The organism is Pseudomonas sp. N-1-13 (assembly GCF_057787095.1).
Genome location: NZ_JBYNRI010000001.1, coordinates 2,472,366 through 2,703,051, shown reverse-complemented (window position 1 = coordinate 2,703,051; position 230,686 = coordinate 2,472,366). Strand labels below are relative to the sequence as shown.

At 59.2% G+C, this 230,686-nt stretch carries 186 protein-coding genes, 3 tRNA genes and 6 pseudogenes (1 of these 195 running past the window's edge); 94 read left to right on the top strand and 101 right to left on the bottom strand.

Annotated features, from left to right (window positions below; translation table 11 throughout):
- Positions 1–122: 122 nt before the first annotated feature.
- Positions 123–4,070: a YobI family P-loop NTPase gene (locus AC3I65_RS12210; protein ID WP_488523788.1), complete on the bottom strand. Its 3,948-nt coding sequence runs from the start codon at positions 4,068–4,070 to the stop codon at positions 123–125.
- Between the two features lie 257 nt (positions 4,071–4,327).
- Here AC3I65_RS12210 and AC3I65_RS12205 point away from each other — a divergent pair, with 257 nt between their 5' ends.
- Complete coding sequence (locus AC3I65_RS12205; protein ID WP_488523787.1) at positions 4,328–4,693, top strand: histone-like nucleoid-structuring protein, MvaT/MvaU family; 366 nt, start codon at positions 4,328–4,330, stop codon at positions 4,691–4,693.
- A 127-nt stretch (positions 4,694–4,820) separates the two neighbouring features.
- Here AC3I65_RS12205 and AC3I65_RS12200 read toward each other — a convergent pair whose 3' ends face one another.
- On the bottom strand, positions 4,821–5,513 hold the full coding sequence (locus AC3I65_RS12200) for an ImmA/IrrE family metallo-endopeptidase (RefSeq protein WP_488523786.1): 693 nt from the start codon (positions 5,511–5,513) through the stop codon (positions 4,821–4,823).
- A gap of 181 nt (positions 5,514–5,694) precedes the next feature.
- Positions 5,695–7,038 (bottom strand): RES family NAD+ phosphorylase, encoded by a 1,344-nt coding sequence (locus AC3I65_RS12195; RefSeq protein WP_488523785.1) that lies wholly within the window; start codon positions 7,036–7,038, stop codon positions 5,695–5,697.
- Positions 7,039–7,409: 371 nt separating this feature from the next.
- Between AC3I65_RS12195 and AC3I65_RS12190 the strand changes: the two genes are divergently transcribed.
- Positions 7,410–7,682 carry a hypothetical protein gene (locus tag AC3I65_RS12190; RefSeq protein ID WP_488523784.1) on the top strand — a complete coding sequence of 91 codons (273 nt, stop codon included), beginning with the start codon at positions 7,410–7,412 and terminating at the stop codon, positions 7,680–7,682.
- 254 nt (positions 7,683–7,936) lie between these two features.
- Positions 7,937–9,142 carry a hypothetical protein gene (locus AC3I65_RS12185; RefSeq protein WP_488523783.1) on the top strand — a complete coding sequence of 402 codons (1,206 nt, stop codon included), beginning with the start codon at positions 7,937–7,939 and terminating at the stop codon, positions 9,140–9,142.
- 132 nt (positions 9,143–9,274) lie between these two features.
- On the opposite strand, the gene AC3I65_RS12180 is transcribed toward AC3I65_RS12185, so the two are convergent.
- Positions 9,275–11,806: a UvrD-helicase domain-containing protein gene (locus AC3I65_RS12180; protein WP_488523782.1), complete on the bottom strand. Its 2,532-nt coding sequence runs from the start codon at positions 11,804–11,806 to the stop codon at positions 9,275–9,277.
- Positions 11,807–12,075: 269 nt separating this feature from the next.
- On the opposite strand from AC3I65_RS12180, the gene AC3I65_RS12175 reads away from it, so the two are divergent.
- Both AC3I65_RS12175 and AC3I65_RS12170 read left to right on the top strand, forming a co-directional pair.
- On the top strand, positions 12,076–13,152 hold the full coding sequence (locus AC3I65_RS12175) for a hypothetical protein (protein ID WP_488523781.1): 1,077 nt from the start codon (positions 12,076–12,078) through the stop codon (positions 13,150–13,152).
- 815 nt (positions 13,153–13,967) lie between these two features.
- On the top strand, positions 13,968–14,369 hold the full coding sequence (locus AC3I65_RS12170) for a helix-turn-helix domain-containing protein (RefSeq protein WP_488523780.1): 402 nt from the start codon (positions 13,968–13,970) through the stop codon (positions 14,367–14,369).
- Here the strand turns inward: AC3I65_RS12170 and AC3I65_RS12165 are convergent.
- Positions 14,326–14,733, bottom strand: a complete 408-nt coding sequence (locus AC3I65_RS12165; RefSeq protein WP_488523779.1) for a hypothetical protein — start codon at positions 14,731–14,733, stop codon at positions 14,326–14,328. The two genes, AC3I65_RS12170 and AC3I65_RS12165, sit on opposite strands and share 44 nt — an antisense overlap.
- 101 nt (positions 14,734–14,834) lie before the next feature.
- Between AC3I65_RS12165 and AC3I65_RS12160 the strand changes: the two genes are divergently transcribed.
- From AC3I65_RS12160 to AC3I65_RS12145, 4 genes are all read left to right on the top strand, one after another.
- Positions 14,835–14,987: a hypothetical protein gene (locus tag AC3I65_RS12160; protein WP_463900757.1), complete on the top strand. Its 153-nt coding sequence runs from the start codon at positions 14,835–14,837 to the stop codon at positions 14,985–14,987.
- A gap of 334 nt (positions 14,988–15,321) precedes the next feature.
- Positions 15,322–17,742, top strand: a complete 2,421-nt coding sequence (locus AC3I65_RS12155) for a tellurite resistance TerB family protein (protein WP_488523778.1) — start codon at positions 15,322–15,324, stop codon at positions 17,740–17,742.
- Positions 17,739–19,034 carry an ATP-binding protein gene (locus AC3I65_RS12150; RefSeq protein WP_488523777.1) on the top strand — a complete coding sequence of 432 codons (1,296 nt, stop codon included), beginning with the start codon at positions 17,739–17,741 and terminating at the stop codon, positions 19,032–19,034. The genes AC3I65_RS12155 and AC3I65_RS12150 overlap by 4 nt, the downstream gene beginning before the upstream one ends.
- 43 nt (positions 19,035–19,077) lie before the next feature.
- A complete protein-coding gene (locus tag AC3I65_RS12145) occupies positions 19,078–21,249 on the top strand; it encodes a DEAD/DEAH box helicase (RefSeq protein WP_488524306.1) in 2,172 nt (723 codons plus the stop codon).
- Between the two features lie 30 nt (positions 21,250–21,279).
- On the opposite strand, the gene AC3I65_RS12140 is transcribed toward AC3I65_RS12145, so the two are convergent.
- Positions 21,280–22,251: a DNA-binding protein gene (locus tag AC3I65_RS12140; protein WP_488523776.1), complete on the bottom strand. Its 972-nt coding sequence runs from the start codon at positions 22,249–22,251 to the stop codon at positions 21,280–21,282.
- Positions 22,252–22,446: 195 nt separating this feature from the next.
- Between AC3I65_RS12140 and AC3I65_RS12135 the strand changes: the two genes are divergently transcribed.
- Complete coding sequence (locus tag AC3I65_RS12135; protein WP_488523775.1) at positions 22,447–23,397, top strand: site-specific integrase; 951 nt, start codon at positions 22,447–22,449, stop codon at positions 23,395–23,397.
- Between the two features lie 17 nt (positions 23,398–23,414).
- On the opposite strand, the gene AC3I65_RS12130 is transcribed toward AC3I65_RS12135, so the two are convergent.
- The 11 genes and pseudogenes from AC3I65_RS12130 to AC3I65_RS12080 all read right to left on the bottom strand — a co-directional run bounded on the left by AC3I65_RS12130 (position 23,415) and on the right by AC3I65_RS12080 (position 32,381).
- Positions 23,415–24,206, bottom strand: a complete 792-nt coding sequence (locus AC3I65_RS12130; RefSeq protein ID WP_488523774.1) for a hypothetical protein — start codon at positions 24,204–24,206, stop codon at positions 23,415–23,417.
- Between the two features lie 593 nt (positions 24,207–24,799).
- On the bottom strand, positions 24,800–25,159 hold the full coding sequence (locus AC3I65_RS12125) for a nuclear transport factor 2 family protein (protein ID WP_488523773.1): 360 nt from the start codon (positions 25,157–25,159) through the stop codon (positions 24,800–24,802).
- 60 nt (positions 25,160–25,219) lie between these two features.
- A pseudogene (locus AC3I65_RS12120) lies at positions 25,220–25,620 on the bottom strand (IS66 family transposase); the annotation flags it as partial.
- 59 nt (positions 25,621–25,679) lie between these two features.
- Entirely contained in the window at positions 25,680–26,924 is a 1,245-nt protein-coding gene (locus tag AC3I65_RS12115) for a hypothetical protein (protein ID WP_488523772.1), read from the bottom strand.
- 137 nt (positions 26,925–27,061) lie between these two features.
- The gene (locus AC3I65_RS12110) at positions 27,062–28,210 is read right to left on the bottom strand and encodes a hypothetical protein (RefSeq protein ID WP_163858638.1); all 1,149 of its coding nucleotides are present in this window, start codon (positions 28,208–28,210) and stop codon (positions 27,062–27,064) included.
- A 109-nt stretch (positions 28,211–28,319) separates the two neighbouring features.
- Entirely contained in the window at positions 28,320–28,790 is a 471-nt protein-coding gene (locus AC3I65_RS12105; protein WP_122881079.1) for a hypothetical protein, read from the bottom strand.
- A 526-nt stretch (positions 28,791–29,316) separates the two neighbouring features.
- Positions 29,317–29,805 (bottom strand): hypothetical protein, encoded by a 489-nt coding sequence (locus AC3I65_RS12100; RefSeq protein ID WP_122881080.1) that lies wholly within the window; start codon positions 29,803–29,805, stop codon positions 29,317–29,319.
- Positions 29,806–29,962: 157 nt separating this feature from the next.
- Positions 29,963–30,598 (bottom strand): HAD family hydrolase, encoded by a 636-nt coding sequence (locus AC3I65_RS12095; protein WP_488523771.1) that lies wholly within the window; start codon positions 30,596–30,598, stop codon positions 29,963–29,965.
- 52 nt (positions 30,599–30,650) lie between these two features.
- Positions 30,651–31,148, bottom strand: coding sequence for a hypothetical protein (locus AC3I65_RS12090; RefSeq protein WP_488523770.1), 498 nt, complete (start codon positions 31,146–31,148; stop codon positions 30,651–30,653).
- Positions 31,149–31,323: 175 nt separating this feature from the next.
- Complete coding sequence (locus AC3I65_RS12085; RefSeq protein ID WP_488523769.1) at positions 31,324–31,647, bottom strand: hypothetical protein; 324 nt, start codon at positions 31,645–31,647, stop codon at positions 31,324–31,326.
- The gene (locus AC3I65_RS12080) at positions 31,647–32,381 is read right to left on the bottom strand and encodes a metallophosphoesterase family protein (RefSeq protein WP_488523768.1); all 735 of its coding nucleotides are present in this window, start codon (positions 32,379–32,381) and stop codon (positions 31,647–31,649) included. Before AC3I65_RS12080 ends, AC3I65_RS12085 begins: the two co-directional genes overlap by 1 nt.
- Positions 32,382–32,695: 314 nt before the next feature.
- On the opposite strand from AC3I65_RS12080, the gene AC3I65_RS12075 reads away from it, so the two are divergent.
- Positions 32,696–33,070 (top strand): XRE family transcriptional regulator, encoded by a 375-nt coding sequence (locus AC3I65_RS12075; protein WP_488523767.1) that lies wholly within the window; start codon positions 32,696–32,698, stop codon positions 33,068–33,070.
- Positions 33,071–33,220: 150 nt separating this feature from the next.
- Here the strand turns inward: AC3I65_RS12075 and AC3I65_RS12070 are convergent, their stop codons facing one another.
- The 5 genes from AC3I65_RS12070 to AC3I65_RS12050 all read right to left on the bottom strand — a co-directional run bounded on the left by AC3I65_RS12070 (position 33,221) and on the right by AC3I65_RS12050 (position 41,957).
- Positions 33,221–34,729 carry a hypothetical protein gene (locus tag AC3I65_RS12070; protein ID WP_488523766.1) on the bottom strand — a complete coding sequence of 503 codons (1,509 nt, stop codon included), beginning with the start codon at positions 34,727–34,729 and terminating at the stop codon, positions 33,221–33,223.
- A complete protein-coding gene (locus tag AC3I65_RS12065) occupies positions 34,722–35,708 on the bottom strand; it encodes a P-loop NTPase family protein (protein WP_167656322.1) in 987 nt (328 codons plus the stop codon). Before AC3I65_RS12065 ends, AC3I65_RS12070 begins: the two co-directional genes overlap by 8 nt.
- A gap of 15 nt (positions 35,709–35,723) precedes the next feature.
- Positions 35,724–37,718 (bottom strand): hypothetical protein, encoded by a 1,995-nt coding sequence (locus tag AC3I65_RS12060; RefSeq protein WP_488523765.1) that lies wholly within the window; start codon positions 37,716–37,718, stop codon positions 35,724–35,726.
- Positions 37,719–37,795: 77 nt separating this feature from the next.
- A complete protein-coding gene (locus AC3I65_RS12055) occupies positions 37,796–38,479 on the bottom strand; it encodes a hypothetical protein (protein ID WP_167656320.1) in 684 nt (227 codons plus the stop codon).
- 1,234 nt (positions 38,480–39,713) lie between these two features.
- Complete coding sequence (locus AC3I65_RS12050; protein ID WP_488523764.1) at positions 39,714–41,957, bottom strand: TonB-dependent receptor; 2,244 nt, start codon at positions 41,955–41,957, stop codon at positions 39,714–39,716.
- A 433-nt stretch (positions 41,958–42,390) separates the two neighbouring features.
- On the opposite strand from AC3I65_RS12050, the gene AC3I65_RS12045 reads away from it, so the two are divergent.
- The 8 genes from AC3I65_RS12045 to AC3I65_RS12010 all read left to right on the top strand — a co-directional run bounded on the left by AC3I65_RS12045 (position 42,391) and on the right by AC3I65_RS12010 (position 50,476).
- A complete protein-coding gene (locus AC3I65_RS12045; protein WP_107322490.1) occupies positions 42,391–43,242 on the top strand; it encodes a putative selenate ABC transporter substrate-binding protein in 852 nt (283 codons plus the stop codon).
- The gene (locus tag AC3I65_RS12040; RefSeq protein WP_488523763.1) at positions 43,239–44,036 is read left to right on the top strand and encodes a phosphonate ABC transporter ATP-binding protein; all 798 of its coding nucleotides are present in this window, start codon (positions 43,239–43,241) and stop codon (positions 44,034–44,036) included. Before AC3I65_RS12045 ends, AC3I65_RS12040 begins: the two co-directional genes overlap by 4 nt.
- On the top strand, positions 44,030–44,857 hold the full coding sequence (locus AC3I65_RS12035; protein WP_047226488.1) for a PhnE/PtxC family ABC transporter permease: 828 nt from the start codon (positions 44,030–44,032) through the stop codon (positions 44,855–44,857). Before AC3I65_RS12040 ends, AC3I65_RS12035 begins: the two co-directional genes overlap by 7 nt.
- Positions 44,854–45,621 (top strand): phosphonate ABC transporter, permease protein PhnE, encoded by a 768-nt coding sequence (gene phnE / locus AC3I65_RS12030; RefSeq protein ID WP_488523762.1) that lies wholly within the window; start codon positions 44,854–44,856, stop codon positions 45,619–45,621. The genes AC3I65_RS12035 and phnE overlap by 4 nt, the downstream gene beginning before the upstream one ends.
- Positions 45,622–45,819: 198 nt before the next feature.
- On the top strand, positions 45,820–47,199 hold the full coding sequence (locus AC3I65_RS12025; protein WP_488523761.1) for a UDP-glucose dehydrogenase family protein: 1,380 nt from the start codon (positions 45,820–45,822) through the stop codon (positions 47,197–47,199).
- A 173-nt stretch (positions 47,200–47,372) separates the two neighbouring features.
- Positions 47,373–48,080 (top strand): HPP family protein, encoded by a 708-nt coding sequence (locus AC3I65_RS12020; protein WP_488523760.1) that lies wholly within the window; start codon positions 47,373–47,375, stop codon positions 48,078–48,080.
- A 134-nt stretch (positions 48,081–48,214) separates the two neighbouring features.
- Complete coding sequence (locus AC3I65_RS12015) at positions 48,215–49,321, top strand: enoyl-CoA hydratase/isomerase family protein (protein ID WP_488523759.1); 1,107 nt, start codon at positions 48,215–48,217, stop codon at positions 49,319–49,321.
- Positions 49,322–49,324: 3 nt separating this feature from the next.
- Entirely contained in the window at positions 49,325–50,476 is a 1,152-nt protein-coding gene (locus AC3I65_RS12010) for an acyl-CoA dehydrogenase family protein (RefSeq protein WP_047226493.1), read from the top strand.
- A 125-nt stretch (positions 50,477–50,601) separates the two neighbouring features.
- Here the strand turns inward: AC3I65_RS12010 and AC3I65_RS12005 are convergent, their stop codons facing one another.
- The 7 genes from AC3I65_RS12005 to pssA all read right to left on the bottom strand — a co-directional run bounded on the left by AC3I65_RS12005 (position 50,602) and on the right by pssA (position 58,789).
- Positions 50,602–51,375: an enoyl-CoA hydratase gene (locus tag AC3I65_RS12005; protein WP_047226494.1), complete on the bottom strand. Its 774-nt coding sequence runs from the start codon at positions 51,373–51,375 to the stop codon at positions 50,602–50,604.
- A gap of 13 nt (positions 51,376–51,388) precedes the next feature.
- Positions 51,389–52,516: an acyl-CoA dehydrogenase gene (locus AC3I65_RS12000; protein WP_488523758.1), complete on the bottom strand. Its 1,128-nt coding sequence runs from the start codon at positions 52,514–52,516 to the stop codon at positions 51,389–51,391.
- 9 nt (positions 52,517–52,525) lie between these two features.
- The gene (locus AC3I65_RS11995; protein ID WP_488523757.1) at positions 52,526–53,713 is read right to left on the bottom strand and encodes an acetyl-CoA C-acyltransferase; all 1,188 of its coding nucleotides are present in this window, start codon (positions 53,711–53,713) and stop codon (positions 52,526–52,528) included.
- An 11-nt stretch (positions 53,714–53,724) separates the two neighbouring features.
- Positions 53,725–54,486, bottom strand: coding sequence for an SDR family NAD(P)-dependent oxidoreductase (locus AC3I65_RS11990; RefSeq protein WP_419417008.1), 762 nt, complete (start codon positions 54,484–54,486; stop codon positions 53,725–53,727).
- Positions 54,487–54,502: 16 nt separating this feature from the next.
- Positions 54,503–56,167 carry an AMP-binding protein gene (locus tag AC3I65_RS11985; RefSeq protein WP_488523756.1) on the bottom strand — a complete coding sequence of 555 codons (1,665 nt, stop codon included), beginning with the start codon at positions 56,165–56,167 and terminating at the stop codon, positions 54,503–54,505.
- A 250-nt stretch (positions 56,168–56,417) separates the two neighbouring features.
- Positions 56,418–57,434 (bottom strand): AraC family transcriptional regulator, encoded by a 1,017-nt coding sequence (locus tag AC3I65_RS11980; RefSeq protein WP_047226499.1) that lies wholly within the window; start codon positions 57,432–57,434, stop codon positions 56,418–56,420.
- Between the two features lie 11 nt (positions 57,435–57,445).
- Positions 57,446–58,789, bottom strand: coding sequence for a CDP-diacylglycerol--serine O-phosphatidyltransferase (gene pssA, locus AC3I65_RS11975; RefSeq protein WP_139050333.1), 1,344 nt, complete (start codon positions 58,787–58,789; stop codon positions 57,446–57,448).
- A 121-nt stretch (positions 58,790–58,910) separates the two neighbouring features.
- Here pssA and AC3I65_RS11970 point away from each other — a divergent pair, with 121 nt between their 5' ends.
- From AC3I65_RS11970 to AC3I65_RS11960, 3 genes are all read left to right on the top strand, one after another.
- Positions 58,911–59,480, top strand: coding sequence for a TetR/AcrR family transcriptional regulator (locus AC3I65_RS11970; RefSeq protein ID WP_488523755.1), 570 nt, complete (start codon positions 58,911–58,913; stop codon positions 59,478–59,480).
- A gap of 54 nt (positions 59,481–59,534) precedes the next feature.
- Entirely contained in the window at positions 59,535–60,014 is a 480-nt protein-coding gene (locus AC3I65_RS11965) for a nuclear transport factor 2 family protein (RefSeq protein ID WP_047226502.1), read from the top strand.
- Between the two features lie 273 nt (positions 60,015–60,287).
- Positions 60,288–60,689: a hypothetical protein gene (locus tag AC3I65_RS11960; protein ID WP_047226503.1), complete on the top strand. Its 402-nt coding sequence runs from the start codon at positions 60,288–60,290 to the stop codon at positions 60,687–60,689.
- 33 nt (positions 60,690–60,722) lie between these two features.
- Here the strand turns inward: AC3I65_RS11960 and AC3I65_RS11955 are convergent, their stop codons facing one another.
- From AC3I65_RS11955 to AC3I65_RS11940, 4 genes are all read right to left on the bottom strand, one after another.
- Positions 60,723–63,146 (bottom strand): TonB-dependent receptor, encoded by a 2,424-nt coding sequence (locus tag AC3I65_RS11955; RefSeq protein ID WP_107322497.1) that lies wholly within the window; start codon positions 63,144–63,146, stop codon positions 60,723–60,725.
- Between the two features lie 67 nt (positions 63,147–63,213).
- On the bottom strand, positions 63,214–64,158 hold the full coding sequence (locus AC3I65_RS11950) for a FecR domain-containing protein (protein ID WP_488523754.1): 945 nt from the start codon (positions 64,156–64,158) through the stop codon (positions 63,214–63,216).
- Positions 64,158–64,667: a sigma-70 family RNA polymerase sigma factor gene (locus tag AC3I65_RS11945; RefSeq protein ID WP_322834019.1), complete on the bottom strand. Its 510-nt coding sequence runs from the start codon at positions 64,665–64,667 to the stop codon at positions 64,158–64,160. Before AC3I65_RS11945 ends, AC3I65_RS11950 begins: the two co-directional genes overlap by 1 nt.
- Before the next feature lie 185 nt (positions 64,668–64,852).
- Positions 64,853–65,374: an SgcJ/EcaC family oxidoreductase gene (locus AC3I65_RS11940; protein WP_047226507.1), complete on the bottom strand. Its 522-nt coding sequence runs from the start codon at positions 65,372–65,374 to the stop codon at positions 64,853–64,855.
- A gap of 167 nt (positions 65,375–65,541) precedes the next feature.
- Between AC3I65_RS11940 and AC3I65_RS11935 the strand changes: the two genes are divergently transcribed.
- The 4 genes from AC3I65_RS11935 to AC3I65_RS11920 are packed head-to-tail and all read left to right on the top strand — an operon-like array spanning position 65,542 to position 70,164.
- The gene (locus AC3I65_RS11935) at positions 65,542–66,726 is read left to right on the top strand and encodes a sensor histidine kinase (RefSeq protein ID WP_047226508.1); all 1,185 of its coding nucleotides are present in this window, start codon (positions 65,542–65,544) and stop codon (positions 66,724–66,726) included.
- Positions 66,723–67,391 carry a response regulator gene (locus AC3I65_RS11930; RefSeq protein WP_047226509.1) on the top strand — a complete coding sequence of 223 codons (669 nt, stop codon included), beginning with the start codon at positions 66,723–66,725 and terminating at the stop codon, positions 67,389–67,391. Before AC3I65_RS11935 ends, AC3I65_RS11930 begins: the two co-directional genes overlap by 4 nt.
- Positions 67,388–69,700, top strand: a complete 2,313-nt coding sequence (locus AC3I65_RS11925) for an ATP-binding protein (RefSeq protein ID WP_076384926.1) — start codon at positions 67,388–67,390, stop codon at positions 69,698–69,700. Before AC3I65_RS11930 ends, AC3I65_RS11925 begins: the two co-directional genes overlap by 4 nt.
- On the top strand, positions 69,697–70,164 hold the full coding sequence (locus tag AC3I65_RS11920) for a response regulator (RefSeq protein ID WP_047226511.1): 468 nt from the start codon (positions 69,697–69,699) through the stop codon (positions 70,162–70,164). Before AC3I65_RS11925 ends, AC3I65_RS11920 begins: the two co-directional genes overlap by 4 nt.
- A gap of 33 nt (positions 70,165–70,197) precedes the next feature.
- Here the strand turns inward: AC3I65_RS11920 and AC3I65_RS11915 are convergent, their stop codons facing one another.
- From AC3I65_RS11915 to AC3I65_RS11895, 5 genes are all read right to left on the bottom strand, one after another.
- Positions 70,198–71,031 (bottom strand): TonB family protein, encoded by an 834-nt coding sequence (locus tag AC3I65_RS11915; RefSeq protein WP_419417005.1) that lies wholly within the window; start codon positions 71,029–71,031, stop codon positions 70,198–70,200.
- Entirely contained in the window at positions 71,028–71,474 is a 447-nt protein-coding gene (gene tolR, locus AC3I65_RS11910) for a protein TolR (RefSeq protein WP_047226513.1), read from the bottom strand. Before tolR ends, AC3I65_RS11915 begins: the two co-directional genes overlap by 4 nt.
- Positions 71,475–71,487: 13 nt before the next feature.
- Positions 71,488–72,195, bottom strand: a complete 708-nt coding sequence (gene tolQ, locus AC3I65_RS11905) for a protein TolQ (RefSeq protein WP_076384930.1) — start codon at positions 72,193–72,195, stop codon at positions 71,488–71,490.
- 64 nt (positions 72,196–72,259) lie between these two features.
- Positions 72,260–74,197, bottom strand: a complete 1,938-nt coding sequence (locus tag AC3I65_RS11900) for a phytase (RefSeq protein WP_488523753.1) — start codon at positions 74,195–74,197, stop codon at positions 72,260–72,262.
- 82 nt (positions 74,198–74,279) lie between these two features.
- A complete protein-coding gene (locus tag AC3I65_RS11895) occupies positions 74,280–76,802 on the bottom strand; it encodes a TonB-dependent receptor (RefSeq protein ID WP_047226516.1) in 2,523 nt (840 codons plus the stop codon).
- Positions 76,803–77,277: 475 nt separating this feature from the next.
- On the opposite strand from AC3I65_RS11895, the gene AC3I65_RS11890 reads away from it, so the two are divergent.
- Both AC3I65_RS11890 and AC3I65_RS11885 read left to right on the top strand, forming a co-directional pair.
- Positions 77,278–78,189: a GGDEF domain-containing protein gene (locus AC3I65_RS11890; protein ID WP_047226518.1), complete on the top strand. Its 912-nt coding sequence runs from the start codon at positions 77,278–77,280 to the stop codon at positions 78,187–78,189.
- A gap of 9 nt (positions 78,190–78,198) precedes the next feature.
- Positions 78,199–79,236 (top strand): AraC family transcriptional regulator, encoded by a 1,038-nt coding sequence (locus tag AC3I65_RS11885; RefSeq protein ID WP_047226519.1) that lies wholly within the window; start codon positions 78,199–78,201, stop codon positions 79,234–79,236.
- 69 nt (positions 79,237–79,305) lie between these two features.
- Here the strand turns inward: AC3I65_RS11885 and AC3I65_RS11880 are convergent, their stop codons facing one another.
- From AC3I65_RS11880 to AC3I65_RS11865, 4 genes are all read right to left on the bottom strand, one after another.
- Positions 79,306–79,746, bottom strand: a complete 441-nt coding sequence (locus AC3I65_RS11880; protein WP_488523752.1) for a CBS domain-containing protein — start codon at positions 79,744–79,746, stop codon at positions 79,306–79,308.
- Between the two features lie 82 nt (positions 79,747–79,828).
- Entirely contained in the window at positions 79,829–80,215 is a 387-nt protein-coding gene (gene nirD, locus AC3I65_RS11875; protein WP_488523751.1) for a nitrite reductase small subunit NirD, read from the bottom strand.
- Positions 80,215–82,776 carry a nitrite reductase large subunit NirB gene (nirB, locus tag AC3I65_RS11870; protein WP_107322504.1) on the bottom strand — a complete coding sequence of 854 codons (2,562 nt, stop codon included), beginning with the start codon at positions 82,774–82,776 and terminating at the stop codon, positions 80,215–80,217. Before nirB ends, nirD begins: the two co-directional genes overlap by 1 nt.
- 496 nt (positions 82,777–83,272) lie before the next feature.
- Positions 83,273–83,902, bottom strand: a complete 630-nt coding sequence (locus AC3I65_RS11865) for a TetR/AcrR family transcriptional regulator (RefSeq protein WP_305468373.1) — start codon at positions 83,900–83,902, stop codon at positions 83,273–83,275.
- An 86-nt stretch (positions 83,903–83,988) separates the two neighbouring features.
- Between AC3I65_RS11865 and AC3I65_RS11860 the strand changes: the two genes are divergently transcribed.
- Positions 83,989–84,621: an NAD(P)H-dependent oxidoreductase gene (locus AC3I65_RS11860; RefSeq protein ID WP_310662550.1), complete on the top strand. Its 633-nt coding sequence runs from the start codon at positions 83,989–83,991 to the stop codon at positions 84,619–84,621.
- A gap of 6 nt (positions 84,622–84,627) precedes the next feature.
- Here the strand turns inward: AC3I65_RS11860 and AC3I65_RS11855 are convergent, their stop codons facing one another.
- Positions 84,628–86,190: a L,D-transpeptidase family protein gene (locus AC3I65_RS11855; RefSeq protein WP_488523750.1), complete on the bottom strand. Its 1,563-nt coding sequence runs from the start codon at positions 86,188–86,190 to the stop codon at positions 84,628–84,630.
- 180 nt (positions 86,191–86,370) lie between these two features.
- On the opposite strand from AC3I65_RS11855, the gene AC3I65_RS11850 reads away from it, so the two are divergent.
- Both AC3I65_RS11850 and AC3I65_RS11845 read left to right on the top strand, forming a co-directional pair.
- Positions 86,371–87,033 (top strand): murein L,D-transpeptidase catalytic domain family protein, encoded by a 663-nt coding sequence (locus AC3I65_RS11850; protein ID WP_047226636.1) that lies wholly within the window; start codon positions 86,371–86,373, stop codon positions 87,031–87,033.
- 198 nt (positions 87,034–87,231) lie between these two features.
- Entirely contained in the window at positions 87,232–88,185 is a 954-nt protein-coding gene (locus tag AC3I65_RS11845) for a class I SAM-dependent methyltransferase (RefSeq protein ID WP_076384948.1), read from the top strand.
- Positions 88,186–88,273: 88 nt separating this feature from the next.
- Here the strand turns inward: AC3I65_RS11845 and AC3I65_RS11840 are convergent, their stop codons facing one another.
- The 3 genes from AC3I65_RS11840 to AC3I65_RS11830 all read right to left on the bottom strand — a co-directional run bounded on the left by AC3I65_RS11840 (position 88,274) and on the right by AC3I65_RS11830 (position 95,050).
- Positions 88,274–93,376 carry a dermonecrotic toxin domain-containing protein gene (locus tag AC3I65_RS11840; protein WP_488523749.1) on the bottom strand — a complete coding sequence of 1,701 codons (5,103 nt, stop codon included), beginning with the start codon at positions 93,374–93,376 and terminating at the stop codon, positions 88,274–88,276.
- Positions 93,377–93,556: 180 nt separating this feature from the next.
- Positions 93,557–94,159 carry a LysE family translocator gene (locus AC3I65_RS11835; RefSeq protein WP_139050347.1) on the bottom strand — a complete coding sequence of 201 codons (603 nt, stop codon included), beginning with the start codon at positions 94,157–94,159 and terminating at the stop codon, positions 93,557–93,559.
- A 54-nt stretch (positions 94,160–94,213) separates the two neighbouring features.
- Positions 94,214–95,050 (bottom strand): AraC family transcriptional regulator, encoded by an 837-nt coding sequence (locus AC3I65_RS11830; RefSeq protein ID WP_454864802.1) that lies wholly within the window; start codon positions 95,048–95,050, stop codon positions 94,214–94,216.
- Positions 95,051–95,266: 216 nt separating this feature from the next.
- Here AC3I65_RS11830 and AC3I65_RS11825 point away from each other — a divergent pair, with 216 nt between their 5' ends.
- Both AC3I65_RS11825 and AC3I65_RS11820 read left to right on the top strand, forming a co-directional pair.
- Positions 95,267–96,343: a Rieske 2Fe-2S domain-containing protein gene (locus AC3I65_RS11825; RefSeq protein WP_488523748.1), complete on the top strand. Its 1,077-nt coding sequence runs from the start codon at positions 95,267–95,269 to the stop codon at positions 96,341–96,343.
- A complete protein-coding gene (locus tag AC3I65_RS11820) occupies positions 96,340–97,290 on the top strand; it encodes a PDR/VanB family oxidoreductase (RefSeq protein WP_448693778.1) in 951 nt (316 codons plus the stop codon). Before AC3I65_RS11825 ends, AC3I65_RS11820 begins: the two co-directional genes overlap by 4 nt.
- 129 nt (positions 97,291–97,419) lie before the next feature.
- Here AC3I65_RS11820 and AC3I65_RS11815 read toward each other — a convergent pair whose 3' ends face one another.
- The 4 genes from AC3I65_RS11815 to AC3I65_RS11800 form a co-directional block, all read right to left on the bottom strand.
- The gene (locus AC3I65_RS11815; protein WP_047226532.1) at positions 97,420–98,133 is read right to left on the bottom strand and encodes a GntR family transcriptional regulator; all 714 of its coding nucleotides are present in this window, start codon (positions 98,131–98,133) and stop codon (positions 97,420–97,422) included.
- 256 nt (positions 98,134–98,389) lie between these two features.
- Positions 98,390–100,258: a feruloyl-CoA synthase gene (locus AC3I65_RS11810; RefSeq protein ID WP_047226637.1), complete on the bottom strand. Its 1,869-nt coding sequence runs from the start codon at positions 100,256–100,258 to the stop codon at positions 98,390–98,392.
- Positions 100,259–100,401: 143 nt separating this feature from the next.
- Positions 100,402–101,850 (bottom strand): aldehyde dehydrogenase, encoded by a 1,449-nt coding sequence (locus AC3I65_RS11805; protein ID WP_076384959.1) that lies wholly within the window; start codon positions 101,848–101,850, stop codon positions 100,402–100,404.
- Between the two features lie 106 nt (positions 101,851–101,956).
- A complete protein-coding gene (locus AC3I65_RS11800; RefSeq protein ID WP_003202420.1) occupies positions 101,957–102,787 on the bottom strand; it encodes a p-hydroxycinnamoyl CoA hydratase/lyase in 831 nt (276 codons plus the stop codon).
- 216 nt (positions 102,788–103,003) lie between these two features.
- Here AC3I65_RS11800 and AC3I65_RS11795 point away from each other — a divergent pair, with 216 nt between their 5' ends.
- The 9 genes from AC3I65_RS11795 to AC3I65_RS11755 all read left to right on the top strand — a co-directional run bounded on the left by AC3I65_RS11795 (position 103,004) and on the right by AC3I65_RS11755 (position 109,891).
- On the top strand, positions 103,004–103,492 hold the full coding sequence (locus AC3I65_RS11795) for a MarR family winged helix-turn-helix transcriptional regulator (protein WP_047226534.1): 489 nt from the start codon (positions 103,004–103,006) through the stop codon (positions 103,490–103,492).
- 57 nt (positions 103,493–103,549) lie between these two features.
- A complete protein-coding gene (gene pnuC, locus AC3I65_RS11790) occupies positions 103,550–104,113 on the top strand; it encodes a nicotinamide riboside transporter PnuC (protein ID WP_047226535.1) in 564 nt (187 codons plus the stop codon).
- Complete coding sequence (locus AC3I65_RS11785; RefSeq protein ID WP_047226536.1) at positions 104,110–104,634, top strand: AAA family ATPase; 525 nt, start codon at positions 104,110–104,112, stop codon at positions 104,632–104,634. Before pnuC ends, AC3I65_RS11785 begins: the two co-directional genes overlap by 4 nt.
- A gap of 320 nt (positions 104,635–104,954) precedes the next feature.
- Complete coding sequence (fapA, locus tag AC3I65_RS11780; protein WP_076384961.1) at positions 104,955–105,404, top strand: hypothetical protein; 450 nt, start codon at positions 104,955–104,957, stop codon at positions 105,402–105,404.
- 1 nt (position 105,405) lies between these two features.
- Positions 105,406–105,984: a fibril amyloid subunit FapB gene (gene fapB, locus AC3I65_RS11775; protein WP_076384963.1), complete on the top strand. Its 579-nt coding sequence runs from the start codon at positions 105,406–105,408 to the stop codon at positions 105,982–105,984.
- A gap of 63 nt (positions 105,985–106,047) precedes the next feature.
- A complete protein-coding gene (locus AC3I65_RS11770) occupies positions 106,048–107,031 on the top strand; it encodes a heme utilization protein (protein ID WP_107322510.1) in 984 nt (327 codons plus the stop codon).
- 65 nt (positions 107,032–107,096) lie between these two features.
- A complete protein-coding gene (locus tag AC3I65_RS11765) occupies positions 107,097–107,777 on the top strand; it encodes a C39 family peptidase (protein WP_047226540.1) in 681 nt (226 codons plus the stop codon).
- A 58-nt stretch (positions 107,778–107,835) separates the two neighbouring features.
- Positions 107,836–108,582 carry a fibril amyloid subunit FapE gene (gene fapE / locus AC3I65_RS11760; protein ID WP_076384967.1) on the top strand — a complete coding sequence of 249 codons (747 nt, stop codon included), beginning with the start codon at positions 107,836–107,838 and terminating at the stop codon, positions 108,580–108,582.
- Positions 108,583–108,628: 46 nt separating this feature from the next.
- On the top strand, positions 108,629–109,891 hold the full coding sequence (locus AC3I65_RS11755; protein ID WP_076384969.1) for a fibril amyloid transporter FapF: 1,263 nt from the start codon (positions 108,629–108,631) through the stop codon (positions 109,889–109,891).
- Between the two features lie 119 nt (positions 109,892–110,010).
- Here AC3I65_RS11755 and AC3I65_RS11750 read toward each other — a convergent pair whose 3' ends face one another.
- On the bottom strand, positions 110,011–111,336 hold the full coding sequence (locus AC3I65_RS11750) for a sigma-54 dependent transcriptional regulator (protein ID WP_047226543.1): 1,326 nt from the start codon (positions 111,334–111,336) through the stop codon (positions 110,011–110,013).
- Between the two features lie 340 nt (positions 111,337–111,676).
- Between AC3I65_RS11750 and AC3I65_RS11745 the strand changes: the two genes are divergently transcribed.
- Both AC3I65_RS11745 and AC3I65_RS11740 read left to right on the top strand, forming a co-directional pair.
- Complete coding sequence (locus tag AC3I65_RS11745; RefSeq protein WP_047226544.1) at positions 111,677–111,943, top strand: hypothetical protein; 267 nt, start codon at positions 111,677–111,679, stop codon at positions 111,941–111,943.
- Between the two features lie 187 nt (positions 111,944–112,130).
- Complete coding sequence (locus tag AC3I65_RS11740) at positions 112,131–113,420, top strand: NHL repeat-containing protein (protein WP_488523747.1); 1,290 nt, start codon at positions 112,131–112,133, stop codon at positions 113,418–113,420.
- A gap of 13 nt (positions 113,421–113,433) precedes the next feature.
- On the opposite strand, the gene AC3I65_RS11735 is transcribed toward AC3I65_RS11740, so the two are convergent.
- The 3 genes from AC3I65_RS11735 to gnd are packed head-to-tail and all read right to left on the bottom strand — an operon-like array spanning position 113,434 to position 116,772.
- Entirely contained in the window at positions 113,434–114,255 is an 822-nt protein-coding gene (locus AC3I65_RS11735) for an HAD family hydrolase (protein ID WP_047226638.1), read from the bottom strand.
- Positions 114,248–115,771, bottom strand: coding sequence for a glucose-6-phosphate dehydrogenase (zwf, locus tag AC3I65_RS11730; RefSeq protein ID WP_076384973.1), 1,524 nt, complete (start codon positions 115,769–115,771; stop codon positions 114,248–114,250). The genes AC3I65_RS11735 and zwf overlap by 8 nt, the downstream gene beginning before the upstream one ends.
- Positions 115,768–116,772 (bottom strand): phosphogluconate dehydrogenase (NAD(+)-dependent, decarboxylating), encoded by a 1,005-nt coding sequence (gene gnd / locus AC3I65_RS11725; protein ID WP_256244141.1) that lies wholly within the window; start codon positions 116,770–116,772, stop codon positions 115,768–115,770. The genes zwf and gnd overlap by 4 nt, the downstream gene beginning before the upstream one ends.
- A 250-nt stretch (positions 116,773–117,022) precedes the next feature.
- Between gnd and AC3I65_RS11720 the strand changes: the two genes are divergently transcribed.
- Positions 117,023–117,196: a DUF6026 family protein gene (locus tag AC3I65_RS11720; RefSeq protein WP_171061379.1), complete on the top strand. Its 174-nt coding sequence runs from the start codon at positions 117,023–117,025 to the stop codon at positions 117,194–117,196.
- A 349-nt stretch (positions 117,197–117,545) separates the two neighbouring features.
- Positions 117,546–119,285, top strand: a complete 1,740-nt coding sequence (locus AC3I65_RS11715; RefSeq protein WP_160892645.1) for a phosphoethanolamine transferase CptA — start codon at positions 117,546–117,548, stop codon at positions 119,283–119,285.
- Between the two features lie 36 nt (positions 119,286–119,321).
- Here the strand turns inward: AC3I65_RS11715 and AC3I65_RS11710 are convergent, their stop codons facing one another.
- The 4 genes from AC3I65_RS11710 to AC3I65_RS11695 all read right to left on the bottom strand — a co-directional run bounded on the left by AC3I65_RS11710 (position 119,322) and on the right by AC3I65_RS11695 (position 122,256).
- Positions 119,322–119,816: a GNAT family N-acetyltransferase gene (locus AC3I65_RS11710; RefSeq protein WP_047226549.1), complete on the bottom strand. Its 495-nt coding sequence runs from the start codon at positions 119,814–119,816 to the stop codon at positions 119,322–119,324.
- A 57-nt stretch (positions 119,817–119,873) separates the two neighbouring features.
- Positions 119,874–120,995, bottom strand: coding sequence for a cell division protein ZapE (zapE, locus tag AC3I65_RS11705; protein WP_488523746.1), 1,122 nt, complete (start codon positions 120,993–120,995; stop codon positions 119,874–119,876).
- Positions 120,996–121,146: 151 nt separating this feature from the next.
- On the bottom strand, positions 121,147–121,488 hold the full coding sequence (locus AC3I65_RS11700) for a nuclear transport factor 2 family protein (RefSeq protein ID WP_047226551.1): 342 nt from the start codon (positions 121,486–121,488) through the stop codon (positions 121,147–121,149).
- Positions 121,489–121,539: 51 nt separating this feature from the next.
- Positions 121,540–122,256: a helix-turn-helix transcriptional regulator gene (locus tag AC3I65_RS11695; protein ID WP_488523745.1), complete on the bottom strand. Its 717-nt coding sequence runs from the start codon at positions 122,254–122,256 to the stop codon at positions 121,540–121,542.
- 191 nt (positions 122,257–122,447) lie between these two features.
- Here AC3I65_RS11695 and AC3I65_RS11690 point away from each other — a divergent pair, with 191 nt between their 5' ends.
- Complete coding sequence (locus AC3I65_RS11690; RefSeq protein WP_488523744.1) at positions 122,448–122,918, top strand: LEA/WHy family protein; 471 nt, start codon at positions 122,448–122,450, stop codon at positions 122,916–122,918.
- Position 122,919: 1 nt separating this feature from the next.
- On the opposite strand, the gene AC3I65_RS11685 is transcribed toward AC3I65_RS11690, so the two are convergent.
- Positions 122,920–123,843, bottom strand: a complete 924-nt coding sequence (locus AC3I65_RS11685) for a carbon-nitrogen hydrolase family protein (RefSeq protein WP_488523743.1) — start codon at positions 123,841–123,843, stop codon at positions 122,920–122,922.
- Between the two features lie 94 nt (positions 123,844–123,937).
- Between AC3I65_RS11685 and AC3I65_RS11680 the strand changes: the two genes are divergently transcribed.
- A complete protein-coding gene (locus AC3I65_RS11680) occupies positions 123,938–124,837 on the top strand; it encodes a LysR family transcriptional regulator (protein WP_172833799.1) in 900 nt (299 codons plus the stop codon).
- 3 nt (positions 124,838–124,840) lie between these two features.
- Here the strand turns inward: AC3I65_RS11680 and AC3I65_RS11675 are convergent, their stop codons facing one another.
- Positions 124,841–125,095: a hypothetical protein gene (locus AC3I65_RS11675; protein ID WP_076384979.1), complete on the bottom strand. Its 255-nt coding sequence runs from the start codon at positions 125,093–125,095 to the stop codon at positions 124,841–124,843.
- 160 nt (positions 125,096–125,255) lie between these two features.
- Here AC3I65_RS11675 and AC3I65_RS11670 point away from each other — a divergent pair, with 160 nt between their 5' ends.
- Complete coding sequence (locus AC3I65_RS11670) at positions 125,256–125,573, top strand: ElaB/YgaM/YqjD family protein (protein WP_047226556.1); 318 nt, start codon at positions 125,256–125,258, stop codon at positions 125,571–125,573.
- 104 nt (positions 125,574–125,677) lie between these two features.
- On the opposite strand, the gene AC3I65_RS11665 is transcribed toward AC3I65_RS11670, so the two are convergent.
- On the bottom strand, positions 125,678–126,709 hold the full coding sequence (locus tag AC3I65_RS11665; protein ID WP_047226557.1) for an Ldh family oxidoreductase: 1,032 nt from the start codon (positions 126,707–126,709) through the stop codon (positions 125,678–125,680).
- 289 nt (positions 126,710–126,998) lie between these two features.
- Between AC3I65_RS11665 and AC3I65_RS11660 the strand changes: the two genes are divergently transcribed.
- Together AC3I65_RS11660 and AC3I65_RS11655 are read left to right on the top strand one after the other, a co-directional pair.
- Positions 126,999–131,774 carry a dermonecrotic toxin domain-containing protein gene (locus tag AC3I65_RS11660; RefSeq protein ID WP_488523742.1) on the top strand — a complete coding sequence of 1,592 codons (4,776 nt, stop codon included), beginning with the start codon at positions 126,999–127,001 and terminating at the stop codon, positions 131,772–131,774.
- A 196-nt stretch (positions 131,775–131,970) separates the two neighbouring features.
- The gene (locus AC3I65_RS11655) at positions 131,971–132,972 is read left to right on the top strand and encodes a FecR family protein (RefSeq protein ID WP_173407001.1); all 1,002 of its coding nucleotides are present in this window, start codon (positions 131,971–131,973) and stop codon (positions 132,970–132,972) included.
- 49 nt (positions 132,973–133,021) lie between these two features.
- Here the strand turns inward: AC3I65_RS11655 and pvdQ are convergent, their stop codons facing one another.
- On the bottom strand, positions 133,022–135,370 hold the full coding sequence (gene pvdQ, locus AC3I65_RS11650) for a bifunctional acylase PvdQ (RefSeq protein ID WP_160892640.1): 2,349 nt from the start codon (positions 135,368–135,370) through the stop codon (positions 133,022–133,024).
- Positions 135,371–135,637: 267 nt separating this feature from the next.
- Here pvdQ and AC3I65_RS11645 point away from each other — a divergent pair, with 267 nt between their 5' ends.
- Positions 135,638–136,018: a fe2+ zn2+ uptake regulation protein gene (locus tag AC3I65_RS11645; RefSeq protein WP_047226560.1), complete on the top strand. Its 381-nt coding sequence runs from the start codon at positions 135,638–135,640 to the stop codon at positions 136,016–136,018.
- A 9-nt stretch (positions 136,019–136,027) separates the two neighbouring features.
- Here AC3I65_RS11645 and AC3I65_RS11640 read toward each other — a convergent pair whose 3' ends face one another.
- Positions 136,028–136,216 carry a hypothetical protein gene (locus tag AC3I65_RS11640; RefSeq protein ID WP_047226561.1) on the bottom strand — a complete coding sequence of 63 codons (189 nt, stop codon included), beginning with the start codon at positions 136,214–136,216 and terminating at the stop codon, positions 136,028–136,030.
- A 308-nt stretch (positions 136,217–136,524) separates the two neighbouring features.
- On the opposite strand from AC3I65_RS11640, the gene AC3I65_RS11635 reads away from it, so the two are divergent.
- The 20 genes from AC3I65_RS11635 (at position 136,525) to AC3I65_RS11540 (ending at position 165,649) form a co-directional block, all read left to right on the top strand.
- A complete protein-coding gene (locus AC3I65_RS11635; protein ID WP_488523741.1) occupies positions 136,525–137,760 on the top strand; it encodes an MFS transporter in 1,236 nt (411 codons plus the stop codon).
- Between the two features lie 27 nt (positions 137,761–137,787).
- Positions 137,788–138,915, top strand: coding sequence for a LuxE/PaaK family acyltransferase (locus AC3I65_RS11630; protein ID WP_160892636.1), 1,128 nt, complete (start codon positions 137,788–137,790; stop codon positions 138,913–138,915).
- Position 138,916: 1 nt separating this feature from the next.
- Positions 138,917–141,328, top strand: a complete 2,412-nt coding sequence (locus AC3I65_RS11625) for an acyl-CoA reductase (RefSeq protein ID WP_160892634.1) — start codon at positions 138,917–138,919, stop codon at positions 141,326–141,328.
- Positions 141,329–141,380: 52 nt separating this feature from the next.
- Positions 141,381–142,655, top strand: coding sequence for a phenylacetate--CoA ligase family protein (locus tag AC3I65_RS11620; RefSeq protein ID WP_160892632.1), 1,275 nt, complete (start codon positions 141,381–141,383; stop codon positions 142,653–142,655).
- On the top strand, positions 142,652–143,596 hold the full coding sequence (locus tag AC3I65_RS11615) for a GNAT family N-acetyltransferase (protein ID WP_160892630.1): 945 nt from the start codon (positions 142,652–142,654) through the stop codon (positions 143,594–143,596). Before AC3I65_RS11620 ends, AC3I65_RS11615 begins: the two co-directional genes overlap by 4 nt.
- 202 nt (positions 143,597–143,798) lie before the next feature.
- Positions 143,799–145,793, top strand: a complete 1,995-nt coding sequence (locus AC3I65_RS11610; protein WP_047226567.1) for a methyl-accepting chemotaxis protein — start codon at positions 143,799–143,801, stop codon at positions 145,791–145,793.
- Between the two features lie 259 nt (positions 145,794–146,052).
- Entirely contained in the window at positions 146,053–146,499 is a 447-nt protein-coding gene (locus AC3I65_RS11605; protein WP_076385001.1) for a DUF411 domain-containing protein, read from the top strand.
- Complete coding sequence (locus tag AC3I65_RS11600) at positions 146,499–146,933, top strand: YqaA family protein (RefSeq protein ID WP_047226569.1); 435 nt, start codon at positions 146,499–146,501, stop codon at positions 146,931–146,933. The genes AC3I65_RS11605 and AC3I65_RS11600 overlap by 1 nt, the downstream gene beginning before the upstream one ends.
- Before the next feature lie 86 nt (positions 146,934–147,019).
- Complete coding sequence (locus AC3I65_RS11595; RefSeq protein ID WP_047226570.1) at positions 147,020–148,051, top strand: alpha/beta fold hydrolase; 1,032 nt, start codon at positions 147,020–147,022, stop codon at positions 148,049–148,051.
- A gap of 11 nt (positions 148,052–148,062) precedes the next feature.
- Positions 148,063–149,028 (top strand): D-2-hydroxyacid dehydrogenase family protein, encoded by a 966-nt coding sequence (locus tag AC3I65_RS11590; protein WP_107322524.1) that lies wholly within the window; start codon positions 148,063–148,065, stop codon positions 149,026–149,028.
- A gap of 559 nt (positions 149,029–149,587) precedes the next feature.
- Complete coding sequence (glgA, locus tag AC3I65_RS11585; protein WP_047226572.1) at positions 149,588–151,159, top strand: glycogen synthase GlgA; 1,572 nt, start codon at positions 149,588–149,590, stop codon at positions 151,157–151,159.
- Between the two features lie 7 nt (positions 151,160–151,166).
- Positions 151,167–152,969 (top strand): malto-oligosyltrehalose trehalohydrolase, encoded by a 1,803-nt coding sequence (gene treZ / locus AC3I65_RS11580; protein ID WP_047226573.1) that lies wholly within the window; start codon positions 151,167–151,169, stop codon positions 152,967–152,969.
- A complete protein-coding gene (gene malQ, locus AC3I65_RS11575; protein ID WP_107322527.1) occupies positions 152,966–155,044 on the top strand; it encodes a 4-alpha-glucanotransferase in 2,079 nt (692 codons plus the stop codon). The genes treZ and malQ overlap by 4 nt, the downstream gene beginning before the upstream one ends.
- Positions 155,041–157,827, top strand: coding sequence for a malto-oligosyltrehalose synthase (locus AC3I65_RS11570; RefSeq protein ID WP_488523740.1), 2,787 nt, complete (start codon positions 155,041–155,043; stop codon positions 157,825–157,827). The genes malQ and AC3I65_RS11570 overlap by 4 nt, the downstream gene beginning before the upstream one ends.
- A 20-nt stretch (positions 157,828–157,847) precedes the next feature.
- Positions 157,848–158,174: a DUF2934 domain-containing protein gene (locus tag AC3I65_RS11565; RefSeq protein WP_107322529.1), complete on the top strand. Its 327-nt coding sequence runs from the start codon at positions 157,848–157,850 to the stop codon at positions 158,172–158,174.
- A gap of 209 nt (positions 158,175–158,383) precedes the next feature.
- On the top strand, positions 158,384–160,543 hold the full coding sequence (gene glgX, locus AC3I65_RS11560; protein WP_047226577.1) for a glycogen debranching protein GlgX: 2,160 nt from the start codon (positions 158,384–158,386) through the stop codon (positions 160,541–160,543).
- A gap of 249 nt (positions 160,544–160,792) precedes the next feature.
- Positions 160,793–161,557, top strand: coding sequence for a PIG-L deacetylase family protein (locus AC3I65_RS11555; RefSeq protein WP_047226578.1), 765 nt, complete (start codon positions 160,793–160,795; stop codon positions 161,555–161,557).
- A 182-nt stretch (positions 161,558–161,739) separates the two neighbouring features.
- The gene (locus AC3I65_RS11550; protein WP_047226579.1) at positions 161,740–162,540 is read left to right on the top strand and encodes an endonuclease/exonuclease/phosphatase family protein; all 801 of its coding nucleotides are present in this window, start codon (positions 161,740–161,742) and stop codon (positions 162,538–162,540) included.
- Positions 162,541–162,887: 347 nt separating this feature from the next.
- The gene (locus tag AC3I65_RS11545; RefSeq protein WP_488523739.1) at positions 162,888–163,802 is read left to right on the top strand and encodes an autotransporter domain-containing protein; all 915 of its coding nucleotides are present in this window, start codon (positions 162,888–162,890) and stop codon (positions 163,800–163,802) included.
- Positions 163,803–164,023: 221 nt separating this feature from the next.
- On the top strand, positions 164,024–165,649 hold the full coding sequence (locus AC3I65_RS11540; protein WP_047226581.1) for an NADP-dependent glyceraldehyde-3-phosphate dehydrogenase: 1,626 nt from the start codon (positions 164,024–164,026) through the stop codon (positions 165,647–165,649).
- 18 nt (positions 165,650–165,667) lie between these two features.
- Here the strand turns inward: AC3I65_RS11540 and AC3I65_RS11535 are convergent, their stop codons facing one another.
- Positions 165,668–166,561: a DMT family transporter gene (locus tag AC3I65_RS11535; protein ID WP_107322532.1), complete on the bottom strand. Its 894-nt coding sequence runs from the start codon at positions 166,559–166,561 to the stop codon at positions 165,668–165,670.
- Between the two features lie 134 nt (positions 166,562–166,695).
- Here AC3I65_RS11535 and AC3I65_RS11530 point away from each other — a divergent pair, with 134 nt between their 5' ends.
- On the top strand, positions 166,696–167,133 hold the full coding sequence (locus AC3I65_RS11530; RefSeq protein WP_488523738.1) for an Lrp/AsnC family transcriptional regulator: 438 nt from the start codon (positions 166,696–166,698) through the stop codon (positions 167,131–167,133).
- Between the two features lie 41 nt (positions 167,134–167,174).
- Here the strand turns inward: AC3I65_RS11530 and AC3I65_RS11525 are convergent, their stop codons facing one another.
- On the bottom strand, positions 167,175–168,518 hold the full coding sequence (locus tag AC3I65_RS11525; RefSeq protein ID WP_488523737.1) for a hypothetical protein: 1,344 nt from the start codon (positions 168,516–168,518) through the stop codon (positions 167,175–167,177).
- A 404-nt stretch (positions 168,519–168,922) separates the two neighbouring features.
- A complete protein-coding gene (locus AC3I65_RS11520) occupies positions 168,923–169,594 on the bottom strand; it encodes a Bax inhibitor-1/YccA family protein (RefSeq protein ID WP_039588756.1) in 672 nt (223 codons plus the stop codon).
- Positions 169,595–169,718: 124 nt separating this feature from the next.
- Between AC3I65_RS11520 and AC3I65_RS11515 the strand changes: the two genes are divergently transcribed.
- The 3 genes and pseudogenes from AC3I65_RS11515 to AC3I65_RS11505 all read left to right on the top strand — a co-directional run bounded on the left by AC3I65_RS11515 (position 169,719) and on the right by AC3I65_RS11505 (position 171,398).
- Positions 169,719–169,806: transfer RNA gene (locus tag AC3I65_RS11515), tRNA-Ser, on the top strand.
- Between the two features lie 233 nt (positions 169,807–170,039).
- Positions 170,040–170,403 (top strand): annotated as a pseudogene (locus tag AC3I65_RS11510) (oxidoreductase); the annotation flags it as partial.
- Between the two features lie 11 nt (positions 170,404–170,414).
- A complete protein-coding gene (locus AC3I65_RS11505; RefSeq protein WP_173407007.1) occupies positions 170,415–171,398 on the top strand; it encodes an LLM class oxidoreductase in 984 nt (327 codons plus the stop codon).
- A gap of 55 nt (positions 171,399–171,453) precedes the next feature.
- Here AC3I65_RS11505 and AC3I65_RS11500 read toward each other — a convergent pair whose 3' ends face one another.
- Both AC3I65_RS11500 and AC3I65_RS11495 read right to left on the bottom strand, forming a co-directional pair.
- Positions 171,454–171,762: a putative quinol monooxygenase gene (locus AC3I65_RS11500; protein ID WP_076385024.1), complete on the bottom strand. Its 309-nt coding sequence runs from the start codon at positions 171,760–171,762 to the stop codon at positions 171,454–171,456.
- Between the two features lie 85 nt (positions 171,763–171,847).
- Positions 171,848–172,855, bottom strand: a complete 1,008-nt coding sequence (locus AC3I65_RS11495; RefSeq protein ID WP_076385026.1) for a zinc-binding alcohol dehydrogenase family protein — start codon at positions 172,853–172,855, stop codon at positions 171,848–171,850.
- Positions 172,856–172,965: 110 nt separating this feature from the next.
- Here AC3I65_RS11495 and AC3I65_RS11490 point away from each other — a divergent pair, with 110 nt between their 5' ends.
- Positions 172,966–173,859 carry a LysR family transcriptional regulator gene (locus tag AC3I65_RS11490; RefSeq protein ID WP_488523736.1) on the top strand — a complete coding sequence of 298 codons (894 nt, stop codon included), beginning with the start codon at positions 172,966–172,968 and terminating at the stop codon, positions 173,857–173,859.
- A gap of 12 nt (positions 173,860–173,871) precedes the next feature.
- Here the strand turns inward: AC3I65_RS11490 and AC3I65_RS11485 are convergent, their stop codons facing one another.
- Positions 173,872–175,650, bottom strand: coding sequence for a monovalent cation:proton antiporter-2 (CPA2) family protein (locus AC3I65_RS11485; RefSeq protein ID WP_488523735.1), 1,779 nt, complete (start codon positions 175,648–175,650; stop codon positions 173,872–173,874).
- Positions 175,651–176,264: 614 nt separating this feature from the next.
- Here AC3I65_RS11485 and AC3I65_RS11480 point away from each other — a divergent pair.
- Together AC3I65_RS11480 and AC3I65_RS11475 are read left to right on the top strand one after the other, a co-directional pair.
- Positions 176,265–176,981 (top strand): SPOR domain-containing protein, encoded by a 717-nt coding sequence (locus AC3I65_RS11480; protein ID WP_231990585.1) that lies wholly within the window; start codon positions 176,265–176,267, stop codon positions 176,979–176,981.
- A 70-nt stretch (positions 176,982–177,051) separates the two neighbouring features.
- Entirely contained in the window at positions 177,052–177,342 is a 291-nt protein-coding gene (locus AC3I65_RS11475) for a DUF6388 family protein (protein ID WP_076385030.1), read from the top strand.
- A gap of 98 nt (positions 177,343–177,440) precedes the next feature.
- Here AC3I65_RS11475 and AC3I65_RS11470 read toward each other — a convergent pair whose 3' ends face one another.
- Together AC3I65_RS11470 and AC3I65_RS11465 are read right to left on the bottom strand one after the other, a co-directional pair.
- Positions 177,441–178,295, bottom strand: a complete 855-nt coding sequence (locus tag AC3I65_RS11470; protein WP_076385032.1) for a helix-turn-helix transcriptional regulator — start codon at positions 178,293–178,295, stop codon at positions 177,441–177,443.
- 188 nt (positions 178,296–178,483) lie between these two features.
- Positions 178,484–179,455, bottom strand: coding sequence for an XdhC family protein (locus AC3I65_RS11465; protein ID WP_288910678.1), 972 nt, complete (start codon positions 179,453–179,455; stop codon positions 178,484–178,486).
- A gap of 23 nt (positions 179,456–179,478) precedes the next feature.
- On the opposite strand from AC3I65_RS11465, the pseudogene AC3I65_RS11460 reads away from it, so the two are divergent.
- A pseudogene (locus AC3I65_RS11460) lies at positions 179,479–179,681 on the top strand (alpha/beta fold hydrolase); the annotation flags it as partial.
- Here AC3I65_RS11460 and AC3I65_RS11455 read toward each other — a convergent pair.
- From AC3I65_RS11455 to AC3I65_RS11425, 7 genes are all read right to left on the bottom strand, one after another.
- Positions 179,674–181,026: an MFS transporter gene (locus AC3I65_RS11455; RefSeq protein WP_288910674.1), complete on the bottom strand. Its 1,353-nt coding sequence runs from the start codon at positions 181,024–181,026 to the stop codon at positions 179,674–179,676. The pseudogene AC3I65_RS11460 and the gene AC3I65_RS11455 sit on opposite strands and share 8 nt — an antisense overlap.
- 183 nt (positions 181,027–181,209) lie before the next feature.
- Entirely contained in the window at positions 181,210–182,013 is an 804-nt protein-coding gene (locus AC3I65_RS11450; RefSeq protein WP_076385038.1) for an enoyl-CoA hydratase/isomerase family protein, read from the bottom strand.
- Positions 182,014–182,032: 19 nt separating this feature from the next.
- Entirely contained in the window at positions 182,033–183,571 is a 1,539-nt protein-coding gene (locus AC3I65_RS11445) for an AMP-binding protein (protein WP_076385040.1), read from the bottom strand.
- A 5-nt stretch (positions 183,572–183,576) separates the two neighbouring features.
- A complete protein-coding gene (locus tag AC3I65_RS11440; protein WP_488523734.1) occupies positions 183,577–184,077 on the bottom strand; it encodes a (2Fe-2S)-binding protein in 501 nt (166 codons plus the stop codon).
- Positions 184,078–184,079: 2 nt separating this feature from the next.
- Positions 184,080–184,886: an FAD binding domain-containing protein gene (locus AC3I65_RS11435; protein WP_076385044.1), complete on the bottom strand. Its 807-nt coding sequence runs from the start codon at positions 184,884–184,886 to the stop codon at positions 184,080–184,082.
- Positions 184,883–187,882: a xanthine dehydrogenase family protein molybdopterin-binding subunit gene (locus tag AC3I65_RS11430; RefSeq protein WP_173407012.1), complete on the bottom strand. Its 3,000-nt coding sequence runs from the start codon at positions 187,880–187,882 to the stop codon at positions 184,883–184,885. Before AC3I65_RS11430 ends, AC3I65_RS11435 begins: the two co-directional genes overlap by 4 nt.
- Before the next feature lie 162 nt (positions 187,883–188,044).
- Positions 188,045–190,255, bottom strand: coding sequence for a putative bifunctional diguanylate cyclase/phosphodiesterase (locus AC3I65_RS11425; RefSeq protein ID WP_076385048.1), 2,211 nt, complete (start codon positions 190,253–190,255; stop codon positions 188,045–188,047).
- A gap of 518 nt (positions 190,256–190,773) precedes the next feature.
- Here AC3I65_RS11425 and AC3I65_RS11420 point away from each other — a divergent pair.
- A complete protein-coding gene (locus AC3I65_RS11420) occupies positions 190,774–192,570 on the top strand; it encodes a DAHL domain-containing protein (protein ID WP_488523733.1) in 1,797 nt (598 codons plus the stop codon).
- A 389-nt stretch (positions 192,571–192,959) separates the two neighbouring features.
- On the opposite strand, the gene AC3I65_RS11415 is transcribed toward AC3I65_RS11420, so the two are convergent.
- Positions 192,960–193,859 (bottom strand): polysaccharide deacetylase family protein, encoded by a 900-nt coding sequence (locus AC3I65_RS11415; RefSeq protein WP_488523732.1) that lies wholly within the window; start codon positions 193,857–193,859, stop codon positions 192,960–192,962.
- Between the two features lie 199 nt (positions 193,860–194,058).
- Between AC3I65_RS11415 and AC3I65_RS11410 the strand changes: the two genes are divergently transcribed.
- The 3 genes from AC3I65_RS11410 (at position 194,059) to AC3I65_RS11400 (ending at position 195,240) form a co-directional block, all read left to right on the top strand.
- The gene (locus AC3I65_RS11410) at positions 194,059–194,313 is read left to right on the top strand and encodes a DUF6555 family protein (RefSeq protein ID WP_047226592.1); all 255 of its coding nucleotides are present in this window, start codon (positions 194,059–194,061) and stop codon (positions 194,311–194,313) included.
- Positions 194,314–194,462: 149 nt separating this feature from the next.
- Entirely contained in the window at positions 194,463–194,693 is a 231-nt protein-coding gene (locus AC3I65_RS11405; protein ID WP_047226593.1) for a hypothetical protein, read from the top strand.
- 121 nt (positions 194,694–194,814) lie between these two features.
- Positions 194,815–195,240: a hypothetical protein gene (locus AC3I65_RS11400; protein WP_488523731.1), complete on the top strand. Its 426-nt coding sequence runs from the start codon at positions 194,815–194,817 to the stop codon at positions 195,238–195,240.
- Positions 195,241–195,247: 7 nt separating this feature from the next.
- Here the strand turns inward: AC3I65_RS11400 and AC3I65_RS11395 are convergent, their stop codons facing one another.
- Together AC3I65_RS11395 and AC3I65_RS11390 are read right to left on the bottom strand one after the other, a co-directional pair.
- The gene (locus tag AC3I65_RS11395) at positions 195,248–195,475 is read right to left on the bottom strand and encodes a PLD nuclease N-terminal domain-containing protein (RefSeq protein ID WP_047226595.1); all 228 of its coding nucleotides are present in this window, start codon (positions 195,473–195,475) and stop codon (positions 195,248–195,250) included.
- 92 nt (positions 195,476–195,567) lie between these two features.
- Positions 195,568–195,753 (bottom strand): hypothetical protein, encoded by a 186-nt coding sequence (locus tag AC3I65_RS11390; RefSeq protein WP_047226596.1) that lies wholly within the window; start codon positions 195,751–195,753, stop codon positions 195,568–195,570.
- Between the two features lie 270 nt (positions 195,754–196,023).
- Here AC3I65_RS11390 and AC3I65_RS11385 point away from each other — a divergent pair, with 270 nt between their 5' ends.
- Positions 196,024–196,386, top strand: coding sequence for an NUDIX hydrolase (locus AC3I65_RS11385; protein ID WP_488523730.1), 363 nt, complete (start codon positions 196,024–196,026; stop codon positions 196,384–196,386).
- A gap of 84 nt (positions 196,387–196,470) precedes the next feature.
- On the opposite strand, the gene AC3I65_RS11380 is transcribed toward AC3I65_RS11385, so the two are convergent.
- Positions 196,471–196,557 (bottom strand) — tRNA-Leu (locus AC3I65_RS11380).
- Positions 196,558–196,751: 194 nt separating this feature from the next.
- Positions 196,752–196,825 (bottom strand) — tRNA-Cys (locus AC3I65_RS11375).
- Between the two features lie 379 nt (positions 196,826–197,204).
- Here AC3I65_RS11375 and AC3I65_RS11370 point away from each other — a divergent pair.
- The gene (locus AC3I65_RS11370; RefSeq protein WP_047226598.1) at positions 197,205–197,984 is read left to right on the top strand and encodes a TSUP family transporter; all 780 of its coding nucleotides are present in this window, start codon (positions 197,205–197,207) and stop codon (positions 197,982–197,984) included.
- Here AC3I65_RS11370 and nudC read toward each other — a convergent pair.
- The 9 genes from nudC to AC3I65_RS11325 all read right to left on the bottom strand — a co-directional run bounded on the left by nudC (position 197,952) and on the right by AC3I65_RS11325 (position 211,232).
- On the bottom strand, positions 197,952–198,782 hold the full coding sequence (gene nudC / locus AC3I65_RS11365) for an NAD(+) diphosphatase (RefSeq protein ID WP_488523729.1): 831 nt from the start codon (positions 198,780–198,782) through the stop codon (positions 197,952–197,954). The two genes, AC3I65_RS11370 and nudC, sit on opposite strands and share 33 nt — an antisense overlap.
- 6 nt (positions 198,783–198,788) lie before the next feature.
- Complete coding sequence (locus tag AC3I65_RS11360) at positions 198,789–199,601, bottom strand: crotonase/enoyl-CoA hydratase family protein (RefSeq protein ID WP_047226600.1); 813 nt, start codon at positions 199,599–199,601, stop codon at positions 198,789–198,791.
- 248 nt (positions 199,602–199,849) lie between these two features.
- Complete coding sequence (locus tag AC3I65_RS11355; RefSeq protein WP_107322608.1) at positions 199,850–201,325, bottom strand: efflux transporter outer membrane subunit; 1,476 nt, start codon at positions 201,323–201,325, stop codon at positions 199,850–199,852.
- On the bottom strand, positions 201,322–204,426 hold the full coding sequence (locus tag AC3I65_RS11350; protein WP_107322609.1) for an efflux RND transporter permease subunit: 3,105 nt from the start codon (positions 204,424–204,426) through the stop codon (positions 201,322–201,324). The genes AC3I65_RS11355 and AC3I65_RS11350 overlap by 4 nt, the downstream gene beginning before the upstream one ends.
- A gap of 226 nt (positions 204,427–204,652) precedes the next feature.
- Positions 204,653–207,748, bottom strand: a complete 3,096-nt coding sequence (locus tag AC3I65_RS11345; RefSeq protein WP_488523728.1) for an MdtB/MuxB family multidrug efflux RND transporter permease subunit — start codon at positions 207,746–207,748, stop codon at positions 204,653–204,655.
- Positions 207,745–209,061 (bottom strand): MdtA/MuxA family multidrug efflux RND transporter periplasmic adaptor subunit, encoded by a 1,317-nt coding sequence (locus AC3I65_RS11340; RefSeq protein WP_488523727.1) that lies wholly within the window; start codon positions 209,059–209,061, stop codon positions 207,745–207,747. Before AC3I65_RS11340 ends, AC3I65_RS11345 begins: the two co-directional genes overlap by 4 nt.
- A 177-nt stretch (positions 209,062–209,238) precedes the next feature.
- A complete protein-coding gene (gene tpx, locus AC3I65_RS11335) occupies positions 209,239–209,739 on the bottom strand; it encodes a thiol peroxidase (RefSeq protein ID WP_047226605.1) in 501 nt (166 codons plus the stop codon).
- A gap of 205 nt (positions 209,740–209,944) precedes the next feature.
- The gene (locus AC3I65_RS11330) at positions 209,945–210,616 is read right to left on the bottom strand and encodes a DUF3313 domain-containing protein (RefSeq protein ID WP_047226606.1); all 672 of its coding nucleotides are present in this window, start codon (positions 210,614–210,616) and stop codon (positions 209,945–209,947) included.
- Positions 210,617–210,737: 121 nt separating this feature from the next.
- Complete coding sequence (locus AC3I65_RS11325; protein WP_488523726.1) at positions 210,738–211,232, bottom strand: hypothetical protein; 495 nt, start codon at positions 211,230–211,232, stop codon at positions 210,738–210,740.
- A gap of 293 nt (positions 211,233–211,525) precedes the next feature.
- Between AC3I65_RS11325 and AC3I65_RS11320 the strand changes: the two genes are divergently transcribed.
- Complete coding sequence (locus AC3I65_RS11320; RefSeq protein ID WP_047226608.1) at positions 211,526–212,911, top strand: hypothetical protein; 1,386 nt, start codon at positions 211,526–211,528, stop codon at positions 212,909–212,911.
- 60 nt (positions 212,912–212,971) lie between these two features.
- Complete coding sequence (locus tag AC3I65_RS11315) at positions 212,972–213,895, top strand: hypothetical protein (RefSeq protein WP_052915293.1); 924 nt, start codon at positions 212,972–212,974, stop codon at positions 213,893–213,895.
- 21 nt (positions 213,896–213,916) lie between these two features.
- On the opposite strand, the pseudogene AC3I65_RS11310 reads toward AC3I65_RS11315, so the two are convergent.
- The 4 genes and pseudogenes from AC3I65_RS11310 to AC3I65_RS11295 all read right to left on the bottom strand — a co-directional run.
- Positions 213,917–214,000, bottom strand: a pseudogene (locus AC3I65_RS11310) (GNAT family N-acetyltransferase); the annotation flags it as partial.
- Between the two features lie 292 nt (positions 214,001–214,292).
- On the bottom strand, positions 214,293–215,090 hold the full coding sequence (locus tag AC3I65_RS11305; protein ID WP_047226610.1) for a transglutaminase family protein: 798 nt from the start codon (positions 215,088–215,090) through the stop codon (positions 214,293–214,295).
- Positions 215,087–216,037, bottom strand: a complete 951-nt coding sequence (locus tag AC3I65_RS11300; protein WP_047226611.1) for an alpha-E domain-containing protein — start codon at positions 216,035–216,037, stop codon at positions 215,087–215,089. The genes AC3I65_RS11305 and AC3I65_RS11300 overlap by 4 nt, the downstream gene beginning before the upstream one ends.
- 3 nt (positions 216,038–216,040) lie before the next feature.
- Positions 216,041–217,450, bottom strand: a complete 1,410-nt coding sequence (locus AC3I65_RS11295; RefSeq protein ID WP_076385079.1) for a circularly permuted type 2 ATP-grasp protein — start codon at positions 217,448–217,450, stop codon at positions 216,041–216,043.
- 488 nt (positions 217,451–217,938) lie between these two features.
- On the opposite strand from AC3I65_RS11295, the pseudogene AC3I65_RS11290 reads away from it, so the two are divergent.
- Both AC3I65_RS11290 and AC3I65_RS11285 read left to right on the top strand, forming a co-directional pair.
- Positions 217,939–218,325, top strand: a pseudogene (locus tag AC3I65_RS11290) (LLM class flavin-dependent oxidoreductase); the annotation flags it as partial.
- Positions 218,326–218,587: 262 nt separating this feature from the next.
- On the top strand, positions 218,588–219,595 hold the full coding sequence (locus AC3I65_RS11285) for an acyltransferase family protein (RefSeq protein ID WP_178129671.1): 1,008 nt from the start codon (positions 218,588–218,590) through the stop codon (positions 219,593–219,595).
- Positions 219,596–219,663: 68 nt separating this feature from the next.
- On the opposite strand, the gene AC3I65_RS11280 is transcribed toward AC3I65_RS11285, so the two are convergent.
- From AC3I65_RS11280 to AC3I65_RS11270, 3 genes are all read right to left on the bottom strand, one after another.
- A complete protein-coding gene (locus AC3I65_RS11280; protein ID WP_047230533.1) occupies positions 219,664–221,790 on the bottom strand; it encodes a TonB-dependent siderophore receptor in 2,127 nt (708 codons plus the stop codon).
- A 166-nt stretch (positions 221,791–221,956) separates the two neighbouring features.
- A complete protein-coding gene (locus AC3I65_RS11275) occupies positions 221,957–223,726 on the bottom strand; it encodes a sodium:solute symporter family protein (RefSeq protein ID WP_107322618.1) in 1,770 nt (589 codons plus the stop codon).
- An 11-nt stretch (positions 223,727–223,737) separates the two neighbouring features.
- Positions 223,738–224,004 (bottom strand): DUF4212 domain-containing protein, encoded by a 267-nt coding sequence (locus tag AC3I65_RS11270; protein ID WP_047230535.1) that lies wholly within the window; start codon positions 224,002–224,004, stop codon positions 223,738–223,740.
- A 247-nt stretch (positions 224,005–224,251) separates the two neighbouring features.
- Here AC3I65_RS11270 and AC3I65_RS11265 point away from each other — a divergent pair, with 247 nt between their 5' ends.
- From AC3I65_RS11265 to AC3I65_RS11250, 4 genes and pseudogenes are all read left to right on the top strand, one after another.
- Entirely contained in the window at positions 224,252–226,048 is a 1,797-nt protein-coding gene (locus tag AC3I65_RS11265) for a methyl-accepting chemotaxis protein (protein WP_047230536.1), read from the top strand.
- A 110-nt stretch (positions 226,049–226,158) separates the two neighbouring features.
- Positions 226,159–226,248: pseudogene (locus AC3I65_RS11260) on the top strand (hypothetical protein); the annotation flags it as partial.
- A gap of 235 nt (positions 226,249–226,483) precedes the next feature.
- Positions 226,484–227,590, top strand: coding sequence for a WD40/YVTN/BNR-like repeat-containing protein (locus AC3I65_RS11255; RefSeq protein ID WP_488523725.1), 1,107 nt, complete (start codon positions 226,484–226,486; stop codon positions 227,588–227,590).
- Positions 227,587–230,034, top strand: a complete 2,448-nt coding sequence (locus AC3I65_RS11250) for an efflux RND transporter permease subunit (RefSeq protein WP_488523724.1) — start codon at positions 227,587–227,589, stop codon at positions 230,032–230,034. The genes AC3I65_RS11255 and AC3I65_RS11250 overlap by 4 nt, the downstream gene beginning before the upstream one ends.
- A 267-nt stretch (positions 230,035–230,301) precedes the next feature.
- Here the strand turns inward: AC3I65_RS11250 and AC3I65_RS11245 are convergent, their stop codons facing one another.
- Positions 230,302–230,499, bottom strand: coding sequence for a YbdD/YjiX family protein (locus AC3I65_RS11245; RefSeq protein WP_047230563.1), 198 nt, complete (start codon positions 230,497–230,499; stop codon positions 230,302–230,304).
- A 16-nt stretch (positions 230,500–230,515) separates the two neighbouring features.
- Positions 230,516–230,686: the end of a carbon starvation CstA family protein gene (locus AC3I65_RS11240; protein ID WP_076385097.1), read on the bottom strand. Its footprint extends 1,890 nt past the window's final position; only the last 171 of its 2,061 coding nucleotides appear in the window; the start codon falls outside the window, past its right edge; its stop codon occupies positions 230,516–230,518.

The window sequence follows — 230,686 nt, the reverse complement described above, 5'->3', positions numbered from 1 at the left end:
TCGCAAACGATCCTCGCTCACTCTCCAGACATTTCAATGAACGCCTGGACGAGCGGCTTAGAAATCGTGAACCCAGGCGACGCTGTATGGTGGTCGCTAGGCTGCTACCTTCAACGGTCAGGCTAGAGCCAACCGTTCTCAGATGTCATGGATGAAGGCCTGGTAGTTGCGATGATGACGTCGTCCTCTGGTGTCACCGTTGCCAGGTACCCCTCAGATTTCATCGCGCCCACCAACCTCTGGTTTGACTCAGTGTTTCTTACCTTAATCTTCTTGACCTTCGCGCTCACGGTTTTGAAGTCCTCATCGTCGAGCAACCCAAGAGCTGCAGCAACGTCCGGCCACTTCATCCCAGCCAGACATTGTGTCAGCATTTCAGAGCGCTGTTCCGGGGTGAGGCTTGCGTTGCGAACCAGATGTCGCAGCACAGGCGTCAGCGAATCAGCAAACTTTTCGCCAGCTTGGTTGGCTAGCGTAGATACACGGCCGATCTCAGGAACCGCTTCGGGTTTGCTTTCAATCGTCTCCAAGCTAAGCCCTGACCACATCTGAATTTTCTGTGTGAGTGGTAACGCTTTGCTTCTGCTCAGCGTGAGCATCGAGTCGAGTTGGAGCGAGCCGATATCGATCTCTGCCTTCGCTAGATCCCACCGCTCAGCCAGGTAGTGGCCTTCGAGGTGTGGGCAAGTACTCAATACGATGTCCCTGACCTCCGAGCTGTATGGAAGGAATGATGAGGCCACCAGCATGACCCAGCGCCCCGCAGGTAAGACCGCTTTGATCATTGATAGATCTTGGAGCACGACTCCATCGAGCAATACCTTGAGCACGTCATTACTGATGCTGGGTGAGCTCAGAAGATACTGCTGCAGCGCCCAGTCTGCGCTCGTTGACTGCCACAGCGTCCCCTTGAGAGACAATGCATTCCGAGCGATGAAGGCGGTGAACCGCGTTGTGGGTTCCGATCCGATTTCTTCGCCCGAAACGTGGCCGTCTGGTGCAATGAGTTTCTCAAAAAAGATCCACACAGCGTCAGCTTTGGCCACCAGGCGATCACTTTCAAGTGCCTTACCCCAAAGATGTCTTGGGGCGTCATTGAGTGCGTGCAAGTCACAGGTCGTGTGATCGAAGAGTCGATTTGTCAGGTCGTCATCTGAGTCCAGTTCTGCTAATAAACTGGCCAAAGAATCGCTTGATTCATCCAGGACAGCAGACTGACCTAGCAATGCGCTACCGAGCTCATCGGCGTGAGATAGCAGATAATCACCGAGCCCATTGATGCCCAAAGTCTGCAGTCTACGCAGAGACACGATGCCCGCATCTGCAGGATCAGATTTGGCCTCTTTAGAATCCCGCCCAGCTTCCGACTTCGCGCATATCAGCGATAGCATTGGCAGGTTGATCTTGATGCAGCGCCAGGCGATCAGCCTTTCGAGGTCTGCGAGACTCATCATATGGCCCAGTGATGCAAACCGGACTGGGTAAGCCCTGAGCCACGCCCAAGCTCCCACATTGCTCTCTAATCCTGACATTAGTCGCGAGGCATCTTCCAGCCAATCGATCGTAGGAACCAGATCCGTTGAAGCGTCATCGGCCAGGATCTTGAAGTCGGATTCTGACAGGTTGTCGGCGATTACTTTGACGAGGGACTGACGGGCCTCGCTTCCATCAAACACGCCGCCAGCGTCCCCAGTGTCCCTAGCGTCGAAAAGGCTCTGAAACAGTTTGGGTTCGAGGCGGTACACGGCGCGGATAAATTCAGTCGCTTCTGTTCGGTTCAAAAGTTCGCGTACAGCGACGGCCATCCGTTCGGGGTGTTCGTTGAGGCCGCTCTTAAGTATGTGGCTTAGCTGGGCATCTGCTGAGTTAGTTACGAACGAGGTTGGTCGGGCGCTGAGACAGGCGATCAAATCGACAATGATCCCCCTGCCCTCGTCGAGCTCGTCGCTCTTAAGCTTCTCCAGCACGGTACTCGGGCTATCGACAGGCGTGGATACCTCAGGCAGCACACCACGTCTCAGCGAAAGGATCAGATCTTTGTCACCAGGTGTCAGCGAACCTTGATAGAAATAACCAAGGTAGTCCGTGTAGTCGGCGTCTAGGAAACCATGCAGCATCAGATAGCTCACGACGTTCAAGCCTGGAAGTTTGTTTCTTACGACATCCCCATAGCCTTTTTTGACGGCAGTACAGAAGGACATCCGGATGACCTGATCCGATTGTCTCTGCACCGCTGCGATTTCGTCCGCGATGGTGCTAAGTCGTCGCCCTAGCAATGCATGGCGCCGCTCATAGGATGTAGCATTGAGCAGCTCAGTCATTGAGACGTCCCGAGAGGCGTAACTAGTCGTCTGCCCATATTGCTGCACGGCATCCGTTGTGAGGGTCGTGGCATTACTCTTCAGTAAGTCGAATACCTCGTCGGTTACGAATTGCTGCGGCGTGTACCGGGTACCACCGCCTCGGACATGAGTCGCGAGGCTGGAATCGGTCAATCGAAGAAGCGTGAACCAAACGTAGGCCCTCAGCTCAGTAACATTGTTGGCCAGTTCGGCGACTCGCTCATCCCGCTCACGTCGCAACTCGTCAAGCCGTCTGGCGTGGACGCTGTTCTGCTGGATTTTCCAGGCATCGAGGCCCTTGATGACCCCATAGATCGCCCCCCGCCGTTTGACCAGGTCGGCGTACGCGCCGGGATGCAAATTGCGAATGGCGACTATCGCAAACAGCTTATCTGGCTCTAGGCGTAGGCCGCTGGCAAGGATATTTGAGAACATATCGAATTCATTGACGATATTTTTCACCAGCCGGAGGTCATCGATGTAGTAGCAGACCGTCTCCACCAGTCGACGGTCGAGGTGTTCGCCCAAAGGTTTCGATTTGAAGGTTCGATGGTTCAGCAGCTCCATCATCTTTTCTTGGGAGTTTTCCGAGTTGATGACGGGGATCACTGGGACGATGAGGTCAAAAAACTTGGTTTTCTCGCCGACGACGAACATTTCATCGCGCAGCGCGTAGACGAAATAGACGGGGCGTTTCACCTGAGGTGATTGCTTGATGATGAAATTGATCTCTCGCAATCGGGTGAACACGTCATGGATGCCGAACCGGTCGAGATCCTCAATGATCACCACGTCAATGCTGCTGCGTTCAAAGCAGTAAATGATTTCATCGATATTTTTGTGCAGGACGGAGCCATGGTGGGTGGTCTCCAGTTTCCCACCTTTGAGCGTCAACCCATCGATACTGAACAGCGAACCCAGCCTCAGGCACGTGTGTAGCAGGTGTATGCACCCTAACGCGGCGATTCCGACGGCGAGCGGGCTCGGGATCCACAGCAGCCATTCCAGGAGCCAGGCTGGTTCAATCTTGGGCAGCTTCTCTGCCACAGGAACGTACAGTCTCAGCGCAGCCAGAATGAGGACGCTATAGCAGAGCGTTTTCCACCAAATCTTCAGGCCGGAAGCCTGATCGATTCTCTTAAGGCGGGTCTTGGGAAGCGTCTTTGCTGGGACGGCGTACAGGAGCTGCTGGACGATCGTCTCCTCAATCCGAGCAACGAGATCAGATTCAGCCTTGTTTGCCTCGGATTTAGATTCCTGCCCTGCCTTGGTGGAGGATTCAGAGGGCCGCGAAGAGTCCGAGGCCACGTCGGTATCGCTAACAAGCTCAGACGCCCCGGAGATTTCGTTATCCTTGCCGAAGGTAGCCAACGAAACAAACGCGTAGACAAACTCTGGGTGGCGGTGGACGAAGGTGCGAAGCACGCTGCTCTTCCCTGCCCCGTACTCCCCCGTAATAGCGATGTTCCTGACTTGATCGTTCCTCAGACCGTTCAATAACTCACGTTCATACCGCTGTATCTTCGCAGGCTCAATGAGCACAGGGGTTAGCGGCTGAAACAGATTTTCATGAGTAGGTATGGCCAAGAACGCATATGCGGCCTTATAAGCAGCGACGACCGCGCAAGGGTATCGCTTCAGGGCGGCCAGCTTGCGGCGAGTCTCGTTGTTCCAGACGATATAGGCATGTAATGCCCGGTGATAGATGGCGCGCAAGCGAATGAACATCCGTGTCTCCAAGCAGGCTGGCGGCTACCAGGCATTCATCTGCCAAAGACTGAATGATCGATCTTGGGTCTGAGCGGGAAGGTGAACTTCCGGTGAGCCTGATACGAGGTTTGGGATGATAGCTCACCGCTATCTTCGCCTGCGAACCCTTTGTTCACCAGGCAAGAGCTAAGCCCTAGCTTACCTCTGCACGATCCGCACATTGATGGCCTGTAGCCCCACACCTATACTCGACGCACCATATACAGGAGTATCAAATGTCCAGACTCGCCGAATTCCGTGCCCTGGAGCAACAACTGGCTGCTCAGCTGGCCGAACTTGAGACCCTCAAAAACGATGATGGCCTTAAGCGCGAAATCGAATTTGAAAAAAAACTCCGTAGCCTGCTCTCGGAGTACGGCTACAGCCTGCGCAATATCGTGTCCATTCTTGACCCACAATCTGCCAGTCGACATGCACCAGCCGCTGTGGCTGAAAAGTCCAGCCGCAAGCCCCGTCAGCTTAAGGTCTACAAGAACCCACATACGGGCGAGCGCGTCGAGACCAAGGGTGGTAACCACAAGACCTTGAAAGAGTGGAAAAGCCAGCATGGTGCCGACGAAGTCGAGAGCTGGTTAGCGTAGTAAATCCTCATGAGCAAAGATAAGGGGCCTCGTAAAGACCCCTTTTTTTATTTACCTTGAACAGTGATTCCTCTCTGGGCGCCCCTACAACTCCCGCCTACTGTACGCTCCAGGTGCCCTGCTCGCTCTAAGGCCACCGTACCAACTCCAGCTCCTTGAGCCGGATGGCCATCGCCGAGTCCGAGACACCGAATTGCTGGGCCAGTGACACTAGGTGCAGGTTGTTAAATCGGGTGCATCGCGCCAGCGCCAGCTCACGTTCTCCCGACTCTTTCGGGGAGTAGAGAAGCCGATCCGGATTGTTGGGGTCGAGGTGATAGGCAATCACGTCGCTGAAGCGCAATTGGCCCTTGCAGCAGAACATGAACTCGAACCGTTCCCTCACCAGTTTTTGAGGCATGAGGAAGCAGGCGGCGAAGCGATCGGCTTGTCGCTCTGCAGGTGCACGTGGTGCCTGCAGAATACTGCCGTCAAAAGCGCGGTCGCGGTGCATGACAGTGTCTTCGTGGAGCACAAGATGGCCGATCTCATGCGCGCCGGTGAAGAGCTGGACTTTGTCACCAAACTCAGTCGCGACGGCGATCTTGTTCGATTGACGGTCAATCAGGCCCGCGATACGAGTACCGGTGTTGTGCCGATTGAACTGGGTGTCTCCCAGGGTGGGATGCTCGTGGTAGTCGTAGCCGCAGACCATGGCAGCGATCCGGGGGCTGCGCATCATCATCGGCGGAATATCTTGATCTGGCCACAGGTAACGGCGATCACGGTAAATCTGCATGAGCAGATCGGTCGCTGCTTTCTCGATATGCGCTTCGTTCATGGCAAAACACCAGATGTAGGCTCTCAAGCACAATCTAGCCCAATATGTAGTGTTTTCAATATATGCCTAACCCAATGTATAGGTTTTGCCGATGAACGGTACGGCCGGTAATGGCCCGCCAAACTCCGATGGGTTTCGAGATCCCTTACAAGATCCGAGCTCTCGTTAGTAACCAGCCACGCTATCGAAACCCATGATATTTCCTGTCCTTCGACCAAGGAACATAGTGGACTGGGTCGATCTCGGTGCTGAAGCGGACTCCCTGGATTTTGTGAATCACAATGCCGTCTCGAGCTAGACGCAGGCTTGGCTCCGGCGGAGGTACCAGAGGGACGTACCGGGAGGATTGATCTGAGTCTTTAGGTTTCGCTTCCCAGAACTCTGGGTAATACACCAACCTATCTTCATCCGGCTCCCAGAGACTCACATACTCAGCCTTTTGTGTGTCCTCGAGCCTTTCTACCCCACTGGCCTTGTGGAAAAGAATGACGTTCCGCCCCGGTGACGTATCCTGTTGCACCTGCACAGAGGGAAATAAGATACCGTCAAGATTCAGCTTTTCATGGGTTGCTAGGAAATCGGCAATAGCTTGCGTGATCAGATACCCGCTTTCCGCAGAGTCCGGCATAACTGGCATCGTCAGCTGGCGCTGTAAGTCTTTCAGAAACGCGCAGCGTTCGGTGAGGCTCCTGCGAATTGGATTGAAGTAGCTCAACCCCCGATGCGGACGCATTGAAGCCAGGTCGTTCAGGTTGAGAAGCCTCAGAGGCCGGATTACGTCGAACCGCGCGGTAACTACCATGCTGCCAACGGGAGGGCGCACCTCCGCAATTGCCGTGTGGTCATCTGTTGCGCCGTAAAAAACCGAAATTCCCTTGGCGTTCATTCGGCCAGGAGATCCCTTGCCTCCTGGTACCGGGCCGAGATGCTTTTCAGGGTGCGTCAGCGCTTCCTCCATGCTCTGCTCATCCTGAAACACCCTACCCCGTTGGAATGACGAGATTGGATAACCTTGGCCTGCGATCACAATGGCTGACCGGTCGTCCACCGAGCGCAGATCTTCTATGCCGTCGAAGACCATTGTCAGGATTGACCCCACCAAGGGATTTGCCAGCCGCGATTCGAACTTCAAGCTGTGCTCCATTTTCCGCCAACCGATAGTCAACTCGGACGAAGCCTCTGTTTCCTCTTCGAAACAAGGATCGTCATCATCTGGACAACTCCAAGAGTCGAGCAAGCGCTCATGGATGTCAGAAAGCAGGGTCTCATCGGAACCCAGCATGCGCTCCAGCACGTCATACAGACTTTCACCGATCGGTGGGTAACCATGATGAATCACTGAATTCGGTTGCTGAACCTCACGGAACGAGGCGTGGATTGCCGTTTCGCAGAGTTCCACCAGCTCATCCATGTCCATGACTGGGAGCTCTCGGTCGCAGTAGTCACACTCGCTGATATCGTTCTCCGAAGCATGATCCTGCAGGAAGGTTTCGGTAAGGCAATCGGTACACACCACTTGACGCATCACTTGCTCCTTTGCTGCATTACACGGCGCCTATCTACGTCTAGTCCAAGGCCTCTCGCTGATTTAAGCATTACCCATCGGCTGCTGCCCTTGCCAGTGCTTGGGAGCTGCCCTCTCTACTGAAGCTCAGCTCCTTGACGACCCCAAGGTAATCGTCAGGCAGCGCATCGCTGCGAGCCTGCGAGATTAGATGAGCCTGGGTGAAGTCATCGTTTCCGAGCGCGGTGTGTACTACGAGGGCGGAGCTGCACTAGATGGCGGTAAGCTTGCTCCACGGCCGGACACCCAGCGACCTGGCCTCCCTACACTTCAAGATATGAACGCTTACTTCGTTACCGCTTCTCTTCCGGATCGCCTGCAAGCGCAAGCGGATGAACTGGGCATTCTCAATGCCGGCCAAATCCAAGGCAGGTAAGGTTTCTGCCAGGCTCGCGGTGTCCCCTGCAACCGTCGCATCAGGCGAATTGCTGATTCGAGATCCGGAGCTTTTCAAAAGCTTCAGGGGGCTCCACGACGAAGCGTGTGTCACAGAGATGGAAGCTCATGGGATGTACGATGCCTGCAGTAAACACGAAGTGCCTGTCCTCGTCATTCGAGGTATCAGCGACTTCGGTGACAGCTCCAAAGACAACACCGTCCACTAGGTCGCCTCTGAAGCGGCGGCAATTGTGACGAAGGACTACGCCACATACGGCGGGAGCCGCATCTGACGGACTCCAGCCTTCCTCTACTCCCAAACGAGAAGCGCCTTACAGTGTGCGCTTTACCAAAGCGATCACTCCTGAATCATTTTGAGACATTGAAGTACCGATGATTTGTAACGCTTGAGTGATAGATTTGCAGTGCGCGCCCAGTACGTGCATGGCCGCAGAAACCTGACCTGTAAAGGAGTACCGCGTTGAATTTCTTGGGCAAAATGAGCGCTATGATGGGGCTCTTGAAAATTGTTGACACCGACTCTCTGCTTAACGAATCTTCGTATAAATCTTGGGCTTCGTTCGATGGCACATCAGTTGCAACAACGGACAGTAAGTCCTACTTCATACTACTTGAAGCGCTTGCCATCGATAACGAAACAGTATCCGGTCGATTCAGCCGTAAGACCATTTACAAATTCATTGAGGATCGTCTAGCAAAAATCAAGCGCTCTGGAGAAGTGCCAGAGTCAGCCGAAGTATTCTTCGCTGAGCTTTTGGAGCAAGAATCTACCTCAATGACGGTCACGGTTCCAATCTCTGGCATTCGCCTGGATCAAGGCATGCGGAAATTCGAGCTGGCATGCTTTCAGTTTGGTTATCTGCAAGATTTGGAAATGCCAATGGCCAACCAACACGGGATGTACATAAGCACGACGATAAGCGATGTGTACGACAAAGAAATCGCCTACGAAAAGGCCGAAAACGCATTTCTCAACTTTGCGAAACTTATCGTCTTCCTTGCTGGAAAGCAAGACAAAAGCATACTAATTGAGACTGGGCTTCCATTAAAGCCAGATATGTCTCATGAGCTGATGTATGTGAGCACCGACTCCTACCAGATTCGTGATTCAAATGGTTTCATGTCCACCGGTGATATTCGAAACAAAACCATCGAGAAAATCCCAGTCAACAATCCTTTCTTCACTTCCCGTGAAGAGCTAGGAAAGCTTTGGGGGCTTTACGAGCGCAAACATGCAGGCACAAAGCTGCAGGATTTGGAAGCACGTATTCTGAACACTGCTTTAGCGCTTGGTGAGTCGGCGTCGACCAGGGATATACGAAACTCGATCCTCTACACCTGCATTTCCTTGGAAGTTCTGTTCTCTCACAATGATGGTGCTCTCTTCCAGAAAAGCATTGGCCAAAACGTTGCCGACCTTTTTGCGTTCATTGTCGCCAAAGATGTTAACGCTAGAAAGCAGATTGCAAAGCTGACTAAAAAGGTTTATGGAATGCGGTCGGCGATAGTACATGGCGGGGATAAAGAAATGTCCAACGACAACTTGACTGTAAACTACTTCATGCGTGGTGCTTTGACAGAGCTTCTGACGGCCGAACGCTTTAAAGATAGTAAGCGCATGTCAACAATTCACGAGATGATGCAAGACGCGCAGTATTCTTACTGAATAAGTTGGCGTGAATGTAAATGCACTCACTTCACCCGGCACAAAGTCAAGTACTCTAGCGGTGACAGCGTCTATCGACATACCTTCCTTCACCCCTGCGTGTACCCGTTGTGCAGAGGTGAAGGCTGCACTTCACGCCCTCAAATCCTCAAAGAACAGCTGCTTGAATGGGACGCGCGCTAGCGCGCTGATCAGGCCACCCTTCGGTGCTGATGTCGATTCAACAAACCAATAGCAGTGTCGCTTGGCGCGGGTAATGGCCACGTACGCAAGGCGCAAGGTCTCTTCACCTTGCGCCGTATCATAGGGCCTAGGATCCCCCTCCTCGCCCAGTTCAGCTTGCTGATACGCCATATTTCGATGGGGGGAGGTCGAAAGCTGTGCACAATCCCCGACAAGAAACACAGCATCAGCTTCCAAGCCTTTTGAGCCGTGGTAGGTCAGTAGCTTGATATCGTCTGCACGATCGAGTCTCTTCGCACGAGACAGCAGTGCCCTGAGTTTTCCACGCACCTCACGCTTGGTTTCGTTCTTGCGATATAACACCAAGATCGTCTGGCCGTGATCGAAATGGTGCTCAACGAACTCGACGAGCAGCCGATCATCCCGATTAAGTACCTGCACCGGATGTGCGAAATGCTTTACCTTGGGATGGGAGGCAATCCCATGCTTCTGATCATCGGTAGATTGATGCTGAACAAGACTCTCTGCAGCGTCGATCACCATCTGCTGAGACCGGTAGTTCTCCTTCATAAGCACGTGAGTTGTGCTTGGCGAAGGGAAGTAGTGCTCGAAATCGTTGAAAAACTTAGGAGAGCTTCCGCGCCAGCCATATATACTTTGCCAGTCATCTCCGACCGCCATGAGCGACCCTGGGTACATCGCCGTATCCGTCAAGACGTGCAACCCTCGGCTGCGCGCCTCTTTGAATACGGCGCGTAACCAAGAGATCGTGTTTGCGCCACAGTCCTGAAACTCGTCCACCAGAAGGTGGAGCATCGGCATCAATACCTCGTCGGGTAACTGCTTGAGGTTGTCCGCTCCGCGTTCGCCGAACATCTCGAACATCTTGTTGAAAGTAAATATCGATGGAGTTTGGCGCTCGAGAAAATCGTTAAAGGCCGGCCAGAAAATCGCCAAGGCATGGAAGAAGATCGAATCACTGCTACCTTCAGGAAACCTCATCCGATCAACTGCTTCGGACACGTCCAATCCCAAGTTTTCTAGGAATGATGCGGTAGAGTGGAAGGCTTGCATGACGGGCATCTCACTGAGTTCACCTTCGACCTTATAATGAAACTTCGGGCATCTGGTGACGTACCCCCTTAGCACATCGAGTGTTGAAGCGGCCTCTGCGTAATTATCAAGGAAAATGACACCTTTGTCGCAGTGCACCTGGAAGAAGGTCTTCTTCATGGTGGTAGCGCCTGATAGCTTCATTTTTTGGTTCGAAGGCAAAACCAAACGACGATCGTTTTTACCAACACCCAGAACAACGTAGGCTTTGAGCGCTTCGCAGTATCCATTAGCGTAAAACTTGTGACCATTAAACTCCAGAGGGAATGGCCCTGGTGTGACGTCCTGCATTGGCCAGTAGCCGGACTGGCGCCACAGATGGTCTAGCGCTTGAGTCAGTTCCGCGTCGCGTTCAGCGCACTCGCCTATTTTATCCGCCCGCTTTCGGGCTTCAGCAGATTTGGCATTCAGACGATCAAGCTTGGACGCCCGACTCACCAACTTAGTGATGAGACCGCGGAACGTGGCGTCGGCTTCGTAGGTCTCTTGATACGCCGCATTTAGCAATCCGAGTTGGTCTGTAGTGAGGCGGATGTCAAGAACGTTTTCCAGTTCCTCTTCGCCTTCACTATCCTCAGCTTTTTGGGCGCTGAAAAACTCGAACGCCGAAACCTCCTTGTGATTCTGGCTCCAGCGAATGAAGTCAAGGATTCGAGAGTGAAACGTCCGGACGATCTGGCCGGTTACCTTCTCGGAAAGTGTTATGCCCCATAGTTGGAAAACCTCAGTCAGCTTTCGCCTGAAGTCCCTGCGGGACTCTCGGGTAAAGGTCACGACGGCGATATGGTGTTTAGGAATGCCCAGATATTTGTGCAGAACTAGCAACCGCAAAACCATAGTTGTCGATTTGCCGCTACCGGCGCCAGCAACGATGCAGGTAGAGGGTGCTTTGGAAAAGATCATGTTCCATTGGTCAGCAGTGGGCTGCTGATTAGGCAGATATTCAGCAACCTTTTCCCTCACCTCTTGCTGAATCTGATCTGTGATGGGGAATCTCCAGTCCTCGAAGAGATTTCGATCAACTTGAGGGCCTTTCACCTCGACAGGCCTCCCTGGACGCAGCTCAATGATTCGCTTCCCGGCTTCGAAACCTTCTTTCAGGCCTCGCTCAAGACCTTCTTGAGTTCCCGCTTCATGCCCTTCACTGTTACCCTTGGCTCGACCTTTCGTGTAGCCAGCCTCAGCGCCGCCTTTCCATCCGCGGTGATATCCATGGCGAGAACCGTGTTCCCACGAACTCTTGTCATGGACGTCCTGTGCGCGCAGGACTGCGCTGGCGATTGTGGTTAGTGCGCGGGCCCACATCCCTTTGGGCACCTGCATAGGCGGCGCCTCACTGCTTCTGTTGACGTTTTCGACCGTTCCCACTGCTAGCTCCAATTTCTGAAATCATGCCCGTCTTTAAAGTGTCTTTGGCCATCAAGACCTAGAACTCGTCACGCCAGGCATTGAAAATGCCCACTGGCGTTGAGGCGCCGCTTTCGGCCGAATGGCGGAGGCGGAAGTCGCCTCATTCACAGGCCGAAACCCGCAGTTTTAAGCGGTTAGCAGATATCCTAATGGGGTGCGGATCGTTATACGAGCCGTAAAATGCCTCTGTTTTCTTACTGTAGAAATTGCAAGCCACTGAGGTTCAGGTGATTGATTTAAATGGAATTTATGAAACGATTGGACGATTTCGCCAACCGATGCGAAAACTTCTGCATGTGGATCCTGCAACGGGACATGAATCGCTGAAGAGCCTGTCGATCCGTTTCTGGTACGAAAACTTGCGCCGGCGTACTGGATTAACCACGGCGTACAGCCTGGAACATTTCTTCGAGCCCAGCTCGTTCATCAGAGGCGAGAGCGATTCCATCAGCAGCTATCGGAACAAGTGGATACGCTACGAAGACGGCATACATCGCCCCCAACCTACTTTGGTTAGGAAGATCGAGGAAAAATGTCCTGGATCAGCGCGAGACCTTGATCACCCCTTGTGGCGCGTGCTGGATCTCAGCGATCAAAAGGTGTTGAAGGGAGACAGCTTTCTGAGAACCTTGGCTCCGAGTGTGCAAGCTGCGATGTTTTCGCCTGACGATGATGCGCCTTTGATCCAAAGCGCTCGGTTACCTATCACCTTTGTGTTGCTGAACAGACTTGAGCGCAAGGCAAATCTGGACGCGCTGGCGTGTTTGGTCTGGATACTTCGACAATCAGTACAAGACGGCGCGGTTCATACCAACCGGGTCTGCTACGCACTTCACCATGTAATGATCATGATGGCGATGGATCTGCACGTCATGAAGGTTGCCCACCCGCTGCTGCAAATCCTAATCGATCAGATACTCTCACTTGCTATGCCAGTGCACCACCGCGTCGTTCTCTCTGCTGAGGAGTACGTCGAAGCTTCGGCCACGCTCAACACCCTGGTCTATCGCACCCGACGCTGTGCAGGGAAATCCTTGCCCTGGAGCACGCGGACTAGAGTCATGGCCAAGCTGCTGGATGTCACATCAGGTTTCGACATTTTTTTTGCAATGGGAAGGCCTTTCCAGCACGACCTCGTCGCACCAACCTTCTCGGAAGCGCTTTTCGAGCGCGGGGCCCACGACCAACGGGAATTCCAATGGGGATGGTCGTGTCTGCGCAGAGGGAGACGTGGTAGCTACACAGAGTTGCTTCAACTACATGAAGAAGCCCGAGCATGCTCTGCGTCAACGTCTGCTGAGTGAGCTGAGTATGTACGACACATCCTCGCCCTTGATATATCTGTAATGCGCGCATCAGGGCTTCATTGAGCTAGATGGCCAGCCCCGTTACCATACTGCCAGTGCCGCACGCGTGGAGTGAGGGGTATCAGTACTGATTAAGTTTGGCCCGTAGGGTGTGTTTGAGTACATGGTGTGATCAAAACGTATGTGATTTCGACTCCCGCTACGTCCATGCAATTGACTAACCATCTTGATCGAGAACACGGAACGGTCTGCGCGCGGATACCCCTAAGTGATGAAGACTGGTGCATACCATTTTTAAAAAATTTGGCGTGTTGGTTTGTAGTCAAAGCATAAGCGCAGCCAATGGCTGCGAAGAAGGCGATTTCCCCTCAGCCCCTACGGGGCGATCAAGATGCGAGCCTGGCATCGAGGCCAAATCTCGAAACCGTCAAAGCAAAAACCGAACCGGCAAAACCGTGTGTGAATCTTGCAGATCATCTGTGGCTGCACACCTCTCGCTTTTTTCTTGTCCTCAAATATAGAACTCCGTCTCGCGAAAAAAATTTCAAGGGTGCATGCAGAAAAATAGTTGAAATACAGAGAAATTCACTGATTCCATGAGATTAATCAGTGAAAACAACTAGAGCGCGGTGCGCGATGGTCGTGGGCAATCCCCGCCGAGGAAGCCGCAGGGTTATCCCGATGCTGGCCTGAAAAGTTCTCCGTTGAGACTGGCGGAAAGGTCTCTGTGGTACTGTCAGATGCTCTAGTCGGGTATTTCCGCTGAAAATAGTTTGCGGGCCTTTCTCGCCTGACATTGGCCCGGAGCATCTATGTCGCTGAAAGCAGCTTTCGCCACTGTACTGAAAACCATGCGCATTAGCCGCGGGTTGACGCATAAGGATATGGCCTTAGCGAGCAGCCGTGGCTACATGCTCAAGCTGGAACACGGCCGATCAAGCCCTACGGTAGAGAAGCTGACTGCGATAGGTGATGCGATGGGGCTCAGCCCTTTTACCCTTCTCACACTGACGTTGAGCGTAGAGAGCGGTCAACCAATTGATACCTTGGTACAGCAGCTGAAAGCTGACGTTGCAGATTTGGAGACCAATGGCGCGTTCAGCGGCCTGGTAGTCTCATCAGCGACTCCTATCTGCATAACAAAGCCCTCATCGGCACGCCGGCACAAGGCTATTTACCCGTCATCTCAAGCTGAACTGTGCTTTGCCGAGTAGCAGAGGTTGAGATCGCCGAGTGTGAGAGTCCAAGATCAATCGAAAACAGGATATCCGTAAGCTCAACTGGAACGGCCTTCTCTACTACAAGGCGTTTTAGCACCTGATAAATCACATGCGACCGTAACTGTTCCCGGACAGGGATGTAGCTGCTGTTGGTGCGCGGCAAATCCGCGCTGGGCAGGACGCGCTCAAGCACTGCAAACGCTACGGCGCCAACGTCTTGCTTGTAGATGCGAGTCAAACTGTCCAGGCCCGGTTTACGGCGGTAGCTCGCGACTGCATCACCCGCTATCGCCATGAGAGAACCACGATAGTGCTCAGCGGCGCACAACCACACCTGCGCTTCCTGCTCAACCTTCAATGCCCTGTCCTCCTCGCTTCCAATCGGCGCGCAATATTCGACCAAAGCGTGCTTGAGCGCCAGGGGGCGGGTGCAGTTCAACCATCTAGGGATTTTCGAACATGCACATTCAACTTGATCTGAACCATAACGACCGCGACGCACTGCTACGACACTGCCAAGAGTTTGTTCCTGAAAGCGGAGATGCCCGTGAAGACGCCCGCCTGGCTGAGGCTTTGGAGGCGCTAATCGCTGCATTGGAAGACGCTATTTGAAGTGCAGAAGAGACGTTGTCGAAAGCTGCCTGAGTCGACCAGTTGAGGCGCCTGAGGCGCGAAGAGCACATGTGTGCTCTTGGCTTTACTCACACCATCGCGAGACGCTGTCAAGATTATGGTCTGCCGGAAAGCTAGGCGTATGAAGAGCAGCGGCACGATCCCTTCACCTCCCGCAACACAGCCCTGACAGAGCCTTGTAAGCAGATGGCTCTGTTGGGGATCCGTCTAAGTAATTTTGCCCCAGCGCTCCCTTCGTCTATTCCTCTTGGCCCGCCTCGTGAAATCCGTAAGAATGTCATCTGGCCATTACCGAACTGTACGGAATACTTATATGCCACGGAAGCGCAAAGGGAGCGGCGGCGGGCCGATCGCTCTGTACGCCTTGTTATTCGTTGTTGCCCTTTTGGCGCAAGTTCCAAAGCAAGCGTGGATCGCCCTTGGAGTTATCTTGGGCGTAAGTGCGTTGGTATGGGCCGTCAGACGCGCCACCCAGGCAAAGCCCTACGCGCCTGAGGATGACATTGTTGCGGAGATCGCCGCTGAATCTCGACAGGCAACCTCCCCCAGTCTCACCGTCCAGTTCGGCACTAGTACCCGCGAGCGAGACTTCCATACTGTCCAAGTCGGTTCGTCCAGCGATAGTCAGAGCTACGCCATCCCAAAGCCAGGTGCAAAGCCCATGGGCGTTCGCTGGCTTGCAGAAGGTGAGTCCATCACCGTGGCCGGATTGGCTATCCCGGGTGGAATGCTCTACATCACCGAGCGGGCAACCCAGTTCGGTCAGACTGAACCGTCCCTGATTGATGCAACGCTTCGAGTCGCACGCTCACCCATGAGCCTTACCGAGCGGCAGATGCCCTATTGGCCAAGTTACCGAAGCATCACGCCTGAGGCGCGGCGAGCGTATCTGCAATGGTTGGCAGGAGGTCGCCGCCAGCCTGCGGATGCGGGATACGTGTTCCTGTTTTTTTACGGGCTGGAACGCCGCGCGCTGATCGATGCACCGAGCGATCCTCAGGCTAAGGTAGAGATTGCTGCCATCAAGGCCGAGGTCGAACGCTTGCTTGGTCTCTACGGCGACAACCATTCTTTCCGCGGCTACGCTACCCGCTTTCTCGCCCATATCGACGCGGGTTCTGTTCAGCCTCAGAGCTATATGAGTGAACCGATTGCCAGTGCCGCAGATGGGTACGAGCTGCCCATGTCACTGAGAGTCGCGCTGGGTCAGATGGCCGTGGATAAATACCCTCTCAATCCGAGCTGGGCATTGGCCTGGGCGCTCGCAGAGCCCAACATTTCCAGACGCACACCTGTGACCCGTTGTCCTGAGCAATTCGCAGCGCTCTTCAAAAACCAATTCGCAAAACGCTATCCCAACGGCATTGTGCTTCCTCAGAACAAGACCAAGCTGAAGATTGCCTATCGCCCCGCTTCTTCCGGATTGAGCATCCCGGCAGCAGCCGTGGGCGACCTCCCCGATGTCGCCGCAACCTCAGGAACGCGTAACAAGCTGCAGGTTATAGTGGAAGAATGCACCACCGTTCTAGACGCTTACAGTCGATATCTGGGGCGCAACCCAGACGCTGGATATAGTCTGGAAGCCATCCTGCAGTTGCCAACAGAACTCTGGCCTGCTGAAGCAAAAGCCGAACTCGAACAGTTGGCACAACGCGTCGGCGGCGAAACTATCTGCATGAGTTTCGCTGAGCTGGCAGGCCGTTTCAAATCCGCCGGCGCGCTTTCCCGCGACAAAGTCGTGGCACTCGCACGGGCCTTGGAAAGCAAGCGAATCGGATTGGAGCCCGATGTGCTTTCTGGCAGCCGTACGCCCAAGGCAGAAGACACCATCGCGTTGTTCGCAGCGGACTCTGATGAAGGCACTCTTCGGTCGACCGATGCTTACAGCGCTGCAGCAGTGACTTTAGACCTGGCCAGTGCAGTGGCTGCGGCAGACGGTGACACTTCGCTAGAAGAGGTGAGTCTACTGTCAGGCCACATTGACTCATGGGATCACCTCTGCGTCGCGCATCGAAAACGCTTGAAGGCGCACCTCCAGATTCAACTGAAGCAACCGCCGACACTGGCAAGCCTCAAGAAGAAGCTTGAGCCACTGACGAACGAGGCCAAGCGGAAAATTGCCAGCTTCCTGGCCCACCTGGCACAAGCGGATGGCGAGGTGACGCCACAGGAAGTTAAGCTCCTTGAGCGCGTATACAAGTCGCTCGCTCTTGATCCGCAGTTTGTCTACAGCGACCTCCACAGTGCAGCTGTTCGTCCCTCCCATGGAGTGGAGGCACTGACTGCGAATGCCGCGCTGACCACTGCGAAACAGACATCAGAAAGCACAGGCTCTGGCTTTGCACTGGACATGGACAAGGTCGCTCGCTTGCAACGAGAAACGGCAGAAGTGTCGGCGCTTCTGGCCAGCGTCTTCAATGAAGAGTCGCTGACTGAGACGCCTAGCACTCTGGAGCCCGAGGCGCCCCAACGGCAGGAAGAATGTACCGCCGAACAGCTTGCTACCGTACACGGTTTGGACGTCGAGCATTCAGCGTTCCTTCGGCTTCTGGTTTCACGGCCTGAGTGGAGTCGTGCCGAGCTGGAGGACGCGGCCAGTGACATGGAACTGATGCTGGACGGCGCCTTGGAACGGATCAACGACACAGCGTTTGAGCTGTTCGACATGCCCGTGACCGAAGGTGATGATCCGATCGAAATCAATCCCGACATACTGGATGAGTTAGCCCTATGAGTAAGATACGAGCCAAGGATCGCGACGCGGTCATTCAATCGCTGCGTGCGGGTGTAGTGCCCCGTGTTGGGCAGCATCTCATCCAGGTAGGTCGAGCGGGTGAACTCGATTCGCTGCTCAAAGATGTGGATCGTCTCGCGGATGGCGGCTCGGCTTTTCGCATCGTCGTTGGCGAGTACGGCGCGGGCAAAACCTTCTTCCTGAACCTAGTACGCGGCATCGCCATGGAGCGCAAGCTTGTCACCATGCACGCCGATTTGAATCCAGACCGCCGGCTTCACGCTTCAGGTGGCCAAGCGCGCTCACTTTACTCGGAGCTGGCCAAAAACATGGCCACCCGCACCAAGCCAGAAGGCGGCGCTCTGCAGGGTATCGTTGAGAAGTTCATCTCCCAGGCTAAAACGGAAGCCAAGACCAAAGGTGTCGAGAGTGAGGCGGTCATTCGTGAGTACCTGGCAGAGCTCACCGAGATGGTCAATGGGTATGATTTTGCCGACGTCATTGCCGCCTACTGCCGCGGCTTCGAGGAAGGTAACGAGCAGCTCAAGGCTGACGCCATTCGTTGGCTACGCGGGGAATTCTCCACCAAGACTGACGCCCGCGCTGCTCTGGGCGTGCGGACGATCGTCGATGATGCTTCTGTCTACGACCAGCTGAAATTGCTGTCACGATTCGTACGCCTGGCTGGTTTCGGCGGCTTGATGGTATGCCTGGATGAACTGGTCAACCTGTACAAACTGGCAAACACCCAGGCCCGTAACGCCAATTACGAGCAGATTCTGCGCATCCTCAACGATTCGTTGCAGGGTTCCGCTGAAGGCCTGGGTTTTGTATTGGGCGGCACACCAGAGTTTCTGATGGACACTCGTCGGGGGCTCTACAGCTACCCTGCCCTGCAATCCCGCCTCGCTGAAAACAGCTTTGCTAAGTCTGGCCTGGTCGACCTTTCTGGGCCTGTCATTCGACTCAGCAGCCTGACACCTGAAGACTTCTACGTGCTTTTGCAGAAGCTGCGCAATGTTTACGCCTACGGTGAGCCTGAGAAGTTTTTGCTGCCGGATGAAGCCATCCCCGCTTTCATGGCACACTGTAATCAGCGCTTGGGCGAGGCATATTTCCGGACGCCGCGCACGACCATTACGGCTTTCATCAACTTGCTCGCGGTGATCGAGCAAAACCCTACCGCGGATTGGCGAACCTTATTGGGCGCCGTGGAGCTGACCAAGGATGAGGCCGGGCAGCAAGATCTAGAAGTTGAGGCCGACGATGAGCTCGCCAGCTTCAAGCTCTGACTCTTCTTCGTTCGAGCGTTTACACCCGGAGGTTCAGCAATGGATCTGGTCACAGGGGTGGACGTCCCTGCGTGATGCGCAGGAGTGGGCGGTACCGGCATTGGTGGGCGCCGATCGCGATGTGATCATTGCAGCGTCCACTGCCGCAGGTAAAACAGAGGCCGCATTCCTGCCGATCCTGACCAACCTGCTCAACAACAGTGATCCAGCCGGCGCGGTGCTGTATATCAGCCCGCTCAAGGCGCTGATCAACGACCAGTGGGACAGGCTTAGCCGGTTATGTGAGAGGCTCGAACTGCCCGTCGTTGCTTGGCATGGCGATGTGGCAGCAAGCAAGAAACAACGGTTTTTGAAATCGCCTGAGGGCATCTTGCTGATCACTCCGGAGTCCCTAGAGGCCCTGTTCGTAAACAGAGGCTCAGGCTTACCAGGGGCTTTTCAGAACCTTCGCTACATCGTCGTCGATGAGCTTCATGCCTTCATCGGAAGTGAGCGTGGAAAGCAGCTGCAATCGCTAATGCAACGGGTTGAAATCGTCGTAGGTAGAACCCTGCCCCGTGTAGGGCTGTCGGCGACTCTTGGTGAGATGTCGCTGGCCCGCAAGTTCCTTAGGCCAGTGCGTCCGGATGACATCACGGTTATTGAGTCAAAGTCCTCTGGCCAAGAGCTTCAGGTACAGGTGCGTGGCTACATTGAGCAGCCCATGCAGCAGCTGGTGGTGGAACACCCGGTGAATGCGTCAACAGATGAAGGCGCAGAGAAAGAGGACACCTCAGGTACCAAAGTGGCTATCGCAGGTCACCTGTATAAGGTGCTGAGGGGGCATAACAACCTGATCTTCCCCAACAGGCGCCAAGAGGTTGAATGGTTTGCCGACCGTCTGCGCTCACTGTGCGAAAACGATGGTGTGCCGAACGAGTTCTGGCCGCATCACGGTAGCTTGTCCAAGGAGCTACGCCAGGATGCCGAGCGGGCATTGAAAGCGGGAGATCCTCCAGCTTCTGCCGTATGCACTACCACCCTGGAACTGGGTATAGACATCGGTAGCATCAGGACGGTCGCACAGATCGGCTGTCCACCCTCTGTGGCAAGTCTCAGGCAACGGCTTGGCCGCTCTGGTCGTCGACCCGGTGAGCCTGCGATGCTCAGGGCGTACTGCCGGGAGCGCCCTTTAACAGATAAGTCGGATCTCTCCGATCAGTTACGTGAGGGCCTTGTCCAAACGGTCGCCATGATCCGCTTGCTGATTAGTGGATGGTTTGAGCCGCCTCGATCAGGAGGCCTACACGCCTCGACACTGGTGCAGCAGTGTTTGTCTTCGATTGCTCAGCTCGGCGGTGCCTCGGCGGCGCAATTATGGGGAAATCTCATAGCAAGCGGCAGTTTTGCGAGCGTAACCAAGCCTGATTTCCTGGCTTTGCTCAAGGGTATGGGTGAGAAGGAATTGATCGTCCAGGACAGCTCAGGACTTCTACTACCAGGCGAACTCGGGGAGCGGTTGATCAACCACTATGAGTTCTACACCGCCTTCACAAGCGATGAAGAGTTTCGTTTGCTTCGGGATGGGAAGCCACTTGGCTCGCTGCCCGTCAGCAAACCCCTGACCAAGGGACAGCGCATCATCTTCGGCGGAAGGCGTTGGCAGGTTCAGGATGTCGACCTCGAAGCAAAGGTGATCGTGGTCACACCGGCGCGGGGCGGCGAGCCCCCTCAGTTTGATGGACTCGGTGCGCAGGTGGATGATCGTGTCAGGCTTGAAATGCGAAACGTGTTGATGGAGACCACATCTTGTCCTTTCCTGGACAAACACGCTCAAGCGCTCCTCGATGAGGCTCGGAATAACTTCCGTGCCCTCGGTTTGGGTGACGCGGCGATTATTGGCTCTGCCAGCGTAAGTCATGTGGCGACCTGGCGAGGAGACTACACCAACGATGCGCTGGCCTTGTTGCTCAGGCATGTGGGCATTCAGTGTGAAAACACCGGGCTATTCCTGGAAGTTGCATTCGGTGCGGAAGACACGTTGCGAGCGTTGCGCGTGGTCGGTCAAATGGATGTCTCTGATGTAAAGCCGATCTTGGAAAACGTCGAAAACATGATCCGAGAGAAGTGGGACTGGGCCCTTCCCCGCTCGCTCCTCATGAAGTCGTTTGCCTCGAGCCATCTCGACCTCCAGGCAGCAGTCAGCACTGCGCAACTACTCAGTCTGAAACCGTAAGGTGCGGCGAATGCACATGACGATTCTCTCCTATGATCCGTCGCCCATTTTTTCGAGGGCCGTTTCGACATTGGCTAGCTTCTGAATCAACTCACTTTCTCGCAACTTCCCTGCGGCTACCTCCGCCATGGTGTCACTAGCCTTCTTGGTTTTGGCTTCCAATTGTTGGGAGAGCAGTTCCTTAGCGCCTTCCGCTCTAGCAATCGCCGCATGGGCAATGCCGAGGTCACCACGCTGAGTTTCTACTGTCTCACGAAGTTCCGAGGCTTCTTTGGCATGCTGGCGATTTTCAGCAATGAAGCGCTCGTTATCCCTGATCAGGCGGGAGATTTCCTCCTGCTTGATCATCAGTGTCTGCTGCAGGACGGTCAGCTCTTGCTGCATTTGATAGACCTGGGACTCGTGACGGTTCAAATCCTGGTCTCGCTGCTCTTTCACCGAAGCGCGGTAGTGTTCGAGTGCTTCCCGGGCGTGCGCATGCTTTTGCTCCAAGGACTGGATCTGCGCATCCTTTTCACCAACCCGAACCTCTAGATCAGTGCAGCTCTGGCTGAGCCTGGCGTTGCGTGTGAGCTCGGTCTGCAGTGAGGAATGAGTCGTTTTGAGCTCCTCATCCTGCGTTTGCAGGGCTGACTGCAGCGTGGCGATCTCGTCTTCCGCTTGGTCTAGCTGACTTTGAAGTGTACCGACCTCCTGCTTCATCGCCTTGCGCTCAAGATCGAATGAACTGCGTTCATGCGCCAGCGCCTCGCTACCTTCCTCCAGCAAGCGCTCCAGCATTTTGCCCACGAGCTCAGTCAGCTCATCGCTGAGCCTTGAAGAAGAAGCGGATGGGCGAGGGTCACGAGTCTCTATCTCCTTCAAATAGCGCTGAATTGTCGTCTTTGAGCCGGTATTTCCAAGTTCTATCCGAATCGCGTCAATGCTTGGATTTTGGCCTCGGGCAACCAATGCTTCACGAGCGTTGCGCACAAGCACTAGGTTAATACCGCCTCTAGCCATGATCCCTCCTATGATTTCGTACTGCTTAACGTATCATGTAATTACGTGCCACTTTATCACGTATAAATTCATTCTATCTCTATGTTCTGGCAAGATATAATAGGTAGTTATGGCTTCTTGACTATTTGCTGCTCTCAGAAAGCCTCCTTGCAGCGCAGAAAAAGCAAAACGCTCCGTTTTGGAAGGCAAAGCACGATGGAAAAGGCAGATCGGTACCTAAGCGCCGGCACCCGAGAGAACACGCGAAAAAGTTACCGGGCGGCGATCGAGCACTTCGAAGTGACTTGGGGCGGGTACCTGCCCACGACCGGCGCGGGCGTCGTTCGCTACTTGGCGGAGTACGCCGACAAACTCTCCATCAACACTCTGAAGCAGCGCTTGGCAGCCCTTGCGCAATGGCACATCACCCAGGGCTTCCCTGATCCAACCAAAACGCCTGATGTTCGCCAGATGATCAAGGGCATCAAGGTCGTGCATCCAGCAAAGGTGAAACAGGCCGCCCCACTGCTGCTCCAGCACCTAGAACAATCGGTCACCTGGCTTGAAGGGGAAGCTGCAGCTGCGATTGAACGGGGAGATTACAAAACGCTGGTACGTCACCGTCGCTCGGTGGCGATTATCTTAATCGGGTTCTGGCGGGGTTTTCGAGGCGATGAGTTGGCCAGGCTTACGGTGGAGGACACCCAAGCGATAAGTGGTGAAGGAATTACCTTTTTTCTGCCTTACACCAAGGGTGATCGCCAGCATGAAGGAACCACGTTCCAGACGCCGGCCCTTAAAATGCTTTGCCCCGTGGAGGCCTACATCAGCTGGATAACAGTTGCCGGCATTGCGAAGGGCCCAGTGTTCCAGAGGATTGATCGCTGGGGGAAACTCTCAGGGAAAGCCATGCAACCGCATAGCCTGATACCCGTGCTCCGTCGCATTTTCGAAGAGGCAGGATTGCCAGCTGAACTGTATAGCAGTCACTCAATGCGGCGTGGCTTTGCAACCTGGGCGTCCGCCAATGGATGGGACATCAAAGGACTGATGAGCTATGTGGGCTGGAAGGATATGAAGTCGGCGCTGCGTTATGTCGATGCGGGCACGTCGTTTGGAGGCTTGGCGCTGCGGAATACAAGCCCTAAGTTCGTGCCCCATACCTGACCAAAGAGTAGGTCGCCCTAGGAGGCCGGGGGCCGAACGGATGCGTACATTGGCCCGACATACTTGATGGGTGCTCCATTGAACGATTCGGCCATCTGATTTTTACTTGCCATCCAATCCTCGAAATCTTGCGCCCGCTCATTCAGAAAAGGGTGGTCAGCAACAGAGGCGGCGATCAAGAAAGCAACGGCTTGACCTGTTTCCACGCAAACCAAAAGCTCACGATTTACGTGCCAGCTGTTACAGCCTTGTACGCCGGTGAGCGAAAATCCGAACTCATCGTTTCCCTCGGGCCCGGTCGCCTCCATATGGCTCAGCACCGACAACGGGTTCGGATGAGCTCCATAATCAATTGAAGCGTCGTACATGCCTCTGACGTACTCCGCCATCACAGGCTGAAAGGGCTGCAAAATCTTGATTGCCTTATCGACAACGAAGACCTTCCTGCAGGCTTTAAGGTCGTCAGTGCTCCGATGGCGATTGAGCCATATATCCGCCCTTGTCTCATCTTGACTGACCAAAAATGCATAGCAAGCTGACTCAAGAGCGGCACGGGCTACGGGGAAAACCAGTACAACATGACCCGACAGGGCCTCGCGTACGGCACCGAGGAGAGCTGTATATGCATTAATCGCAAGCAAGGCTGCGACTGGCGTCAACTCCAAAGGGCGGTTGAAAAACTCACGATGAAACACAGCGTCCATTTCATGCACGAGGTGCATCAATTCAGGCGGAGCAGCCGCATGCCCTTGGGAAACCTCTGTTGTTGCATCAAGGTATTCAGACAGCGTGCCTGCAGTCATTTTCATCAGTCTAAACTCCAGGGCAAAATGGGTTGATAATCTCACGACTCCGCGGCGAGGTATTATCACAGCTATGTGAGGTGTTCGTAGCGCTACGAAGCGAGTAGGCGTGTCCTGGCCTAACCTCTAGGGCTACGACGATGAGCTCTATCTAGGTCGTGAGTTCCAAAATCGACCACCCAGCTGCCTTCAGCGCCGTCCTTCGCTTTTGGCCAGCGACGCTCTGCCCCCAATGAACTCTGACGTACGGCCAAGCACAGAATCTTTCACGCAAAGCCATGCAGCCGCATAGCTTGATATCCGTACTGCGCCGCATTCCTAAGAAGCGGGATTGCCAGCGGAGCTGTAGCAGCCACTCGATGAGGCGAGGCTTCGCGACCCCGGCGCCGCCAATGGATGGGAGATCAAAAGGGCTGATGAACCACGTAGGTTGGAAGGACATGAAGTCGACGCTTCAGTACGTTGACGCAGGCAGCTCATTCGAAAGTTTGGTAAGCGTCCGGCCAATACACCTTTACTTAGGTTGAGCCGTATCAGCAAAAGAATCTATTCATATGTGTGAGGTACCGCCTCATGCGCATTGGCGTTGGTACCGACATCTAGTCGGAGACCCTCGTACCTTGGTGAAACACCATGTGCCAACCATCTTCGTAGGTTTTCCAAACGGAGCTACGCAGTGATAAAGACTCATCGCCATTAGCATTTTGATGACGGCATAGGTACGTTGCTAACGCGACACTATCTGCAAGCACACGCAGTTTGAAATCCTCGATTGTTCTTTTGATAAAAATCTCGGATTTGAGTCCAGCGATCACCTCCGCTTTCGTCCAGCTTTTGCCGAAAGCTCCAAATTCAACGAAGTCTTCGGCAAGCAGCTGTTTAAGCAGCCGATCATTCTTTCTCGCTTCCGGCTCTAGCAACAACTGTTCAAGCGCTAAAATTTCTAGACGAATATCCATTTCCCTCACCTACCAAGTGTGATTTACATGTGTTTCACAGGGGACAATAGATCGCATAAGCTAGATCTGTACCCAATGATGCGGCAGCAACTGGCTGATGTCCTTCGACCGTAACGTCGGCAGGCGAGTTAGCACGTCCTTCAGGTAGGCATACGGATCATGCCCGTTCATGCGATGGGTAGCGCTGACGCGCTACCCAGCGTTTAAGGCTGTAATCCAGGGCTTTGGCCGCCGTCTTCCAGGTAGCGCGTCAGCGCTACCTGGCGTTTAAGACTGTAATCCAAGGCTTTGGCTATTGCTGATCCGTTGGGCACAAGATCGCGATGAGTCAGCATCCACTCGTGCAGTGCTTTCGCCAACGGCGCTGCTTTTTCTTGCCGTATTCGGCGGCGATCCTCATCACTCATCTCGCGCGCCTGGCGCTCAACTTCATACAGGCCGCCAATCGAGTGCAGTGCCTGAATAAGGTGATGAGTCCCCAGCAACGTCGTTGCGATCATTAAGTCCGCCTTGTCGCGGATCAGGTACCCGCCACACGTTCCAATATTGCTCCGACCCCATCACGACTTTGGAATATCACCTGGCCAGCTGAAACTACCTTTCCGTCTCCGGAGCTTTTCGCATTGTCAGGGGGCGGGGCCAGCATCGCCGGGGTTTCAGCAACTGCCGGAGCGTTATCAGAAACCAGGTTTTCTAAGGCCTCCTCTAGCACGTCGAGCCTACAGAACGGCTGCATTGTCCAAGCACCTTGATCGCCCAAATCGACAATTCGCCGTTTGCCTGTGTACACGGAACCAAGATCATCAATATCTACCGCGCTTCGCCGAGCAGCATCCATTTCGGCTCTCGCTAGCCCCAGAGGGCCACCAATGAAATGGTTGGCCATAGCGTTTAAACCTAAGAGATAGAAAGCGTTGGTGAAATTGATTTTCTGAACAGTTTTTATCGCTTTGCTGGTAGTGCTCACTCGGCTCGAATGCCCAGTGCCCGGAGGAAGAGAAGAGCCTATAAATCGTCCATGCGCGGTTACTAGGCCGACACCATTCGGATTTGCCAACGAGGCCGCGATAATGCGCCCCTCGGTAGCCGTGCCACCGCCAGCTAACGTTACTAGTCTGTTTGAGTAGATTTGACGCTTCCACTCATTCTTGGCGATCTGTTGCACTTCCTGCATCGTTCGAGCAGAACCCTTAGCATCGACTAAACATACGTTGCTCGAGGAAGCAAACACAAAGTCAGGCGCGGGTGCTTTGGCTTTGGCTTTGGCTTTGGCTTTGGCTTTGGCTTTCACTTTGGCTGAGACGGTAGTTTTCGACGTCGATGCTAAGGGGCTTGTGGTCGAAACTGCAGGAGTTGTACAGTCCTCCCAATGACCGCACCATGCATATCCTTGATCTTGCATCTCCAAGTAAGCCAAGGCTGCACCGATTGTTCCTTTTATACTTGAGCCGATGAAGTCTTTGGTATAATTAAAATTGTGATGAAGGAAAATATTATTAGTTGCCTTTGCGCCCGGACTGTAGAGATTAGTTGTCAGATAGCATAAAGCAGCTGCGCCCAGCCCTCGTCCAGCCAGTTGCCCTCTTAGTCCGATTTTTTGCCCGAGGATTGACGCGCGGGTTGACGCATAAATAAAAAGCGATGGATCAATAGCTAGCGGTGGCCCACCTGGAATAACGGGTTTATCCCATGATGCCTTCGTTCGGACTTGTTTCAATTTGTAAAGTTCGTAACGTGGAACATCCTTAATTCCGTGAAACCACATCGGGCCGTCTCCATTCGCTTGTACATGATGATGGAGCGCGATGATATCATGGCGCCACCTGGAGCAGGTTCCCTGACAGCAGCCATGTCGCTTAAATTTTGGTAGCAAAAGCCTCGAGGATTTTATCCGGGTACGGTTTAGTTCGACGTCCCCGCCTGCCTCTTCAATTCAGCAACCTTCAAAGCGATTTCCTCTTTGACGCTCAGAGGGGGGATCTGGATTGAAGGCAAATCTTGGATGCTTTTCAACATGGCCCATGCCGCGAAGTCATGGAAAGGGTTAAGCCCCATCACATTGCCTAACGTTTCATCCGCCTGCAGCTTACTAGAGGCAATTTGCGCAAAGCGGCTAACCGCAGCGTCGAGCTGCCAGTCGGAAATGAACAATAGCAAAGCCGAAAACGCCAACAGCGGTTTGACATTTTTCAGCCCATTCAAGGGGTAGTGAGCTTTCGATAACCGGCTCAACGGGCTATGGTTTGAGCATATGAATGCTGCAAGCCGGTTAGTGAGCTGGAAATGGTTTTGCAGAACGGTAGGGTCGTAGACCGATTTTCCATGGTAGTCAGTGGCCAGCTTTTCGAGGCGCTCAACCATTGCACCTGGGTACAAGCGTTTCTCCCGGATGATGTCTAGCGTAGCGCGATGGCGCTGAGAGACCTCTCGCGTTGCTGCTGCCTCGAAATTAAAACCGGGAATGCCCAGCACCTCTGTCGTCAACCCAATAGGCACAGCATCCAAATCTTGAGGCCATGAGGCATGACGATGCAGTCCATCCAGCCATCCAGGCAGTTTGGGATCTAGCGTAATGGTGAACTGCGACTGCAGCTTGGTCTGGAAGAACCACTCGCGCATCCGCCGAATATCCCACTGCGTGAATACCTCTAGCTGAATGCCTTTGCATACGAGCTCCCGCACAACCCTGGAGACGCCATCCTTCGCAGACGAAAACTGGACAAGGTTTTCCGGGATGAACGCAGCTGAGACATTCCCCGAAAAATCACAGAATGGATGGTGTCCTGCTGAACTATCACTTTGAGGGAACCGGAAATAGGCCTGCCGCACATTGTGACCATCGACCTTGGACTTACTCGCCCTTACCACTTCCGCACCTGTGCAGAAGCACGAGGGGCACTCGAGATCCGTCGAACAATGCACCTTCCAGCTTTCCGGAATGGGCGTACTCTTCGACGGCATGACATAACCAGTCTCAGCGCCTAGCTGTGTCAATAGCTGCTCAACGTCCAATTCCATCCGGCGGGATGCGGAAAAAACGGTTAAGGGCATGGCGACTCCATTCACGCGAGGGTTGATCCATCATGCTCGAGCTTAACCACATTTCGCTTACTGCGCTAAGGGTCGAGCTGGCTCACTCGCCACTGCTGATGATCACAAGTCAATAAAACCTTTCGTAGTCGCCTCGGAAATCACCGAGCTCCACCAAACCCTCCAGCACAGCTGCACTCGATGTTAGGAGAGACTGCGTACGGTGAGGGCTATCCCAGCCCGCGGTGCCATGCTTGCCACCATGAAATAGATTGTTTCGAACTGTTTTCACCGTTCGGACAACCTTTGCTAGGTCAGATCTACAGTCTTGAAATCCAACTGGTGCCCACTCCAAAACCAACCCGGCCCCAACCACCTGCCGATCAGGTGGAGCAGCAAGCAGCTCTGCCGCTTCAGCTGTCAGTACGTAGGTTTCGGCATGGCGCTCTACAAATTTGTCCCAACCTGGTTCAGCTTTCTGCCCAGGGATTTCGTATTTTAGGTAACCGTTCTCTTTGAGACAGAACTCAAACCGTGAAAACCAGTAGAAGAAGTCAAACGCGAGCAATGAGAGCTCGGTCGGTATCTCACCTTTGCGCATAGCACCCTCTCGAACGGCCTGAGCACGAGGGTGAAGAATAACTCTACGAGCGTGGGAGCGCAGCCACTGGCTGAGCACCCAGGAATAAGCCACGCGCCGCTTCAGCCTTCTAACCCTTTGGAGGGCAAAGCAGCGAAGCCGCCCGAGGGGCGAAACACCGAACTCATTGGTGGATTACGCTAAGGTTGCAGGTCAGCGAGCCAGTGTGGAGCCCTCTGCTGCAGAGTAGAGGGCCCCCACCAAATCAGTGGGGGCACGCTATCAGTGCTTGAACAGTCCGAGGATCAAGTTGGCCAGGCCAATCACGATTTTCAGGATGTCCAGCAATCGGGTGACCCACTTCCGCTCAGGCTTCTGGCGCATCTGGGGCTCCTGAGGCTTCTCAGAAGCGGGGTTCGAAGGCGACACGGGTACCGGACGCCCCTGTTTGCCCGTGTGCGGGCATTTGAAGCAGGCACAGCGCTTTTTTTCAGGCACAAGCAAATCTCCCAATCGAACAAGGAAAATGAACAATTCGAAGGAAGAGTTAGCGAAGTCGGTGCTTGTAGCCGTTGAGCTCAGGGCCGTCAGCGAACAGCGGAAGCGTCAGGAAGGAGCACCGCGAATACGCAAAAAGGATAAGGAGCTTCGCCACAGTGGCCCGGGCGAACGCCAAGACTTCGAGCCAGTACTTGACCTCCCGTTCAAGAGAGGGTGTGAGTTCGATAAATCGACAGTACGAGGCAATGAAATCCAATGCCTTGCGCGCTTGCTCAGCCTCATCCAATGCTTTGGTTAAAGCATTCATCCAGACAGAACCAAAAATCGTTTTCCCCGACCCAAAGCCAACGTGGATTAGGGTTCCGCTATCTACGGGCAGGCTGTTTGCGATGCCATGCTCAGCATCGTCTCTGAAGTCAGAGTCCCGCACGATGCTCTGCAGCTCAGCCGTGAACATGCTGAGCAGAATTTCAGCAATCTGCACCTTCATCCTGATCGTCATGTTTGTATGCTTCGTTGAAGATTGATCGTCCATATGGATTCTCGTATTTGCCACCCAATCAACATAGCCACGTTGCTGAATACCGGCAACCCCCTAAGTACCGCTGTGAGGGTCGGGCACCTGAATTGAAGCACCCTAGAGAGTGTCAATTACTCTTCAAAGGCCGAACGCGAAGGGCTGGCTGTGGGCATCAACCTCTGCTGGTGTTGATACCTGTGACAAACTCAAGCAGGTCACAAAAGCGACCCGCCCCACTACGATCCAAATGGTAACCTTCGATGCCGGCTACTCGGGGGCCATCAGCATCACATCGCCGGGAGTCTCCGATCATCAAAACGTGAGGCGCGTTCGATCCTGGGAGTTGGCTGGGTGCAACCTCGAGCTGGGTGCAGATGTGTTGGTACATGGCCACATCAGGCTTCATCAGCCCAACCTCGGCACTGAGCGCATAGCCATCGAGCCCCGGCAGCAAATTCCGGGCTACCGAGCAATACGGGCCACCCAAGTTCGAGCACACGCCAATTTTTATTTGGTGGTTTCGCAGAAGAGCGAGCGCCGGCAGCGCATCCTCAAAGAGTGTGATCGATTCAAGTTCGACCTCAAGGCAGCTCTGGAGCTCAGTGAGTTGAGTGGAGGACAGCTTGATTCCACAAAAATCAGCAGTCCCCTGCAACCCACAGGCGTTAGTCATGATCCAGCGAATGTCATCGGGTGATGCGACGCGCCCCTGCGCTGAGCCCAGACGGAGAAGTCGCCGATAGGGATTCTGCCTATTTCGAATCTCAAGAAGCGTACCGAAGGCATCGAAAATCACCCCATCTACCATCTGGCCCTCCTCAATCGAATAACCTAGCCTGGGCGATCGCTGGCACTCAGCGTTAGCGAACCACGATACCATGGCCGGCCAGTTCGCTTACTAGTGTTTTACGCCGAAGCATTTTAGGAATTGTGAACATGCTTCTATATCCGTAAAAAAGACCCACCGGAACAAACAAAAGACCCAGGCCGTATGTGGCGGTTGCAATAATTAGCCCTGCCGGAACCGCTGCAAGAGTGAATACAATGCCTTTCAGTACACTAGACCTGGCGACAAGCTTCATGTGATCGAGGTCATACTCGACCTTTCCATCTGCCTTTTGGAACGCCACTAGAACGATGGTTTTCTTGTTCAAATGCTTGTAGTACCACGTACGAGGCTTGTCAGTAACAATCGCCCCGTGCCTTTTCAAGTAGTCCAACATGCAAACTTCTTTGAAATATAAAGTTTTTCCTTCACTGTCTTCGCACCGAACTTGGCTATAGAGCGTATCAATGTCAGCAGAGTTTTTAACAATGTAGTTCTTAACAGTGAGCTCAATTTTTTTCAGATCAGACATGCATTTTCCTTAGTGCGCTTTGAAGTGGTACGTGAATGCGAGCGCACACGAAGCCGTCCAGCGGATTGGTCTGCGGGATACATAAAGGTCTAAATCCAAGGCGCTCGCCGCGCCTTGCCAAGTACTACAGCTCGAAAACGGCCTTTGGGCCGGGTGAGTCAACCCAATTGGATGCTCACCGCGGCTCGCTGAGCTCACTAGCGATAACGTAATAGTCTTTGCCACTTAGGCTGCGCATTAGCTTGAACCCCGCCCTTGTCTCAACCAGCTGAAGTGGAGGGGTAGCAACCGTCATTCCATTCGAGCTTACGTTTGACTGATCGTTGTAAACGAACGCCGCATAGCTCTGCCCTACCCTTGCTGCGTTGACAAGGTAAGCGTCGACCACCACACCCCAGGAAATGCCCTGTGCCTGGATGACCTCCGAGGGAAGATCCTGATCGAGCTCTATCGGCTCGATGGCGTGGTCAAAAAAGTGCTTCATCGCCGAAGTGGCCATTAGATTTGGATCTCGAAGTAAGGGTCAAAACCGGTGCTCTCCTCAGGGTAGCCACGGGGGTTTGAGATCACCCGGCAGCCGGCCAGCTCAACATCTGTAGCCTCATGCGTGTGACCGAACACCCACACATGGGCCTTCTCGATCAAATGCGGCCAGTCGTTAGTGTACGCTGCAGTAAGATGCCCTTCATGCTGCTCACCAATCACCACGGGAAATGGTGAGTGATGGGTCACCACTACCGTTTTGCCGCCAAACGGTCGAGCGAGCTCTTGGGTGAGCCAGTCCTTAGCGATGTGGTTCCGGGTAACCAAGTCATCCGGTCTCAATCGTCTGTAGTTTGAGTCTGCCCTGATGTACTTGAAGTCGTTCATGCCTTGCCTGGCAGCGTTGCTGGCCGAGACCTGGTTCCCTGTTGACGTGAAGTCAGTCCATGCTGTGCTGCCGAGGATTCTGACGTCCCCCAGAATCAGCGATTCGTTTTCCAGCACATGCACGTGGCCGGCCGCGGCGTCCTTCATCTTCTGCAAGGTGCGATCAAGGTGCCCGTCGTAATATTCGTGGTTCCCTGTGACGTACACGACCTGGCAGGCGAACGTCTCGTTGGCCCATTGGACGCCCCTGGCTTTTTTGTTGATGTCACCAGCGAGGATTACCAGTTCAACCCCAGAGTCGAGGGGCGGCGGGTCGAAACGGTGGAACTCGGCGTGGAGGTCTGAATAAATTCTGATTCGCAAAACGCTGGCCTTGAGGCTTTAGCTATAAATTGACGCCGACTGGGTTACAGAGCGCACGCGTGCCGGGACTCGGCGCAATGGAACGGGAGCATCCCGACCTTCACTTCTTCGATCAGAGCACTGCACAAGCGTGCCAGTCAGTTCATTTCGCAGCACTATATTGCATGGAGTCGAACCGCGCAATATGGCTTTATCCTCGGCTTTGGGTATTCCAAATGTCGTTGAGAGAACCGCTAGCCGCAGTCTTGAGGCTGACACGTACCGCCCGAAACCTGTCCCAGGAAGACTTTCATGGTCGGGTCGAAGCTCGGCATATGAACAATATCGAGCGCGCGAGAAGCAGCCCTACCCTGTCATCGCTCGAAGACATCGCCATCGCATTGGACGTTGATCTCGTAGCACTCGTGGCCGTGGCCAGCGCTCATAACCGTAGCCAGACCCCGTCGGAATTTTTGAAACACTTGGCCGGCGAGATCACCAAGCTTCAGAAGCTGGGTGTACTAAACAAGCTCGACGGCGAGTTCACCGGCGGCAAGCTTCAGTCAGTGCACGGTCGCATTCGATCAGGCGCTGCCAATCGGACAGCGGTGCTTCAATGCAAAGTTGAAGGTAAGACGCAGAAGGAGACTGCGGAACTTCTGGGGCTTGCGAAGTCGACAGTTAGCAAATATTGGAATGAACGGAGCTGAGCCGAGGGGAGCAAAATATCGCAACAAACTTACTTACCATAGGGCCAACAATAGAGCAAAGCATGGCCCTTTGGTCTAGCTCGTGCCAGTAGCCTCGTCAGACGCACTAGTGTTCAAGACTAACATCAAGTGACCTCACTCCCGAATGTGTCACCAGATGCTGATGACAGCCGTGTTGTGCAAGTTACATTGGCCGTCAACGAACCTCATGACACCATGTGCATTTCGAACAAATACATTGTGAGCAGGCAATTGAAAAAGCCTTGAATATGCATTCATCTTATTACTTGAGCATCGCGCTTGCGATTGGGTTTTAAGTTGTAGCGGCGATATAATATAACTCTTCTCTTTCTGTGTATGACCACTTGCCTCGTCACGATGGGTCAGCGTGTACGAAGCGTTCATGCACACAAAGAATTGGGTCGGAATCGTAGCCCTCTTCACGATTAGACCAGAACATTTGTTCTGTTTTGCACTCGCCCTTTCCAATGCCCCCCAAATATCAAAAAAAGAAACCAACTGAGTTACTAGGGCTTCTCTCAGGCTAGCAGCGTCTTGGGAAAGAAGATCGCTAAAAGCCTCAATCATAGGTAAGCTAGATCTAAGCGCCTGGTACTCAGGAAAAGTTGAAACTCCCCCTGATGACACCAGCCATGAGCAGTAAGCGGACACGCAGGTGCAGCTAGCCGAAAGGCTGAGAACATTAAGCTGACTGTGGCTTAGTGACTTCATAGTATTGAAGCATTTTCGGTGCTGCCTTATGTACTCTTTAAAGAAATGACGCCGCATGCACTTCAGACAGCTTACAACGTCCCTTACATTGAATCTAGGTCGCTGATTACTAGGCAATTTACCTATGCTGAATTTGCAAGTACTAGCACCTTGAGCATTTGAATTATCGATGCCAATTGCCGCAGGGGCGTAGTTGACAACGCAAACGTCGTGAGAAAAATTATTATCTTGCCAATATAGATCAAATGGAAGGCCCACGCGCCCCCTTACATATTCAAAATAAAACTCACTACTCTCAAGGTCTCGCACACCGGAAATCTTCGAAATCACTTTACAAACGTCACCCAAATCCAAGCGTTCAATATCTTCTAACCAAACCTGATATTCATCGCCAATTATTTTAAATGCTCTGATTTCGTCTAGTGGCAATTTGACGATCGGTATACGCTCAAGGGCCAGAGACCTCAAGTGCTCGCAAGATTTGCTTTTGTTAAGCGGCTTAGTATAAAGGCTTCCGCCCTTTATCAAGGCGACTGTGCAGCCCCTGCAGTACGTCAATACCTTATGATGCACTGGGCATTTCTCTAGCAATGGATTTTGAAAAAGCGATGAATGAAAATTTTGAGTGATGCAATCCTGGCAATGCCGAATGATTTGGGCGCGGGCTTGGCTTGGCGAGTGAAAATTTGAGCTTATGCAGCTTTGCTTCAAGGTAAGCGCTGAAAGCTGTAAGCGCTTATTCAGATCCAACAAAAGTTTTTCGTGATGCCGTCCTAAGCTTGATGCAATTGCACTACCGCCATTAACATCAATACCTTTCAATAAGGCACTCAGGCTAATGCGATTAATAATCAAGGTTTTTGCAATGATTAACCAGCAAGATTGATATGGAGTTTCAATCTTCGGGTAAGACAAGACCTTATCCATTAGAGACCTCTTCCGTGACATCTATGAGCTGTGCGAACTCACCCATCCCCGAAACTCGGATAGCACTGACCACCATGGATTGTGTGAGAATAAATTCGGGTTTATCTCCGGGCCTCGCGGTAGCAAGTATATAGCCAATGGCGGTAAACAAATGAGCAGTAGGGATGATTTTTGCTTTCGAGGAAGAAACTGCTTTTTTTGCCTCTTTGAAGATCAATTCAGCGGAGTTCGCGAGCCTGAAGCCAGCACCAAAAGCATTGGGCACAAAAAAATTAGTAAAAGTGCAGGCGCTTAACTCCGGAAACATTAACTCTTCATCAAATTTTTCAAGGGTCGCAGCCAACCAGCTAACCTCCGCACAACCTTTGAATCTCTCCCTCCGGCTAAGAAATCTGGCGACCAGCGCGATCTGCCCTCCCCGACTCAGTGTGGTTCGTACGCTGTTAATCTCATGCTGTGCAAACCCGATGGTGGTGAGGGAGATATTATTGAGTTTCAGCTCATTTTGAATAGCCTGAAGGGCTTGATAATCTTTGGTTACCATAGCTTGCATTTCGTCAATCATTAGCAAACAATGCTTTCCACTTTTTCCCGACAACTCACAAATTATGTGATCAACCACGCGATCCCGCGCCTCTGACTTTGACAGACGATAAGTGTCTTTTTCCAAGCCCATACTTTTAAATATCGTCGGAATGATGCCTATCTCTTTGGAGGGATCGCAAGACGCCATAATTACCATTTTGTCCGGAAACTCCTTGCAAATCAGATACCGCACAGCTTTGGCACATTCAGTCTTACCCATTCGAGGTGTTGACCAAAAATAGACACTGGGTTCGCTAAGAAATATTAGCTCCCTAACTTTCTGATAAATCTCTACGATAGTAGGAGTAAGAGTGAAGTAGTTTTTCAGCATAAGTGGGTGTTGCGACTGCAGTTCATCCCTTCGAACACTGTCTAACGGATCAAAACCACGCATCCCTAACTCCTCCAGTCAAAAATCCTTGATCATTTTATTCAAGTCTGGCATTGGATATGGAATAATGGTCGCAGTTTTTTGCGGCTTGGGTTCATCATTATTTTTATCCGGGCTCGGTGACGTCTCAGATACTTCGACATTCCTTGTTAGGGGGCTTGTAACTTCGTCATTTGAGTCGTTACCTGGCTTGTACGAGTTAAGCTCTTCACCTCCTAAGTCCATGCCCGCTAAGACTTCCATCTCGACTCTCTTATGCTCTGTGGCTGCCTTGGCGACACTCATGGCAACATCTGCTGCGCCATCTTTTATGCCTTGGGCGACGTTTGACAAGTACTTCATATACAAGATAATTGGATCATCAAACTCAGAGACAATTAACAGCTTCTGGGCCAGAAGACTATTAATGGACTTTCGAGTTTTTCGGCTATGCCTTGTCAGCGACCATTTCCCACAGGCTGTAAGATTCTCCATAAATGAACCATCAGGCCAATATGCCTTGAGGATTCTCATATCATCCTCATCGACCTCCACAATGATTTTCTTATCCGCAAGCCATGCTGACTCTTTCAGCACGCCTGACGAATAATGCACACGATCAAGTTGAATATAAGGCCTGACTCCTCGCTTTGGATAACACCTCACAATGACCGATTCGGTAACAGAATAATTAGTCATTTTCGAAACATTCTCTTGGAGCACAGTTCTAGGAATGTAGTGCCTGCTGTCCTTATTCAACTTTTGTCGAATGTACTCATTCGGCGAGAGGAAACCTATACCCTCTGAGGGCGTGGCATTGCTCAAAGCAAAATGGTAAAAGGCGAGTTCCTCAATCAAGCTAGCATCGATCTTGAGGTGAGCTGATACCTCAGAACTACCTTCGGCTCGCCCTGACCCAGGGCTGGAACCTGTTGTGCTTGGTAGGCGCTGGAATATTTGACTAGCCAGCTCTTTAAAAGACCTCTCCACATTTGGACGCATCTCGAAATGACCAGGGGGCCCGTAGCATAGTGAATATCCTAACTTTTTGCGGAGGACATCAGATACCGCACTAGAGAGATTTGCTAGCGCATTATCGGGCATCAGCACTGTTGGAATTGTATGAGCAAGCTCAGGGAATATTTCTCCCGGAAAACCTACATCTCCACTCAAATTCATTCCAAGAACTTCTTTTCTAGGTCTAGGAAGATTTACCCTCAGACTCTCGGTCAGCAATCTGACAACGTCGACCGCACTCACCTCACTACTGAAGATGACGATAAACCACCAAACAGCCGTTGAAGCCCGATCTACCAAAGCCATGATATTGATCCGTTGTATCGGAACATAGCTTATTAGACCGTCTCCATTATCGAACCCAATGGAGAATTGCGCATCAACATGGTAGCTATCAATTTCCGCTGCCTCCATCATGTATTCAAATGTAAGCAAAGCGTTATTACCGCTGCCTACCATAAGATGAGCCTTGGCAGCCACTTCACCGTTCACCGTCACATTGCGATCAAAATCTTGATCAAGTACTTGCTGGACAAACTTCCCTATGCTTCTTGAACCCAAGAGCTTTGTGCCATAGGGCCACTCGTCCTTAGGATGATTCTTCCCTTTAAGGTAATCCATCATCTCCTTATGTACATTTTTAGGCTTGATGCGAAACTCATATACGGTTCTTTCATGCTTAAGCTTGAGCACTTTTCTGACCAGCACCAGTTTTAGGTCAGGGTATTTAGTCAGCAAGTTAGCAAACGCGCCGGCATATCCGCCTTTGCCCTCTGGGAATTTTGGCTTTATAGGACTAGTACGCGTATACACTTCCACCCTAACGTTAGGTATTAAGGCCTGATACCCTCGAACCAGACCGTTACTCGCTATTGACAGACATCTTTTGATCAGTCTGTGCAGCTCAGGAGCTTTTATTTCTGTTGCATCTTCGATTGCGTAAAGGCTGTCTCCTTCAGCATATAGGTCAACAGCCTTCACGCGATTTATGAATCGTTCTTCAGTATCCGGATCCATGCCATCAGTCACGACAGATGGCCAAGGGCGCGTTGACCTAATTGCCGATACAATCTCGGAGCGACTCCTTTTGGCGCTCATGTAAGCTTCCAGTAACTGTGGTTACCAAATGGGAGCTCCATCAGGTCAATGCCCACTCCTCCCGCTAAGACTTTTTCTGCGAATATCCCCAACACCACCATCGGATCATGTCTGGATGTCGCTAATAGGATTTGCTCAACTTTCCCTGCCTTCAGAGCTAGAAGTGCCAATTCTACGGAGCCTTTGGTCGCGTTATGTTTTCGCCCTCTGATTTGAGACGCGTAACCGATCAGCGTTAATGTTCTAGTAGCCTTTTTTGCCTGTTGCCTGAGATGGTCATAATACACCCTAACAAAAGTTACTTGGCGCTCCTCTACTACCGCCCTGCCCGCAAAACGTTCGCGCAGCGCAATAGTGCTTTCTTTGACCCCGCCATCACCTGCGGACAAAGTATGAATTTGCACGTCACCATTCATTCTCTCTACTCGAATGACCTCACTATTACGAAACTTATCCTCGCCCTCTAGCTTCAACTCCGCCTCATAGCCAAACTGAAAGCTACGGATTGTTGGATCGGTTTCCAAGTGCGTCACCCAGTAAACGCATTCATTATTGCTGGCTAGAGCAAGGTCTTTCTGGGATTTCGGGCTATACACGACCCAAAGAGCATTTCTGGTATTTTTTCGGGCTCCATGGGAGGACATCAACTTCCCTCGAAGCTTCGACTTGAGTGTCGCCATCACTACCTCTATCTGCCATGATAATCCCAGGAACTCCGCTCATACCCATTGGCGACCTTAGACTGGCTTGGCTGAATATGCCAAATAACTTTTTCATCTAATAAAAGTCATCAGATCTCTTACCGGATATAGCTGGCACTATTAAGCATTATATTGAAGGACGGCAAAATCTCTGATCAATATTTATAATACCCAGTGTTTAGCTAGAGCTTGAAATTGTCTTAGACATATATTGAGCGCAATACATCCGCACTACCCCCTTGAAACCTATTTTAAATCATTGAGATATCAGTCAGGGAGCGGTGGCCTCTTTGGTGGCTCATCAAGCCAGTAAAAGGCTGGCACCCTTCCTGCTAGTGCCTGCAAACCCGTTGGTATTGGACTGCCCTAGCCCGGGCTTTATGTTGTAGTGGCCTAACGAAGCTGGCCACCCATTCGCGCGAGAATGCTTGCGATAGAGAGGTGTCTGATGACAAAACAACGCCGTACCCATACCCTTGGGCTCAAGTGAGTAGACGCCAGCTTGCTGGAAGGTCAATGTATATTTATGACGCATGTCGGCTGGTTGATTCATCCCCTTGCCGCTGTGTGAGCCAACTGCAGCAAGAACGTGGCGGTGTCACCGCCGACCAGCAAAGTACTGATGCCTTAGGAGAAAAAAATCCTGGAACTAAAAGCCCGCATCAATCGCTTGGAATGGGAAAGGCTACCGCGATCTTGGTAGTCGAGGAGCGCAAGCGCTCGCGTTAGTCGATCAGCTCCGCTCAGAAGTGACGGTTGATCTGTTTTGCTCATATTTTAGAGTCAAAAGACCTTGCTATTACGAACACTGCCGCAAACGACGCAAGCCGGATGTTAATGGTTCGAAGCGTTTGTCAGCGGGGGCAGGCAAAGCGAAGGCCGACGAAGGTGCGAGGTGCTTCATGCTCTAGGGGCCATGCTGACTCTTTCTCCATTTCTAATCTTTACTAGACAACCTTCTCCATTTCTATCCTTTGCAGTATTTGTGCTCCATTTCTATTCTTTATTGGCAAAAAAATGGTCAGCAACCGTGCGAAAAAATCTCGAGTGCAATGCAGAGCATCTTCATATCTTATTGATTCTATAGACTTTTACTTTTAGTAGAGATTTACAAAGCTTTAGTTCCGAGTACTACCATCACCCACAAGCATCACTGAAAACCAATTCACCGCGCACCAATCCCTTGGCGAGCGTCATCACGGCAACCACTAAACTACCAGCGCGTGCGCAACGTCATGCCCATGCTGCGCGGGTCGCCGGTAAGCACTCCGTAATCACCTGCACCAAGCCGAGGGTAAACGGCGGTGATGTAGTTCTCGTCGAACAGATTGCGCGCCCACAGTTCGGCTTCCCAACGCCTGTTGCTGCGGCGCAGTCCAAGACGCAGGTTGGTCAGTCCATAGGATGGCTGGTAGCTGCCCTGGCCACCTTCGAGCGTGCCGTAGTAACCGCTGCGGAATTTGTAGTCCAGGGCGCTGAACAGCTCCAGGCCATGCTCCAGTGGGTAGCGATAGTCGATTCCAGCGTTGGCGTTCCACTCTGGAGCGTTGAACACGCGTTGACCTCCCAAATCGCACGACCACTGCGCGCTGGTTGGCGAGCACGGCGCGTTGGGGAAATCCCGGTAGCGTGCGTCACTCCAGGCGATCCCCAGCCTCAGGTCAACCCGTTCGCTGGCACGTAGCTGCGCGTCCAGTTCGATCCCGCGCAGGCGCACTTTGCCGACATTGATCAGGTTGTCGCGGATCGGCGGCGAGAACTGGTCCGCCGGCGCACGGTTGGTCAATGCCTGGTAGTCGTCGACATCGGCCTGGTACACAGCCAGATCGAGCACGCCTCGTTCGTTCCAGAAGCTGCGCTTGAGGCCCACCTCGACCGAAGTGACCCGCTCCGCATCGAATGTCGATGAGACATTGGGGCCGATTACGTCGAGATTGATTCCACCGGCCTTATAACCGCGTGACCAACTGGCATAGCCGAGCAGGTCATCGGCAAACTGGTAGCTGAACGTCAATTGTCCGGAAAGATTGCTCTCCTCGATCGCATCACGTCGGTAGTACTCGCCGCCGAGTGCGACGCTGCGCAGCAACGGGCCCGCCAACTGCGAGATCAGGTCAGGGCCCAGTGGCGCCAACCCCGAAACGCTGCGCGACAACCAGCCCTGCTTGCGCTCGCGGGTGTAACGCAGCCCTGGCGTGATCGCCAGGCGGTCCGTGGCATGCCAGGTGAGTTGACCGAACACGGCGCGGCTGTCGGTGCGCTGCTGACCGTCGAAGTCCTGCTGCGCGCCATCGAGCAATGACGGGGCAATCATTCCGGGCGTAATGCCCAGCCAGTCGATTTCCGGGCGATCCCCCAGAAAATAAGCGGCCGCGTCCTCGCCGAAACGCACGCCCACCTCGCGGTTCAACTTCTGCCGCAAATAATAAAGGCCCACCACGTAGTCGAAGTGTTCGTTGGGCGAATCGGCCAGGCGCAACTCCTGGCTGAATTGATGGTGATCGAGTTTCACGGCGGCGTTTTCGGCCACCGACAGCGGCATGCCATCGCCGTCCTGGTCCGCATCATAGGTCCAGTCGCGGTAACCGCTGATGCTGGTCAGCGTGGCGCCGCTGTCGAGCAGCCAGTTCAACTCCAGCGTAGTGCCGGTCTGCAGCGTCTTCACCGTGTTCGGTTCGTCTTGCTGCACGCGACGCGCATAAGGATCTATCGGCAGTTGTCGGTAGTCAACGAAGGCGGCTCGATCAATGCTCGTCTGGCTGTAGTTGCTGGCCGCAAAGACATTGCCCTGCTCGTCCTGCCAACCATACTCACCGATCAGTCGCGCGCTGAATGTTTCGCTCGGCGTCCACAGCAACTGTCCCCGCAGGCCCTGGCGGTTCTGGTCACCCAGGTGGCTGCCGTCGTAAGTGTTCTCTATGAACCCATCGCGCTCTACGTCGTAGCCGGTCAGGCGCCCTGCCAACACCCCATCGATCAGCGTGCCTGAAACCGTACCGCGGTACTGACGCAGGCCATCACTGCCGACCGACACCTCGCCATTGCCTTGCGGCTCGAAGATGGGCGCGCGGCTGCTGATGTTGATCGCACCTGCCGTGGTGTTTTTGCCATATAGGGTGCCCTGTGGCCCCCGCAACACCTCGACCCGCTCGATATCGACCAGGTCGACCAGCGACATGCCTTGACGCCCGAGGTAAACCCCATCGAGAAACACCCCGACACTGCCGTCCAGGCCATCGTTGTAGGAGCTCGAACCGAGTCCGCGAATACCGTAGCTGGCGTAACGCGTACTGGGCACGGCCACCAACAGACTCGGCACGCGCTGCTGCAGGTCCTCGGTACGGTAGATGCCGGCATCGTTCAATTGCTCGCCATTGAGCACGTTCATGGCAATCGGCACGGCCTGCACGCGCTCCTCGCGGTGGCGGGCAGTGACCTTCACCTCGTCGAGTACCAAGACCGAAGGCCGGCCAGCCTCCGCCTGTTCAGCACCAGGATCCTGATCATCGGCCTGGGCCCCAATCAGATAGAACCAACATACAACATGAAGCAGGCATCCATAGCGCACTCGGGGCTCGATCATCCTGGACACAGCAAACCTCTGATAGCGAACTGACATATAGCCGCTGCGAGGCTACATCATTCAGACTATGGAAAAAATCGTAAACGCTCGGGACAATCCAGTCCCAGGGGGCGGTAACAGCCAAGAACTGTTTGCATCGCGCGTTCGAGCTTGTAGGATCCGCGCATTGTGACTGGATGGCCGAGATTCACCAGGGCCAAAAACGACCGTTATCACACTCATTCGTCTACCCTCACAAAGCGCCATGCGGTTGTTCACGAGTGCCTGGCGCTTCAATATTCCTGCGTTAACGTACCGGAGATTTTCCATGCTCAAGCGTTCCCTGGCATTGGCCGTCGGCTTGACCCTGTCTTTCAGCGCCTTGCTGGCCCAGGCCGCCGACACCCTGAAAGTCAGCGCGATTCCCGATGAAGCCCCTACCGAATTGCTGCGCAAGTTCAAGCCCTTGGGCGCTTATCTGGAACAACAGACCGGCATGAAAGTCGAGTTCATTCCCGTAAGCGACTACCCCGCGGTGGTCGAGGCGCTGGCGACCGACCGCATCGACCTGGCCTGGCTGGGTGGTTTCACGTTCGTGCAAGCACGCTTGAAAACCGGTAATGCGATCCCGCTGGTGCAGCGCGAGCAGGACGCCCAATTCACCAGTAAATTCATCACCGCCGACCCTGCGGTCAAATCCCTCGCCGACCTCAAGGGCAAGACCTTTGCATTCGGTTCAGTGTCTTCCACCTCTGGCAGCCTGATGCCGCGATATTTCATGCTCCAGGACGGCATCAAGCCGGAAAGCTACTTCAGCCGCGTAGGTTACTCGGGCGCCCATGACGCCACCGTCGCCTGGGTCCAGGCCGGCAAAGTGGACGCTGGGGTACTGAACGCCAGCGTCTGGGAAAAACTGGTCGCCGCCGGCAAGGTCGACACCGCCAAGGTCAAGGTGTTTGCCACCACCCCGGCCTACTTCGACTACAACTGGACGGTGCGCGGAACGCTCGATCCGGCGCTGGCAGCCAAAATCAAGGCAGCCTTCCTGGCACTCGACCCGGCAAATCCGAAGGACAAGGAAATCCTCGATCTGCAGGCTGCCAGCCGCTTCATCGAAACCAAGCCTGAGAACTACAAGGGCATCGAGGAAGCCGCACGCGCCGCCGAATTGCTCAAATGACATTACATCTGACCCAGGTCAGCCTTACCCACGCCAACGGTGTCCAGGCGCTACGTGGCGTGGAGCTGCACATCGATGCCGGCGAACAGGTCGCCATCATCGGTCCGTCCGGCGCGGGTAAATCGAGCCTGCTCAATCTGCTGGGCACGGCCCTGCGACCGGGTCAGGGCGAAATGCAGGTGCTCGGTGAAACGGCCTGGCAGTTATCTGCCCGCCAACGACAGCGCCTGCGCGCGCGCATCGGCTTGATCCACCAAGCGCCGCCCCTGCCACCGCGCCAGCGCGTGATCACTGCGGTGCTGGCCGGCAAACTGGGTCAGTGGGGCATGGGCAAGAGCCTGCTGAACCTGCTGCATCCGCTGGATGTTCCCGGCGCACGGGCGGCATTGGCCAGGCTGGATCTGAGCGACAAGCTGTTCGCGCAATGCCAGCAACTCTCCGGCGGCCAATTACAACGCGTTGGCATTGCCCGGGTGCTGTATCAGGCACCCGAGGTGTTGTTGGCCGATGAACCTGTTTCGGCCATGGATCCGGTGCTGGCCGAGCACACCCTTTCAGTGCTCTGTCGCCATGCCCGGGAGCACAACGTCACCCTGGTCGCCAGCCTGCATGCGGTGGACCTGGCCCTGGCGCACTTTTCGCGGATCATCGGCCTGCGTGACGGACAGATCCTGTTCGATCTGCCGACCGATGCCGTCGACCGTGAGCGGCTCGACAAACTCTACGCCAATGAGCAGTTGATACCCTCGCCTCCACCGCCCTCCCCCTTGAGTGTGCAAATCCCGCGATGCTGACACGCGATACCCGAGACCCCGCCAGCGGCCCTCGCCTGCTGCTCTGCCTGTTGGCGCTTGTCCTGCTGTGGCCGGGCATCCACTTCAGCGAGCTGGACCTTGGCGTGCTGGTGACGAGCGACAGTCAAAGCGAGATGGGCCGGTTTGTCTCGGCCTTCTGGCCACCGGCCCATGGCGAAGCGTTCATTGAGCTGCTATTGCAAGCCACCTTGCAGACCTTGGCCATTGCCACGGCGGGTATGGCTTTGGCATTGCTGTTCGCCGTTCCCGCCAGCCTGCTGGCCAGCCGTGCGCTTTCGCTGTCTGCGGCCTCCCGGGGTGGCCAACCGGGCTATTGGGGGCAACTGCTGCGCTGGCCGGTACGCGGTCTGCTGATCTTCCTGCGCAGCGTGCCGGAAATCGTCTGGGCCCTGCTCTTCGTCCGCGCCGTCGGCCTTGGTCCGACTGCTGGGGTATTGGCCATCGCCATTACCTACAGCGGCATGTTGGGCAAGGTCTACGCGGAAATCTACGAGTCGGTCGACCAGCGTCCGGCACATGCGCTGTTGCAGGCTGGCAGCGGCCGACTGACAGCCTTCTGCTACGGGATCCTGCCCAATGTCGCGGCGGAGCTGCTGTCCTACACGGTGTATCGCTGGGAGTGCGCCATCCGCGCCTCGGTGGTGATGGGCTTCGTCGGTGCCGGTGGCCTGGGCCAACAAATGGACCTGTCGTTGCGCATGTTCGCCGGCGGTGAAGTGGCCAGCATGCTGTTGACGTTCCTCGTCCTGGTCCTGCTGGCCGATCAACTCAGTCGCCTGCTGCGCTGGAGGCTGGCATGAACCGCCTGTTCAACGCGATATTGCTCCTGTGCATCGGTGCAGCCGTCGTCGCCTCGTTCGCCTATCTGGGCATCGACCTCGGCCAGCTTGGCGACGGCGACAACCTGAACCGGATGGGCGCTTATGCCGAGCGTTTTCTCAGCCCGGACCTGAGCCCCAGCCATCTGAAAGCAATCGGCCACGGTGCCCTGGAAACCATCGCCATGTCCGCCCTTGGCACCCTGCTCGCCGCGGTGTTCGGCCTGGTCCTGGCCCTCCCCGCCGCCGGGCGCTTCGGTTGGCCGATGCAAAGCGCCTCGCGCCTGGTACTCAACGCCTTGCGCGCGGTTCCCGAACTGGTGTGGGCGGCGCTGATGGTCCTGGCTGCAGGGCTGGGCCCCAATGCTGGCACCCTGGCATTGGCGCTGCACACCACCGGCGTGCTCGGCCGACTGTTCGCCGAAGCGCTGGAAAACACCCCACCCGAACCGGCCGAAGCCATTCGCCTGCAAGGCGGCAATGCCGTGTGGGCGTTCTGTTACGGCACCCTGCCCAACCTGATGCCGCAGCTGTTGGCCTACATCCTGTACCGCTGGGAAAACAACATCCGCATGGCCAGCGTGCTGGGCTTCGTCGGCGCCGGCGGATTGGGGCAAATGCTCTATGTCAGCCTCAGCCTGTTCCAGGAGGCGCAGGCCAGCACGGTGATTCTGGCGATGCTGCTGCTGGTCCTCGCGGTCGACTCGCTGAGCAGTTGGAGTCGTCAACGCTGGGTCAAGGCCTGAGCGCTGCCGCGTAGCGGCGAGTTTGACACCACACGTTCAGACCAGGGTGGCTCCCCTCCCTTGCCCACGGGTTGACCGCAACCACTGCAGCCTGTCAGCGAACTGAAATATCCCCGACTTATTCTGCTGATGCGCGCATTGCGGCGATGTGCGGGTTGTATGTGCCTGCCCGTTCGGAAGTCATCCAGGGAGTCCGCCATGAAAATCAGTGTATTCGGTAGTGGTTACGTGGGATTGGTGCAAGCGGCGGTGTTGGCCGAGGTGGGCCATGACGTGGTGTGCATGGACATAGACGAACAGAAAGTCGAAAGCCTGCGCCAAGGCCAGGTGAGTATCTTCGAACCCGGTCTGGCCGCGCTGGTGCGTGAGGGATTGGAAGCCGGACGTCTGCATTTCACCCACGATGAAAAGCTCGCGGTGCAGCACGGCCAGGTGCTGTTCATCGCCGTGGGTACGCCTTCCAGGGAAGATGGCTCGGCCGATTTGAGTCAGGTCCTGGCCGTCGGTGAGGCGGTCGCTCGTTACCGCGAGCAACCGGTCCTTGTCGTGGAGAAATCCACCGTACCGGTGGGCACCGGCGACGCCCTGCGGGCGCACATCGACAAATGCCTGCTCAAGGCCGGCCGTTTGTTGCAGTTCGATATCGTGTCCAACCCCGAGTTTCTCAAGGAAGGCTCGGCGGTGGCTGATTGTCGCCGTCCGGATCGCATCGTGATCGGCTGCGAAAGCAATGAAGTGCGCGACACCATGCGCGACTTGTACGCGCCCTTCAATCGCAACCATGACCGGATCCTGTTCATGGACCTGCGCAGCGCCGAGCTGACCAAGTACGCCGCCAACGGCATGCTGGCGACGAAGATCAGCTTCATCAACCAGATCGCGGAGCTGGCGGAACACCTGGGTGCTGACATCGAAGCCGTGCGCCTGGGCATCGGCGCGGACTCGCGCATCGGTTATCACTTCATTTACCCGGGTTGCGGCTACGGTGGCTCGTGTTTTCCCAAGGACATGCGCGCGCTGATCCACACGGCCGAGCAAGCCCACTGCTCCAGCGATCTGTTGCAAGCGGTGGAAACCATCAACCAACGGCAGAAGCACAAGCTGTTCGAACGCATCCAGGCGTTCTACAAAGGCGATTTGCGCGGTAAAACCTTCGCGGTGTGGGGCTTGGCCTTCAAGCCCAACACCGACGACATGCGCGATGCGCCGAGTCGTACCCTGCTGGAGGCGTTGTGGGGTGCCGGTGCCAGTGTCCGCGCCTTTGACCCCGAGGCCATGCAGCAGACCCAGCAGCTGTATCCCGACGAATCGAAGCTGATGTTGATGGGCACGCCGGAATCGGTTTTGCCGGAGGCCGATGCACTGGTGATCTGCACTGAATGGCAACCGTTCAAGGCGCCGGATTTCGACCTGATCCAGCAACGGCTCAAGGCTGCGGTGATTTTCGATGGCCGCAACCTGTATGACCCGGACCGCATGGCAGACAAGGGCTTTACCTATTTCCCCATAGGGCGCGGGCAATCGTGCAACCTGCCTATCGCTCAGCAAACCTGGTTTCAAGCGTCCAGAAGCGCATGATCTTCTTTACTTCAAAATAAGTGCACTCAAACAGCATTAATATGAATTTGTAAGCAAGGGCCGCGAACGGCACACTGTGCATCGTTCCTCCCCCAACTGTTGGAACACTTAAAGGGCTTTCAGGGATTCTCCCGTAAGCCCCTTTTTTTGTTCGTTTTTTGGATTTCCGCTTAATGCTTTCTCGCTGGTTCCCCGCTGCTATCAATACCCGCCCCACCGAATGGAGCCGGGCCGCCATCGGTATGGCCCTGGGTACGATGTTCAGTGTCTGGCTGTGTGGCCAGGTTTTTGGCCTTGAGGTGGCGCAACACTTGATTGGCCCGCTCGGCGCCTCGGCCGTGCTGTTGTTTGCCGTCTCCTCAGGCGCCCTCGCCCAGCCCTGGTCGATCTTCGGCGGTTACTTGTGCGCCTCGGTGGTGGCATTGCTGGTGGCCCATGTCCTGGGCCGTACCCTGGGGAGCGCCTGTCTGGCGGCCGGCATGGCGCTGATTTTGATGTGCTGGCTGCGTTGCCTGCACCCTCCGGCGGGCGCCCTGGCGGCGACGATGGTATTGGCCGATCCGTCGATCATCGCCCTGGACTGGCAGGCCGTCGGTGCCGCGATGCTGGCCGGTTCCACCTTGCTATTGAGTGCATTGGCCTACAACAACCTGACGCGCGTGCGCTACCCCAAGCGCGCCAGCGAGCCGACGCCGGTCATTCCCGCCGACCATTCGCCCGTCGACCGTCAGGCCATTACAGCCGAGGACTTGAAGCTCGCTCTTGAGCAAATGGAAGCATTCTTTGACGTAACTCCCGAAGATCTCGAGCAATTGATCCACGCCAGCGAACGCAATGCCAGGCGTCGCAGCATCACCGAAGTCCTCTCGGGTCGCGGCTGAGCCTGAGGCTGCTATAAATATGCAGACAGGACCTGCACGTATCCCGGTTGTGCAAGGCAAATTTGCACTGGTACGATCCTGACCGGGTACGCGCGACACAATTCATAAAGAACAATAAAAGCAGGGAGTTAGCGATGACAGCTCAGGTTTCATCACAAGCCTCGGGACCCATCGGAGCCGTGGCTCATGAAGTGCTGGTCGAAGTACGCAACCATATCGGCCACTTGACCCTGAACCGCCCCGCCGGCCTCAATGCCCTGACGCTGGACATGGTGCGCAGCTTGCAGCAACAGCTCGATACCTGGGCTATGGACCCACAGATCCGCGCCGTGGTACTGCGTGGTGCCGGCGAGAAAGCGTTTTGCGCCGGCGGCGATATCCGCTCGCTGTACGACAGCCACAAGCAGGGCGACAACCTGCACCAAGACTTTTTCGTCGAGGAATACGCCCTCGACCTGACGATTCATCACTACCGCAAACCCATCCTCGCCTTGATGGACGGTTTCGTCCTGGGCGGCGGCATGGGCTTGGCGCAAGGTGCCGAGCTGCGGGTGGTGACCGAACGCAGCCGCCTGGGCATGCCGGAAGTCGCCATCGGTTATTTCCCCGACGTCGGGGGCAGCTATTTCCTGCCGCGTATTTCTGGCGAACTGGGCATCTACCTGGGAGTCAGTGGCGTACAGATCCGTGCTGCCGACGCGCTGTATTGCGGGCTGGCCGACTGGTATCTGGACAGCGACAAGCTCGATCGGCTCGATGAACGTCTCGACCGCCTGGAATGGCACGACACGCCCCTCAAGGACCTGCAAGGCCTGCTAGCGAAACTCGGCATGCAGCAGTTGCCTGCCCCGCCTCTGGCCGATCTGCGCCCGGCCATCGATCATTTCTTTGCCCTTGCGGACGTGCCCAGCATGGTCGAGCAGTTGCGTCAGGTCACCGTCGCCAACAGCCATGAATGGGCGCTGAAAACTGCCGACCTGCTGGAGACCCGCTCGCCCCTGGCCATGGCCGTAACCCTGGAAATGCTGCGTCGCGGCCGGCATTTGAGCCTGGAAGACTGTTTTGCCCTGGAACTGCACCTGGACCGTCAATGGTTCGAGCGCGGCGACCTGATCGAAGGCGTGCGCGCCTTGCTCATCGACAAAGACAAGAACCCGCAGTGGAACCCGCCGACCTTGGAGGCGCTGGACAAGCGCCACGTGGCGAGTTTCTTCGACGGCTTCGACGACCACGGGAACTGAACCATGCACGACCTTGAGCTGACCGAAGAGCAAGTGATGATCCGCGACATGGCCCGGGATTTTGCCCGCGGCGAGATCGCCCCTCATGCCCAGGCCTGGGAAAAAGCCGGCTGGATCGACGACGCCCTGGTGGCGAAGATGGGTGAATTGGGTCTACTGGGCATGGTGGTGCCCGAAGAATGGGGCGGTACCTACGTCGATTACGTGGCCTATGCCCTCGCGGTGGAAGAAATCTCCGCGGGCGATGGCGCCACCGGGGCGCTGATGAGCATTCACAACTCGGTGGGTTGCGGGCCGGTCCTCAATTTCGGCACCGACGAACAGAAACAGACCTGGCTGGCCGATCTGGCCAGCGGCCAGGCCATTGGCTGTTTCTGCCTCACCGAACCCCAGGCCGGGTCCGAAGCCCACAACCTGCGCACCCGCGCCGAACTGCGGGACGGCCATTGGGTGATCAATGGCGCCAAGCAATTCGTCAGCAACGGTAAGCGGGCGAAACTGGCGATTGTTTTTGCGGTGACGGATCCTGAGCTGGGCAAGAAAGGCATTTCGGCGTTTCTGGTGCCGACCGACACGCCGGGCTTCATCGTCGATCGCACGGAACACAAGATGGGCATCCGCGCTTCGGATACCTGCGCCGTGACCTTGAACAACTGCACCATCCCCGAAGCGAACCTGTTGGGGGCTCGCGGCAAAGGCCTGGCGATTGCCCTCTCCAACCTGGAAGGCGGCCGCATCGGCATCGCGGCGCAGGCCCTGGGCATCGCCCGTGCGGCGTTTGAAGCGGCCTTGGCTTACGCGCGGGACCGGGTGCAGTTCGACAAGCCGATCATCGAGCACCAGAGCATCGCCAACCTGCTGGCCGACATGCACACCCGCCTGAACGCCGCCCGCCTGCTGATCCTCCACGCCGCCCGCCTGCGCAGCGCCGGCAAGCCATGCCTGTCGGAAGCCTCCCAGGCCAAGCTGTTCGCCTCGGAAATGGCCGAAAAAGTCTGCTCCTCGGCCATGCAGATTCATGGCGGGTATGGGTATCTCGAGGATTATCCGGTGGAGCGCTACTACCGCGATGCGCGGATTACCCAGATCTATGAAGGGTCGAGCGAGATACAGCGGATGGTGATTGCCCGGGAGTTAAAGAACTACCTGGTGTGATGGCTGAAAAGCATCGCGAGCAGGCTCGCTCCCACATGGGATCTTTGGTGTACGCAATCTCTGTGTACACCTCCGAACCCTGTGGGAGCGAGCCTGCTCGCGATGGCGTCAGTCAGGACGCCGCATTACTTGTCCTGAAACTCCGCCGCCCGCTTGGCCACGAACGCCGCCATGCCTTCCTTCTGATCCTGCGTGGCAAATGCCGCATGGAAGACCCGGCGCTCGAAACGCACACCTTCGGACAGGCTGACTTCAAAGGCGCGGTTGACGCTTTCCTTGACCATCATGCTGATGGGCACCGACTTGGAGGCAATCAGAGCGGCGGTTTTCAGCGCGTCGTCGAGCAATTCATCAGCCGGCACGATGCGCGCAACGATGCCGCAACGCTCCGCTTCCACTGCATCGATGAAACGGCCGGTCAGGCACATTTCCATGGCCTTGGCCTTGCCCACTGCGCGAGTCAAACGCTGGGTGCCACCCATGCCCGGCAGCACCCCAAGGTTGATTTCCGGCTGGCCGAACTTGGCATTGTCACCGGCCAGGATAAAGTCGCACATCAACGCCAGTTCGCAACCACCGCCCAAGGCAAACCCGTTCACTGCCGCGATGATCGGCTTACGCCGGTTAGCCACGCGGTCGCTGTCGCTGAACAAGTCATCGAGGTAGATCTGCGGGTATGTCAGCTCGGCCATTTCCTTGATGTCCGCACCGGCGGCAAAGGCTTTTTTCGAGCCGGTCAGCACGATGCAGCCAATCTTTGGATCAGCCTCCAATGCATCCAGCGCCTGGTTCAGCTCGCTGACGATCTGCGCGTTCAAGGCGTTCAACGCCTGGGGACGGTTGAGGGTGATCAGGCCAACGCGGTCCTTGATCTCCAATAAAATCGTTTCGTAGCTCATGCAGGACTCCTGTTCAAAGATTGCGCGAAATGACCATGCGCTGAATGTCGCTGGTGCCTTCGTAGATCTGGCAGACCCGCACGTCGCGGTAGATGCGCTCCAGCGGGAAATCGTTGAGGTAACCGTAACCGCCCAGGGTTTGCAACGCCATGGAGCAGACTTTTTCGGCCATTTCCGAGGCGAACAGCTTGGCCATGGACGCTTGCACCAACGCCGGCTGCCCGTTGTCGCGCAAAGCAGCGGCGTAATGGACCATTTGCCGCGCCACGGCGATCTGGGTGGCCATGTCCGCCAGACGGAACGCCACGGCTTGGTGTTCGATAATCGGCTTGCCGAAACTTTGCCGCTCGCGAGCATAGTCGCGGGCCGCTTCGAACGCCGCGCGGGCCATGCCCACGGACTGCGCCGCGATACCGACCCGCCCGCCTTCCAGGTTCGCCAGGGCGATCTTGTAGCCCTCGCCCTCCTCCCCCAAACGGTTGCCCACCGGAACACGGACATCCTCGAACAGGATCTGGCAGGTGTCGGAGGCGTGCTGGCCCAGTTTGTCTTCGACCCGCGCCACGCTGTAGCCCGGCGAATCGGTAGGCACGATGAACGCACTGATGCCACGTTTGCCGGCGCTCGGATCGGTCACCGCAAACACAATCACCACCCCGGCGTTCTGCCCGGAGGTGATGAACTGCTTGCAACCATTGAGCACGTAGTGATCGCCCTCCAACCGTGCCCGGGTCTTGAGGCTACTGGCGTCCGAACCGGCCTGGGGCTCGGTCAATGAAAAGGCACCGAGCATCGCACCGCTGGCCAGGGGGGTGAGGAATTTGGCCTTCTGTTCATCGTTGCCGAACTTGAGGATCGGCACGCAGCCCACCGAGTTGTGCACGCTCATGATGGTCGAGCACGCCCCATCGCCGGCGGCGATCTCTTCCAGTGCCATGGCATACGTCAGGTAACCGGTGTCGCAACCGCCCCACTGCTCCGGCACGAGCATGCCGAAGAAACCCAGTTCGGCCATTGCAGCAATGGCTTCCTTAGGGAAGCGGTGCTCGCGGTCCCACTCAGCGGCGAACGGTTTCAAGCGCTCCTGAGCGAACTGCCGGGCCACGTCGCTGATTTGAGTCTGTTCTTCAGTCGGGAGCATGGTGATTCCTTAATACAGGCATTCAACGGCCATGGCCGTGGCTTCGCCGCCACCGATGCAGATGGCCGCGACGCCACGCTTGAGGCCTTTCTGGCGCAGGGCCGAAAGCAGCGTCACCAGGATCCGCGCGCCCGACGCACCGATGGGGTGGCCCAGCGCGCAGGCGCCGCCATGGACGTTGACCTTGTCGTGGGGGATCTCCAGCGCGCCCATGGTCGCCAACGCCACCACTGCGAAAGCCTCGTTAATTTCAAACAGCTCCACGTCGTCGAGCGACCAACCGGTTTTGTCCATCAGTTTCTTCACCGCGCCGATGGGGGCGGTGGGGAACAGGCTCGGCGTGTCGGCAAACGCAGCGTGACCGTGAATCACCGCCAACGGCTTCAAGCCTCGCTCCCGAGCCTGGCTCTGGCGCATCAGCACCAGGGCTGCGGCACCGTCAGAGATGGAACTGGCATTGGCTGCGGTGACCGTTCCGCCCTCACGGAACGCCGGTTTGAGCGAGGCGATCTTGTCCAGACGAGCCTTGGGCGGCTGCTCATCGTGGCGCACGGTGACCTGTTCCTTGCCGACCATGACCTGCAACGGCACGATCTCGGCGTCGAAGCTGCCGTCCTTGATCGCCTGTTGGGCTCGGGTGGTGGAAGCGATGGCGAAAGCATCCTGGGCTTCGCGGCTGAAACCGTTGGTTTCAGCGCAGTCTTCGGCAAAGGTGCCCATCAGGCGGCCCTTGTCGTAGGCATCTTCCAGGCCATCGAGGAACATGTGGTCGAGCACCTTGCCGTGGCCCATGCGCAAACCGCTGCGGGCGCGGTCGAGCAGATACGGGGCGTTGGACATGCTTTCCATGCCGCCAGCCACCACCACCTCGGCGCTGCCGGCGATCAGCATGTCATGGGCAAGAATTGCCGCCTCCATGCCCGAACCACACATCTTGTTGAGCGTGGTGCAGCGGGTCGATTTATCGAGCCCGGCCCCCAGTGCGGCCTGGCGCGCCGGAGCCTGGCCCTGGCCTGCCGCGAGCACACAGCCAAACAGCACTTCTTCAACCGCATCAGGGGCAATGCCGGCCCGCTCCACGGCAGCTTTAATGGCGGCGGCTCCCAGTTGCGGAGCGCTGAGGCTTTTCAGTTCACCTTGAAAGCCGCCCATGGGGGTGCGGACGGCGCTGACGATAACAATCGGATCGTTGGACATGACAATTGCTCCTACTTGGCAGCCATACGCAAGGCGCCGTCGAGACGGATCACCTCACCGTTGAGCATGGTGTTTTCAATGATATGCCTGACCAGCCCCGCGTACTCGGCCGGTTTGCCCAGGCGCGGTGGAAAAGGCACGCCAGCGGCCAGGGAGTCGCGTACTTCGGGTGTCATGCCGGCCATCATCGGCGTTTCGAAAATGCCCGGGGCGATGGTCATCACACGGATGCCGAAGCGCGCCAGTTCCCGGGCGGCCGGCAGGGTCAGGCTGGCGATGGCGCCTTTGGAGGCCGCGTAGGCTGCCTGGCCGATCTGGCCGTCGAAAGCCGCCACCGAAGCGGTATTGATGATCACGCCACGCTCACCCTCGGCATCGGCCTCGGTTTCACTGATGGCGGCGGCGGCCAGACGCAATAGATTGAAGCTACCGATCAAGTTGACGTTGATCACCTGGCTGAAGCTGGCCAGCGCGTGCGGGCCGTTCTTGCCGAGGATCTTCTCGCCGCGCACGATGCCGGCGCAGTTCACCAGGCCATTGAGGCCACCGAACGCCGCCACGGTGGCCTTGACCGCCGCGTCTGCCGCCGCTTCGTTGCTGATGTCCGCCACCACGCTCTGGCAGCCCAGCATCTGCGCCTGGGCAGCCACGGCTTCGGCGTTGAGGTCCACCAGCATCACCTTGGCACCGGCCTTGACCAGCATCTCGCCGGTGGCCGCGCCGAGGCCGGACGCGCCGCCGCTGACGAGGAAAATCTTGTTGTCGATCTGCATCATGGTTTCCTTGGATTCAAGCTGAAACGTTAGGCGCCGCGGCCTCTTGAGCCTTGGCGATCTCCTGATTGCGCAAGATAAAGCGCTGCAACTTGCCGCTTGGGGTTTTCGGCAAGTCGCTGACAAATTCGATTTCACGGGGATAGGCGTGAGCGGCCAAGCGCTTACGCACGTGCTGGCGCAACTCTTCGGCCAGCTCTGGCGCGGCGCGGTATTGGGCGCTGAGCACCACGAAGGCTTTCACCAGTTCGGTGCGTTCGGGATCGGGCTTGCCGACCACCGCAGCCTCGACCACGGCGGGGTGTTCGATCAGTGCGCTTTCCACGTCGAACGGGCCGACGCGATAGCCGGAGGTGGTAATCACGTCGTCGCTGCGGCCGACGAAGCTGATGCTGCCATCGGGGTTGAACTCAACGGTGTCGCCGCTCAGGTAATAATCGCCGACGAAAGCCTTGGTTGGCCCGCCCTCGTAACCGGCGAACCAGCACATCGGTGACTGGCTGCGGTCGACAGCGAGAATGCCCGGCTGGCCCACGCCCAATTCACGGTTATTTTCATCCAGCACCACGATCCGGTGGCCCGGCGAGGCAAAACCAGCCGCGCCCATGTGCACCGGATGTTCCAGCCCGTGGTGATTGCACAGCACCATGCCCAGTTCGGTCTGGCCGTAGTGATCGTGGATCACCACGTTCAGGTTGTCGGAAAACCAGCGGATGACCTCCGGGTTCAGCGGCTCTCCGGCGCTGCTGACCGCGCGCAGCGTGCCCTTGATCGAGCGGGCGAACTGATCGCCCCCGGCGATCAACAAACGATAGGCAGTGGGTGAACCGGCGAGGTTAGTGATGCCGTACTTGTTGATGACTCGGCAAGTGCTTTCCAGGGTGAACGGCCCATCGTAGAACGTGATGGGATGCCCCATGGCCAGAGGCCCGGTCACACCGAAGTAGATGCCGTAGGCCCAGCCCGGATCAGCGACGTTCCAGAAGGCGTCTTCGGGACGCAGGTCCACGGCGTCACGCATGTAGCTCTGGAATGCGACGATGGCCTTGAGCGGCACCGACAGCGCCTTGGCCGGCCCAGTGGTGCCGGAGGTAAACATCAACAGGAACGGGTCTTCGCCACTGAGCATCACCGGTTCGCACTGGTTTGCATGGTTCGCCACTTCTGCCCAGAAACTGTAATCGCCGCGAACGATGCCCTGGCCTTTTGCGCCGCCGACCGTGACCACTGTGGGGCAACCGGCTACATCGTTGAGTTTGGGGCGATTGACCGCGTCGGTGACCACAACACGCGCACCGGAGCTGCCCAGACGGTGTTCGATGGCCTTGGGGCCGAACGCGGTGAACAACGGCTGATACACCGCGCCGATGCGCCACGTGGCGAGTACCACGATCAGCAATTCAGCGGTACGTGGCAGCAGGCCGGCCACCTTGTCACCCTTGCCCACGCCTTGGGCCAGGAGGAAATTGGCAAAACGTGCGGCGTTGTCCTGCAGGTCACGGTAAGTCCAGGTCGCGTCGCTGCCGTCGCGACCCTCCCAGAACAAGGCAATGCGCCCCGGCAATGCATGCCGGTCGCAACACTCGACACAGGCGTTCAATGCCTCGAGCGAGCCGTGCAGTGCGGTGTTGACGGTGTGCAGGTAATCGAACTGTGACGTGGCGGACGAGTAATCGCGCATGACCAGAATCCCTCTGTACTTTTTATTGGTTGGGGGAACCGTAAACAGCAGGGAAATACTCGCGCCGAAGGGCTTGGGCGGCAATGGTCAAAGCCATCAAGTTGCTTGACTGGTTTGGCCATGGTTGGGTGATGCGGCGTCTGGGAGGCCGTTATCGCGAGCAGGCTCGCTCCCACCGGGGCGATGCGAACCTTATGTGGGAGCAAGGCTTGCCCGCGATAGCGCAAGCCCAGTCAACCCACATCCCGGATCAGCCAGGATCGTTGAGAATCAGGCTGCGATAATGTCCCGGATTGGACCCGGACCACTTGCGAAACGCCTTGTAGAAGGAGCTGGCATCGGCAAATCCCAGGCGCGCGGCGATTTCCACGAAGCTGATGGAAGGTTCGGCCAGCCAGTTGATGGCCAACTCCTTGCGCACACTGTCCTTGAGCCCTTGATACGTCTGGCCCTCCTCCGCCAAGCGGCGGCGCAGGGTCGACGCCGAAACGCACAACTGCTGGGCCAGAGCCTCGGTCTCCGGCCACTGCTCGGGTGGCAATTGGCGCAGGTCGTGTCTGATGCGGCTGGCGAGGCTTTGCGGGTCGCGATATTTGACCAGGATGTTGGCCGGTGCCTGGGCCAGAAAGCGGTTGAGTTCCTCGGCGCTGCGTCGGATGGGCAGGTCCAGGCATTCGGCGGAGAAGATCATCCGGGTGCGGGGCCGGTCAAAGCGCAGGTTCCGGGAGAACATCACACGATAGTCGTCGCAGAAGTCCGGTTCCGGGCAACGCAACTCGATGGAAAGAATCGGAATACGCCGCCCGGCCAGCCAACAGGCCACGCCATGAACAATCATCCAGTAGGTGAAATAGGTGAAGGCCCGTCGCGGATCCTGATCGTCCTCCAGCAGGACGATTTCCGCCAGGCTCTGCTGGCGGACCCATTGGGCCGGCAACTGTTCGAACATCAGCGAGAGGAACCCCAGCCCCGCCGTCAGGCCGCTCGCCAGCGTGGGTTGGGCCATGGCGCACTGGCAGAGAAACGCCAGGCTACCCGACTTGAGCTTGCGCGGGTCCATGCCAAAAAACTCGTCATCCAGGCGTCGGGCGAGCAAGCGCCAGAGCCGCGCATAAGCATGGGCCGGGACCCGCGCCTGGGAGTCGTCGAGCAACGCAGGGTCTATGCCGACCTTGCTCAGAACCTCATCGGTGGCCGCTCCGGGAGCGCAGCTTTGCAGCAGCGCCTCACGTACCAACTGGATGGAGATGGTGTCTTTTTCCGACATGGCACGAGCTTTCACAGGATCCGGTAAAGCAGCCGCTCGATCCGCACCCGGCTGACCCGTTTCAGAAACCTGGCGACTGCGGCGGGATAGTCCGGCAGGGTTTCCAGGTCCAGATATCGATCGATGCGCCGGGTGTGTTGGTAAATCTGCTCAAGCTCGGCCTGACGCGGCCCCAGCAGTTCGCCCTTGGGGTCATCCAGCAACAAAGCGTTTTCCAGGTCCAGGCGAAACGCCCGTGGATTGAGGTTATTGCCGGTCAGCAAGGTGTAGCGCTCGTCGATCCACATGCCCTTGAGGTGATAGGTATTGTCACCGTCACGCCACAGGTGCAGGTTCAGTTGGCCGCTGTCGATGTAACGCTGATGCCGCTTGGCGAAGCGGCGCAGGCTGATTTCGTAGAGATAGGGCAGCGCGGCGATGATCTTGAACGGCTCGCTGGGCGGCATGTAGAAGTCGTTGGCGGTTTTGTCGCCGACGATAATGTCGATCCTGACCCCGCGAGCCAGCGCGCGATTGATCTCCCGGGTCACCCCCAGGGGCAGATTGAAATACGGCGTGCAGATGGTCAGTTGCCGGCGGCTGCTGGCAATCAATTCGCCAATTACCCGGCTCAACGGATTGTTCTTGCCCACGCCCAGCAACGGGCTCACCGACAGGCCGCTCTTGTCGAGGTTGCCGGCCTGCGTGTCATACGCGGCGTACTTGAGCCGGCTGCGCAGATCGCCGATGTCCTTGCGCAGGCTGCGAGTGCTGGGCAGGTTCGGCAAATCCAGACGATGCACGGCGCTGGAGGCAATCAAGCCATGCTGTATCAGGTGCTGCATCGAGTCGGCCAGTGCCTCGTTGCGCAACAGGTGGTAGCGGTCGTAGCGGTATTTGTCGAACTTGTGCAGATAGACGTTATTGAGGCTGGCGCCGCTGTAAAGCACACAGTCGTCGATCACGAAGCCTTTGAGGTGCAGCACGCCGAACAACTCGCGAGTCTGCACCGGCACGCCGTAGATCGGCACTTCGCTGGCGTGAGTGCGGGTCTGCTCCTGATACCACGCCGAATTGCCCGGCTGCTTCTTGGCGCCGATCAGCCCGCGCTGGGCCCGCAGCCAGTCCACCACCACGACCACGTCCAGTTCCGGACGCTTGGCCTTGGCGGCGTGCAAGGCATCGAGGATTTCCTGCCCGGCCTCGTCCTCTTGCAGGTACAGGGCGACGATGTAGATGCGCTGGGTGGCCTGGGCGATTTGCTCCAGCAGGCAACGGCGGAACTCGGCGGCGCCATCGAGGATGGTCACGGCATCGGCGGTCAGTGCAAAGCTGCGCAGCTTAGGCAGCAAGGGGCGTTTGAAAAGCGACGGCATAGGGCTCGCAAAAGGTCGAATCCGAAGAATGGTTGAGCTTACACCATCGATGGGTTCGGGTCTTCAGGGCGTCATGAAAAAACAACTTGACCAAGGAGAACGATCGTTCTACTGTAGCGACATGAACGAAATCAATAGCAATGAGACCCGAGACATTATTCTCGATGTCGCCGAAAAGTTGATCTATAAAAGTGGCATCGCGGCCACCGGCATGGATCGGCTGGTGAAAACCGCCGGCGTCTCCAGAAAGAGCATTTATCGCTACTTTGCCAACAAGGACGATCTGATCGTGGCCGCACTCCAGCGGCGCGACGAACGCTGGATGCACTGGTTCAGCAGTGAGGTCGACAAGGCCCCTACTCCGCACGCCCGGCTGCTCAACCTGTTTACCGTGCTCAAAACCTGGTTCGACAGCGAAGGTTTCCGTGGCTGTGCGTTCATCAACACCAGTGGCGAAACCGGCGACCCACAGAACCCGGTCCGCCAGGTCGCCAAACTGCATAAACAGAAGTTGCTCGACTATGTAACTCGGCTGTGCACAGAACAAGGCGTCGAGAGCCCGGAAGCCTTGGCCCGGCAGTTACTGATCCTGATCGATGGCGCCATTACCGTCGCACTGGTCATGGGCGATCACAGCGCCGCTGACCAGGCCCAAAACATACTGAAGTCCTTATTGGCTGAAACTGAATAACCCGTTCCCGTAAACCGCTGTGCCACTTGCTCGATCACTCACTGGAGATCTGCCATGTCATCCACTGCTGAAGTTCGTCCGCCGCTGCCGCCTTTCACCCGTGAATCGGCCATTGAAAAAGTCCGCCTGGCCGAAGACGGCTGGAACTCCCGCGACCCACAACGGGTGTCCCTGGCCTATACGCTGGACACTCAATGGCGCAACCGTGCCGAATTCGCCCATAACCGCGAAGAGGCCAAGGCCTTCCTGACCCGTAAATGGGCCAAGGAACTGGACTACCGGCTGATCAAAGAACTGTGGGCCTTCACCGGTAACCGTATCGCCGTTCGCTACGCCTACGAATGGCACGACGATTCGGGCAACTGGTTCCGTTCCTACGGCAATGAAAACTGGGAGTTTGACGAGCAAGGGTTGATGTCCAACCGCTACGCCTGCATCAACGACATGCCGATCCAGGAAAGCGAACGCAAATTCCATTGGCCGCTGGGTCGCCGGCCGGATGATCATCCGGGGCTGTCTGACTTGGGGCTGTAGGCGCACGGCATTTGTATAAGCAACAGAAACCTTGTGGGAGCGGGCTTGCTCGCGAAGGCGGTGCGTCAGCGGGTAGCAATGCTGGACGAGCAACCGTCTTCGCGAGCAAGCCCGCTCCCACATTGCTGCTGCGGGCTCGGCCCAGCTCCCGCTCGCAACGGCGCTAGACAAGCGGCCACTCACCAGGGTTGACCGGCATGCCGCCAGGCATCACATTGCCTGGACCGCCGATACACTCAGAGGCGATTTGCTCGTTGCTGACCTATGGAGCCCATGACCGCGTCGATTCCGATCCGCCCCCCCTGCCCGCCTGGTGTCTGTGACTGCGGGCGTGATGCGTTGCTGCAAACCCCGGGCAGTGACCTGCGCATTCTTTGTTTGAACCGTCAGGAAGAAAAACGCCTGCTCGAACGGCTGGAAAATATCCAGAGCCTGGACGAACTCCAACGGTTGCAGCAGCGTATGTACGAGAACCTCGGAATCCGCCTGAGCGTCGAACCCGGCTACAACGAAGTACGCACCATGCGCGGCATCGCCATCGAGTTCCAGGAGCAGCCCGGCCTGTGCCGCAAGATTCGCCAGTCGATCCCCACCGCCATTCGACGCGGGTTGGAAAAACGTCCCGAAATCGCCTGGCGCTTGCTGGATGCCCACGACCTGTTCCGTGACGCCTGAGAAACAGCTTCATCCCTGAAGCTGCACATCGGTCTAGAAGTCCACGGTGGCCGAAAGCAGGTAAGTGCGCGGCGTTGCCAGGGTCAAGCCTGCCTCGCTGTCATCCGAGGCGCCGGCTGAACTCCAGTAGCGCTTGTCCGCGACGTTCTCGACATTGGCACGCAGGGTGATGTTCTTCTGGTCCACCTTGAACGCGTAGCGCGCGCCTACATCCACACGCTCCCAGGAATCGATTTCCTTGGTGTTGGACTGGTCCAGGTACTGCGAGCTGGAATGGATGGCGCGGCTGGTCAGGGTCAGGCCCTGCACGGTCGGCACATCCCACTCGGCGCCCAGGTTGACATTGTATTTGGGCGTGGCCGGCGCCCGATTACCATCAAAGGCACCATCGGTGGTATCGGTCAACTCGCTGTCGATATACATGACCCCGCCGAGCAAACGCAAACCCTTGAGCGGCTCACCGAACACGCTCAACTCAACCCCGGTGTTCTCGCGTTTGCCGTTCGGGCCGAAGACACGGGTCGTGGCATCGGTGGCGTAGGCAGGCTGCTTGATCCGGAAGACGGCGGCGGTGACGGCGAGCGCACCCGCGTCATATTTGGCTCCCACCTCGACCTGACGACTGATGAACGGCGGGAATATTTCGTCCTCGTTGATCGAGGTCGATGGCGCGATCTTGCCCTGGCTCAAACCTTCCATGTAGTTGGCATACAACGACAGCTTATCGGTTGCCTTGAACAGGATTCCGCCCGACGGCGACATCTTTTCCTCGTCGTACGCGGTGGCGCCTTTGACGTTATCCGTCCAGTCGTCAACCTTGATCCGCTGCCAGCGGGTGCCGAGGGTCAGCAGCAGTCGATCATCGAAGAAACCCAGAGTGTCGGACAGCGCCACGCCGGTGGAGCGGTTTTCGGTATAGACCTTGCTGTCCTGGCGCGTGGGGTCGCTCGGAGTCGGCGTTTGCACCGGGTCATACAGGTTGCTCGGGGACGAAGCATAACGAGCGCCGCCATTGGTGAAATCCATGTAGAAGTAGCTGGCGGCCAGGTTGATCTCATGGCTCACCGGGCCGGTATGGAACCAGTTGCGCACCCCGGCCGTGGCCGTGCGGACATTTTCATCGCGGGTAAAGTCGCGGGGTTGAACGCTGAAATCGCCAGCGTCGTTGCTAACCGAAACGTTGTGCCGCAGGAAGTCATGATCACTTTTGCGCGCCCCTGCACTGCCGTACAGCATCACGGAATCGTTGACATCGTATTGCGCGTTCACCGCGCCGAAAGTGTCCTTGGTGCGCGCCTTGCTCCAGCGCTGAGCGTAGTTGCGGCGCACATCGCTGGCGTGCGGGACCTGTGCGTTGGCCCCTACCAGCACGCGCTCCTGCGGCGCGTCGGTATCGCGCTCGGTGCGCCCGATATCCGTCGAGAGGCGTAGACGCTCGCCACGAAAATCCAGGCCCAGCACGGCCATGTCACGGTCGACACTCTGGTGATCCCATTCAGTGTCGCCGGACTGCTTCACGCCGTTGAAACGAACGCCGAACTGGTTGTCTTCACCAAAACGCCGGGCGACATCCACAGCGCCGCCGAGCTGGTTGTTGGAGGCGTAGCTGCCCGTGAACGAAGTGATGGGTTTGTCGGTGGCCCGCTTGGGCACCACATTGATCCCGCCACCCACGCTGCCACGTGGCGAGACGCCGTTGATGAGCTGGGTCGGGCCCTTGATGATGTCGACGCGGTCGGCCATCTCCATGTCGATCGAATAGGTCGGCAGGATGCCGTAGAGACCGTTGTAGGCGACATCACTGTTGAACAGGCTGAAACCGCGAATGGTGAACTGCTCGAAACGCCCGCCTGCCGGATTGGTGGCGCGAACCGAAGGGTCGCTGGCAATCAGGTCGCCCAGGGTCCGAGCCTGCTGGTTCTTGACCACTTCGCTGGTATAGGTGGTCATGCTGAACGGGGTTTCCATGAAGTCTCGCGACCCGAGCAAGCCTTGCGAGCCGCGGCGCGCGACCTGGCCACCGGCATAAGGCTCGCCCTGCGCCAGGCTCGTGGCCCCCATGATCGAGGTGGGCGCCAGTTGCAAGCTGCTGCCTTCCGGCGCCGGGGTCAGGATGTAAGCCTGCTCGCCCACCGGCTGCAGTTGCAGACCCGAGCCCTGCAACAGCCGGGCAAAGCCCTCCTCCACGGCATACTCCCCCGACAGACCGGGGCTGTTATGCCCGCTCACCAGGGCCGGGTCGACCGACAGGTTGACCCCCGCCAGGCCGGCGAACCTGGTCAGCGCGGCGCTGAGGCTGCCGGCCGGCACCTGATAGCTGCGTCGGGCAGCTTCTTCGGCTTGGCTGGAGGACATGAACAATGGGCTGGCGCTCAGGCTGAGCACGAGGCTCAGGTTCAACAGCGGACGCCAGCCGGCAAGGGCCGGGCGAAAACGCAAAGGTACTACTGCGGACATTGGGGGGAGCTCTCGTTTTTGTTCAGTTGCCTTGAATGACAAGCGAGACAAAAAAAGGGGACAGGCGTCAGACAGTATTTTTGCGCAGCGTCAATGTGACCCAGTATCGGGTGCGCGTTTGCACGTGCACCGGCAGGCTGGCCGAGAGCAACGCGAGGATTCGATCGGTGTTTTCCAGACGGAAGCTGCCGGTCACCCGCAGCGACTCCAGGGCGGGGTCCCAACGCAAAAAACCTGAGCGATAACGGCCCAGTTCACGGAGAAAATCCCCCAACGGCTGGTTCTGCGCCACAAGTACACCGTCACGCCAACCCAACTGCGCTACGTCGAACGCCCCCACCGGTCCGGCGCCCGAGGCCAAGAGGTTGACCTGCTCGCCTTCCTTCAGTGTCAGCATTGGCCCGCGCAACGGTTGCAGTTGCACCGAACCACTGAGGACCGACACCCGGCAACTGCGCTCATTCAGGCGTACGCAGACCTCGCTACGGCTGACGGAGATCAGGCCGAACGGTGCCTGAATGGCCAATGGCGCAGGCCCCTGGACATTGAGGGCCATCTCCCCTTGCACCAGCACCAGGCGTCGAGCCTTGAGGTCCAGGTCCAGGGCGCTGTCGGTATTCAACTGCAAGGCGCTGCCGTCGGCCAGCGACCAGCGCCGCTGTTCGCCCGTGGCCGTGTGCAGGTCGGCGCGCCAGACCTCCAGCGGCAGCTCTCGCCCCAGCCACCAGGCCGTGGGCACCAACGCGGCGACGCCGAGCGCACGCTTGAGCACCGCCCGACGGGGCAATGCCGGGCGATCCAGGGTCGCCATACCCAATGAAGTCGGCACCCCGGCGAAACGCTGGCGCAATCGCTGGGCTTTTTGCCAGGCGGCCTCGTGGTGGGCGCTGCTGTCGCGCCAGCGTTGCAGCGCGGCGCAATCGAAGTCATCCCCGCCAGACTCCATCATGGCCAGCCAGCGAGCCGCCGCCCGGGCGACTTCGCGAGCTTCAGGCGAAGGGGCCTGGCGCATCAAAACTCCACCAACAGGCAATGCTCATAAGCCTGGGCCATATAGCGCTTGATGGTGCGCTCCGACACCTGCATGCGCTCGGCGATTTCACGGTAGCCCAGGCCTTCGAGCTGGCTCCACAAAAAAGCCCGCCGCACCAGAGCCGGCAGGCCATCGAGCAATTCATCCAGGGCTTGCAACGTTTCCAGCAGCAGCCAACGCTGCTCCGGGGACGGTACGCACGCTGGGGACAAGCTCGCCAAGGCGTCGAGGTAAGCCTGCTCCAGGTTGCGGCGCGCGTAAAAGTTGCTCAACAGACGCTTGCCGACTGTCAGCAGATAAGCGCGGGGTTCGTGCAGATCGGCCAATGGCTGAGCGCTGGACAGGACCCGCAGGAACGTATCCTGGCGCAGGTCCGCGGCATCCCAGGCATTGCCCATGCGTCGTCTCAACCAGCCTTCCAGCCAGCCACCGTGGTCTCGGTACAGCGCGTGCAAGGAACGCTCCGTTGGCGTAGCTGCATCAGACATGTCAAGAAGCCTTGTGCAAGGAATACATTAAATGAGAGTGATTCTAATTAATATTCCCGCACGAATCCAACTTCTTTATCGAACCGCTCTGTTAATGACACTGGCCTATCGTTTTTTGCCAGCCTGCCAAACGGGTGGTTCGCCCCCCAACGCAGCCAGGGACGAACTCATTTGTTCAAACGGCCTCAGTGGCTGGCATGCAGTTGCTTCTGGACTTGCGGCATGGCCGAGGAGTGGTGGTTAAGGATCTTCCACTGACCGTCAATGCGTTCATAGATAAAGGTGTAGCGCGCCTGAACCTCGCGCTTGGAGCCGTCGGCGTTGGTCAGGGCAAAGGTATAGACACCACTGTCCATCGCCGCGTCAGGTCCCAGGTGACGGATTTCCCGGTAGTTGATCTGCCCCACCGGCTTGCCGGCCAGGAAGTGTTCAAAGTAATCCTGAATCAGTGCCGCCGTGTTGCGCACCTGGTTGGATACGGTGGGCTGCAATATCGCATCCGGCGCATACAGGCTGGTTACTGCAGCAGCGTTGCCGGTTTTGAGGGCCGCGTTCCAGCGGTCGAACAATGCGGCGATTTCACGGTCATTCTGATTCTGTGGCTGCTCGGCTACGGTGCGATAAACGTATGGCGTTGTTTCAAGTGCCAGGGCCAAGGGTGTGGTCAGCATGAAAAAAGCGGCAGCGGCGAAGGTTTTCAGTTTCATCGTAACGTTCCTGTGGGTTTCAATGAGCCGACTTTGCCGGGCCTGACGGCCTTCGCCATCGGCCAACCGGTGCCGATTGCCTATGCCGTTCGGCAGATAGGCCCGGTGCTGATGACACGCTCTAATACCGCCACGCCGACCGGTCCCATCCACGCTGGAGCCCTATCATGCAAAGCCCACCCCATGACCCCGGCAGTGCCCTGGCCATCCGAACCCAATATCGCCAGTCGCAAAGTCGTGCCGCACGCCTGCGCCTGCTGTTGGGCACCGGCCATGAACTGACGCAATTGCCCCTGTCGGCGATGCGCCAGCGCGCAGTGCAACGAGCGTGCGCATTCATGGCCATGGATCATGGCCTGCTGCTGGAGTGGGCAGCGGACACCACGTTTCGCACCATCGCCAGCCATGGCAGCCAAGAACGGCTCGATCTGCTTGCCAACCTGGCTCAGCCGCCGTCAGCCGAGCCACAATGGCTGGAGTACCCTGGCAGCGCCCTGCCCCAGGTCTTGCGCGTTCCGTTGCGTGGCTCCGACGGTGTGGTGTTCGGGGCTTTATTGCTGGGCAACGGCGTAGCCCTCGGCACGCCGGACAACGAGGATATTGAGTCACTGCAATTGCTGGCGACCCTGCTGGCTGCCCATCTGGAAAACAGTCGTCTGCTCGAAGCGTTGCAGGCCCGCGAACGCACCATGTCCGAGCTGGTCCATCGACTGTTCAGCGCCCAGGAAGACGAACGCAAGCGTGTGGCCTACGACCTGCATGATGGCCTGGCACAGAACCTGGCCGGCCTGCATCAGCGCCTGCAGGGGTTCGCCGGTCGCTGCCCGCCTCTGCCGCCGGCCCTGGCGAACGACTTGCAGGCCATCCTCGATCTCGCCCGGGGTTGTGTCGGCGAAGGCCGGCAGTTGATCGGCGGTCTGCGTCCCCATGCGCTGGATGACTTCGGTCTGTACAAAGCCGTCGACAAGGAAGCCGACCGCCTGCGGGATGCAGGCCTGTCGGTGGACTGGGCCGAGCACAGCGCCGCTCGCCTGCCGGGCAACACCGAAATCGCCTTGTTCCGCATTGCCCAGGAAGGCATCAACAACATTCTCAAGCACGCCCGGGCCAGCCATGTACGCCTGGGATTGATGGTGAGCGACGACCGGGCCTCGCTGCGGGTCGAAGACAATGGCCGTGGTTTTGCTCTGGAACAACCCATCGAGACCAATGGCACCTGCCATCTGGGCCTGGCGGCCATGCAGGAACGTGCCAGCCTGCTGGGCGGCCACCTGAGCTGTTTCAGCCAGCCCGATGGTGGCACCCGTTTGCTGGCCAGCGTCCCCCTACCCACCCACGGAACACACTCATGACGTCCCCTTTACGCCTGCTTTTGGCCGATGATCACGAAGTGACCCGCACCGGTTTTATCAGCATGCTCGCCGGCAGCCCGGGGTTCGAAGTCGTCGGCCAGGCCAGCGACGGCCAGGAAGCCCTCGATCTGTGCGAGCGGCTGCAACCGGACATCGCCATTCTCGACATTCGCATGCCGGTGCTCAATGGTCTGGGGGCGGCGCGTATCCTGCAGCAGCGCCAGCCGGGGATCAAAGTGGTGATCTTCACCATGGACGACAGCCCTGATCACCTTGAAGCCGCCATCGGCGCGGGCGCGGTCGGTTATCTGCTCAAGGATGCCAGCCGCGATGAAGTGCTGGACGCCCTCAAACGGGTCGCCCAGGGCGAAGAGGCCCTGAACAGTTCGGTCAGTGCGCGCCTGCTGCGGCGCATGGCCGAGCGCGGTGCCAGTGGCGCTACCCCGGTCCAGGCCCTGACAGCCCGCGAGCGCCAGGTGTTGGGGCTGGTGGCCGGCGGCTTCAGCAACCGTGAAATCGGCGAAAAACTCGGCATCGCCCCCGGCACCGCCAAGGCCCACGTGGAGCGCGTCATCGGCAAGTTGGGAGCCGCCGATCGAACCCAGGCCGCCGTGCGCGGTGTTGCCCTGGGGTTGGTGGCACAACCCAGCGGGCAATGGCCATGAGATTCCTCGCCGCCCGCCGCTGGGCCAACCTGCCATTGCGGGGCAAGGCATTGGTGGTCATTTCCCTGCCCCTGGTGGTGCTGTTGCTGTCGCTGGTGCTGATCTACATCACCGAACGCCAGACCGCCCGGGCCGAAGAAGACGTGCGCCGGGTGCTGCTGGTCCAGGGCGATATCCAGACGGTGCATACCCTGCTGGCCGAAGCCGCAGCCAGCGTGCGCGGTTACCTGCTGACCCGGCGCGAAGACTTCCTGCCCAGCTACGAACAGGCCACGCCGCTGATCAAGGCCGCGTTGCAACGGTTGGACCACAACATCCGCGACGCCCGGATGCGCGAGCGCCTCAAGACCATCACCCCACTGATCGCAGAAAAACTCGATGGGCTGGATGCCTTGCGCAACGGCAAGGCCGATGACACAGCGGCCATCACGACGATTCTGATCGAAAACAAACACGTCCTGGACGTGCTGCGCGAGCAGATCAACGCCATGCGTATACGTGAGGACGCCCTGCTCGCCGACCGCAGTGCCGCCGCCTCGGCCACGCGCATGCGCCTGTTGTTCGCCACGCTACTGGCGGCGCTGTGCGGGCTGCTTGGCGCCATCGTGGCGGTGCTGTTCCTGTCCAAGGGCATTGTCGCCCGCGTGCAACAGGTGCAAGGCAACGCTCAGCGCCTGGCCTTGGGTCAACCGTTGTTGCCGCAACCGCCGGAGCAGGACGAAATCGGCCAGTTGGGCACTCGTCTGGTAGAGGCCGGGCAGTTGCTTGCCGAACGCGAGCGGGCTCTGCGGGACAACGAAGAACGCTTGCGACTGATCATCGATGGGGTGAAGGACTACGGCATCTTTGCGCTGGACGCCCAAGGCCATGTCATTACCTGGAACGCCGGCGCCGAGCGGATCAAGGGTTACACCGAACAGGAAATCCTCGGCCGGCATTTTTCGTTGTTCTATCTGAGCGAAGAATGCCCGGCGCACCCGGACATGGCGCTGCACGAAGCCGCCCGTGACGGTCATTACATGGAAGAAGGCTGGCGCTGTCGCAAGGACGGCAGCCGCTTCTGGGCCAGTGTGGTCATCACTGCCCAGTACGACAGTACCGGCACCCTGCGCGGGTTTTCCAAGATTACCCGCGACATCACTGACCGCCGCGCCGCCGAGATCGCCCTGCGCACCGCCCGTGAAGAAGCCGAAAGCGCCAGCCGCGCCAAGAGCGAATTTCTTTCGCGCATGAGCCACGAACTGCGCACACCCCTGAACGCCATACTCGGCTTCGCGCAACTGCTGGACATGGACTCCAGCGCCGGCCAGCGCCCACAGGTCAGTCACATCCTGCGCGCCGGCCAGCATCTGCTGGCATTGATCAACGAGGTGCTGGACATTGCCCGGATCGAGGCCGGTCGTCTGCCGCTGAACATTGAGCCGATTGCCTTGACGACGGTGTTGCATGAAGCCCTGACGCTGGTTTCCCCCATGGCGGCCGACGCCGGGATTCAGTTAGCCGAGCTGGCGCCGCTACCCGACAGCAGCGGTGTGCTGGCCGACCGTCAACGCCTGGTGCAGGTGCTGCTCAATCTGTTGTCCAACGCCATCAAGTACAACCGGCCCGGCGGTGAAGTGCGCATTGAAGTGACGGCCCAGGGGCCGCGAGTCAGCATTGCCGTCAGCGACACCGGGCATGGCATTGCCCCTGAGCAGCTTGACCGGTTGTTCAAGCCGTTCGAGCGCCTGGGTGCCGATCCACAGGTCGAGGGCACCGGTCTTGGGCTGTCCTTGAGCAAGAGCCTGCTGGAAATGATGCAAGGCAGCCTGCAGGTCCACAGCGAGCCGGGGCAAGGTTGTTGTTTTACCCTGCAATTGCCCGGTGCCCGGGTGGAACACGCCCGCTTGCCCCCCATCGTCGCGCTGAAGGCACCGCGTCCGTCAGTCGAATATCACGGCAAGATACTGTGCATCGAAGACAACCTGTCGAGCCTGGCGCTGATCGAGACCCTGATGCAGCGACGTCCGGGTATTCAACTGCTGTCGAGCATGCAAGGCCAGTTGGGCCTGGACTTGGCTCGCCAGCACGCCCCGCAGTTGATCCTGCTGGACGTGACCCTGCCGGACCTGACAGGCCTGGAGGTGCTGCGCCGCTTGCGTCAATCGGCGGCTACGGCGTCCACACCGGTACTGATGATCACCGCCGATGCCAGCGACCTGACCCACCGTGCCCTGCACGAAGCCGGGGCCACAGCGATCCTGACCAAACCCATTCATATCCAGGCCTTTCTCGGCCACCTTGAACGTTATTTACCGGAGCCCGCATGAATCGCGATTTGCGCATCCTGATCGTTGACGATCAGCGCCCCAACCTGGACCTGATGGAGCAGTTGCTGGCTCGCGAAGGGCTGCACAACGTACTGAGCAGCACCGAGCCTTTGCGCACCCTCGACCTGTTCAACAGTTTTGAGCCTGACCTGGTGATCCTGGACCTGCACATGCCGGCATTCGATGGCTTCGCCGTGCTGGAGCAGCTCAACCGGCGCATCCCGGCAAACGACTACCTGCCGATCCTGGTGCTGACCGCCGACGCCACCCGCGACACCCGCCTGCGCGCCCTGGCGCTGGGCGCCCGGGACTTCATCAGCAAACCCCTGGATGCGCTGGAAACCATGCTACGCATCTGGAATCTGCTGGAAACACGGGCGCTCTATAAGGCGTTGCGCGAGCTGGTTCCATCGCAGCAGATCGAACTGTTGCGCCAGCACCGGCCGGCCGCCGGCGCGGTTTAGTCCGATTACGCCGGGCCGCAACAGGCTCGGGTTCTATTCGATGCGGTAGTGAAAGGTATTGCGCACCGCCGGCACTGTCACGGCCTGGCCGTCGACGATCCGCGGCTGATAACGGAAGGTCTGGGCCGCAGTCAGCGAGGGTCGGATGAATAACGGATGGCAGCCGTCCAGCACCTTGGGGTTGTCGATTCGCCCGTCCGGCTTGACGCTGTACTCCACCGTGCAATCGCCTTCCAGCCCTTTGTCCAAAGCCCGTTGCGGATAATCCGGAGCCTCTTTGCTCAGAGGTTGATAGTGGCGACTGTCGGCGGCGGCCAGACGCGCCTGTTCGGCTTGGCGTTGCCGGGCGAGCGCCTGGGCCTGTTGAGCCGCTTGGCGCTGTCGTTCGGCGGCCTGTTGCTCGGCTTCCTGCTGACGTCGCTGGTTCTCCTGACGCTCGCGCTGCTGCTGGGCCTGTTGCTCGGCCTGCTGCTCGCGCTTTTGCTCCTCGACCCGTTTGCGCGCCAGGGTTGCCTGCTCCAGTTTCTGCGCTTGGAGCCTTGGATCAACCGCAGGTTTGCTCGGCGCCGGGCGTGGCGCTTGCACGGGAGCCGGCGTGGCTTCGACCGGTTCCGGGGCGACCTCTGCCACGGCGGTCGGCGCAGGCGCTTCAGGCACCGGCAGCGGTGGCAACATCACCAATTGCGTGCGCAGCACCCGGGGCGCTTCGACGGTCGGTTTCTCTACGGTCCAGCCCAGCACCAGCAATGCCGCGACAACCGCGTGCAAGGCCACGGCGAGTCCCGCTGCCAGACTTTTCCTCCAGAAACCGGTGCCGACCAGCGCCGGAAAAACCCGGGATGGACTGTGCATGATCATCGCCGTCATCGGGGTGCCTCGGTCACCAGGCCAAGGTTGCTCACTCCGCCCTGCTGCAAGGCGGCCATGGCGGCCACGACACGACCGTAGTCGGCGTGGTCGTCGGCACGGATATACACCTGGGTATCGCTGCGCTCGGCGACAACCTGGGCCACTTTGGCGCGCATCTGATCCAGGTCCACGGCGCTGTCGGTCTGGCTTTGGGTGTCCAGTTCAGCACCCAGGTTCCAGTAGTAACCGCCCTCGGCCTTAACAGACAGGGTCAGGATCTGTTGGCGGCTATCGTTGGCCAATGCCTGGCTGGCGACCTTGGGCAGCTCGATTTTCACGCCTTGGGTCAGCATGGGTGCCGTGACCATGAAGATCACCAGCAGCACCAGCATCACATCGATGTAAGGCACCACGTTCATTTCGGCCTTGGGCCCGTGCTTGCGTTGCGGCTTGACTAGCATCTGCCCTCTCCTCTCAAGCGGCCGCGGCCAGGTTCACCGGAGCGCCGTGCAGCTTGCGATGCAGGCGTGCCTGCAGCTCGTTGCCGAACGCGTAGTAGCGTGTCAGCAAGGTCTGGCCGCGGGCGGAAAAGCGGTTGTAGGCGATCACCGCGGGAATCGCCGCGAACAGGCCGATGGCGGTGGCGATCAACGCCTCGGCGATGCCCGGCGCCACGGTGGAGAGGCTGGCCTGTTGCACCTGGGACAACCCCAGGAAGGCATTCATGATCCCCCAGACCGTGCCGAACAAACCGATGTAAGGGCTGACCGAACCGACCGTGGCGAGAAACTGCAAGCCTTTCTCCAACTGCACCTCCTGCTCGCTGATTGCCACTTGCAGCGAACGCTCCACCCCTTCAAGCACCACCTGTGGGCTGCCGGAGGGCACGTTGAGCTGGGTGAAAGCCTGGAAGCCGGCGTGAAAGATCGGCTCCACGCCGCCCTCTTCCTCGCGCACCTGGGCGGTCTCGCGCAACAGCGCTGGCAAATCACTGGTGCTGCGAAAACGCTGCATGAAACCCTTGAACTGGCGCTCGGTGCGGCGCAGCACGGTGCTGCGCTGGATGATCAGGTACCAGCTCAGCAGCGAGGCCAGCAGCAGTGTGAGCATGACGGCCTTGACCAGAAGACTCGCATCGCTGATCAGGCCCCAGATTGTCATATGTTCCAGCGTGGCTTGCATGGGTAGAGCTCCTGTCTGGCTGCTATTCGATGAAATGTTCATGACCGGTTGATGACAGCGCCGCTCAAGGCAGGCGCAAGGCTTTAGCGACTTCGTTCCAGGGCACGAACTTGAAGTTCTGGGTCTGCTCGGGCATCCGTTTGCGGCCGTCCTGGACCACCAGCATGCCGTCGCTCCAGGGACCGCCAAGGTTGGCCGAAGTGACTTCCAGGCCATCGGTTTCCGAGGCGCCGTCGATGCCCGCGGCGCCGTTCAGGCCGACACGGAACGCACCGCGCACGGCATAAGGCGGTTCGGCATCAAGTAGCACATAGCTGTCGTTGCCCTGGCTTGAGATCACCAGGTAATCGTGGCCGGCGCCTTGGTACAGGGCGATGCCCTCGACGTCGGCATGCAACTGAGGTCCGACCTTGATCACGTTGTCCAATGTCGCCGGCCGGTCGGCCCGGGCATCCACCGCCCAGACTCCGACGTCTTCTTCACCGAGAAACAGCCGCTGGCGCCGGTCATCGGCGACGCACCCTTCAGGCTGGCTGTCGACGCTGAACTGGCGCACCAACTGCCCTTTCACCACGCCGTCCGGGGCGCTGAGGCGGTACTGCAAATAGCGCCCGTCCTTGCCATTGGCGAAGGCATACAGTTCGCCCTCAACCGGCTGGAACAGGCAGATGCCGTAGATTTCCTTGAGTGGCGTGGGGATCTCGCCGGCCTCGCGCAGTTCGCCGCTGACCCGGTCGATGCTGAACAGGCTGAGGCTGTTGCGGTCGCGGTTGCTGGCGACTGCCAGATCGACGGTTTGCGTACCCAGCTTGAAGTTGCCGCGCACATCGACGTTGTTGAGGCGGCCCACCGCCAGCTCCTGCAGCAGCTTGCCGTGCAGGTCATACGTCAGCAGGCCTTGCTTCTTGTTAGTGCCCAGCACCCGGCTCAAGGCTGGCGTCGTGGGATGAACCCAGATCGCCGGATCATCCGCCGCGTCGCCCTGGCGCGCCACCGGCTCGCTCTGGCCAATGGCAGCCACTGTAGGCAGCACCGGCGGCAGGGACACAGGGGTGGGTTGCCAATTGATTTGGCCCTGATACAGGCGTGCGCTGTCATCGTCGCGCAACAACAGTTCAAGGCCGTTTTTCGTCGCCCGTACCGCCAGATTTTCCGGCTCGTTCAGGCCCGGCAGCGCCAGACGGGCTGTCGAGGTCCAGCCCTGGCCGTCTTGCTGATACAGATGCAGCTGTCGCGCTTGTGGGTCCAGGCCCAGCAACCCGCCTGGTAACGCCGCCAGGTCCCCAGCGGCCTGCTGGATGTCACCGAACGGCGTGCGCATCGCCACGGGTACACGCACGGCATCGGCCTCGGAGGATGCCGGGTAGGCCCACCAGCCGACTTGTTCCTCGTTGACGAACAGTTGATTGGCGCTGTCTTGCACCTGACAGGTCTGGGCATCGGGCGGCAGTGGCAAGCCGCGTACGCGCTGTGCACTGGCGCTCAGGTGCTCGCCGTTGCCCACCAGCCATTGCTCCCCCTTGCCTTCTTCACCCACCAGAAACACAAACAGGTTGCTCGCTTCATCGCGGTACAGGCACAGCCCGTTCACCGGGAAATCTCGCGCAGGAAGGTACAGCGGCGTCCCCCACTGACGTTCATCCGGATCGAGGCTGACCAACAGTGCTTGCTGACGAGTGCTGTCGAGGCTGGCCACCAGAACGTTCGCCCCGAGGGCACGGCTGTCGAGACCTTCGAAGGAGCCCTCCAGGCGTGACAGTTCGCGGCCTTGGGCATCCAGCAACAGCAAGCCTTCACGGGCGCTGGCCAGTCGTTCGCTGGTCCAATGGCCGGGCACGAATCCCAGGGCATTGATCGAGCGTTCCTGTGCCTGAGGCCAGGGTTGCAGCTTCAGGGTTGGGGAAGCCGCCAACGCTGGAACACTTGCCAGGCTGATGAGCATTGCCAACAGGTACTGCTTGGGTAAAAACAAAGCTGTGTTCAACGGAAAAATCCTTGTCATTGAGCCGGGTTCAAACGGGTCTTTTGTCCACCTGCAGGGCGAGGGGATTTTTCCCCTCGCCCTGACGGATCGGCGTCGCGATCTAGAAATGGGTGAAGGTCAGCCCCAGCTTGTAGGTCGGGCCGTATTCTTCGTATTGACCGTTGTAGGCGCGGTGGCCGGTGTAGACGAAATACGACTCGTCGGTGAGGTTCTGGGCTTCCAGGCTCACTTGCAGGTTTTTGGTCAGGGAGTAGCGGGCGCTGAAGTCGACAAAGGTCTGGGCGTCAACGTGCAGGTCATGGTCGCGGTCGCTGATGGACGCCAGCTCATACAGGTAGGCCGACTTGTAATTGGCCGACAGGCGCAAGCTCAGCTTGTCGTTTTCCCAGCCCAGCATCAGGTTACCCACGGTGTCCGACTGGTTCGGCAGGTCGATGCTGCGCTTGCGTTGTGTTCCGCTGGCCTGATCGAACCCTTCGATCTCGGCGTCCGAGCGACTGAAGGTGGTGTTGGCCCCCAGAAGCAATCCATTCCAGGGGGCTGGCAGCCAGTCGAATTTTTGTGAGTAGGCCAGTTCCAGGCCATAGAGCTTGGCGCTGTCACCATTGGCAAAGCTATGGGCTTCGGAGAAGTCGGCCCAGGCGCCCGTGCCCGCCAGGTCGGTGTTGTAGACGAAGTTCTTGATGTCTTTGTAGAACACGAAAGCCGACACAGTGCCGGCCCGACCCATGAAATGTTCAATGCCCAGGTCCAGGTTGCTCGACTCCAGGGGTTTGAGGTCCGGGTTGCCGAAGGTCGCCTCGTCATCGTCAATGACAAAACCCGGGGCCAGTTGCCCGAAGGTCGGACGCACCACGGACTTGGTCCAGGCCGCACGCACCTGGGTGTTCTTGTCCAGCTGATAACGCGCGTGCAGGCCCGGCAGCCAGTGGTGATATTTGCGCCGGGTTTGGGTGTCGGTGAACACGCCGTCGGTAACGCCGCTGCCTTTGGCTTCGAACTCCGTGCCTTCATAACGCATGCCGGCGATCAAGCGCCAATCGTCGATGTCCACCGTGTTCATCAGGTAGGCGGCGTTGATGTCTTCGCTCATCTGGAAGTCATTGACCCGCGACTCTTGCGCATCAAAGAAGGCGTCGCGGTCCAGACCACCCAACAATTGTTCAATGGCTCCGGCACTGATGCCTGGACCGTAACGGCCGAGACTGTAATCCACGTTGCCCTTCTGGAATTGTCCGAGGTTCAACTGCTCGTCGGTGAACCCCAGATCGTCGAAATCCTCATAGACCCAGGCGTCGAGGTCGTTGTCCTTGTCGCGGCGGCTGACTTTGCCGCCGAATTTGACCTGGGAGGCGTAGCCACTGACGTCATAGTCTCTGGCCAGGTCCAGGCGCAGGTTTTTCTCGGTGTCGGTGGTGTTCTGCTGTTCCCAGTCCACCTTGTCCAGGCTGAAGTTGGCCGGATCATAGAACCCCGAACCAATGATCGGCCGCGGCTTGTCGTTGCCGTAGAAGCCCCCCTCGAAACTATCGATGCCTTCGAATGTGGCACCGGCGATATGACCGGGGCTGTCCTCGCTGGACTTGCTGTAGCCGCCCTGGCCGCTGAGAGTCCAGAGACCGAACATGCGCTCCCCGCCCAGTACATAGGATTGGATCTCCTGGGTTTCTTCACGCTGCTTGATCTTGCGCTCGCCTTCTGCGGCACCCAGCTCGCCGGCCGCTTGTGGATCCTCGAAAGCCAGGCTGGCGGCATTGCGGGTTTCGCTGTCTTTGTAACGACTGTAAAGCGTGCGCAGGTAGTAGCTGCTCAGATCATCAGGCTTGTAGTCGAAGTTCAGCCCGCCGCCGGCGCGCTCCCGACGGATGTCATAGTCGCGTTGTTCGAACTCTTCCAGTCGTGAGCCTTGCTCGAAATCCCAGGCGCCGCCGGTTTCAACGTTGTCCGAGCCAAAATCGCGCTTCTGCCAGCTCAGCGCTGCTGCAACGCCGAAGTTATCGATGCCGTCGCCCAGGCTGAAACGGTCGCTGATAGCGCCAGAGAATTTCGGACTCGTCTGGCCGGTATTCTTGTCGTAGCTGGCTTCGCTGCTGCCGGTGTAGAACAAGCCCTTGTGGTCGAACGCCGAGAGGCTTTTCACGTCGACCGTGCCGCCCAGTGAGTTGGCGTCCATATCCGGCGTCAGGGTCTTGATCACCGACAGCGACTGCACCAGCTCCGCGGGCAGCACGTCCAGGGCAACGGCCCGGCGCTCGCTTTCCGGTGCCGGTACCAGCGTGCCGTTGATGGTCACGCTGTTGAGGTCTGGCCCCAGGCCCCGCACGCTGACAAAGCGACCTTCGCCCTGGTCACGTTCGACGCTGATGCCCGGCAGGCGCTGCACGGCTTCGGCGACGTTTTCATCGGGCAACTGCGCCACGCCGTCGGCATGCACCACGCTCTTGATGCTGTCGGCGCTGCGCTGCTCCTTCAGGGCCTGATCGATGCTGGCCGCCTGACCGACCACTTGGACGTGTTCAGTGGTCGTCTGCTCGGCAGCGCTCAGCCGTTCACTGGCAATGGCCATCGCCAACGCGGTGAACGTAAAACCGACGAGCCCGGCAGTGCTTGTGCGGTGATGCATGGTGATCTCCCCCAGGAATCCGAAAATCCGCCAGGCAACGGCCCGGCAACTGGGAGGGCACGCTAGGGGTGGGGGGTGACGGTTCTGTGACAGCGTTTGCCCGCAGGGCCTAAAACACACTGATGTGAGGGGGTTGGCGGACCAGAATGAGCTGAAATGACCTGTTTCCGAGTCGCACAGGCCTTCAGCAGCCGATCACTTTTTGCGAAACGTCGCTCCACACCGCTGTGGGAGCAAAGCTTGCTCGCGATGCAGGCGCCTCGATCCCCTGAAAAACCGCGTCGTCTTCGTCGCGAGCAAGCTTTGCTCCCACAAAATCCCCTCGCCACAATGAGATAAGGGCGATCTCATGCATAAAAATCCGGACAACCAATGAGCTGATTCGACCTCCCCACCCATTCACCCACCGTCACCGCACTGTCACATCCATCTGCTGTGCTGAGCCGCATTCCGCTTCTGGCAAAGGATTCCGGCCATGTTCTCCGTGCTGCGCCCGCACCGCCTCAAACTCGCCCTGCTTCTGCTGGCGGCCAACCTCGGGCTGATGCTCCACCTGGCCAACGGTGAGCTCAAACCGCTGAGTGAGTGGGTCTGGCTGGATATCCTTGGCGAAGGCGGCTCGGCCTTGCTGGCGCTGGTCTGGCTCGGCCTGGTGCTCAAGAGTCGCCCGGCCGGTCGGGTGACCAACTACCTCGTATGGGGCCTGGGTTGCATCTTTTTTTCCTGGTGGATCGACAGCCTCGACGAGTTCATCCGTTTGCCCGACAGCATCACCTGGGACCACTGGCTGGAGTCCGGGCCGATGCCGGTGGGCATGATTCTGCTGACCCTCGGCATCTATCACTGGCACCGGGAACAACTGGCGATCAACGGACAAATGGAGAAGCGTGAACGGTTGTTCCGCGAGCACCGCCTGTTCGACAAACTCACGCCGCTGGGAGGCGCGGACTTTTTCAGACATGAACTGACGAGCAGCCTGGAGGACAGCCGACGCCGCCAGCAGCCCTTGTCATTGCTGGCCCTGGACCTGGACAACTTCACCGCCATCAATCAGCGCTTCGGTCACGGCGAGGGTGATGCGGTGCTGCAAGCCGTCAGCCAGTTGCTGGTGCTGAACCTGCGCCGTCAGGATCTGCTTTGTCGCCTGGCCGGTGATCGCTTTGTGGTCCTGCTGCCCGACACAGGCGAGAGCCAGGCCCGGTATCTGGCCGCAGAACTGGCCCACGCGGTTGGCAGCCTGGCCCACAAGACCCGGCAACACGGCGAGCGCTTGCAACTAGCCGCCAGCACCGCCGTGGTGATGGCATTTGACGAGTCGCCGGAGGCCTTGCTCAAACGCCTCAACCTGACGCTGGCCCGATCCCGTTCCACGTTGAAAAGCGCCTGAGGCCGGCCCATGACCCTCAAGACCTGCTGGTATGAAACCGACAGCCGCTTCATTCCGGGGCACTATCAGCCTGCCGCGCTGATCGATCTGGCACTGTCGCGTGACATCGACAGCCACCGCCTGCTGCGTGGCACCGGGCTGTTCCACGACGATATCCTCGCTGGCCAGAGCCGCATCAGCCCGCAACAGTTTCTTGGCCTGATCGACAACAGCCGACGCCTGCTCGATGCCAGTGACAGCAGTTTCCTATTTGGCCAGCGGCTGCTGCCGGGGCATTACGGGCCAGCCAGCCATGCGCTACGCCACGCGCAGAATCTGCATCAGGCCCTGGAAACCCTGATTGACCAGCAAGCACTGCTCAGCCCCCTGGCCGCGCCGCGCCTGTTGTTGGACGAGCACTACGCCTACATCCATTGGCTGGACAGTTGCGGTGCGGATGAACAATGGCGCTTCATACTGGAAGCCAGCATGACTTCGATGGTTGCCATGAGTGCATGGCTGAGCGGCGAACGCCTGCCCTGGCAATGCAGCTTTCGCCATGAGGAGCCGCGTTACGTCGAACAGTACTGGGTGCACCTGGGTGAACAGACGCAATTCAATCGGCCGCTGGACCTGATGCGCCTGCCTCGCCACTGTCTGGCCCAGCCCTGGCCCAACGTGTCGGCCACCGCCGGCCAGGTGGCGCGGATCGAAGCCCGAGACCAACTCGATCAACTGGGTTTCGCGGCAAGCTTTCTGGACTGCGTCTACGACTACCTGCACAGCCATGTGCAGCAGACGCCCAGCCTGGAACAGATCGCCCAGGCTTTCGCCATGAGCCCGGCGACGCTCAAGCGCAAGCTGCACAAGCACCATACCGGGTTCCAGCAACAGGTGGACCGGGTGCACACCCATGTGGCGTTGTACTTGTACCAGGTCAAGGGGTTCAGCAACGAGGAAGTGGCGCAGTACCTGAACTTCAACGACACGGCGAATTTTCGCCGCTCGTTCAAGCGCTGGACCGGCAGTACGCCGAATCTGATCCGGCAGTTGCTGATGTTGGGGTGAGGAAATTTAGCGAAACTTCGCACCATTGTGGGAGCAAGGTTTGCTCCCACAGATAAATTCCCTGTGGGTTCAGTGCCCGCGAATGTAATGCTCCAGTTGCCGGATCAAATCCGCCTGCTCGACAATCGCCTCCTTCACCAGATCGCCAATGGACAACAACCCCATCAAATGGCCGTTATCCAGCACCGGCAAGTGCCGCAGGTGGCTATCGGTCATGACTTCCATGCAGCGGTCGATGCTCTGCTGGCTATCGGCGGTGACCACGGGAGCACTCATGACGGTGCGTACCGAAGTGCCCACCGAGGAGCGTCCTTGCAACACCAGCTTGCGCGCATAGTCGCGCTCACTGAACACGCCAACCACCTGACCGTGTTCGATCACCGGCAACGCGCCGACGTTTTTCTCGGCCATGATCTGCAGCGCTTCGAGCACGGTCTGCTCCGGCGCGATGCTGTGAACCTGCTGGTTCTGCACACTCTTGAGTCTTACCAGTTGAGCGGCTGTTTTCATTGTTGATTCCCAACTTCAGTTAATGGCAAGCCAATGCACATAAAATCGCTTGATTCATTGTGCCGCCGGGGTCAGAGGCGGATCAGTCTTCGCCAATCTCCACCACATCACCATTCAGGCGCACCGGCCACACCCGCAGACGCTGCTCCGGGTATTCCAGGCAATGGCCGTCTTCCAGGCGGAAATGCTGTTTGTACAGAGGCGATGCGATCACCAGCTCACCCTTGATGCAGCCTAACAGTCCCCGACCGATCACGTTCGCCCCGGACTTGGGGTCGCGATTGTCGATGGCGTACAACGGTTTGTCCTGCTGTTCGGGCAGGTACAACAGCGCCACCTGGCGGCCGTCATGCCAGGCGACCACGCCGGAGTTGGGCACCAGATCCTCGCGGCTGCACAGGGCACGCCATTGCACGGGACTTTGGGCCGCGTTGCGGGTGGGGATACGAACGACGTTTGACTGGCTCATCAGAGCACCTCCTCGGTGACGGGAATCAGGTGAAGCTCGTGGGCGTGAACCGGCCGGCGCTGGCCGCGTTCCCTGACGAAATGAACATCCGGATCACCGCGACCGTCGTTGACGAAGGTGCGGAAGCGCTTGAGCTTGTCCGGGTCTTTGAGGGCGTTGGCCCACTCGCATTCATAACGATCGACCACCAGTTGCATCTGGGCTTCGAGTTCGGCCCCCAGGCCCAGGCTGTCTTCGATGATGACGTCCTTGAGGTAGTCCAGGCCGCCTTCCAGGCTTTCGCGCCAGACCGACGTACGCTGCAACTTGTCGGCAGTGCGGATGTAGAACATCAGGAAGCGGTCGATGTAGCGGATCAGGGTCGCGTCATCCAGGTCGGTGGCGAACAGCTCGGCGTGACGCGGGCGCATGCCGCCGTTACCGGCCACGTAAAGGTTCCAGCCCTTCTCGGTGGCGATCACGCCGACGTCCTTGCTCTGGGCCTCGGCGCACTCGCGGGTGCAACCGGACACCGCGAACTTGAGCTTATGGGGCGAACGCAAACCCTTGTAGCGATCTTCAATGGTCAGGGCCATTTGCACGCTGTCCTGCACGCCATAGCGGCACCAGGTGCTGCCCACGCAGGACTTCACCGTGCGGGTCGACTTGCCGTAGGCGTGCCCGGTTTCGAAACCCGCTTCGATCAGTTCGGCCCAGATATCCGGCAACTGGTGCAACTGGGCGCCGAACAGGTCGATGCGCTGGCCGCCGGTGATCTTGGTGTAGAGGTCGTATTTTTTGGCGACCACGCCGATGGCAATCAGCTTGTCGGCAGTGATTTCGCCCCCGGCGATGCGTGGCACCACCGAATAGGTGCCGTTTTTCTGCATGTTGGCCATGAAGGTGTCGTTGGTGTCCTGCAACGGCACCAGGGACGGGTCCATGATCGGCTGGTTCCAGCACGACGCCAGGATCGAGCCCACTGCCGGTTTGCACAAGTCGCAACCGGTGTGCCCGCGGCCGTGCTTGGCCAGTAGCTCGTCGAAGCTGATGATGCCTTCAACCCGCACCAAGGCATAAAGCTCCTGGCGGGTATAGGCGAAGTGTTCGCACAGGCTCTTGTCGACACTGACGCCGCGAGCAATCAGTTCGTGCTCGAACACCTGCTTGACCAGGGCGGCGCAACCCCCGCAACCGGTGCCAGCCTTGGTATCGCATTTCAGTTGCCCAAGGTCGGTGCAGCCGCTGTCGATGGCCGCACAGATCGAGCCTTTGGTGACGTTGTGACACGAGCAGATGGTCGCCGCCGCAGGCAGTGCTGCCGGGCCCAACGTGGGTGCACCTTCGGAACTCGGCAGGATCAGGCCGGCAGCCTCCTTGGGCAACGCGATGCCGTTCTGCATGTATTGCAGCAGGGTGTCGTAGTAGCTGTTGTCGCCCACCAGGACCGCGCCGATCACTCGTTTGCCGTCAGCGTCCACCACCAGTCTCCGGTAGCTGGCGCTGGTTTGATCGATGAACTGGAAGCTGCGCGACCCCGGTGTATTGCCGTGGGCGTCGCCGATGGAACCTACGTCCACCCCCAGCAACTTGAGCTTGGTAGACATGTCCGCGCCAGTGAACGGCTCGGCGCTTTCACCGCACAAGCGAGCCGCGACGTTGCGGGCCATCTGGTAACCCGGAGCGACCAGGCCGAAGATGCTGCCGTTCCAGGCTGCGCATTCGCCGATGGCGTAGATGTCCGGGTCACTGCTCAGGCAATGGTCATCGATCACCACGCCACCGCGCGGGCCGATCTGCAGAGCGCACTGGCGAGCGAGGGCATCCTGGGCGCGAATGCCGGCAGAAAATACGATCAGGTCGGTTTCCAGGAAATCGTCATCGCCGAAATTCATCCGATAACGGTACTGCTCACCGGCGCTGATGGACTGAGTGCCCTTGGACAGATGCACGCCGACGCCCAGTTTCTCGATGCGCGCCTTGAGGGCCAGACCGCCCTGCTCATCCAGTTGTACCGGCATCAATCGCGGGGCGAATTCCACCACATGGGCTTCCAGGCCGAGGGTCTTGAGGGCATTGGCCGCTTCCAGGCCCAGCAGACCACCACCGACCACCACACCCCGGCGGGCGTTGCTTGCGGCGGCACGAATGGCGTCCAGGTCTTGCAGGGTGCGATAGACCAGGCAGGAATCGCCTTCGGCGCCCTGGATCGGTGGCACGAACGGGTAAGAGCCGGTAGCGAGCACCAGTTTGTCGTAGCTGATGCGAGCCTGGGCAGTGACCACCTGGCGCGCCTCGCGATCAATTTCCAGCACCGGCACGCCCAGGTGCAGCGTGACGCCAGGGGTCTGGTACAACGAGGCTTGCCCAAGCGCCAGGGACTCGGCGTCACGGCCAGAGAAATACTCCGACAGATGCACGCGATCATAGGCGCGCATCGGTTCTTCGCTGAACACATGCAGGTGGTAATGATTGAGGGCACCGCGCTCGATCAGTTGCTCGACGCAGTGATGGCCGACCATGCCATTGCCGATCACGATCAGTGTTTGCAGCTTGTTCAGGGAAGCAACGTTGGAATTCATAAAAGCACCCGACAAAAGCCCATCACGGTTTTGAAAGCAAAAAAAAAGACGCCTGAAACCTTGCGGTTCCAGGCGTCTTTGCCTGTTCTGTGCGGTATCGATCCGGCGACTGCGCCCCGATCTACCGTTATCCCCGGCCTGCTGGCTCTCGATCTTCGTTGACCGACGGGGTTGCCCACTTGAATGTATTTACAGTGGGCCTGAACAGCCTCTTGCAGCGAGCGTGCCAAGCCTTTGTCTGCCGCCCTGAAGTCATAGACCCAACGCTGCTTGCAACCCTCTAAAATCCCTGTGGGAGCGGGCTTGCCCGTGAAAAAGGCCGTCCAGTCACCTCATGCTTACAGGCGCTCGCCTGACGCTTCCATGCGCGGACGATTGCCTTGCCATGGTGCGATCCATCGCCTGCGGCTTCATAAAAGTGCAGTGACTGGGCTGACGCTATCGCGAGCAGGCTCGCTCCCACAGGGGGGCTCGGGCCATTCGCGATGGGGAAGGTTCAGGTTGCGCCGATGCGGGCGGCCCTATCCACCATCGCCACGATGGTCACAAAGAGCTCTTGCTTGGCCTCGGCGGCGCTGACTTCCCCGGTGGCAGCGGCATTGGACAGGGCTTCTGCCGCACCCAGCATCGCCCGCAGACTCGCCTGGGTGATGGCCCGTGTACCGGCGAACGGTTCCAGGACGGCTCGGCACTTGTCCAGGAAAATCGCCTCATATTCGCGCTTGATGCGCTCCAGTTCTGGCGAACTGGTCAGCGCCGCGATCACCCCCGGGATCTCCCGGCCTTGCAGCAGGACGCATTCGACAAACGAAGCAGCAATCACCTCGGCGCGGCTTTGCAGTGTCGGTTCGCTCGCTTCCAGGGCGGCATCCATGAGCGCCGTCTGACGGGCATCGAAATCCTGATAGAGCGCCGCCAACAGCCCGGATCGAGTGGTGAAGTGGTCATACACAATGGGTTTGGTTACCCCCGCCTGTTCCGCGAGGCGGGCCAGGGTCAGCGCTTCGCTGCCCTCCTCTCGCACCAGCCGCCAGGCGACATCCAACAGCTGCCGTTGCCGATCCTCGCGAGACAAGCGTCGACGGGGAGCAGCAGAAGATCGCGAATTTTCATCAAGGCTTGACATGCTAACTTTACCAACCGTAACTTACTAAAGGTAACTTAACCAAGCATACCTGCTTGATACCGGTCATTGCCATGAGGAGTTTTGCCATGCACGCACTCATCGTTGTCGCTCATCACGATCCCCATTCCCTTACCCACGGCCTCGCGAAAAAAATCGCCCAAGGCCTGAGCCAAGCCAATCCCGTCGATACGTTCGAGATCGCCGACCTGGCCGCCGAAGGCTTCGATCCGCGGTTCAGTTTCGCCGATCACGCGGTACACCACCGCGAGGCCTCACCGCCCATGGACGTTGTGGCCGAACAAGCCAGAATCGACCGCGCAGATGCGCTGGTGCTGGTGTATCCCATTTACTGGTGGTCGATGCCAGCATTGCTCAAAGGGTGGATCGACCGGGTGTTTTCCAACGGCTGGGCGTTCGATTTCAGCCTCGATAAACCCTTTATCAAAAAACTGCAGCGTTTGCAGGTGCATCTGGTGGCCCTGGGCGGGGCTGATGAGGGTACGTTCCTGCGCCACGGTTATGGCCAGGCGATGACCGCGCAAATCGACCACGGCATCTTTGATTACTGCGGCGCCCGGGTGGTCAGTTCCCAACGTTTGCTCGACTCGGAAACCCTCGAACCGGCGCTTCACCTGGCCACTGCCTATGACCTTGGCCGGCGGCTGTTTCCGCAGCGCGAGGAGACTGCACAGGTTCAAGCCAGCAGCGAGTGCGCCTGACCGCCATCAGAGCACGCTGCCCTTGGCGGCGGAGAGGAGCTGATCACGCTTGTAGATATCCGGGATGTACACCGCCTGCCCCTGGTTGTCGGCTTGCACTGTCCAGTAGCCCAACAGAATCGGCACCGGCCTGGCCAGCCTGAACTCATGAGTCAGCCCGCTGGCCAGCAGCGTGTCGGTGCGCAGACGTTCAGTCGGGCTCACCAACCAGTCACGCAACTGCATGGCCTGTTCGACTCGCACACACCCCGAACTGAACGCCCGCGGTTCCTTGCTGAACAGTGACTGGCTGGGCGTGTCATGCAGGTACACGGAAAACGGGTTGGGAAAGCGGATCGCCATTTTACCCAGTGGGTTTTGCGGACCGGGGTCCTGGCGCAGCATGAGGCCGCCGGGATGCTCCCAATCGATGTCCTGGGCCAGTAACGGCAAGCCATCGCGATCGATCACCCTCAGGTTGTGTCGACTCAAGAACTCTGGGTCGCGACGAATCTCAGGCAGTTTGTCTTCACGCATGATAGTCGGGGGGATGGTCCAGGTCGGGTTGAGTGTCAGTCGTGTCACTCGGGACTTGAGCAATGGTGTTTCCCGGTCCGCGCGGCCCACTTGGGTGCGGGTTTGCCAGACCGCTGCGCCGTCCTGGTAGACCGTCAACCGGGCCGCCGCCACATTGACCAGTACGCTGTCCGGCTCCAGGTCCCGGGCCAGCCAGCGCATGCGCTCCAGATTGACGCGCAACTGCTCGCGCCGCATGAACGGGCTGATGTTCAGCTCCGTCACCGTCCATGGCCCCACTACCCCATCGGCTTGCAGCGAATGGTGAAGCTGGAAGCTTTTCATCGCTGCCACCAGGTCGGGGTTGTAGTGATCGTCGATGATCACGGGGGGCGCGCTGAAATAGCCTTCGCTGAACAATCGCTGGGCCAGGGCCGGTACGCGGGCGTCCCGCTTGTCCGGGTGCAACAACGGGCCGCCGGGCACCGGTTGCCATTCGGGCAAGGGCTGTTGCCGTTGCCGGGCGTAAAGTTCACGCAAGTTGCGATACAGCGCCAGGCTCGGCCGGGCCTGCTCAAAGGCCTCGTCCAAGTCGTGCAGGCCCGACGCGGCAATGGCCAACACCTCGGCCTGACGATCCTGCGGCAGCGGGTCGGCCTTCCATACCGGCTCCAGGCGGTCCTGAGGCAGGTATCCGAAACGCAGCTCATACAGCGCTTGCAAGTAGCGCTGACTGATGGCGATGTCTACACAATGGGGGTTTTGGGCGGTTCCTTCTGCGGGCAAGCTGTAGCGTGCCGGGTCCAGTCCGTCGTCGGCCAGTTGCTGCAACTGTGCCTGCAACGCCATCCGTCGCTCATCGTCCGACCAGACGTCCTGGCCTGCGTTTTGCTCGTAGAACGCCTGCAAACTCATCATCGTCGGAAAGTCGACGCCTGCGGCCAGCTCGGGACAGTTGATCGACAGCTGGGCCAAGGTGGTTTGCACCAATGCCGGATCGCTTTGCTCGGCTGTTGCGACCAATGGCGCAGTGAGCAATAAAAGGCTCAGGTAACATGCGGACTTTTTGAACAACTGCTTTACTCCAATCCATGGCCGTCCCGTTGACGGTCAACTTTGCGACAGGTACGACCCGCCATCATGCAAACAAACCAAATCGGACGGGATGCCGCAAACGAACACCACCGTGGGAATTTTCCATCTTCAGCAAGCCTCTTGCGCCGACTCTGCCTGGTCATCACCGGCCTTGGCGTGATGTGCAGCCCGGCGCTGGCCGACAAAGGAAATTCTCAGCCGCTTTACAACAGCCTCACCCACGCGGCGCCGGAACTCAATCCCCAAGCGCTCAAAAGTGCCTTGAGCGCCATGCAATGCGCTGTCGCCAACGGCGCTCGCCCAGCCCGCCACCTAGCGGTCATCGACTACTCGCAACCTTCCACGGCCCGTCGCCTGTGGATCTTCGACCTGCGCCAGAAGAAGCTGGTATTGCGCGATCTGGTGGCCCACGGGCAAAAATCCGGGGAAAACTTCGCCACGCAGTTCTCCAATCGCCTGGGCAGTTTCCAGTCGAGCCTGGGACTGTTTCGCACTCAGGAAAGTTATCAGGGCGCCCATGGATACTCGTTGCGCATGGACGGTCTGGAGCCGGGCTTCAATGACCTGGCCCGCGACCGCGCGATCGTGATCCACGCCGCCGATTATGTGAACCCGCTGTGGAGCGTGCGTCAGGGGCGCATCGGCCGCAGCCTGGGCTGCCCTGCCGTCCGCCCGCAGGTGGCGCGCAAGGTGATCGACAAACTTAAAGACGGGCAATTCATGTTTTCCTGGTACCCGGACCCGAGCTGGCTCAAGCGTTCGGCCTACCTCAACTGCCAGCCGCAACAGGTTGCGAGCATTTTGGCTACTAGCGGCAGTTAGGTAGCACCTTTGTGGCGAGGGGATTTATCCCCGCTGGGCTGCGAAGCAGCCCCAATGCAGCAGACTCCATCTTCCTGGCACACCGAGTTGGCAGGCAGGGCTGCTTTGCAGCCAGCGGGGATAAATCCCCTCGCCACAGATTGCACCTGCTGAAAGGCTGGTTAAAATGCCGGCCTTTCGCATTGCTGGCCTTGTCCGATGAACCCTGAAGCCCTTCAAACCCTGCAGACCCATTTACTGACGGCCCTGACCTCGGTGCCGGAAGAAACCCGGCGCCTGTTCCATGGCCGCGGTCGCTGCTGGCCGGGGTTGGAGCAGATCACCGTCGACTGGCTACAAGGGGTGATGCTGGTTTCGTTGTTCAAGCAGCCTGAGCCGACGCAGTTGGACAATCTGATGTCCACGCTGCTCGCCCTCACCGTTACCCCGGCCTGGCAACAGAGCAAGGCCCATACGCTGGCCGTGCAACACCGTTACCTTCCCGACAGCCTTACCCAGTGGCTGGTGGGTGAGGCTCTGGACGAATGGACCTTGGTCGAAGGCGGCTTGCGCTATCGGATCGACCTGGGCAAGAAGCAGAACAACGGTCTTTTCCTCGACATGCGCTACGGCCGCGACTGGGTTCGCGCCAACGCTAGCGGCAAGCGAGTGTTGAATCTGTTCGCCTACACCTGCGGTTTTTCCGTGGCAGCCATCGCCGGCGGTGCACAGCATGTGGTCAACCTGGACATGTCGCGCGCGGCCTTGAGTCGTGGCCGCGACAACCATCGCCTGAACGGCCATGACCTGAGCCAGGTGAGTTTTCTTGGCCACGACTTGTTCAAGTCATGGGGCAAGGTGATCAACAGCGGCCCTTATGACCTGGTCATCATCGATCCCCCCACCTTTCAGAAAGGCAGCTTCCTGCTGACCAAGGACTATCAGCGAGTCCTGCGGCGCTTGCCGGAACTGTTGTGCGCCACTGGCACGGTCCTGGCCTGCAGCAACGACCCCGCCACCGGCCCGGACTTCCTCATCGACGGCGTCACCCGCGAAGCGCCTGGCCTGAAGTTCGTGGAACGCCTGGCCAATCCCCCGGAGTTTCCCGACGCGGATATGGAGTGCGGCTTGAAGGCATTGGTGTTCACCCGCGACGATGGCTGCGCCGTGTAACGATGCCTGATGCGCCCCTTTGCAAGGGCGCTGTGGCGAGGAGATTTACGCCCTCGCCACAGCTTCGCGGCAGGTGTGCCGGCACAGGTTATTGCGGTCGCAGCGACCACCAAGGGGTGACCAGGCCAGTGGTTATCCGATGCACCATGGCCTCGACTTCCCGGCTCTTGACCGAACGGTAGATCGCCATGGTGCGCCGCAATTGGTCTTCGGTGAGCGTCACCGGCTCGCCTGCGGCCCAGTTCACATCTGCTACGGCCTCGAGCCTCACCCGATACCACATCGTCCCGGTGGGCTGGGTGATTGACTCCAGGGCGCTGGGCAGGTCGGCGTCCGGTTGCGCCAGGTTATCCAGCAATACCTGCGGCCAATGGGAGGGATCCACCGGCTCGCTGAAGGCATCCACCAGGTTTTCCTCCACCGTGTCCCAGATGGCCAGGCCGTCGAGCCAATCGCGAGACATCAACCCCAGATACGGGCGCCAGGCCAGTTCCCCTACGCGGGGCGTTTGATCATTGCTGTTGAATGTGTCCTGTGCGTCACTGAGCCAGTTGATGAAACCCTCACGGGTCATCGCGGCCCGGCGTTGCACAAGCTCGGGATATCGGCCGCTTAACACCTGGCCCCAATAGTCATAATGGTTGGTCAGGAACCTCGAAAAGTGTATGCCCTGGGGTTCGAGGCGGGCACGCTGAACCGAACCGAACATGAGGAAATGCAGCTCTAGCTCGGCAACGTCTGGTGTTTGCCTGTCCAGAACCCGCGCTTGCAAGCGGGTACGCAGTTGGGCCAATTGCTGGTCGAAATCTGCGATACGCCCCGACAGCTCGGTATAAAGGTCGGGGTAGCCAGTGTAGTACTGCAGGATACCGGCAGCCCTCTGACGATCTCCCAGGGCCAGGCCGCCTGGTTGATCGGCGTCTGCGTCACGGATGGCGCCGCAGAACCAATCGATGAAGCGTCGCCCTCCGGCATCGTCGCGAGCCACTTCCAATGCACTCTTGAGGTCGGGGAAGTCACGGAGCCAGTCATCGACGGTGTAGCGAAAGGCCTCGGGGTCCAATGCGCGAAGGGCGCGGATCTGGGTGCTGGGCAGTGGATTATCTTCGAGCCAGAGCCCAAGGGTGTTCGTCTTCGGCATGTTGCCAAGGGCAGGAATCAGATCTTCCTGGATGTTGCTGATGCGATTGCCCTTGAGGTCGAGGAAGATCGGATCGGATGAAGGCCTGGCCAACAGTGCCAGCGCTAATGCAGGTACCCGATCGAGCCCCGCGTTGGCCAGCTCCAGCTCCTTGAGGTGCGCAAGCTCCGGCAGATCGGGTAATTCCCGGCAGTTGTTACCGCTCAAGCGCAGGTCCTCAAGGGCCGTGGCGGCACGCAAGAATGCACTGCCCTGTTCATCCAGACGAAGGCCACAACGAACCAGGTCCAGCGCTTGCAATCCTGGTAAAGCGGTGATGGCCTCCAGCTCCTGGGGGGTGAAATGCAAGTTGTCGGACCAGACGAGTTCACGCAGGGACGGCAACTCAGCCAGGCGGCCGATGGCCGCGACCATACTGGCACTGGCCACGGGGTCCGAGCCACTGCTCACCTCGGACAGCTGCAGCTCTCGCAAACCAGTAGCACGGTCGGCGCCGATCAAGGGGGCAAAGGTGTCCGCATTCATATTGAGCGGATTTCTGCCCAATGACAGCTCCTCCAGAGAGCGAAACTCACCCGCCGCTACCGGCACGGCGGTGAGCTCATTGCCATGCAGGCGCAGCGTGTCGATATTGGGAAACAACCTCAGGAAATTCGAAGGATCTTCGCTCAGCCCCAGATGAGCCAACGTCAGCTCTTCAATATGCTCGAAACGTGCGCTGATGGGAGGAAGCCGGCCGATGTTCAACCCCGACAGACGTAGAGTCAGCTCGCTATCCTCCCTGAGCGGATCCGGCTCACGGCGCCAGGCGCGACGGATCTCCTGCGCCACCTCCCTGCGCATGGCGATGGTATCTGCACGGGTATATTCGCTCTCGACGGGGTGATGAACCCCCTCATGGACCTCCCACTGACGCAGGCCTTCGTCCAGCGTTGCCCAATCGTTGCTCAACCGGGTCACCAGGGTGTCCAGGCTGATGCCTTCGCGCCTGGCCTGATCGGCCAGGCTACGCTGAAGCCTGGCCAGCGATTCCCCGGCATAGTAGGGAAACAGGCGTTCAAGACGCCCTTCCACACGGTGGCGCCAGCCCTGCAAAGGAAGTTTCCCGCGCCCACTGAGCGGATAACCCAGGCGTCCGTTCTGCCATTGCAGGGCAGCTGCGTCGTTGCCCGTGCGTTTGAGCGACAGGTACGTACGCAGCCTCTGGCGATCGCCAAGGGCTTGCTCCATCAGCACCTTGCGAAGGGTGGTCGACGCCCAGATGTTCAAGCCGAGCGCGTTGCGTGCCTCATCCGGCATCGCTCTGAGCAGCGCCTCTTCGAGGCTCGAATCCCCAGCCAGCTCATTTCCCCTTTCGTCGAAGGGATGGTATTTCCCGCCGTCCTGGCGGATGACTTTCAAGGGGCCGTTCTCTCCCACCTCGAGCGGAGCCAACAACTTGTCCGACAACAGCCGCAGGTGCAACCGGCCTTGCAGTTGCGGCGCATTGCCAAGTAGGCCCATGACAATGCGATCCCGGTCCGCGCTGCTTTCACCCCGCTCAAGATCGCGCAAGGCTCGAGTCAGGCGCAGCTCAGTCAGGGCTTCTACGCATTGTTTACCCAGGCGTCCCGTCACCCGGCCTGCTTGCAGCCGCACCCGGTCCTGGCCCTGAGACTGCCGGGCAAGCTCGTTGGCGATGGATTCAGGCAGCCCGGAAAAAGCCCGAACTATCGGAGCGGCCAACGGATCGAGCCGGGTGGACGAGGCCATGCCAGCCGTCACCTGCGTAACATTGCGCTCAAGATAATCGGCCCAGCGGCCGGCCAACAACCGACTGCTTTCCACCGGGCGCAGGCCGATAGAACTCTGCCCCAGCAGCACGCGCTGTTCGTCCGCGCGAAGACCGGCCAGGATACGCTCCGCCCAGGCATGATGCTCCAGGTCCGCTTTGTCCAGATCGAGAAAACGCATGGTGGCCCTGTCGCCCACGGAGTGAACCTGCTCGCCATCGTGCAAGCGCAGCGTCATGTCCGCAGGCCAACCGGGCAAATCCACAAGGGTTTGCGTGACCTGAATGTGCGCGCTCCCGGGTGCTTCACCCGCGCGCAAGCGTCCAACGGTCTGCTGCACCCATTGCCAGTTGCGTGCCTCAGCGAGGGCATCGGCGAATATGGCCGGCATTGGCTGCCCGCCTACTTGCAGGTAGCGCAGATGCGCCTCGCTGATACCGACCTGCTGCTGTACGGCCAGGAGCATAGCGTCGTCCAGCTCGGCGGGCGTCTCGACAAAGTTGCGCAGCAACTCCAGATTGCTTCGCTGCAAGGGATTGCGGTGTGCCCATTGCCACCCGCGCGCGCGGCTCCACTCCAGAGGCGGGGTCACGCCTCGGTGACCGGCAGGCAGGCGCAGCCCCAGGGCCTCGCCGGTGCCTTGCACCTCGAAATAACGACCATCGATCCGCACCCATGCCTCGTCTGGCGTACGCCAGACACCCCAGGCGTCCTGCTCGGCCTCCACAGGCGGCAAGCGTCGCGCCTGGAAGGGCGTGACATCGCCATTCCACAGCCGCGTCGTGCCGTCATGCAAGGGCATGGGTTCAACAGCCCCGCCGATGAAACCCAGATAGGCACCTTGGGCGACCCCGAACAGCACGTTGAAGATGTGATTGATGCCTTCTTGCGCGTGGCCTTCGTTGAGCGCCTGGATACCTTCAAAGAACTCATACACCAGGCGCACCCCGCCCACCGCCGCCGCAGCCATCCCCATGGGAGCGCAGAACGGAATGAAGCTGACAGCCAGCATCAATGAACGCTCGGCAAGGCCTTCCCAATACTCCAGGCGTGCCAGCAATGCCTGCCAGTCCTGGTCCCGGGTCGAGATCATCAGCGCCGAGGCATTGCTCAGGGTGTGGGTGCGCCATTCGTGATAGCGATCATTCCAGTGATCCTCGCGAACATCGCTAAGGGTCCAGGGGACGTGGGGAACAGGCACGCGAATGCGCCGGGGATTACCCTCCTCGCCAAGCTCGCCTTCACGCCAACCCACAATACGCGCGTGGATTTCCTGGAAAAGGTTGAGGTTGTCTTTTATCTCCCACTCCACTTGGTCATGCAGGGCCTCACCTAAGCGGGCCTGCAAGCGTACCGGCAGGTAACGCATCAGGCTCTGGCGGTAACTGCGTTTGCGCACCAGTTCGGTCAGCTTTGCGGCCATGGCCTGCAGGCTGGGAAATTGCCTGATCGGGGCCACTACGTCATAGGGCAGGTGCAAGACGACCGGGCGAACACCTTTTGCGTCCCCTTTCAGCCCCCAATACACCCGTGCGCCGAACAACGGCGCAGACAGCACCTCCAGGCCCTTGACCTCACACGCCAGGGAAGCCACCAGACGATCTTCGAGGCGCACCCCGACATAGGCCAACAGTCGCTCGCCGGTGTCGTCCAGGCGTCCATCCAGCTTCGCCTCGTACGCGTCATAGGCGAGCAGACTGCGCGCGTAGGCCATATAGGCGTCAGCCACGACAGGAACCTCGTCGCCGATAGGCGGCAGGCGTTGCTTGAGCAGACGCTGGTAGGCACCGCCCACATCCACCTGCCGACAGACTCGGGCAAAACTGGCAGGGGTCGTGGGCAATGCTGTGGTGTCTGACGGCGCGCCCCAACGGTAAAACTCTCCAGGCTTGCCCTTGATGAAAAGCTCGCCGGTTTTATCGAAAGAACTGCCGGTGGCCGCATCAGCAGGAGGAAAGTTGCGCATGGCGGCCTCCACCACCGACAGAGAGGGGCCGAAGTGCTCGCGCCTGACCCTTGCCCGCCGTACTGCGTCGCAAACACTGCCGCGGCCATTGATCGGGCGCCAGGCCTGCATGGGTGGCTGAGCCTGTAGCAAATTGAGTGTGAAGGGTTCCGGCGCTGGCAGGTCGATAAGCAGTGCGTTCAGCGCATCGCTGTCGCGCTGCAATTGCTGGGCAAGGACCTTGAAACGCTCTTGGCGGTGGCGCGAAGCTTGTTTCAACCAGGCCGGTAGCCTGGCCTGGATGAAATCGATATGGGAATCGACAGTGGACATGAAGGACCTCCTTCCTTGGGGTCGATTAAGCATCTGAAATTTTGAAATACACTAAGCCGGGGCGTGGGCGATCCTCTCCAAAATGAGCTTGTTTTTAAACCGCCCAACCGTTGCAAGGGGTTGCAGGTTCCATGGCCAGTCGCTGACAGGTCTGCATCAAATGCTTGCGCCTGATCAGGATCACACCACCAACGTCAACCACGCCGACATCAGCAACAACACCGCCATGATCCGATTGAACCGCCCCATGGCCACGGTGGATCGGCAGAATCTGGCGGCGCCGAGGCCCAGATACGCCCAGGCGGTCATGCATGGGATCGAAATCGCGAAGAACGCCAGGGACAGCCAGAGCACCCGCACGGTGCGGTCGGCCTCGGTGCCGGCGAAGACGCTGACCACCGCCAATGCCATCATCCAGGTCTTGGGATTGACCAACTGCAAACCGGCCGCCCCCGCCAAGCCAAGACGCGGACCCTCAATGGGTCGCTCAGGGTCGATGGCCTGGACTGGCGTGCTGAATATTTGCCAGGCCATCCAGCTCAACCAGGCAATTCCGGCCCATGACAGCAAAGTCTGGAGCGTTGCATGACGGGCCAGCACATCGCCCAATCCAGTGCCCACCAACAACACCAACAAGGCTGCGGCGGCGCAGGCGCCGAGGATGATTGGCAAGGTGGTCGCCAGGCCAAAGCGCGAGCTGTGGCTCAGCACCAGGATATTGGTCGGGCCCGGGGTGATGGAGGCAACAAAGGCGAACAAGGCGAACGGCAGCAACTGGTCCATGGAGCAACATCTCGGTGAATGATCGTAGCCTGATCATTCCCCACCCAACCGCGCTCAGTCTGGAACGTTTGAGCAACGCTTGCGATAGTCCGCCGGGCTCAGGCGATAGGCGCGCTGGAACCAGCGACCCAAATGACTCTGGTCGGCAAAACCGAGTATCGCCGCCACCGCCACCGCGCTTTCGCCACGGGCCAGCAAGCGCCGGGCCCGGGCCAGGCGTAACTGGATCAGATAGGCATGGGGGGCGAGACCGAACGCGGCCTTGAACGCCCGGGTCAGGCGAAAACGGTCCACCCCGGTGACCCGTGCCAGGTCATCCAGCCCGATGTCTTCACTCAGATGACTGTGCAGATAATCACGGGCCTGCTGCGCCACCAATGGCAGGCGCGGATCGGGATTGATCCGCGCACGCCAGTGCAGGTGCTGGGTCAGGTTGGCCAGCAAGGTGTCGAGGGCCGTCTGGCGCACGATGCGCATCTCCTGCTGATGCAAACTCTGGAACGCCATGGCCGTGGCGTTCGCCAGCCGCGCATCGTCGGCCAGGGTGGCGGCGAATCCCAGCTGTGCATTATCCGGAGCCACGTCGAACAACGACCGCAGTTCGCGCTCCAGCCACTGTGGCTCGAGGTACAACGTGCGATAGGTGAAACCGCTGGCGTGGGGCGCGTTGCCGTCATGCAACTCGCCAGGCTCGAGCAGAAACACCTTGCCCGGCGTGCTGTTGTGCTGCTGGCGGCGACAATGGAACTGCTGCACGCCCTGTTCGGTCACGCCCACCAGATAGGCGTCGTGCCAATGGGGATCGTAGGCATGCCCCTCGAAATGCGCGCGCACGGTCTCGATGCCGGACGTGGGGTCCTGCTTGAGATCGATCCAGTTGCGCGTTGTCATGGGCAGTCTCGTTTTTGTGTATCAGCACGAGCAGGTTAACCGCTGGCGGCGAGGGTGTCTGGAAGATTTGTGCAGTTTTGTTTTCGCCGAAACGAAGCAAATGGATCCATTAAAGACTGCCAACCGTCTACCAGGACACCAAAAATATTGACAACCGAAATAGTTAAGAGAGTTAATGGATCCATAAGCACAACAACATCCGCCCGGAGATCCGTCATGTATCCCAAGAACACCTGGTACGTTGCCTGCACCCCCGATGAAATCGCTGACAAACCTCTGGGCCGCCAGATCTGCGGCGAGAAGATGGTTTTCTACCGTGGGCATGAAGGCAAGGTCGCGGCTGTCGAGGACTTCTGCCCCCATCGCGGCGCCCCGCTCTCTTTGGGTTATGTCGAAAACGGTAACCTGGTGTGCGGCTATCACGGGCTGGTGATGGGGTGCGACGGCAAGACCGTCGAAATGCCCGGGCAACGGGTCCGGGGGTTCCCTTGCAACAAGACGTTTGCGGTGCAGGAGCGTCATGGGTTTATCTGGGTCTGGCCCGGTGACCAGGCCTTGGCTGACCCGACGCTGATCCATCATCTTGAATGGGCCGAAAGTGACGAGTGGGCGTACGGCGGCGGCCTGTTCCATATCCAGTGCGATTACCGCCTGATGATCGACAACCTGATGGACCTGACCCACGAAACCTACGTGCACGCCTCCAGCATCGGCCAGAAGGAAATCGACGAGGCGCCGCCGGTGACCACGGTCGAAGGTGACGAAGTGGTCACCGCCCGGCACATGGAAAACATCATGGCCCCGCCCTTCTGGCGCATGGCCTTGCGCGGCAACAACCTGGCCGACGACGTGCCGGTGGACCGCTGGCAGATCTGCCGTTTCACCCCGCCCAGCCATGTCCTGATCGAAGTCGGCGTGGCCCATGCCGGCAACGGCGGGTATCACGCCGCGCCGCAGTTCAAGGCGTCCAGCATCGTGGTGGACTTCATCACCCCGGAAACCGAGACATCCATCTGGTACTTCTGGGGCATGGCCCGGCATTTCCAGCCCCAGGACGAAGCACTGACCGCCAGCATTCGCGAAGGCCAGGGCAAGATTTTCAGCGAAGACCTGGAAATGCTCGAACGCCAGCAGCGCAACCTGCTGGATCACCCGCAACGCAGCCTGCTCAAGCTCAATATCGATGCCGGCGGCGTGCAGTCGCGTCGACTGCTGGATCGTTGGATTGCCCGTGAGCGCGAGCCACAAGCGGGATTGATTGCCAGCACCCATCAGGGAGAGCAGCGAGCATGATTGAAGTCCAGGTCACGGCGCGACACAACGAAGCCCAGGACATTTGCAGCTACGAGCTGACGAGTGTCGACGGCCAGCCTTTACCGGCGTTCACCGCCGGTGCCCATATCGACGTACACCTGCCCAACGGCATGATTCGTCAGTACTCGCTGTGCAATCATCCCGAGGAACGGCATCGCTACCTCATCGGGGTGCTCAAGGATGCCGCGTCCCGAGGCGGTTCGCGCAATTTGCATGAACAGATTCTGCCAGGCGCGCGCTTGCTGATCAGCGAACCGCGCAACCTGTTCCCCCTCGCCCCCGAGGCTCGACGCAGCCTGCTGTTTGCCGGCGGTATCGGTATTACGCCGATCCTGTGCATGGCCGAACACCTGGCCCAGAGCGGTGCGGCGTTCGAGCTGCATTACTGCGCCAGGTCCAGGGAGCGTGCAGCCTTTATCGAACGCTTGCGCCAATCGCCTTATTCAGACCGGGTGTTTCTGCACTTCGATGAAGAGCCTGCAACCATGCTGGACGCCGCCAGGGTCCTGGCCGCCCCCAGTGAGGATCTGCACCTCTATGTGTGCGGTCCCGGTGGCTTCATGCAGCATGTCCTCGACACCGCCAAGGTTCAGGGCTGGCGGGAAAGCTGTGTGCACCGCGAGTACTTTGCCGCTGCGCCCACCGACGCCCGCTCGGACGGCAGCTTCTCGGTGAAAGTCGCCAGCAGCGGTCAGGTCTTCGAAGTACCCGCCGACCGAAGCGTGGTCCAGGTGCTGGAAAGCCATGGCATCGAGATTCCGATCTCCTGCGAACAGGGCGTGTGCGGCACCTGCCTGACGCGTGTGCTGGAAGGTGTGCCGGAGCACCGGGATATGTTTTTGACCGAGGCTGAACAGGCTTGCAACGACCAGTTCACGCCGTGCTGCTCCCGCTCGAAGACGCCACTTTTGGTGTTGGATATCTGACCCAATACCCTGTGGGAAGAGCTTTGTGGGAGCAAAGCTTGCTCGCGATGGCGGCGACTCAGTCAGCATTGCTATCGGCTGACAGACGGCTATCGCAAGCAAGCTTAGCTCCCCCAGCCGTATGCGCGCTCACTGCGACCGAACAATCACCTTCATCCGCTCATCAGCCAACGTCGAGCCGAACACCTCGGCATAACGCAAAGTCGCATTGGCATGTTCGCGCATGATTGCCTCGGCGCGGGCTCCCTGGCGATGGATCAGCGCATCGAACACCGAGTGGTGCTGCATGTGGGCGTAGTTGAAGCGGCGAAATTCGCCGGCCATGTTCTGACGATCCACCGCCAGGGCGGTGACTGAGGCAAATGGCAGGTGATCGTTGCGAGCCAGGGCATCGGCAATCGCCGGGTTATGGCTGCCCTCGACGATCACCTGATGAAAGCGCATGTTCAAGTCGTGATAGACCTCAAGGTCATCCTCGGTCACATAGCCCTTGGCAAACAGTTCGTCGCCCTGCACCAGGCATTGTTCAAGTGCCGCTCGCCCCTCTTCGGATAAGCCACGCTCGGCCGTTTGCCGCGCGGCCAGGCCTTCGAGCACACCACGCACTTCCACGGCCCCGGCGATTTCCTCGGCACTGACCGAGCGCACCTGGAATCCACGACCACCGAAACGCACCAGCAGCCCTTCCTGCTCCAGGGTACGAAACGCCATGCGCACCGGCATTCGCGAAACACCGAACAACTCAGCCGTGGGGATTTCCATCAAGCGCTCACCGCCCGCCAGCTCGCCTGAGGCGATCATCCTGCGCAATGCGACCAGCACCGTTTGGCCGGGCTTACTCATCCAGGTTCTTCCAGAGAAAACAGAGTCGCCATAGTAGAAGGCTTGGGACGGTGTGTCACGGCGGGGGTATGGAGCGAACGCAAGAGCAATCGAACGCAGGAAAATCCGCGGGGCAGGCAGACCGCCATCGCGAGCAGGCTCGCTCCCACAATGGGTCCGCCATAGATCCTTGTGGGAGCGAGCCTGCTCGCGATGGCGGCAGACCAGACAACATTGATGGCAAGCCTTGCTGTCACGGATTTTGGGTCTGGACCGACTAGTTCGCCCGCAGGATCGACAGATCTTCGCCGCAATACAGCGCCTCGACTTTCGCCGCGCGCCATTGCAACACCGCCCGTTGGTTGATCGAGCCCTTGTCGGTGATTTCACCACGATCGATGGAGGGCGGCTCATCGAGCAAGGCAATCCACTCTACGCGGCTGGCGTTGCCGCTCGCCTCGCGGTTAAGACGTTGCAGCCAATCGGCAAACCACTGGCGTACCGGTGGGCTGGCCAAGACCTCGGCATCGCTGGCGCTCGGGGACAGGCCTGACAGACGCCGGCATTCAGCCAGCCGTGGGAACACCAGCGCGCCCAGGCACTCGCGATCCGGCGCGGTCACCACCAGGTCCTGGACGTACGGGGTCCCCTCCAGCACCGCTCGGTTGCGCAGCGGCCCGACACTGACGAACACCCCGGAGGACAGCTTGAAGTCCTCGGCTATCCGTCCGTCAAACATCAGGCCCAATTGCGGGTCATGGGGATCGGCCAACTTGATCGCATCGCCCGAACAGTAAAAACCGTCTTCGTCGAACACCTCAGCGGTCTGCTGCGGCGAGCGCCAGTAGCCGGGCATGATGTGCGGTCCGCGGAAGCGCCCTTCGAACTTGCCGTCCACCGGCACCAGCCGTACCTCGCAGCCGGGTGCCGGCAAGCCGATGTAACCGGCCATGGACAACGGCCCGGTGGTAAAAGTGCAAGACGGCGACGCCTCCGTCATGCCCAGCCCGGCCATCATGCGAATGCGTTCGCCGCAATGCTGTTCGGCGACCTTGTCGAGCCGGTCCCAAGTACTTTGGGACAGACCCGCTGCCGCAAAAAAGAACAGACTGATGCGCTCGAAGAACCGCTCGCGCAACTCGCCGTCCTGCTCCAGGGCACTGACCAACTCTTCCCAACCTTTGGGCACGGTCAGGTACGCAGTGGGAGAAATCTCCTTGAGGTTGCGCAAAGTTTCGGCGAAGCCCTGGGCGGTGGGCTTGCCGTCGTCCAGGTAAAACGTGCCGCCGTTGTACAACACGATGCCGACGTTGTGACTGCCACCGAATGTGTGGTTCCACGGCAACCAATCCACCAATACCGGCGGCGCTTCACCGAACACCGGAAAGGTCTGCAACAGCATTTGCTGATTGGCGCAGAGCATGCGTTGGGTAGTGATCACAGCCTTGGGCAGCTTGGTGGAGCCCGAGGTGAAGAGAAACTTGGCAATGCTGTCCGGTCCGGTGGCGGCAAAGGCCCGCTCGGCCTCAATACCACCGGGTTGCGCCAGCAGGCTGGCAAAGCTTGCCCTGGACCTTGCGGCCATTTCCCCGCGCACTGTGATCAAGGGGATGTCCGCCGGCAGCACCGCATTGATCGCCCGCTCAAACGGCGCGGCCTCGCTGACAAACACCAGCCCCGGCTGCAACAAATCGCAAACGTGCCGCAGCTTGGCGAAATCCTGGGACAGCAACGAATAGGCCGGCGACACCGGGCAATAGGGAATCCCAGCGTACATCGCGCCAAGGGCCATTTGCAGGTGCTCGATGTCATTACCCGATAGCAGCGCCAGGGGCTTTTCGGCTGACAGGCCATAGCTCAACAAACCTTGAGCGATGGCCCGCACGCTGTCGAGCATCTGGGCATAGCTGACTCGACGCCAGTCCCCGCCCGCCTGGCGGGCTGCAATAAAGGTCTGTTGCGGGCGCACCTCGGCCCAATGCACCAGGCGATCAAGCAAGCGCGTCGGCAACGCAGCCAACGGCTCCAGGGAGCGCATGTGCAGGATGCCCTGCTCTTCTCTGACTTCAACGGCTGGATGACCAATCGACACCTGGCGATAGCGCCCGGGGCCGGCTCGGGAGGACGATCTGAACTCAACACTCACGTACATTTCCTCCATCAAGGCACGCCGAACCCGCGCGAAGCGAGCGGAGCGTGGCAGCATCTGGCTGCGGCCTTGTTATTGTTATGTCTGGCCTGCATCGGGCCGGCGATGTCCACGCGCCGCCGCCCGCAATGCGACGGATATCAGATCGGGTAATGCCGGGCGCCGTTCTGCATCGTCACCCAGCGCAACTGGGTGAAATGCTCGATGGACGCCTTGCCGCCAAAACTGCCGTAACCGCTGGACTTGACTCCACCGAAGGGCATCTGCGCCTCGTCGTGCACGGTCGGACCATTGATGTGGCAGATGCCCGACTCGACCCGTTGGGCCAAAGCCAACGCCCGAGTGGTATCGCGGCTGAAAATGGCTGCCGAAAGGCCGAACTCGGAGTCGTTGGCCAGGCGCAACAAGGCTTCGTCGCCTTCACCACGCAGCAACACGGCCACCGGACCGAAAGACTCTTCGCGGTACAGGCGCATGTCTGGAGTGACGCCGTCGAGCAAGGTCGGCTGCAGAATGCTGCCGTCCAGTTGCCCTCCCGCCACCAGCGTCGCGCCTTTGGCCAAGGCATCGTCGATCAACCCCTTGATACGCTGGCCGGCACTGACGTCTACCAGCGAACCCAATACCGAATCACCGGCCGCAGGATCACCGGCACGCAAGGTGGCGATCTTGGCGCTCAGCCGGGAAACAAAGGCATCGGCCACGCTGGCATCGACGATCAGCCGCTCGGTGGACATGCAAATCTGCCCCTGATTGAAGTACGCCCCGAAGGCGGCGGCTTCTACCGCTGCATCCAAGTCAGCGTCATCCAGCACCAGCAACGGCGCCTTGCCGCCCAGTTCCAGTAATGCCGGCTTGAGGTGGCGCGCCGATAGTTCGCCAACGATGCGCCCGACATGGGTCGAGCCGGTGAAATTGACACGGCGTACCGCCGGGTTGGCGATCAGCCGCGCGACAATGGCCGGTGCATCTGCCGGGGCATTGCAGATGACATTGACCACGCCATCGCCCAGTCCGGCGTCCTGCAATACCTGGCCAATCAAGCGGTGCACCGCCGGGCTGATTTCAGAAGCCTTGAGCACCACGGTGTTGCCGCAGGCCAGAGGCATGGCGATGGCGCGGGTGGCGAGAATCACCGGGGCATTCCACGGCGCGATACCCAGCACCACACCACACGGCTGACGCAGGGCCATGGCGAAACTACCAGGCACATCCGAAGGAATGATTTCGCCATTGATCTGGGTGGTCATGGACGCGGCTTCGCGCAGCATATTCGCCGCCAGATGCACATTGAAACCGTACCAGTTGGCCATGGCGCCCGTCTCGCCGGCAGCGGCGATGAACTCGCCAGTGCGCGCCTGCAATTGCTCGGCGGCACGCAGCAGACGCGTGCGTCGCTCATTGGGCGCCAGCGCTGCCCAGGCGGGAAACGCAGCTTGCGCGGCGGCCACGGCGGCGTCGGCATCCTCCAGCGTGGCAGCCGCCACACGGGAGACCACTTCACCGGTTACCGGATTGCAACGCTCGAAAGTCCGACCGTCACGGGCGGGGCACGACTGGCCGCCGATCAACAGGGGCACGTCCAGCATGGTGATTCCTCTTTATTGTCTTTATAGGGAACACATTCACAGTAGCGCCAAGGGCTTTTGAACAACAGCCTGCGGGCGCAGGATAGACACCCGCCGCGCCGTCGTCTCAGCGCTTGTAGGTCTGCAACCCCGGCTTGATGCTCTTGTCGTCGAGGAACTGCTTCATCCCCTGCTCGCGACCACCCTCGGTGTCGAGCAGGCGCGACTGATCGAGCTTGGCATACAGGTAATCCTCATTCTGCTCCCACGTCAGTTCGCGGCAGCGTTTGAACCCGTGCTTGGCTGCTCGCAACACCACCGGGTTTTTCTCCAGCAGGTTACGCGCCAGCTCAACGGTGACTTCGCGCAGTTGCGCCAGGGGCACGCTTTCGTTGACCAGTCCCATCTCGGCGGCTTTCTGCCCGCCAAAGGTTTTGCCGGTCATGATGTAGTACAGCGACTGGCGATGGCCCACGGTATCAGCCATGGCCTTGCTGACCAGATTACCGGGCGGGATGCCCCAGTTGATTTCCGAAAGGCCGAAGGTCGCCTCGTCAGCGCAGATCGCCAGGTCACACGCCACCAGCGGGCTGAAGCCGCCACCGAAGCACCAGCCATTGACCATGGCAATGGTCGGCTTGGCGTACATGCGCAGCAGTTTCCATTGCCACTGGGAGGCTTCGCGACGGATTTTTTCTTGCAGGATTTCAGGCCCGGCATCTACTTCGCGGAAATACTCCTTGAGGTCCATGCCGGCCGTCCAGGCATCACCGGCCCCGGTCAGCACCAGTACACCGGCGGCCGGGTCCTGCTCCAGGGTTTCCAGCACGTCGATCATCTCGCGATTGAGCGTTGGACTCATGGCGTTGCGTTTTTCTGGACGATTGAGGGTGACCCAGGCAATGCCTTCCTCGATATCGACCTTGACCGTTTTCCAGCGACCTTCGTAATTGCTCATGGCGGGCGTGCTCTCTTGTTCTTGGCTGAAGATGAGCAAAAATTAAACTCGAAAACTAGTTATGTCAATTAACTATTAATCCATTTATCTGTATTTTTCCCAACGGACAGGACAAAGCGACAAATCCCGATTTCGATATCCACCATAGCCATCGCGCTTCAACCTCGGCAAAATGGATAGCCTTGTTAATCACTCACCTTGAGGATGCTCCCTCCGATGGCCAAGTCTTCCAAGCTTGCCGAACCCGCCGAGCCCCAGGCCAGCGGTACCGACGCACAGGCCCCGCTGGACTCCGCGCTGGATGATCTGATCGGTTACGCCCTGCGTCGCGCCCAGTTGAAACTGTTCCAGAACCTGATCGGTCGACTCGCCATCCACGATCTGCGGCCCGCCCAATTTTCGGCCCTGGCGATCATCGACCAGAACCCCGGCCTGATGCAGACCGATCTGGCCAAGGCCCTGTCGATCGAACCGCCGCAAGTCGTGCCCCTGTTGAACAAGCTGGAAAGCCGGGCACTGGCCGTGCGGGTGCGGTGCAAGCCCGACAAACGCTCCTACGGGATATTCCTGAGCAAAACCGGCGAAACCCTGCTCAAGGAACTCAAGCAAATCGCCGCACAGAGCGACCTGGACTCCACCTCAACGCTTGACGGTGCCGAGCGCGAAGAATTGCTGCGCCTGCTCAAGAAGGTTTACCAGGCATAGAAAAACGGGCGCCAGCGTTTACAATCGCCGCCTTCTCCTACTACCCAAGGAATCGCCATGTCCGGGCTTGAACTGTTTGCCGCAGCCCTCGGCGTGATTGCTGTCTGGTTGACCGTCAAGCAGAACCCCTGGTGCTGGCCGATCGGCCTGGTCATGGTGCTGCTCTATAGCTGGATCTTCTTCGAAGTGAAGCTGTACTCGGACATGTTGCTGCAGTGTGTCTACGCCGTACTGCAACTCTATGGCTGGTACCAATGGACTCGTGCGGGGCAGCATCATGAGGGGCGACAAATCACCCGTCTGGGCGCGCCTTCAGTATTGCGTGGCCTGGCGGTCGGCGCGGCAGGCAGCCTGATGCTGGGTGCTGCCATGGCGCACTGGACCGACGCCGCCCAGCCCTGGCTCGACGCTGCACTCACCGGCTTCAGTCTCGTGGCGCAGTGGTGGATGGCGCAAAAACGCGTGCAATGCTGGCCGTTGTGGATCGCCCTGGACATCATCTTCGTGGGCTTGTTCATCTACAAGGACCTGTACCTGACCGCTGCGCTCTACGCTTTGTTCACGCTGTTGGCCGTACAAGGCTGGCGCGAATGGCGCGCCGACCCGGTCCTGCGCACATGAAGGTGATGGTGCTCACCGGCCCGGAGTCCAGCGGCAAGAGCTGGCTGGCGGCGCAGTTGCAGGAGCACTTCGGCGGCTTGCGGGTGGACGAATACGTTCGCCACTTCATGGAGCAGAATCCGCGTGAGACCCGCCTGTCGGACATCACCGATATCGCCGCAGGACAGTTGGCCTGGGAAGACGCGGCCCGCGCCGGTAAACCACCGTTGTTGATCCTCGACACCCACCTGTTGAGCAACATCCTCTGGAGCCAAACCCTGTTCGGCGACTGCCCAAGCTGGCTGGAGCCGGCCTTGCTGGCGCGCCATTACGACTTGCACCTGCTGCTGAGCCCGCAACAGGTCGAATGGACGGGCGACGGCCTGCGCTGCCAACCCGAACTGGAAGACCGAATGAGGTTTTTCGAGGCTATCGAGCAATGGCTGGTTCGGCATCAGCAACCCTTCCAGGTTATTGAAGGCGATTGGGCGCAACGTCGGGAACGGGTGTTTGCAACCGTGACTCGACTGCTCCAAGCCTGATTTACCCCTCTGTTTGTACCACTATTGAAACACCCCAGTCGTGGCAAACCCGGCTCCAGAGCACTTCGATGGTTTTTCCAGTGCCTTTGTCAGGTTCTTGAAACACCTGCTTGCGAAGCCTTGAACCAGAGCCAAGCGATAGCGCCCGGCCATTAGCCTCTATCGGCATGTCTCACGGATGAAACAGGTGCTGGGCGAAACTCCCCTTAAATATAGCAACCCATTGAATTTGATAGATTTTTTATAACCGGCACAACACCTGCTCTTCCTCCTTCGCAACGCTGGACCAAGGCCAGCCCACCGAAGAAGGAATCGATGCCGTGGGGACTTTCAATAGAAGCTTGACCTGCCTGCTGTTGATCGGCTGCGCCGCTGGCGCGACGTTCAGCCTCCCTGTGCAGGCCGAGGGCAACGGCGTCATTGTGCTCACCCGTGACGTACAGCCCGTTCATATCGGTCGCAACGGTGGCAAAGACCCCTACCCGAGCACCGTCAACGCCAACCCATCTGATCGAGTCAATCAAGCGACCGCCAGCATCGAGCTGAGCGACGGCGAATTCGCCAGCGTCGCCAGCGGCTCGTCGATCCGCAACGCCGTCAACCCGAACAACACCGGCGTACAAGGTCTGAACATCGTGACCAACCCCAACGGCTTGCCGGGCATGCGCGCCGGTCACGGTGGCGGCAACGGTGGTGCCATCTCCGGCACGATCAACCGCTCGCTGAGTTCAGGGCTGGCCCCGCTGGGCCGGCTGGCCGGAGGTCAGTGACATGAAGCCAACCCTGTTTCTGCTTGCCCTGCTCGGCTCGTCCACCGCGTTCGCCGATCCGGGCGCGGCGGTGATCAGCACTGCCAATCTGCAGGATTCCGGCAGCCGCTATACCGGCAACTTCAACGTCAACCAGGCCGCTGGCGATCAGACCCAGCAGACCAACACCCGGGCCATCGCCATCGGCACTCACGCCCAGGCCACCACTGTCGTGCGTCAACGACTGGACACCGCGGCCGACCCGTCGATGAACGCAACGGCCCGCATCGGCGGCAGCTCATTTAGCAACGGCAACGGAGTACTGGGCGTGAACCAGTCTGCCGGGGCCAACAACCAGATGGCCAATGTCATGCGGGTGGGCATCAGTGCCCGGCCGCAGAGCATCGACGATAGCGCCCTTTCTCAACAGAACGTGGCGTTGTTACCAAACTCAGGAGCAACTGGCACCCCAACCGGCAGTCGCCAGGTCGTCACCAGCGACCAGGCCTTCACCGGCAGCCGAGGGGTTATCCAGGTGAACCAGAGTGCCGGGGTGGGGAACCGCATGGCTAACACCCTGAGCATCCGGGTCGCTGACTGACCCGAAAAACGTGGGCATAAGAAAGTACTGACACTTAACCAACGACACGCAAGGAGAAACACCATGAAACCAACAATGGCACTTAAACCATTGGTTTTCGCTCTCGCCGCTGTCATGGCAATGGCTGCACAGGCTGATGGAAACGGACGTGGCAACGGGCACGGCAACGGGCATGGCAATCACGGTCCGCAAGGTCCGTCGTTTGAACAACTGCTTTCGATCACCGCCGGGGCTAGCGCGACCGTGATGGATGAGCAGAACAGCGACGGCAACGTGGTGACCAACCAGGCCACCCGCAACACGGCTGAAGCCGCTGACTCGCTCAATGGCAGCAACGGCAATATGGGCGCCAACATCGCCGCCGGCGATGGCAACCAGCAGGACAACGCCGCCGCCATCGCCACCGCTGACGAAGCATTCATCTTCGGCTCGGCGGTCGCGACCTCCAGCGCCATGCAGGTCAATAACAATAACTACGTCAAAAACAACTCGACCCGAAACAACGCCTCGCTCACCAATGCGGGCAACAATGGCTCCGGCAACATCGGCATCAACGTGACGGCCGGCAACTTCAACCAACAGAAAAACAACCTGGCCATCGCTGTATCGGGCGGACGTGTCGCAGAAGCCGCAGCCTCGGCCGATCAGTCTTCCACCGGCCTTGTGGTCGACAACAAGGGCGTACGGACCTACAAGACCGACACCCTCACCAGCACCTACGCTGCTTCCGGCACATTCAAGGCCAAAGGCACCGGCACCGTCGAAGACGACGACCATGGCGGCTGGGGCAACAGAGGCGGCTACGGCGGCGGTCACGATGACGACAAGTTCAAGTTCTCCGCCGTGGGCACTTTCGAACTGGCCGGCAGCAACACTCAACAAGTGCTGACCCGCGATGGCTGGAAAAACCCTGTCATCAACAACGCGACCATGACCAACTCCATGAACGGCTTCTCCGGTAACGGCGGCGCCAACGTGTCGGCGGGCGTGGGCAACCAGCAAAGCAACTCGCTGTCCATTTCGGCCGGTTGCAGGGCTTGCATGTAAGCGCGATCGAAACGAAGCCCCGGAAACGGGGCTTCTTTCCCAGGTGTGCATAAGGCGTATCGATCATGCGAGCGGCAGCCCTTTCTCTGCTCCTTTGTCTGGCCGGCGTGGCTGAAGCTGCGCAAATGCCGGTCGCTGCCCTACCCGGCGGCATGTTGGTCTACAAGCCAGTACAGAGTGTGCGCGAGCGCAAGTTCAGTGACATCGTCGAACAGAAAACCGATTTCAGTTGCGGCGCCGCCGCGCTGGCCACGGTACTGCGCCAGGCCTATTGGCTTGACGTGGATGAAGAGCACGTCATCAAGGGCATGCTGGTCAAAGCCGACCATGACCTGGTCCGCACCCAGGGATTTTCCATGCTCGATATGAAGCGCTACGTGGAAAGCATCGGCATGCGCGCCCGGGGCTACCGGATACCGCCAGAAAAGCTCGAGGCAGTGACAATTCCGGTGGTGGTCCTGATGGACATCCGTGGCTACAAGCACTTCGTGGTATTGCAGCGAGCCGACCAGCAATGGGTTTATATCGCCGACCCCGTACTGGGGCACAAGCGCTACGCCCATAACGATTTCGTCAAAGGCTGGAACGGCATCGTGTTTGCCATCGTCGGCCCGGGTTACGACAAGACCAACGCACTGCGCACCCCTCCGCAACCGCTAACGGCGCGTAACAAACTGGACGGGTTCAACCCGGTCAAAGATGCAGAGCTGATGGATTTTGGTTTCATACAGAGCGACTTTTTCTAATCGCCGACCAATCGCCAACCATAAGTACAAAAGGAGCAGGAAGCTCCGGGAGCAGCACATGAAAACTTCACGCTGGCTGGCGTTTGCCAGCCTTGCCGCGGCTGTGTCGGGCCATGCCCACGCCGGATTCAAACCCATCGAAGTCAAGGATCAGGAGCTTGCCGAACTGCGTGGACGCTATGTCATGCCCGGTCGGGTCATCAGCTTCGGCATCGTCATGAGCAGCACCTGGCGCAACGCCAGTGGCGACCTGATCGGCGCGAGCAGTTCCATGCAAATCCAGGCGGCCACCGTCAAACCCCAGTTCTATGTTTCAACGATCAAGCAGACCGGCAATGGCCAGGCCCCGCAACAGGGCAGCGGCAACATTGTCGGTGGCGCGGGCCTGGCCGGTGGCCAGGGCGTGACCCAGAGCGTGCGCGCCGCGGGCGATGGCAATTCCGCCTACAACAACGTCAGCATCAACGTCAGGGAAAGCAACCAGGCACCCGCACTGGTGCCTGCTCAAGGCCAGCTGCTGAGCAAAGGCCAAACCATCAGCGGCAGCAACGCCGCCGGCAGTGTCGCGGTTACCGCCACCGGCAGCGGCGTGCAGATGGCGATCCAGGCCAACCACAACCAGGGTAGTTCTCTGCAACAAGTCGCCCAGGGCGGCTTGCTGCAAAACACTCGCTTGCTGGGTAACAGCAACCTGGTCAACAACATGACGCAACTCAACGTGGTGTTGAACAACAACGGCCTCAGCGCCGGAGCTTTGGACTGCAACCTGACCCAGCTGCGCGGACTGCGCAATCTCGGATATTGAACTACGCTGCCTTGCGACCACTGGGCAAATAGGGACGGCATATTTCATGTATCGATCCGTATCGTTGCGCGCTGTGATGTGCGTAAGCACCCTTTTACCGGCGCCCCTGCTGCAAGCAGCACCTGACGCCGACATTCAAGCACTGAAGCAGGAGCTTCTCGAGCTCAGACAACGATACGAGGTCCAGCAAAGAGCCCTGGCGGTACTCGAGCAGCGAGTCCGCCAGGTCGAAGATCAACCCGCTGCTCCCGCGCCCAAGCGCCTGGCCAAATCCCCAGCCGACATGAAAGGCAACCAGACTGCGGCTGGCGGCAGCGGTTACGGGCAGTCCCTGGCCGATGATTCACAGCCCGCCCAGAGTGTCTCCAACCTCTATGACGAGGCCAGCGGCTTTTTTGGCGGTGGCAAGTTCAGCTTCGAAACCGGCGTGACCTATTCGCGCTACGACACACGACAATTGATTCTGAACGGCTTCCTGGCCCTGGACTCGATTTTCCTGGGCAACATCAACCTGGACAGGATCAAGGCCGACACCTGGACCCTGGACCTCACCGGCCGTTACAACTTCGACAATCGCTGGCAGTTCGACCTCAACGTACCGGTGGTCTACCGCGAATCCACCTATCAGTCCGGCGGTGCCAACCAAGGGGCAGCTGGGGTGACCAGCGAAGAAACCGTTACCCGCGATCCCACCATCGGTGACGTCAACTTCGGCATCGCCTACAAATTCATGGACGAATCGATCAACAGCCCGGACGCGGTGCTCACTCTGCGCGTCAAGGCGCCAACCGGCGAAGAGCCGTTCGGCATCAAGCTGCGCCAGTCCCAGGCCAACACCAACCTGTTTGTGCCTGAAGAGCTGCCCACCGGCAACGGCGTATGGTCGATCACACCCGGGATCTCGCTGGTCAAGACCTTCGATCCGGCCGTGCTGTTCGGCAGCCTCTCCTACACCCATAACTTCGAAGAGTCCTTCGACGACATAAGCTCCACCGTCAACCAGAGGATACCGGGCAAGGTGCGGATCGGCGACAGCTTCCAGATCGGCGCGGGCATTGCCTTCGCGCTGAACGAGAAGATGAGTATGTCGTTCTCGGTTTCCGACCTCATACAAAAGAAAAGCAAGCTCAAACAGGACGGCGGGGATTGGGAATCGGTGGTTTCCAGCGACGCCAATGCCGGCTACTTCAACATCGGCATGACCGTAGCCGCCAGCGACAACCTGACCATCGTCCCCAACCTGTCCATCGGTCTGACCGACGATGCACCGGACTTCACCTTTAGCCTGAAATTCCCGTATTACTTCTAACGCAGTGCCCTGTGGGAGCGAGCCTGCTCGTGGTAGTGGTAGATCAGTGACCTGTTGGTGACTGACACACCGCTACCGCGAGCAGGCTCGCTCTCACATCGAATAGTGCAAGGCTTGATTCAGCGGATTTGATGCTTGTGCAGAAGCCGGTAGAACGTCGGCCGGGATATGCCCAGCACGCGGGCAGCAACACTCAGGTTGTCACTGTGCCGGTTAAGCACATCGCTCAACGCCTGGCGCTCAGCACGGGTCTTGTAGTCTTCAAGGGTGCCCATCGGCGCGACCGGCCCTTGATGGCCTGTCAGGCCAAGGTCCATCGCTTCGATCTGCCGCCCCTCGGCCAACACCAGGCCGCGACGTACTCGGTTGGCCAGCTCACGCACATTGCCCGGCCAGTCATGCTTGCCCATGGCCACCAACGCGTCTTCACTGAAACTGCGAGGCCGGCGACCGGTTTCCTGACTGTAGAAATGCGAGAAGTGGCTGGCCAGCATCGACAAATCGCCATGGCGTTCACGCAACGGCGCCATCAGCACCTGCAGCACGTTCAAGCGATAATACAGGTCTTCACGAAACAGCTTGTGCTCGATGGCGGCTTCCAGATCCACATGGGTGGCGGCCAAAATCCGCACATCGACGGCGATCGGCTGGCTGCCTCCGACCCGCTCGATGTGTTTCTCCTGCAGGAAACGCAACAGATTGGCCTGTAGCTCCAACGGCAGGTCGCCAATTTCATCCAGAAACAACGTGCCGCCGTGAGCCGCTTCGATCCGCCCGATCTTGCGCTGATGGGCACCCGTGAAAGCGCCTTTCTCGTGCCCGAACAATTCCGACTGGATCAAATGCTCCGGTATCGCGCCACAATTGATGGCAATGAACGGTTTGTTGCGCCGATGGGATTGGCGATGCAGCGTGCGCGCCACCAGCTCCTTGCCGGTGCCGCTTTCACCGCGAATCAACACTGGCGATTCAGCAGGTGCCAGCTTGCTCAACAATTTGCGCAGCTCCCGAATGGGTTTGCTGTCGCCCAGTAATTCATGTTCGGGCTCATTGATGTGAATCGAGCCCTGTCCGCGCAAACGCGCCATGCCAAAGGCGCGGCCCAGAGTCACCTGAACCCGGGACACGTCGAATGGCAAGGTATGAAAATCAAAAAACCACTCGCAGACAAAGTCCCCCACATTCTTCAGACGCAACACTTCCTGATTCAGCACGGCGATCCACTCGGTGCCGCTGCGGCTGATCAACTCCTTGACCGCCTCCGGCCGTTCCAGATGAAAAGGTTGAAGTCGCAACAGGCCCACATCGCACGTTCGATCGCCCGCATGTTCAAGGGAACAGCTCTCCACGTCCCAGCCAATGGTGCGTAATCCGGGCAACAGGCGATGGCAATCATCGCAGGGATCAACCACGAGCAGACGACGCGACGTACTGGCTTCGATCATGACTGATCCTTGGCGCCAAAATAAGGAATATGAGGAAAAACAGTCGTTTGGCGAACCTGCATGTAACAGTAGCAAGAAGTTGACACCTGCTTGTATCAATTGATTATCGAGTTCGCTTTAAAGTGGTTATAAGCGCGCGTTTCGTTAGTTGTCGCCCGCTTGAATCTTTCATCAAGCTTTCAAACAAAAGTCCAAAAGCCGGGTCTGAAAGAAAATCGAAATTTATTTAAGGAATGTGTGACCTGCCCCCCCTTACAAGACATCAGTACAAGTAACCAGCCGCCCGGTACGCCCAACCGACGGCACATCATTTGATTGGGCATACTTAAGAGATAACGCCATGAACGCCCCGCTCCGTATCAACGAAGCTCTTTTGATTGCCGACCGCGCCTTTCGTCCTTTTCAATGCGTGGCCTGGGCTCCACAAGACGGTAATGGTGAACTGAGCCTGACCGTCATTGACCGCACCAATACTCATATTGGCCGCACTCAGATTCCAAGCAGTGCCTACACCGACCCGGCCCAACTGGCTGACTGCTTGAAACAGGCCCGTGCCGAGTTGAGCCAGGAAGGCTACACCCTGCAATCCTGGTCCATGCCTGAGTAAATCCTTAGCGGTAAACCTGATGATGGATTGCAGGCTTTGCACTGGATCGAAAAGCCAGTGTTCTGGCACGATTCGCTGCTGTTTCTGCAGCGTCTGATAGTTGTGCATTGTCACATTCAGGGATTGAATGTTGCCCTCATGCAGTCGTCGCCCCTCCGGGCTTATCGACACGCAAGGAGAGGCATGCATGCTCGATCAAACCGCGTTTGCAATGCCGACGGCCGCAGCCTGTGCCGGCCAACTCGACCCAGGCTTTGCCGATAACGGTAAAGCCTGGGTGCATTTTACCGGTAGCTTCGGGAGCCGGACCACGGGCCTGACGGTCGATCGTGCCGGAAGGATCCTGGTGGCAGCCCGGATCGAAACGACCGAAGGCAGCCGGTTCGGGCTTGCACGGCTCAACCACGACGGTTCGGCTGACGCGAGCTTCGGACACCATGGCTATGTGATCGGCTCTTTTGAGCGCGGCTTCGAAGCCACGGCAGGCAAGGTGATGGAATTACCCGACGGCCGTATCCTGCTGTCCGGTCTGCACTACGAAAACACCGACCGCACCCTGCCCGCCATCGCGCTGTTCGATCAGCAGGGCCGCGCCGTTCAAAGCTTCGGCAGCGCCGGGCGGCAGGTCATACGGCTGTGCGGCAATCTTTCCCAAGGTCTGCGCGACACCTGGCTCCCACCCGGCGTACCGGGTCTTGAAGCCTGCGACATGCGGGTGCAGGCCGATGGCCGGATCCTCATCCTCGCCAATCATCATTACCAATTATCTGACCATGTCGGCATCCTGATCCGGCTCCTGCCCGACGGCGCATTGGACACTTCGTTCAACAACCGCGGCTTTGTGATGGTCCGGCATCTGTTGAAAAACACTTGGCTGGGTTGTGTGGCGCTTCAGGCCGACGGCAGCATCGTGGTCGGCGGAGTGATTGACTTGCCCCAACAAGGTTTGATGGCCCGCTATGATCCCAGCGGCACACTTGATGACAGCTTTGGCGAGGACGGTTTCCTGTCCATCACGACCCAACAGCACAGCGTGATGGTCAGCCAGATCGTCCAACTTCCAGACGGTGATCTGCAAGCACTGGGCAGCAGCCGCGACCCGATGCATTGCCTGTCGCTAAGAGTGGGCAGGGACGGCAAACCGGACCCTCGCTGCAATCAAGGACAGTGTCAGTTCCTGAAATTTGGCAACAGCGCCAGTCAGTGGACGGCGGCCCAGCTTCAAGCAGACGCAAAGCTGGTGACCGCTGGGGCCACCATCGGCGGTATCGAAACTGACTTCGTTCTGGCCCGGCACTTGCCGGACGCCAGCCTCGATCCGGATTTCGGTGAGGGCAGAGGTTGGGTCCGCACTCGACTGGGCTACAGCCTCGACACCGCCACATCCCTGGCGCTGCAGGCAGACGGGAAGATCCTGGTGGGCGGCTATTCTCTGCATGGCAAGTATCGAGCAGTGGTGGTGCGGTACCGGCCCTGAGGATTTGCTTGGTTCATCGAGCCAGAATGAATCGCTCGATTGCCAGCGCCGCGCCGTCTTCGGTGTTGGCTGCGGTGATGACATCGGCCTGACGCTGAATCGCCTCCTCCGCCTGCCCCATGGCAATCGACAACCCCGCACGGTGAAACATCGCCGGATCGTTGCCACCGTCGCCCATGGCGGCAGTCTGTTCCAACGGCACCCCCAGGAACGCTGCCAGGGTCGCCAGCGCTTCACCCTTGTTTGCCCGCATCGCCGTCACATCCAGATAGATCGGTTGCGAACGCGAGACCTGAGCCTGGCCCTTGAGCAGCGGATGCAAACGCGCCTCCAGCTCAACCAGTAGCTGCGTATTGGCGCTGGTGGCGACGATCTTGTCGATACGTTCCAGGTAAGGCTCGAAACTCTCGACTTGCACCGGCGGATAGCCAAGCCCACGCGTCTCCACCGGCACCATCGGACCGTTGGCGTCGCGCACCAGCCAGTCGCCGTCGGCAAACACCCAGACCTCGATATCAGGCTGGTCGGCGTACAAGGCCAGCGTCGCCAAAGCCGCCTCAGGTGGCAGGTAGTGCACGGCGAGGAAACTGCCGTCCGGGTGGACCAGCGTACCGCCATTGAACGCGGCGGTAGGCAGGTCCACGCCCAAGGCTTCGATCTGCTGCAACATCGCCCGGGGCGGCCGCCCGGTGGCGAGGCTGAACATCACGCCCGCCTCGCGCAGCGAGCGAACGGCCTCGATAGTGCGCTGGTTGAGACTGTGGTCGGGCAGCAACAGCGTGCCGTCCATGTCACTGAGTAAAAACCGGATGGGGTGTTTCACCTGATCACTCATCGAGCGCATGCCAAACGCGGCCATCGCGTGTCAGCAGGTCATCTGCGGCCGACGGACCATCTTCACCGGCCTTGTAGAACTGGACCGTCGCGTCCTGTTGCCAGGCATCGAGGAACGGCTGGACCACACGCCAGCCGTTTTCAATGTTGTCGGCACGCTGGAACAAGGTCTGATCGCCGGTCAGGCAGTCATAGATCAAGGTTTCGTAGCCCGTGGACGGTTGCATTTCGAAGAAGTCCTTGTAGGCAAATCCCAGCTCAATATTCGCCATGTCGAGGGTTGGCCCCGGCCGCTTGGCCAGCAGGTCGAACCACATGCCTTCATTGGGCTGGATCTGGATTCTCAAGTACGTAGGTTGCAGTTCATCGACTTCGGTATCGCGAAACTGCGCGTAAGGCGCCGGTTTGAAGCAGATGACAATTTCCGTGTCCCGCACACTCATGCGTTTGCCTGTGCGCAGGTAAAACGGCACCCCGACCCAACGCCAGTTATCGATCATCACCTTGAGGGCGACGTAGGTTTCGGTATTGCTGTCGGGCGCGACATTCGCTTCCTCGCGGTAACCATTGACCGGTCTGTCGCCGACGTGGCCTGCGGTGTACTGGCCACGCACCGAGTTGGCGCGGGCCTGCTCCACCGACCAGGGGCGAATGGCCCCGACCACCTTGGCCTTCTCACCACGCACCGCATCGGCGCCAAAGGCGGCCGGCGGTTCCATGGCCACCATCGCCAGCAACTGGAACAAGTGGTTGGGCACCATGTCCCGCAGGGCGCCGGTGTGTTCATAGAAACTGCCACGGGTTTCCACGCCAACGGTTTCTGCGGCGGTGATTTGTACGTGGTCGATGTAGTGATTGTTCCAGAAGGCCTCGAACAGGCTGTTGGAAAAACGGCTGACCAGAATGTTCTGCACCGTTTCCTTGCCCAGATAATGGTCGATCCGGTAGATCTGTTTTTCGCTCATGACTTTGAGCAGGCAGGCATTGAGCGCTTCGGCGGTTTGCAGGTCGGAACCGAACGGTTTCTCGATCACCACACGCCGGAAGGCATCATCCTGTTCCTGAAGCAGCCCAGCCGCGCCAAGGCGGCGGACCACTTCACTGAAAAAGCGCGGCGCGGTCGCCAGATAGAAAACCGCGTTGCCGGTGCCACTGGCGGCGATTTTCGCCGCCAGTGCTTGGTAGGTGCTGTCGTCGAGGAAGTCACCCTGAACATAACTGATGCCCCGAGCCAGGCTGGCCCACAGCACCGGGTCGAGCGCCCGGTCGGCATCGCCGCCCTTGCTCGCCGCCTGGTGACGGATGAAATCCTCGAGTTTCCTGGCGAAGTCCACATCACTGATAGCATTATGGTCGACGCCAATGATCTGCAGGCCATCCCCCAGCAGCCCGTCGCGACTGAGGTGGTACAGCGCCGGCATCAGCAGACGCTTGACCAGATCACCATGGGCGCCGAACAGAAACAGCGTGGTCGGCGGCGCGGGTTCTGCCTTGGATTTCCTGCCGATCGAGGTCATTTTTTCGGCGTCTCCACGTGACCACCGAAGCCAAAGCGCATGGCCGAGAGCATCTTGTCACCGTAGGTGCTCTGCTGCCGCGAGCGGAAACGGGCGAACAATGAACTGGAGAGCACCGGCACCGGCACCGCTTGCTCAATGGCCGCTTCGATGGTCCAGCGCCCTTCACCACTGTCGGCAACCTCACCAGAGAAGCCGTCCAGCTTCGGATCGCTGGCCAAGGCGTCGGCGGTCAAATCCAGCAGCCAGGACGACACCACACTGCCGCGACGCCAGACTTCGGCGATATCGGCCACGTTCAAGTCAAATCGCTGCTCAGGTGGCAGGCTTTCGCTGGATTTGGTCTTGAGGATGTCAAAGCCCTCGGCGAAGGCCTGCATCATTCCGTATTCAATGCCGTTGTGGATCATCTTCACGAAATGCCCCGAACCGGCCGGGCCCGCGTGGATGTAGCCGCGTTCAGCGCGATCATCGTCGGACTTGCGGTCGCGGGTGCGCGGGATATCGCCCATCCCTGGTGCCAGGCTGTCAAACAAGGGGTCCAGGCGCTTCACCACTTCGGCGTCACCCCCAATCATCATGCAATAACCGCGTTCCAGGCCCCAGACGCCGCCGGAAGTGCCGACGTCGATATAATTCAGGCCCTTGACCGACAACGCCTGCGCGCGACGGATGTCATCCTTGTAGTACGTGTTACCGCCATCAATGATGACGTCGCCCGGCTCCAGCAACTCGCTGAGAACGTTAATCGTGTCTTCGGTGGGTGCGCCGGCAGGCAACATGACCCAGACAGCCCGTGGTTTTTCCAGACCGGCCACCAGTTGCGGCAGATCCGCGACGCCCGTTGCGCCCTCCTGGCTCAGGTTTTCAACAAAGGCGGCATTGCGATCGTAGACGACGGTGGTATGCCCATTGAGCATCAGGCGCCGCGCAATATTGCCGCCCATGCGGCCCAGTCCAATGATCCCGAGTTGCATGTGCTGATGCTCCCTACTACAAATAAAGGTGTGTCAAAGGTTTAGCTCAATCGACGAGTGGAGGTTAGTCCAGAGCATTGCTGCATAGTTTCCGGGTAATTCGAGCGATCACAAGGGATAACGCTCCAGATCCGGCCAAAGACACAGCGACCATGAAAAATAAAAAAGTTCCAATCACAAGCAAAAGAAATCAGAATCGGCGCCGATAGTAGAGGTGTCGACCAAATACTGGCGACATCTCTATAGTTGATGTACGCCATTTGCGAGGTGAGCAATGGACTCCGTAGTTACCGCACGTCCTCCCCAAACCCTTTACGTGACCATTCGTCGCGACGAATTACGCCTGCTCAAAGAAGAGCGTGATCTGCTGCTTGATGAGGTGACGCAATTGCGCATGCAGTTGCAACACTCCCAGCTGTCCCATCAGAGCCAGGCCCTGGCTCGGTAACCCCCGAGCAGAGGCGCGGCGCCGGAAGTGGCACTGGACAAACCGGTGTCATTTCCATGTGTACCCATTCGTGCCAAGGGCATGTGTTCTTGCCGCAACACGTAGCGGCCAGCCCCTGAGTGCGCGGGTTTCAGTGCGTGAGGTTGCAACGCGACCACCGGAAATAAACCTCCTCGCCACAAATAACGCCTTCGCCACAGCCCCCCCGACATTCGTTTTGTAACCAAATATCTAACAAACTTTTCACACCCCCATCGCGATACTCCCGGCCTTTTAGGTAGTTCGGCGCATGTCTGTGGGCATCCATTGGGTGCCAGCGGCTTTGTCGACAGGAAGGCTGGAGCGCTTGATGAGTTTGTTCAAACGCAGCACAACGACTGCGAAAAGTTTCGACTGGGCCGGGTTTGGCTGGTTATTTCTGTTTTTCTGGTATTTCTCGGGCATTACCCAACTGCTCATACTGGTAACCGACACCTCTGGGTTCACCGGGTTTCGCCAGGCATTCGTGATGAGCGCGCTGTGGCTTGCGCCCACGCTGCTCTTTCCTGCCCGGACCCGTTTACTTGCTGCGCTGATCGGCGTGGTCCTGTGGGCTTGCTCCATGGCCAGCCTGGGCTACTTCTTCATCTATCAGCAGGAGTTTTCCCAGAGCGTCATCTTCATCATGTTCGAATCGAACGTGTCCGAAGCCGGCGAGTACATGACGCAGTATTTTGCCTGGTGGATGGTGGCGGCCTTCCTGGCCCATACCGCCGTCGGATATTGGCTCTGGACACGTCTGCGCCCGGTGTACCTGCCCCGCGGCCAAGCCATGGTCGCGGCGACTGCGATTGTGGTGGCAGTTGCCGGCTATCCGCTGGTCAAGCACACCCTGCGTGCAGGTACATTTGCCGGTGGCCTGGAGAAATTCGAAAGTCGCATCGAGCCGGCCGTGCCGTGGCAGATGCTGGTTGCTTACCGGCGCTATGGCGAACAACTGGAAAACATGCAGGGCATGCTTCACAGCGCCAGCAAGATCGCCCCCCTGGGCCACCTGAAGGACGCCATGGCCGACCAGCCCGCCACTCTGGTGCTGGTCATCGGCGAGTCCACCAACCGCCAGCGCATGAGCCTGTACGGTTACCCAAGGAAAACCACGCCGGAACTGGACAAGCTCAAGGACCAGCTCTCGGTTTTCGACAATGTCATCACCCCGCGCCCCTACACCATCGAAGCGCTGCAGCAGGTGCTGACGTTCGCCGATGAACAGAACCCAGACCTTTACCTGAGCACACCGTCCCTGGTGAGCATGATGAAGCAGGCCGGTTACAAGACCTTCTGGATCACTAACCAGCAGACCATGACCAAGCGCAACACCATGCTCACGACCTTCTCTCAACAAGCCGATGCGCAGGTATACCTGAACAACAACCGCAACCAGAACGCGGCGCAATACGACGGCGATGTGATCGCCCCGTTCAACCAGGCCCTGGCAGACAGCGCTGCGCGCAAACTGATCGTGGTGCACCTGCTCGGCACCCACATGAGCTATCAATACCGGTATCCGCCCAGCTTCAAGACGTTCACCGACCGCCAGGGCGTACCGGCGGGGGTGCGTGACGACCAGGTCCCGACCTACAACAGTTACGACAACGCGGTGCTGTACAACGACTTCGTAGTGTCCAGCCTGATCAAGGACTACGCCAAAACCGACCCCAACGGCTTTTTGCTGTACCTGTCGGACCATGGCGAAGACGTGTTCGATTCGCCGGGCCACAGCACGCTTGGCCGCAACGAAGGCAAGCCGACCGCGCCGATGTACACCGTTCCGTTCATCGCCTGGGCCTCGCCCAAGTGGCGTGAAACTCATGACTGGAACTTCAGCGCTGACCTGTCACGCCCCTACAGCAGCGCTCACTTGATCCACACCTGGGCAGACCTGGCCGGTTTGAGTTTTGATGAGCTGGACCGCAGTAAAAGCCTGGTGAGCGATGACTTCAAGGCCCGCCCGCTGTTGATCGGCAACCCTTATGAACACCAGCGCAAAGCCTTGATCGACTTCAGCCTGATGCAGCCCAAGGCGCCTGCGGTGCGGGTCGTGCAAAAATAACCGCACCGCCCTCGCCCGCTACCACAGGAGCGGCCTCTACAGGGGCTTTGTCCAGAACAGCATACGGCCATGGGCCGGGTCGAACATGCCAGGGGCAAAGCCAAACCTGGTATAGCTGGCCTGGGCGATGGCATTGCCTTCAAGCACTTCCAGGGTGATTTTGCAGCAACCACGCTGGCGGGCGATATCCTCGACCTTCTGCAGCATCTTCTGGCTCAACCCCAACCCGCGGAACGGCTTCATCACCACAACATCGTGGACATTGACCAGCGGTCTGCAGGCGAAGGTCGAAAAACCTTCGAAGCAATTGACCAGGCCCGCTGGTTCGCCGTTGACGAAAGCCAGTACGCTGAAGGCATGCGGGCGCTTGGCCAGTTCCTCGGGTAGATGCAGCAGCACTTCCGGCGGCAGCGACTGACCACCGCCCATTGGATCTTCGGCATAGCCGTTCAGCACATAACAGATTGCTTCGGCGTGGACTGCATTGGTGTAGCTGGCTTGCAATACAAGAATGTCCCTGGTTTCTTCCACGGCGTTCCATCTCACTTCGGTAGTACCGACGGCTCCGGTGCCGTCGGCGGGATACGGTCAGGCGGACTGACCAAAACGCTGCATTTGCATTTCCTGCAGGCGGCTGAGCGTACGACGAAACGGGAATTGCAGATAGCCCTCGGTGTACAACCGGTCCATCGGTACCTGTGCCGAAAGGTACAACGGCACCTTGCGGTCGTAGCATTCATCGACCAGGGCAATGAACCGTCGCACACCGTCATCATGAATGGACAACTGCGGCAACTCACGATCACCGGCCTCGACCCTTTCAACCCCGTCTTCGGTTCCACGGGCAATGCGCCCCTCGCGCTGCTCGGCGCTCAGATTGGGTACGTCGCTGATCAGAATGGCCTTGAAACGGTCGCACAGTGCCATGAAATCCATGGCTGAGAACGGCTGTTCGCACATATCCGCGTAACGACTCCAGAGCACCGTATCGCTGGCCCGCACGGGCTGAAGCAGACGATGGCCAACTTCAATCGGCAAACTGTTGGACGCCTGTCCTGCGGTCAACTGGGCAAAAATAGCCTCCAACGGATCGGGTTGTCCGCCATCGCGTAGCCAGTAGCGCTGCTGCAATGCTCCCGGATGCTGGCGATGATCTTGCCATCCGTTCACCGGCACGACCCGCATGTGCTGCTTGATCGCCGTGATGGTGGGCAGGAATCGCTCGCGGTTGTGGCCGTTGGCATAAAGCTCCTCGGGCGGCAGGTTGGAGGTGCTGACCACCACCATGCCCCGCTCGAACATGACCTGAAACAGACGGCTCAGAATGATGGCATCGCCAATGTCGGTGACGAACAACTCGTCGAAACACAACACCCTGACCTCTTGGCTCAGTTCTGCAGCCAATGCCTGCAAAGGGTCCGGCGTGCCCGTAAGCTGGAACGAGCGCTGATGCACCCAGGCCATGAAATGATGGAAATGCTGACGACGGGCCGGCACCCTCAGGCTTTCGTAGAAACGGTCCATCAGCCAGGTCTTGCCGCGGCCGACCGGCCCCCAGAGATAAACGCCCTGGATCGACTTGCGCCCCTCGTGCAGTGCTTGGTGGCACTCTTGCAGAGCCATGATGGCCAGTTCCTGGGCTTCATCCTGGACAAAGCCATGGTGTTCGATGGCATGCTGCCAGGCGCTCAAGGGGGAGTCGAAAGTCATACGGCCCGGATCCGGAAAACGAGGTCGGGGAGTATGCCATGCCGGCGGCTTTGAGTGAGTGACCTCACCTGTCTGTGAACCCAAACAAAACCCTGTGGCGAGGGCGATTTATCCCCTCCCCACAGGTGTTGACGATCCAACGTGCAAACATCTAGATCGAGATATCCAGCCGACTGATCTTCCCCTGCTCGTCGAGCCGGAAGGTGTAGCGCAACTCCAGCGGGCTGCCGGGGAAAGTTCCGGAGATCAGGTTATGCACCAGCACCTTGCCGGTGCGTTGCTGCACATTGAGCACCTCGACCCGAGGCTGTAAACGCCGGGCGGTGTCTTCCATCCATTGAGCGATGGCCTGGGTACCGGCGCGGTGCTGGCCTTCATCGAACACGTTGGCATCCTCGGCGAAAAAACGCGTCACCGCCGAACTGTCACGGGCATTGGCGGCCGCAATGTAGCCGGCGATGGCCGGGGCCAGGGAAGAGACGGGATTGGACATGGTAGGGCTCCTTGTTTTATCGATCTGACACCATGCTAGAACAGCCTTGTGTCAGTTTTTGTCAGGAGTGAAACGCCCCATTTCGTCCAGTTCCATCAGTTTGAACCAGGCGCGCAACAAGTCGCTGCGCCGGCCAGGATAGCGCTCGCCCTGCTCGGTGGCAGAAGCAATCCGGTCAGTGCGAAAGGTCCGATAGGCGCCGCGTAGTTCACACCAGGCAACCACTACCCGCGCCTCATTGAAAAAACCCAGGGCCAACGGCCAGATCAGGCGCTGGCTGGGTTTTTTGTTCACGTCGGCGTAGTCGATATGCAGCTTGGCTTGAGCGCGAATGGCCTGGCGGTACACATTCAGCTCCACCGTATTCTGTGGATAGCCATAGCCAGGAGGCCCGGGCAACACCGTGGGGTTGCGCAGGGCATCCCGGACGTCAGGCGCCAGCACTGCGGCCACCTTGGCCAAAGCGTCGGCAGCAGCCTTGCCCAGCACCTCGTCGCCACGCTGATCAACGTAGCGCAGCCCCAGCACAATGGCTTCGATTTCATCAGCCGTGAACATCAATGGCGGCAGGAACAGGCCGCTGCGCAACACATAGCCAATGCCCGCCTCGCCCTGGATCGGCGCCCCCAGGGCCGAGAGTTCGGCGATATCGCGGTAGAGCGTGCGCTCGGACACTTTCAACTCGGCCGCCAATGTCGCAGCGGTAACCGGGCAGCGCTTGCCTCGCAAGACTTGCAATAATGTGAGCAGTCGAGTGGTACGCGACACGATGGGCGATCCGGAAAAAAGATTGACGCAGATTAGCAGAGCCTGCTGTCAGAAACTGTCAGGAGCCATGAGCCCTGTCTGGATTGAACTGGACGGGAAACCGCGTGATGTGCGGTGGTTTGAGAGAAATGTGGGTTATCGTGCTCAACAGCTCGCCCGTTTGCCCTACCTATTATCGTGAGAGTTTATCCATGCGCAGAGCCCTCGGTGTGTCCCTTTTCCTGATGTTGCTCAGCCTGAGCGCCTGCGCCCTCTTCCCGCACCGCGATCCGCTGAACATCACCGTGGTGGGCATCGAACCGTTGCCCAGCCAGGAGCTGGAGATGCGCTTTGCCGTGAAACTGCGATTGCAGAACCCTAACGAAACCGCCATCGATTACAACGGTGTCGCGCTCGACCTCGAGGTTAATGGCCGAGCACTGGCATCGGGGGTCAGCGATCAGACCGGATCCATCCCACGGTTCTCCGAGGCGGTACTGAGCGTGCCAGTGAGCATCTCGGCTTTCTCCGTGCTGCGCCAGACGCTGGGCCTGAGCCAGACCCAAAGCCTGGACAACCTGCCTTACGTACTCAAAGGCAAACTGGCCGGTGGACTGTTCGGCACCCTGCGCTTCGTGGATCGCGGCACCCTGGACTTGCCGGGTACCGCGGCCACTTGGTAAATCAGCGAGTGAAACGCACGCCGGGTTTGGCCCGCTCGTCCACCACCAGTTCGAACACATCTGGCCTGGCGTAATGGCCGACCACGTCATAGTCGTAGCGCGCTGGTACCAGTTCATCGGTATCGATTTCGGCGGTCAACAACCCGCTTGTGCCTTTAAGCGGACCGGCCAGGACGTCCCCCATGGGGCCGACAATTACACTGCCGCCGGCAATCAGGGGACACTCGGCAGGCCAGTTCGCTACTTCAATGCCCAGCGCCTGAGGCGAGGCCTGAACCTGACAGGCGCTGACCACGAAACAACGACCTTCGTGGGCGATATGACGCATGGTCACCTGCCACATCTCCCGCTCATCCACCGTCGGCGAACACCAGACCTGCACCCCTTTGGCGTACATCGCGGTGCGCAACAGCGGCATCATGTTCTCCCAACACACCGCCGCGCCTACACGACCGACCTGGCTGTCGATCACCGGTAAAGTCGAGCCGTCGCCCTTACCCCAAATCAAACGCTCGGTGCCAGTGGGCATCAGCTTGCGATGCTTGGCCACCAGGCCGGCATCGGGCTCGAAATACAGGGCGGTGCAGTACAAGGTACTGCCGTCACGCTCAATGACCCCCACTACCAGACTTGCCCCCGTGCGCGCCGAAAACCCGGCCAAGACCTCGGTTTCACTGCCCGGCACGTCGATGGCGTTGGCAAAATAACGAGCAAAGGCCTCGCGCCCCTCGGGCAACCGGTACCCCAACTGTGTACCGAAGCTTTCTCCCTTCGGATACCCACCCAGCAGCGCTTCGGGCATCACCACCAAGCGTGCTCCGGCCTGGCGTACGGCATCTTCATAGGAAAGGATCTGCGCCAGGGTGTCAGCTTTGCCTCCGGGCAACGAGCCGATCTGCAGGGCAGCCACAATGGATTTGGGCATGGTTTTCAACTCCTCGATCATCTGGGGTTGCTGATTTTCAGGTGCCAGACGATCATGAATAAAGCCCCATACGCTGCTAAATGATATGAGTATTATGAATATCGCGGATGTCGACCTTAATCTGCTCAAGACCTTCGAAGCCCTGCACGATGAATCCAGCGCCAGCCGCGCCGCGCTGCGCCTGGGCGTGACCCAGTCGGCCATCAGCGCGGCGCTGCGCAGGCTTCGAAACCTGTATGACGATCAATTGTTTGTGCGCACTGGCCGCGGCCTGGCGCCGACCTTACGGGCCAATCAGCTCAAACCGGTGATCAGCGACGCACTGAATAAATGTCGCCAGAGCCTGGCGATGGTTGACCCCGATGCCAGTCATTACGAAGGTCGCTCGGTCATCGTCGGGTTGTCCGATGATTTCGAAATTGCCCATGGCCGGCGCTTGATCGAGGACGTGGCACGACGGGCGCCGGGGCTGCGATTGATTTTTCGCCAGACCCATAGCCAGATCGTCGGCCGGGCCCTGATGGAGCGCAGTTTCGATCTGGCGATCACGGCGGGAGGGTTTACCGAACGCTTGCTCAGCCGTCAGGTACTGGGCGAAGGCGACTACGCCTGTCTCGTCGACCCGGCCAGCCTGACGCAGGACCAGCAGACGCTGACCCTGGAGGCGTTCGTGGCCCGTGAGCATCTGCTCGTGTCTTCCGGTGGGTTCATCGGCATCACCGACGAAGGGTTGGCCGGCCTTGGCCTGAGCCGGCGGGTGTGTGCCTCGACCACCCACTTTGCCGCCCTGCCGTTCCTGCTCAAGGGCAGCCAGGCCGTGGCGACCATTCCGCTGCATGCCGCCGCGGCGATCGCCTCCCTCAGTGGCCTGGCGTTGCTGCCCTGCCCGCTGGACCTGCCCCGCTACCCGATCGAACTGGGCTGGCGAACCCATACGCAGATGGACCCGGCCGTGGTCAAGGTGCGTGAGGCTATCATCGCGACCTTTGCCTGAGGTTTATTTGTTGGCTGCCATCAGACGATTGACTTCACTGCGCACCATGTTGGCGTACTCGGGCGGCGACATGCCGTCCAGTTCGGCACGCACCCATTCGGACCACTTGCCCTTGCGCTTGGAACGCTCGCCGAACAACCGGGCCGCGTCACCCTTGGCCTTGCCCAGATTGTTTTGCCACAGTTCAAAAAGTCGGGACTTTTCGTCTTCCAGTGCCGCGCGCTCGGCCAGGGGCTTGTCAGCCAGATTGAAACTCATGGGAATTACCTGTTGCGTAAATATGCGCCATCTTACACCTTGAAGAGGCGCGTCTTAACCACGTTTTATGATCCACAGTGCTGCCGCTGCCAGACGCTGCAACTTTTGCTCAAGGGCAGCACTCCATTGTTCACTGCCATCATCAGCAAGGAGTACCTCAATGGCTCGCAAAAGCACGCTGCAAGGGAATGGAGAGCAAATCAAGGATCAAGCCTTCAGTGAACTGAAGGCTTTGATTGAGGAATCGGAAAAGCTGCTCAAAAGCAGCGCCTCACTGGTCGGCGAAGACGCTGAAAACCTGCGCGACCAGATCTCGCAGAAGCTGCAACAAGCCCTGGATTCGGTTGCCAGCGCACGGGAGCGGACCCGGCCGATGGTCGATGCCACCGAAGTCTATATCGGCGGACATCCATGGCAGACCGTGGCCATTTCCGCAGGCTTCGGCCTGGTGGTGGGGTTGTTGCTCGGACGCCGTTAAGCCCTTGGCAAAAACCTGTTTGAATGATCACTGATAGTGTGGCGAGGAGATTTATTTCCTCGCCACTGATGCGTGAACCGCCAGAGCCTCATCCGAAGCCGGCTTTACAAACCCGCCAACTCCCGCAACTGCGCCAATGTCTGCTCGTCCAGTGCGATCCCCCGCTCATTGGATTTGCTGCGCTCGTTGTGTCGACGATCACCCGGCAGCCGTCGCAACCCGACACCATGCATCTGTCTGACCAGCTCCTGGCTGCGCTCGGCGAAGTTCTGCCCGGCGGCCTTGCTCGGGTCGATCACGATCAACAACTGACCGGTCCAGGGTGTCTTGGCCCCAGGATGGTTGTGCCAATCGAACTCGAAGGAAAAGTTGCCACCGGTCAGGGCGGCCGCCAGCAGCTCGACCATCATCGACAACGCCGAGCCCTTGTGTCCGCCAAAAGGCAGGAGCGCCCCACCTTCGAGAATCGCCTTCGGATCGCAGGTCGGCTGACCGAGGCTGTCCACCCCCATTCCTGGCGGTAGTGACTCGCCCTTGCGTGCAGCAATCTGCACATCTCCGTGGGCAATCGCGCTGGTGGCTAGGTCGAAGACAATCGGCTCACCATCGGCCCGTGGCGCAGCGAAGGCAATAGGATTGGTACCAAAGAGTGGACGGTCAGCACCGTGAGGCACCACGCACGTCATGCTGTTGACCACGCTCAATGCCACGAGACCTTCATAGGCAAACGGCTCGACATCCGGCCACAGGGCAGCGAAGTGATGGGAGTTGCGGATCGCCAACACTGCAATCCCGGCGCTGCGGGCCTTGGCCACCAGCAACGGACGTGCGGCGGCCAGGGCCGGCTGGGCGAAGCCGTTACCAGCGTCCACCCGTACAAACCCTGATGCCACATCTTCGACCGTGGGTACTGCCTGACCATTGACCCAACCACTTTTCAGCGTCGAGACATAACCGGGAATGCGAAACACCCCATGACTGTGGGCGCCATCACGTTCGGCTCCGGCGCAGTTTTCGGCCAGGGCCCGGGCGACCTCGGCCGACGTGCCGTGTCGCAGGAATATTTTCTCCAGCAAGCTCACCAAAGCGGAAAAAGATAGGGTGCTTGAACCGGCATGATCGGATAGCGCAGACATCTGAAGCTCCAGAGTGATTGTTGGAGGTAGCAACAGCGTAAGGGGAACCAGCCGGCTGATTAAACACCGCTTCACTGTCGGAGCAAAGCTTGCTCGTGCCGGATTACGCTGATCACCGCGCTTGCGTGCGGTAACTATGTACCACCTTGGCTCATTGATCGTTGCCTAGTCTGGCCGCTCATCCACCAAACGTGCCGCCTCGCGGCGCCTTGAGCGAGAAGCAACGATGACCACTGCAACTACGCCGTTATTATTTCCCGAGGTATTGGCCGCCAATAACCTGGAGGACTTGAACGCCCCCCACGGATTGACCCAGGCCGACCTCGACTGGCTGCACCACGTGTCCCTGTCCAACCACACGCTGCGCGCCGCACAGACGCCCCCCATGTCTGCCGAAACGATTCGCTTGCAGGTCGACGCAAACGCGCCGATCCCGCTGGCCGGCTGCCTTGTGCTCAAAGCGCTGACAGACGCAGACGCAGCGCAGACCCAGCCTGCGTTCCTCTACACGCCCTACGGCGGAATCAGAAAATTCGACAGCCCCGAAGCTCTCGAAGAGAAGATGGAAGCAATGCTGGACAGTCCAGCCGAGCGTGACGATCTTTTTCGGCTGTTATCGATTTCCCAGCGCGCCGAACTCAACAGCACCTCCGCGATCAGGACTACCCGGCAACGTATCGACGGTGACGTCTTCAACACCCTGGTCGAGTCCATCGAGTTCGCTCAAAGCCTCAACGCCCGAACAATGGTGGATGAACTGATCAAGTTACCCTCCCTCAGTACGATGCTTGACGCGATCTTGAATGAGGTGCTGTCCAACTTTGATCATCGACAGGCCCGCGTAACCATGAGCACGTGGAGTAGCGTGGGGAGTCGGAAGGCAAGCCAGTTGACCAGAAGCATGACGCTCAGCGAGGCGGTCCTGGCCTACTTCCACAGCCAGGGTCGGCCCGCCGGGCAAGACGTTGACTTCATTCATCCAGGCATCACCGTATCACCGCAAAACAAGCGTCAATGGGAGAGCGTGTTGAAGGTGACCGCCAGCAACCTGATCCCCAGCCTTGCCCACTGTATCGACGCTTATTGGGACGCCACCGGCCCGTTCAATACCTCGCGCCGGCGCTTTCTTTCCCAAGTTCTCAGCGATGCGCTACAAGCCACGATTCTGATCAAGCGGGAGAAAAGACAACTCACCGAGGCCCACGCCCAGGAACTGCTGCGGCTGTACAGGCCATCTCGCCCGGACGAACCGCTGCTGTTTATCGAAACCCTGCGTCTTTGGGAATATGAGCCGCTCTACGTAGAGCTGGCGGGTTCTTTGATGATCAGCGCCAAGGGACACTATCTCTATACCCCCAGCCACGGCCTTGAGAAAGTCGACAACTACCTGGGTTTCAAGGATGCACTGCTCAATACCCCCACCGGCGCAGGGCGAAAGGAAGAACTTTACAGTCTGCTCAGCCTGGAGGAGCGCAACCGCTTCCTGCGCTTTGACGATCCCCAGGTGTCAGGTAAGGCGGTGACGTGGCCGGTATTCGAGTCTCTGGCTGATGCGATCATCGGCAAACAGTCGAAAAACCTTCATTTCGCAATGGAGATGTCCCGCCAGGGGGACGTGGACGTCCACGCGCTCGTTGACAAGGCCCTGGACATACGCAGCCTGATCGGCAAAAACCTGCTGACGCAAAAAACCGCTGGACACTGGGGCACGCAGCCGGTTTTTTACGGGGACCTGCGGCCGTCCAATTTCATGGCTGATCAACTGGAGAGGAAGATCAAGAGCTACGCCAGTGTCGAAGAGGCCTTGAATGCCGAACTGAGCCGATTGCCACTCTCCAGCGACACCTCGCTGCGTCACGCATTGAAAGGCCTTCTTCCTAAACTGACCAACGTCTTTTCCCTGGGAATACGTGCAGAAGCCGAACTCAGAGAACTCAACGCAACCCTGTCTCCCGCCGCGCGCGACCTTATCGCCGCGGTCTTTTCTTTTGATGCCGAATATCCGGACCGCACTCAACGCATCGGGGTAAAGGGCTTCCGGCCCGATGTCTATTCGCTGAGGCTGGCATGTACCGAGGACGGCAAAACCGTCTCCTTGCCGCTGGCCAATTGTTTCCTGCTGACCGAACGCGGGGGGCTGGATACGCCTCATTCCGGCCTGGCAATTCTCTGGACACCGGCCGATGGTTTACAAGTGTTTGCCTCAGTCGAACTTGCCACCCAGCAATTGAATCGCCACCTGCTCGACTCACGAAAGCGCTCTGGTCTGCTCGCCAACCTCTGGCCCGCCCAACGCAAGCCCCATGGACGCTATCAGCTTGATGGGTTTGAGCTGATCGAAGACAACGTGCTGCTCAATCGGATGAAGTCGTTCAACGCACTGTTCGAGGCCCAATACAGGTATCTGAGCACGCTAAAGAGCGGGGACTGGCAACTGACAGGGCCTGAACGGGTAAAAAGCCTGGGCACATTGCTTGAAAAGGCCGCGCCTACCAATCTGACACACGCCACACGTATCGCCCAGGCGATCCGCTTGCAACAGAAACTCCCCGCCTGGCTTGGCGCCGCACCACTTGAAGAACAGCGCCTACAGATTGACCTGCTTGAGCAATACAGAAGCAGTGTCGACGATGACGAGGATTATCTGGACGGTATCGAGCCCCTGCACACCTATGTGAGCAAAAAGCTCAAAGCGCTCCTGGATGCGCGTTTCGCCGTAAAAGACCTGGATCCTGCCACCCTGTTGATCACCCCGAACCATGCGTTGGCGGGGCCCGCCAGCAGCTTGACCGAGTTCGCCCTCAATCATGCCGACTTCACTCAAAAGACAGGCTTCAGGGTGTCCTCGACCTCCGGGCGCGCGTTGCCCGACAGCCTGAACGAGACGGCTGCCAGACAAATGCTGCTGTCGTTGGACATCCCCACCGCCTATAAAAAGATCGTACTGGACGAACTCTCCACTACCTCGACCGATGGCCAGAAAAGAAAGCAGCGATTTCGCCGGCAGTTGCCCTGGCAACTGTTGCAACATGCCCACGCACTACATCTACAACAGCACCTATCGCCCACAGGGTTTGACTTGATTCGCCAGGTACTGGACATGCCGGATGCCATCGCACGCCAGGCAGTGGACGGCGCCAGCGCGTTGATTCGTCCACTGGAGCTGATCAAAACCCGGGGAGCTGCGGCGATCAAGGCACTGGGGCTCTACCTGATCGGATCAAGCACCGATGATACTGCCCCCCATGTGCTGTATTCCCCCTACCATGCGGGCCACAACTTCACCGAGTTCAAGGACCAGGCCAGCCTCATTGCAGCCTTCAACACGCCGGGCGCGTTGCAGGACCTGCTGATTCGTCGACTTCCCGAAAGCCAGCAAGCCACGTTCAAGAACCTGTTCGCCGCCACGGTCGGTTCTCTATCGGAAATCACCCTGGCTTCCAATCCGATCAAGACCAACCTGTTCGATGTATTGTTCAACGACAATACAACCCTGTTATCGGACATGCTGAGCGCACAAACAGAAAAAAACCGCCAGTTTGACTGGGAAACGGCCCTGCATTTGTTCAGCGCCGGCGTCAAACTGGTGGGGCGGCAGTTGCAAGGCAAACTGACGTTTATCGAAACGCTTTGGGAAAGTTACCAAGACTTCAAGGCCTCTTCTGAATACCTGCAGCAGCATGACTGGAAAGCAGGCTTGCACGACTTCATCGCCGGCGCGGCAGAGATGGTCTCACTTGGCTTCCTGAATCGCGACGACACCTTCGGCCTGCTCGACCCGATAAGTCCCGGCACGCAGAACGCCTCCATGGCGACCCCGCCCCGCTGGAAAGACATCGCCTCCACCGCCCCGACGCGCACCAACCTGCGGGCCTTCGAAGCCACGGAGGTGAGCCTGCACAACCTGCAGAAGAACCGGATCGACGGAACCTACAGGGCCCCAGGGTCCGACAAGCTTTACGCACCTGTTGCCGGCATGGTTTTTCAGGTGGCCAAAGCCAATCAGGTCTGGCGCGTGGTCCATGAACAGGGAGAGGGCCCAATACTGAGGCAGTCGCCTGATAACCAGCAATGGACCGTAGACCCACAACGGCAGACCATTCGCTACGGCAAAGTGATGTCAACGCTGGCCAATTCCTACAGCGACTACAAGGCTTCAACGTCGCTCAACATTGAGGCTCGGGGCATGGCGCAAATACGCCGCAAATACCCGGCTTACGCAAACATGATCGAGCAGGCCCTGGAGGTGGCCAGGTATTACTCATTCAACGCCCTGCATAATCTGGATCAGATCAAACATCAGGTCCCGCCGGGCTCTCGGCTGGATACCTTCCTGAAGACGTTTTTTGGGGTGAGGACAGTCGACGCCAGCCTGATCAAGAAAATACACACCGCCGTCTCGCCGCTGTGCCGAGCATTGGCCGACCCGTCCTGGGAAACCCGCAACGCCAAGCGCCTTGTAATCGGCCGTTTGAAATACATGGACGATAAAGCCACTGCATTCGTGCTCGAACCGGAAACGGCAGGAAGAATCTATCTGACCCAGTATTTCTTCGAGGTCGGATTGGATTGGTACAAGGACGCGGTCCCGGATTCCTTCAATGTCGATGCCCACGCCCAGGCCGCGGTGCTTATCCACGAAGTTTCTCATCAGCTTTTCGACACGCTCGATATTGTCTATCTGGACGCGGCACTGCCGTTTCTGGACCTGATTTCCAATGCCACTCAGTTCGGACATTCAAAATACAATTATCAAAAGGACCAGCAACGCAACGGGCTGTCGTTGACCACGCCACGATCCAAACTGTTCATGGGCTGGGACAGTGCAGCCGGCGGGCTCAAGAGCCTGGAGCTTTTCCCCGAGCATCGGGATATGGCCCGGGAAATCCTGAAGATGACCGGCGCCAGGAGCATGAGCGAGGCGCGCAGTATCTTTCTGGATCCAGGTTCACCGACAGCACGCATCGACGTGATCTTGCGAAACGCCGACTCCATGACGCTACTCATCTGTGAGCTGGGTCGACAGCTGGACTCCCCACCCTTGAGTCCCGCTGCCACGTTTTAAACGGCCTCTGCGAACGCTGCGCGCGGACGGGTCTTGATCTTTTTTTCACGAGATGTATGCCACGCTATAACCACGACATACCGGTGTTCGAGCCTTTGACCGGAAAAAACAGGCTCATTTTGATGTGCAAACGCCATGATGGCGGTTCTCGACAGGTCATGCCGAAGGTTAGAATGCGGCAAACCAGGAAGAGTCAATGACCGAACATACACTCTCGGAAGCCGAATACGACGCCATTACCGATGCGGCCGCGCATTGGTGCATGCGTTTGCACGCCGTCGACTGCACCGACGCCGAACGGCTGGCATTCAAACAATGGCACGATGCCGATCCCCTGCACGCTTTCGAATACCAAGCCATGCTGGAGATCTGGGCCGTGGCCGATCATCTTCCGCGTGTCGAAGCGGCACCATCTCCCGCGCCAATACCGCGACCTCGGTCCCGCTGGAGTCGGATGGCTGTCGCAGCCGCGGTGCTTGTGCTGGGCGTGCCCCTGGCCGCCTACACAGGCTGGAACCTGGGCTGGGTTGCCAACTCCTACGAACGATTCGAAGCGGATACAAGCGTGCGTCACATCACCCTGGGTGACGGCAGCCAGGTAGAACTGAACCTGGGCAGTGAACTGGTATTTGCCAATTACAAGAATGAGCGTCGGGTGACGCTGAAAAAGGGCGAGGCGTTTTTCGACGTCAGCCATGACACACAACACCCATTCGTTGTACGGGCCGGCCAGGGCCAGGTGCGCGTGACCGGCACTCGCTTCAATGTATGGATGTATCAGGATCAGGTCCGGGTGACGCTGGTGGAGGGCTCGGTATGGGTGACCAGCAACCAGGCACTTGCCGGTAACGGCTCGCAGCTGTCGCCGGGCATGCAGGCCAGCTACAAAGCTGGCGACTACCAACCGCAAATCCGTGAAGTCGATGCCAACGACAGCTCGCTGGCGTGGCGCAACGGCAAGCTGGTGCTGGACAACCTTGCCCTCAGCGATGCACTCCCGCTGATCAATCGTTATCTCGAGCATCCCGTCATGCTGGCCGACAACAGCACGGGCGCCCTGCGTATCGGTGGTATCTACAACCTCAACGAAGTGAAGAACCTGGTGCCTTCGTTGCCCAAAGTCCTGCCGGTTTACCTGACGCAGAACCAGGACGGCAATCCAGTCCTCAACTCCATCGGTCAACGGCCGTCCAACTGAAAAAGCCGCGACCTGATCAGGTCGCGGCTTTTGTGTAAAACAACAGCGATCAGTGCGCGGCCACCCTGCCCGCCTCATCACGCTCACGGATAATCACCGCCTGATAGTGCGGATCGGCTTTGATCTGCTGTTCGGTGAATGGTAGCGCACTCCATTGCTTCTTCGAGAATGCCTGGGTCTGGTCGGCCGAATACGGCGATGCCGGGTCGCTGGAAATGGAAAATGCCAACAGACCTTCAGCCCGAGGTCCTTTGCCATCAAAACTCACCACTTGCAGATAGCTGGTGCCGCTGACCACTTCCCGTTTGCCGTTCGCCCCTGGCACGCTCTGAATCGCGTTATAGATCCCCAGCTCACCGGGGCCGCCGTGGATTGGCGTCTGCCGGCTGCCACTGCTGGCAACCTGGATGTCCTGCCAGCGGCTATCCTTCGGCAATCCGGCGGCCTTCACAGAGGCCTGCGAGGCCAGCATGGCTTGACGCACAGCCTTGTGCACCGGGGCACGCTCAATCGCCAGGCCGTTTGGAGTATGTCGCGGATCTTGCGGATCGAACGGGACACGCCATGAATCAGGCACCCCCTGCAACTGCGCCATGATGCGCTGGAAATGAATGAAGCCCAATCCGCTGTCCAGGCCAGCGGTTCGATCCCAGACCCTGAGATCGTTGCACACCTGGGTCAACGTCACGGCATCGGCCCCCAGGTCACCGGCACAAAAGCCCAGCAGGTCGGGCATCACCTGATCAGCAAGGTAGACCTGGTCGTCCATGACCATACGCTGCAAGTCATCGACCTTCACCGGCCCGTCCTTGGCCAGTTGACCCAGCCGCTGCAGAGCAAAACGCGCACGCAGGCCCAGCGGTTGGTCTTGCTGGCTGATCAAGGGCGAATAACCGGACAAGGGTTGTGAAGGGTTGACCATCCAGGCCGAATCGTTGGAATTTTGCACATAATCGCGGCGCAACAACTGCGGTAGCTTGTCGGCGGCGTAAATGCCTTTTTGCACGGCCTCGGGATCGATATCCCAGGCGCATTCGCCGCGTGAGCCGTCCAGTACGATGAGTTGCAGCCCTGCCCGCGGGTCGCTGCAGCGGGCCAACTTGTCGGCATCGACGTTCGGTACCACCGACACGTTCATGTAGAGACTTTGCCCCTGATCGTCCACCGCCAGGGTGTTGACCCATGGAATACCGTGGATCTCATGGACCGCACTCTGCAAGTCCTTGAGCGTGACGGCCTTGTTCATGGCGTACCACTGGGCGAGCACCCGATCATTTTCCCGGTTCGCATCGCGCAGGCTGTAGGCGAACTTGTCATCCCAGTCCAGCCGGCCGGGCCATTGCACGATCGGACCGAACTGCGAGCCGTAGACCACCCGCGAAACGCTCTGCACCTGGCCATCGGGTTGTTTGATGTCCACCGTCACCGTCTGTTGGCTCATCGGTACGGATTGACCATCGAGCAGGTAGCGGGTCGGGTCTTTCGGGTCGAGTTGCAGACGGTACAGCGTGAAATGTTTAGAGGTGTCGACGGTGTGGGTCCAGGCCAGGTGCTGGCTGAAACCGATGTTGATCACGGGCAAGCCTGGCAGGGCCGCGCCCATGACGTCCAGTTTGCCGGGAATGGTCAGGTGCATCTGGTAAAAACGCATGCCCCCCAGCCATGGGAAGTGCGGGTTCGCCAGCAACATCCCACGCCCGTTGAAGGAGCGCTCACTGCCGATGGCGACCGCGTTACTACCACGCTCCAGGGCGAAACGCTGCTGCCGGGTCGCAGCGCCTGCGAAACCTGTCCTCGGCTCGCCAACGTCCGCCGTCGCTTGTGGCGGCTGAGCGCCCGCCAGGGCTTCGGCGAACTGGCCGACGCCACCTTCCACCAACAGGCGCCGGGTCAGTTTGACCAGGTCCAGCGCGGTGATCGGCCGCACCCACTCACTGGCACATTGCTCGGGCAGGCCGATGGCCTTGCGTTCGGCCAGCGCGCGGTTGAAACCCGCCACATAGCCTTCGACCAGTTGCTGTACTTGAGGCGTCTGGGCTTGCCAGAAACCGGAAACGGCTTGCGGCGTGTTGAGCCAGTTGAAAAATACATCGCTGACGCGGTTCTCCCGCTGTTCGAGCGTGACCTGCTCCGGGCCGAAGTAGCGCGAGCGTTGACCATTGACCGTGACGATCTCATTGGCCAGCAGGCATAAATTATCCTCAGCGTACGCATACCCGATGCCGTAGCCCAACCCGCGCTCATCCTGAGCCCGGATATGTGGCACGCCAAAACTGGTGCGGCGGATCTCGGCACTGGCCTGTTCTTTATCACTTTGAGCGCTGGCGACGCAGCTGAACCCCAGGCTCACTGCGAAAAACACACCTGCGAGGCCAAACCTCGATAACTGCCCGGACATTCTCACGTTCACTCCTGATCCAATACTTTCTAAAACCAGGACGGCTGCCTGGGAATTCACATACCTCGTGCCTGGCCGGAATGTGCCTCCCTTGAAAACGAATGGGATGAAAAAAAATTAATGGCCTGGCACCGCCTGACTACGGGCGTTTGATCGCCTCCAGACAAATTTTTCAGCTTTTTGCCTTCATGATTGGCCGCGTTCGTTCGTCCTATTACAGGAGAGTATCCGTGACCTTTTCTGAACAGGCTGGTAAGGAGTTTTTGCATGCATGACGCGCGTCAGCCCATGGAGGGCAAGCCCAGGTCGACCGGCGTTCCGGCGACAGCCACTCACAACCTGTTCGACAGGCCGGCAGAACGAGGTAGCAATGAACACATCAGGCTTTTGCTCAAGAGCTTCGGCCTCAGAACCAGCCTGATTCGCCTCAAGGTCATCGATGCATTACTCAAGGCCGCCGATGAAAACCGCAGCCTGGGTGTGCGGGGCGTACACAGTCAACTGCTGGGGCTGGACATTCCATTGTCCTTCCTCAGCGTGCGCGAGGTGTTGAAGCGCCTGTGCAGCGAGGGTGTCGTCACCCTTAACCCCGATAAGACCTACAGTTTGCACCGCAAGGCCATGCACGTGCTCCAGGGCGGGGAGTGACGCCTGCGCTCAGGGCTTGACCTTGCGTCGCATCACGCCGTTGATCACGACCACGATGACCGCGACGGCAATCGCGATGTATTGAAACAGCTGCTCGCTGATCATGCCGTTGTTCTGCATCCAGGTCAGTCCCAGCATGATCGCCAGAACCACGAGGACCACCAGAATCGAGTATTTCAAACGTTGCGATTGAGTCATTGCCAATTTCCTGAATGTATCCGCTCTGTATCCCCGTGCTTGCCAGCCCCATACCGTGTTTTGGAAATAGCGGGCAGCAGACGGGGTCTCATGGTACAGCCGAACGGGCGTACTCACGCAACCGAAGCCCATCAGATTAATTACCTGCATCACCACAGAAGTCCGCCCCTGGCGGACTTTTGTCTTACAGAATTAACTCATATTTCTGCCACAAACAAAGGGGAAGACTTCTTTCGGCCCTGAATTCCCCCAACGTATTCTCGAATAAGAGGCGCTTACCTCCTTACCGAAAATCGACGTTGGAAATCATGCAAACCTTGCTGGCAACTCTTTCGCCAATACGATTGACAGGTTTTTGCCTGGCTATCGCTCTTTTCGAACTATTGACTTATCTGGCCAGCGACCTGGTCATGCCGGCCATGCTCGCGGTGACCCGGGAACTGGATGCGCCCGCGGATAAAATCCCCTACGCCTTCAATCTGTATCTATTGGGCGGTGTTCTGCTGCCGTGGCTGATCGGTCCGTTATCCGATCGCTATGGGCGTCGTGCATTCATGCTCGCCGGTTGTGCCGGTTTTGTCCTGGCTTGCGCGGCGATCACCCTGGTCACCCACATGCAGGGATTCAACGGGCTTCGTTTGATCCAGGGTATGGGGCTGGGTTTCGTGATCGCGGTCAGCTACCCGGCCATCCAGGAAGTATTCAACGAGTCGGACGCTGTGAAGGTCATGGCGTTGCTGGGCAATCTCGCCCTCCTCTCGCCCTTGCTGGGGCCGCTGCTGGGTGGCTTGCTGCTGCAATGGCTGTCCTGGCGCGAGCTGTTCATGTTGCTGGCAGGCCTGGGGGCAGTGAGCTGGCTGGCCTTATGGACATTCATGCCCCGAAGCCCCGGTCTGGCGCACTCCTGCCCCCGGCAACCGGCCCTGGAGCCGTTCGAACTGCGCACACTCATCAGGCGCTATGGCGCGCTGCTGGGTCACTCCGGCTTCATGGCCGCGTGCGTGGCGCTGGGGTTGATGAGCCTGCCGCTGATTGCCTGGATCGGTCTGTCCCCCCTGCTGCTGATCCAGGACCAGGGCCTGTCGCCCCTGGTCTATGGCCTGTGGCAAATCCCGGTGTTCTCGGGCGTGATCCTTGGCAATCTCCTGCTCAATCACCTGGTGGAGCGGGTGGGCGTGCGCGGGGTATTGCGCTACAGCCTGTGGCCCTTTTCTACCGGCCTCATCGCACTGGTGATCGCCAGCCCGTTCAACCTTGGCGTACCCGCGCTGGTCAGCGGCCTGGCGCTCTACGCCCTGGGGCTGGGCATGGGCAACGCGGCCTTGTATCGATTGGCGCTGTTCGCCAGCGACGACAGTAAAGGGCTGGTCTCGGCCATGGTCGGGATGATTTCCATCGCAGTGATGAGCACCGCCGGCTCACTGCTCGCGCTGCTGGGCGCCGGAACAAGCCTGAACGCCTTTGCCTTGATGGTCGGCATTGCCGGGCTCAGCTGCCTTGTGGCGCTGCGTCTGTTCCTGTCGCAACCGGCCGCTCACGTCTGAAAATCCCCTCCCTGAGGAACGTTACCCATGATTCATTTTCCCCACGCCGATGCGCTGTGTGCATTGGCGCAGCCTTACGATCCCGATTCGGTACCTGCTGGTCTGTTTGATCGGGCCATGGCCCAGATCAGCCTGTTCCATTGCCACCACACCCCCGGCTACGAACACTGGCTCAACGCCAACGGCCTGGCGGTAGAGGATCTGGAGCATTTGACTGACTGGTCGGGCTTGCCGCCCATCTACGCCAATTACTTCAAACAGCGCTTGTTGCTCAGCCCCACCGGCGAGAACGCGCTAGAGCTGACATCCTCCGGCACCAGCGGCCAGAAAAGCCGCATGCGCTACGACGAGCGCAGCATGGCCGCGGCCCAGGGCATGGTGGCGCGCATCTTTGAACATTACGGCTGGTTCACGCCGGATTCGCCCTGCAACTACCTGTTGTTCAGTCACGAACCGGAGAAGGTCAATCACGTCGGCACCGCTCATACGGACCAGTTCTTGCGCAGCTTCGCACCGGCCAATCGGATTTTTCATGCGCTGCGGCGCACCGGAAAAGGTCATGAGTTCGATGTCTTTGGCGCGATCCGGACCCTTCAGGAGTTCGCCGAAGAGGGCCTGCCGGTGCGGATCTTTGGCTTCCCGGCGCTGCTGTGTCATGCGCTTGAGCGCATGCGTGAAACCGCGACGCCGAACCTCAAACTTGCCCCCGACTCCCTGGTATTTCTGGGAGGCGGCTGGAAAAAACAGGCCGCCCAGGAGATCCCCCGTCACGAGGTCTATGAACACATCACCCGGCAACTGGGCATTGAGGCGCACCGCTGCCGCGACGGTTACGGTGCCGTCGAGCACGCCGTGCCGTACATCGAATGTGCGCATCACAGGTTTCATGTGCCGGTCTATTCGAAAGCTTTCATACGTCACCCCTCGAACTTCAGTGTCCAGCCCTTCGGCGAGGCGGGATTGTTGTCATTCGTCTCGCCTTACATCTCTTCCAGTCCCGCCCATGCCGTGGTGATGAGCGATCTGGCGACCCTGCATCCGGCCAATTGTGAGTGCGGCCTGAACACCCAATGGTTCGAGCTGCACGGTCGGGCCGGCACCAGTGCCAGCCGAAGCTGCGCCATGGCCGCTTCCGAATTGATCAAGGAGAATTGATATGTATCTCATCAATGGCCAACTGCACGCTGATCTGCCCCTCGATACAGCCCTTGAACGCCTGCAGACGCAACTGCCTGCTCTTCTGGACGCACCGCCCCCCAGTGATAGCGTGCTCGATTGTGCGCAGGCGTTCGCACAGATGCTGCGGGCCCCAGAACAAACTCCGTTCCTGGACGACGACCAGCGCCAGGCACTGATCGCCTTCTGCGAACGCAAGCATTTGAGCCGCAAACTCGAACGGGAGCTGGGGGCGGACGCGCGCTCGCTGCGCCGAATCGACTATAGCGATGGCCCTTTCGAAAGCTGGCAACCCCTGGGGCTGGTGGTGCATGTCACCCCCGGCAATGCTCCGCTGCTGGGGTTCTTCGCGGCACTGGAAAGCCTGCTGGCGGGCAACGTCAACTGGCTGCGACCCAGCACGCGCGATGCAGACCTGACGGCGCGGGTGCTGGCGACGTTCCTCGATTGCGACCCAAGCGGCCAGTTGCGCGATTACGTTGCGGTGCTGCCAGTGCCCTACCACGAGTGCCGGCGTCTCTTCGCGCTGGCCCAGGGCGTCAGCGCCTGGGGTGGCGAGACAGCACTCAAGGCCATGCGTGACCAGCTTCCAAGCGGCTGCCGCTGGATCGATTGGGGACATCGCATCAGCTTCGCCTATGTCACGCCGCAAGCCGTCAACGAGCAGGCGCTGGACAGTCTGGTGGATGAGGTCTGCCGCCTCGATCAGCAAGCCTGTTCCAGCCCCCAGTGGCTGTTGGTGGACAGCGACGAGCCGGCTCAGATGCTGGCACTGGGTGACGCCCTGGCTGACGCATTTGAACGACGCGCCGGACAATGGCCAGCGTTGGAAACCAGTGCAGCCGAAGCGTGCGAGATCACCACCCGCACGGCACTTGCCCGACTCGACCACAGCTTTGCAGGACAAACCGGCCAGATTTGGGAAGGCCACGGCTGGCGCATTATTTGGGAGCATCACCGCGACCTGTTGCCATCGCCACTGTTTCGCACGCTTTTGTTACGACCGGTGCCCCACGGGCTGATCACCGAAACCCTGCTGCCCTGGCGAAACGTGTTGCAGAGCTGCGCGCTGATCTGTGAACCGCAACGGGCGCCTGAACTGGCACGTCGCGTCTTGGCCGCCGGCGTGACCCGCATCTCGGCAACCGCAGACATCCAGCAAGGCTACGAGGGCGAGCCTCACGACGGCGTCTACGCGCTGCAACGATTGAGTCGTCGGGTATCGGTCGGTCTTGAACCTGAGGTCGCCAGTCATCGTGTGACACTGGACGCCCCGCCGACCACGACACCCATTTCACCCTCGACGCCGATCATGGACAAAGCGGCATTCCTGGCGCTGCCTGCCGCACCCGAGGCCCAGTTGTTCTTCCGCTCAGGTGGTAGCAGCGGCGCACCGGTGCTGTCGCCCTACAGCTACCGCGATTTTGATCGCCACATGCGGGCCGCCGCCGATGGACTGCGCGCGGCCGGTCTGGATCCGGCGAAGGATCGGGTGATGAATCTGTTTTATGGCGGCAACCTCTACGGTGGCTTCTTCAGCTTCTCGAAAATACTGGAGCACATGAACGCCGTGCATTACCCCATGGGTGCGACGTCAGATGCGGACTTTGAAGAGATCGCACGGATGATCGTCGCTCACAAGGTCAATACCCTGGTGGGCATGCCAAGTACCTTGCAGCGCCTGTTTTCCAGCCAGCGAGAAACCCTTCAAGGCTACGGCGGCGTGCGCAAAGTCATGCTGGGCGGCGAGCACCTGGGGCCAGGCTGCCGTCAGTTGCTTGAGGACTGCGGCGTGACAAGTATTCGCTCAGCCATCTATGGCAGCGTCGACGCGGGTCCCCTTGGCCATGCCTGCACTGCCAGCGGCGAGGGTGTATTCCACCTCATGGAGGACATTCAACACCTGGAGATCGTCCAGCTGGAACTGGACGCTCCGGTCGCGTCGGGGGAAACCGGACGGCTGCTGTTCACTTCGCGCAGACGCCAAGCGCAGCCCCTTCACCGCTACGAAGTTGGTGATTGCGGGCGCTGGCTCACCGCTCCCTGCCCGTGTGGCCTGGAGTCACCCCGGTTCGAGTTGCGCCAGCGCCACGGCGCCCTGATACGCATCGTGACGTACCTGATCAATACCCACGAGCTGGCTGAGCAGGCACAAACGGCCATTCAGATCGTACTCGATTACCACAGCAGCGGCTGCGAACGCCTGTTGATTCGCGCCGATGGCGATGCACAAACGGTCCGGAGCCAGGTCATGGGCCTCGAACTGCTGTCCACGCTGGTGGAGTCCGAAATGCTCGTACTGGACGTGCAATCCTGTCCGGCGACAAGTTTCGAACATAACAAACACAGCGGCAAAGTACCGCTGGTGATTGATCGCAGAATCACCGCTTGATTGTTTTCCCGTGTAATTGAATAAGCGGACGTTAGAGTCCGAGAGAACCCTGATGAGCACCTCTTTACCATTCGAACAATGGCTCGCCCATATTCGTACGCATTCAACGTTCTACCGCAAGTCTTTACGGCATTTACCCGCGCAGAATTGCGCTCTGGAGGATGTCCCCATTGTCGACGTCGCCGACTATTGGGCCGGCAGTCATGACCTGGACCATTGGGACGTACTGACCGGCAAAGTCGAAGACGCACTGATCTACAAAACCGGTGGCACGACCAGTCAGGGAAAGCTGTCTGTGTACACCCACGCTGAATGGCAGCGGATGCTCGAATGCTTCGGTCAGAGCCTGGCAGCACAACTGAGGGCTGGTGATCGAATCGCCAACCTGTTCTTTTCCGGAGACCTGTACGCCAGTTTCCTGTTCATTCATGGCGCCCTTGGCAAAGTCGATGTAGCCATCACCGAATTCCCGTTCACCGGGGCGGTGGATCTCGACGTGCTGACCGAGGCGGTGACCGGCCACCGCATCAATGTGCTGGCCGGCGTGCCTGCGCACCTGCTGGCGTTTGCCGACCATTTGGATCAACAGGGGCGAACGCTGCCCGGCATCACCACCGTGCTGTTCGGCGGAGAAAATCTGTTCGACAGCCAGTTGCCTGCGTTGCAGCGCGCCTTCCCACAGGCACGCTTCGCCTCCATCGGCTATGCCAGCGTCGACGCCGGGCTGGTGGGCGCCAGCGCACCGGACTGCAACCTGGGCGAGCACCGCGTATTCGGCGAACAGATACGGGTGGAGATCATCGATGAACTGAGCGGTGAGGTCATCCAGGCGTGCGATCGGCCCGGCAATCTGGTGGTGACCAACCTCACCCGAACCCTGATGCCCATCGTGCGGTATCCAGTGGGCGACCGAGCGTGCTGGCGCGAGCCGGTTGGCACCCCGCGACGCAAGTTCGCGCTTCAGGGCCGCAGCGCGAAAAGCCAGCGAGTGCGGGTAGGCGTTTTCTCACTGTTTTCGCAGGAAATCAGCGACATCATCCGCAGCATTGGCGGTGACCTTCAGTGGCAATTGATCATCGAGCACGCACAGAACAACGACCGCGTGTTGCTCAAATGGGTGCCTGGAGGGCAAACCCAGGCTTGCCAGTCACTCTCCAACACATTGAAAGCTGCCTTGACCAAACAGTATCCGGGTATCGACCAACTCGACCTGCACGTCCAGGCCTGCGGCCTGCAAGCGTTGGAACGCCATCCACGCTCTGGCAAGCACCTGTCGATCATCGACCGCCGCACCTATGCTCCGTTGACAGCGAGGCACGCCGGATGAGCAGCGTGGTCATCCGAGCGTTCAGGCCCACGGATGGCGTCGGAACCAGCGAATTGTTCCGCCGGGTTTACGGCGATCACTACGTCTCACCAGACGTCTACCTGCCACACATGATTGGCCTGCACAACCTGCTGAACCGTTGGCACTCCATGGTCGCCGTGGAGGATGAGCGCGTGGTCGGTCATGCCGCATTGTGTCGGCAGACGGCCGATGGTGAAGACGCGGAACTGGCCCTGATCGCGGTGGACCCCGCGGTGCAGGGCGGCCAGATTGCGACGCGCCTGGGGCAGCAATTACTCGACAGCTGCCAGGACCTCGGACTTGCCAGGCTGTCGATCAAGCAAGTCACCAGCCATTGCTACAGCCAGCGTCTGGCACAACGCCTGGGGTTCCATGACACCGGGCTGCTGCCTGACCATGTGCCCTCACCTTTCGCCACGGTCCACGCCGAAACCATCGTGGTCGGCAGCCAAGTGGTCAGCGGCCATCGCCGCCCGCTGCCGCACCTCAAATGGCCCGCGGCATGCCAATGGCTGACGCAACCCTTGGCATCGCTGTTTGGTACCTCGCTCGAGGCGCCCTTGCCTTCGGTACAGCCTTTTCAAATCCGACAGCTGCCTGGAAGAATCGACATTGTGGCCGGGTACATAGGCCTTCGCCTGGCCGGGCAACTGCTGCGCTTGCCGGCCCATTGGTCACTTTCAGTGCGACTCGGACTGCGTCAGCAATTTGCCGACGATTACCAACGATTGATGGACGCCGGATTCATCTTCACCGGGATCATGCCTGCTGAAGGCGACCCCGGCTGGCAGGCGCTGTTTCACCGTGGCGCCCTGGATCGCCCGCTCACCTTGCATTCGGAGCCGATGCAACGGCTCCACGAACAAGTGCAAGCCCAAGGGCACATCTGGAGGAGCGCCCAGGCAGGTTCGGCGGCGTAAAACGGAGTATTCGGCGCTGTGGCCACGCAAAAAAGTCGCGCTGAAATGCTGGAAGATCGCGGCGTTCACGCTGCGATCTTTCCCGATCAGCGGTAATGTTTGCTATGTGGGCACCCCTCAAGCTGTCCAGCGACGGGCCGATAAAAATAAGTCAGGCCATTGTGCCAGCTCCCGAAAGACGCCTTCGAGCAAGGATTCCCACATGCCCGCATTTCGCACCATTCAGGCGCGCTACACGCTGTTCCTGATTTCATTCATCCTGTTGTTGTCCATCCTGACCGTCGTGGGTATCAGCTATCTCGTCGCGCCCAAACTGCGCCACACCGAAGAGCAAGTGGCGCTTAATCGCATCAGCGAAGTGGCCGAGCAGATCCAGGGGGAATTGAACAAGGTTCAGGCGCAGCAACGCAGCATCACCCAGACCATCCCGCTGCTCGACAGCGATGCCATAGACAGGGTCCTGCCTGGCTTGGTGGATCAGTACGGCGAGCTGAAAGTCTTTGGTGGCGGGATCTGGCCGCTGCCTAATCAGCGGGCCGAAGGGCGTAGCAAATTCAGCACGTTCTGGCACCGCGACGCGTCGGGCAAACTGGTGGTCAATACCTTCTGGAACAGCGACGCGGCGCCGAATTATTACGATCAACCCTGGCACAAGGGCGGCATGGCCACACCCGCCGGCAAGTGCGCCTGGGCCGCCGCCTATAAAGACGACGCCAGCGCTGAGCCGCGGACCAACTGCGCCATGTCCATCCAGAAGAACGGCGCGCCTTATGGCGTTTCCACCATCGACGTGACCCTGGGCTTCTTCAATGAGCTGGTGGCACGCAAGGAAGCCGAGCTGAGCGCCGAGATGCTGATCGTGGAAGGCGATGGCAAGATCATCAGCAACAGTTCGCGCATCAGCGGCCCCATCGTGCTGAAGAACATCAGCGAACTGGCGGCAACCTCGCCCTTCGCCGCACAGGTCAAGGCCGGCCTGGCCCAACGAGACCAGCCGTTGCAGCGGGTCGAATTTGATAACAAGGGTGAGGCCAGTACCTTTTTCATGCGGCCTATCGAAGGTTCGCCGTGGTTCCTGGCTACCGCCTTGCCAACCCGCCTGATCACCGCCCAGCGCGACGATGTACTGAGCACGTTAAGCCTGCTGCAGATCCCGATGGTGATCCTGCTGGTGTTGATGCAGTTGTACGCGATCCGTCAGTTGACCAACCGCATGAAGACACTCAAGAGCAACATCGATGCGCTGTCCACCGGCGATGCCGACCTGACCCGGCGCATCACCATCCGCGCCGAGGATGAACTGGGGGCGATCGGTCATTCGGTCAACGGCTTCATCGTTTACCTGCAAAATATGATCGGCGAAGTCACCCAGGCGACCGGCGCCATGGCGACAAGCCTGGACAACCTGCAACGGACCTCAGCCCACACCAGCGAAATCCTGATGCGCCACGCCTCGGAAACCGATCAGACCGTCACGGCCATCACCGAGATGAGTTCCACCGCCGAAAGCGTCGCGCAGAACGCCGCCGAAACCGCTGCGTTCACCCAACGCGCCAATGAACATGCCGACCATTCTCGGGTGGTTGTCGCAGAGGCGTCCAACAGTGTGGTGGCCTTGATCGATGAAGTCGCCAGTGCTACCCGCAAAGTCGAAAGCATGCAGCAGGACGCTCAACGCATCACCGAGATTCTCGGCGTAATCGGCGCCATTGCCGGGCAGACCAACTTGCTGGCCCTTAACGCCGCCATCGAAGCCGCCCGGGCCGGTGAGCAGGGTCGAGGCTTCGCAGTGGTGGCGGACGAGGTACGCGCCCTCGCCGCCCGCACCCAGGCCAGCACCTCGGAAATCAACGAAATGCTGACGCGCTTGACCCAGGGCGTGAGTTCATCGGTTTCGGCCATGGAAAACACCCAGGCCAGCTGCCAGTCGGCCGCCGACGCCACGTCCAGGGTCAATTCAGGACTGGATGAAATGGCCGGTTCCGTCAGCCAGATCAACAGCCTGAGCACTCAGATCGCCACCGCTGCCGAACAGCAGAGCGCCGTGACCGAGGAAATCAATCGCAGCATGGTGCAGATCCGCCATATGGTGGAAGAGTTGGTGGAAAGTGGCCTGGCCAGCGAGAACAACACCCGCCAGTTGCTGGAAGCCAACAGCCGGGTGAATGCGATCATGGGGCGGTTCAAGGTGCGCTAAAACGCCCCAGGCTGTTTGCATATGAACCTGAGGGAGCGAGCCTGCTCGCAATGACGGCGGCAAGGTCGACACTGGCCAAGCTGACCCACCGCGATCGCGAGCAGGCTCGCTCCCGCAGGGTTCTGCGGGTTTGCGCCGAACTTCGAATCAGCATCGCCCCCAACCTGACAACTCTGTAATCCGCCCCTCAGCCCACTGTCAGCTCACGCTCGCTACTCTGTTATCCTCCTCCCAAACTGTTCGACACGAGACTGTCCCCATGGCCAATCCCCTGCACCTGCTCGCCCTGAGCGCGTTTTTTGTCACCACCCTGGCCCAGGCCGCCGAACCGATCACCATTGACGTACACCGCGATGCCAATTGCGGTTGCTGTAAAAAATGGATTTCACATCTGCAAGAAAACGGCTTCAAGGTCAACGACCATGTTGAAACCGACATGAGTTCAGTCAAACAACGCCTGGGTGTCGCGCCCAACCTGCGCTCCTGCCACACCGCCCAGATCAATGGCAAATTCGTTGAGGGGCATGTCCCGGCCGACCAGGTCCTGGCGTTGAGCAAACGGAACGACCTGCTCGGTGTGGCCGCGCCTGGCATGCCCATGGGTTCGCCCGGTATGGAAACGGACGGCATGAGTGATGCGTATCAGGTGATCGGTCTGAAAAGCGACGGGACGCAAACCGTGGTGGCGGATTACCCGGCCCACTGATGGGCGAGGCTTACATCGGCTTGTTCCTGGCGGCATTCGGTGCCGCCACCTTGTTACCGCTGCAATCCGAAGCGCTGTTGGTTGGGCTGTTGCTCAGCGAACGCTATGAAACCTGGCTGTTGCTGGGAGTCGCCACCCTGGGCAACGTACTGGGCTCGCTGGTGAACTGGTGGCTGGGCACACGCCTGGAGCAGTTCAAGGATCGGCGCTGGTTTCCGGTCAGTCCGGCGCATCTGGACAAGGCCCGCGTGCATTATCAGCGTTATGGGCGCTGGTCGCTGCTGCTCAGTTGGATGCCCATCATCGGCGATCCACTGACCTTGGTGGCGGGCGTGATGGGCGAGCCGTGGCGGCGCTTTGTGTTGATCGTGACCCTGGCCAAAGGGTTGCGTTATGGCGCACTCGCCCTCGCGACCCTGGGCTGGATGGGTTGAACGTTCGCGACTTTGGGTTGCCTGTGGTTAATGTCGCCATAATCGGGCCACGCCAGGATCGGCCGGATGCCCAAAGGAGATTGCCCATGTCGCGTTCCACTGCTCGCTGGTTACCCAGCCTGTTTCTGACGGCCGCCCTGCCGCTGTTCGCCCAGGCCGAAAACCCGCCTGAAGGCCCGGCCTATGGCCCGGAACTCCAAGGCTTCGAATACCCCTACACACTCAAGCACTTCCCCCTTCAGTCCCAGGGCCAATCGTTGCAAATGGGCTACATGGACGTGCCGGCCCAGGGCGAGGTCAATGGCCGCACCGTGGTGCTGATGCACGGCAAGAATTTTTGCGCCGCCACCTGGGGCGACTCGATCAAGACCCTCAGCGAGGCCGGTTACCGGGTCATCGCCCCGGATCAGATCGGTTTCTGTACGTCCAGCAAGCCCGCTCATTACCAGTACAGCTTCCACCAACTGGCAACCAACACACAGGCCCTGCTCAAGGCCCTCGGGGTGCAGAAAAGCATTGTGCTCGGCCACTCCACCGGTGGCATGCTCGCCACCCGTTATGCCTTGCAGTTTCCCGATCAGGTCGAGCGGCTGGCGATGGTCAACCCCATCGGCCTGGAGGACTGGAAAGCCCTCGGCGTGCCCTACCGTACCGTGGACCAGTGGTACGAGCGCGAACTGAAACTCAGTGCCGACGGTATCCGCAACTACGAGCGCAAGACCTACTACGGTGGCCGCTGGAAACCGGAGTTCGAACGCTGGGTGGACATGCTGGCCGGGCTGAACAAGGGGCCGGGGCACACGCAAGTCGCGTGGAATTCGGCGCTGATCTACGACATGATCTTCACCCAACCGGTCTACTACGAATTCAAGGACCTGAAAGTACCGACGCTGCTGCTGATCGGCACCTCCGACACCACCGCCATCGGCAGCGACATCGCGCCGCCGGCCGTGAAAGCCAAACTGGGCCGGTATGAAGTGCTGGGCAAGCAGGTGGCTCAATTGATTCCCCAGTCGACCCTGGTGGAGTTCGCCCATCTGGGGCATGCCCCACAGATGGAAGAGCCGGACCGGTTCCACCAGGCCTTGCTGGGCTGGCTGAACAAACCCATTCCCTGACGAGGTGTTCCATGGCGGTGCAAATAGCAGTCATCGATGATTGGCAGGACGTAGCGCGGGACGTGGTGGACTGGTCGGTGCTCGATAGCATCGGCCAGGTGACATTTATTCATGAGTACCCTGCCGAGCGCGACACCCTCGCCGCGCGCCTGCACCGCTTCGAAGTGATCTGCGTGATGCGTGAACGCACGCCATTCGACGAAGGCCTGCTGCGCCGCCTGCCCAACCTCAAGCTGTTGCTCACCGGCGGCATGCGCAATGCCGCCCTGGACCTCAAGGCAGCCGCCGAACTGGGTATCCAGGTATGCGGCACCGAAAGCTACAAGCACGCAGCCCCCGAGCTGACCTGGGCGCTGATCATGGCCCTGACCCGCAACCTGGTGCAGGAGGCCAATGCCTTGCGCGCCGGGCTATGGCAGCAAGGCTTGGGCGGCGACCTGCATGGCAAGACCCTGGCAATCCTCGGCCTGGGCAGCATCGGCACACGGGTAGCTCAGTTCGGCCAGGTCTTCGGCATGCGGGTGATCGCCTGGAGCCAGAACCTCACCGCTGAACGGGCCGCAGAAGTGGGTGTGACCTACGTGAGTAAACAGCAACTGTTCGAACAGGCTGACATTCTCTCGGTGCATCTGGTACTCAGCGAGCGCTCCCGCGGTTTGGTGGACGCCCAGGCGCTGGGCTGGATGAAACCCCAGGCGCTATTGGTCAATACCGCACGCGGTCCAATCGTCGATGAAGCCGCCCTGATCGACGCCCTGCGCGACAAACGCCTGGCCGGTGCCGCCCTGGACGTCTTCGCCGAGGAACCCCTGCCATCCGACCACCCGTTCCGATCCCTGGAAAATCTACTGGCCACACCGCACGTGGGTTACGTCACCCGGAACAATTATCAGAAGTTCTATTCCTTGATGATCGAAGACCTGCAAGCCTGGGCGGCCGGCAAACCGATCCGCCTGTTGACCCCCACTGGCGACTGAACACGTTTTAAGTGGGAGCAAGCCTGCTCCCACAGAAACAGCGTATTTCCGGGCCAACAATGGCCACTAAAATGCCTCTATTTCACCCGCCCCCTGATGGTGCATCGCGCCATTGCATCGCGCACGCCGATGAAACACCCCCCTTCCCCATACACCCATTACGTTTCCAGAAACTGCACTTCGTCGGTGCGTATCCCGCTTTGTCGTGTAAGACATTGCCGCCAACAAAGCTGATTGTCGGACAATTCGACGAAGCGCGCCGCACCGCTCTAGGTTCTGACCTAGACTGCCAAACCGGGGAGAAAACCGACCGGTCGTCCAGACGAAAAAAAGTGGAAACTTTTCGCAACGGCGACGGGTCAGGTTAGAGGTAGGGCAACAACGGCTGGTGCAGTCCTTGCAAGTCCTTGAAGCAGCCCCTTCACCTGATTCGCTTAACCGCATTGGGCAGCGCTTTGCTTACCTTGCGTAGCGCTTGTGCGCCTGGCCGCAGGATTCGGCCAATGAAACAACAGCTCTGGCGCTTGCCGGAAACAGATCGAGAAAATGGGAGAAAGTTATGATCAGTGCTGCCTTGGAACCACAGCAAGTCCGTTCTCAACTTCCGCTGGCGACTGACTCGCCGACGGCACCGGTGCTGGCCACCGGCGGCAAGGCACTGCTCCCGGTCGTCAGGCAGAATCCCAATCGCAAGAAGGTATTGTTCGTAACCTCGGAAATTGCCGACCTGGTCAAAACCGGCGGCCTGGGCGATGTTTCTTCCGCCCTGCCCCGGGCCATGGCCGGCCTGCATGACGTGCGAGTGCTGATCCCCGGTTACCCGCAGGTGATGAACAGCGGCAACCCGATCCACATCATCGGTGAACTGGGCGGCCACGCCGCGCTGCCGCCCTGCAAGATCGGGCGGATGGACATGGCCGACGGCCTGGTGATCTACGTACTGATCTGTCCGGAACTCTTTGCCCGTGAAGGCTCACCCTACGGGGCCAACAACGGTCGCGACTGGCCCGACAACCACATTCGCTTCGCCCGGCTGGGCCTGGCCGCAGCTGATATCGCCGCCAACCTCGCCCAAATCCACTGGTGCCCCGATCTGGTCCACGCCCATGACTGGCCGGCCGGTCTGGCGCCGGCCTATATGCACTGGCGTGGGCAACGCACGCCTACCCTGTTCACCATTCACAACCTGGCATACCAGGGCGTAGTGAGCCTGGCCTCATGCCCGGAGCTGGGTATCCCGGAGCACGCGCTGCAGCAGGAAGGCATGGAGTTCTACGGCAAGTTGTCGTTTCTCAAGGCCGGCATGGCCTACTCCAGTCATATCACCACGGTCAGCGCCACCTACGCCCAGGAAATCACTACCCCGGCATTCGGTTGCGGGCTCGACGGTTTTCTTGCGGCTAAAACACAACAAGGCCTGCTCAGCGGCATTCCCAATGGCATCGACGAGAGTTGGGACGCGGCCACCGATACGCACTTGTTCCGCCAGTTCGCCATGGGTGACTGGGAAGGCAAAGCCGTGAACGCGGCTCATGTACGCGATCTGTTCGGTCTCGACGACTCCAGCGGCCCGCTGTTCGCCGTGGTTTCGCGCCTGGTGTACCAGAAAGGCCTGGACCTGACCGAAGCCGTCGCCGAGTTCATCGTCGAATCCGGGGGCCAGATCGCGATCATCGGTCGCGGCGAACCGGAAGAAGAACAAGCCATGCGTGAACTGGCGTTGCGTTTTCCCGGACGGATCGGTGTACGCATCGGCTTCAACGAAACCGACGCGCGGCGGATGTTCGCCGGCAGCGACTTTCTGCTGATGCCTTCACGCTACGAGCCCTGTGGCTTGAGCCAGATGTACGCCCAGCGCTTCGGCTCGCTGCCGGTGGCACGCAATACCGGCGGGCTGGCGGACACCATCGAAGACGGCATCACCGGCTTCCTGTTCGATGAGTCCACCGCCGAAAGTTACAAACAGGCATTGAGCCGGGCCTTCAAGGTCTTCGAGTTCCCTGACCTGCTCAACGCGATGCGCTGCCGGGCCATGTCAGCGCCATTCAACTGGTGCAAGGCCGTGGAACCCTACGCCGAACTCTATGAACAGCTAGTGGCCAAGTCACTGGGTAAATCGGCCAGACAATGAGGTAACAATGCCGTCAAGGACGCCTGAAACCTGGACCCATGGCGCGGTCATGCTCGATGCCGAGCACACCCGCTTCGCCCTCTGGGCCCCGGATGCTTTTTTTGTGAGTGTCGAACTCGACACTGGAGATTCAATACCGCTACTGCCCCAGGCCGATGGCTGGTTCATGATCCAGACCCGCTGCCCCGCCGGCACTCGTTATCGCTACAACATCGACGGCGAACTGGAGGTTCCCGACCCGGCGTCCCGCGCCCAGGCCGGTGACATTGACCGCCACAGCGTGGTGGTCGACCCTCATGCTTACCGATGGCGCCATACCCAATGGTCCGGGCGCCCCTGGCATGAAGCTGTGATCTATGAGTTGCACGTCGGCGCCCTCGGTGGTTTCCAAGGCGTCGAACAGCACCTGGCGCGCCTGGCTGGATTAGGGGTAACCGCCATCGAACTGATGCCGCTGTCGCAGTTTCCCGGTGACCGTAACTGGGGCTACGACGGCGTCCTGCCCTACGCTCCCCAGGCCTCCTACGGCACGCCGGAACAGCTCAAGCACTTGATCGACAGCGCCCACGGCCACGGGCTGGCGGTGATTGTGGACGTGGTCTACAACCATTTCGGCCCCGACGGCAATTATCTGCACCGTTACGCAAAAGGTTTTTTCCGCGAAGACAAGCACACCCCCTGGGGCGCGGCAATTGACTTCCGGCGCCGCGAGGTGCGGGACTTCTTTATCGACAATGCGCTGATGTGGCTGCTGGAATACCGTTTCGACGGACTGCGCCTGGACGCCGTGCATGCGATCGAAGATCCGGATTTTCTCCAGGAACTGGCCGCCAGGGTGCGCGAACAGGTAGATCCGGTTCGGCATGTCTGGTTGACCGTGGAAAACGAACACAACCAGGCCAGCCTGCTGGAGCACGGCTATGACGCCCAGTGGAACGATGACGGGCACAACGCCCTGCACGTGCTGCTGACCGGCGAAACCGACGCCTATTATGCTGACTATGCCCAAGAGCCGACGGAACAATTGGCACGCTGCCTCAGCCAGGGCTTTGTCTTCCAGGGCCATATCAACCGCCACGGCGAGCCCCGGGGCGAACCCAGCGGTCACCTGCCCCCCAGCGCCTTCGTGCTGTTTCTGCAGAACCACGATCAGATTGGCAACCGGGCACTGGGTGAACGCCTGCACCAACTGGCCCCGCCTCAGGCCGTGCAAGCGGCGACGGTCTTGTTGCTGTTGTCGCCGATGATTCCGCTTCTGTTCATGGGCGATGAAGTAGCCGCCCGGCAACCCTTCCTGTTTTTCACCAGCCATCACGGCGAGCTGGCGGAGCTGGTTCGTGAGGGTCGGCGCAACGAGTTCAAGGCGTTCAGTGCCTTTGCCGATCCCGAAAAGCGTGAGCGCATCCCGGATCCTAACGCGGCTGATACCTTCGAGGTGTCGAGGCCTGAGCTGGAGGCGCAGCACGCTGAGCAACTAGCCAGTGAAACACTCTATCGACAACTGCTGAAAATCCGCCGTGAAGTGATCGTCCCGCGCTTGCCCGGAGCCCAGGCCTTGGACGCCGAAGTGCTGGGCCATGGCGCAGTCAGCGCACGCTGGCGCATGGGCGACGGCAGCGTGTTGCGCATTGACCTGAACCTCAGCGATCAGCCGGTCAAGCATACCGCTCAAGAAGAGGCCGAGATTCTTTTCGAACATCCGCAGCACGCCATGGGTCTGTTGCAGCAAGGGGCCCTGGCGCCCTACAGCGCGCTGGTCAGTCTGACGCACGCGGCAAACTTGCCCAACATCACTGGAGAGCGCCTATGAGCGATGCGCAACTGGAAATTCTCGCCGGCCGAGCGGGCCTGGCGGTGGACTGGATCGACGCCAACGGCCGGGCGCAGAAAGTCTCGCCCGCCGTCTTGCGTTCAGTCCTCATCGGTCTGGGCCATCCAGCCGGGACCGCCCAGGAAATCGACGCCAGTCTGCTGCAATTGCAGCAGGACCAACAGAATCATCAATTGCCACCGCTGATCACCGCCGATGTCGGCGCCAGCGTGGATCTGAGCCGCTACTTCGAAGCCGCCACGCCCTGCGAAATCCAGCTCGAGGATGGTGCCACACTGAACCTGAAACTCGACGCCGACGCCAGGTTGCCGGGGATGGTCCCGGTGGGTTACCAGCACGTCAGCATCCAGGACCAGCATTTCATCCTGGCGGTCGCGCCAGCACATTGCTATAGCGTGGCCGATGCGGTGGATAATCCGACGCCCCGCGCCTGGGGCCTGAGCGCGCAGTTATATGCGCTGCGCCGCCCCGGCGACGGAGGTTTCGGTGACACCCAGGCCCTGGAGGAGTTGGTACGGGTCGCCGGCGAGCGCGGTGCCGACGCCCTGGCGATCAGCCCGATGCACGCGATGTTCAGCAGCGACACCGGCCGTTACAGCCCCTATTCACCGTCCAGCCGGCTCTTCCTCAACAGTCTCTATGCCGCGCCGGGCACCGTTCTCGGCGAACGCGCGCTACGCGCGGCCATTGACGCCACCGGTTTGACCAACCAACTGCGCAACCTGGAAGAACAACCGCTGGTGGATTGGCCCGTGGCGGCCCAGGCCAAGCAGAAAGTCCTGCGCGCCCTGTACGACGGCTTCAGCCAGGGCGAGCATCCATTGCATGAGGATTTCAGCAGTTTCCGCCACACCAGCGGCGAACCCCTGGAGAATCATTGCCGCTTCGAAGCCCTGCAGGCCGAACGTGCGGCTCGGGGAGAGAGCCTGGACTGGCGCCATTGGCCCGAAGAATGGCGCAACCCGCGTAGTTCGACGCTAGCGCATTTTGCCGAGGAGAACGCCGACGAAATCGGCTTCTACGCGTTTTGCCAGTGGCTGATCACCCGGTGCCTGGAGCGCGTCCAGAGCGCGGCGAAATCCAGCGGCATGGGCATTGGCCTGATCGCTGACCTGGCAGTAGGCGCCGATGGTGGAGGCAGCCAGGCCTGGAGTCGGCAGGATGAACTGCTCGCCTCGTTGACCGTGGGCGCACCGCCGGACATCCTCAACCGCTCCGGCCAAGGCTGGGGCATCTCGGCATTCTCGCCAGAGGGGTTGGTACGCAATGGTTTTCGCGCGTTCATTGAGATGCTACGGGCCAACTTCGCCCACGCCGGCGGCTTGCGCATCGATCATGTGATGGGCTTGCAGCGCCTGTGGGTGATCCCCAACGACGCCCCGCCCAGCGATGGCGCCTACCTTTATTATCCGGTGGACGACCTGCTGCGTCTGCTGGCCCTTGAATCCCATCGCCATCAAGCCATCGTCCTGGGCGAAGACCTCGGCACCGTGCCCGAGGGCCTTCGCGAGAAGCTCAGCGCCCGGTCGATCCTCGGCATGCGCGTGCTGTTGTTCGAACAGGACAACACCCACTTCAAACCCATCCTCGACTGGCCGGACAATGCCCTGGCCACGACCAGTACCCATGACTTGCCGACCCTCAATGGCTGGTGGCACGGTCATGATATCGACTGGAACGCCCGGTTGGACCTGATCGACTCCCACACCGAGATGGACTGGCGCAAACACCGCGAACGTGAACGCGAAGGCCTGAGCAATGTGTTGAATCAGGACCCGCAGAACTTTCGTGAAGAACACCTGGATACCGACGAGATCCTCGACGCCAGTGTGCGTTTTCTCGGCCATACCCGTGCGCCGCTGGTGTTGCTGCCGCTCGAAGACGCCCTGGGCATCGACGAGCAGGCCAACCTGCCTGGCACCACCGATACCCACCCCAACTGGCGGCGTCGCCTGGCGTGTGACAGCCAGGTGCTGCTGGATGACCCGGGCGCCGCCCGGCGTCTGGAAATCCTCGCCTGTGCAAGGCTTCAGGCGAACGAGCGTGACCGATGAATCAGACGTTGATCCAACCATTGCGGGCGACCCTTCGCCTGCAGTTTCATAAAGGCTTCACCCTGGACGATGCCATCCCCCAAGTGCCGTACTTCGCATCGTTGGGCATCAGCCATATTTACGCCTCGCCACTGCTCAAAGCCCGCGCCGGCTCCATGCATGGCTACGATGTGGTCGATCCGACCCAGGTGAACCCGGAACTGGGCGGCGAAGCGGCGCTTCGACGCCTGGTCGCCAGCCTGCGTGAGCACCGGATGGGGTTGATCCTCGATGTCGTGTCCAACCACATGGCCGTCGGCGGCAATGACAATCCCTGGTGGCAGGACCTGCTGGAATGGGGACGTTTGAGCCCCTTCGGCGAGTTTTTCGATATCCAGTGGCATTCTCCCGACCCCTTGATGGAGGGCCAACTGTTGCTGCCGTTTTTAGGCAGCGACTACGGAGTGGCCTTGCAGGAAGGCACCCTGAAGTTACGCTTCGATGCCACACAAGGCAGCTTCCTGGCCGAGCATTACGAGCATCACTTCCCTATCTGCCCCATGCAGTACGGCGAATTACTCAAACCTGCCGAAACGCTGCCATCCGAACAGGCCAAATCCCTCAAGGCGTTGGCCGAGCGTTTTACCACGCTGAACTACCAGACCGACGCCCATACCCTGGCCCGACCGCTGCAGCAGCAATTGCAAGAGCTGGCCAGCCAGCCGGGCATTCAGGCCGCGATCGAAGATAATTTGCTCGCCTACGACTCCCGGCAACCCGAGGGGTTCGAGCGTCTGCATCAGTTGCTGGAGCGCCAGAGCTACCGGCTCGCCAGTTGGCGCACGGCGGCGGACGACATCAACTGGCGGCGCTTTTTCGACGTCAATGAGCTGGGTGGCCTGCGGGTCGAACGCCCTGCGGTGTTCGAAGCCACCCACGCCAAAATTTTCGAATTGATCGCCGAAGGATTAGTGGACGGCTTGCGGATCGACCACATCGACGGTCTTGCCGATCCTCGCGGCTACTGCCGCAAATTGCGCAGGCGTCTTGATTCGCTTTCGCCCTCGCGGCACCTGCCCATTTTCATTGAGAAAATCCTCGGCGATGGCGAGAGCCTGCGTCGGGACTGGAACATCGACGGCAGTACCGGTTACGAGTTCATGAACCAGATCTCGTTGCTGCAGCATGACCCGGCCGGTGCCGAACCCCTTGCCGAGTTCTGGAGTCGCCACAGCGAGCGACCGGCGCACTTCATCGAAGAAGCGCGTCTGGCCCGTCAACAGATTCTCAATGGTTCCCTGGCCGGAGACTTCGAAAGCGTCGCCCAAGCCCTGTTGCAAGTCGCGCGGGACGACGTGATGACCCGTGACCTGACCCTCGGCGCCATTCGCCGCGCGTTGCAGGAACTGATCGTGCACTTCCCGGTGTACCGCACCTACATCAACCCGCTCGGCCGCTCCAACGAAGACGATGTGTTTTTTCGTCAGGCCCTGGAAGACGCCCGACAGACCCTCAGCGAAGCCGACTGGCCGGTGCTCGACTACCTGGCCGACTGGCTCGGCGGCATGCCCTGGCGGGATCGCCCACGGGGTGGTCAGCGCAAACGGCTGCGCCATGCTTGCGTGCGTTTCCAGCAACTGACCTCGCCAGCCGCCGCCAAGGCCGTGGAAGACACGGCGCTTTATCGTTCGGCAGTGCTGTTGTCGCGCAATGACGTGGGCTACAACACCGAACGGTTCAGCGCTCCGCCGCAAGCGTTTCATGACGCCTGCCTCGAACGGCTGGAGCATTTCCCTGACAACCTGATGACCACCGCCACCCATGACCATAAGCGCGGCGAAGACACCAGGGCGCGGCTGGCGGTCATCAGCGAACGAGCTGATTGGTACATGGCGTGCGTGGACCAGTGGCGCATTCTTGCGCCATCGCTGCACAGCGACCCCGCCGCTCCTTCAGCCGGTGATGAATTGATTCTGTACCAGGCGCTACTGGGAAGTTGGCCGCTGGACCTGGATGTGCACGACCACACGGCACTGGCCGACTACAACGAGCGCATGTGGCAATGGCAACGCAAGGCTTTGCGCGAAGCCAAGTTGCAAAGCAGTTGGTCGGCCGTCAACGACGCTTATGAGCAGGCGACCCAACTGTTCCTGGAGCGGCTGTTGCTCGGTGATGAGGGGCTGCCTCTGCGCAACGCCATCGCCGAGGCGGTCCAGGTCATCGCCCCGGCGGGCGCCCTCAACAGTTTGGCGCAAACCTTGCTGCGCATGACTGTGCCTGGTGTACCGGACCTGTACCAGGGTAATGAGTTCTGGGATTTCAGCCTGGTGGATCCGGACAACCGCCGCCCGGTGGATTTCCTGGCGCGCCGCGAGGCAATGCAAGCACCAGGCACCCCAGCGCAACTGGTAAGCACTTGGCGCGATGGCAGGGTCAAGCAAGCGTTGATCGCCAGGACACTGGCCGTACGCACCGAACACTTGCAGCTGTTCCAGCAAGGCTGCTATCAGCCATTGCAAGTGGTTGGCGCGCAGGCCGAACGGGTCCTGGCCTTTATGCGTGAGCATGAGCAACAACGGGCAATCATAGTGGTACCGATCCATGCAGCTCGCCTGCTGGAAAACGGTGCCGTGCCGCTGGTGGCTGCATCGGACTGGGGCGACACCCGCGTATCACTACCGTTTGCCCGTGGGGATGAAAAACTGAAGGGACTTTTTTCCAGCGCGGCAGTCACACCCCAAAGGGAGCTGATGGTCAGCGACGCGCTGGGGGATTTCCCGGTCAATGTCTTTATCCAATCTTGAGTTCAGTCAGGAGCACTGCGATGAGTACCGACGATAAACGCATTCGTGAATTCGCCTATCAGATCTGGGAATCCGAGGGTAAGCCTGCCGGGCAGGAAAAACGCCACTGGGAGATGGCTCGCAAACTTGCCGAGGCCGAAGCCCTGGCACCGAGCAAACCCGCCAAGGCCGCCGGTAAACCAGCGGCGAGCAAGCCTGCCGCAACCAAGAGCACCGCAGCCAAGCCTGCCACGAAAAGCACTACGCCCAAGGCCAAGCCTGCAGCTAAACCTGCCGCTGTCAGCACCGCGGCGGAAAAACCTGTGGAGAAAAAGCCACGAGCGCCGCGCAAGCCGCCGGCTAACTGATCCATACCTGACATCCGCCTCAAGGGCATGCGCCCCCGTGCTGACAAGGGCGCGTGCTGACGCCACACCAGGCCGACGCCTGGATGCGCGGTGTCGATCAATGGTGCCGCTAGGCGGCACAGCGGGAGCAAGCTGCCTCGCCACAGTGAAAAGAATAGATTTTAAGTGAACAGCATTGCCGTATCTGTCTGTCTTTTGCAGGAGCAACTATGACCCATCCAAAAAACACTACGCCGCCGCCCGTTATCGAGGCTTCGCGGATTCGTGAAGGGCTACCTTTCCCGCTGGGTGCGACGTGGGATGGCCTGGGGGTCAATTTCGCGCTGTTCTCAGCGAACGCCACCAAGGTTGAACTGTGCATTTTCGATGATACCGGCGAAGTCGAGCTCGAGCGTATCGAGCTGCCGGAGTACACCGACGAGATTTACCACGGCTATCTGCCTGACGCCCATCCGGGGATGATCTATGGCTACCGGGTCTATGGCGCTTACGACCCGGAGAATGGCCACCGCTTCAACCCCAACAAACTGCTGATCGACCCCTACGCCAAGCAATTGGTCGGCGAGCTGAAGTGGTCCGAGGCACTGTTTGGCTACACCATCGGCCACCCGGACGGCGACCTGAGTTTCGATGAACGCGACAGCGCGCCCTTCGTACCCAAATGCAAAGTCATCGACCCGGCCCACACCTGGGGCAACGACCAGCGCGTCAGTGTGCCGTGGGACAAGACCATCCTGTATGAAACCCATGTTCGCGGCATCAGCATGCGTCACCCCTCGGTTCCGGAAAACCTGCGAGGCACCTTCGCCGGATTGATGGTGGACGATGTGCTCGAGCACATCCGCAAGCTGGGTGTTTCATCGGTGGAGCTGCTGCCCGTCCACGCGTTCGTCAATGACCAGCACCTGCTGCACAAGGGCATGACCAACTACTGGGGCTACAACAGCATTGCCTTCTTCGCCCCGGACCCGCGTTACCTGGCCAGCGGCAAAATCGCCGAATTCAAGGAGATGGTTGCGCACCTGCACGAGGCCAACCTGGAAGTCATCCTCGACGTGGTCTACAACCACACCGCTGAAGGCAACGAGCAAGGCCCTACCCTGTCCATGCGCGGCATCGACAATGCCTCGTACTACCGGCTGATGCCGGATGACAAACGCTACTACATCAACGATTCCGGCACCGGCAACACTCTGGACCTGAGTCACCCGTGCGTGCTGCAGATGGTCACCGACTCCCTGCGCTACTGGGCCACGGAGATGCACGTCGACGGCTTCCGTTTCGACCTGGCGACTATTCTGGGTCGATACCACGATGGCTTCGACGAGCGCCACAGTTTCCTCGTCGCCTGTCGCCAGGACCCAGTGTTGCGCCAGGTGAAAATGATCGCCGAGCCGTGGGATTGCGGCCCTGGTGGTTATCAGGTGGGTGGGTTCCCGCCAGGCTGGGTGGAGTGGAACGACAAATTCCGCGACACGGTGCGCGCATTCTGGAAAGGCGACGACGGCCAACTCGCCGACTTTGCCAGCCGCATGACGGCCTCCGGCGAGATGTTCAACCAGCGCGGTCGTCGTCCATACGCCTCGGTGAACTTCGTAACCGCCCACGACGGTTTTACCCTGCACGACCTGGTGTCGTACAACGACAAACACAATGAAGCCAACGACGAAAACAATCAGGACGGCAGCAACAACAACCTGTCCTGGAACCATGGCGTCGAAGGCCCGACAGACGATCCTGAGATCAATGAACTGCGTCAGCGGCAGATGCGCAACTTCTTTGCGACCTTGCTGCTGGCCCAGGGCACGCCGATGATCGTCGCTGGCGATGAGTTCGCTCGGACCCAGCACGGCAACAACAACGCCTATTGCCAGGACAGCGAGATCGGCTGGGTCAATTGGGACCTCAGTGAGGATGGCGAGGCGCTGCTCAAGTTCGTCAAGCGCCTGATCAAACTGCGCCTGACCTACCCGATCCTGCGGCGCGGGCGGTTCCTGGTGGGCAATTACAACGAAGACCTGGGCGTCAAGGATGTCACCTGGCTGGCCCCCGATGGCAGCGAGATGACCACCGAGCAATGGCACGACGGCCACGGTCGGTGCCTGGGCATGCTGATGGACGGGCGCGCCCAGGAAACCGGTATTCGTCGCAAGGGTGGCAACGCGACCCTGCTTCTGGTGGTCAATGCCCATCACGACATCGTCAACTTCCGCCTGCCGGAAGTGCCCGAAGGCAGTTTCTGGACATGCATGGTCGACACTAACCAGCCGAAGGTGCGTGGCCAGGAGCGTTTCGATTTTGACTACGAATACTCCGTCACCGGCCGCTCGCTGTTGTTGTTCGAGTTGCAACGTGAGGAGGAGGAATAAACCTTCGATAAACGGGTGAAAAAACACAACCGCAGGGACGCGGTTTGTTCACCCGCTCAAGTCCCCACACAGAAAAACAGCATTCGCAACAACATGGGGCGCGACGAATCGCCCAACATGATCAATACTTGGCGAGCGGTAGATTCCAGGATCGGAACATCGCCGCTCGCAGTCAGGCCCTGGTGGGCACCACCGGGCAATCGGCCCGGTGCATGGCTGAAAGATTGAATACAAACAGGGACGTCTCTCATGAAACTCGCTTCTCGCTTGCCAGGTCGACAGCATCCGCAAATATGGAACAGCGCCCCCCAGCTGGCCGACATTCCCATCATCAGTACCCAGACCCTCATTCCCGCTGGCGCACGCGCCGTCATCCTTGCTCCGCATCCGGGTGATGAGGTCGGTGCCTGTGGCGGTCTGCTCCAGTTGCTGAGCAATCTGGGTCATCCCATCTTGCTGATCTCGGTCACCGACGGCAGCATCAGCCATCCCGGCTCACCACTGTGGACCGATGAGCGCCAGCATGCCTACCGCCCCCATCCCCAGGAAAGCGTGGACGCCCTGCATCGCCTGGGGGTACCGGCCCGTGGCATGCAGTGGGTGCGCGGTGGTTTCCCGGAAAAAACCCTCGCCGACCATGAGGCCCAACTGAGCGCTTTCATCGCTCGGTACTTGAAGCCGGGCGACGTTGTGTTCAGTACCTGGCGCAAGGATGGTGACAGCGACCATGATGCCGTTGGCCGCGCCGGGGCCCTGGCCGCCGAAAGCATCGAGGCAGTGTTCATTGAGCTGCCGGTGTGGGCCTGGCACTGGCCGGTCCGTGAGCAAAACAAGATCCCTTGGCACCGGGCCCGCAAGCTGCGCCTGGATATCTGGACCACCGCCCGCAAACGGCACGCCATGCATGCCTACGCCAGCCAGCTCAACGGCGAGCCCGCCAGCGGCATCGCACCGTTGGTGCCACGGGTCATTCTTGATCGCATGGGTTTGCCCTATGAAATTGTGTTCATCTGACCACCGCCAATCCAGTGTGAGGGATGTCACAAAAGCGATGCCCCCTACCCTGTGGGAGCGAGCCTGCTCGCGATAACGGTGGCTTAGCGGGTGACGTGATTGACCTGGCAACGGGGAAAAATCCGGAACTGCGGCAGCCACCATAAGTCGCATGAACAGGTACGTCTGATTCAGGAGTGAACGTGACTGGCGATCCCAACCGGCAAGCCGCCGAATCAACGCCTTTGGACACGCCCGCGGCGGTCCATCGGCTACGGGTTCTGACGGTCAATACCCACAAGGGTTTTACCGCCCTCAACCGTCGTTTCATACTGCCCGAGCTGCGTGAAGCGGTACGCAGCACCGGTGCCGACCTGGTGTTCCTGCAGGAAGTGCTGGGGGAACACGACCGCCACGCTTCGCGCTACGAGAACTGGCCGCCAATGTCCCAGTACGAGTTCCTCGCCGACAGCATGTGGAGCGATTTTGCGTATGGCCGTAACGCGGTGTATCCCGATGGCCATCATGGCAATGCCTTGCTGTCCAAATACCCGATCCGTGAGTTTCGTAACCTCGACGTTTCCATCACCGGTCCCGAGCGGCGCGGACTGCTGCATTGCGTGCTGGACGTACCGGGTCATGCCGAGGTCCACGGAATCTGCGTGCACCTGAGCCTTCTGGAAAGCCATCGGCAGTTGCAGCTCAAGTTGCTCTGCCAATTGCTGGATTCGTTGCCCGAAGACGCCCCGGTGATCATCGCCGGTGATTTCAACGATTGGCAGTTGCGCGGCAATACCGCCCTCGCCCGTCGCCAATACCTGCACGAAGCCTTCGAGCACCACCACGGTCGTCCGGCGAGGACCTACCCGGCCCGCTTCCCCCTGCTGCGTCTGGACCGTATTTACCTGCGCAACGCCACCAGCCATGCCCCGCAAATCCTGGGCAGCAAACCCTGGACACACCTGAGCGATCACCTGCCGCTATGCGTGGAAGTGCATTTGTGAGGCCAAACACTGCGCGACACCTGGCGTACGAATCAAATGGTGAGTCGGTGAACCAGAGGAGTTGAAACGGTTGATTGACGTCAATTCACTGATCTGGATAACCGAAAAAAATCAGCTATTTATTGGCGCTGATTTCAGTTTGCCATTCATCGTTCATTTTCTTGACGCGACGGCACCGGTCTTCTTGACTACAACGTACTACCCCCGGAAATACAGTCAGGGGCAAGCCTCGGAACCCCGCTACAGCGGACGGCCCGAGGTTTGCCTCAATCCATTCGGTCGCCCCTCGTTCGGGGTAGGAGAGACGCCATAAGCGAGAAACGCATGCGATTGCAAGGCAGGCCCCCATGAAAACTTCCCTCCGTCCACAAGAGATCACTACCACTTTCTACACAATCTCGACTTCGTTGTTACTGTGTTCGTCCATGGAGGTATGGGCCTGGCCCGCCGAGCAGACGTCGCAACTCTGGTATGACCGAACACAGTCCGACAGCCAGGGCGCCGCCTCCATAAACACTGACCCCACCTCCAGCAAGAGCCCCGCCCTCTTCACCTTGCGAAACGACAGCGGCCATACCCAACGCGTGGGCCTGATCAGTGGACAGAACCAGGTCATCACCCGCGTCAATGGCACGCTGGTGACACCGGCCATGGCCGAGCCCGGCAAAGAAGCACTGAACCTGCAAGGCACCCATCTGGGCGCGTACTGGAGCCTGACCGGTCCGGCAGGCTGGCATGTGGACCTGAGTGCCAGCGGCGGGCGCATCAACGGTTACAGCCGCACCGAGCAAGGCCAGCGTCAGGCCGCTGAAGGCAATGCCGTCACGTTGTCGGTCGAAGGCGGTTTTCCCATCGGTATCAGCGACCATTGGGTGGTCGAACCCCAGGCGCAACTGATCAACCAGCGCATCACCCTTGACAACCCCAATGCCGAGAACGGCTCCGGCAACGAACTGAGCACCTGGAGCGGGCGCGTCGGGGCACGCCTCAAAGGGACGTATCAGGTCAACGGCCTGGGCGTGGAACCCTACGTGCGCACCAACCTTTGGCACACGGTCCAGAGTGCCGACACCTTGACCCTGGACAAAGTCGACAAGATCAGCAGCAGCCGCAAATCTTCCACCGTCGAGGTAGGGCTGGGGTTGGTGGCGCGGGTTACACCGGTGGTGAGCCTCTACATCAGCGCTGACTACAGCAGCGACGTCGACGACAACGACCTCAACGGGCTGATCGGCAGCCTGGGGGTACGGATGCGTTGGTAAACCAGCGCTTCAGGGCGGGTCGCAGCCATGTGTTGGCGACTCGCCATGCCAACCGACAATGAGTCCAGCCTGCCCGCCTCCACACCTGCCTGACGCCGATAAAATCCTGTCCCTCGCCCCCCGGCACTTAAAACGCACCGCCATTTGGGCGTATAACCCTAAAAGCGATTTACGCCTGAAAGCCGTCAGCCCATGGCTCATTTCATTGATGGAGTAACGACATGACCCAAGCCAACCTCTTCGCCAACCTGTTTCCCAGCGCTGCCGATATTCCGCAGGCCTACCGCCTCGAGGGACAGATCGAGCAGCGCGAATACCTGATCGATGGCGTGCTGCAAACCTGGCAAGGGCCGCTGGCAGTTGTTCGCAGCCCGGTGTACCTGGCAGGCCCGCAGGGGGACGAACAAGTGATACTGGGCAGCACGCCGCTGCTGGATGCACAGACCGCGCTCACCGCCCTGGACGCGGCCGTCCGCGCGTATGACCGCGGCCAGGGCCAGTGGCCAACGATGCGCGTTGCAGAACGCATCCGCCATGTGGAGGCGTTCCTGGCGCGCATGCGCGAACAACGCGAGGCGGTGGTCAAGTTGCTGATGTGGGAAATCGGCAAGAATCTCAAGGACTCCCAAAAAGAATTCGACCGCACCTGCGATTACATCGTTGACACCATCAACGCCCTCAAGGAACTGGACCGCCGCTCCAGCCGTTTCGAGCTGGAACAGGATACGCTCGGACAGATCCGCCGCGTGCCGCTGGGCGTGGCCTTGTGCATGGGCCCCTACAACTATCCGCTGAACGAAACCTTCACCACGTTGATTCCGGCATTGATCATGGGCAATACCGTGGTGTTCAAGCCGGCCAAGCTCGGCGTACTGCTGGTGCGGCCGCTGCTGGAGGCATTTCGCGACAGCTTCCCGGCTGGTGTGATCAATGTGATCTACGGCAGTGGCCGGGAAACCGTCAGCGCGCTGATGGCCAGCGGCAAGATCGACATCTTTGCCTTCATCGGCACCAACAAAGCTGCAAGCGATCTGAAAAAACTCCATCCGCGCCCGCACCGTTTGCGTGCCGCCCTGGGCCTGGACGCAAAGAACCCGGGCCTGGTGCTGCCGGATGTGGATCTGGACAACGCCGTCAGCGAGGCGCTGACCGGCTCGCTGTCTTTCAATGGCCAGCGCTGCACGGCATTGAAGATCCTGTTTGTCCACGAAGACCTGGCACCGGCATTCATCGAGAAATTCAACGCCGGGCTGGCCGCCCTGAAACCTGGCATGCCGTGGGAAGATGGCGTGGCACTGACACCGTTGCCCGAAGCGGGCAAGGTCGATTATCTGCAGGCGCTGGTGGCCGATGCCGCCGCCAAAGGTGCGCAGGTGACGAATGAACACGGTGGCGAATCCCGCGGTTCGTTCTTCTATCCGGCCGTGCTCTATCCGGTGAACACTGCAATGCGGGTCTACCACGAAGAACAGTTCGGCCCGGTCGTCCCCATCGTGCCGTACCGCGACCTCAATACCGTGGTCGATTACGTGCTCGAGTCCGATTTCGGCCAACAGTTGAGCATCTTCGGCAACAACCCGGCCGAAGTCGGCAAACTGGTGGACATCTTCGCCAACCAGGTCGGACGCATCAACATCAACGCCCAATGTCAGCGTGGCCCGGACACGTTCCCATTCAACGGCCGGAAAAACTCGGCCGAGGGCACGTTGTCGGTCCACGATGCGCTGCGCACCTTTTCGATCCGCACGTTGGTGGCGACCAAGTTCCAGGACAGCAACAAGGCGCTGATCAGCGACATCATCCGCGGGCGGGACTCTAACTTCCTAACCACCGACTACATCTTCTGACCCGCGCCGAACGATGGGTTATGGCAGGGCTGGACGGCGCACCTTGATGCCCCAGCCCTGCTGCATGCCGGCTGCCGCCAGCAGGATCGCTGCCACACCCAGCCACTGCAGCAACTCGAGGCGATGACCGAAGGCGAACCAGTCGACGAAAATCGCCGCGATCGGATAGATGAACGACAACGCGCCGGTCACTGCGGTGGGTAGCCGTTGAATCGCGCTGTATAACAACACATACATCACGCCGGTATGAACCATGCCCAGGGTTACCAGGCTAGCCCAGGCCTCGGGCTGCTGCGGCAACGCCGAAAAGTTCGCCCAGGGCGCCAACAGCAACACACCGGTGCTGACCTGGATCAGCGCGATCAAGTGCGGCGGTGTCCCGGTCAGATGCTTGATGATCAACGCCGCAATGGCGTACAGCAAGGCAGCGCCCAACGCCAGGGCGATACCCGTCAGATAGTCGCCGCCACCCTGCCCTTGCTCACCGTGGGCGCTGACGATGGCCAACATGCCGAGAAACGACACCGCCAGCCAGAACAGCTTTTGGGCGGTGATTTTTTCCCCCAGCAACAACGCCGCCAATCCCACCAGCATGAACGGCTGAACGTTGTACACCGCCGTACCGATGGCAATCGACGCGCGGGAGTACGAAGCAAACAGCAGCACCCAGTTGCCCACGATCGCCACGCCACTGAGCACCGCCAGCAAGAAGGTGGTACGCGTCAGGAGACCCGGACGCAAGAATCCGAAACCGGCGCAAATCAGCAGCAAGGTCGCAGCACCGAACACGCAGCGCCAGAACACCACGTCCAGCACCGGCACACCGGAAACCAGCACGAACCAGCCGATGGTTCCGGAAATCAACATGGCGGCGGTCATTTCCAGCGAACCGCGACGTAAGGTCTTGTCCATCTTCAGGCTCCTTCAGCAAGTGGGCATAGTATGCCGAGCCAAAGGGGCGCTCCTCCATGGCACGAGAAAGGCTAAACTGGCTTTCGACCTTTTTTATCAAGGCAACTTCGAGCATTGGCCTAACGGAGTGAAAAATGACTGACGACATCGACCAGATCCTCATCAGCGCTCTGATGGAAGACTCCCGGCGCTCCCTCAAGGCCCTGGCAAACTTGAGCGGCCTGTCTTCCCCCAGCGTCGCCGAGCGCCTTCGAAGGCTCGAAGAGCGTGGCGTGCTCAGGGCGTACACCGTTGAAGTGGACCCCAAGTGCTTCGGCTACCAGCTCCAGGCGATTGTGCGTATTCGCCCGTTACCGGGGCAGTTGCAGGAAGTGGAACGGCAGATCCAGGCCATCGCTGAATTTACCGAATGTGACAAGGTCATCGGCGATGACTGCTTCATCGCTCGGCTGCATGTGCGTTCGATGGAGCAACTGGACACGTTGCTGGACAAGCTCAATGTTCTGGCAGAAACCAACACTGCCATCGTCAAGAAGACTCCGGTCAAGCGGCGACTGCCACCCATGGCATGAACCTGACCCGGCCTCGGTGTCATCCGAGGCCGGGATTTATGTTACTCGAGGTCTTCCAGCTCAGGACTGCGCTGCACTTTTTGCACCTCATCCTGAGGCGCATTGCTTGCTTTCATCAATTTTAGCGGCACGATTTTTTCGCAAGCATTCTTGCCGTCGGCATAGACGCCGCTGTGGTTACATTTCCAGTCATAGAAGTTGGCCAAGGCCGCGGACAATTGCAGGCTGTAGTCCGTGCTTTGGGTGCCCGGTGTAAAGGGTTGGCCGGCGGGGATGTTCTGGAACCATTTCATCCACTCTTCAGTACCCGGCGCTGGTGGGTTGGCCTGGAAAGTCGGGTTCATGATCGCCAGTTGCTGGTATTCAGCGGTCATGTGACAGCTCAGGCATGAAGCCTGCGGGTTGTCCACCGGCCCATTGAGGCGTCCGTTCCAACCCAGGTGGGTCGGCGGCAGTTCTTTGGTATTGGCATTGATTGCGGTCTGCTTCAATGCCGGGTTGATTTTAGTTTCTGTCGGGGTCGGATTGGTGAACTCGCTACTGGTCACTTCAGGGTCGTTACCCCACATGATTCCGACAGGCACCAGGTTTTCCCAGTCGCCTTTGCTTTTATCGATGCCGTTGTACTGAAAGGTCCCGAAGAGCCATCCGGTCTCGCTGACACGCGAGTCACGCACGGCAATGTCCATCTGGATCAATGCGACTTTTTTCACGACGCGATCAGTGGATGTAAACGTGACGGCGGTGTAGGCATCCAGCAGCAAGGGATTGGCCAATGACGGCACCGAATTGACATCGATGTCGGCATACAACGCCTTACACACCACCGTGCCGTTGGGGAAGCTCTTGGGCTTTGAAGTGAAGCTCGGGTCAGGGTTCTGCGGGTCTTTCCAGACCTGGCCTATGGTATAGGCACCGATATCGTTATAGATCCCCACCGCATAAGTCTGACCGGACTCCAACTGTGTGTGAGCGAGCTGTTTAGGTTGAATAGGCGCCTCTCGAGTCAGCCCGTGGATGCCTTCACGCCCGCTCGGCCCGTAATGCTGCCAGGGCATGTGATACCACTGGCGGACGGCGTTTTTCTGCACATTCCAGTTGGTCTCGGCGTTGCCCTCCAGACAGTATTGCTTGACGCCCTCCATATAGGCTCGCCAGGTTTCAAAATCATTGCGGCGTGTTGTTGGCAGAATCTTGAAGAACGCTGGCATCGACGCGGCGCCAGGGGCAGTGGTGGGATAGTTCTGGCTGAGCTGGAACGCAGGGCCGGAATATTCACTCTTGGGAGGGGCGAAGCCGAAATCAGGGAAGGTGCCGGCATTGGCCATGGACGACCCGCCGGCCAAGGTCATGAGTACAAGGATCTTTGCGTGGGACTTAATCATCGGTATCTCCTTATAGGGGCAACGCCTGCCAAATCATCGATCTCCTGATTGATGCGCAGGGCTTCCTTTGTTATTGGGCCAGGGCGCGTTGCCCCCGCCGGCTCACGGTTAACGCTCAGTGACGTGCGTACACCTCCTTGGCGCCTGAAAAACGGGCGCAATCAGACCTGGCTCGGATAGCCGAATGCGAACGATATTGGGGGGGGAACGTGGCGAAGATTTCGCGCGGTGGTTGACCGGTTTACCTCATGCCGCCCCTGGCAATGCAATCCCTTGTCATAGTTGTAGATCAATTATTCAAAGGCGCCATCACGATTCGGCTTTTTTGCGGGCAATTGGCCATAACGAAAAATCGGGGACGAAAAAAAGCCCGCCGAAGCGGGCTTTTCATATCACGCATGCAATCAGTCGTCGCGACCCATCAGGCCGAACAGCTGCAACAGGCTGACGAACAGGTTGTAGATCGATACATACAGGCTGATGGTCGCCATGATGTAGTTGCGCTCGCCGCCGTGGATGATGGCGCTGGTCTGATACAGGATGCAGACCGACGAGAACAGCACGAAGCCGGCGCTGATTGCCAGTTGCAGGCCGCTGATCTGGAAGAAGAAGCTGGCAACTACCGCACCGAGCAACACGAAGAAGCCTGCGGTGATGAAACCGCTCAGGAAGCTCATGTCCTTGCGGGAGATCAGCACGTAGGCCGACAGACCACCGAACACCAGCGCGGTCATGGCGAATGCCGAGCTGACCACTTCGGCGCCACCCTGCATTCCCAGGTAGCGGTTGAGGATCGGGCCGAGCAGAAAGCCCATGAAGCCGGTCAGGGCGAAGGCCGAAACCAGGCCCCAGGCCGAATCGCGGAGCTTGTTGGTGAGGAAGAAAAGGCCGTAGAAACCGATCAGCACCACGAAGATGTTCGGGTAGCCGACGCGCATCTGTTGTGCAACGAAGGCCATCACACCGCTGAAAGCGAGCGTGAGTGCCAGCAGGCCATAAGTGTTGCGCAGGACGCGGCTAACCTCTAGCTGCTCAGCCTGCACGCTGTTGTTCACTGCGTAATCCTGTTCGCGCATGGCGACACTCCTCCGGTTTTGAAACATTCAGTGGCAAGGATGATAACAGACGCTCTGTAACAAGCTACGTAGAGAGTTTGACAGTGTGTTTCATTCGGGTATTATGGCGCCCGCAACGCAATACGGAGGTGTGGCCGAGTGGTTTAAGGCAACGGTCTTGAAAACCGTCGACTGTAACAGGTCCATGAGTTCGAATCCCATCGCCTCCGCCATCTTTATACGACAAAGCCCTGATTATTCAGGGCTTTGTCGTTTCTTGGGTTCGCAGTTTCTGTTGGGCCATCTCCAGGTCGTTTCCGCATCTTTCAGTTATGTTCGCAACCCCACCCCTGCGATATCACTTTCCCGGCCAAACCAAATAGCTCGACCAAAATTTGAAGAATGAGCCACCTTGGGGCGTTCAAGCCAAAAGCATGAACTGGATTGCAAATGCCGGGATCGAGGCGGTGTCGAACTGCACTGCACGAACGGCTTTCTCTTGACCCCGTTCATCTGCGCCCATGCCAATCGTCGTGACAACAAATATGGTGGTTCACTGCAAAACCGCCTACGCTTGTTGAATGATCCCCATGCCCTTGTTTAGATAATGGACCGGACTGGAGCGATCTGATTTCCTTCGACCGTCCGCTCATCGCCAAGTCCGGACCTGCCCACGCGTATCGCCAACAACTGGCCTCTCAAGTCGGTCGACCCGACCAGCATATACGGCGCAACGAGAAGGCTACACGCACTACCCCACCTGTCGCTCCCAAGCGGCCGATGCCGCAGCACCTCTGGAAATGGGGGCGCTGTTCACGTTCTCCCATTGAGGAAGATGAGTATGTATCGGCCGAGCACGATTCCTTATCAGCAGCATAGAGGGTTCAGCCGAACCTTCACTCCGGGCCATTTGAGCTTGGGATTGTTCTTTCCTTTGGAGGCCTTCGATGGGGACACTCCGAGCATGCTCAACCAGGTCGCATTGGCCAAACGAGCAGAGGCGCTGGGCTTCTGCGCGCTCTGGTTTCGCGACGTGCCCCTTCGGGACCCTGGTTTCGGCGATGTCGGCCAAGTCTTCGACCCCTGGGTTTACCTGGGCTATATGGCCGCTCATACGTCGGAGATAGCGCTTGGCACCGCATCCATTGCCATCCCTTTACATCATCCTCTGCACACGGCCAAGGCGTCGGCCAGCGTCGATCAGTTGAGCACCGGTCGCTTGATCCTGGGGGTAGCTTCCGGCGATCGCCCGGTGGAGTTTTCGGCTTTTGGCGTCGATCCCGAAAGGCGCGCAGAAATCTTTCGAGAGCACTACGAGGTGATTCGCCAAGCCCACAGCACCAGCTTTGAACCCATCCGCTGGAGCGGTGGCGAGATGCGGGGCGCAGACCTCATTCCGAAACCCACCACCCAAGTCATTCCAATGCTCGTGACCGGCAATAGCCGCCAGTCACTGGATTGGATCGCGCGCGAAAGTACCGGATGGATCAACTATCCACGCATACCGAACATGCAGCGACTGATCGTGGAAGATTGGCGGCTGGAGGTCATGAAGCAATGTGGTCCCGTCTATAAGCCCTTCACTCAGTCGCTTTACATCGACCTCGATGAGACCCCGTCCACGCAGCCCTCTCGCATTCATTTGGGGTTCAGACTTGGACGCGACCATCTCCGGTATTTGCTGGAGTCGCTTGAGGAAATCGGAGTGGACCACGTTATCCTGAATCTCAAATATGGAAAGCGCCCTGCTGAGGAAGTCATTGAGGAACTGGGTACTCACATCGTTCCGCAATTCGGAGTACAGCCGCGTCCCGAAGCGAATTGATACGCCGGCCGCTTCCACGCTAGGCCAAGGTGGTGCGGTTCAACAGGTTGAATGATCAGGCCGATACCTGCTCAAGGAATATCAGTTGCAATGGCTCTTCCAGCAGGTCATCTGCCGTGGCGGCAAATCGCTGAAAGTAAGGCATCGAAAAATGCGCATCCAGCGCCGCCTGATCCCTGAAAGCCTCGCGCATGTAAAACGTTCCCTGCTCGTCACGCAGCTTGAACAACACATAATCGATATTTCCCGGCTCTGCGCGGGTCGGCTCGACCAGCGCCAGCAGTTCTTGTTTCAATGCCAACTCTTTGCCTGCCTTGGCCTTGAGCACGGCAATAGATACCAACACGTTACTGGACGTATTCATCGTCAACTCTCCAACATTAAACTTGGCTAATGATGCCGCAGGCGGTACAGCGGGCCCCGCAACCGCGCTCACCTGAAGAGCGAAATCAGAACCCCTCGAGAACGATCTTGCCCCGGGCTTTGCCGCTCTCGACCAGTGCATGGGCACGACGCATGTTTGCCGCATTGATCGCACCGAAGTGCTCCCCCACGGTGGTTTGCAGAACACCTTGGTCAATCAGAGCGCTGACCCGATCGAGCAGATGATGCTGGTTGATCATGTCCGGGGTTTCGTACAGCGAGCGGGTGAACATCAGTTCCCAATGCAACGACAGCGACTTGCGCTTGAGCGGCATCACATCGAGGCTTTCGGGATCGTCAATCACACCCAGACGCCCCTGCGGCTTGAGCACGTCGATCAGTTGTGCAAAGTGCTGTTCGGTGTGGGTCAGGCTGGCGACATAATCGATCTCCGGCACGCCGAGCGCTTGCAACTGTGCGAGCAGTGGCTGGCTGTGATCGATCACGTGATGTGCTCCCAACTGCCGCACCCAATCAGCGGTTTGCTGCCGTGAGGCGGTACCGATGACGGTAAGGCGGGTCAACTGTCGGGCCAGTTGCACCAGCATCGAACCAACGCCGCCAGCCGCTCCAGTGATCAACAGGTACTTGCCCTCCCCCGCTCCTTCGACGACACCGAGCCGGTCGAACAACAATTCCCAGGCAGTGATCGAGGTCAACGGCAACGCTGCCGCATCGGCAGGACTCAGTGAACGAGGCTTGTGCCCGACGATACGCTCATCGACCAAATGGAATTCGCTGTAGCTGCCGGTGCGGGCAATCGAGCCGGCATAGAACACTTCATCGCCCGGCTGAAACAGCGTCACTTCAGAGCCGACCTCCCGGACAATGCCTGCGGCATCCCAACCGAGGATTTTCGGTTCTTTAGTGAAAGTACCGGCACGCACTTTGGTATCGACCGGATTCACTGATACCGCGCGAACTTCAACCAATAGATCCCGTGGGCCAGCTGTGGGCTCCGGGAGGCTGATGTCAATCAATGCTTGTGGATTGTCGATGGGCAAGGCGTGTTGGGTAAAGGTGATGGCTTTCATGGAAACTCGCTGTCTGAAGGAATGATGCGCTCACTTGCAGCCATCTTCGACTTCCCATGTACAAAGAAAAACAAGCAGAATGCGCCAACACTTTCACTGCAGGAGTGAAAATGATCCGCATCGATGATCTTGGTTTATTCCTCCGCAGCGCCGCGCTGGGCAGTTTCACTGCAGCGGCGCTGGAGGCTGATCTACTGCCTGGTCAGGTCGCCGCCGCAATCAAACGTCTGGAGCGCGAGCTGGACGTGCGCCTGTTCGCCCGCACCACTCGCAGCCTGCGATTGACTGCCGAGGGCGAGCAGTATCTGCCCACCGCTCACTCAGTGCTTGAGACCCTGAAGCAAGGCAAGGAAAGCCTGCGTGGTGAGAACGCCACGTTGCGGGGCGTACTGCAAGTGACAGCGCCGTCCGATCTGGGGCGCAATATACTGCTACCGTGGTTGACGCTGTTCCGCCGTCAGCATCCAGAATTGACGTTGCGTTTTTTCCTGTCGGACCAGATGGCCAATCTGTTTCGCGACCCGGTGGACGTGGCGATTCGATACGGCCCGAATGAAGACGCCAACTACGTGGCACTGCCGCTTGCACCGTGGAACCATCGGGTGCTGGTTGCCTCGCCGGAGTATGTGCAACGCTGTGGTTCTCCCCAAACGCCAGCTGACTTGAGCAAGCATTCCTGCCTGCTCTATCTGCAAAATGGCCGGGTCTACGACAAGTGGAACCTGGGCGGGCAAACCGTGCAGGTTTCAGGTCCATTGTTCAGCGATGACGCCGATGTCGTACGACGCTGGTCGTTGGAGGGTGAAGGTATCGCCTACAAATCCTGGCTGGATGTCAGTGCAGATATCGCCGCAGGGCGACTGCTTGTGCTGTTGCCAGATCATCCTGGAGAAGTTTCACCGTTAAGCCTGGTGTGCCCACATCGCAAGCAGATCAGCCCTGCGGTTTCTCAGCTTTATACATGGTTGAGTGGTCAGTTTGCGGCTCTGGAGCGCAATGACTGAGATTGATGTCCGCTAAGCATCCCGCGCTTCATGGCTCGGCGGATCAATGTGTTCAATATTCCCCAGTACCAACGCTCGTCCGGCAAACAGGCCGCCCGAGGTTTCCAAGGCAAAACGTTCAGCATCGCGTTTGCGCACTTCGTCGATTACCGCGTCGGCTTCATGCTCAGACGCCCCCAGAGTCAGCACGGCCTGACGGCCGAGCAGCAGAGCGGCCTCAAAGGTTTCCCGCACGATGTAGTCGGCGTCGTGTTTGACCAATTCCAGCGCGTGTTCGCGGTCAAAAGCGCGCACCACCAATTTCACCTGCGGGCAGTAGCGCCGCGTACTTTCGACAATGCGTGTCGCGGCTTTTTTATCATCCACACAAATAATGATGGCGCGGGCGTGATGGGCGCCAGCAGCATCCAATATCTCATGGCGGGCGCCATCGCCATAATAGACCTTGAAACCATAGGGTGACACGGCGCGGATGACCTCGGGATTTATATCGATGATAGAAATTTTCGCTCCCTGAGCGAGCGGCGCCTGGCAGGCAATCTGCCCGACACGGCCAAAACCGATGATCAGTACATTGCATTTCAGATTCTGTGCGGCTTCCACACCGTCCATGGAAACGGTCCGCGCGCGAGCAAACCGTTTGTACAGCAATAAAGTCACCGGCGTAATGACCATGGAGAGCACCACAATAGCCGTCATATTGGCGTTGACTTCAGGACTGATGGCCCTGAGTTTGAGCGCTTCGGCAAACAGCACAAAAGCAAATTCGCCACCCTGCGCCATAAGCAAGGCGCGATCCAGTGCGTCGTCATGAGCGCTTTTCGCGAGGCGCGCGACCCCATAAATACACAGCGCCTTGACCAGCATCAGTGCCAGTACACCGGAGATGATGAGTTTCCAGGCCTCGGCCACCAATTGCAGATCCAACGACATGCCGACTCCGAGGAAAAACAGCCCCAGTAGCAGGCCGCGAAACGGCTCAATGTCGGCCTCTAACTGGTGGCGGAAGGTGGATTCGGACAGCAGCACACCAGCCGCGAAAGCACCCATCGCCATTGAAAGGCCGCCGAGCTCCATCAGCAACGCTGCGCCCAACACAACCAGCAACGCAGCGGCAGTCATTACCTCACGCGCTTTGACTTGGGCCAATACCCGAAACAGGGGATTGAGCAGCCACAATCCGATGGCCACCAATGCGCCCAGGGACAGTGCTGCGATACCTATGCGTTGCCAAAGGGGAGACGTGGGTCCATTCGCCAACTCAGTGGGCGCCAGAAATGCCACCACCGCCAGCAAAGGGGCTATCAACAGGTCCTCAAACAGCAAAATGGACACGACGTACTGCCCTCTCGGCTCGGTTATGTCGCCGCGTTCCGAGAGAACTTGCATAACCAGGGCCGTGGAGGTGAGTACAAAACCCGCTGCGCAGACAAATGACACCTGCCAAGGGAATCCAAAAGCCATGCCGACAAAAGTGAGCAGACAAGCACAAACCACCACCTGCAGGCTGCCCAGCCCAAAGATCTGCCTGCGCAGATCCCACAGGTGCGAGGGCTTCATCTCCAGTCCAATCACAAAAAGAAACATGACCACACCCAACTCGGCCACATCGAAGATGGTATGAGGGTCATTGAACAGTTGCAGACCGAAGGGGCCAATGATCAGGCCAGCCGCCAGGTAACCGACCACTGAGCCGAGCCCGATGCGTTTGAACAGCGGCACTACCAGCACGGCTGCGGCAAGCAAAATGACGACACCCACTAATTGTCCTGCATTGCCTTCAACGGCCATAGCATTGACCCTCATCCCACATCAGGACCGGTAATGCTTCCACGGCCAGGCGTGTTGAGCAGAGCTATCAAGCTGAGCGCTCAGGCCCGCAAATTCTTCAGGACCAAGCACAGTATCTGGAGCGTTCACCAAGAAAGCTCCAGGGTAGGAATGCCATCTGAAGTGTAGTGCAGGACACCGGCATCGTTTGAAGGGGGCACAAAAAAATCAGTAGCGTTTCCCCCTCCTTACCGTAAAGGGCTGACGAACAATCCTTTCATTTAACTGATCGCGTAGGCCTGGCCTTGAATTTTGGACAACGAACTTTGGCCACGACACCCACCTTAAATACAAGTGGTTTATGGATCACTCTGCAAGCCATCTGATACGGTTTGTTTTCTATCACCTGAGCCTTTTTCGTCAACCAACACGCTGTAAAGTGCAAGCCGATATTCTTTAAAACAACAATAAAGTAGCCAACTAGCGCTGGCGTTTTGGCACACTGACGCACTCAAAAATTTAGAACACTCCAGGATCAACAATAGAATCCTGCTTATCCGAAATAACTGCAAAAAAAATAACGACTCACTTGACGTGGAGATAGTGCCGTGCAAAGGCTTGGCTTGAGTTTCCTGATGACTGGCGTTTTTGGGCAACTATCAGTACTACTATTGACCTACACGTCCATAGGACCGTCCTGTCAAAATAACGTCGAAAATTCATACATCCAGAAAAAAGTGACAACGCTCGAACAACTGCTCGATGACACCGTTAATAAAATTTCGGCTGAACTCAGTACAAAACATTCCGACGGGCTCGCGCACCTTGCCAAAAACGAATCCCGCATATCCGGCTCGACGGAGGCTGACGCCGTACAGTTTTTGCTCGAAAAACCCGACGAAACAGCAGTGCTTACACTGCCTTCATTGCCCACACAGGCAAACAAATGGACATCTATTCTAAGCGGTCTGCTTGCTTGCGCCGGCCTGCTCTTGGCACTCTTCGCTCGCAAAAAAACCATTGCTGCGCAATGGCACGTCTTTCGCACCGTGCCAGGCTCGATAATCACGCTGGAACGCCCGTGTTTGACGTGCAGCGGTTTCATTTCACACGCTGCAAAACCTGCTTCAGCCACGCCTTCATCCGGCCTATGGGTGATCGAAGTTGCGTTGAACACACCAAGCCGTCATCGCGCCACAAAAGCCATTAAGCAGTTGGAGTTGCCGGTAGCGCGTAAAGAAAACAACTTTGTCGTCATCGGACCGTATAAACAAAAGCAGGACGCGGCTCGAGTCGTGAAAGAGCTGAATGAAAGTCATGGCATTCGGGGATGGTTGATGGCAGGAAATTGACATAGTCCGATTGAACGCCGGGCTGGCCTCGAACAACCTACTACTTATTGCACGCCGCAAGAGAGCATTCATGATCACAAAAGAACTTAGAGCCGAACTCGCCCTGAAGAAATTCCTGGACGCAAACTTACGGATCCAACTTGAACTTCGCGAGCTAAACTACAGCCTCGCTGAGAACTGCGGGCTCTCGCCAGAAGAGTATCGCCTTCAATTTCTGCAAGAAGCATTTGAAGCAGAGGCGGATGCTCACGACTGTGATTACTGGGACTTCATCCTGCAGTGGGTAGCCGAAAACAAGGAGGAACTTGAGTTAATGCGCGAAGAACGCATGAAAGAGGTTTATGACTTTCTGGGAAATTAATAAATCCTACACATTTCACAGCCTATAAAACCGCAGCTTAAAATGAAAGACTCACTTCATCGGCGGGAATATGCCCAATACCCCCGCCCTCCTCTCGTTCAAACCGTCGCATAACAATCCACGACACGCCGATATTGGCTGGGGGAAGCTCCGATATGCTGACGGAAAAACCGTGTGAAATGACCTTGCTCGGAGAACCCGAGTTTCTCCGACAACAGGCCCAACGTTCCACTGCGCTCACGCTCAAGCCAGGCAAAAGCCCGGCGCATGCGCGCGTCGTTAAGCAGCAGGGTCGGCGTCATGCCGGTATCTTTTTTGAACAGCGCAAAGAAGTGCGCCCGCGATAGACCACAAGCCCGCGCGGCGTTGTCGATCGGGTTCGGATCATCGAGGTGCTCAAGCAACCAGGCGGTGCCGCGGCGCACGCGCGCATCCCGGAACTCACCTGAGTTGGGCGCCCCCAGTAGCGACAAATGCCGCCAGCTGGAAAAGTCCTCGATCAGTTCGATCAGGAAGTCGAACAGCATGAACTCCAAGCGCTCTTTCGGCACGATCCCACAACCATGCGCTTCGGCGACCAGGATATCGGCCAGGGTGCGATTTCGACTCGACAACTCGATGCACGACTGGGCAAAAAAGTCCGGCCGACCGCTGAGCGCCAGCGACTGCTGGGCAGTGGCCAGCCAGGCGGGCTCGATGTAGAGCGCCAGGATGACGGTGGCACCGGCACCGGGCTGCGGATCATAGAAGTGCGGTTCCCAGGCGTTGACCAGCACCGCCGTGCGATCACTGAGCGGAACCCGCCGACCGTTAACGTTGAAGTAAGTGTCCTCGCCGGACACTTTGACCAGCACATGGCATTCGGAATGGGTATGGGTGACCAGCGAATGATCCATATTCAGCAAGGCGACCCGGCCAAACCTGCCGTGGAAAACCCGTTGGGCAATCGACATCAGATTCCTCCGCTCGCTTGAAGCGATATCGTTATCGGCCTCAATGCATATCATCGGGGCGCCTATCTATTTCTCAAGCCCGGCGATCGCTCTATGGTTCAGCAACACTTGGCAGGCCACTATCGCGCGCGAATGTCCGAGCGTCTACCTCGACTTTCGCAGCCCCCACGTTCGTCGGAGAAACCGCCTTACAAGGCATGGCGTTCTTTGCCGTGATAAACACGCAGGATGTCGGCCACCACCGCCAGAGCGATTTCCGCCGGGGCTTTGCTGCCCAGATCAAGGCCGATGGGCATGTGTAAACGGGCGATCTGTTCATCCGTCAGACCACCGATGCGCTTGAGCCGTTCGGCGCGCTTGGCCGAGGTTGCCTGAGACCCCATGGCGCCGATGTAGAATGCCGGGGTGTGCACCGCTTCCATCAGCGCCAGATCATCGATTCGCGGATCGTGAGTCAGCGCCACCACCGCGGTAGCCGCGTGGCAGCCTCCGGCGGCAATGAACATCGAAGGCAGCACACGTTGCATCTCCACGCCTTCGAGATTTACATGCAGCATCTCTTCCCGGGGGTCGCAAGCAATGACTTCGCAGCCGATGGCGCGGGCGAAACTGGCGCAGACTTCAGCGACCGGCGAAAGCCCCGCCAGAATCAGTCGTAACGCCGGGCCAACGCTGATGCGCACCTTTTCGTCGACGACTTGCACACGCTCGCTGCCGTGTCCGGTGTCTGGGTCCAGGCGCAAGGCACCGCTGCTCAGCTCGACATGCCGCAACAGACGGCGCTGGCCGAGTAACGCCGCTTGCAGACTCTCCAGATGCATGAGCCATTCGTGACTGGCAGCGCGGTGCTCGACCAGCACGATCAGCACGCCACCACAGGGCAATCGCAGACGGTGGCGTTGCTCGACGCTGTCGCCATAACTGACGATCTGCGCCGGCTCGCGTAACTCACCCCGTGCCAGACTTTCGAGAAACTCCTCTTCGACGCAGCCACCCGACAGGGAGCCGACGTGTTCGCCCGAGCCATTGGTCACCAGCATCGCACCCGGCGCGCGCGGCGCCGAGCCATAAGTGGAGAGCACCGTGCATAGCCACTGCTCCTGCCCGGCGCGAGCCCATTGCAGTGCCTGGTCGATCACCTGAACATCGAGATGGCGCATGTTTTCTATACCTCAAGCAAAGCGTGGTAAAGCCGCTGCTGGTGATCCAGGGTCGCGAAGACCACTACGCCACGCCCGAGCAACTGGTGGTCATCCAGCGACAGGTGCCTGGGCCGTGCAGCTATGTGTTGCTGGATAACTGCCGCACTTTCCCCAGACCGAAGCAACCGAACGGACCTTGCAGCTGATCTGCGAACTCCTGGAGCGCCTCCCCGCCCTTATTTGAAGTTTCCTTGGGTTTCCGCAATCACCACGCTGCCGATCAGATAGATCACCGACAGACCGGCGGCGAAAATCGCCAGTACCACGGGGATCTGCGCCGGGCTGCTGCTGACCAGGGACACAAACGTCGGCATGGTTCCGCCGAGGGCGAAACCGATGTTCCAAGACAACCCAGTGCCGCTGGCGCGCAACTCGGTGGCAAAGCGTTCGTTGAGGAAGATCAGGATCGGCGCGATGATCGCCCCGCCCATAAAGGCAATGCCCACGCAATACAGCGCAGTGCGGGTCAGCGAACCCGCCTCGGCGACACCAAGGAACATCATCGGCAGGCTCACCAGGTTGATCACACCCAGCAGCATGAAGGTCTTCTTGCGACCGATCAGGTCACTCAGGTAACCGAAGGCCAGTGCGCCGACAATCGTCGCTACCGACCCGTACATGAGCATCTGCGAAGTCTGGGTATGAGGAACTTTGGCGACCACGTTGAGCAATGTCGGCAGATAACCGCAGGCCAGGTAATACGTGGCTCCGCCGCCGAACGTAATCAGCAGATTGACCAGCATAACGCTGCGGTACTCGCGACCAAACAGACGCTTGAGTGGCGACACGACCACTATTGCCGGCCCCTTGGTCTTGCGGGCTTGTTGCAGTTGCTGCCACACCGGGGTTTCTTCCAGGTAACGGAACATCACCAGGCCAAAAACCGTGCTGAGCAGGCCGCAGAAGAACATGAAGCGCCAGCCCCAGACGTCAAATTCATCCCCCGGGAATATCTCCGACAACACCAGATAAGTGAATGACGCCAACAGCGCGCCCATGCCGGCACCGGCGCCACCGATCAACCCGGACATCAAACCGCGATAGCGCGGCGAGATGGATTCGGTGCCGATGGTGTGAGTGGAGGCGACGATGCCGCCAACGAAAACGCCCTGAATCACCCGCAAAACTAAAAACAGTATCGGCGCCATTATCCCGACCTGGTGAATGGTCGGTAACACGCCAAACAGTGCCGTGGAAATACCGACGCCGACCATCGACACCATCAACGCACGCTTGCGCCCGTGTTTGTCGGCATACGCACCGAAGATCGCCGAGCCCAGGGGACGCACCAGCAAGGCCACGGCGAACGAGGCATATACCGCGGCCAACGACAATGTCGGGGTGTCCGAGGGGAAGAACAGGCGGCCGATGATCGGCGCCACGTAGAGCAGAATGAACAGGTCGAACAAATCCAGCGCCCAGCCGAATGTCGAGGCAAATGCCGCGAGCAAAGCCTTGCCCGGTGGAATCTGCGGTGTATCGATAGCGGCGTCGGTGGGTGATGCAGTTATTGTTGTTGTCGTAGTCATGGTTGCCTCACACAAACGGTGAATCGAAACGTTCTGCATCCCGGTGCGCGGGTTGCGGGTAATCAGCAGGTCAGCGGTGTTACCTTGATGTGCCCTTTTAGTTGCATTGAAGGGGCGGCAGGCCCCGCTCCGTAAGGTGTACGCCGTTACCAACATACCCCCGGGCCTGTTCGCCGGTACGATTTACTCGCCGATAAACACGGCCGCACGCTTGCTGTGAAACGCTTCAACGCCTTCCTTGAAGTCCTTGGAGCTACGCAGACGGCTGTAGCAGTGACCTTCCATTTCGATCGCGACGGTCAGCGGTGCATCTTCGTTGTCGTTGATCAGTTTTTTCGCCGTGCGTTGGGCCAGCGGCGAGAAGCGACGCAGTTCGTCGACCAACGCATCGACGGTGCTTTCCAATTCGGTGTCTGGCACGACCTCGGTCGCGATACCCCAGGCATAGGCCTGGTCGCCCGTGATGCGTTTGGCGCGCATCACCATGTGCTTGGTGCGGGTGATGCCGATGATTTTCTGCAGACGCGCGGAGCCACCCGAGCCCGGGATCTGGCCCAGGTTCTGCTCAGGCAGGGCGTAGCGAGTGGTTTGCGAAGCGATGCGGAAATCGCAGGCCAGGGACAGTTCGAAGCCGACGCCGAAGGTGTAACCACGGTTGGCAACGATCACCGGTTTTTCGCAACGTGCCGGTGCCGCCACGTTCCAGGCCAGCTTTGAAACGTGCTCTGGCGAAGCCTCGAGGAAACCCTTGATGTCGCCGCCGCTGGAGAAATGTTCACCCACCGAGCGCAGCACGATGACGCGCACATCGTTGTGTGCATCGAGGGCTTCGAAGACCAGGCGCAGTTGATCGCGCTGCCCCATTGAAATGACGTTCAACGGCGCCCGGTTGAGGATGATGTCAGCGCGCTCGCGAGACACATCAACGTCAACCTGGAAGCCATCGAACTGGGTGTCGAGAAATTGCTGGATCGCTTGTTGTTGCATGGGAGTGTCCTCTGGATGATTAGCTGATGGCCTTCAAGGCCTGTTCCTGAAATTGGGCCAGCAGCACGCGCCGCAGCACCTTGCCCACTGGAGATTTGGGAATCTGGTCGATGAACTGGTAACGCCGTGGCCGCTTGAATTTGGCCAGGCCCGAAGCGATGCAATGGGCATCGAGGTCGCCTTCCGAGACCTCAGCGCGCAGCTTGATAAACGCGGCAATAATCTTGCCCCATTGCTCGTCGGGCAGACCGACCACCACCACCTCTTCCACCGCCGGGTGCAGAGAGAGCATGTTTTCTATTTCTGCCGGGCTGACGTTTTCGCCGCCGGTGATGATCAAGTCATCGACACGACCCGTGACGAACAGATCGCCCTCCAGATCGAAGTAGCCGATGTCACCGGTGAAATACCATCCGTCACGCAACGCCTTGGCGGTCGCTTCAGGGCGGTTCAGGTAGCCTTCGAACGCCTCGTCACTCGCCAGGTCGGCGATGATCTGGCCCTCCTCCAATGGGTTGACCTGCACGTCGGCTGTTTCAGCATCGATCGGCACCACGCGCACGCGCTGGTTCATTGCACTGCGCCCTGACGAACCGGGTTTGCGGCTGGCTTGCTGGTCGATGGTGAAGGTGTAGATCTCCGAGCTGCCGTAATGATTGACGAACAATTGCGGCTGGAACGCCTGCTCGACGCGACGCATCAAACCGTCGCTCATCGGCGCACCGGCAAAGCCGATCTTCTCCACACTGGCTACTCGCTCGCGGGCAAAGGCCGGGTGTTCGATGAGCATGTGGTAGAGCGTCGGCACCAAGTACAGATTGCTGACCTTTTCCCGCTCGATGGCCTGCAGCGTGGCTTCCACGTCAAACTTCGGCACACAGACGAAATGTCCGTCGATCAGCGCCATGGACAGCAGCGATCGAACGCCCATGGTGTGGTAAAGCGGCATGACACCTAGCGTGCACTCGTTCTGGCGGTAGAGGTTTTGCGCTACGTGGGCAACCGCCGCGGCGCGCTCACAACGGTGCCGACGGGGCACGCCCTTGGGCTTGCTGGTGGTTCCGGAGGTGTACAGCAACAGTGAAATGTCTTCGGCGTCGGCCTGCAAAATGATGCCGGAGGGGGTCTGCGAACACAGTTCCTCGAAACTCAGATCGGTGTTGGCGGCACGGAGTCCGGCGGCGATCCGTGGCAGCCTTGTGGCGGCGCTGCAACCGGCCACGACAGTCACGGTAGCGTCGTCGTAAGCCACCGCACGGATTTGCGCATCTTCGATGCAGTAGCCCAGTTCATCGGCAGTCGAACGCCAGTTCAACGGGGTCATGACGATGCCCGCAAACTGACAGGCCCAATGCAGGGTTGCCATCTGCCAGCGGTTTTGCATCGCTACCAGCAGTCGATCACCGCGTTGCAGCCCGAGGCATTGCAAGCCCCAAGCGGCGCTCTGGATATCAACGAACCAGTCTTCATAGGTTTTCTTCAACGCACCGTCACTGACCGCCACGGCGTGCGGTCGGCGTTCAACGGCAGCGAGGAAACTGCGTCCGAGATCGAACATTTTTGTTATACCCCTTTGTTCGTTTGGCGCTGGGCAGCGACTTCGAGCACGGCCTGGACGATGCCGGTGTAGCCGGTGCAGCGACATAGATGCCCCGAAAGCATGTCGCGTACCTGGGTCTCGTCCGGGTTGGGTACCCGTTCGAGGAAATCCACGCAGGACATGAGAATGCCCGCTGTGCAAAAGCCGCACTGCAAGGCGTGATGACGACGAAAAGCTTGTTGCAGGTCGCTCAGCGTGTCGTCGTCAGCCAGGGACTCGACAGTCTCGATACGCAGCTCGTGCCCCTGTACCGCTAGCATCAGGCAGGAACGCATGGCGACCCCGTCCACCAGCACCGTGCAGGCACCGCAGACGCCGTGTTCACATCCGACATGGACGCCGGTGGCACCGAGGTCGTGGCGCAGGAAGTCGCAGAGTTGGGTCCGCGGTTCAGCCAGGGCTTCACGGGAGCGGCCATTGAGTTCCAGGCGAATCGCAAAGGTTTGGTCGGCAGTTACACGCATGTTCAGACTCCTTCAATCAGCTGATGACCCAGCTCGCGAATCAGTTGGCGGCGATAGGCAGCGCTGGCCTGCACGTCGTCCTGTGCATCAAGCGACCAGGCGGTTTGATTGAGCGCGTCCGGCAATGCCGCACCACGAGGCAGACTGCGACGTTGCGGACGGTCGGCGACCCCGCCGATGCCAAGCTCGACCTGGTCCGCGCCAATGGCCGCGGCCAGGGAGACAATTGCAAAGTCGCCGTGGCGCATGGCGATTTCGCGGAAGCGATAAGTGATGCCTTCGCTCTTGAGCGGAAAACGCACCTCGACAACCAGCTCATCTGCACGCTTGTCGGTGGTGAGAATGCCTTGGAAGAAGTCGGCAGCCTTGACGATGCGCTTGCCTTTTTTCGACTCCAGAACGATCTCACCGCCCAGCGTCACCAGGCACAGCGGCAACTCGGCGCTGGGGTCGGCGTGAGCCACCGAACCGCAGACCGTGCCGCGATTACGCGTCTGGAAGTGGCCGATCCAGGGCATCGCCAGTGCCAGTAAAGGCACCTCGTCCATCAGGGTCGAACGCGCCAGCAGTTGCGCCTGTCGTACCCCGGCGCCTACGGCCAGGCAATCCTTGCGCAGTTCGATATAGGCCAGTTCAGCCACATGATTGATGTCGATCAGCAACTTGGGTTGAGCCAGGCGCATGTTCAGCACCGCCATCAGCGATTGGCCACCGGCGATGATGCGAGCCTCCTGGCCGTACTCGGCGAGCAGTTCAACCACCTGACGACGAGTGTCAGCCCGAACGTAATCGAAAGCAGCCGGTTTCATTGCGCACCTCCCTTGCCAAACAGCGCGCCAAGCGAGGCCCGCATCCGCGCCCACCAGCCGGTGGAGATGGCTCGGCCGCTGACCCGTTGTGACAGGCGAGTAAATATTTGTCCGATGATCACTTTCGAGGCCCCTTGCAACATTCGGCCGCCGACTGCGGCGACTTTGCCGCTGACCGCCACCTGGTATTGGTATTCCAGACGCGTGTGGCCATTTTCCAGTTCGACGAAACGCACCTTGGCCTGCCCCTGGGCCGAACCCATCGAGCTGCTGCCGGAACCGGACAGACGCAATGAATACGGAGGGTCCAGATCACTCAGGGCAACCTTGGCCTCGAAGCGCGCGCGGATCATGCCGACGCCGACGGTGACGTCTGCGCGATAACGGTTTTCACCTTCAAGCACGAGGTCGTGACAACCGGGAATGATCGCTGCCAGCGTTTGCGGGTCGAGCAAGGTATCGAAGACCTGTTGCGGCGAAGCAGGAATCACCACCGCGTCGTTGGCCCGCAGTGCCGGTCCAGCGGCAGGTTCCGCGTCCAGGTTTTCATCGGGCTCCATCCCCGCGGGCCGTGGAGGCTCGTCAATCCCGATGAGCGTGCGTACTTTTGATGGCGTCAGTGGCAGACGAATGTCCGAGCGACCAAGGGCGTCGGCCACCGCGTTGGCGATGCATACCGGCGTGCTCATATTGTTACCCTCGCCCACCCCCTTGGCGCCCAGTGGGGTGAATGGCGATGGCGTTTCCATGTGAAGGATCACCGGTTCGATCGCTTCCGGTGCGGTCGGCACCAGATAATCGGCGAATGTGCCAGAGAGGAAGCTGCCGTCCTCGCCATAGGCGAACTCTTCCATCAGTGCCGCGCCGAGGCCCTGGGTAAAGCCACCACGAATCTGGCCATCGACCAGCGCCGGGTTGAGCAGGCGGCCGGCGTCATGACAGGTGACGTAGCGATCGATGTGGATCTCACCAGTCATGCGGTCGATTTCCAAACCACAGATGTCGAAGACAAAGCCGTAGCACAGCGAGCTATTGACCTGGTCCTGATCGTCCGGTGCCACCAATTGCGGCGGGCTCCAGAAGGCGGTTTCGCGCAGACCGCCGCTTTCACCTTCCGGCAGCAGGCCCGGCGACCAGTGGGTCGCACCGGCAATCCGATGGAATGGCGCCACCGCCCCGCCATTGACCACGAAAATCTTGCCGCCCGCGAAACGAATATCTTCAGGACGGGCCTGAAAATGCTCGGCGGCAATCGCAGCGAGGCGATCGCGGACTTTCAGCGCCGCCTTGTAGACTGCACCTGCCACAGCACCGGCAAAGCGGCTGGAATAGTTGCCCGAGGCAATCGACCAAGCGTCCTTCTGGGTATCCAGTTCGACGTTGACCACGATGGATTCCAGCGCAACCCCAAGCACTTCGGCGACGACCTGCGCCACGGTAGTTTGATGGCCCTGCCCTTGCGGTGCCGAAGACACGTGCACGCTGACATCGCCCAGTGGGCCGACATTAATAGTCGCAGTAGCAACCGCGCCGTTTTTAGGTCCCGCTTTGCGCCGCTCTTCGGGCGTCATCGCGGTGGTGATGTAACCCATGTTGGAAATCGACGGCTCGATGACTGCGGTATAGCCGATGCCGTAGATTCGGCCTTCGGCACGGGCTTGATCACGACGGTTGAGCAACTCGTCGAGCCCCCCATCTGCCACCGCCAAGGCAATGCCTGCCTGGTAATTGCCGGAATCAAGCAATGCACCGGCGGCTGCGCTATAAGGGAAGGCATCGGCCGGCACCAGGTTACGGCGGATCACGTCCAACGGATCAAGCTTCAACTGCACGGCGATGTGTTGCAGCAGCCGCTCAAGGGCGAAATACACCTGCGGGCCACCAAAACCACGGTTCAGGCCGGAAGGGGTTTTGTTGGTCAGCACCACTCGGTTGCGCACTTGCAAATTGCGGATCGCGTAGGCTCCCGTCAGGTTGCCGTGCATGCGGTAAAAAGTCGCCGGTTCAGGTGCTCTCAGGTAGGCACCACAATCGTCGATCTGGTCATAGCGCAAAGCGGTTATACGACCATCTGCTTCTACCGCCGCTTCAATTTCGGTCACCCGATTAGTCGCCGAAGAAGCCCCCTGAAGATGTTCCAGACGGTCCTCGACCCATTTCACCGGTGCACCGACCTTGCGTGACGCCAGGCCCATCATCACCACGTAAGGGAAAACCCCTTGCTTGATGCCAAAGCTGCCGCCGGAATCTTTGGGCGTGCGCAAACGCAGCCGGTTGCCGGGCACATTCAGAGCACGGGCCATGACCGTGTGCAACGCATAGGGGCCCTGGAAATTGGCGAGCACGTCATAAATGCCGGTGGCGCGCTCGTACTGAGCCAGCACCACATAGCATTCGATGGGGGTGCAGGAACTGCGCGGAAACTTCACTTTGAGCGAGACCTTGTGCGGTGCCTGCTCGAAGGCCTGCTCCGGCTCGCCATAACGAAAGCGCCGTTCGTTGACCACGTTGCTGCCGACTGCTTCGTGCAGGATCGGCGCCTGTTCGGCAGTGGCCAGTTCGGGATCGATGATCGGGGGCAGCGGTTCGTATTCAATGCGCACACCTTCGATCGCGTCCTCGGCCAGATAGCGACTCTCAGCGATAACCACGGCCACCGGCTCTCCGACATAACGCACCTTGTCCACGGCGACGCACCAGTGCTCCATCGGCTGCCGCACACCCACCGGGAACGGCAGCGCCCAGCGTTTGACATCTTCGCCGACCAGCACGCCGTGCACGCCTTTCATCAGCAGCGCACTGGAAAAATCCACCGAGGTGATTCGCGCATGAGCGTGGGGGGAACGGATGATCGCCGCATGTAACGTACCCGGAGGGATCGCAGCGTCATCGGCATAGCAGCCGAGGCCGCGCAACAATGCGGCATCCTCGACACGAGTCTGACGGGCGCCGATGTGGCCAGTCGGGCTTTCGGTAGCAGGCTGGAAACTAGTCATTTTTTCGCGGCTCTTGTTGTTGTGCAGCGCGATAGCGTTAGAGCCGAGTGTGTGAGAAAGGCGCAGGGAGCGCCTTGCCTGGGGAGAGGGAGTTCTGCGCTGGTGTCTGAAAATTTGCCTTGGCGTCTGATTTTCAGGTGTGGGACCAGACAGAATTGGCGGTCAGGGATGGGACGCGAGCTGGCTCAGGAAAGCTTCGATTTCTGTAGAGGGCATCGGTTTGGCAAAGTAATACCCCTGAAAAATATCGCAGCGGCTGCCCTTCAGAAAAGCCACCTGAGACGCAGTTTCCACGCCTTCTGCAACCACCGTCAGGCTGAGGTGATGGGCCATGGAAATAATGCCTTGGGTGATCGCTGCATCGTGATGGTCGGTGGCGATTTCCTGGATGAACGAGCGGTCAATCTTGATTTTGTCGATGGGCAAACGCTTGAGGTAGCTGAGGCTGGAAAAACCGGTGCCGAAATCATCGAGCGCAATTCGCACCCCCAAGGCCTTGACCTGGTGCAACGTATCGATCGCCTGTTCAACGTTATGCAGCAAGAGCGACTCGGTAATCTCCAGCTCCAACTGCCCCGCGCTAAGTCCGTGCTTGCTCAGCACTGTCTGGATACACTCGACGAACTGGCCACGCTGGAAATGCATCGGCGAAATATTTACGGCCATCGAGATTCCTGTGACGCCCTGCTCGCCTAGCTGGCGCAGCTGCGCGCAGGCTGTATCGAGAACCCAAAGGCTCAGTGGGATGATCTGACCACTATCCTCCGCCACCGGCACAAACACCGCTGGTGAGATGAATCCTTTTTCCAGATGCTCCCAGCGCAGCAACGCTTCGATCCCGACCACCCGCCCCGTGCGCGCGTCTATCTGCGGTTGATAGTGCAGCCTGAACGACTGAGTTTCGATAGCCTTTTGCAGGTCATTGCGCAGGCTCGCGTGCTCGCAAACGCGCTGATTAAGATCGCTGGTGTACCATTGGAAGTTGTTGCGGCCTTGCTGCTTGGCTTTGTACATGGCCATGTCAGCCTGCTGGATCAGCTGCATCGGCTGCTCGATGTGACCATCGCTCAGGGTGATACCGACACTTGCACTCACGTGCAGGTCCATGCCCTGGATGCAGTAGGGTTTGGCAATGCTGGCCATCAAGCGCTCGGCCACCGGTACAACGTCCTCATCACGAAGCAGGTCCGGCAGCAGCACGATAAATTCATCACCGCCCATGCGCACGATGGTATCACCAGGACGAACCTGCTGGGTCATACGCTGCGCCACCTCAATCAGCACCTGATCGCCGAAGTAGTGCCCGATCGAATCGTTGATGGATTTGAATCCGTCCAGATCAATGCACATCACCGCCAGACGACGCTTACGCCGACGACTGATGTGACAGTCCAGAATGAGCTGGTCTTCAAGCGAAACACGGTTAAGCAAACCAGTCAGCCGATCATGGCTGGCGTTAAAGCTCAATTGGCGCTCGAAATGCTTCTGCTCGCTGATGTCCCGGGCAATGCCAAATACCCCAACGATCTCTCCATTGACCATGATCGGCAGGTTAGAGATGTCCATGGTCAACAGCTTCTCTCCCTCGTCGCGAACCCGTGCCTCGAAGCGTTGAGGCGTTCCGGCGCGGGCTGCGGAAAAATGCTGACTGACCCGCTGCAGGTCTTCTTCGAGCACCAGATGGGAAAAGTGATGGCCAATAAAATCGGTTGCGGTGTGCGGCTTTAGCTTAAGGCCTGCTGGATTCACACTCTGGATGTTGCCGGCCAGATCGAGGGCGAACACCGGGTTGGGGTTGTAAGTGAACAATGAACGAAAACGTTGTTCGCTTTCCTCCAGACGTTGGCCGTCACGCTCATGGCGGATCGCAATGACTGCCAGTTGGGCCGCGCGGCCCAGTCGTTGAATCTGCGCCTCATTCGGAAAGTGGGTCCGGTTCTGGTACAGGGCAAATGTACCCAACACGCTTCCTTGATGGGAGAGCAAAGGCACCGACCAGCAGGAACGCAGGTTATGCCCCAGCGCCAGGCTGCGAAAACGCTCCCAGTTTGGGTCCCGGGCGATGTCTTCGGTGACCACCAGCTCGCGCCGGAACGCTGCGGCGCCGCAGGTTCCTTCCTGTGGACCAATGGCCATTCCATGAATCGCCTCGCTGTACTCGGCCGGCAGGCTGGGCGCCGCGCCGTTCAGCAGGTGTTTACCCTCGGCATCAGTGAGCAGGATAGAGCAGAAGGTTTCGGGGGCCTGTGCGTCGTGCATCTGGCAGATGGCGCAGAGTATTTCGCCCAGATGATGATCGGTCGCGATCATACCGAGAATGTCACGTTGCGACTCGGGGAAGGTCTTGCTGTGAAAGCTGGGACGAGTATTCATGGTGATTCCTGAAGACTCTCGAGGTCGTCCGGTCTTCAGAGAGCCAGAAATAGTGGCGGCCGATCACTGTCCACTAGTGCGTCGGACGGGCACTCTATAGAGCACCGACTCACTAAAAAAAGCCTCAGATCCAACATAAAAAACAGTATCAGACTGCAGCCGTTTGGCTGATTTCGCTTTCTCGACTCACCGCAATTTCTCGGCCATACAGGGTTCTCCCGCGAGAAAACTACGCGCCTGAGTGGGAGCCAAAAGTCGGCCGCCACTGTGGCGGCTGACTTAATCTACGCCCGCCGCCAGCCTCCCACATCGCCCCGCCTCCTTAGCGCTACACTCACGTCATTGACGTACCACGCCACCGTTAGCAGGGAGCTCAACGTGCACCCAGGCAAAAGCAGACCCACGCCACCTATACAACACCAAACAAACACTCCACCCATCGTCCCAAGCGCCGCAATCCTGCCTTGTCTTGGCAACTCACCGATCTGCCCGATCAAGAGCCTTGACGGGAGGACCGTGTGACCACTCTCATTAAAAAATATAAATGGCCCGCCTTATTGGCTGTCGCGCTTGCTGTGTTTTCGGCCTTGATATTCTTTTTAGTCAAGTCCTACACCTATGACGCCTCCACCTATTTCGAATCCCGGGATTTCATCCGCCAACTCAAACAATCCGACGCCAACTGGAACGTCAAAATCCTGCGAAAAAAGATCGGCATCAATAACAACCTGTCGCTGACCCCGCCACCTGAAGCGGCCAGTCGATGGGCGCAGTTGGAGCAGCTCAACAATTCTGGTCCTTTGGCGGCCCTTTGGGCATCCAGGCGCCAGGGCTATGTGGAGGCGGTGAGGAACAAAAGCCTGCTGGTGGAGCAGTTCCAGCAACACAACACCCGCTTACGCACCGCTCTGGATGCGCTGCCACTTGCCGAGGACGACATCCAGACACGGCTCAGGGAGATGGACGCCGACACTCCGATAAACCGCCTAGAGATTGCCTCCAGTGTCCTTGACCTGACTCTGACAACGCTTGAGTACGCCCTTTATGTCACCTCGGACAAGGCCGAAGAAGTAAGGAGCCAGCTCAATGCGCTGGAGCAATACATCGCCCAACTGCCCCAGCCCTACCAGCCGTCCTTTAGCACGCTGACACAACATGTCGAATCAATTATCCAGGAACAACCGATCGTCAATGACCTCATTGACCGCATCAGTGTTATCCCGGTCGCCCAAGAGCTCGACAGTATTAACGAGCTGTTGAACGAAACCCAACGCAGGACCGCCGAGACCGAACGCCAATACCATATCTATCTGGCTGTATGCGCCGGCCTCATGGCCATTTTGATGATCTACCTTGCCGCGCGGTTGGTTCGCAGTTCCGCGCTCATCACTCAGATTAACCAGGAACTGCAATCCTCCAATGAACGGCTGGAAGAACGGGTGGAAGATCGCACTCGCGAGTTGATGCAGGCCGAACGTGAGCTGGTGGAGGCGGCGCGAATGGCGGGAATGGCCGAGATCGCGACCAACGTGTTGCATAACGTGGGGAACGTTCTCAACAGCGTGAATATTTCGGCGGACCTGGTGACCCGCAAGTTGAAAAACAGCAAGACGCTCGGCCTGGGAAAAGCGGTAAAAATGATGAATGAGCATGCCGAGGATTTGGGCCGTTTCATTACCCTGGATGAAAAAGGCAAATTGTTGCCTCGTTATTTCAATGAGCTGGTCGAGTCCATCAATGCCGAACAGGGACTGCTCATTGACGAGCTGGCACAACTGACCAAGAGTATTGACCACATCAAGGAAATCGTCGCCACCCAACAAACCTACGCTGGCGCCGCGAGATTGATCGAGCCGCTCAATGTCAGGGATTTGTTCGAAGATGCGTTACGCATGAACGCAGGCGCGCTGAGCCGGCACCATGTCACGGTCATCAAGGATTTTCAGGACATCCCCACCATCCTGGGAGACAAGCACAGGTTGCTGTTGATCCTGATCAATCTGATCAGCAACGCCAAGTTCGCAATGTCGAATGTTTCCGGGCATCCGCGGGAAATGACGCTAGGGATCCAGATCGTCGCTGAGAGTACGTTACGCCTCAGCGTCAAGGATCGAGGCGAGGGTATTGCGCCGCAGAACCAGGCTCGAATCTTTAACCACGGGTTCACGACCCGCAAGGACGGCCATGGATTTGGCTTGCACAGCTGTGCTCTGGCTGCGGTTGAAATGAATGGTCGTCTCTACGCCCAGAGCGATGGGCCTGGTCAAGGGGCCTTGTTCACTCTGGAGATCCCGCTGGAACTGGCCAATACCTGAACCACTGGGGCGAGTTGGCTGCGTGCGCAGCATCCTCCGGGGGTTGCGCGCGTGCAGCCAACTCTGACCTGCGAACACGACCTTCTAGCGCTGCTATTTAGTGTTAGCAGATCGCTCGCTTCGGTTTCTGCGTACCGGCAACGCCGCCGCGTAAGCCAGCGCTTCCTCACGGGAAGCAAAGGAGCCAAGCCGGTCCACTTGGGTGCAGACCCGCCATGGGCCGCTGTTCACACTGAGTACGTCATAACCGTTGATGTGCACTTTCGTTAGCATCGCAGCACTCATAGTTACCTCCTGCCAGATAAACCTAAGGTACGCCCCTTACCTTACACTCAGTTGGCATCAGGGCATCAACCGGGCGTCGCAATTTCCCGGGTGCGACATGCCCATCAGGGTGAGCCCGATCCCCACAGTCTGTTCCACAACCCAGGCAATTGCACCGGCTCGGTGCCGTCTTTGACGGTGCGAGCCAGCGCTGCTCGCTCAAGCGCCTGACGGTCGTCATAAAATGGCTTGGTGTCGGTCTTCACCCCAGTCGCCTGGGCAGCGTCGATCAGAATCTGCAGGTACTCCCGGGCGTGTCGTGCGGTGTAGCGATTGAGATCATGAAAGGTCACCACCACCGGAATGACGCCATCAACGGCAGGTATCTGCCCGCCGGCGATACGTTCACGCACTTCGCTGAGCTGACGTATTAGGTTGATTCGCCGTCTCGGACTCGCCGTGATGCCCCAGACTTTGCCGTCGTTGGCACTCAGATCAGTGAGCAACATGTGCAGGCCATGGCGCCGGTAGGCCGCGAAGGTGCGGGTGTCGAAGCTCCAGAACGGCGGCCTCACCAGCCTGGGAGCCTCCCCCGTGATGGCGGCAATGTCGGCGCTCCCATTGAGCAGCGACTGTTCCAGTTCATCTGGGCTGAGGAACCGGTGGTTGCTGTGCCCGGAGGTCGCGGTATGAAAGCCCAGCACATGCCCTTCCTGCTGTTCACGACGCATCACCGAACGCCCGATATCACTGCCACCGGCCCGCGACGCTCGAGTCTGCACAAAAAATACCGCCTTGATCCCCGGCTGCACCGGGTTTTGCGCCAGGGCATCGAGCACGCCCATGCTCGGGTTCCAGAAAGATGATGCGCTGGGCCCGTCATCGAACGTCAGCAGAAAGCGGATCGGCGGCTGCGTGCGAAGGCGCTGTTCGGTCTGCGCAGTCAGCTCGATAGGAGCGCCAATGCATCCCAGCAAAGCGCTGGCAAGGGCTACGAGAGACAACACCCTGGCGAAGATTTTCATTGTGTGCCTTTTATGGTGATCGCACTGACTCGCCTTCGATCCATGGCCCTTGGTGCCCAAGCCCAGCTTGGAGAAGGTTAACCGGGTTTGGTTCCCGGCCGCGAGCCTCGCCGCGCCCCGATTTTGACCGTCTGGAGATCCGATGGAATTTTCCGCCCGCCTCTGCATCCATCCGTATAGAACTAATTAGGGAGGATTTATGGGCGGGCCATCGCTTTACATCATCGACTACATGCTCCATGGCGAGCCCAAGTCATTCATCATTCGTGCAGAAGTGATGAACAATTCCGAAGCCTGGCATTGGGCCAGTTGCGACGCGGGTGTCGGGCGCATCCCCAAATTCGGGAGGGAAAAGGTCAAGCGGGTGTCAAAACCACTGGCAGAAAAATACGGTATTACCGACGTGCGCTGGCGAGCCAGTGTCGCGCCGGCCTGGGTAAAAGAGTCAGGCTGAGTCCGCAACCCCTCTTTGGCGCACCGGCCGTCCGGCCGTGCGCCGTTTTCTTCGCCAGACCCGAAATAACTCAACTACGCTTAATTATCGGTACAACCCGCTGCTGGCGGGTTTTGTGCTGCCCTATACACACTCAATGGAGGTGCGACATGTCTGAAAAAGAGTCCATCACCACCGTGCTCACCTTGCTGGAATCGCGTCAGGCGCGATTGGCGGCAGCCTGCAAAGAAATCGCTGACTGGGTCGACCATCAGGGCGGGCACCCTACCGCCGTGCGCATCCGGGATCGTCTCAATGACATCGAAAAAGACGCCCCCTCTATCCAGAGCGCGCTGACGTCCCTCAAGCCCGCCGAGCGACCATTGCCCAAGTTCCGCTAACGCATTGCGCTGCACAGATTCTTCCCCACGCTCTACCGGTTGGAAAACCGATGGAACGCGGGCGTTCTTTGCGCCTCGATATGGATATGTATCGGAGCAAAGCCGCTAGAGGGAGAACACCATGTACGCCAGAATCCTGCTGTTGATCGCCTGTGCCTGCCCTGCCGTCGCCATGGCGCAAGGCTGCGATGTAATCACTCGGTCCCAGAGCCAAGCGATACCGAAGATCGAAACCCATAGTTGTTACGAATACAAAGGCGTGCCAGCCGAGACGATTGGCTGGTCGTGCAGCAACGAAAGCAAAGGTGCACTGAGCACTGAAAAGAACCAGGTCGAACGTTGCGCCCAAGGCTATGTAGCGACGTGCCAGGCCCGGCTGACTCAGGAATCCCTGGCCAATCCGCACTCAACCAGCAAGGACCGTGGCGGCGAGTCAGCCAACATCCCTGACGATGCGCAAGTCACCCGGTACTACTACAACACCGAGCAACTGGCGCAAGCACAGAAAGATTGCGAAACCACCGGTGGGCGCTGGAAAAACCAATGAAGGGTCCCTAACCTTTGCTGTGCTCTGGCGACGACGGGCCTTCCTTCACACCGCGAGGGCCGGCAACGCCCCAGATGACCAGGCCCACCACAGGCAAGATGATCAACACCAGCGCCCATCCCGCCTTGGTCCCGACAGTCTTGTCACTGCGAAAGACACTGATGATCGCCCACAGATCCACAAGCAGCAAAAGCACCACAACGCCGATCCAGAAATAGCTGGCTAGTTCAGACATGGTCCAATCCTCTTAAGGTCTATGGTTTAGGCACACCCCCTGACGGTCCGTTCAAAGAATCTGCCATCGCGTCCCCCCGCCCGAACTTGCGTCTATCCACGCTCATTCAGATAGGCGACCCACCGTTCATAAGCGTCATGCTGGCGTTGGACGGCCTGCTCCCAAATCACCCCGCTCGTTTGATGTGCGTCGACGAGCGCCATCATTTCTGAGGTGGCCGCGTCCAGTTCCACGAGAAGCTCGTGGGATTTGATTTTGAAGTCTTCAACCGTGGTCATGTCTTCTCACTTCCCCTCTACCCGAGGTTGGCTATCCACCCAACATGGATACGTTTTTTCCAAGCTGATTCAGTCGAGGCGATGATCGGTTTAATGCCCAGTCCTGACAGATAGCGAGTGCAGGCTTGAAATGAAGTTCAGTCTTTCGCCGATTGCCGCGGTCGTACAGAGAGGCCCCGGTAAAAACTGTAGTGGACAGTCCGTATGACATCGGGCTCAAATATTGCAGTTATATTTCAATTTAATGACAGTCACGGATTGAGCAAGGCCATGAAAATTCGAGCGACCGTCATCTGCGAGGAAGATCGCTACATCTTGCTCGTGCGCAAGGCCAACAGCCGCTGGACATTGCCTGGTGGAACCGTTGAGCGCGGCGAAACCCATGCTGGGGCGGCACTACGCGAGTTGGCAGAAGAGACCGGGCTGGACGCGCACAACCTGCTTTATCTGATGCGCATCAGCGACGGTGAAACCGAACACCACGTGTTCGAAGCCGCGGTCACCGATTCAAAGACCGCCCGGCCACAGAATGAAATCAGCGACTGCCTCTGGCATCCGCTGGACGCTATCGCGCAACTGCAAATGAAAAAGGGCACCCGGGAGATTCTCGAGGCATTTCGGCGCAGGTTGTGAGCGCAGCTTGGATAAGGTGGTTTGACGGAGCAGAAACAAACAAGGGTTTGCATTAGCTTTCGCTCGCAAACCCTTGATTTTAGATGGTGCCCGAAGCCGGAATCGAACCGGCACGCCCTTACGAGCGGGGGATTTTAAGTCCCATGCGTCTACCAGTTTCGCCATTCGGGCGGTAGCGCGGTCAACCTTATGGACATCAGCGTGGAGCAGATATGCCAGTCGAGGCTGGTGCAGCAAGAGGGGGGAATATATACATCCCTTCCCGGCGAAGCAAGGTTGCTTCTGTCCTTTTCAAGACAAAACCTGTCGTTGCTCCGAAAATAAAAAAGCTCCGTAAATCATGGATCTACGGAGCTGTTTTAAAGTGGAGGCCGAAGTCGGAATCGAACCGGCGTAGGTGGATTTGCAATCCACTGCATAACCATTTTGCTATTCGGCCTCAAGACGCTTGATGCAAGAAAGCTACATCAACCGTGTACAAACCTGATCAGGAAACAAGACGCTTACGAAGCTCTATCTCCTTGAAAACATTGAGATTTTTTACGTCCCAGTGCGTTCGATGGGCGCAATTATGTACTCATTTGCCTAGGCTGACAACCCCTTGATTTCAAAAAAAATTCGTCCAAAGGCCAGCTTCCGCCCGACAACCACATAGGTGTGCGAAGGCTTCTGGGCCTGCGTCGCAACCCAGCGGAGCCAGCTCCCTCACCACGGAGAACTTCAGGGACCCATGGAGGCAGTCGCAGCCCTGCCCCATTTATGGGTAACATACCGGCCTTCCCCGCAGCCACCTGCGCCCTGCCAAATAAGCCCATTTCATGCCTTTCGAACTCAGCGTTGACCTTACCACCCTCGCTATCCTGATCGTCGTTGCCTTCATTGCCGGGTTCATCGATGCCATTGCCGGTGGAGGTGGCCTGTTGACCACCCCGGCCCTGCTGACCGCCGGCTTGCCTCCCCATCTGGTCCTGGGCACCAACAAACTCAGCTCGACCTTTGGTTCGGCCACGGCCAGTTTCACGTTCTACAAGCGCAAGCTGTTCCATCCAAGGCAGTGGACCCATGCCCTCGTCGGCACGCTGGTCGGTGCCTTGGCCGGCGCCATCGTCGCCCATTACCTGCCCGCCGAGTGGCTGAACAAGATGCTGCCGGTGATCGTCTTCGCCTGTGGCCTGTACCTGTTGTTCGGTGGCACGCCCAAGGCGCCGCTGGACAGCGATGCGCCGATCAAGAAGACCTGGCAAGCGCCCCAGGGGTTCAGCCTGGGCTTCTACGACGGCGTGGCCGGTCCTGGGACGGGTGCATTCTGGACTGTCAGCAGCCTGCTGCTCTATCCCATCGATCTGGTCAAGGCCAGTGGTGTGGCCCGCAGCATGAATTTCGTCAGCAACATCGCGGCGCTGTCGGTGTTCATTTTTTCGGGGCAAGTGGATTGGATCATCGGCCTGAGCATGGGGCTGTCGGTGATGGTAGGGGCATTCTTCGGCGCGCGCACCGCCATCAGCGGCGGCGCGAAATTCATCCGACCTGTATTTATCACCGTGGTACTGGGCTTGACCGTGCGTCTAGCCTGGCAGCACTGGTTCAGCGTGGCCTAAGCGCCGCGCCACATAGAGGTCGATCAGGTAGCGGGCGATGGAACGCGAGGCCGGCAGCGGCGGCAGGTTGTGCACGTTGAACCACTGGGCATCTTCGATTTCATCTTCCTGCCTGACGATGTCGCCACCGGCATATTCGGCATGGAAACCGAGCATCATCGAATGGGGAAACGGCCAGCATTGACTGCCGACATACTGAATGTTCTTCACCTCGATGCTGACTTCTTCGCGCACCTCACGAACCAGGCAATCCTCGGCGGACTCACCTGGCTCGGCGAACCCGGCCAGCGTGCTGTAGACCCCCGTGACGAAGCGAGGCGAACGGGCCAGCAGGACTTCATCGCCACGGGTGATCAGCACGATCATGCTTGGTGAGATTCGCGGGTAATGCCGCAAATCACAGGCATCGCAATACATCGCCCGTTCCCGGGCAATCTGGCCCATGCGTTTGCCACAGCTGCCACAGAAACGGCACTCCCGAGCCCAGGTGCCGATCTGCGCGGCATAGCCCAGGACCTTGTACAGCGTGTGGTCATCCTCGAGCATGAAGGCCCGCAGCCCCTTCCAGCTGCAGCCGGGGATGTCCTGTGCGCTATGCAGCTCCAGCAGATAGACCGGCTCGCCATCCAGGTGGCCAATGCCATGCTCGGCGAGGATCGACAGGTCCTGGCGCTTGAGCCAGTCGCGGGAAAACAGCGCGCCGTTGTCATCGAACAGAAAGCCTTCCGGGCTGCGGGCCACGGCCCAGCCCCCCGGGAGATCGGTATCGAGTACTGCGGTGGTCCAGCGTGAAATCATGATCAATCAATCCTGAAATTCAGGTTTCTGTTTGCTCATATGGGCGGCCATGGCCACGCGCAGGTCGGTCGATTGCAGCATGGCGGCGTTCCAGGTGGCGACGTATTCCAGCCCGTCGTCGATGCGGTGGTCGCGCATGTAGCTGATCATTTCCTTGGTACCGGTCACGGCGATCGGCGACTTGGCGGCGATTTCCCGAGCGATGCCCATGACACCGTCAAGCAGGCTGGCGGTATCACTGTAGACACGATTGACCAGGCCGATGCTGCGCGCTTCGTCGGCACCAAAGGTGCGCCCCGTATAAGCGAGTTCACGCAGCATGCCGTCCCCGATGATCCGGGGCAAGCGTTGCAATGTGCCAACATCGGCCGCCATGCCGATATCGATTTCCTTGATGGAGAACTGTGCATCCTCGGCGGCATAACGCATGTCGCAGGCTGAAATCAGGTCGATGGCGCCGCCCAGGCAATAACCCTGGATAGCGGCAAGCACCGGTTTGCGACAGTTGTCCACGGCGTTGAACGAGGCCTGCAGTTGCAGGATCTTGCGGCGCAACAGGCGTGCGTTGCGGCCCACGTCCTTGCCCAGCTCATTGGCGACGGCGGCCAGCATCATCAGGTCGATGCCCGAGGAGAAGTGTTTGCCGGCCCCGCTCAATACCACCACGCGCGCTTCGTCGGTGTCGTCGATCCATTGGAAGATTTCGACGATCTCGCTCCAGAACGCGGCGTTCATTGCATTGATCTTGTCCGGTCGATTGATCTGCACATGGGCGATATTGTCTGCAAGTTCGACGGTGAACGCTTGGTATTGCGACATGGCAGTGATCCTTTACCGGCTGAAAAAGAGGCCTGAACTATAACAAGTCAACGCACCGGGTCGTAGACAGTGCATCGGCCAAAAGCGGGACCTGGCGACCGGTCAGGTAAAGATGTCTCTGTGGCGAGGGGATTTATCCCCGTTGGGGCGCGAAGCGGCCCCTGCATCCCGACAGAGGTATTTGGGGTCTGCTGCGCAGCCCAGCGGGGATAAATCCCCTCGCCACAGGGATCACCTTCAATCACGGATTATTCACTCACCTGCATCTGCCCATCCCACCCACCACCCAATGCGGCGATCAGTTGCACACTCGCGATCAACCGGCTCTGCTGCAAGGTCAGCACACTGCGTTCATTACTCAGCGCGGTGGCCTGGACCGTGACGACATCCAGGTAGGCGATCAGCCCTGCCCTGTACTGGTTCTGGGTCAGGCGCAAGGATTCGCGGGCGGCATCCAGGGCCTCCTGGCGCACGCGGGCTTCGTCTTCCAGGACTTTGAGCTGGATCATGTAATTTTCCACTTCGCGAAAACCGTCGAGCACCGTCTGACGATAGGTGGCGACCGTCTGGTCGTAGGCCGCGACGGTGCGGTCGACTTCCGCCGAACGCTGGCCGCCATCGAACAACGTCATCGCCAGCTGCGGTCCCACCGACCAGAAGCGATTCGGCACACTCACCCAGTTATCGTAGGTACTGCTGCTGTAACCGCCGCTCAAGCTCAGGGTCAGGTCCGGGTAATAGGCGGCCTTGGCCACGCCGATGTTGGCGTTGGCGGCCATCACCGAACGCTCCGCCGAGGCAATGTCCGGCCGGCGCTCAAGCAACTGCGAGGGCAGCGCCACGGGGATTTGCGGAAGGGTCGGGATGTCCTGGGTTTCTGCCAGGCTGAATTCGGCCGGCGGCAGGCCGATCAGCACGGCGATGGCGTTTTCAAATTGAGCGCGTTGCCAGATCAGGTCGATCAACTCGGCCTGGGTAGTCTTGAGCTGAGTCTGCGCCTGAGCCACCGCGTCCCTGCCGGATACGCCCGCGCGGTATTGGTTTTCGGTCATCTTCAACGAACGCTGATAGTTGTCCACGGTGGTCTGCAACAAGCGCTTCTGCTCGTCGATCACCCGCAATTGCAGGTAGTTTTGCACCAGTTCCGATTGCTGGCTCAGGCGCATGGCGGCCAGATCGGCGAAGCTGGCTTCGGCGCTGGCTTCATTGGCTTGCAGAGTGCGACGCAACTTGCCCCAGACGTCCGCCTCCCAACTGACACCGGCCTGGGCGCTGTAGGTGTCGCGGATGCCACTGGCCGAACTGCTCAGGCTCGAATTACTGCTGCCGGTGCCCTGGCTGGAGCGGTTCTTGCCGACGGTCAGGTCAACAGAGGGGAAGAACGCGCCCCGGGCACTGCGAACCAAGGCCTGGGCCTGACGGTACTGGGCTTCGGCCTGGGCCACGGTCTGGTTGGAGGTGTTGAGTTTCTCCACCAGGCCATTGAGCCGGGCATCGCCGTACAACTCCCACCAGGCACCCCGAGCCAAGGCGTCGCTAGGATTGGCCTGGCGCCAACCCTCAGCCTCCTTGTACTGCACGGGCGCCGCGGCCACCGGGCGCTGGTAATCCGGGCCGATGGCGCAGGCGCTGAGCATCGCCACGCACAGCGTCAGGCTCAGCAGCCGCGAGCCACGGGCGGTCGCCAGCGGTGCGACAAGATTGAAAAGCGAACGGTCGGTCATAGCGGAGTTTCCAGGGCAGCATCAGTGCGCACGCCGCGCCAGCGGTTGAAGCGATGGCGCAGTTTGTCGAGATAAAGGTAAACCACAGGCGTGGTATAGAGGGTCAGGATCTGGCTGAACACCAGTCCGCCGATGATGGTCAGGCCCAGCGGCTGGCGCATCTCCGAGCCTTCGGCACCGCCAAGCAATAGCGGCAAGGCACCGAGGATCGCCGCCAGCGTAGTCATCAGAATCGGCCGCAAGCGCAGCAGGCAGGCGTTGCGGATCGAGTCCTGCGGCGACTGCCCGCCGCGCTCCAGTTGCAACGCCAGGTCGATCATCAGGATCGCGTTTTTCTTCACCACGCCAATCAGCAGGAACAGGCCCAACAACGAAATCAGGCTGAACTCGCCGCCCAACAAGTAGATCGACAGCAGTGCGCCGACACCGGCCGACGGCAAGGTGGACAGGATGGTCAGCGGATGAATGTAGCTCTCGTACAACACACCCAGCACCAGGTACACCGCCAGCAATGCACCCAGGATCATGAACGGCTGGCTCTTCTGGGTTGCCGCGAACGCATCGGCGGTGCCGGCCATTTTTGCGATGATGTCTTCGGGCATCCCGAGCCTGGCAATTGCCCGCTCGATGGCGGCCGTGCCCTGCTCCACCGTCACACCCTCGGCCAAATCGAACGATATGTCCTCGGAGGCGAACTGACCCTCATGGCTGACCCGATCATCCTCCAGGCTGCTCTCATAATGCGCGATGGTCGACAGGGGCACCCGCGCGCCGTCAGCGGTAATGACCTGGACCTGCTCGAGGGTGCTCGGGTCCTGGGCGTACTTGGGGTTGACCTCCATCACCACCTGATACTGGTTGAGGCTGTCATAGATGGTGGATATCTGCCGCTGGCTGTAGGCGTTGTTCAACACCGAGGTGACCATATCCATGTCGATGCCCAGGCGCTTGGCCTGGTCACGGTCCACCACCAGCGTGATCTGCTGGGCGCCGCCGCCGTCGCGAGCGTCGATAGCGGTCAGCTCCGGCAAGGCCCTGAAGGCCGCCGCGACTTTGGGGTACCATTGACGTAGCGACGCCAGGTCACCGCTCTGCAGGATGTAGGAATACTGCGAGGTGGTCTGCTCACGTCCACCACCAAACTGCAGATCCTGGTCGGCCATCAGCATCAAGCGGCCACCCGGCACCAGGGGCATCTCCTTGCGCAAGCGCTCGATGACTTTCTGCGCGGAGATCCCACGCTCGTTGATCGGTTTGAGGCGTACCAGCATGAAGGCATTGTTGGTGCCGTTGTTGCCGCCGATGAACCCCGCCACGCTTTCTACGGCTTCATCCTTCAGCACGGCGCGACGAAAGATTTCCATCTTCGGCTGCATGACGTTGAACGAGAGTCCGTCGTCGCCGCGCACGAAACCGATCAACTGGCCGGTGTCCTGCTGAGGCATGAAGGTTTTCGGCACCACCACGTAGAGTGCGATGTTCACCCCTATGGTCACCAGCAGGCTCAGCAAGGTCAGGCGCCGATGGCGCAGCACCCAGTCCAGGCTGCGCGCGTAACCACGGACCATCCGCTCGTTGAGGCGCCGGCTCCAGCGCTGCAAGCGATTCTCCTGCCCCGGCACGTGGGGCTTGAGCCAGCGAGCGCAGAGCATCGGCGTGAGGGTCAGCGACACCACCAGCGAGACCACGATGGCCGCCGCCAGGGTGATGGAGAACTCGCGAAACAGACTCTCGATAATCCCGCCCATGAACAGGATCGAGAGAAACACCGCCACCAGTGAGACGTTCATCGACAGCAGCGTAAAGCCCACCTCTTCGGCGCCCAGGTAGGCCGCCTTCATGGGCGGTACGCCTTCGTCGATGTGCCGGGAAATGTTCTCCAGCACTACGATGGCGTCGTCCACCACCAGGCCGGTGGCGAGGATCAACGCCATCAACGACAGGTTGTTCAGGGAGAAGCCGTAGAGGTACATCACCGCAAACGTGCCTACCAGGGACACCGGCACCGCCAGGGTCGGGATCAGTGAGGCGCGAAAATTGCCCAGGAACAGGAACACCACCAGCACCACCAGGGCCACGGCAATCAGCAGGGTCATTTCCGCCTCGTGCAGCGTGGCCTTGATCACCGGTGAGCGGTCCATGGCCAGGTTCAGCTTGACGCTGGCCGGCAGCACGGCCTGCAACGCCGGCAGCTGGTTCTTGATCTCATTGACCGTCTCGATGATGTTGGCGCCAGCCTGACGGTTGATCACCAGCAGCACGGCTGCGTCATCGTTGAAGAAACCGCTGTTGTAGCGGTCTTCGACGCCGTCGGTGACTTTTGCTACGTCCTTGAGGCGCAGCACCGAGCCGTCCTGGTAACGGATGATCAGCGTTTCGTAGTCCTTGGCCTTCTCTAACTGATCGTTGGCCTGGATTTGCCACATGCGCTGTGCGTCCTCGACCGAACCCTTGGGCCGGCGCACGTTGCTGTCGGCAATGGCGCTGCGCACATCATCCAGGGCTACGCCGTACTGGTTGAGCAGTTGCGGCTCCAGTTCGATGCGCACCGCCGGCAAGGAACTGCCACCAATCTGTACCTCGCCCACGCCCGACACTTGGGACAGGCTCTGGGAAAGGATGGTTGAAGCCAAATCGTAGAGCTGGCCCTTCTCCAGCACATCCGAGGTCAGCGACAGCACCATGATCGGCGCCTGGGACGGGTTGACCTTCTTGTACGTGGGCATGCTGCGCATGCCGCTGGGCAACAGGTTGCGCGAGGCATTGATGGCCGCCTGCACTTCCCGCGCCGCGCCGTTGATGTCGCGGTCCAGGTCAAATTGCAGGATCACCCGGGTAGAGCCCTGGCTGGACCGGCTGCTCATGGTATTGACCCCGGCGATGGCGCCAAAGGAACGCTCAAGCGGCGTTGCTACCGTCGACGCCATCACCTCGGGGCTGGCCCCCGGCAAGTTGGCCTGGACCACGATCACCGGAAAATCCATCTGCGGCAACGGTGCAACCGGCAGCAAGCCAAAGCTCACGCCACCGAGCAGCATGATTGCAAAGCTCAGGAGCATGGTCGCTACGGGGCGGCGGATGAAAGGGCCGGAGAGGTTCATGGGTGACCGCTCCAGGCTTCAGACGATATGCCGTGAGGGATGGTCGGGCTCTTGTGGCGAGGGGATATATCCCCGCCCTGTGGGAGCAAGGCTTGCCCGCGATGAGGGCGATGCGGTCCTGCAGAATCGAGACGCCTGTTTCGCGAGCAAGCTTTGCTCCCACATAGCGGGAGCAAGCTCCCTCGCCACACAAAGCCCTCAGGCTCCGGGATGCCGAGTGCTGCCGTCATACCCGCACCTCTTCCCCATCAGGCTTGGCAAAGCGGCGCCCCAGGCGGTCGAAATACAGGTAAATCACCGGCGTGGTGAACAACGTCAGCACCTGGCTCACCAACAACCCACCCACCATCACCAGCCCCAAAGGCTGGCGCAGTTCGGCGCCGGAGCCCGTGGCGAGCATCAGTGGCACCGCACCGAACAGGGCCGCCAGTGTGGTCATCAGGATCGGCCTGAAACGCAGCAACGCGGCCTGGTAGATGGCCGTCTGCGGATCCATGCCCTGGTTGCGTTCGGCGTCGAGGGCGAAGTCGATCATCATGATCGCGTTTTTCTTGACGATGCCGATCAGCAGGATGATGCCGATGATCGCGATCATGCCCAGGTCATTGCCGCTGATGATCAGCGCCAGCAAGGCGCCGATGGCCGCCGAGGGCAATGTGGAGAGAATCGTGATCGGGTGGATGTAGCTCTCGTACAGAACGCCGAGCACGATGTACATGGTCACCACCGCCGCAAGGATCAGCAGCAAGGTACTCGACAGCGAGGCCTGGAACGCCTGGGCCGCGCCCTGGAATTGGGTCTGCACCCCGACCGGCATGCCAATGTCCTGCTGGACCTTCTCGATCACGTCCACCGCGTGCCCGAGGGCTACATCGGGCGCCAGGTTGAACGACATCATCACCGCCGGGAACTGGCCGATGTGAGCAATGGCCAACTGGGCCTGACGCTCCTCGACGCGGGCCAGACTCGACAGCCGCACCTGGCCACCATCGGTGGTCTTGACGTGAATCTGATCCAGCGCCTGCGGCCCGATGCGCTCCCCGGCCTGGGCCTGCAACACCACCCGATACTGGCTGGCCTGGGTGTAAATGGTGGAAATCTGCCGCTGGCCGAAAGCGTCATACAGTGCATCGGTGATGTCCGACACCGATACGCCCAGGCGAGACGCGGCGTCGCGGTCGATCACCAGGTAGACCTGCAGACCTTTGTCCTGCAAGTCGCTGGCGACGTCGGTCAACTCCGGCTGCCGGGCCAAGGCTTCGACAAGGCGATCGCTCCAGAGGCTAAGCAACTCGGCATCCGGCGAAGACAGGCTGAACTGGTACTGGGTGCGGCTGACCCGGTCTTCGATGGTCAGGTCCTGCACCGGTTGCATGAACAGGCGGATGCCCACCAGCCGGTCCAGTTGCGGCTGCAAGCGGGCGATGGTTTCGGTGGCGCTGTCATCCCGTTCGCTGTGGGGCTTGAGATTGATCAGCAAGCGACCACTGTTGAGCGTGGCGTTGTCACCGTCCACGCCGATGTAGGAAGACAGGCTCTGCACCGCTGGATCGGCCAGGATCACCTTGGCCAGCTGCTGTTGGCGCTCGCTCATGGCGGCGAAGGAAATCGACTGTGGCGCCTGGGAAATACCCTGGATCACCCCGGTGTCCTGCACCGGGAAAAACCCCTTGGGCACGGCCAGGTACAACACCACCGTCAGCACCAGGCTGCCCACGGCAACCAGCAGGGTCAGCGGCTGATGCTTGAGCACCCACTGCAACTTGCGACCGTAGGCGGCGATCATCCAGTCGATCCAGGCGCCGCTGGCGCGGTAGAAACGCCCCTGCTCCTGCTCTTTGGGTTCGCGCTTGAGCAACCGGGCACACATCATCGGCGTCAGGGTCAGCGACACCACAAGAGAGATCAGGATCGCCACCGCCAGGGTGATGGCGAACTCGCGGAACAAGCGCCCAACCACGTCGGCCATGAACAGCAACGGGATCAACACCGCGATCAGCGACAGCGTCAGCGAAATCAAAGTGAAGCCAATCTGCTTCGCGCCCTTGAGCGCGGCCTGCATGGGGCTTTCGCCCTCCTCGATGTAGCGGGCAATGTTTTCCAGCATGACGATGGCATCGTCCACCACAAAACCGGTGGCAATGGTCAGGGCCATCAGCGTCAGGTTGTTGATGGAAAAACCGGCCAGGTACATCACGCCGAACGTGCCGATCAGCGACAACGGTACAGCCACCGACGGAATGATCGTGGCACTGACCCGACGCAGGAACAGGAACGTCACCATGACCACCAGGGCGATGGCGATCAGCAGTTCATGCTGTACGTCGGTGACCGAAGCGCGAATGGTCTGGGTGCGGTCAGTCAGCACCGTAACGTCCAGGCCGGCCGGCAGGTTGTCGGTAATGCTCGGCAGCAAGGCCTTGATCCGGTCTACCACCTCGATGACGTTGGCCCCCGGCTGGCGCTGGATGTTCAACAACACGGCCTGATTTTCGTTGGCCCAGGCGGCAAGGCGTTCATTCTCGGCGCCATCGACGATCTGCGCGACATCCTTGAGGCGCAACGGAGCGCCGTCGGCATAGGCGAGGATCAGCTCGGCGTAGTCCTTGGGTGAGGTCAACTGATCGTTGGCATCGAGCATCGAGACCCGGGTCGGTCCGTCGAAGTTGCCCTTGGGCTGGTTGACGTTGGAGGCGCCGACCAGGGTGCGCACGTCCGCCAGGTTCAGACCTGCGGCTGCCAGGGCCTCGGGATTGACCTTGATCCGCACAGCCTGGCGCTGACCGCCGGCGATCGAAACCATGCCGACCCCGCTGATCTGGGCGATTTTCTGCGCCATGCGGGTGTCCACCAGGTCATTGAGCTTGGGCAGCAACATGGTCTTGGAGGTGATCGCCAGGGTCAGCACCGGGGTGTCGGCCGGGTTGACCTTGTTGTACACCGGCGGGGCCGGCAGATCGTTGGGCAGCAGGTTGGTGGCCGCGTTGATCGCCGCCTGCACCTGTTGCTCGGCGACATCCATGTTGATGTCGAGGCTGAAACGCAGGGTAATCACCGACGCGCCGCCGGAGCTGGTGGACGCCATTTGCGTCAGGCCCGGCATCTGCCCGAACTGCCGTTCCAGGGGGGCGGTCACGGCGCTGGTCATCACGTCGGGACTGGCGCCCGGGTACAGGGTCATCACGCGGATGGTCGGATAATCGACCTGGGGCAATGCTGACACCGGCAGCAACCGATAGGCGATCAGACCGGCCAGCACGATGGCCAGCATGCTCAGGGTGGTGGCGACCGGGCGAAGGATGAACAGACGCGAGAGGTTCATGCGCCGCCCTTTTTCGCCTTGTCGGCCACGGCCGGTTCAGCCGGGGCCGCCGCCGTTTTGCCCTGCAGGTGTTCGGTCGGCGTGGTGGGCACGTCCTGGCTGTCGTTGACCACATCCACCTCACTGCCTTCCTTCAGGCGATCGGTGCCTTCTAGCACTACTCGATCACCTGCGGCCAGGCCTTCGGTGACTACGGTGTGTTCGCCGTCGCTGGCGCCGATCTTCAGCTTTCTGATGGTGACTTTTTTATCGCCATCCAGGGCGTAGACGAAGGTGCCGTTGGTGCCGAACTGAATCGCAGCGGTCGGCGCCAGGACTACATTTTTGAGGGTGTCGGCCAACAGATGCACATTGACGAACTGGTTGGGGAACAGCGACTGGTCGCGGTTATCGTAGCGAGCCTTGAACTTCAGGGTGCCGGTGGTGATGTCGATCTGGTTGTCCAGGCTTTGCAGTACACCGCTGGCCTGCAGCTTCAGGTCACTACGGTCCCAGGCTTCCACTGGCAGCTTCGCCCCGCTGCGATAGCGGGCAAGCACGGTATCCAGGTTGGTTTCCGGCAGCGTAAACACGACGTTGATGGGTTGCGTCTGGGTGATGACCGCCAGCGCGGTAGTGTCGTTGGCGGCCACCAGATTGCCAACGTCCAGTTGCCGCAAACCGACCCGGCCGGAGATCGGCGCCCGGATCCTGGTGAACTCCAGATTGAGCTTGGCGTCGTTGACTGCCGCCTGGTTGGTCTTGACCGTGCCCTGGTACTGGCCCACCAAGGCGGCGGCGGTATCGAGGGTCTGTTTGGCGATGCTGTCCTCGGCATACAGGCCACGATAACGCTCGAGGTCTACCTGGGCATTTTTCAGTTGGGCCTGATTCTGCAGCAGCGTGCCTTCGGCCTGGAGCAAGGCGTTCTGGTATGGACGCGGGTCGATTTCAGCCAGCAGGTCTCCAGCCTTGACCATTTGCCCTTCTTCAAAGGCGATCTTGACCAGCTCGCCACCCACCCGGCTGCGCACGTTGATGGTATTGAGGGCCGTGACGGTGCCCAACGCCTTGTAGTAAAGCGGAAAATCACCGGTGACTGCCGGCGCTACCCGAACCGGTACCGGCCCTGTCGCCCCCCCAAACCCTGGCCGCATCCCGCCCGACCGCCCCGCCTGTTCAGCAGGCGCTTTTTGCCCTGCTCCGGGCTTTTGGTCCGTCCCGGCGGGCCAGAACTTCCAGGCCAGCGCCGCGACGATCAATACGACGACCAGGCCAAACAGCCAGCGACGGGATTTGTGGGAAACAGAGGATTGCATGGAATGATCAACCATTGGGCGCGTGGGCTTCTTTTACGGGAGGCTGAACGATAAGCACTGGCGGGTATTTAGCAAAGCGCCTTTACCGGCAATTTACCTTGGGCTTACCTATCGCGTAGTTGGCTAAGGTCTTGAAGCACAAATGAAAACGGCCTGGACAAGGCCAGGCCGTTAACAATTGTAATAAATACTTTATTTCAGTACAGCTAGAGCAGCGTCGTAGTTGGGCTCTTCAGCGATTTCCTTGACCAGCTCGCTGTGCAGCACGTTGTCGTTTTCGTCGAGCACCACCACGGCACGGGCGGTCAAGCCTTTGAGCGGGCCATCAGCAATCGCCACGCCATAATTCTCGATGAACTCACTGCCGCGCAGGGTGGACAGGTTCTGGACATTTTCCAGGCCTTCGGCACCGCAGAAACGCGCCTGGGCGAACGGCAGGTCAGCCGAGATGCACAGCACCACGGTGTTGCTCAGTTCGTTGGCCTGGGCGTTGAACTTGCGAACGGAGGTGGCGCAGGTCGGGGTATCGACGCTTGGGAAAATGTTCAGCACTTTGCGCTTGCCGGCGAAATCCTTCAGGGAAACGTCGGACAGATTGCCGGCTACCAGGGAAAAGGCTGGCGCCTTGGAACCGGCTTGTGGCAACTGGCCGTTGACTTGAACCGGGTTGCCTTTGAGGGTGACTTGAGCCATGAACGGATTCCTTCTGACAGGTTTGAAAATGGTGAGGCCGGAGTTAACCATGAAATGGTTCTGCGACCTATGGTTGGACATAAAAAGTCATGGCTTGGCGGTGTAGGAGCTATCGAGTGCAACGAGTCTGCGATCTTTGCCCTGCTAATTGAGTCTAGAGCGAAAGATCGCAGGCTTCGCCAGCGCCTACAGCGACGCCTGTGGGCTATTTAGCCTTGAGCTTCAGGAACGACTGATGCAAGTCCGCCGCCCAACCATCGATCACACCTTTGACATCATCGGGCTTCATCACCTGGGCTTCGTTGGACAACGGCTTACCCGTGCCCTTGCGCACCACCTGGGCGACCACTGCATTGTTGCCGCCGTCGAGAAATACCGCTTCAGTGCCCAAGGTGGTTTCCTGGTCGCGAATACCGCTGGCGGTACTGACCGCGGCCGCCACCAGCGCGATCGGAATCACTTCATAAGGCTTCAGGCCCTCGGTCTTGCTGCTGACGGCGGTGATGGCCGCGCGCATCACCAGTACTCCGGGCCCAGGGCCGGTCGCCAGGGGCAGGGATTTGCCCGCTTCCCGCTTGAGCGCCTGATCGTAGTAACCGGTAATGCCGGACAAGGTGGCCTGGGGGATCTTCACGGTCGGCTGCGGCTTGGGGTAAAGCTGTGTCGGCTCGACGTAAAGGCTGGTGTATTTGCTCAGGTCTGCCGTGGGATCAACCCAGCGCATCACTTCGGCCCCCGACGGCGACTTCTCCTCCTTGAGCCGGCTGTAATCACCCAGAAAGCCGGAGTACTCATCCGGTTGGGTGATCTTGCTGGAACAACCCGCCAGGGCAAGCGAGGCCATGCACACGGTGCCAATCATTGACGCAAACTTCATGCTGTCACTCCTGTAAGCCACACGAAACGGGGCCGGGAATTACAGGTATAGCCAATGGGCGCGGTTTTGCCTGCTCCGACAGGAACAAGTCACTGGGCAAGCCCTTTGCTCGCCACCGCCTTCAGCCGCGCTCGCGGGGTATCAGGCTCTGCAATTGCTGCGCGAGAAAGCCCGCGTCGAAGGTAAAAGTATCCGGATCCTTCAACCCGTTGGTTCGACGCCATTGCCACTGCAACGAAGGCGGCAGGCAAACCAGCGAGATGCTGCCGTAACGCGTTGCAGTCAGCCCCATGATCGCCAGGGAAATCTGCCCGCCGGCCCCCATTACATCGGGTATGAATTCCACCGGCTTGCCAGTGATGGACAGTGTCAGCTTTTCTGTCTTGAAGCCGGAGGTTTCTGCCGGAACACTCGGCCCGTGGGCCACATACGCCTCACGGGTCAGCGTCAGAAGGCCGGGGGCCAGGACCGGCTCCAGCCATTGCTCGATCTGCCCGTACAACGCCTCGATCTGTGCGGCCCACACCGCCGCTTGCGCCTCGTGCTGTTGCTTCTTGTGCGCTTCGCTGTCTGCGTAGTGACGAAGCATCTCACCCAATTGCTTTACATCGTCCATGCGCTGTTCCTCGATTCAAGGGGTGCTGCCAAGCTGGATGATGACAGGTTCAAGACGCAGGCGTACGCAAAACCCGCCTGGCCCGTCACGCGCGGCATACATAGTCGTGCGTCAGCACCTTTGCCGCAGATAAGGAATACCTCAGGGAAATCCGATGAGTGGAGAGGTTTTTCTCTGGTTTTTTCGCCTCACCTGTCAGGAATGACAGTAGTCAAAGCCGCGGGCGGGAGGTTTGATGAAGCGAACCGCCAAGACGATAACTCCGACGACGCTTGGCAAGAGGAGGACGCGCCATGACCAGCCTGAGCCCGGACAATGAAATCGAAGTCATCAACCGTGTCATCATCATCGGGATGGTGACGGTTGAACACCCAGCAAACCCGCACGGCGGTATCCCGCTTCGTTTGCTCGCCAATGGATTGCTGCCATTGCTGGTGGAACCCTGGACCCAACAGGCCGAATATGACGACGCCCGCATCTTGCTGAGCAATTCCGACATCCCCGTGCTGAACAAGACCATTATGCCGGGTGAAGTGAATCAGCCATTCACGCTGAACCTGCCGGAAGCCCTGTTGAGCAACGGCATCAACCAGATACGCCTGAGCGTACTGCGTGTAGGTCAGACGATTCCCGAAACATCACAGTCATTGGACGTGCTCTTCCACCGGCCACGGCCGGGGGGCGAAGTCTCGACCCCAGGCGACAATCCCAACCTGACCCTCACCCTGCCCTCCGAGGTCATCACCAAGGGGGTGGATGCGGCAATGGCCAGCCAAGGGGTGATCCTTACCATCCGCTATCCCTACATGAGGGAAAAAGACGTCATCACAGTGGACCGTGACAGCCAGGAAATGACGCGCACCGTAAGCGCTACCGAGGCCGCTGCCGGCAGCGTGGACATCATTCTGCGGACCGCCGACTTCTGGCAAGACAATCCCCGGTTCGCTTTGCGGTTCAGAGTAACTGACCTGCTGGGCAACTCCAGCGGCCCGCAGGCGATATGGTCAAGGGCCACCTACATCGATGTGCACATTCGCCAACCGGCACTCGACCTCACCAAACCCAGGGTCCTGGAGGCCAGGGAACTCAATGGCGAGCGCCTGAATTTCGAAAGAGATTTCTATGACGCCCAATTCGCCAACGTCGAAGTGAACTACATCGGTTCGGCTCCGGGGCAGGACGTAAAAGTGTATTGGGTTGGGCGTAACTCCACCTGGGGCAGTGAGATCCAGACGGTATCGGTTGCTGGTCAAACGTTGAGATTCCAGGTACCCAGAAACGAAGTGGTGGATTGCATCGGCACCGGTGCGGAGGTCTATTACACCGTCAGAGCGCCTGGCACCACTACGGATATTCCATCGAGAGACCTGGACATTACGGTCACGCCACAAAAATACACGCTACGGGAACCGACGCTGGACGGCAGCAAAACCAATCTCCGGGCCTATCATCCAGCCCTGCTCACCGCGCATACCGCACGAATGGCGCTGTTTGGCGTGACGGCCCGCTACGGTGAGGAAATTCGGATAACAGCCGGTACCAGCCAAACCGACCTGTCCGTGCCCCCTGCCTGGATAGCGGAAAACCGCGGGAAGCCCATCATGGTCAACTGGACACTCCGGGAAACCGGCACCGGCACGCCGATCATCTTTTCATGGTTTCTGAGATTGATCGCCTGACTCGGTTTTTCAGCTAACCAACGGTTTTGACGCTGCTTTTCCATTGCAGGAGGACGTACCGTGCGTAAATTAATGGGGTTGCTGTTAATCACGTTGATGGTCGGGTGCGCACAAGTCACGACAGCACCGCCTGCCCCCATCACAATCAACGGAGTCCAGGTACTCGATGGGCCTGAGACCGCCAGTTTCCTGACCACGCTTTACCATCGCAAATTTCCCAACTGCAACAATTCCGACTCGCAACCCTCGTTCCTCTGCTCGGGTGTCACCCTCAGGGTGACGGTAAAAGACCCCGAAGAACAATACAAAGTCTGGGACCCCAGCCCAACCTCAATAACCAGTGGCGGAGTGTCTTTCTCTTATCTACGGGCAGACGCCAATTTCGGGCGGCTGGCGTGGGGCCACGGCAACGGCCTTATCCTCTACCCCATCTTCGGCGCACCGCCTGACAAGATTGACCTGGACTATCTGTGCTCATACCCGATGGATGCCTGGACCTGGCACCGTACCAGCCCTTGTGGCCACCACGTGGACTATCCCGCGTTAAGCCAACTCTGCCATCTGGCCGGCGTGACCACTGCGCAACAATGGCTGGGCATATGGACTATGCCGGGGGGTAATGAACACCTGCGCCAATGCGGATTCGATGTCAACGATGACCGCAATCAACTGGCCGGACCGGCGTTCTACGCCTCGGTGCTGGGCAAGGTTCTGATAGGGGCGAGAGGATTCGCTGAGCATAACGAGATCATCATCAAGACCTGGACACCAGGACGGCCAAACACTTTCCCCATCATGGCCTTCTTCTTTGTTGCAGGAGGCACCAACGAGGGGTTGCCCGACGCTCGCTACAACCAACGCGACTTTTATAACTCCACCAATCCGAAAATTGTCGTGCCGATCATTCGTCTGACACCTGCCAACAGTGCCACCGAAAGCGCCACGTTCACCTACGTCGCGTCCGATCAGGCGGTGACTCAGTGATTCGTTCGTGCTGGGACCTACTCAGCGCAACCGCGCCATCGCCAGGGTGTCCACCCATCGCCCGTCACGCACGGCGTAGTCGCGCAGCAGGCCTTCGGTTTCGAAGCAACATCTGAGGGGCGACCCCGGGTCGTTGTAGAGCGCGGTGACCCCACCGATATGAGCTTCATTGAAGCGAGTGAGGCTGATCGAAGGCTCGGACATGCGGCTCCTCCCTGGAGACCTGAAAAGGCCGTTCACTATAAGCCAGCGAACATTCAGGTATCCAGGGCCAAGCCTGTGGGAGCAAAGCTTGCTCGCGATTGCGGTGATCCGTTTGCATCAATACTGACTGTGCCGCCGTCTTCGCGAGCAAGCTTTGCTCCCACATGGGCTTGGGCCTCAGTACTTTCCTCACCTACTGATGCTGCACCTGAACCATTGAGTTCACCTGCACCCGCGCGTGCATCTGCTCTGCCCCGCCACCGCGGCGCATGCCACGTACCGGACAGGCGTCGAGGTAGTCCAGGCCGACCGCCAGTTTCAAATGCCGATCCGGACAGGTCAGGCGATTGGTCACGTCGAAGCTGTACCAGCCGTCCTCCAGCCAGGCTTCAGCCCAGGCGTGGCTCGCCAGATGACTTTCATCTTCGGTGCACAGGTAACCGGAGACATAGCGCGCCGGAACCCCCAGGCTACGCGCGCAGGCCAGAAATGCGTGGGTATGATCCTGACAAACCCCCACGCCCCCGGCGAAGGCTTCGGCGGCGGTACTGCTGACCTCGGTCGTGCCCGGGCTGTAGGGCATGCGTGCAGCCAGGCCGTTCATCAAATCGGTCAGTGCCGAGCGATCACGTCGGGCTGCGCATTGCTCCACAGCAAAGGCCGCGAGAGCATCATCGGCCTGGGTGAGGCGGCTGGGGCGCAGAAATGGCAGCGGTGACTGGCTGTCCGGCTCCATCTGCACCGCCTGATGGATTTCCACCTCGCCATAAGCCGTGAGCACCAGAGCGCCATGGGGCTCGTCCATGGTCATCACATGCAGGATATTGCCGTAGGGATCGAGCTGGCTGCGCACCAGACGTGGCAATTCCAGATGCCATTGCAGGATGCGTTGACGCTGAGTGTCCTTGGGGGTCAAGCGCAGGAACTGGATGCTGGTGCACACTTCATCGGCATAGCTATAGGTCGTGTCGTGGCGTATGGAAAGTTTCATACCACCTCCAGATAAGACTCGTGAACGGTCTGGCCCAGGTGGCGAATCTGGCCAATGAGGTCGGTCAGCCATTGATGCAGGCCCGATGCCAGGATCTCGTCGATGCCGGAGTAACGCAGCCGCGCGTTCAGTTCAGCGGCCAGGCGTTGGGCCGGGCGGCCATTGTTGCCCGGCAGGCTGGAGAGGATCTGGTCCAGCTCCTCAATACAGGCATGCAACGAGCGCGGAACGTCGGCGCGCAGCAGCAACATTTCCGAGACCTGCTCGGCGTTGGGCGCATTGCGGTAGATCTCGTTGAACGCTTCAAACGAAGACAACGCCCGCAGCAAGGCGCTCCACTGGTAATAACCGCGTGCCGAGTTGTCGCTGACCTCTTCCGACTCCTCACCAAACATTTCGTAGCGGGCGTCCAGCAGACGCAGGGTGTTGTCCGCCCGCTCGATAAAGGTTCCCAGACGAATGAATCTATAGGCATCGTTGCGCATGATGGTGCCCGACGTCGCGCCACGGAACAGGTGCGAGCGCTCCTTGACCCATTCACAGAAGTGGCTGATGCCGTAGCGGCCCAGACCATTGCTGGCAATGTTGCGCATCTCCAGCCAGGTGGCGTTGATGTTCTCCCACATATCGGCGGTGATGCGTCCACGCACCGCATGGGCATTGGTCCGCGCCGCCCGCAGACAGCTGTAGATGCTTCCTGGGTTGGTTTCGTCCAGTGCGAAAAAATGCAACATGCGTTCGGTGTTCAGCGCGTCATAACGGGCGTTGTAATCGTCCAGCGTGCCGGCCGCCAGCAACGACATCGCCAGCTCGGCATGCCCGTCGCTGCGCCCGGCCTGGGGCATGAGCGACAGCGAGTAACTGACTTCGAGCATGCGCGCCAGGTTCTCGGCGCGCTCCAGGTAGCGGGACATCCAGTAGAGGTCCGAAGCGGTTCTTGAAAGCATGTCTTAGTCCTCCACTACCCAAGTGTCTTTGGTGCCGCCACCCTGGGACGAATTGACCACCAGCGAGCCGTCGCGAAGTGCCACGCGGGTCAGCCCGCCGGGCACCAGGCGGGTTTCCTTGCCCGACAACACGAACGGACGCAGATCGATGTGGCGCGGGGCGATACCGCTCTCGACGAAGGTCGGGCAGGTGGAAAGGCTCAACGTCGGTTGGGCGATGTAGGCTTCGGGGCGGGCCTTGAGGCGTGCGCGGAAGTCTTCGATCTGCGCCGCTGTGGCTGCCGGCCCTACCAGCATGCCGTAACCGCCGGAGCCCTGGGTTTCCTTGACCACCAGGTCAGGCAGGTTGGCCAGCACGTGGGACAGATCCTGGGGCTTGCGGCACTGCCAGGTCGGCACGTTCTTTAGAATCGGCTCTTCGGTGAGGTAAAAGCGGATCATCTCGTCGACGTAAGGGTAGATCGATTTGTCATCGGCCACGCCCGTACCCACCGCATTCGCCAGCACCACGTTGCCTGACCGGTAAACGGCGATCAGTCCGGGGACGCCCAACATGGAGTCGGGGTTGAACGACAGCGGATCGAGGTAATCATCGTCAAGGCGGCGATAGATCACATCCACCTGCTGGGGGCCTGCGGTGGTGCGCATGTAGACATGGTCGTCGCGCACGAACAGATCGGCGCCCTCCACCAGTTCCACCCCCATTTCACGGGCCAGGAACGCATGTTCGAAATAGGCACTGTTGAAACGACCGGGGGTCAGCACCACGGCGGTCGGGTTGTCCAGGGGGCTTGAACTCTTGAGGGTGTCGAGCAACAGATTCGGGTAGTGATCGATGGGCGCCACGCGCTGGGCGGCGAAGAGCTCGGGGAACAGGCGCATCATCATCTTGCGGTCTTCGAGCATGTAGCTCACGCCGCTGGGGGTACGCAGGTTGTCCTCAAGTACGTAATAACTGCCGTCACCGTCGCGAACCAGGTCGACACCGGCGATGTGGGCATAAATGCCTCGGTGCAAGTCCAGGCCTTGCATCGCGATTTGATAACCCTCATTGGCGAGCACCTGCTCGGCCGGAATGATTTTTTCCTTGAGGATCCGCTGCCCATGGTAGATGTCGGCCAGAAACATGTTCAGGGCCTGGACCCGCTGAATGCAGCCACGCTCGACCATCTTCCATTCGCTGGCCTTGATGCTGCGAGGAATGATGTCGAACGGAATCAATCGTTCGGTACCCTGCTCGTCACCGTAAAGGGTGAAGGTGATACCGGCTCGATGAAACAGCAGATCGGCTTCGCGACGCCGCTGTTCCAGCAGCTCCAGCGGCGTGTCCGCCAGCCAGCGTGAGAAGGCTTGATAGTGCGGGCGGCAGTCACCCTTTGCATCATACATTTCATTAAAAAAAGCTTGGGGCATAGCCAACTCCCAGCCGCGTTCTACACGGCATTTTTTATCACTTCGTCATTCCAATGGTCCGGCCTTGCTTTGTTTTAATGAGCCCTGTTTTTCTGAGTACCTCGATTGCACCGGTCTCTGATCTGGCCTTTGCGTCTGGATGACGTGCGCCCCCTGATTAAATCTGCGCCGTGAATGCTCCTCTGATAACCCCGCGCTGTAGTGGCCTACTCTCTTGAACTCTAGCAAAGGCTGTGCCTAAGCCCGGTACACCAGGACATTGCTGGAGAAACCGTCGTAGATGTACGCCCCCGCGATATTTAGTTTCATTTTTGCGACATACGCTCCTTTATACGCTGAAACGTTTATTTCAGCTTTTTCCTACATGCGCCCGAACGAGTCGAATCGGTGCAATAAGTCAGGTAACAGGTCGGTAATGCCCCGAAAGAGGGAAATTTATACTCACCGCCCTTCAGAGCGCTCAAAAGCGACTCTCACTTTAAGCAAAAGATTTATCCCGCAATCAGGAGATGGTGCTGCGTCACACCCACGTGCATGCCGCCGACGATCCCGAAGGCTGGAAAATCGGCGCCCAGGCAATCTCCAAGTTCTACCGCACCTTCGATGCCTGGTTCGGCAACAAGCAAGTTCCGGTCAACGGCTTTCTGGCACCAAGTCCGGAAGAAAAATTCGCCGAGCGTCCGGAGTTCCAGCTGGAGAACATTCGCAAGAACACCATGATCGGCACCCCGCAGCAGATCATCGAACGGATCAAGTATTACCAGGAACTGGGCGTGGATGAGTTCAGCTTCTGGTGTGACAACAGCCTGTCCCATGCCGAGAAGAAGAAGTCCCTGGAGCTGTTTATCCAGCAGGTGGTGCCGGCCTTCAATTGATATCCAACCCTGGAACCCACGGGGTCAGTTCCACCGTCATCGCGAGCAGGCTCGCTCCCACAGGGGGGCTATGGCGTTCACATAATGAGTGAACACCCGCGGCCAATGTGGGAGCGAGCCTGCTCGCGATGGCGGCCTGACTGAGACAACGATGTCATATCTGCCAAATTCCCCCACTTCCCCGTCGCCGCCCCGCAAACCTCTGTTCAGCGCCGATAAACCCCAATAACTTAACCGTTCAACGGATCAACTCTGATTAAGGATGATGGGCGTGGGGAGTTATCGGTTGCTGCTGGCCATGCTCGTGGCGATTTCCCACATGGGCGTGATGTTCGTGGGGTTCAACCCCGGCGTTGTTGCCGTGGTGTCGTTTCTGATTATCAGCGGTTTTGTGATGACGCCCTTGATCGACAGGAGCTACAACGTCCCAGGGAAAATCGGCCTGTTCTACCTTGACCGATTGTTGAGACTTTACCCGCAGTTCCTTCTGTATTTCGTCCTCTCCTGCGCGGTGATTCATTTCCTGCTGCCGGGCACGCCACAGGCGGCGGCGCTGACAATCGAAAACATCGCCACCAGCCTGCCCATCGTGCCGCTGGGTTTCTATATGTTCGGCGTCACTGTGCCGGAGATCCTGCCACCTGGCTGGTCTCTGGGGCTGGAGATGTGCTTTTACCTGCTGATCCCGTTTCTGATCCTTTATAAGGCCCGAGGCATTGCGTTCGCGGTGTCCGTAACGGTTTTCCTGGTCGCCTCGCTGGGCTACGTCAACACCGACATCTACGGCTACCGTCTACTGCCGGGCGTATTGTTCATCTTCCTGTGTGGCAGCTACCTGTACCACGCCCAGGCCAAAGGACTATGGGTCGCCTCCATCACCACGGTCGTGGCAGCGATAATGTTCCTGGCCATTGTTGTCGGGTTCATTCCCCGCCGCCCCTTCAACGCAGAGGTAACCTTGGGCATAGTCTTGGGTGTGCCGGCGGTGCATGTGCTCAGCAGGCTCAAGCATCACTGGATGGATGAGTTTCTGGGGAATATCAGCTATGGCGTGTTCCTCAACCATTTTGTGGTGATGTACGTGTTGCGGGCGTTCTGGCCGGTTGAGTACAGCGCCCTGATGATTACACTGGTGCTGGTGTTGTCGCTGGCATTGAGTGGCTTGTCGTATTACTGCGTTGAGCGACCGGCGCTGAAGCTGCGCCACGCGTTGAGGGCGGGCGCTAAACGTGACATCACGCAGGTACCCGTTGGCCGCACACTGGCTTAGCCGCTGGCCCCGAATAAAAAATGCCCGGAACTCGGTTCCGGGCATTTTTTGTTTTCAGAACAGCGCACTCAGAACGTCACGCTGGCACTCAGGCGGGCGGTACGCGGTTCGCCGACATTGACCTGCAATTGGCTGCCGGTGGAAGACGGGTAGTAATGTTTATCGAACAGGTTGTCCACGTTCAACTGCAACGAGGTTTTGTGCCCCAATACCGGTGACTCCCAGCGCAGGAAGGCATCGGCCACGGTGTAGCTGCTGAGCCAGAAATCGTTGGCGTTGTTGGCGGCGCGCTCGCCGACGTAACGGGCACCGGCGCCGGCGTGCCAGGCGCCGAATTCGGCAGGCACGTTCAGGTGGTGGGTCAGGTACAGGCTGGCGGTGTGCTTGGGTGCGTTGGCCAGGCGGTGGCCTTCGTCATCCGGATCGTCGAGGATTTCCGTGTGGGTGTAGGCGTAGGTGCCGATCAGATCCCAACGCTCGGCCAGACGACCGGTGACGTCGAGTTCCAGACCTTGGGAGCCGACTTTGCCGGCGGCTTCTGCCAACGTGACGCCATTGACCGTGGAGGACGTTACGACGTTCTTCTTCACGATGTCATACAGCGCAAGGTTGATGTTCAGGCCCGGTAGCGGGTCGTATTTGGCGCCGATTTCATAACTGCGGCCCTCCTCTGGATCGAAGGTGTTGCCGGCATCGTCCACGTCATCGTTGGGCTTGAAGGAGCGACTGTAGTTGCCATACAGCGACAGGTTGTCGGTGGCTTTGTAGACCAGCCCCAGGAACGGTACAAAAGCGTCGCCGTTGTCATCGCGGTTGACCACATAACGGCTGCCCAAACCTTGGTCGCTGTATTGATCGTAATGCTGGTAGCGGCCACCCAAGACTAGAATCCAGTGGTCGTCGAGGTGCCAGTTGTCCTTGAGATAAACGGAGCTGGAGGTCAACTGGTTACTCAGGTCGCTTTGGGGAGCACTGATCTGGCTTGGCTCTGGCAGGTTGCCGTAGGTCGGCGAAGTGATGTCGAAACCACCCTGAGCAGTATTGCGGTAGGTCTTGCCACGAAATTGGTCAGACACTTGATTGTCAGCCCCAACCAGCAGGTCATGACGCTGACCAAACAATTGCTGCCTGCCGATGAAATCCCAGCTGGCGTAGCGGGTTTCATCGTCATAGTGAGCACCGTTGGCGGCACGGCGCAAATTATTACCCGTCAGCGAATTGGGCTGCGCAATCGAAAGACTATACCGATCATTGTTCCAGCCATAGGTCACGCGGGTCTTCCACGCTTCACTCAGCTCATACTCAAACCGCGCTGTCGCCGTTTCGCGAATCCCCACGCTTTTGGCCCAAGGCTCATCAAGGCGCTTGTTGTAGTCAATGTCGGCCGGATGCCCGTCGGTGAATACAGTGCCGCGGTCGAAGGGATTGGAATATTCGTTGTACTCATAACTGAGGTTCAACGAGGCCCGCTCACCCGTCCAGGCCAGGGACGGCGCCACCAGCGTGCTCTCGTTGACGCCATAGTTGCGCCAATAATCCTCATGCCCACGCTCGGCGATCAACCGATACGCCAGGCCGGTATCGCCCAACGGCCCGGTGGTATCCAGGGCCATGGTGCCGCCACCTTCGCTGTAGGCCGAGCCGCTCAGTGTGGTGCTCTGGGTGTATTCGGGTTTCTTGCTGATGATGTTGACCAGGCCGCCGGGCTCCAGCGCGCCGTATAACATCGAGGCCGGGCCCTTGAGCACTTCGACCCGCTCGGTGGTGGCGCTGAAGTTACGTCCCAGGTTCGAACGCACACCATCGCGCAGGATCGAGCCGTCATCGTTGGTGCCGAAACCGCGCTTGACCAGCGAATCCCGCGAACCGCCCAGGGTATTGCCCTGGCTGACGCCGCTGACAAATTTCATCGCATCGCCCAGCGAGCGCACCTGATAGTCCGCCAGGGTCTGCCGGGTCACCACGTTGATCGACTGCGCCTCTTCCTTGATCGGTACATCGCTTTTGCTCGCGGTGCTGGCTTGCGACGCCGTGTACCCTTCGTCCTGAGTGATGCGACTGCCCTGGATGTCCGTGGTTGGCAGTTCGAGAATGTCCTGCGCCCACAAAGGGCTTGCAATGAAACAGCAGGACAGCGTTGGCAACACGCGTTTAAAAAAGGCGTTGCGGGTAGCGAGAGGGGTGGAACGATTCAAGACGCAGCACTCACAGAGGGATGTTAATGAGAGAGAATATACTTTGAGAATGATTCCCAGTAAATATTTCTAACGCTTTCCCGCTTGACCCGCGCAAAAAAAAGACGCCGGATCACTCCGGCGCCTTTGTTCGTTTCCCACCCCTGTTATCAGGGCTTACCGCACATCAATGATCGATGGCCGCACCCGCCCCCCTTGGAACCCGGATATCTTCCACCAGGTGCTGAATGTGCTCCGGCGGCGGCGCGGTAAAGCGTGACACCACCACCGCGGCTACGAAGTTGAAGAGCATCCCCAGGGTGCCGATGCCTTCGGGCGATACGCCCAGCCACCAGTGCTCGGCAGTGTTCATCGCCGGATTGATGAATTTGAAGTAGACGATGTAGGTGAATGTAAACGTCAGCCCCACAATCATCCCCGCGATCGCGCCTTCGCGGTTCATGCGTTTGGAGAAGATCCCCATGACAATCACCGGGAAGAACGAGGACGCCGCCAGTCCAAAGGCGAACGCCACCACCTGGGCCACGAATGCCGGCGGGTAGATGCCGAACAACCCGGCGATCAGCACCGCCACGCCAGCGGCGATCCGGGCGGCCAGCAACTCTTGCTTTTCAGTGATCCTGGGCATGATGTTGCTTTTGAGCAGGTCATGGGAGACCGATGTGGAAATCACCAGCAGCAACCCCGCTGCCGTCGACAGCGCCGCCGCCAGGCCACCGGCGGCAATCAGGGCGATGACCCAGCCTGGCAACCCGGCAATCTCCGGGTTGGCCAGAACCATGATGTCGTTGTCGACATACAGTTCGTTGGCCACCGGTGAAACCTGGTTGCTCAGCAGCCGCTGCTCGTTCGCCCCGCGTTCACCCGTGAAGCTCGGCGCGCCGACCAGGGCTGCCCCCGGGCCATACTGGATGATGCCGTCGTTGTTCTTGTCCGCCCAGGCGATCAGCCCCGAATTTTCCCAGGTCTTGAACCATGTTGGCGCGGTGGCGTAGCTGACGTTGGGGATCGAGGTCAGCAGATTGGTGCGCGCGAAAGCCGCCACGGCCGGCGCGGTGGTGTAGAGGACAGCGATGAACAGCAGTGCGTAACCTGCTGACTTGCGCGCATCACGCACTGTCGGGGTGGTGAAGAAACGCACGATCACATGAGGCAGGCCCGCAGTCCCGACCATCAGCGCCATGGTGATGAAAAACACGTCGGTGGTCGATTTGGTGCCGTCGGTATAGGCCGTGAAACCCAGCTCCGCACCCAGCCCGTTGAGCCGCTCGATCACACTCTGGCCGGAGCCGGTGACCTCGCTGATGAAGCCCAGTTGCGGGATCGGATTACCGGTGATCATGATCGAGATGTAGATCGCCGGCACCATGTAGGCAAAAATCATCACGCAGTACTGCGCCACCTGCGTGTAGGTGATGCCCTTCATGCCGCCCAGCACGGAATAGAAGAACACGATGGCCATACCGATCATCACGCCGGTATTGATATCCACTTCCAGGTAACGGGAGAACACGATGCCCACACCGCGCATCTGCCCTGCCACATACGTGAAGGAAATGAAGATCACGCAGATCACCGCCACCACCCGCGCCGTCTGCGAGTAGTAACGCGCGCCGACGAACTCCGGGACAGTGAACTTGCCGAACTTGCGCAGATACGGCGCCAGACACATCGCCAGCAGCACATAGCCGCCGGTCCAGCCCATCAGGTAGACCGAGCCGTCATAGCCGGCGAAGGCGATGATCCCAGCCATGGAGATGAACGAGGCGGCCGACATCCAGTCGGCCCCGGTGGCCATGCCGTTGAGTACCGGGTGCACGCCTTTGCTGGCAACGTAGTACTCGCTGGTGGAGCCGGCGCGCGTCCAGATGGCAATGGCGATATAGAGCGCAAAGGACGCGCCGACGAACAGGTAGATCAGGGTTTGGGTATCCATGCTCGTCGGCCTCAGTCTTCGTGGACGTCATATTTGCGATCGAGCTGATTCATCTTCCAGACATAGAAGAAGATCTCGAGCACAAAGACGTAGATGGAGCCCTGCTGGGCGAACCAGAATCCCAGGGGCGTACCGAAGAAGCTGATGGTGTTGAGCTGGTCAACCAGCAAAATGCCAAAGCCGAACGACACCAAGAACCAGATTGCCAGCAATACCAGCATCCAGCGTAGGTTCTCCGTCCAGTAGGCACGCGCAGCCTGTTGCTTTTGAGTGGACATGGAAATCAACTCCCGTTGTTTTTATTGTTTTCCACTCAAACCGTAGCAGTCGCTGGGCAGAGCGCTAGTACGACTTTCGTCTACCTTCGCCACCCTGGATATTGACATCCGCGTTCCCTCACTTACTGGGACGGGTTAAAGATCGCGGAAACCGCCGCAGTGATATCAAATCGCCCATTTCCCTAAAGCTTTGCCGTGCGCGGTCGAATGTATGCAATCAAAGTGATTTTTTACCCGGGAGCAACGGATGCAGACGCTAAAGGCCTTGTACGAGTCTATCGAGATGCAGTTTTTCGATACGCTCACCAAAAAGCTGTCGAGCCTTTTCCTGCTGGTCGTGGTCAGTGGCTTGCTTTACTGGGTGGCAGTCAGTGCCCGCGCCGACATTGTGCTGCAGTTGCACACTGCGCAACTGGACCCCGCGCTGCTGGGGCAAGTCGAAGGCCGGCTCGACAGCCTCACCCATGCCCTGCTCTTCGGCGCGCTGCTGACGCTGTGCATGATCAGCTTCATGGTCTGGTACTTTCGCCACCTCATCGTGCGCCCCGTCACGGCCATGACCAAGGCCCTCGAGGAGATCGCCAGCGGCGAAGGCGACCTGTCCAAAGACCTGCCTCTGGTGACCCACGACGAAATCCGCGTGCTGGCCGACACTTGCAACCGCTTCCTGGCCAAGCAGCGGGAGATCATCAGTAATGTCCAGGCGCTGACCGTGCACATTGCGGTCGAATCGGCGCGTTCGTTGAAAAACATCAGCGACTCCAGCGACAGCGCTACTCACCAGGCCCGCTTCGCCAAGGAAGTGATGGACCAGAGCAACACCGCCGTAGGTCGCATCGAAGAAGTCTCGCGCCAGACTCAGGGCATTTCCAGCACCACTGCGCAGAACCTGAGCATGGCTCGCGACTCCTATGCAGAACTGCTGGAAGTGACGGGCAACATCAGTGAAATCTCCAGCAGCCTCAATGAATTCGCCACGCTGGTAGGCGCCCTGAACCAACGTTCTTCGAGCATCAAGTCCATCGTTGGGCTGATCCAGCAGATCTCTGCCCAAACCAACCTGCTGGCCCTCAACGCGGCCATCGAAGCCGCCCGGGCCGGTGAAAGCGGTCGGGGGTTTGCCGTGGTGGCCGATGAGGTGCGCACCTTGGCGCAGAATGTCAGCCGGGCTACCGACGACATCTCACGAAACATCGACGCCATGCTCGAAGAAGTCAGTTCCACACATGAACAGACCAACCAGATCAGCCACAGCGCCCGGGAAACCCAGAAAGTCGTGGAGCGTGCCTCGGGCCATTTCGAAAGCATGATCGGCGACTTCGAATCCACCAATGGCAAGTTGGCCGATATCGCGTCCCATATCCAGCTTTTCGCCGAATCCAACACGGGTATCAACGAACGGGTTACGCAGATCCATGCCGACAGCCAGTCGATTGACCAGCGCATGCAGCATTCGGCAACGGCGACCCGTGACTTGTCCGGTGTCGCTGAAAAGGTCCAGGCATTGTTGGGCCGGTTCGTGCTCGGCCATGGCAAGCTGGATGCCGCCATCACCCGGGCCAGCCAGTGCCGCGACGGCCTCCAGGTCCAATTGGAGGCGCTGCAGCAGGATGGCCTCAACCTGTTCGATCAGAACTACCAACTGATCCCCGGCACCGATCCCAAGCAATACATGACCAGCTACACCGAGCGTTTTGCCCAAGTCTGCCAGGAAGAATGCGACAAACTCACCCGCAGCACCCCGGGCGGCAAAGTCTCATTCATCGTCGACACCAAGGGTTATTGCCCAGTGAACAACAGCTGGGTGTCGAAACAACCGACCGGTGACCGCGCCGTCGACCTGCCGGTGTGCCGCAACAAGCGCATCTTCAACGACCCGATCGGCCTGCGCGCGGCGGGCAACACCCAACGCTTCCTGCTCCAGACCTACCTGCGCGATACCGGGGAAATCATGACCGAGATCGACGTACCGTTCTTCTTCGGCGGCCGCCATTGGGGCAACTTGCGGGTCGGGTTCGATGCGGCGGTGCTGCTGGCGGAGTGATTTCCAGGCACAACAGCGATATCAAGCCCGACAAATAACCTGCGCCAAGCCCTGAACGTGCAATACGACGGGGCTGGATGGTGGACACCACATAGCGCTCCGACGCACGGCACAGGGTGCCCAAACCTCGCTTTTACCTCCATGAAGACACCTGGCAAGTGCTGGTGGCCGCCCCATGGCACGCCAGGGGCCAGTTGTAGAAGACCCCCACCCTGACGCTGTTCGTCTATCCGCTGATCCCGCCGGCCTACAACGCCACCCCCCTTGTCTACAATCTTCAGGCCAAGGACTACGCGGCGCTCAACCTGATCGACGACAAGGGGGCGGTGAAGTTCTATGAACGACCAAACAGCATGTTTACCCCACAATCACTGGAACGTTCCGGTGCTCGCTAACAGGTACCGTCCCCTTGGCTTGGGCCGACGAAGTCGTGCGATGGCCAGACGCTTGCTGCTCGGGGGATTGCTGACCCTGGGCGCCGCGCAGATTGCCTCGGCGGCGACATCGGCAGACCCGCTCAATCGCCCGGCGCCCAGTGTGGCGCAACCGCAACGCGCCTTGCTCAATGGCATCGTACGCGCCGGGCAACGCCTGGTAGCGGTGGGTGAACATGGGCTGGTGATCTGGTCCGACGATAACGGCAAGGCCTGGCATCAGGCCGCGGTCCCGGTGGATGTCAACCTGACCGCCGTAGCCTTCGTCGACAAAAACCATGGCTGGGCCATCGGCCATCAGGGTGTGGTGCTGTCCAGCGAGGACGGCGGCGAAAGCTGGCGCAAACGACTCGATGGTATCCAGGCCGCCGCGCTGACGTTGGCCCAGGCCGAACAGGAGGCCGCCTCGCTCGATGAAGCGGCCCAAGACGAATACCTGAATGCGGCCCAGCGCTTGGTGGACGACGGCCCGGACAAACCTCTCCTGGCCCTGATGTTCAACGGCCCGAATCGCGTCAGCGTGGTCGGCGCCTTCAATCTGGCGTTGCGCAGCAGAGATGGGGGCAGGACTTGGCGGGCCTTCTCCGGTCAAGTCGAGAACCCGGACGGCCTGCACCTCTACGCCTTGCAAACCCAGGGTCGGACACGGTTCATCGCCGGGGAACAAGGCCTGCTATTGGCGACAAGTCCAGGCGGCGGCTCCTTCAAACGCGTGGCCTCGCCCTGTGAGGGCAGCTACTTCGGCTTGCTGTCATTGGCGAGCGACCGGCTCCTGTTGTTCGGCCTGCAGGCAAACGTGTTCCGTTCCGACGACGGCGGGCAACAATGGCAACCCGTCACCATTGATGGCGCCAAGGCCAGCTTCAACGCGGGCCTGCAATTGAGCGATGGCAGCGTCGTGCTGCTCGATCAGGGAGGCCGGGTGTACACCAGCCGGGACCAGGGCCGCAGTTTCCGACCCGTCCCCTTCGGTTGGGGCGCACCGCTGACTGCTGTCGCCCAAGCCACTGACGGCAGCCTGGTGATCACCAGCCTGGCCGGCATCGTGACCCTGCCGGCGGAGAAACTCGCCGCCCCCCTATCGATCGCCCAGGAGTCTACGCCATGAAGACTACTCACGAAGAGGCTCCGGTGATCGCGGATCTGCGCCAGTTCGACACCCGCTCGGGCTCGCTGCTCGAACGCCTGCTGTTCAACCATCGTCCCTGGCTGATGTTGGCCTGCCTGCTGCTGACCGGGTTCTTTGTCGCGCAGTTGCCTCAGTTGACGCTCAATGTCAGCTTCCAGCGGCTGATTCCCCAGGATCATCCGTTCGTCATCAACTTCCAGGCCAACCAGGACAGCCTCGCCGGCCAGGGCAACGTAGTCCGCGTGGTGGTGGAAAATACCCAGGGCAGCATTCTCGACAAGAACTATCTCGAAACCCTGCAAAAGATCAGCGATGAGGTGTACCTGCTCCCCGGGGTCAACCGGCCCTATATGAAGTCGCTGTGGACCCCGACCCTGCGCTGGCAGGGCATCACCGAATCGGGCCTGGACGAGGGCCAGGTCATCGACTCGCACTACGATGGTTCGGCCGACAGCCTGGAACAACTGCGTCTGAACATCGAACGCTCGGGTGAAATCGGCAGCATCGTCGCCGGTGATTTCAAATCGAGCATGTTGCTGGTACCGCTGCTGGACATCGACACCGAAACCGGCGAACCGCTGAACTACGGGGTTTTCGGCGCCAAGCTTGAAGACATCCGCGCCAAGTACCAGAACGAGCACATTCGCCTGCACGTTGTCGGTTTTGCCAAGGTGGTGGGCGACCTGATCGAAGGACTCGCCCAAGTACTGACCTTTTTTGCCGTGGCCATCCTGATCGCCGGCCTGGTGATGTTCGCCTGCACCCGTTGCCTGCGCAGTACGTTGCTGGTGTTGTTTTGCTCATCGATCGCGGTGGTCTGGTGGCTTGGCAGCCTGCCGTTGCTCGGTTACGAACTGGCCCCCTACACCGTCCTGGTGCCTTTTTTGGTGTTCGCCATCGGCATGAGCCACGGAGCACAGACGATAAACGGCTACCGGCAAGACATCGGTCGTGGTACCCATCGCCTGATCGCCGCACGCTACACCTTGCGCCGCCTGTTCATGGTCGGGCTCATGGCATTGGCCTGCGATGCCGTCGGCTTCGCCGTGCTGCTATTGATCAAGATCGAGGTGATCCGCCAGTTGTCGCTGACCGCCAGCCTGGGTGTGGCATTCCTGATCGTCACCAACCTGATCCTGCTGCCTGTTCTGCTGAGCTACATCGGCGTCGGCCCCCAGGCCACGGCCCGCAGCCTGCGTAGCGAGCAAGCACAACGGGAGGAAAAGGTACACCCGCTGCTGTGGCGCTGGCTGGACCTGTTTACCCGACGCAAGGTGGCCGCGCCGACCTTGCTCGCCGCCCTGGCCCTGGGCGTCGGCGGGCTCATGGTCAGCCTGCATCTGAAAATCGGCGATCTCGACCCCAGCGCCCCGGAACTGCGCACCGACTCGCGCTACAACCAGGACAACGCCTACATCACGTCCAACTATGGCAGCCGCAGCGACGTGTTCATCGTCATGGTCACCTCGGCGCCACAACAGTGCATGAACTACGCCCTGCTCGAACGCATCGACCGGCTCGAATGGCGCCTGCGCCAGCAGCCCGGCGTGGTCGCCACCGATTCATTTGCCGCGTTCGTCAAGGTCATGACCAGCCAGCTCACCGAAGGCAACCCCAAGTGGATCGGCCTGCTACCCAACCAGGCGGTGATCAATAACCTGGTCAAATACGCGCCCCAAAGCCTGGTCAACCACAGCTGCGACCTGTCGATGCTCAGGATTTTCCTGCGCGACCACAAGGCCGGGACCTTGCAGGCGCTGGTCACAGAGATCCAGGCCTTTGCGGCAGCGAACGATCAAGGCGATGAACGCTTCCTGATGGCCGCCGGCAACGCCGGTCTCGAGGCCGCGACCAACAGCGTGGTGCAAAAGGCCAACCGTGAAATGCTGCTGTGGGTGTATGGCGCGGTGATCCTGCTGTGCTTTTTGGTGTTCCGCTCCTGGCGCGCGGTGGCGTGCGCAATCCTGCCCTTGATGTTGACCTCGGTACTGGCGGAGGCGCTGATGGTCTGGCTGGACATCGGCGTAAAAGTCACCACGCTGCCGGTGATTGCCCTGGGTGTGGTCGTCGGCATCGACTACGCCCTGTATGTGCTGAGCATCCTGCAGTTGCACCTGCGCCGCGGTGAGTCACTGTCCATCGCCTACTACCGCTCGCTGCTGTTCACCGGCCGGGTCGTACTGCTGACCGGTGCGACGCTGGCCATCGGCGTCGCCACCTGGGTGTTCTCGCCCATCAAGTTCCAGGCCGACATGGGCATCCTGCTGGCCTTCATGTTCCTCTGGAACATGCTGGGTGCCCTGGTGCTGCTCCCGGCCCTCGCCAGTTTCCTGCTCAAGCCGGCGCCTGGCCAGAAGCCCTACCCCCTCCCCGTGACTGCACTCAGGAGAACGGCATATCAAACGACAGCCTCTACGACATAGTCGGGCACCTGCTCGGGTAAACGCGGGCCGGATGGTACGGCCCCGAGCGGGCACGCTCCCACAGGGGATCTGGGGTGTAGGCAAATTCTGAGATCCCCACAAGGGGGATCGGTGGTGTATGCAAATCCCGAGGCCGCCCCAAAACAACTGTGGGAGCGAGCCTGCTCGCGATGGCGGTGGGTCAGTCAACATCATCGTAACTGACCCGACGCCATCGCGAGCAGGCTCGCTCCCACAGGGTTACCTCATCAACCTGAAATCAGTTGATCAACAGCACTTGGGTCCCGCCTTGCCACCGTATCGGGCTTCCTGGCGTTCGCGGAAGAACGCCTCGTAGTCCATCAGCGGTTTGTCCGGGTGTTTGCTTTGCATGTGCTCGACGTAGTTGTCGTAGTCGGGCATGCCGACCATCAGGCGGGCGGCCTGACCGAGGTATTTACCGAGGCGACTCAAGTCATTGAACATCGTTGCAATCCTCGATTCAGGCGTCCGGCACGGCCTGGAAGGGCGCTTCTTTATCCGTGCGTTCCTTGTGACCCCAGGCAGCGATGCCGACCTTGAGCGCGTAGAACAGGATGCTGAAGACCACCAGCAGGAACAACACCGTCAGCGTTGCGTTGGTGTAAGCGTTGTACACCACGTGCTGCATCTG

Bases quoted from the DNA above. Each gene is read 5' to 3' on its own strand.
- AC3I65_RS12210 (WP_488523788.1), bottom strand. From the start codon at position 4,070: ATGTTCATTCGCTTGCGCGCCATCTATCACCGGGCATTACATGCCTAT.
- AC3I65_RS12205 (WP_488523787.1), top strand. From the start codon at position 4,328: ATGTCCAGACTCGCCGAATTCCGTGCCCTGGAGCAACAACTGGCTGCT.
- AC3I65_RS12200 (WP_488523786.1), bottom strand. From the start codon at position 5,513: ATGAACGAAGCGCATATCGAGAAAGCAGCGACCGATCTGCTCATGCAG.
- AC3I65_RS12195 (WP_488523785.1), bottom strand. From the start codon at position 7,038: ATGCGTCAAGTGGTGTGTACCGATTGCCTTACCGAAACCTTCCTGCAG.
- AC3I65_RS12190 (WP_488523784.1), top strand. From the start codon at position 7,410: ATGAACTGGGCATTCTCAATGCCGGCCAAATCCAAGGCAGGTAAGGTT.
- AC3I65_RS12170 (WP_488523780.1), top strand. From the start codon at position 13,968: ATGTCGCTGAAAGCAGCTTTCGCCACTGTACTGAAAACCATGCGCATT.
- AC3I65_RS12160 (WP_463900757.1), top strand. From the start codon at position 14,835: ATGCACATTCAACTTGATCTGAACCATAACGACCGCGACGCACTGCTA.
- AC3I65_RS12155 (WP_488523778.1), top strand. From the start codon at position 15,322: ATGCCACGGAAGCGCAAAGGGAGCGGCGGCGGGCCGATCGCTCTGTAC.
- AC3I65_RS12150 (WP_488523777.1), top strand. From the start codon at position 17,739: ATGAGTAAGATACGAGCCAAGGATCGCGACGCGGTCATTCAATCGCTG.
- AC3I65_RS12140 (WP_488523776.1), bottom strand. From the start codon at position 22,251: ATGGCTAGAGGCGGTATTAACCTAGTGCTTGTGCGCAACGCTCGTGAA.
- AC3I65_RS12135 (WP_488523775.1), top strand. From the start codon at position 22,447: ATGGAAAAGGCAGATCGGTACCTAAGCGCCGGCACCCGAGAGAACACG.
- AC3I65_RS12130 (WP_488523774.1), bottom strand. From the start codon at position 24,206: ATGAAAATGACTGCAGGCACGCTGTCTGAATACCTTGATGCAACAACA.
- AC3I65_RS12125 (WP_488523773.1), bottom strand. From the start codon at position 25,159: ATGGATATTCGTCTAGAAATTTTAGCGCTTGAACAGTTGTTGCTAGAG.
- AC3I65_RS12115 (WP_488523772.1), bottom strand. From the start codon at position 26,924: ATGTGGTTTCACGGAATTAAGGATGTTCCACGTTACGAACTTTACAAA.
- AC3I65_RS12110 (WP_163858638.1), bottom strand. From the start codon at position 28,210: ATGCCCTTAACCGTTTTTTCCGCATCCCGCCGGATGGAATTGGACGTT.
- AC3I65_RS12105 (WP_122881079.1), bottom strand. From the start codon at position 28,790: ATGCGCAAAGGTGAGATACCGACCGAGCTCTCATTGCTCGCGTTTGAC.
- AC3I65_RS12100 (WP_122881080.1), bottom strand. From the start codon at position 29,805: ATGGACGATCAATCTTCAACGAAGCATACAAACATGACGATCAGGATG.
- AC3I65_RS12095 (WP_488523771.1), bottom strand. From the start codon at position 30,598: ATGGTAGATGGGGTGATTTTCGATGCCTTCGGTACGCTTCTTGAGATT.
- AC3I65_RS12090 (WP_488523770.1), bottom strand. From the start codon at position 31,148: ATGTCTGATCTGAAAAAAATTGAGCTCACTGTTAAGAACTACATTGTT.
- AC3I65_RS12085 (WP_488523769.1), bottom strand. From the start codon at position 31,647: ATGGCCACTTCGGCGATGAAGCACTTTTTTGACCACGCCATCGAGCCG.
- AC3I65_RS12075 (WP_488523767.1), top strand. From the start codon at position 32,696: ATGAACAATATCGAGCGCGCGAGAAGCAGCCCTACCCTGTCATCGCTC.
- AC3I65_RS12070 (WP_488523766.1), bottom strand. From the start codon at position 34,729: ATGGATAAGGTCTTGTCTTACCCGAAGATTGAAACTCCATATCAATCT.
- AC3I65_RS12065 (WP_167656322.1), bottom strand. From the start codon at position 35,708: ATGCGTGGTTTTGATCCGTTAGACAGTGTTCGAAGGGATGAACTGCAG.
- AC3I65_RS12060 (WP_488523765.1), bottom strand. From the start codon at position 37,718: ATGGATCCGGATACTGAAGAACGATTCATAAATCGCGTGAAGGCTGTT.
- AC3I65_RS12055 (WP_167656320.1), bottom strand. From the start codon at position 38,479: ATGGCGACACTCAAGTCGAAGCTTCGAGGGAAGTTGATGTCCTCCCAT.
- AC3I65_RS12045 (WP_107322490.1), top strand. From the start codon at position 42,391: ATGCTCAAGCGTTCCCTGGCATTGGCCGTCGGCTTGACCCTGTCTTTC.
- AC3I65_RS12040 (WP_488523763.1), top strand. From the start codon at position 43,239: ATGACATTACATCTGACCCAGGTCAGCCTTACCCACGCCAACGGTGTC.
- AC3I65_RS12035 (WP_047226488.1), top strand. From the start codon at position 44,030: ATGCTGACACGCGATACCCGAGACCCCGCCAGCGGCCCTCGCCTGCTG.
- phnE (WP_488523762.1), top strand. From the start codon at position 44,854: ATGAACCGCCTGTTCAACGCGATATTGCTCCTGTGCATCGGTGCAGCC.
- AC3I65_RS12025 (WP_488523761.1), top strand. From the start codon at position 45,820: ATGAAAATCAGTGTATTCGGTAGTGGTTACGTGGGATTGGTGCAAGCG.
- AC3I65_RS12020 (WP_488523760.1), top strand. From the start codon at position 47,373: ATGCTTTCTCGCTGGTTCCCCGCTGCTATCAATACCCGCCCCACCGAA.
- AC3I65_RS12015 (WP_488523759.1), top strand. From the start codon at position 48,215: ATGACAGCTCAGGTTTCATCACAAGCCTCGGGACCCATCGGAGCCGTG.
- AC3I65_RS12010 (WP_047226493.1), top strand. From the start codon at position 49,325: ATGCACGACCTTGAGCTGACCGAAGAGCAAGTGATGATCCGCGACATG.
- AC3I65_RS12005 (WP_047226494.1), bottom strand. From the start codon at position 51,375: ATGAGCTACGAAACGATTTTATTGGAGATCAAGGACCGCGTTGGCCTG.
- AC3I65_RS12000 (WP_488523758.1), bottom strand. From the start codon at position 52,516: ATGCTCCCGACTGAAGAACAGACTCAAATCAGCGACGTGGCCCGGCAG.
- AC3I65_RS11995 (WP_488523757.1), bottom strand. From the start codon at position 53,713: ATGTCCAACGATCCGATTGTTATCGTCAGCGCCGTCCGCACCCCCATG.
- AC3I65_RS11990 (WP_419417008.1), bottom strand. From the start codon at position 54,486: ATGCAGATCGACAACAAGATTTTCCTCGTCAGCGGCGGCGCGTCCGGC.
- AC3I65_RS11985 (WP_488523756.1), bottom strand. From the start codon at position 56,167: ATGCGCGATTACTCGTCCGCCACGTCACAGTTCGATTACCTGCACACC.
- AC3I65_RS11980 (WP_047226499.1), bottom strand. From the start codon at position 57,434: ATGTCGGAAAAAGACACCATCTCCATCCAGTTGGTACGTGAGGCGCTG.
- pssA (WP_139050333.1), bottom strand. From the start codon at position 58,789: ATGCCGTCGCTTTTCAAACGCCCCTTGCTGCCTAAGCTGCGCAGCTTT.
- AC3I65_RS11970 (WP_488523755.1), top strand. From the start codon at position 58,911: ATGAACGAAATCAATAGCAATGAGACCCGAGACATTATTCTCGATGTC.
- AC3I65_RS11965 (WP_047226502.1), top strand. From the start codon at position 59,535: ATGTCATCCACTGCTGAAGTTCGTCCGCCGCTGCCGCCTTTCACCCGT.
- AC3I65_RS11960 (WP_047226503.1), top strand. From the start codon at position 60,288: ATGACCGCGTCGATTCCGATCCGCCCCCCCTGCCCGCCTGGTGTCTGT.
- AC3I65_RS11955 (WP_107322497.1), bottom strand. From the start codon at position 63,146: ATGTCCGCAGTAGTACCTTTGCGTTTTCGCCCGGCCCTTGCCGGCTGG.
- AC3I65_RS11950 (WP_488523754.1), bottom strand. From the start codon at position 64,158: ATGCGCCAGGCCCCTTCGCCTGAAGCTCGCGAAGTCGCCCGGGCGGCG.
- AC3I65_RS11945 (WP_322834019.1), bottom strand. From the start codon at position 64,667: ATGTCTGATGCAGCTACGCCAACGGAGCGTTCCTTGCACGCGCTGTAC.
- AC3I65_RS11940 (WP_047226507.1), bottom strand. From the start codon at position 65,374: ATGAAACTGAAAACCTTCGCCGCTGCCGCTTTTTTCATGCTGACCACA.
- AC3I65_RS11935 (WP_047226508.1), top strand. From the start codon at position 65,542: ATGCAAAGCCCACCCCATGACCCCGGCAGTGCCCTGGCCATCCGAACC.
- AC3I65_RS11930 (WP_047226509.1), top strand. From the start codon at position 66,723: ATGACGTCCCCTTTACGCCTGCTTTTGGCCGATGATCACGAAGTGACC.
- AC3I65_RS11925 (WP_076384926.1), top strand. From the start codon at position 67,388: ATGAGATTCCTCGCCGCCCGCCGCTGGGCCAACCTGCCATTGCGGGGC.
- AC3I65_RS11920 (WP_047226511.1), top strand. From the start codon at position 69,697: ATGAATCGCGATTTGCGCATCCTGATCGTTGACGATCAGCGCCCCAAC.
- AC3I65_RS11915 (WP_419417005.1), bottom strand. From the start codon at position 71,031: ATGACGGCGATGATCATGCACAGTCCATCCCGGGTTTTTCCGGCGCTG.
- tolR (WP_047226513.1), bottom strand. From the start codon at position 71,474: ATGCTAGTCAAGCCGCAACGCAAGCACGGGCCCAAGGCCGAAATGAAC.
- tolQ (WP_076384930.1), bottom strand. From the start codon at position 72,195: ATGCAAGCCACGCTGGAACATATGACAATCTGGGGCCTGATCAGCGAT.
- AC3I65_RS11900 (WP_488523753.1), bottom strand. From the start codon at position 74,197: ATGACAAGGATTTTTCCGTTGAACACAGCTTTGTTTTTACCCAAGCAG.
- AC3I65_RS11895 (WP_047226516.1), bottom strand. From the start codon at position 76,802: ATGCATCACCGCACAAGCACTGCCGGGCTCGTCGGTTTTACGTTCACC.
- AC3I65_RS11890 (WP_047226518.1), top strand. From the start codon at position 77,278: ATGTTCTCCGTGCTGCGCCCGCACCGCCTCAAACTCGCCCTGCTTCTG.
- AC3I65_RS11885 (WP_047226519.1), top strand. From the start codon at position 78,199: ATGACCCTCAAGACCTGCTGGTATGAAACCGACAGCCGCTTCATTCCG.
- AC3I65_RS11880 (WP_488523752.1), bottom strand. From the start codon at position 79,746: ATGAAAACAGCCGCTCAACTGGTAAGACTCAAGAGTGTGCAGAACCAG.
- nirD (WP_488523751.1), bottom strand. From the start codon at position 80,215: ATGAGCCAGTCAAACGTCGTTCGTATCCCCACCCGCAACGCGGCCCAA.
- nirB (WP_107322504.1), bottom strand. From the start codon at position 82,776: ATGAATTCCAACGTTGCTTCCCTGAACAAGCTGCAAACACTGATCGTG.
- AC3I65_RS11865 (WP_305468373.1), bottom strand. From the start codon at position 83,902: ATGTCAAGCCTTGATGAAAATTCGCGATCTTCTGCTGCTCCCCGTCGA.
- AC3I65_RS11860 (WP_310662550.1), top strand. From the start codon at position 83,989: ATGCACGCACTCATCGTTGTCGCTCATCACGATCCCCATTCCCTTACC.
- AC3I65_RS11850 (WP_047226636.1), top strand. From the start codon at position 86,371: ATGTGCAGCCCGGCGCTGGCCGACAAAGGAAATTCTCAGCCGCTTTAC.
- AC3I65_RS11845 (WP_076384948.1), top strand. From the start codon at position 87,232: ATGAACCCTGAAGCCCTTCAAACCCTGCAGACCCATTTACTGACGGCC.
- AC3I65_RS11840 (WP_488523749.1), bottom strand. From the start codon at position 93,376: ATGTCCACTGTCGATTCCCATATCGATTTCATCCAGGCCAGGCTACCG.
- AC3I65_RS11835 (WP_139050347.1), bottom strand. From the start codon at position 94,159: ATGGACCAGTTGCTGCCGTTCGCCTTGTTCGCCTTTGTTGCCTCCATC.
- AC3I65_RS11830 (WP_454864802.1), bottom strand. From the start codon at position 95,050: ATGACAACGCGCAACTGGATCGATCTCAAGCAGGACCCCACGTCCGGC.
- AC3I65_RS11825 (WP_488523748.1), top strand. From the start codon at position 95,267: ATGTATCCCAAGAACACCTGGTACGTTGCCTGCACCCCCGATGAAATC.
- AC3I65_RS11820 (WP_448693778.1), top strand. From the start codon at position 96,340: ATGATTGAAGTCCAGGTCACGGCGCGACACAACGAAGCCCAGGACATT.
- AC3I65_RS11815 (WP_047226532.1), bottom strand. From the start codon at position 98,133: ATGAGTAAGCCCGGCCAAACGGTGCTGGTCGCATTGCGCAGGATGATC.
- AC3I65_RS11805 (WP_076384959.1), bottom strand. From the start codon at position 101,850: ATGCTGGACGTGCCCCTGTTGATCGGCGGCCAGTCGTGCCCCGCCCGT.
- AC3I65_RS11800 (WP_003202420.1), bottom strand. From the start codon at position 102,787: ATGAGCAATTACGAAGGTCGCTGGAAAACGGTCAAGGTCGATATCGAG.
- AC3I65_RS11795 (WP_047226534.1), top strand. From the start codon at position 103,004: ATGGCCAAGTCTTCCAAGCTTGCCGAACCCGCCGAGCCCCAGGCCAGC.
- pnuC (WP_047226535.1), top strand. From the start codon at position 103,550: ATGTCCGGGCTTGAACTGTTTGCCGCAGCCCTCGGCGTGATTGCTGTC.
- AC3I65_RS11785 (WP_047226536.1), top strand. From the start codon at position 104,110: ATGAAGGTGATGGTGCTCACCGGCCCGGAGTCCAGCGGCAAGAGCTGG.
- fapB (WP_076384963.1), top strand. From the start codon at position 105,406: ATGAAGCCAACCCTGTTTCTGCTTGCCCTGCTCGGCTCGTCCACCGCG.
- AC3I65_RS11770 (WP_107322510.1), top strand. From the start codon at position 106,048: ATGAAACCAACAATGGCACTTAAACCATTGGTTTTCGCTCTCGCCGCT.
- AC3I65_RS11765 (WP_047226540.1), top strand. From the start codon at position 107,097: ATGCGAGCGGCAGCCCTTTCTCTGCTCCTTTGTCTGGCCGGCGTGGCT.
- fapE (WP_076384967.1), top strand. From the start codon at position 107,836: ATGAAAACTTCACGCTGGCTGGCGTTTGCCAGCCTTGCCGCGGCTGTG.
- AC3I65_RS11755 (WP_076384969.1), top strand. From the start codon at position 108,629: ATGTATCGATCCGTATCGTTGCGCGCTGTGATGTGCGTAAGCACCCTT.
- AC3I65_RS11750 (WP_047226543.1), bottom strand. From the start codon at position 111,336: ATGATCGAAGCCAGTACGTCGCGTCGTCTGCTCGTGGTTGATCCCTGC.
- AC3I65_RS11745 (WP_047226544.1), top strand. From the start codon at position 111,677: ATGAACGCCCCGCTCCGTATCAACGAAGCTCTTTTGATTGCCGACCGC.
- AC3I65_RS11740 (WP_488523747.1), top strand. From the start codon at position 112,131: ATGCTCGATCAAACCGCGTTTGCAATGCCGACGGCCGCAGCCTGTGCC.
- AC3I65_RS11735 (WP_047226638.1), bottom strand. From the start codon at position 114,255: ATGAGTGATCAGGTGAAACACCCCATCCGGTTTTTACTCAGTGACATG.
- zwf (WP_076384973.1), bottom strand. From the start codon at position 115,771: ATGACCTCGATCGGCAGGAAATCCAAGGCAGAACCCGCGCCGCCGACC.
- AC3I65_RS11720 (WP_171061379.1), top strand. From the start codon at position 117,023: ATGGACTCCGTAGTTACCGCACGTCCTCCCCAAACCCTTTACGTGACC.
- AC3I65_RS11715 (WP_160892645.1), top strand. From the start codon at position 117,546: ATGAGTTTGTTCAAACGCAGCACAACGACTGCGAAAAGTTTCGACTGG.
- zapE (WP_488523746.1), bottom strand. From the start codon at position 120,995: ATGACTTTCGACTCCCCCTTGAGCGCCTGGCAGCATGCCATCGAACAC.
- AC3I65_RS11700 (WP_047226551.1), bottom strand. From the start codon at position 121,488: ATGTCCAATCCCGTCTCTTCCCTGGCCCCGGCCATCGCCGGCTACATT.
- AC3I65_RS11690 (WP_488523744.1), top strand. From the start codon at position 122,448: ATGCGCAGAGCCCTCGGTGTGTCCCTTTTCCTGATGTTGCTCAGCCTG.
- AC3I65_RS11685 (WP_488523743.1), bottom strand. From the start codon at position 123,843: ATGCCCAAATCCATTGTGGCTGCCCTGCAGATCGGCTCGTTGCCCGGA.
- AC3I65_RS11680 (WP_172833799.1), top strand. From the start codon at position 123,938: ATGAATATCGCGGATGTCGACCTTAATCTGCTCAAGACCTTCGAAGCC.
- AC3I65_RS11675 (WP_076384979.1), bottom strand. From the start codon at position 125,095: ATGAGTTTCAATCTGGCTGACAAGCCCCTGGCCGAGCGCGCGGCACTG.
- AC3I65_RS11670 (WP_047226556.1), top strand. From the start codon at position 125,256: ATGGCTCGCAAAAGCACGCTGCAAGGGAATGGAGAGCAAATCAAGGAT.
- AC3I65_RS11665 (WP_047226557.1), bottom strand. From the start codon at position 126,709: ATGTCTGCGCTATCCGATCATGCCGGTTCAAGCACCCTATCTTTTTCC.
- AC3I65_RS11655 (WP_173407001.1), top strand. From the start codon at position 131,971: ATGACCGAACATACACTCTCGGAAGCCGAATACGACGCCATTACCGAT.
- pvdQ (WP_160892640.1), bottom strand. From the start codon at position 135,370: ATGTCCGGGCAGTTATCGAGGTTTGGCCTCGCAGGTGTGTTTTTCGCA.
- AC3I65_RS11645 (WP_047226560.1), top strand. From the start codon at position 135,638: ATGCATGACGCGCGTCAGCCCATGGAGGGCAAGCCCAGGTCGACCGGC.
- AC3I65_RS11640 (WP_047226561.1), bottom strand. From the start codon at position 136,216: ATGACTCAATCGCAACGTTTGAAATACTCGATTCTGGTGGTCCTCGTG.
- AC3I65_RS11635 (WP_488523741.1), top strand. From the start codon at position 136,525: ATGCAAACCTTGCTGGCAACTCTTTCGCCAATACGATTGACAGGTTTT.
- AC3I65_RS11630 (WP_160892636.1), top strand. From the start codon at position 137,788: ATGATTCATTTTCCCCACGCCGATGCGCTGTGTGCATTGGCGCAGCCT.
- AC3I65_RS11625 (WP_160892634.1), top strand. From the start codon at position 138,917: ATGTATCTCATCAATGGCCAACTGCACGCTGATCTGCCCCTCGATACA.
- AC3I65_RS11620 (WP_160892632.1), top strand. From the start codon at position 141,381: ATGAGCACCTCTTTACCATTCGAACAATGGCTCGCCCATATTCGTACG.
- AC3I65_RS11615 (WP_160892630.1), top strand. From the start codon at position 142,652: ATGAGCAGCGTGGTCATCCGAGCGTTCAGGCCCACGGATGGCGTCGGA.
- AC3I65_RS11610 (WP_047226567.1), top strand. From the start codon at position 143,799: ATGCCCGCATTTCGCACCATTCAGGCGCGCTACACGCTGTTCCTGATT.
- AC3I65_RS11605 (WP_076385001.1), top strand. From the start codon at position 146,053: ATGGCCAATCCCCTGCACCTGCTCGCCCTGAGCGCGTTTTTTGTCACC.
- AC3I65_RS11600 (WP_047226569.1), top strand. From the start codon at position 146,499: ATGGGCGAGGCTTACATCGGCTTGTTCCTGGCGGCATTCGGTGCCGCC.
- AC3I65_RS11595 (WP_047226570.1), top strand. From the start codon at position 147,020: ATGTCGCGTTCCACTGCTCGCTGGTTACCCAGCCTGTTTCTGACGGCC.
- AC3I65_RS11590 (WP_107322524.1), top strand. From the start codon at position 148,063: ATGGCGGTGCAAATAGCAGTCATCGATGATTGGCAGGACGTAGCGCGG.
- glgA (WP_047226572.1), top strand. From the start codon at position 149,588: ATGATCAGTGCTGCCTTGGAACCACAGCAAGTCCGTTCTCAACTTCCG.
- treZ (WP_047226573.1), top strand. From the start codon at position 151,167: ATGCCGTCAAGGACGCCTGAAACCTGGACCCATGGCGCGGTCATGCTC.
- malQ (WP_107322527.1), top strand. From the start codon at position 152,966: ATGAGCGATGCGCAACTGGAAATTCTCGCCGGCCGAGCGGGCCTGGCG.
- AC3I65_RS11570 (WP_488523740.1), top strand. From the start codon at position 155,041: ATGAATCAGACGTTGATCCAACCATTGCGGGCGACCCTTCGCCTGCAG.
- AC3I65_RS11565 (WP_107322529.1), top strand. From the start codon at position 157,848: ATGAGTACCGACGATAAACGCATTCGTGAATTCGCCTATCAGATCTGG.
- glgX (WP_047226577.1), top strand. From the start codon at position 158,384: ATGACCCATCCAAAAAACACTACGCCGCCGCCCGTTATCGAGGCTTCG.
- AC3I65_RS11555 (WP_047226578.1), top strand. From the start codon at position 160,793: ATGAAACTCGCTTCTCGCTTGCCAGGTCGACAGCATCCGCAAATATGG.
- AC3I65_RS11545 (WP_488523739.1), top strand. From the start codon at position 162,888: ATGAAAACTTCCCTCCGTCCACAAGAGATCACTACCACTTTCTACACA.
- AC3I65_RS11540 (WP_047226581.1), top strand. From the start codon at position 164,024: ATGACCCAAGCCAACCTCTTCGCCAACCTGTTTCCCAGCGCTGCCGAT.
- AC3I65_RS11535 (WP_107322532.1), bottom strand. From the start codon at position 166,561: ATGGACAAGACCTTACGTCGCGGTTCGCTGGAAATGACCGCCGCCATG.
- AC3I65_RS11530 (WP_488523738.1), top strand. From the start codon at position 166,696: ATGACTGACGACATCGACCAGATCCTCATCAGCGCTCTGATGGAAGAC.
- AC3I65_RS11525 (WP_488523737.1), bottom strand. From the start codon at position 168,518: ATGATTAAGTCCCACGCAAAGATCCTTGTACTCATGACCTTGGCCGGC.
- AC3I65_RS11520 (WP_039588756.1), bottom strand. From the start codon at position 169,594: ATGCGCGAACAGGATTACGCAGTGAACAACAGCGTGCAGGCTGAGCAG.
- AC3I65_RS11505 (WP_173407007.1), top strand. From the start codon at position 170,415: ATGTATCGGCCGAGCACGATTCCTTATCAGCAGCATAGAGGGTTCAGC.
- AC3I65_RS11500 (WP_076385024.1), bottom strand. From the start codon at position 171,762: ATGAATACGTCCAGTAACGTGTTGGTATCTATTGCCGTGCTCAAGGCC.
- AC3I65_RS11495 (WP_076385026.1), bottom strand. From the start codon at position 172,855: ATGAAAGCCATCACCTTTACCCAACACGCCTTGCCCATCGACAATCCA.
- AC3I65_RS11490 (WP_488523736.1), top strand. From the start codon at position 172,966: ATGATCCGCATCGATGATCTTGGTTTATTCCTCCGCAGCGCCGCGCTG.
- AC3I65_RS11485 (WP_488523735.1), bottom strand. From the start codon at position 175,650: ATGGCCGTTGAAGGCAATGCAGGACAATTAGTGGGTGTCGTCATTTTG.
- AC3I65_RS11480 (WP_231990585.1), top strand. From the start codon at position 176,265: ATGACTGGCGTTTTTGGGCAACTATCAGTACTACTATTGACCTACACG.
- AC3I65_RS11475 (WP_076385030.1), top strand. From the start codon at position 177,052: ATGATCACAAAAGAACTTAGAGCCGAACTCGCCCTGAAGAAATTCCTG.
- AC3I65_RS11470 (WP_076385032.1), bottom strand. From the start codon at position 178,295: ATGTCGATTGCCCAACGGGTTTTCCACGGCAGGTTTGGCCGGGTCGCC.
- AC3I65_RS11465 (WP_288910678.1), bottom strand. From the start codon at position 179,455: ATGCGCCATCTCGATGTTCAGGTGATCGACCAGGCACTGCAATGGGCT.
- AC3I65_RS11455 (WP_288910674.1), bottom strand. From the start codon at position 181,026: ATGACTACGACAACAACAATAACTGCATCACCCACCGACGCCGCTATC.
- AC3I65_RS11450 (WP_076385038.1), bottom strand. From the start codon at position 182,013: ATGCAACAACAAGCGATCCAGCAATTTCTCGACACCCAGTTCGATGGC.
- AC3I65_RS11445 (WP_076385040.1), bottom strand. From the start codon at position 183,571: ATGTTCGATCTCGGACGCAGTTTCCTCGCTGCCGTTGAACGCCGACCG.
- AC3I65_RS11440 (WP_488523734.1), bottom strand. From the start codon at position 184,077: ATGCGTGTAACTGCCGACCAAACCTTTGCGATTCGCCTGGAACTCAAT.
- AC3I65_RS11435 (WP_076385044.1), bottom strand. From the start codon at position 184,886: ATGAAACCGGCTGCTTTCGATTACGTTCGGGCTGACACTCGTCGTCAG.
- AC3I65_RS11430 (WP_173407012.1), bottom strand. From the start codon at position 187,882: ATGACTAGTTTCCAGCCTGCTACCGAAAGCCCGACTGGCCACATCGGC.
- AC3I65_RS11425 (WP_076385048.1), bottom strand. From the start codon at position 190,255: ATGAATACTCGTCCCAGCTTTCACAGCAAGACCTTCCCCGAGTCGCAA.
- AC3I65_RS11415 (WP_488523732.1), bottom strand. From the start codon at position 193,859: ATGAAAATCTTCGCCAGGGTGTTGTCTCTCGTAGCCCTTGCCAGCGCT.
- AC3I65_RS11410 (WP_047226592.1), top strand. From the start codon at position 194,059: ATGGGCGGGCCATCGCTTTACATCATCGACTACATGCTCCATGGCGAG.
- AC3I65_RS11405 (WP_047226593.1), top strand. From the start codon at position 194,463: ATGTCTGAAAAAGAGTCCATCACCACCGTGCTCACCTTGCTGGAATCG.
- AC3I65_RS11400 (WP_488523731.1), top strand. From the start codon at position 194,815: ATGTACGCCAGAATCCTGCTGTTGATCGCCTGTGCCTGCCCTGCCGTC.
- AC3I65_RS11395 (WP_047226595.1), bottom strand. From the start codon at position 195,475: ATGTCTGAACTAGCCAGCTATTTCTGGATCGGCGTTGTGGTGCTTTTG.
- AC3I65_RS11390 (WP_047226596.1), bottom strand. From the start codon at position 195,753: ATGACCACGGTTGAAGACTTCAAAATCAAATCCCACGAGCTTCTCGTG.
- AC3I65_RS11385 (WP_488523730.1), top strand. From the start codon at position 196,024: ATGAAAATTCGAGCGACCGTCATCTGCGAGGAAGATCGCTACATCTTG.
- AC3I65_RS11370 (WP_047226598.1), top strand. From the start codon at position 197,205: ATGCCTTTCGAACTCAGCGTTGACCTTACCACCCTCGCTATCCTGATC.
- nudC (WP_488523729.1), bottom strand. From the start codon at position 198,782: ATGATTTCACGCTGGACCACCGCAGTACTCGATACCGATCTCCCGGGG.
- AC3I65_RS11360 (WP_047226600.1), bottom strand. From the start codon at position 199,601: ATGTCGCAATACCAAGCGTTCACCGTCGAACTTGCAGACAATATCGCC.
- AC3I65_RS11355 (WP_107322608.1), bottom strand. From the start codon at position 201,325: ATGACCGACCGTTCGCTTTTCAATCTTGTCGCACCGCTGGCGACCGCC.
- AC3I65_RS11350 (WP_107322609.1), bottom strand. From the start codon at position 204,426: ATGAACCTCTCCGGCCCTTTCATCCGCCGCCCCGTAGCGACCATGCTC.
- AC3I65_RS11345 (WP_488523728.1), bottom strand. From the start codon at position 207,748: ATGAACCTCTCGCGTCTGTTCATCCTTCGCCCGGTCGCCACCACCCTG.
- AC3I65_RS11340 (WP_488523727.1), bottom strand. From the start codon at position 209,061: ATGGTTGATCATTCCATGCAATCCTCTGTTTCCCACAAATCCCGTCGC.
- tpx (WP_047226605.1), bottom strand. From the start codon at position 209,739: ATGGCTCAAGTCACCCTCAAAGGCAACCCGGTTCAAGTCAACGGCCAG.
- AC3I65_RS11330 (WP_047226606.1), bottom strand. From the start codon at position 210,616: ATGAAGTTTGCGTCAATGATTGGCACCGTGTGCATGGCCTCGCTTGCC.
- AC3I65_RS11325 (WP_488523726.1), bottom strand. From the start codon at position 211,232: ATGGACGATGTAAAGCAATTGGGTGAGATGCTTCGTCACTACGCAGAC.
- AC3I65_RS11320 (WP_047226608.1), top strand. From the start codon at position 211,526: ATGACCAGCCTGAGCCCGGACAATGAAATCGAAGTCATCAACCGTGTC.
- AC3I65_RS11305 (WP_047226610.1), bottom strand. From the start codon at position 215,090: ATGAAACTTTCCATACGCCACGACACGACCTATAGCTATGCCGATGAA.
- AC3I65_RS11300 (WP_047226611.1), bottom strand. From the start codon at position 216,037: ATGCTTTCAAGAACCGCTTCGGACCTCTACTGGATGTCCCGCTACCTG.
- AC3I65_RS11295 (WP_076385079.1), bottom strand. From the start codon at position 217,450: ATGCCCCAAGCTTTTTTTAATGAAATGTATGATGCAAAGGGTGACTGC.
- AC3I65_RS11285 (WP_178129671.1), top strand. From the start codon at position 218,588: ATGATGGGCGTGGGGAGTTATCGGTTGCTGCTGGCCATGCTCGTGGCG.
- AC3I65_RS11275 (WP_107322618.1), bottom strand. From the start codon at position 223,726: ATGGATACCCAAACCCTGATCTACCTGTTCGTCGGCGCGTCCTTTGCG.
- AC3I65_RS11270 (WP_047230535.1), bottom strand. From the start codon at position 224,004: ATGTCCACTCAAAAGCAACAGGCTGCGCGTGCCTACTGGACGGAGAAC.
- AC3I65_RS11265 (WP_047230536.1), top strand. From the start codon at position 224,252: ATGCAGACGCTAAAGGCCTTGTACGAGTCTATCGAGATGCAGTTTTTC.
- AC3I65_RS11255 (WP_488523725.1), top strand. From the start codon at position 226,484: ATGGCCAGACGCTTGCTGCTCGGGGGATTGCTGACCCTGGGCGCCGCG.
- AC3I65_RS11250 (WP_488523724.1), top strand. From the start codon at position 227,587: ATGAAGACTACTCACGAAGAGGCTCCGGTGATCGCGGATCTGCGCCAG.
- AC3I65_RS11245 (WP_047230563.1), bottom strand. From the start codon at position 230,499: ATGTTCAATGACTTGAGTCGCCTCGGTAAATACCTCGGTCAGGCCGCC.